General features: G+C 35.0%; 217 protein-coding genes and 3 tRNA genes (2 of these 220 cut by a window edge). 139 read left to right on the top strand and 81 right to left on the bottom strand.

Annotated features, from left to right (window positions below; genetic code table 11):
- From H7F21_RS02810 to H7F21_RS02785, 6 genes are all read left to right on the top strand, one after another.
- Positions 1-592, top strand: partial view of an aminotransferase class V-fold PLP-dependent enzyme gene (locus H7F21_RS02810; RefSeq protein WP_185787709.1) — the 3' end only. Its footprint begins 626 nt before the window's first position; only the last 592 of its 1,218 coding nucleotides appear in the window; its start codon lies off the left edge, out of view; its stop codon occupies positions 590-592.
- 48 nt (positions 593-640) lie between these two features.
- Positions 641-1,486 (top strand): META domain-containing protein, encoded by an 846-nt coding sequence (locus tag H7F21_RS02805; RefSeq protein ID WP_185787708.1) that lies wholly within the window; start codon positions 641-643, stop codon positions 1,484-1,486.
- Between the two features lie 33 nt (positions 1,487-1,519).
- Positions 1,520-1,942, top strand: coding sequence for a SufE family protein (locus H7F21_RS02800; RefSeq protein WP_185787707.1), 423 nt, complete (start codon positions 1,520-1,522; stop codon positions 1,940-1,942).
- 1 nt (position 1,943) lies between these two features.
- The gene (locus H7F21_RS02795; RefSeq protein WP_185787706.1) at positions 1,944-2,270 is read left to right on the top strand and encodes a DUF59 domain-containing protein; all 327 of its coding nucleotides are present in this window, start codon (positions 1,944-1,946) and stop codon (positions 2,268-2,270) included.
- 1 nt (position 2,271) lies between these two features.
- On the top strand, positions 2,272-2,778 hold the full coding sequence (locus H7F21_RS02790; RefSeq protein ID WP_185787705.1) for a DUF2480 family protein: 507 nt from the start codon (positions 2,272-2,274) through the stop codon (positions 2,776-2,778).
- A gap of 131 nt (positions 2,779-2,909) precedes the next feature.
- Positions 2,910-3,818: a DUF3078 domain-containing protein gene (locus H7F21_RS02785; protein WP_185787704.1), complete on the top strand. Its 909-nt coding sequence runs from the start codon at positions 2,910-2,912 to the stop codon at positions 3,816-3,818.
- A gap of 51 nt (positions 3,819-3,869) precedes the next feature.
- On the opposite strand, the gene H7F21_RS02780 is transcribed toward H7F21_RS02785, so the two are convergent.
- Both H7F21_RS02780 and hflX read right to left on the bottom strand, forming a co-directional pair.
- Positions 3,870-6,128 (bottom strand): penicillin-binding protein 1A, encoded by a 2,259-nt coding sequence (locus tag H7F21_RS02780; protein ID WP_185787703.1) that lies wholly within the window; start codon positions 6,126-6,128, stop codon positions 3,870-3,872.
- Between the two features lie 24 nt (positions 6,129-6,152).
- Positions 6,153-7,364 (bottom strand): GTPase HflX, encoded by a 1,212-nt coding sequence (gene hflX / locus H7F21_RS02775; protein WP_185787702.1) that lies wholly within the window; start codon positions 7,362-7,364, stop codon positions 6,153-6,155.
- A 71-nt stretch (positions 7,365-7,435) separates the two neighbouring features.
- Between hflX and H7F21_RS02770 the strand changes: the two genes are divergently transcribed.
- From H7F21_RS02770 to H7F21_RS17475, 4 genes are all read left to right on the top strand, one after another.
- Positions 7,436-8,398: an endonuclease/exonuclease/phosphatase family protein gene (locus H7F21_RS02770; protein WP_185787701.1), complete on the top strand. Its 963-nt coding sequence runs from the start codon at positions 7,436-7,438 to the stop codon at positions 8,396-8,398.
- Between the two features lie 212 nt (positions 8,399-8,610).
- A complete protein-coding gene (locus H7F21_RS02765; protein ID WP_185787700.1) occupies positions 8,611-13,911 on the top strand; it encodes a fibronectin type III domain-containing protein in 5,301 nt (1,766 codons plus the stop codon).
- Between the two features lie 28 nt (positions 13,912-13,939).
- A complete protein-coding gene (locus H7F21_RS02760; RefSeq protein ID WP_185787699.1) occupies positions 13,940-14,851 on the top strand; it encodes a PorP/SprF family type IX secretion system membrane protein in 912 nt (303 codons plus the stop codon).
- 19 nt (positions 14,852-14,870) lie between these two features.
- A complete protein-coding gene (locus H7F21_RS17475; protein WP_185787698.1) occupies positions 14,871-16,787 on the top strand; it encodes an OmpA family protein in 1,917 nt (638 codons plus the stop codon).
- Between the two features lie 36 nt (positions 16,788-16,823).
- Here H7F21_RS17475 and H7F21_RS02750 read toward each other — a convergent pair whose 3' ends face one another.
- Positions 16,824-17,312, bottom strand: coding sequence for a CYTH domain-containing protein (locus H7F21_RS02750; RefSeq protein ID WP_185787697.1), 489 nt, complete (start codon positions 17,310-17,312; stop codon positions 16,824-16,826).
- A gap of 32 nt (positions 17,313-17,344) precedes the next feature.
- On the opposite strand from H7F21_RS02750, the gene dinB reads away from it, so the two are divergent.
- The 3 genes from dinB to H7F21_RS02735 are packed head-to-tail and all read left to right on the top strand — an operon-like array spanning position 17,345 to position 20,694.
- The gene (gene dinB / locus H7F21_RS02745) at positions 17,345-18,454 is read left to right on the top strand and encodes a DNA polymerase IV (protein ID WP_185787696.1); all 1,110 of its coding nucleotides are present in this window, start codon (positions 17,345-17,347) and stop codon (positions 18,452-18,454) included.
- A gap of 47 nt (positions 18,455-18,501) precedes the next feature.
- Positions 18,502-19,479, top strand: coding sequence for a TolB family protein (locus tag H7F21_RS02740; protein WP_185787695.1), 978 nt, complete (start codon positions 18,502-18,504; stop codon positions 19,477-19,479).
- Positions 19,480-19,515: 36 nt separating this feature from the next.
- Complete coding sequence (locus tag H7F21_RS02735; RefSeq protein WP_185787694.1) at positions 19,516-20,694, top strand: alpha/beta hydrolase-fold protein; 1,179 nt, start codon at positions 19,516-19,518, stop codon at positions 20,692-20,694.
- A 19-nt stretch (positions 20,695-20,713) separates the two neighbouring features.
- On the opposite strand, the gene pyk is transcribed toward H7F21_RS02735, so the two are convergent.
- The 5 genes from pyk to H7F21_RS02710 all read right to left on the bottom strand — a co-directional run bounded on the left by pyk (position 20,714) and on the right by H7F21_RS02710 (position 25,007).
- On the bottom strand, positions 20,714-22,156 hold the full coding sequence (gene pyk, locus H7F21_RS02730) for a pyruvate kinase (protein WP_185787693.1): 1,443 nt from the start codon (positions 22,154-22,156) through the stop codon (positions 20,714-20,716).
- A gap of 1 nt (position 22,157) precedes the next feature.
- Complete coding sequence (locus H7F21_RS02725) at positions 22,158-22,637, bottom strand: IPExxxVDY family protein (protein ID WP_185787692.1); 480 nt, start codon at positions 22,635-22,637, stop codon at positions 22,158-22,160.
- Between the two features lie 121 nt (positions 22,638-22,758).
- Positions 22,759-23,502, bottom strand: coding sequence for a ribonuclease III (gene rnc, locus H7F21_RS02720; protein WP_185787691.1), 744 nt, complete (start codon positions 23,500-23,502; stop codon positions 22,759-22,761).
- A gap of 7 nt (positions 23,503-23,509) precedes the next feature.
- A complete protein-coding gene (gene fabF / locus H7F21_RS02715; protein ID WP_185787690.1) occupies positions 23,510-24,760 on the bottom strand; it encodes a beta-ketoacyl-ACP synthase II in 1,251 nt (416 codons plus the stop codon).
- 13 nt (positions 24,761-24,773) lie between these two features.
- Entirely contained in the window at positions 24,774-25,007 is a 234-nt protein-coding gene (locus tag H7F21_RS02710; protein ID WP_008269813.1) for an acyl carrier protein, read from the bottom strand.
- Positions 25,008-25,188: 181 nt separating this feature from the next.
- Between H7F21_RS02710 and purN the strand changes: the two genes are divergently transcribed.
- The 4 genes from purN (at position 25,189) to H7F21_RS02690 (ending at position 29,336) form a co-directional block, all read left to right on the top strand.
- Positions 25,189-25,755: a phosphoribosylglycinamide formyltransferase gene (gene purN / locus H7F21_RS02705; protein WP_185787689.1), complete on the top strand. Its 567-nt coding sequence runs from the start codon at positions 25,189-25,191 to the stop codon at positions 25,753-25,755.
- Entirely contained in the window at positions 25,748-26,389 is a 642-nt protein-coding gene (locus H7F21_RS02700; protein WP_185787688.1) for a ribonuclease H1 domain-containing protein, read from the top strand. Before purN ends, H7F21_RS02700 begins: the two co-directional genes overlap by 8 nt.
- 78 nt (positions 26,390-26,467) lie before the next feature.
- The gene (locus H7F21_RS02695; protein ID WP_185787687.1) at positions 26,468-27,394 is read left to right on the top strand and encodes a PfkB family carbohydrate kinase; all 927 of its coding nucleotides are present in this window, start codon (positions 26,468-26,470) and stop codon (positions 27,392-27,394) included.
- A 43-nt stretch (positions 27,395-27,437) separates the two neighbouring features.
- Entirely contained in the window at positions 27,438-29,336 is a 1,899-nt protein-coding gene (locus H7F21_RS02690) for an amidophosphoribosyltransferase (RefSeq protein ID WP_185787686.1), read from the top strand.
- 496 nt (positions 29,337-29,832) lie between these two features.
- On the opposite strand, the gene H7F21_RS02685 is transcribed toward H7F21_RS02690, so the two are convergent.
- Positions 29,833-30,441 carry a superoxide dismutase gene (locus tag H7F21_RS02685; RefSeq protein ID WP_221892420.1) on the bottom strand — a complete coding sequence of 203 codons (609 nt, stop codon included), beginning with the start codon at positions 30,439-30,441 and terminating at the stop codon, positions 29,833-29,835.
- A gap of 112 nt (positions 30,442-30,553) precedes the next feature.
- On the opposite strand from H7F21_RS02685, the gene H7F21_RS02680 reads away from it, so the two are divergent.
- The 5 genes from H7F21_RS02680 to H7F21_RS02660 all read left to right on the top strand — a co-directional run bounded on the left by H7F21_RS02680 (position 30,554) and on the right by H7F21_RS02660 (position 40,072).
- Positions 30,554-33,685 (top strand): UvrD-helicase domain-containing protein, encoded by a 3,132-nt coding sequence (locus tag H7F21_RS02680; protein ID WP_185787685.1) that lies wholly within the window; start codon positions 30,554-30,556, stop codon positions 33,683-33,685.
- 41 nt (positions 33,686-33,726) lie between these two features.
- Complete coding sequence (gene kbl / locus H7F21_RS02675) at positions 33,727-34,920, top strand: glycine C-acetyltransferase (RefSeq protein WP_185787684.1); 1,194 nt, start codon at positions 33,727-33,729, stop codon at positions 34,918-34,920.
- Positions 34,921-35,044: 124 nt separating this feature from the next.
- Positions 35,045-36,409: an OmpA family protein gene (locus H7F21_RS02670; protein ID WP_185787683.1), complete on the top strand. Its 1,365-nt coding sequence runs from the start codon at positions 35,045-35,047 to the stop codon at positions 36,407-36,409.
- A 68-nt stretch (positions 36,410-36,477) separates the two neighbouring features.
- Positions 36,478-39,249 (top strand): PD-(D/E)XK nuclease family protein, encoded by a 2,772-nt coding sequence (locus tag H7F21_RS02665; protein ID WP_185787682.1) that lies wholly within the window; start codon positions 36,478-36,480, stop codon positions 39,247-39,249.
- Entirely contained in the window at positions 39,239-40,072 is an 834-nt protein-coding gene (locus H7F21_RS02660; protein WP_185787681.1) for an alpha/beta hydrolase family protein, read from the top strand. Before H7F21_RS02665 ends, H7F21_RS02660 begins: the two co-directional genes overlap by 11 nt.
- A gap of 33 nt (positions 40,073-40,105) precedes the next feature.
- Here H7F21_RS02660 and H7F21_RS02655 read toward each other — a convergent pair.
- Both H7F21_RS02655 and H7F21_RS02650 read right to left on the bottom strand, forming a co-directional pair.
- A tRNA-Ala gene (locus tag H7F21_RS02655) sits at positions 40,106-40,179 on the bottom strand.
- A gap of 19 nt (positions 40,180-40,198) precedes the next feature.
- Positions 40,199-40,996, bottom strand: coding sequence for a universal stress protein (locus H7F21_RS02650; RefSeq protein WP_185787680.1), 798 nt, complete (start codon positions 40,994-40,996; stop codon positions 40,199-40,201).
- A 42-nt stretch (positions 40,997-41,038) separates the two neighbouring features.
- On the opposite strand from H7F21_RS02650, the gene H7F21_RS02645 reads away from it, so the two are divergent.
- The 6 genes from H7F21_RS02645 to H7F21_RS02620 all read left to right on the top strand — a co-directional run bounded on the left by H7F21_RS02645 (position 41,039) and on the right by H7F21_RS02620 (position 45,792).
- A complete protein-coding gene (locus H7F21_RS02645) occupies positions 41,039-41,539 on the top strand; it encodes a GNAT family N-acetyltransferase (protein ID WP_185787679.1) in 501 nt (166 codons plus the stop codon).
- A complete protein-coding gene (locus tag H7F21_RS02640; protein WP_185788537.1) occupies positions 41,536-42,870 on the top strand; it encodes an MATE family efflux transporter in 1,335 nt (444 codons plus the stop codon). Before H7F21_RS02645 ends, H7F21_RS02640 begins: the two co-directional genes overlap by 4 nt.
- A 57-nt stretch (positions 42,871-42,927) precedes the next feature.
- Entirely contained in the window at positions 42,928-43,104 is a 177-nt protein-coding gene (locus H7F21_RS02635; RefSeq protein ID WP_185787678.1) for a hypothetical protein, read from the top strand.
- A gap of 99 nt (positions 43,105-43,203) precedes the next feature.
- Positions 43,204-43,656 (top strand): 6-pyruvoyl trahydropterin synthase family protein, encoded by a 453-nt coding sequence (locus H7F21_RS02630; RefSeq protein WP_185787677.1) that lies wholly within the window; start codon positions 43,204-43,206, stop codon positions 43,654-43,656.
- Positions 43,657-43,666: 10 nt separating this feature from the next.
- Positions 43,667-44,428 (top strand): metallophosphoesterase, encoded by a 762-nt coding sequence (locus H7F21_RS02625; RefSeq protein WP_185788536.1) that lies wholly within the window; start codon positions 43,667-43,669, stop codon positions 44,426-44,428.
- Between the two features lie 50 nt (positions 44,429-44,478).
- A complete protein-coding gene (locus tag H7F21_RS02620) occupies positions 44,479-45,792 on the top strand; it encodes a sulfatase-like hydrolase/transferase (protein ID WP_185787676.1) in 1,314 nt (437 codons plus the stop codon).
- On the opposite strand, the gene H7F21_RS02615 is transcribed toward H7F21_RS02620, so the two are convergent.
- From H7F21_RS02615 to H7F21_RS02605, 3 genes are read right to left on the bottom strand one after another with little or no spacing between them, the layout of a single operon-like run.
- Complete coding sequence (locus tag H7F21_RS02615) at positions 45,789-47,060, bottom strand: MFS transporter (RefSeq protein WP_185787675.1); 1,272 nt, start codon at positions 47,058-47,060, stop codon at positions 45,789-45,791. The genes H7F21_RS02620 and H7F21_RS02615 overlap by 4 nt on opposite strands.
- Before the next feature lie 4 nt (positions 47,061-47,064).
- Complete coding sequence (gene recJ / locus H7F21_RS02610; protein WP_185787674.1) at positions 47,065-48,756, bottom strand: single-stranded-DNA-specific exonuclease RecJ; 1,692 nt, start codon at positions 48,754-48,756, stop codon at positions 47,065-47,067.
- Between the two features lie 6 nt (positions 48,757-48,762).
- Positions 48,763-49,200, bottom strand: coding sequence for an OsmC family protein (locus H7F21_RS02605; protein WP_185787673.1), 438 nt, complete (start codon positions 49,198-49,200; stop codon positions 48,763-48,765).
- A 68-nt stretch (positions 49,201-49,268) separates the two neighbouring features.
- On the opposite strand from H7F21_RS02605, the gene H7F21_RS02600 reads away from it, so the two are divergent.
- The 4 genes from H7F21_RS02600 (at position 49,269) to H7F21_RS02585 (ending at position 51,486) form a co-directional block, all read left to right on the top strand.
- Complete coding sequence (locus H7F21_RS02600; RefSeq protein WP_185787672.1) at positions 49,269-49,871, top strand: carboxymuconolactone decarboxylase family protein; 603 nt, start codon at positions 49,269-49,271, stop codon at positions 49,869-49,871.
- A 191-nt stretch (positions 49,872-50,062) separates the two neighbouring features.
- Positions 50,063-50,575 carry an RNA polymerase sigma factor gene (locus tag H7F21_RS02595; RefSeq protein ID WP_185787671.1) on the top strand — a complete coding sequence of 171 codons (513 nt, stop codon included), beginning with the start codon at positions 50,063-50,065 and terminating at the stop codon, positions 50,573-50,575.
- The gene (locus tag H7F21_RS02590; protein WP_185787670.1) at positions 50,556-50,984 is read left to right on the top strand and encodes a hypothetical protein; all 429 of its coding nucleotides are present in this window, start codon (positions 50,556-50,558) and stop codon (positions 50,982-50,984) included. The genes H7F21_RS02595 and H7F21_RS02590 overlap by 20 nt, the downstream gene beginning before the upstream one ends.
- A gap of 25 nt (positions 50,985-51,009) precedes the next feature.
- Positions 51,010-51,486, top strand: coding sequence for a TonB-dependent receptor plug domain-containing protein (locus tag H7F21_RS02585; protein WP_185787669.1), 477 nt, complete (start codon positions 51,010-51,012; stop codon positions 51,484-51,486).
- A 57-nt stretch (positions 51,487-51,543) separates the two neighbouring features.
- On the opposite strand, the gene H7F21_RS02580 is transcribed toward H7F21_RS02585, so the two are convergent.
- From H7F21_RS02580 to H7F21_RS02570, 3 genes are all read right to left on the bottom strand, one after another.
- Positions 51,544-52,113 carry a uracil-DNA glycosylase family protein gene (locus H7F21_RS02580; RefSeq protein ID WP_185787668.1) on the bottom strand — a complete coding sequence of 190 codons (570 nt, stop codon included), beginning with the start codon at positions 52,111-52,113 and terminating at the stop codon, positions 51,544-51,546.
- Positions 52,113-52,784, bottom strand: coding sequence for a 16S rRNA (cytidine(1402)-2'-O)-methyltransferase (rsmI, locus tag H7F21_RS02575; protein ID WP_185787667.1), 672 nt, complete (start codon positions 52,782-52,784; stop codon positions 52,113-52,115). The genes H7F21_RS02580 and rsmI overlap by 1 nt, the downstream gene beginning before the upstream one ends.
- 62 nt (positions 52,785-52,846) lie before the next feature.
- Positions 52,847-53,593, bottom strand: coding sequence for a hypothetical protein (locus H7F21_RS02570; RefSeq protein ID WP_185787666.1), 747 nt, complete (start codon positions 53,591-53,593; stop codon positions 52,847-52,849).
- Positions 53,594-53,761: 168 nt separating this feature from the next.
- Between H7F21_RS02570 and H7F21_RS02565 the strand changes: the two genes are divergently transcribed.
- From H7F21_RS02565 to H7F21_RS02530, 8 genes are all read left to right on the top strand, one after another.
- On the top strand, positions 53,762-54,409 hold the full coding sequence (locus H7F21_RS02565; protein ID WP_185787665.1) for a thymidine kinase: 648 nt from the start codon (positions 53,762-53,764) through the stop codon (positions 54,407-54,409).
- A complete protein-coding gene (gene alr / locus H7F21_RS02560) occupies positions 54,402-55,508 on the top strand; it encodes an alanine racemase (protein WP_185787664.1) in 1,107 nt (368 codons plus the stop codon). The genes H7F21_RS02565 and alr overlap by 8 nt, the downstream gene beginning before the upstream one ends.
- Positions 55,509-55,593: 85 nt before the next feature.
- Entirely contained in the window at positions 55,594-55,992 is a 399-nt protein-coding gene (mscL, locus tag H7F21_RS02555; protein WP_185787663.1) for a large conductance mechanosensitive channel protein MscL, read from the top strand.
- Positions 55,993-56,178: 186 nt separating this feature from the next.
- A complete protein-coding gene (locus H7F21_RS02550; protein WP_185787662.1) occupies positions 56,179-57,168 on the top strand; it encodes an aspartate-semialdehyde dehydrogenase in 990 nt (329 codons plus the stop codon).
- Between the two features lie 186 nt (positions 57,169-57,354).
- The gene (locus H7F21_RS02545; protein ID WP_185787661.1) at positions 57,355-59,520 is read left to right on the top strand and encodes a prolyl oligopeptidase family serine peptidase; all 2,166 of its coding nucleotides are present in this window, start codon (positions 57,355-57,357) and stop codon (positions 59,518-59,520) included.
- A gap of 177 nt (positions 59,521-59,697) precedes the next feature.
- Positions 59,698-61,065 carry an Ig-like domain-containing protein gene (locus tag H7F21_RS02540; protein WP_246431401.1) on the top strand — a complete coding sequence of 456 codons (1,368 nt, stop codon included), beginning with the start codon at positions 59,698-59,700 and terminating at the stop codon, positions 61,063-61,065.
- Positions 61,066-61,075: 10 nt separating this feature from the next.
- A complete protein-coding gene (locus H7F21_RS02535; protein WP_185787660.1) occupies positions 61,076-63,565 on the top strand; it encodes an FG-GAP-like repeat-containing protein in 2,490 nt (829 codons plus the stop codon).
- 65 nt (positions 63,566-63,630) lie between these two features.
- Positions 63,631-64,542 (top strand): ABC transporter ATP-binding protein, encoded by a 912-nt coding sequence (locus H7F21_RS02530; protein WP_185787659.1) that lies wholly within the window; start codon positions 63,631-63,633, stop codon positions 64,540-64,542.
- A gap of 3 nt (positions 64,543-64,545) precedes the next feature.
- Here H7F21_RS02530 and H7F21_RS02525 read toward each other — a convergent pair whose 3' ends face one another.
- The 22 genes from H7F21_RS02525 to pdxA all read right to left on the bottom strand — a co-directional run bounded on the left by H7F21_RS02525 (position 64,546) and on the right by pdxA (position 87,381).
- Complete coding sequence (locus H7F21_RS02525; RefSeq protein WP_185787658.1) at positions 64,546-66,798, bottom strand: efflux RND transporter permease subunit; 2,253 nt, start codon at positions 66,796-66,798, stop codon at positions 64,546-64,548.
- Positions 66,799-66,800: 2 nt separating this feature from the next.
- Positions 66,801-67,343 (bottom strand): 4'-phosphopantetheinyl transferase superfamily protein, encoded by a 543-nt coding sequence (locus H7F21_RS02520; RefSeq protein ID WP_185787657.1) that lies wholly within the window; start codon positions 67,341-67,343, stop codon positions 66,801-66,803.
- Complete coding sequence (locus H7F21_RS02515; RefSeq protein WP_185787656.1) at positions 67,343-67,594, bottom strand: acyl carrier protein; 252 nt, start codon at positions 67,592-67,594, stop codon at positions 67,343-67,345. The genes H7F21_RS02520 and H7F21_RS02515 overlap by 1 nt, the downstream gene beginning before the upstream one ends.
- Before the next feature lie 179 nt (positions 67,595-67,773).
- Complete coding sequence (locus H7F21_RS02510; RefSeq protein ID WP_185787655.1) at positions 67,774-69,048, bottom strand: beta-ketoacyl-[acyl-carrier-protein] synthase family protein; 1,275 nt, start codon at positions 69,046-69,048, stop codon at positions 67,774-67,776.
- Entirely contained in the window at positions 69,045-69,482 is a 438-nt protein-coding gene (locus H7F21_RS02505) for a 3-hydroxyacyl-ACP dehydratase FabZ family protein (RefSeq protein WP_185787654.1), read from the bottom strand. The genes H7F21_RS02510 and H7F21_RS02505 overlap by 4 nt, the downstream gene beginning before the upstream one ends.
- Before the next feature lies 1 nt (position 69,483).
- A complete protein-coding gene (locus tag H7F21_RS02500; RefSeq protein WP_185787653.1) occupies positions 69,484-70,278 on the bottom strand; it encodes an enoyl-ACP reductase FabI in 795 nt (264 codons plus the stop codon).
- Position 70,279: 1 nt separating this feature from the next.
- The gene (locus tag H7F21_RS02495; protein WP_185787652.1) at positions 70,280-71,332 is read right to left on the bottom strand and encodes a type III polyketide synthase; all 1,053 of its coding nucleotides are present in this window, start codon (positions 71,330-71,332) and stop codon (positions 70,280-70,282) included.
- Positions 71,333-72,043: a methyltransferase domain-containing protein gene (locus H7F21_RS02490; RefSeq protein ID WP_185787651.1), complete on the bottom strand. Its 711-nt coding sequence runs from the start codon at positions 72,041-72,043 to the stop codon at positions 71,333-71,335.
- On the bottom strand, positions 72,043-73,173 hold the full coding sequence (locus H7F21_RS02485) for an NAD(P)/FAD-dependent oxidoreductase (protein ID WP_185787650.1): 1,131 nt from the start codon (positions 73,171-73,173) through the stop codon (positions 72,043-72,045). The genes H7F21_RS02490 and H7F21_RS02485 overlap by 1 nt, the downstream gene beginning before the upstream one ends.
- A complete protein-coding gene (locus tag H7F21_RS02480) occupies positions 73,173-73,685 on the bottom strand; it encodes a YceI family protein (RefSeq protein ID WP_185787649.1) in 513 nt (170 codons plus the stop codon). Before H7F21_RS02480 ends, H7F21_RS02485 begins: the two co-directional genes overlap by 1 nt.
- 107 nt (positions 73,686-73,792) lie before the next feature.
- Positions 73,793-75,226 carry a DUF4836 family protein gene (locus H7F21_RS02475; RefSeq protein WP_185787648.1) on the bottom strand — a complete coding sequence of 478 codons (1,434 nt, stop codon included), beginning with the start codon at positions 75,224-75,226 and terminating at the stop codon, positions 73,793-73,795.
- An 18-nt stretch (positions 75,227-75,244) separates the two neighbouring features.
- The gene (locus H7F21_RS02470) at positions 75,245-77,092 is read right to left on the bottom strand and encodes a hypothetical protein (RefSeq protein WP_185787647.1); all 1,848 of its coding nucleotides are present in this window, start codon (positions 77,090-77,092) and stop codon (positions 75,245-75,247) included.
- A 23-nt stretch (positions 77,093-77,115) separates the two neighbouring features.
- Positions 77,116-77,799, bottom strand: coding sequence for a hypothetical protein (locus tag H7F21_RS02465; protein WP_185787646.1), 684 nt, complete (start codon positions 77,797-77,799; stop codon positions 77,116-77,118).
- A gap of 142 nt (positions 77,800-77,941) precedes the next feature.
- Positions 77,942-78,391: a GreA/GreB family elongation factor gene (locus H7F21_RS02460; RefSeq protein WP_185787645.1), complete on the bottom strand. Its 450-nt coding sequence runs from the start codon at positions 78,389-78,391 to the stop codon at positions 77,942-77,944.
- Entirely contained in the window at positions 78,388-79,503 is a 1,116-nt protein-coding gene (locus H7F21_RS02455) for an NAD(P)/FAD-dependent oxidoreductase (RefSeq protein WP_185787644.1), read from the bottom strand. Before H7F21_RS02455 ends, H7F21_RS02460 begins: the two co-directional genes overlap by 4 nt.
- 51 nt (positions 79,504-79,554) lie before the next feature.
- Positions 79,555-82,254, bottom strand: a complete 2,700-nt coding sequence (locus H7F21_RS02450) for a zinc-dependent metalloprotease (RefSeq protein ID WP_185787643.1) — start codon at positions 82,252-82,254, stop codon at positions 79,555-79,557.
- A 130-nt stretch (positions 82,255-82,384) separates the two neighbouring features.
- Complete coding sequence (accC, locus tag H7F21_RS02445) at positions 82,385-83,737, bottom strand: acetyl-CoA carboxylase biotin carboxylase subunit (RefSeq protein ID WP_185787642.1); 1,353 nt, start codon at positions 83,735-83,737, stop codon at positions 82,385-82,387.
- Between the two features lie 82 nt (positions 83,738-83,819).
- Complete coding sequence (gene accB, locus H7F21_RS02440) at positions 83,820-84,302, bottom strand: acetyl-CoA carboxylase biotin carboxyl carrier protein (protein WP_185787641.1); 483 nt, start codon at positions 84,300-84,302, stop codon at positions 83,820-83,822.
- 39 nt (positions 84,303-84,341) lie between these two features.
- Positions 84,342-85,331 (bottom strand): beta-ketoacyl-ACP synthase III, encoded by a 990-nt coding sequence (locus H7F21_RS02435; RefSeq protein WP_185787640.1) that lies wholly within the window; start codon positions 85,329-85,331, stop codon positions 84,342-84,344.
- Positions 85,332-85,509: 178 nt separating this feature from the next.
- Positions 85,510-85,713, bottom strand: a complete 204-nt coding sequence (gene rpmF / locus H7F21_RS02430; RefSeq protein WP_185787639.1) for a 50S ribosomal protein L32 — start codon at positions 85,711-85,713, stop codon at positions 85,510-85,512.
- A gap of 8 nt (positions 85,714-85,721) precedes the next feature.
- Positions 85,722-86,261: a YceD family protein gene (locus H7F21_RS02425; RefSeq protein WP_185787638.1), complete on the bottom strand. Its 540-nt coding sequence runs from the start codon at positions 86,259-86,261 to the stop codon at positions 85,722-85,724.
- A gap of 79 nt (positions 86,262-86,340) precedes the next feature.
- Entirely contained in the window at positions 86,341-87,381 is a 1,041-nt protein-coding gene (gene pdxA, locus H7F21_RS02420; protein ID WP_185787637.1) for a 4-hydroxythreonine-4-phosphate dehydrogenase PdxA, read from the bottom strand.
- Between the two features lie 99 nt (positions 87,382-87,480).
- On the opposite strand from pdxA, the gene H7F21_RS02415 reads away from it, so the two are divergent.
- The gene (locus H7F21_RS02415) at positions 87,481-88,071 is read left to right on the top strand and encodes a riboflavin synthase (protein ID WP_185787636.1); all 591 of its coding nucleotides are present in this window, start codon (positions 87,481-87,483) and stop codon (positions 88,069-88,071) included.
- Here the strand turns inward: H7F21_RS02415 and H7F21_RS02410 are convergent.
- The 3 genes from H7F21_RS02410 to mce form a co-directional block, all read right to left on the bottom strand.
- A complete protein-coding gene (locus tag H7F21_RS02410) occupies positions 88,068-88,268 on the bottom strand; it encodes a hypothetical protein (protein WP_246431400.1) in 201 nt (66 codons plus the stop codon). The genes H7F21_RS02415 and H7F21_RS02410 overlap by 4 nt on opposite strands.
- A 314-nt stretch (positions 88,269-88,582) precedes the next feature.
- Positions 88,583-88,656: transfer RNA gene (locus H7F21_RS02405), tRNA-Ile, on the bottom strand.
- A 75-nt stretch (positions 88,657-88,731) separates the two neighbouring features.
- Positions 88,732-89,136: a methylmalonyl-CoA epimerase gene (mce, locus tag H7F21_RS02400; protein ID WP_185787635.1), complete on the bottom strand. Its 405-nt coding sequence runs from the start codon at positions 89,134-89,136 to the stop codon at positions 88,732-88,734.
- A 107-nt stretch (positions 89,137-89,243) separates the two neighbouring features.
- On the opposite strand from mce, the gene rbfA reads away from it, so the two are divergent.
- Positions 89,244-89,636: a 30S ribosome-binding factor RbfA gene (rbfA, locus tag H7F21_RS02395; RefSeq protein ID WP_185787634.1), complete on the top strand. Its 393-nt coding sequence runs from the start codon at positions 89,244-89,246 to the stop codon at positions 89,634-89,636.
- Positions 89,637-90,839, top strand: coding sequence for an FtsX-like permease family protein (locus tag H7F21_RS02390; RefSeq protein ID WP_185787633.1), 1,203 nt, complete (start codon positions 89,637-89,639; stop codon positions 90,837-90,839).
- A 2-nt stretch (positions 90,840-90,841) separates the two neighbouring features.
- Here H7F21_RS02390 and dusB read toward each other — a convergent pair whose 3' ends face one another.
- On the bottom strand, positions 90,842-91,834 hold the full coding sequence (dusB, locus tag H7F21_RS02385; protein ID WP_185787632.1) for a tRNA dihydrouridine synthase DusB: 993 nt from the start codon (positions 91,832-91,834) through the stop codon (positions 90,842-90,844).
- A 71-nt stretch (positions 91,835-91,905) separates the two neighbouring features.
- On the opposite strand from dusB, the gene H7F21_RS02380 reads away from it, so the two are divergent.
- Genes H7F21_RS02380 through H7F21_RS02365 form a run of 4 tightly spaced genes read left to right on the top strand, consistent with a single transcriptional unit; the run spans position 91,906 to position 94,444 of the window.
- On the top strand, positions 91,906-92,649 hold the full coding sequence (locus tag H7F21_RS02380; protein ID WP_185787631.1) for a prolipoprotein diacylglyceryl transferase: 744 nt from the start codon (positions 91,906-91,908) through the stop codon (positions 92,647-92,649).
- Positions 92,639-94,033 carry a radical SAM protein gene (locus tag H7F21_RS02375; protein WP_185787630.1) on the top strand — a complete coding sequence of 465 codons (1,395 nt, stop codon included), beginning with the start codon at positions 92,639-92,641 and terminating at the stop codon, positions 94,031-94,033. The genes H7F21_RS02380 and H7F21_RS02375 overlap by 11 nt, the downstream gene beginning before the upstream one ends.
- Entirely contained in the window at positions 94,033-94,233 is a 201-nt protein-coding gene (locus tag H7F21_RS02370) for a hypothetical protein (RefSeq protein ID WP_185787629.1), read from the top strand. The genes H7F21_RS02375 and H7F21_RS02370 overlap by 1 nt, the downstream gene beginning before the upstream one ends.
- Positions 94,234-94,243: 10 nt before the next feature.
- A complete protein-coding gene (locus H7F21_RS02365) occupies positions 94,244-94,444 on the top strand; it encodes a hypothetical protein (protein ID WP_185787628.1) in 201 nt (66 codons plus the stop codon).
- On the opposite strand, the gene H7F21_RS02360 is transcribed toward H7F21_RS02365, so the two are convergent.
- Both H7F21_RS02360 and H7F21_RS02355 read right to left on the bottom strand, forming a co-directional pair.
- Complete coding sequence (locus tag H7F21_RS02360; RefSeq protein WP_185787627.1) at positions 94,410-94,802, bottom strand: DUF4345 domain-containing protein; 393 nt, start codon at positions 94,800-94,802, stop codon at positions 94,410-94,412. The genes H7F21_RS02365 and H7F21_RS02360 overlap by 35 nt on opposite strands.
- A gap of 6 nt (positions 94,803-94,808) precedes the next feature.
- Positions 94,809-96,053 (bottom strand): M28 family peptidase, encoded by a 1,245-nt coding sequence (locus tag H7F21_RS02355; protein WP_185787626.1) that lies wholly within the window; start codon positions 96,051-96,053, stop codon positions 94,809-94,811.
- Between the two features lie 137 nt (positions 96,054-96,190).
- Between H7F21_RS02355 and H7F21_RS02350 the strand changes: the two genes are divergently transcribed.
- Complete coding sequence (locus H7F21_RS02350; protein ID WP_185787625.1) at positions 96,191-97,306, top strand: TolB family protein; 1,116 nt, start codon at positions 96,191-96,193, stop codon at positions 97,304-97,306.
- Here H7F21_RS02350 and H7F21_RS02345 read toward each other — a convergent pair.
- Positions 97,303-99,705, bottom strand: coding sequence for a TonB-dependent receptor (locus tag H7F21_RS02345; RefSeq protein ID WP_185787624.1), 2,403 nt, complete (start codon positions 99,703-99,705; stop codon positions 97,303-97,305). The two genes, H7F21_RS02350 and H7F21_RS02345, sit on opposite strands and share 4 nt — an antisense overlap.
- A 153-nt stretch (positions 99,706-99,858) precedes the next feature.
- Here H7F21_RS02345 and lepA point away from each other — a divergent pair, with 153 nt between their 5' ends.
- The 3 genes from lepA (at position 99,859) to H7F21_RS02330 (ending at position 105,769) form a co-directional block, all read left to right on the top strand.
- The gene (gene lepA, locus H7F21_RS02340; protein ID WP_185787623.1) at positions 99,859-101,655 is read left to right on the top strand and encodes a translation elongation factor 4; all 1,797 of its coding nucleotides are present in this window, start codon (positions 99,859-99,861) and stop codon (positions 101,653-101,655) included.
- 53 nt (positions 101,656-101,708) lie between these two features.
- Positions 101,709-103,241 (top strand): LytTR family transcriptional regulator, encoded by a 1,533-nt coding sequence (locus H7F21_RS02335; RefSeq protein WP_185787622.1) that lies wholly within the window; start codon positions 101,709-101,711, stop codon positions 103,239-103,241.
- 110 nt (positions 103,242-103,351) lie between these two features.
- Entirely contained in the window at positions 103,352-105,769 is a 2,418-nt protein-coding gene (locus tag H7F21_RS02330) for a T9SS type A sorting domain-containing protein (protein ID WP_185787621.1), read from the top strand.
- Positions 105,770-105,838: 69 nt separating this feature from the next.
- Here the strand turns inward: H7F21_RS02330 and H7F21_RS02325 are convergent, their stop codons facing one another.
- Both H7F21_RS02325 and H7F21_RS02320 read right to left on the bottom strand, forming a co-directional pair.
- The gene (locus H7F21_RS02325; RefSeq protein WP_185787620.1) at positions 105,839-107,686 is read right to left on the bottom strand and encodes a cation:proton antiporter; all 1,848 of its coding nucleotides are present in this window, start codon (positions 107,684-107,686) and stop codon (positions 105,839-105,841) included.
- A 76-nt stretch (positions 107,687-107,762) separates the two neighbouring features.
- On the bottom strand, positions 107,763-108,080 hold the full coding sequence (locus H7F21_RS02320; RefSeq protein ID WP_185788533.1) for a DUF202 domain-containing protein: 318 nt from the start codon (positions 108,078-108,080) through the stop codon (positions 107,763-107,765).
- A gap of 198 nt (positions 108,081-108,278) precedes the next feature.
- Between H7F21_RS02320 and H7F21_RS02315 the strand changes: the two genes are divergently transcribed.
- The 3 genes from H7F21_RS02315 (at position 108,279) to H7F21_RS02305 (ending at position 112,634) form a co-directional block, all read left to right on the top strand.
- Positions 108,279-109,139 (top strand): MBL fold metallo-hydrolase, encoded by an 861-nt coding sequence (locus H7F21_RS02315; RefSeq protein ID WP_185787619.1) that lies wholly within the window; start codon positions 108,279-108,281, stop codon positions 109,137-109,139.
- An 11-nt stretch (positions 109,140-109,150) separates the two neighbouring features.
- A complete protein-coding gene (locus H7F21_RS02310; RefSeq protein ID WP_185787618.1) occupies positions 109,151-110,758 on the top strand; it encodes a S8 family peptidase in 1,608 nt (535 codons plus the stop codon).
- Positions 110,759-110,831: 73 nt separating this feature from the next.
- On the top strand, positions 110,832-112,634 hold the full coding sequence (locus H7F21_RS02305) for a M1 family metallopeptidase (RefSeq protein WP_185787617.1): 1,803 nt from the start codon (positions 110,832-110,834) through the stop codon (positions 112,632-112,634).
- A 26-nt stretch (positions 112,635-112,660) separates the two neighbouring features.
- Here H7F21_RS02305 and H7F21_RS02300 read toward each other — a convergent pair whose 3' ends face one another.
- Together H7F21_RS02300 and H7F21_RS02295 are read right to left on the bottom strand one after the other, a co-directional pair.
- Complete coding sequence (locus H7F21_RS02300) at positions 112,661-113,860, bottom strand: succinylglutamate desuccinylase/aspartoacylase family protein (RefSeq protein ID WP_185787616.1); 1,200 nt, start codon at positions 113,858-113,860, stop codon at positions 112,661-112,663.
- A gap of 4 nt (positions 113,861-113,864) precedes the next feature.
- Entirely contained in the window at positions 113,865-115,709 is a 1,845-nt protein-coding gene (locus tag H7F21_RS02295) for a glutamate-cysteine ligase family protein (protein ID WP_185787615.1), read from the bottom strand.
- A gap of 140 nt (positions 115,710-115,849) precedes the next feature.
- On the opposite strand from H7F21_RS02295, the gene rnpA reads away from it, so the two are divergent.
- The 3 genes from rnpA to H7F21_RS02280 all read left to right on the top strand — a co-directional run bounded on the left by rnpA (position 115,850) and on the right by H7F21_RS02280 (position 118,838).
- The gene (rnpA, locus tag H7F21_RS02290; RefSeq protein ID WP_185787614.1) at positions 115,850-116,242 is read left to right on the top strand and encodes a ribonuclease P protein component; all 393 of its coding nucleotides are present in this window, start codon (positions 115,850-115,852) and stop codon (positions 116,240-116,242) included.
- On the top strand, positions 116,223-117,857 hold the full coding sequence (locus H7F21_RS02285) for a S41 family peptidase (RefSeq protein WP_185787613.1): 1,635 nt from the start codon (positions 116,223-116,225) through the stop codon (positions 117,855-117,857). Before rnpA ends, H7F21_RS02285 begins: the two co-directional genes overlap by 20 nt.
- 141 nt (positions 117,858-117,998) lie before the next feature.
- Positions 117,999-118,838, top strand: coding sequence for an OmpA family protein (locus H7F21_RS02280; RefSeq protein WP_185787612.1), 840 nt, complete (start codon positions 117,999-118,001; stop codon positions 118,836-118,838).
- Here the strand turns inward: H7F21_RS02280 and H7F21_RS02275 are convergent.
- From H7F21_RS02275 to rpiB, 4 genes are all read right to left on the bottom strand, one after another.
- A complete protein-coding gene (locus H7F21_RS02275) occupies positions 118,835-119,272 on the bottom strand; it encodes a GldM family protein (protein WP_185787611.1) in 438 nt (145 codons plus the stop codon). The two genes, H7F21_RS02280 and H7F21_RS02275, sit on opposite strands and share 4 nt — an antisense overlap.
- Positions 119,273-119,328: 56 nt before the next feature.
- Complete coding sequence (locus tag H7F21_RS02270) at positions 119,329-119,772, bottom strand: GNAT family N-acetyltransferase (RefSeq protein WP_185787610.1); 444 nt, start codon at positions 119,770-119,772, stop codon at positions 119,329-119,331.
- Positions 119,773-119,850: 78 nt separating this feature from the next.
- A complete protein-coding gene (locus H7F21_RS02265) occupies positions 119,851-120,765 on the bottom strand; it encodes a cation diffusion facilitator family transporter (RefSeq protein ID WP_185787609.1) in 915 nt (304 codons plus the stop codon).
- Positions 120,766-121,200: a ribose 5-phosphate isomerase B gene (gene rpiB, locus H7F21_RS02260; RefSeq protein WP_185787608.1), complete on the bottom strand. Its 435-nt coding sequence runs from the start codon at positions 121,198-121,200 to the stop codon at positions 120,766-120,768.
- A gap of 661 nt (positions 121,201-121,861) precedes the next feature.
- On the opposite strand from rpiB, the gene H7F21_RS02255 reads away from it, so the two are divergent.
- From H7F21_RS02255 to H7F21_RS02230, 6 genes are all read left to right on the top strand, one after another.
- Complete coding sequence (locus H7F21_RS02255) at positions 121,862-124,513, top strand: T9SS type A sorting domain-containing protein (RefSeq protein WP_185787607.1); 2,652 nt, start codon at positions 121,862-121,864, stop codon at positions 124,511-124,513.
- 237 nt (positions 124,514-124,750) lie between these two features.
- On the top strand, positions 124,751-126,955 hold the full coding sequence (gene rnr / locus H7F21_RS02250; protein WP_185787606.1) for a ribonuclease R: 2,205 nt from the start codon (positions 124,751-124,753) through the stop codon (positions 126,953-126,955).
- Positions 126,956-126,987: 32 nt separating this feature from the next.
- On the top strand, positions 126,988-127,290 hold the full coding sequence (locus H7F21_RS02245; protein ID WP_185787605.1) for a heavy metal-binding domain-containing protein: 303 nt from the start codon (positions 126,988-126,990) through the stop codon (positions 127,288-127,290).
- Positions 127,291-127,363: 73 nt separating this feature from the next.
- Positions 127,364-128,035 (top strand): head GIN domain-containing protein, encoded by a 672-nt coding sequence (locus H7F21_RS02240; protein WP_185787604.1) that lies wholly within the window; start codon positions 127,364-127,366, stop codon positions 128,033-128,035.
- A gap of 43 nt (positions 128,036-128,078) precedes the next feature.
- Positions 128,079-128,762, top strand: coding sequence for a LysE family translocator (locus tag H7F21_RS02235; protein ID WP_185787603.1), 684 nt, complete (start codon positions 128,079-128,081; stop codon positions 128,760-128,762).
- 12 nt (positions 128,763-128,774) lie between these two features.
- Entirely contained in the window at positions 128,775-129,170 is a 396-nt protein-coding gene (locus H7F21_RS02230; RefSeq protein WP_185787602.1) for an RDD family protein, read from the top strand.
- A 38-nt stretch (positions 129,171-129,208) separates the two neighbouring features.
- Here H7F21_RS02230 and H7F21_RS02225 read toward each other — a convergent pair.
- The 3 genes from H7F21_RS02225 to H7F21_RS02215 all read right to left on the bottom strand — a co-directional run bounded on the left by H7F21_RS02225 (position 129,209) and on the right by H7F21_RS02215 (position 129,937).
- A tRNA-Cys gene (locus tag H7F21_RS02225) sits at positions 129,209-129,279 on the bottom strand.
- A gap of 35 nt (positions 129,280-129,314) precedes the next feature.
- Positions 129,315-129,692 carry a dihydroneopterin aldolase gene (folB, locus tag H7F21_RS02220; RefSeq protein WP_185787601.1) on the bottom strand — a complete coding sequence of 126 codons (378 nt, stop codon included), beginning with the start codon at positions 129,690-129,692 and terminating at the stop codon, positions 129,315-129,317.
- Positions 129,693-129,736: 44 nt separating this feature from the next.
- Positions 129,737-129,937: a zinc ribbon domain-containing protein gene (locus H7F21_RS02215; protein WP_185787600.1), complete on the bottom strand. Its 201-nt coding sequence runs from the start codon at positions 129,935-129,937 to the stop codon at positions 129,737-129,739.
- A gap of 91 nt (positions 129,938-130,028) precedes the next feature.
- On the opposite strand from H7F21_RS02215, the gene H7F21_RS02210 reads away from it, so the two are divergent.
- The 3 genes from H7F21_RS02210 to H7F21_RS02200 all read left to right on the top strand — a co-directional run bounded on the left by H7F21_RS02210 (position 130,029) and on the right by H7F21_RS02200 (position 133,164).
- Positions 130,029-132,035 (top strand): glutamine--tRNA ligase/YqeY domain fusion protein, encoded by a 2,007-nt coding sequence (locus tag H7F21_RS02210; RefSeq protein WP_185787599.1) that lies wholly within the window; start codon positions 130,029-130,031, stop codon positions 132,033-132,035.
- A 42-nt stretch (positions 132,036-132,077) separates the two neighbouring features.
- Positions 132,078-132,581: a hypothetical protein gene (locus tag H7F21_RS02205; protein ID WP_246431398.1), complete on the top strand. Its 504-nt coding sequence runs from the start codon at positions 132,078-132,080 to the stop codon at positions 132,579-132,581.
- 94 nt (positions 132,582-132,675) lie between these two features.
- The gene (locus tag H7F21_RS02200) at positions 132,676-133,164 is read left to right on the top strand and encodes a DUF1761 domain-containing protein (protein WP_185787598.1); all 489 of its coding nucleotides are present in this window, start codon (positions 132,676-132,678) and stop codon (positions 133,162-133,164) included.
- A 47-nt stretch (positions 133,165-133,211) separates the two neighbouring features.
- On the opposite strand, the gene H7F21_RS02195 is transcribed toward H7F21_RS02200, so the two are convergent.
- The 3 genes from H7F21_RS02195 to H7F21_RS02185 are packed head-to-tail and all read right to left on the bottom strand — an operon-like array spanning position 133,212 to position 135,787.
- Entirely contained in the window at positions 133,212-133,733 is a 522-nt protein-coding gene (locus H7F21_RS02195; RefSeq protein ID WP_185787597.1) for a hypothetical protein, read from the bottom strand.
- Positions 133,726-134,874: an FG-GAP repeat domain-containing protein gene (locus tag H7F21_RS02190; protein WP_246431397.1), complete on the bottom strand. Its 1,149-nt coding sequence runs from the start codon at positions 134,872-134,874 to the stop codon at positions 133,726-133,728. The genes H7F21_RS02195 and H7F21_RS02190 overlap by 8 nt, the downstream gene beginning before the upstream one ends.
- Positions 134,852-135,787 (bottom strand): SPFH domain-containing protein, encoded by a 936-nt coding sequence (locus tag H7F21_RS02185; protein WP_185787596.1) that lies wholly within the window; start codon positions 135,785-135,787, stop codon positions 134,852-134,854. The genes H7F21_RS02190 and H7F21_RS02185 overlap by 23 nt, the downstream gene beginning before the upstream one ends.
- Positions 135,788-135,881: 94 nt before the next feature.
- On the opposite strand from H7F21_RS02185, the gene H7F21_RS02180 reads away from it, so the two are divergent.
- Positions 135,882-136,553, top strand: a complete 672-nt coding sequence (locus H7F21_RS02180; RefSeq protein ID WP_185787595.1) for an outer membrane beta-barrel protein — start codon at positions 135,882-135,884, stop codon at positions 136,551-136,553.
- 30 nt (positions 136,554-136,583) lie between these two features.
- On the opposite strand, the gene gltX is transcribed toward H7F21_RS02180, so the two are convergent.
- Together gltX and H7F21_RS02170 are read right to left on the bottom strand one after the other, a co-directional pair.
- On the bottom strand, positions 136,584-138,104 hold the full coding sequence (gltX, locus tag H7F21_RS02175) for a glutamate--tRNA ligase (protein ID WP_185787594.1): 1,521 nt from the start codon (positions 138,102-138,104) through the stop codon (positions 136,584-136,586).
- Between the two features lie 169 nt (positions 138,105-138,273).
- Positions 138,274-139,317 carry an alkane 1-monooxygenase gene (locus H7F21_RS02170; RefSeq protein WP_185787593.1) on the bottom strand — a complete coding sequence of 348 codons (1,044 nt, stop codon included), beginning with the start codon at positions 139,315-139,317 and terminating at the stop codon, positions 138,274-138,276.
- 109 nt (positions 139,318-139,426) lie between these two features.
- Between H7F21_RS02170 and H7F21_RS02165 the strand changes: the two genes are divergently transcribed.
- The 5 genes from H7F21_RS02165 (at position 139,427) to H7F21_RS02145 (ending at position 147,092) form a co-directional block, all read left to right on the top strand.
- Positions 139,427-143,014 carry a DUF4175 family protein gene (locus H7F21_RS02165; protein ID WP_185787592.1) on the top strand — a complete coding sequence of 1,196 codons (3,588 nt, stop codon included), beginning with the start codon at positions 139,427-139,429 and terminating at the stop codon, positions 143,012-143,014.
- Entirely contained in the window at positions 143,007-143,414 is a 408-nt protein-coding gene (gene ybeY, locus H7F21_RS02160) for an rRNA maturation RNase YbeY (protein WP_185787591.1), read from the top strand. Before H7F21_RS02165 ends, ybeY begins: the two co-directional genes overlap by 8 nt.
- Positions 143,415-143,500: 86 nt before the next feature.
- Positions 143,501-145,372 (top strand): tRNA uridine-5-carboxymethylaminomethyl(34) synthesis enzyme MnmG, encoded by a 1,872-nt coding sequence (mnmG, locus tag H7F21_RS02155; RefSeq protein WP_185787590.1) that lies wholly within the window; start codon positions 143,501-143,503, stop codon positions 145,370-145,372.
- A gap of 69 nt (positions 145,373-145,441) precedes the next feature.
- The gene (locus H7F21_RS02150) at positions 145,442-146,299 is read left to right on the top strand and encodes a class I SAM-dependent methyltransferase (RefSeq protein WP_185787589.1); all 858 of its coding nucleotides are present in this window, start codon (positions 145,442-145,444) and stop codon (positions 146,297-146,299) included.
- Between the two features lie 211 nt (positions 146,300-146,510).
- Positions 146,511-147,092 (top strand): OmpH/Skp family outer membrane protein, encoded by a 582-nt coding sequence (locus tag H7F21_RS02145; RefSeq protein ID WP_185787588.1) that lies wholly within the window; start codon positions 146,511-146,513, stop codon positions 147,090-147,092.
- A gap of 31 nt (positions 147,093-147,123) precedes the next feature.
- Here the strand turns inward: H7F21_RS02145 and H7F21_RS02140 are convergent, their stop codons facing one another.
- Positions 147,124-148,281 (bottom strand): DNA polymerase III subunit, encoded by a 1,158-nt coding sequence (locus H7F21_RS02140; RefSeq protein ID WP_185787587.1) that lies wholly within the window; start codon positions 148,279-148,281, stop codon positions 147,124-147,126.
- A 159-nt stretch (positions 148,282-148,440) separates the two neighbouring features.
- On the opposite strand from H7F21_RS02140, the gene H7F21_RS02135 reads away from it, so the two are divergent.
- From H7F21_RS02135 to H7F21_RS02125, 3 genes are all read left to right on the top strand, one after another.
- Positions 148,441-149,628 (top strand): phosphoglycerate kinase, encoded by a 1,188-nt coding sequence (locus tag H7F21_RS02135; protein ID WP_185787586.1) that lies wholly within the window; start codon positions 148,441-148,443, stop codon positions 149,626-149,628.
- A gap of 74 nt (positions 149,629-149,702) precedes the next feature.
- Positions 149,703-151,265 carry a lytic transglycosylase domain-containing protein gene (locus H7F21_RS02130; RefSeq protein ID WP_185787585.1) on the top strand — a complete coding sequence of 521 codons (1,563 nt, stop codon included), beginning with the start codon at positions 149,703-149,705 and terminating at the stop codon, positions 151,263-151,265.
- A 23-nt stretch (positions 151,266-151,288) separates the two neighbouring features.
- Positions 151,289-152,269 (top strand): DUF4837 family protein, encoded by a 981-nt coding sequence (locus tag H7F21_RS02125; RefSeq protein ID WP_185787584.1) that lies wholly within the window; start codon positions 151,289-151,291, stop codon positions 152,267-152,269.
- Positions 152,270-152,324: 55 nt separating this feature from the next.
- Here H7F21_RS02125 and tatA read toward each other — a convergent pair whose 3' ends face one another.
- Complete coding sequence (gene tatA, locus H7F21_RS02120; RefSeq protein WP_185787583.1) at positions 152,325-152,507, bottom strand: twin-arginine translocase TatA/TatE family subunit; 183 nt, start codon at positions 152,505-152,507, stop codon at positions 152,325-152,327.
- 113 nt (positions 152,508-152,620) lie between these two features.
- Here tatA and H7F21_RS02115 point away from each other — a divergent pair, with 113 nt between their 5' ends.
- The 22 genes from H7F21_RS02115 to H7F21_RS02010 all read left to right on the top strand — a co-directional run bounded on the left by H7F21_RS02115 (position 152,621) and on the right by H7F21_RS02010 (position 175,001).
- Positions 152,621-153,490, top strand: a complete 870-nt coding sequence (locus tag H7F21_RS02115; protein ID WP_185787582.1) for a M23 family metallopeptidase — start codon at positions 152,621-152,623, stop codon at positions 153,488-153,490.
- A complete protein-coding gene (locus H7F21_RS02110; protein ID WP_185787581.1) occupies positions 153,490-154,992 on the top strand; it encodes a GH3 auxin-responsive promoter family protein in 1,503 nt (500 codons plus the stop codon). The genes H7F21_RS02115 and H7F21_RS02110 overlap by 1 nt, the downstream gene beginning before the upstream one ends.
- Before the next feature lie 27 nt (positions 154,993-155,019).
- Positions 155,020-156,711 (top strand): DUF6909 family protein, encoded by a 1,692-nt coding sequence (locus tag H7F21_RS02105; RefSeq protein WP_185787580.1) that lies wholly within the window; start codon positions 155,020-155,022, stop codon positions 156,709-156,711.
- 3 nt (positions 156,712-156,714) lie between these two features.
- On the top strand, positions 156,715-157,767 hold the full coding sequence (locus H7F21_RS02100) for a hypothetical protein (RefSeq protein ID WP_185787579.1): 1,053 nt from the start codon (positions 156,715-156,717) through the stop codon (positions 157,765-157,767).
- Complete coding sequence (gene rfbB, locus H7F21_RS02095) at positions 157,760-158,809, top strand: dTDP-glucose 4,6-dehydratase (protein ID WP_185787578.1); 1,050 nt, start codon at positions 157,760-157,762, stop codon at positions 158,807-158,809. Before H7F21_RS02100 ends, rfbB begins: the two co-directional genes overlap by 8 nt.
- 3 nt (positions 158,810-158,812) lie before the next feature.
- A complete protein-coding gene (rfbA, locus tag H7F21_RS02090) occupies positions 158,813-159,676 on the top strand; it encodes a glucose-1-phosphate thymidylyltransferase RfbA (protein WP_185787577.1) in 864 nt (287 codons plus the stop codon).
- A 1-nt stretch (position 159,677) separates the two neighbouring features.
- A complete protein-coding gene (rfbC, locus tag H7F21_RS02085; protein WP_185787576.1) occupies positions 159,678-160,223 on the top strand; it encodes a dTDP-4-dehydrorhamnose 3,5-epimerase in 546 nt (181 codons plus the stop codon).
- Positions 160,220-161,089, top strand: coding sequence for a dTDP-4-dehydrorhamnose reductase (gene rfbD, locus H7F21_RS02080; RefSeq protein ID WP_185787575.1), 870 nt, complete (start codon positions 160,220-160,222; stop codon positions 161,087-161,089). Before rfbC ends, rfbD begins: the two co-directional genes overlap by 4 nt.
- Positions 161,086-161,895 carry a 3'(2'),5'-bisphosphate nucleotidase CysQ gene (gene cysQ, locus H7F21_RS02075; protein WP_185787574.1) on the top strand — a complete coding sequence of 270 codons (810 nt, stop codon included), beginning with the start codon at positions 161,086-161,088 and terminating at the stop codon, positions 161,893-161,895. Before rfbD ends, cysQ begins: the two co-directional genes overlap by 4 nt.
- A 1-nt stretch (position 161,896) precedes the next feature.
- Positions 161,897-162,322: a DUF2061 domain-containing protein gene (locus H7F21_RS02070; protein ID WP_185787573.1), complete on the top strand. Its 426-nt coding sequence runs from the start codon at positions 161,897-161,899 to the stop codon at positions 162,320-162,322.
- 7 nt (positions 162,323-162,329) lie between these two features.
- Positions 162,330-162,932, top strand: coding sequence for an adenylyl-sulfate kinase (gene cysC / locus H7F21_RS02065; protein ID WP_185787572.1), 603 nt, complete (start codon positions 162,330-162,332; stop codon positions 162,930-162,932).
- Positions 162,925-163,830 carry a sulfate adenylyltransferase subunit CysD gene (gene cysD / locus H7F21_RS02060; protein ID WP_185787571.1) on the top strand — a complete coding sequence of 302 codons (906 nt, stop codon included), beginning with the start codon at positions 162,925-162,927 and terminating at the stop codon, positions 163,828-163,830. Before cysC ends, cysD begins: the two co-directional genes overlap by 8 nt.
- An 18-nt stretch (positions 163,831-163,848) precedes the next feature.
- The gene (gene cysN, locus H7F21_RS02055) at positions 163,849-165,102 is read left to right on the top strand and encodes a sulfate adenylyltransferase subunit CysN (protein WP_185787570.1); all 1,254 of its coding nucleotides are present in this window, start codon (positions 163,849-163,851) and stop codon (positions 165,100-165,102) included.
- 279 nt (positions 165,103-165,381) lie between these two features.
- Positions 165,382-167,196 carry an asparagine synthase (glutamine-hydrolyzing) gene (gene asnB / locus H7F21_RS02050; RefSeq protein WP_185787569.1) on the top strand — a complete coding sequence of 605 codons (1,815 nt, stop codon included), beginning with the start codon at positions 165,382-165,384 and terminating at the stop codon, positions 167,194-167,196.
- Between the two features lie 21 nt (positions 167,197-167,217).
- Positions 167,218-167,655, top strand: coding sequence for an FAD synthase family protein (locus H7F21_RS02045; RefSeq protein WP_185787568.1), 438 nt, complete (start codon positions 167,218-167,220; stop codon positions 167,653-167,655).
- 9 nt (positions 167,656-167,664) lie between these two features.
- Positions 167,665-168,828: a CDP-glycerol glycerophosphotransferase family protein gene (locus tag H7F21_RS02040; RefSeq protein ID WP_185787567.1), complete on the top strand. Its 1,164-nt coding sequence runs from the start codon at positions 167,665-167,667 to the stop codon at positions 168,826-168,828.
- 63 nt (positions 168,829-168,891) lie between these two features.
- Positions 168,892-170,142 (top strand): oligosaccharide flippase family protein, encoded by a 1,251-nt coding sequence (locus H7F21_RS02035; RefSeq protein WP_185787566.1) that lies wholly within the window; start codon positions 168,892-168,894, stop codon positions 170,140-170,142.
- 23 nt (positions 170,143-170,165) lie between these two features.
- On the top strand, positions 170,166-171,446 hold the full coding sequence (locus H7F21_RS02030) for a hypothetical protein (RefSeq protein ID WP_185787565.1): 1,281 nt from the start codon (positions 170,166-170,168) through the stop codon (positions 171,444-171,446).
- A complete protein-coding gene (locus H7F21_RS17550; RefSeq protein ID WP_185787564.1) occupies positions 171,424-172,629 on the top strand; it encodes a glycosyltransferase in 1,206 nt (401 codons plus the stop codon). The genes H7F21_RS02030 and H7F21_RS17550 overlap by 23 nt, the downstream gene beginning before the upstream one ends.
- Positions 172,629-173,801, top strand: a complete 1,173-nt coding sequence (locus tag H7F21_RS17545; RefSeq protein WP_185787563.1) for an O-antigen ligase family protein — start codon at positions 172,629-172,631, stop codon at positions 173,799-173,801. The genes H7F21_RS17550 and H7F21_RS17545 overlap by 1 nt, the downstream gene beginning before the upstream one ends.
- On the top strand, positions 173,802-174,758 hold the full coding sequence (locus H7F21_RS02015; RefSeq protein ID WP_185787562.1) for an acetylxylan esterase: 957 nt from the start codon (positions 173,802-173,804) through the stop codon (positions 174,756-174,758). It abuts the gene before it with no gap.
- A gap of 3 nt (positions 174,759-174,761) precedes the next feature.
- Positions 174,762-175,001, top strand: a complete 240-nt coding sequence (locus tag H7F21_RS02010) for a hypothetical protein (protein WP_185787561.1) — start codon at positions 174,762-174,764, stop codon at positions 174,999-175,001.
- Here H7F21_RS02010 and H7F21_RS02005 read toward each other — a convergent pair.
- Genes H7F21_RS02005 through H7F21_RS17460 form a run of 3 tightly spaced genes read right to left on the bottom strand, consistent with a single transcriptional unit; the run spans position 174,998 to position 177,934 of the window.
- The gene (locus H7F21_RS02005) at positions 174,998-176,092 is read right to left on the bottom strand and encodes a glycosyltransferase family 4 protein (RefSeq protein ID WP_185787560.1); all 1,095 of its coding nucleotides are present in this window, start codon (positions 176,090-176,092) and stop codon (positions 174,998-175,000) included. The two genes, H7F21_RS02010 and H7F21_RS02005, sit on opposite strands and share 4 nt — an antisense overlap.
- A gap of 49 nt (positions 176,093-176,141) precedes the next feature.
- Complete coding sequence (locus tag H7F21_RS02000) at positions 176,142-177,221, bottom strand: radical SAM protein (protein ID WP_185787559.1); 1,080 nt, start codon at positions 177,219-177,221, stop codon at positions 176,142-176,144.
- Positions 177,218-177,934, bottom strand: coding sequence for an acyltransferase (locus H7F21_RS17460; RefSeq protein ID WP_185787558.1), 717 nt, complete (start codon positions 177,932-177,934; stop codon positions 177,218-177,220). The genes H7F21_RS02000 and H7F21_RS17460 overlap by 4 nt, the downstream gene beginning before the upstream one ends.
- A gap of 209 nt (positions 177,935-178,143) precedes the next feature.
- On the opposite strand from H7F21_RS17460, the gene H7F21_RS01990 reads away from it, so the two are divergent.
- Positions 178,144-179,520: an undecaprenyl-phosphate glucose phosphotransferase gene (locus H7F21_RS01990; protein ID WP_185787557.1), complete on the top strand. Its 1,377-nt coding sequence runs from the start codon at positions 178,144-178,146 to the stop codon at positions 179,518-179,520.
- Positions 179,521-179,525: 5 nt separating this feature from the next.
- Positions 179,526-180,299, top strand: a complete 774-nt coding sequence (locus tag H7F21_RS01985) for a glycosyltransferase family 2 protein (RefSeq protein ID WP_185787556.1) — start codon at positions 179,526-179,528, stop codon at positions 180,297-180,299.
- On the opposite strand, the gene H7F21_RS01980 is transcribed toward H7F21_RS01985, so the two are convergent.
- Complete coding sequence (locus H7F21_RS01980) at positions 180,289-181,596, bottom strand: phenylacetate--CoA ligase family protein (protein WP_185787555.1); 1,308 nt, start codon at positions 181,594-181,596, stop codon at positions 180,289-180,291. The genes H7F21_RS01985 and H7F21_RS01980 overlap by 11 nt on opposite strands.
- A gap of 86 nt (positions 181,597-181,682) precedes the next feature.
- Between H7F21_RS01980 and purD the strand changes: the two genes are divergently transcribed.
- Positions 181,683-182,954, top strand: a complete 1,272-nt coding sequence (gene purD / locus H7F21_RS01975; RefSeq protein WP_185787554.1) for a phosphoribosylamine--glycine ligase — start codon at positions 181,683-181,685, stop codon at positions 182,952-182,954.
- Positions 182,955-182,957: 3 nt separating this feature from the next.
- Here the strand turns inward: purD and H7F21_RS01970 are convergent, their stop codons facing one another.
- Positions 182,958-183,185 (bottom strand): DUF6341 family protein, encoded by a 228-nt coding sequence (locus H7F21_RS01970; RefSeq protein WP_185787553.1) that lies wholly within the window; start codon positions 183,183-183,185, stop codon positions 182,958-182,960.
- A gap of 40 nt (positions 183,186-183,225) precedes the next feature.
- Here H7F21_RS01970 and H7F21_RS01965 point away from each other — a divergent pair, with 40 nt between their 5' ends.
- Positions 183,226-184,143 carry a DUF6427 family protein gene (locus H7F21_RS01965; RefSeq protein WP_185787552.1) on the top strand — a complete coding sequence of 306 codons (918 nt, stop codon included), beginning with the start codon at positions 183,226-183,228 and terminating at the stop codon, positions 184,141-184,143.
- Here the strand turns inward: H7F21_RS01965 and upp are convergent.
- Positions 184,132-184,791, bottom strand: coding sequence for a uracil phosphoribosyltransferase (upp, locus tag H7F21_RS01960; RefSeq protein WP_185787551.1), 660 nt, complete (start codon positions 184,789-184,791; stop codon positions 184,132-184,134). The genes H7F21_RS01965 and upp overlap by 12 nt on opposite strands.
- Before the next feature lie 70 nt (positions 184,792-184,861).
- Between upp and H7F21_RS01955 the strand changes: the two genes are divergently transcribed.
- Entirely contained in the window at positions 184,862-185,470 is a 609-nt protein-coding gene (locus tag H7F21_RS01955) for a DUF4254 domain-containing protein (RefSeq protein WP_185787550.1), read from the top strand.
- A gap of 79 nt (positions 185,471-185,549) precedes the next feature.
- On the top strand, positions 185,550-186,530 hold the full coding sequence (locus H7F21_RS01950; RefSeq protein ID WP_185788530.1) for a glycosyltransferase family 9 protein: 981 nt from the start codon (positions 185,550-185,552) through the stop codon (positions 186,528-186,530).
- Positions 186,531-186,568: 38 nt separating this feature from the next.
- Here the strand turns inward: H7F21_RS01950 and H7F21_RS01945 are convergent, their stop codons facing one another.
- Positions 186,569-187,627 (bottom strand): ferredoxin--NADP reductase, encoded by a 1,059-nt coding sequence (locus tag H7F21_RS01945; RefSeq protein WP_185787549.1) that lies wholly within the window; start codon positions 187,625-187,627, stop codon positions 186,569-186,571.
- Between the two features lie 111 nt (positions 187,628-187,738).
- Here H7F21_RS01945 and H7F21_RS01940 point away from each other — a divergent pair, with 111 nt between their 5' ends.
- The 25 genes from H7F21_RS01940 to H7F21_RS01820 all read left to right on the top strand — a co-directional run bounded on the left by H7F21_RS01940 (position 187,739) and on the right by H7F21_RS01820 (position 210,066).
- Positions 187,739-188,071, top strand: a complete 333-nt coding sequence (locus H7F21_RS01940) for a PadR family transcriptional regulator (RefSeq protein WP_185787548.1) — start codon at positions 187,739-187,741, stop codon at positions 188,069-188,071.
- A gap of 3 nt (positions 188,072-188,074) precedes the next feature.
- Entirely contained in the window at positions 188,075-188,794 is a 720-nt protein-coding gene (locus H7F21_RS01935) for a hypothetical protein (RefSeq protein WP_185787547.1), read from the top strand.
- Positions 188,791-189,483: a hypothetical protein gene (locus H7F21_RS01930; RefSeq protein WP_185787546.1), complete on the top strand. Its 693-nt coding sequence runs from the start codon at positions 188,791-188,793 to the stop codon at positions 189,481-189,483. The genes H7F21_RS01935 and H7F21_RS01930 overlap by 4 nt, the downstream gene beginning before the upstream one ends.
- Positions 189,484-189,542: 59 nt before the next feature.
- Positions 189,543-191,021 (top strand): DUF5687 family protein, encoded by a 1,479-nt coding sequence (locus H7F21_RS01925; RefSeq protein WP_185787545.1) that lies wholly within the window; start codon positions 189,543-189,545, stop codon positions 191,019-191,021.
- 15 nt (positions 191,022-191,036) lie between these two features.
- Complete coding sequence (locus tag H7F21_RS01920; RefSeq protein ID WP_185787544.1) at positions 191,037-191,759, top strand: ABC transporter ATP-binding protein; 723 nt, start codon at positions 191,037-191,039, stop codon at positions 191,757-191,759.
- Positions 191,760-191,950: 191 nt separating this feature from the next.
- Entirely contained in the window at positions 191,951-194,572 is a 2,622-nt protein-coding gene (porW, locus tag H7F21_RS01915; RefSeq protein ID WP_343067415.1) for a type IX secretion system periplasmic lipoprotein PorW/SprE, read from the top strand.
- A gap of 17 nt (positions 194,573-194,589) precedes the next feature.
- Positions 194,590-195,036, top strand: a complete 447-nt coding sequence (locus tag H7F21_RS01910; protein WP_185787543.1) for a bactofilin family protein — start codon at positions 194,590-194,592, stop codon at positions 195,034-195,036.
- Positions 194,975-195,232, top strand: a complete 258-nt coding sequence (locus H7F21_RS17325) for an AtpZ/AtpI family protein (protein ID WP_185787542.1) — start codon at positions 194,975-194,977, stop codon at positions 195,230-195,232. Before H7F21_RS01910 ends, H7F21_RS17325 begins: the two co-directional genes overlap by 62 nt.
- Positions 195,233-195,628 (top strand): hypothetical protein, encoded by a 396-nt coding sequence (locus H7F21_RS01900; protein ID WP_185787541.1) that lies wholly within the window; start codon positions 195,233-195,235, stop codon positions 195,626-195,628.
- A gap of 148 nt (positions 195,629-195,776) precedes the next feature.
- Positions 195,777-196,877, top strand: a complete 1,101-nt coding sequence (atpB, locus tag H7F21_RS01895) for a F0F1 ATP synthase subunit A (protein WP_185787540.1) — start codon at positions 195,777-195,779, stop codon at positions 196,875-196,877.
- Positions 196,878-196,896: 19 nt separating this feature from the next.
- Positions 196,897-197,103, top strand: coding sequence for an ATP synthase F0 subunit C (gene atpE / locus H7F21_RS01890; protein ID WP_103050608.1), 207 nt, complete (start codon positions 196,897-196,899; stop codon positions 197,101-197,103).
- A 112-nt stretch (positions 197,104-197,215) separates the two neighbouring features.
- Positions 197,216-197,710: a F0F1 ATP synthase subunit B gene (locus H7F21_RS01885; RefSeq protein ID WP_185787539.1), complete on the top strand. Its 495-nt coding sequence runs from the start codon at positions 197,216-197,218 to the stop codon at positions 197,708-197,710.
- Positions 197,711-197,716: 6 nt separating this feature from the next.
- Positions 197,717-198,253 (top strand): ATP synthase F1 subunit delta, encoded by a 537-nt coding sequence (gene atpH / locus H7F21_RS01880; RefSeq protein WP_185787538.1) that lies wholly within the window; start codon positions 197,717-197,719, stop codon positions 198,251-198,253.
- 27 nt (positions 198,254-198,280) lie between these two features.
- Positions 198,281-199,861, top strand: coding sequence for a F0F1 ATP synthase subunit alpha (gene atpA / locus H7F21_RS01875; RefSeq protein ID WP_185787537.1), 1,581 nt, complete (start codon positions 198,281-198,283; stop codon positions 199,859-199,861).
- Between the two features lie 89 nt (positions 199,862-199,950).
- Entirely contained in the window at positions 199,951-200,814 is an 864-nt protein-coding gene (gene atpG / locus H7F21_RS01870) for an ATP synthase F1 subunit gamma (protein ID WP_185787536.1), read from the top strand.
- Between the two features lie 179 nt (positions 200,815-200,993).
- Positions 200,994-201,830, top strand: a complete 837-nt coding sequence (locus tag H7F21_RS01865; RefSeq protein ID WP_185787535.1) for an alpha/beta fold hydrolase — start codon at positions 200,994-200,996, stop codon at positions 201,828-201,830.
- A 4-nt stretch (positions 201,831-201,834) separates the two neighbouring features.
- Positions 201,835-202,320: an RNA polymerase sigma factor gene (locus tag H7F21_RS01860; protein ID WP_185787534.1), complete on the top strand. Its 486-nt coding sequence runs from the start codon at positions 201,835-201,837 to the stop codon at positions 202,318-202,320.
- Positions 202,317-202,871: a hypothetical protein gene (locus H7F21_RS01855; RefSeq protein ID WP_185787533.1), complete on the top strand. Its 555-nt coding sequence runs from the start codon at positions 202,317-202,319 to the stop codon at positions 202,869-202,871. Before H7F21_RS01860 ends, H7F21_RS01855 begins: the two co-directional genes overlap by 4 nt.
- A 92-nt stretch (positions 202,872-202,963) precedes the next feature.
- Positions 202,964-203,509 (top strand): hypothetical protein, encoded by a 546-nt coding sequence (locus H7F21_RS01850; protein WP_185787532.1) that lies wholly within the window; start codon positions 202,964-202,966, stop codon positions 203,507-203,509.
- Between the two features lie 112 nt (positions 203,510-203,621).
- Positions 203,622-205,082 carry an oligosaccharide flippase family protein gene (locus H7F21_RS01845; RefSeq protein ID WP_185787531.1) on the top strand — a complete coding sequence of 487 codons (1,461 nt, stop codon included), beginning with the start codon at positions 203,622-203,624 and terminating at the stop codon, positions 205,080-205,082.
- 3 nt (positions 205,083-205,085) lie between these two features.
- Positions 205,086-205,520, top strand: coding sequence for a dUTP diphosphatase (gene dut, locus H7F21_RS01840; protein WP_185787530.1), 435 nt, complete (start codon positions 205,086-205,088; stop codon positions 205,518-205,520).
- Between the two features lie 32 nt (positions 205,521-205,552).
- Positions 205,553-206,572: a sugar phosphate nucleotidyltransferase gene (locus H7F21_RS01835; RefSeq protein ID WP_185787529.1), complete on the top strand. Its 1,020-nt coding sequence runs from the start codon at positions 205,553-205,555 to the stop codon at positions 206,570-206,572.
- 117 nt (positions 206,573-206,689) lie between these two features.
- Complete coding sequence (locus H7F21_RS01830) at positions 206,690-208,051, top strand: tetratricopeptide repeat protein (RefSeq protein ID WP_185787528.1); 1,362 nt, start codon at positions 206,690-206,692, stop codon at positions 208,049-208,051.
- Positions 208,052-208,843 carry a lipoprotein insertase outer membrane protein LolB1 gene (gene lolB1, locus H7F21_RS01825; RefSeq protein WP_185787527.1) on the top strand — a complete coding sequence of 264 codons (792 nt, stop codon included), beginning with the start codon at positions 208,052-208,054 and terminating at the stop codon, positions 208,841-208,843.
- Complete coding sequence (locus H7F21_RS01820; RefSeq protein WP_185787526.1) at positions 208,843-210,066, top strand: murein hydrolase activator EnvC family protein; 1,224 nt, start codon at positions 208,843-208,845, stop codon at positions 210,064-210,066. Before lolB1 ends, H7F21_RS01820 begins: the two co-directional genes overlap by 1 nt.
- On the opposite strand, the gene H7F21_RS01815 is transcribed toward H7F21_RS01820, so the two are convergent.
- Genes H7F21_RS01815 through H7F21_RS01805 form a run of 3 tightly spaced genes read right to left on the bottom strand, consistent with a single transcriptional unit; the run spans position 210,067 to position 211,843 of the window.
- A complete protein-coding gene (locus tag H7F21_RS01815; RefSeq protein WP_185787525.1) occupies positions 210,067-210,285 on the bottom strand; it encodes a DUF6515 family protein in 219 nt (72 codons plus the stop codon).
- A 51-nt stretch (positions 210,286-210,336) separates the two neighbouring features.
- Positions 210,337-210,846 carry an acyl-CoA thioesterase gene (locus tag H7F21_RS01810; RefSeq protein ID WP_185787524.1) on the bottom strand — a complete coding sequence of 170 codons (510 nt, stop codon included), beginning with the start codon at positions 210,844-210,846 and terminating at the stop codon, positions 210,337-210,339.
- Positions 210,847-210,904: 58 nt separating this feature from the next.
- Entirely contained in the window at positions 210,905-211,843 is a 939-nt protein-coding gene (locus H7F21_RS01805) for an HU domain-containing protein (RefSeq protein ID WP_185787523.1), read from the bottom strand.
- A gap of 107 nt (positions 211,844-211,950) precedes the next feature.
- Here H7F21_RS01805 and dprA point away from each other — a divergent pair, with 107 nt between their 5' ends.
- The gene (dprA, locus tag H7F21_RS01800; RefSeq protein WP_185787522.1) at positions 211,951-213,054 is read left to right on the top strand and encodes a DNA-processing protein DprA; all 1,104 of its coding nucleotides are present in this window, start codon (positions 211,951-211,953) and stop codon (positions 213,052-213,054) included.
- Here the strand turns inward: dprA and trpS are convergent.
- A complete protein-coding gene (trpS, locus tag H7F21_RS01795; protein WP_185787521.1) occupies positions 213,051-214,022 on the bottom strand; it encodes a tryptophan--tRNA ligase in 972 nt (323 codons plus the stop codon). The genes dprA and trpS overlap by 4 nt on opposite strands.
- 165 nt (positions 214,023-214,187) lie before the next feature.
- Here trpS and H7F21_RS01790 point away from each other — a divergent pair, with 165 nt between their 5' ends.
- Positions 214,188-214,940, top strand: a complete 753-nt coding sequence (locus H7F21_RS01790; RefSeq protein WP_185787520.1) for a lysophospholipid acyltransferase family protein — start codon at positions 214,188-214,190, stop codon at positions 214,938-214,940.
- 68 nt (positions 214,941-215,008) lie between these two features.
- On the opposite strand, the gene H7F21_RS01785 is transcribed toward H7F21_RS01790, so the two are convergent.
- From H7F21_RS01785 to recA, 4 genes are all read right to left on the bottom strand, one after another.
- Complete coding sequence (locus tag H7F21_RS01785) at positions 215,009-216,595, bottom strand: hypothetical protein (protein ID WP_185787519.1); 1,587 nt, start codon at positions 216,593-216,595, stop codon at positions 215,009-215,011.
- Complete coding sequence (locus H7F21_RS01780) at positions 216,573-217,118, bottom strand: sigma-70 family RNA polymerase sigma factor (protein WP_185787518.1); 546 nt, start codon at positions 217,116-217,118, stop codon at positions 216,573-216,575. Before H7F21_RS01780 ends, H7F21_RS01785 begins: the two co-directional genes overlap by 23 nt.
- A 47-nt stretch (positions 217,119-217,165) precedes the next feature.
- Positions 217,166-217,582 (bottom strand): hypothetical protein, encoded by a 417-nt coding sequence (locus H7F21_RS01775; protein WP_185787517.1) that lies wholly within the window; start codon positions 217,580-217,582, stop codon positions 217,166-217,168.
- 102 nt (positions 217,583-217,684) lie between these two features.
- On the bottom strand, positions 217,685-218,689 hold the full coding sequence (gene recA, locus H7F21_RS01770; RefSeq protein WP_185787516.1) for a recombinase RecA: 1,005 nt from the start codon (positions 218,687-218,689) through the stop codon (positions 217,685-217,687).
- A gap of 269 nt (positions 218,690-218,958) precedes the next feature.
- On the opposite strand from recA, the gene H7F21_RS01765 reads away from it, so the two are divergent.
- From H7F21_RS01765 to H7F21_RS01755, 3 genes are all read left to right on the top strand, one after another.
- Positions 218,959-219,726, top strand: coding sequence for an RHS repeat domain-containing protein (locus H7F21_RS01765; RefSeq protein ID WP_185787515.1), 768 nt, complete (start codon positions 218,959-218,961; stop codon positions 219,724-219,726).
- Positions 219,727-220,142: 416 nt separating this feature from the next.
- Positions 220,143-221,213 carry an oxygen-dependent tRNA uridine(34) hydroxylase TrhO gene (trhO, locus tag H7F21_RS01760; RefSeq protein ID WP_185787514.1) on the top strand — a complete coding sequence of 357 codons (1,071 nt, stop codon included), beginning with the start codon at positions 220,143-220,145 and terminating at the stop codon, positions 221,211-221,213.
- Positions 221,214-222,218: a radical SAM protein gene (locus H7F21_RS01755; protein ID WP_185787513.1), complete on the top strand. Its 1,005-nt coding sequence runs from the start codon at positions 221,214-221,216 to the stop codon at positions 222,216-222,218.
- Here H7F21_RS01755 and H7F21_RS01750 read toward each other — a convergent pair.
- On the bottom strand, positions 222,215-223,621 hold the full coding sequence (locus H7F21_RS01750) for a peptidoglycan DD-metalloendopeptidase family protein (protein ID WP_185787512.1): 1,407 nt from the start codon (positions 223,619-223,621) through the stop codon (positions 222,215-222,217). The two genes, H7F21_RS01755 and H7F21_RS01750, sit on opposite strands and share 4 nt — an antisense overlap.
- Positions 223,622-223,816: 195 nt before the next feature.
- Between H7F21_RS01750 and H7F21_RS01745 the strand changes: the two genes are divergently transcribed.
- From H7F21_RS01745 to H7F21_RS17455, 6 genes are all read left to right on the top strand, one after another.
- The gene (locus H7F21_RS01745) at positions 223,817-225,001 is read left to right on the top strand and encodes a PSP1 domain-containing protein (protein ID WP_185787511.1); all 1,185 of its coding nucleotides are present in this window, start codon (positions 223,817-223,819) and stop codon (positions 224,999-225,001) included.
- The gene (locus H7F21_RS01740; RefSeq protein WP_185787510.1) at positions 224,985-225,485 is read left to right on the top strand and encodes a gliding motility lipoprotein GldH; all 501 of its coding nucleotides are present in this window, start codon (positions 224,985-224,987) and stop codon (positions 225,483-225,485) included. The genes H7F21_RS01745 and H7F21_RS01740 overlap by 17 nt, the downstream gene beginning before the upstream one ends.
- An 8-nt stretch (positions 225,486-225,493) precedes the next feature.
- Positions 225,494-227,851: a penicillin-binding protein 1A gene (locus tag H7F21_RS01735; protein ID WP_185787509.1), complete on the top strand. Its 2,358-nt coding sequence runs from the start codon at positions 225,494-225,496 to the stop codon at positions 227,849-227,851.
- 95 nt (positions 227,852-227,946) lie between these two features.
- The gene (locus H7F21_RS01730) at positions 227,947-228,648 is read left to right on the top strand and encodes a CoA transferase subunit A (protein ID WP_185787508.1); all 702 of its coding nucleotides are present in this window, start codon (positions 227,947-227,949) and stop codon (positions 228,646-228,648) included.
- 5 nt (positions 228,649-228,653) lie between these two features.
- Complete coding sequence (locus H7F21_RS01725; RefSeq protein ID WP_185787507.1) at positions 228,654-229,307, top strand: 3-oxoacid CoA-transferase subunit B; 654 nt, start codon at positions 228,654-228,656, stop codon at positions 229,305-229,307.
- Positions 229,308-229,550: 243 nt separating this feature from the next.
- The gene (locus H7F21_RS17455; protein ID WP_281397690.1) at positions 229,551-229,676 is read left to right on the top strand and encodes a hypothetical protein; all 126 of its coding nucleotides are present in this window, start codon (positions 229,551-229,553) and stop codon (positions 229,674-229,676) included.
- Here the strand turns inward: H7F21_RS17455 and H7F21_RS01720 are convergent.
- Positions 229,671-230,686: the 3' portion of an ABC transporter ATP-binding protein gene (locus H7F21_RS01720; RefSeq protein WP_185787506.1), read on the bottom strand. 676 nt of this gene lie beyond the right edge of the window; only the last 1,016 of its 1,692 coding nucleotides appear in the window; the start codon falls outside the window, past its right edge — the gene reads right to left on this strand; its stop codon occupies positions 229,671-229,673. The genes H7F21_RS17455 and H7F21_RS01720 overlap by 6 nt on opposite strands.

Here is a 230,686-nt window from a genome sequence, read left to right as displayed (position 1 = left end):
AGATGTGCAACAATTGGATGTTGATTTTTATGTCTGTTCAGCTCATAAAATATGTGGGCCAACTGGTGTTGGTATGCTCTATGGTAAAGAAGAATGGTTGAAAAAATTGCCCCCATATCAAGGTGGTGGCGAAATGATTGCAGAGGTCTCTTTTGAAAAAACAACTTATGCGAACTTACCCCATAAGTTTGAAGCTGGCACACCAAATGTTTGCGGTGGTATTGCTTTTGGAGCTGCCTTGGACTATATGAATACCATTGGGTTTGATAATATAGCCAAATATGAAAATACCCTTTTGGACTATGCTACAGAGCAACTATTACAAGTTGATGGACTAAAAATTTATGGTACTGCAAAAGAAAAAACATCTGTAATCTCATTTAATGTCGCCAATATTCATCCTTATGATATTGGGACGATATTAGATAAAATGGGCATTGCCGTCCGTACAGGGCATCATTGTGCCCAACCTATTATGGATTTTTATCAAATTCCCGGAACCATAAGAGCTTCTTTTATGTTTTATAATACTAAAGAGGAAATTGATACCTTTATCACTGCACTTAAAAAAGCAGTCATGATGCTATCTTAGTCTGTTTGGCACTATAAGTGCATCTTACTTTTTAAAACAGTAAACATTATGAAATTTTTAATAAGCCTATTCGCTATTGTAATGATGACCGAATCTTGTAACTCATCAAAGGCGTCAACATCTGTAGATGAATCACAAGAAAAAAGCAATACCATGCAAGACTTACTTTCAGGAGCATATACCCTTTCAGAGATTGAAAATATAGATAAATTACCAATGACTTTATCTATAAACTTTGATGCGTCCTCTAATAGGGTCTCGGGATTTTCTGGTTGTAATAGTTTTTTTGGAGATTATACAACTGATGGTAATACTATTTCATTTGGTCCCCTAGCGACTTCCAAAAAATACTGCCAAGACGCACAAAATAAAATTGAACGTCAGTTTTTAGATGTTTTGAGTAAGACCCGCACTTATAAGATTGAAGGGAATAGTATTTATCTCTCAAACGACGATGGGCAATTATTAAAAGCCAATAAGCAATTAGCGTCAAAACCTAGTAAAAGTGATATGGTTAAAGACAACTATAACAGAACACTAATTACATACCAGGCACAATCTAGAGGCATGTTCGAATTTGTTCAAATCTCTGAATCAGGTGTTAGAACATCTTCAGATAGAAATCTAAAGAGTTTTACAAACTATCGCTGCGACCCTAAGGATTGGGAGGCATTGAGTAACATGTTTCAGAATATTGATAATGATGAATTTCAAAAACTTGAGGCGCCAACTAATAAACGCTTGTATGATGGTGCTGCACATGCTACTTTATCCATTATTCGAGGTGATGTCGAAATAATGTCACCATCTTTTGATCATGGTGTACCTCCAAAAGAGATTGAAGAACTCGTTAATAAAGTGTTATCGATTAAGGAAAGTGTGTCTAAACAATAGCGTTTTTGTAACTTTGTTAAAAACAAATTAGGTATGACTATTGAAGAAATTCAAAATGATATAATAGACGAATTTTCAATGTTTGAAGATTGGGAAGAACGCTATCAATATATGATTGATTTAGGCAAAACATTGCCATTAATTGATGAAAAATTTAAAACGGAAGATCATATTATTAAAGGTTGTCAGAGTAAAGTATGGGTGCATGCAGATATGGAAGATGACAAGGTGAATTTTACAGCAGATAGTGATGCTATTATCACTAAGGGAATCATTGCTATTTTAATTAGAGTGTTTTCCAATCAACATCCAAAAGCTATTCTTGACGCAAATACAGATTTTATTGATGAGATCGGATTAAAAGAGCACCTATCACCTACAAGGGCCAATGGTCTTGTGAGTATGATAAAACAACTAAAGATGTATGCGATAGCATATCAAACACAATTGAATTAAGATGAGCGAAACGACAATAGACACAAACGTACTTGGAGATAAAATTGTAAGAGTATTAAAGACCATTTACGATCCAGAAATCCCTGTAGATATTTACGAACTAGGATTAATCTACGATGTATTTGTAAATGAAGACTACCAGGTTAAAATCTTAATGACCTTAACAACACCCAACTGTCCTGTTGCAGAAACACTGCCACTTGAAGTTGAAGAAAAAGTAAAGTCATTAAATGACGTTAAAGACGCAGAGGTGGAAATTACCTTTGATCCACCTTGGTCTCAAGATTTAATGAGTGAAGAAGCTAAATTAGAACTTGGTATGTTGTAAAATGGCAGAAGAAATAATTAACAGAGTTGCTAATAGTAAACTTAAGGTTATTGATCTTGAGGACTTTTATCCTGATGGCAAACGCATACTTTTTGATATCAAGGATTGGCTACTTGAGGGCTTAGTACTACGAGAAAAAGACTTTAGGCAACATGTTGCTCTGCATGATTGGTCACAATGCAATAATGCATTTGTTGCTCTGCATTGCTCGACCGATGCGATCGTACCAGATTGGGCTTATATGTTGATTTCCTTACAGCTTCAAGGCACATCAAAATTAACCGTTATTGGTTCATTAGACCATTTAGAATCCATTATTTATGCTGAAATAATTTCTGACATGGACGTCTCTGAATATAGCGATATGCCTGTGATTATTAAAGGTTGTTCCCATAAACCTGTACCAGCAAATGCCCTTGTATTACTATCCCAAAAACTTAAACCAGTTGCCAAATCTATAATGTTTGGTGAAGCTTGCTCTTCTGTTCCTTTGTATAAAAGAAAATAAATTGTGACTTTTTAGAGATTTTATTGTCAAAGAAGTATTGATTTCTTTGTAAGGGGTTATTTACTAGAAATCAATAAAAACTTATATTTGCAACTTAATAACAACTTAAGATTTATTAAAATTAATTGATTATGAACAAAAATTTAATTTTATCAGTATTCATGATGTTTGCCATTACTTTTGGTTTTGCGCAGACAAAAGAAGAACTAGAAGCCCAAAAAGCAGAGAAACAAGCTGAAGCTGATAAGTTTCAAGCTGAAGCCAATGCTTTACAAGCTCAAATTGATGCTTTACCTGGTTGGAGAGTAGGTGCTTTTGGTACTATTGGCGGTAGCTTATCTAACTTTAATAATTGGTATGCACAAGGTGTTCCAAATAACTCTTCAGGTAATATAGGCGTCACTTTTAATGCTTTTGCCAACAAGCTTGAAGACAAATACTTTTGGAGAAACTCATTAACCACAAATTTAGCATGGGTAAAGCTTGATAACAAGGATACTGACTTAGATAGTGACGATTTTGAGGCAACCACGGATGTTTTCAACCTTTCGTCATTGTATGGTTATAAGTTAAGTGACACATGGGCAGTATCTGCATTAGGTGAATACAGAACGACGTTATTAAATAACTTCAATGATCCAGGATATTTAGACTTAGGTATTGGTGCGACTTGGACACCAATTGAAAATCTAATTGTAGTTATACATCCATTAAACTACAACTTTGTATTTGCTGAAAATGATGCTGTTTTCGAATCTTCTGCAGGTGCTAAGATTGTAGCAGATTATACAAGACAGATTGGAGCCATTGCTTTTAAATCTAACTTCTCTACATTCCAAAGTTATAAGTCAAGTGATTTATCTAACTGGACATGGACCAACTCTTTTAGCTATACATTATGGAAAATGATTGGTGTTGGTTTTGATTTTGCTTTAAGAAGCAATCAACAAGAAGCTGCTAACTTCCAAGGCGTAGCATTAGAAGATGCAGATAACGATTTACAATCATACTATACAATTGGTTTAAGCTATAAGTTCTAAATAGAAGAACTCTTACAAATAAAAAAGCCTGTCATTATTGACAGGCTTTTTTTAATCAAACTTTTTCTTCTTGGTTTTCTTTTTAAACAAGCGTTTAAAGAAACCATCTCGTTTTGTGGGTTCACAATCTAGAGCCTTGATAACGTCTTCAGAAATGTCTTCAAACCTAGTACTAGTAAAAGCTCTATAAGCTTTGTCAGCGTTCAACTTTTGATAAAATTGAGCAAATATTGGCAATGCTGAATTGGCACCTTGTCCTAAACCTGTGGACTTAAAACCAATGGAGTTATTATCATTTCCTACCCAAGTTATCGTGACCAAATTTGGTGTAAGTGCTACAAACCATCCATCTTTGTTGTTTTGAGTTGTTCCTGTTTTTCCAGCAATGGGATTTTTTAACCCATAACTGTTTCGTAAACGGATTGCTGTACCACTATTTACAGTAGATTTCATCATCTCTAACATGACCTGTCTGGTATTATCGCTGTATGCTTTTTCTACTGAAATATTAGGTTTAAAATCTACAATGACATTACCATCTTTGTCTTCGATTTTAGTGATAATATAGGGTTTTACTGGTTTGCTATCGTTGACATAGCTGGCATAAGCGCCTGTAAGTTCCATGAGATTAATTTCTGAAACACCAAGTGCCAATGATGGTTTATTTGGCAGCTCATTGGTTATACCCAATTTTTGTACTTGCTCAATGGTATTGGGAATACCAACTTCTTCTAAAACCTTTACCGCAATAGTGTTAACGGAATTGCTTAAGGCATTTTCCAAAGTATAATTGATGTGCGGATCCTCTTCTTCACTTCCTGAATTACTCGGTGTCCAATCATCATAATTGGAATAAGTGACTTCTCTTAAAGAAAAATAGGTGCATGGGTCTAATCCGTTTTCAATGGCAGCTGTATATACAAAGGGTTTAAAGGTAGAGCCTACTTGACGTTCGCTTTGTGAGACATGATCATATTTAAAAAATCTGTAGTCTATTCCGCCAATATAGGTTTTTACCGCGCCTGTTTTTGGGTCTATGGACAACATGCCAGTATTGAGGAATTTTATGTAATGCTTCAGGCTATCTATAACTGAAATGTTTCTAACGGTATCTCCTTGCCAACTGAATAATTCCAGATTACGCTTTAGATTTAATGAATCCATAATTTGCGCATCCGATAAGCCTTTGTCTTTATAACGTTTCACTATGGACAATTTTTGAATTGCAGTTTTCAAAACTTTAGAATTATCATTCCAAGGTGCATTCTTACCAAAAGACGTTTCAAAGTTATTTTGCAGTTTTGTAAGATGCGCTTTCATCGCTTCTTCAGCATATTGCTGCATTTGGTAATCTAAGGTGGTATATACTACAAGTCCGTCTTTATACAAATTGTAATGATTACCTTCCGGAGTTTTTAAAGTATCTAAAATTGCCGTTAGTTGCTTTTTCGCGGCTTCCCTAAAATAAGGTGCCAGACCTAAATCATGATTGTAAGATTTGTAACTCAACTCTAACTTCTGCTTGCTAAAAAATTCCAGAGAATCCTTTGCTAAATAGCCATAGTTCACCATCTGTTGAAGCACTACGTTTCGTCTATCTTCGCTACGCTTTTGATGGACTCTAGGATTGTAATACGTGTTTGCTTTTAATGTTCCAACTAAGGTGGCAGCTTCATTTATAGTTAAATCGTTTACGGATTTATCAAAAAACTTTAACGAGGCGCTTTCTATACCATATGTATTATCAGAAAACGGAACTGTATTTAAGTAGAGTATCAAAATCTCTTCTTTGGAATAAATGTCTTCGATACGCTTGGCAATAATTGATTCTTTAAATTTATTAATGAGCATACTAAACATCGCATAATTTTTTCTACCATATAAATTCTTTGCCAGTTGAAGCGTAATAGTACTCCCTCCACCTGCACTTTTATCTTGAAGTATTAAGTTCTTTACAAAAACCCTGATAAGACTAATATTATCGACACCATTGTGCTTATAAAAACGACTATCCTCTGTGGCAACCAAAGCGTCGATTAAATGTTTAGGGAGATCTTCAAAATTTACCGGCTGTCTATCATAGATATAGTACTTACCTATTAACTTGCCCTTATGATCTAGAATCTGCGTGGCTTGCTCATGTTTTATAGAGCTTAAAGCTTCGGTTGTTGGTAGTTTTCCAAATACCCCTAAATAGACACTTATGTAAAGCCCTAGAAGAAATAATAAAACAGAACCCATTATCCATGATAACCCTTTTACCCACCTGTTCTTAAAGATTTTTCTGATCCAAATTTTGAATTGGGGCATATATGATTTCATTTAAAAGACACTTTATTCTATCTCTTCAACATCTGGATATAGAAAATGATTGTAAGGAAAACGAGTTACATGTATTTCTCTAACTTCTTTATAAATACGTTTTCTAAACTCATTTAGATTTTCCTTGTTCAATGCAGATATAAACAAAGCGTTATCTCCTAACTTAGCCATCCATGTTTTTTTCCATTCCTCAATGGTATAGTTAGCTTTAGTTTTTTCTACAATTAAATCATCTTCATCATAAGGCTCAGACTCATAAGCGTCAATTTTATTGAAGACCATTATGGTGGGTTTGCCCTTACTTTCTATCTCATCTAAAATCTGATTAACGGAATCAATGTGCTCTTCGAAATTAGAATGCGAAATATCTACAACATGAAGTAATAAGTCTGCTTCCCTCACCTCATCTAGCGTACTTTTAAATGACTCCACCAATTGCGTAGGTAACTTTCTTATAAAACCAACGGTATCGCTAACTAAAAATGGCAGATTACCGATAACCACTTTTCTAACTGTGGTATCTAGGGTAGCAAAGAGTTTGTTTTCTGCAAAGACTTCGCTTTTACTTATGACGTTCATTAATGTAGACTTACCAACATTGGTATATCCCACTAACGCCACTCGAACCAATTTACCACGATTACCACGCTGTACTGCCATTTGTTTATCAATGGCTTTAATTTTAGACTTTAATAAGGATATTTTATCCCTAACAATACGTCTATCTGTTTCTATTTCAGTTTCACCTGGGCCACGCATTCCAATACCACCTTTTTGTCGTTCAAGGTGGGTCCACATACCTTTCAATCTTGGTAATAAATATTCGCATTGTGCTAATTCTACTTGAGTCCTAGCATAGCTGGTTTGAGCACGCTGTGCGAATATATCAAGAATAAGATTGGTTCTATCCAAAATCTTACAATTGAGAATCTTACTAATATTTCGTTCTTGGGCTGGTGAGAGTTCATCATCAAAAATTACGGTGCCAATATCATTATCCTTAACAAAATGCATGACCTCGTCCATTTTACCGCTACCGATAAATGTTTTAGGATTAGGCATGTTCATTTTCTGCGTGAAGCGTTTTATAACCTCGCCACCTGCCGTGTAGGTTAAAAATTCTAACTCATCAAGATATTCCTTGGACTTTTCTTCATTTTGGTCCTGTGTTATAATACCAATGAGTACAACTCTTTCTAAAGCAATGTCTTTTTTTTCTATCATAAGTAAGTAAAGTACAAAGTTAAACAAATGTAGTGTTCTTAATACGCTTTAAAAATTCTATATTTATTGCCATGAATAATAATTCACAAGAGTATACTATTGCATTTTATAACATCGAAAATTTATTCGATTTTGAAAATGACCCAAACACAAACGATGATGATTTTTTACCGGTTTCCGCGAAAAGATGGACTCCAAAACGTTATGAAAACAAACTTAGAAAATTGGGGTCCGTTATTTCTAAAATAGGTGATGAAGCTACAGAACATGCACCTGTCATTATCGGGCTAGCTGAAGTTGAAAATAAAAAAGTCCTATCCGATTTAGTAAGAAGTAAAAATCTCATTGAAGAAGCTTACAGCTATGTACATTACGATTCGTCTGATGAGCGTGGGATTGACGTTGCCCTTCTTTATAAAGATGACCTATTTAAAGTTGAAAGTTCAGAGACCTTTTCTGTATATCTTCAAAATGATTCTGGTGAAAGGGATTATACTAGAGATGTTCTTTTGGTACAAGGAAGACTACATGAGGAAAAGCTCAACATTATTGTCAACCATTGGTCCTCTCGTCGTGAGGGTGAAAAAGAAACAGAGCACAAACGTATCTCAGCGGCAAATGTTGTGAATTCCATAATCAAAAGATTGAAAAAAGAAAATACTGACGCAAAAATTATTGTTATGGGCGACTTTAACGATAACCCAAATGATACTAGTATAAGGCTAATGGAAAAAGAAAGTGATTTATTTAACCCTTTTAAAACCGTTTGGTCCAGAGATAAAGGTAGTTTAAATCATGATTTTCAATGGAATCTATTTGATCAGATATTTTTCTCTGTTAACTTTTTTGATAAAAGAAATTCCAACCTGTCTTTTGACAAGGCTGATGTCTTTAATGATAAGATTTTGACCCAATATCATGGCAAGTATAAAGGGCAACCATTTAGAACCTATGTAGGAAAGAAATATAGGGGTGGTTACAGTGATCATTTTCCTGTATATATACAGCTAAAACATTCCGAGAATAACGTCTAAGTCATTTATCGATTAATACGGTAGTTAATCTATTATAACATTGTTAACATCTTGTTAATAGTCATTTTTTATATATTCGACTTGACTTAAAAAATTACGGCTAACCAACGTTATAAAAGTCAAAATAAAGCCCCATTTCATATTTAAAGATCAATTCTTTTGTAACCAACGTGTTACGAGGGATTTAATAATTTCTAACAAACCGATTAATAATGAAAAAGATTACTCTATTTTTTATCATGCTTGGGTTCTTTCTAACTGCCAGTGCTCAATATGATTTTAATTCAATAGTAGGCCCAACAAATGTGGCATCAGGATCACCTGTTACTATTAATTTAAATGATGCAGCCAACACTGTAAGTGTACCAGCATCCTCAACAGGTACTTATGATTCATTTTCAATAACTGTTGACTGGACTGCAGGTGGGGGAAACCCATGGTCAGTGGAAGCCGATCTCACATTTACAACAACTGCTGGATCTATTACAATTGATCCTCCTACTACAGGTGGAGCAAATAGTGGTGCTGCTACAACGCTAACTTTTACGGGTGACTTGGCTGGATTATATGATCCTACTAGTGATGGATATATCGATTTAGTTTTAAATCAGAGTTTTGGTGGATCTAATGCAGACTGGGCAAATATTGTAGTAACCCTTTTTGAAACCCCTACATGTATAGCACCTACTGGAATGACGGTTTCTGGGGTAACAGCAACAGCAGCAACATTAGATTGGACAGCGGGAGATTCTGAAACTGCTTGGGTAATAGAATATAATACAGGTGCTGATTTTACGCCAGGAAATGGTGAAGAAGAAGCTTCTATTTCACCTACAACAACACCAAACACAGCCTTGAGTAGTTTGACACCTGCTTCAAATTATTTTTTATATTATCAGGCAGATTGCGGTGGAGGTGATTTTAGTACATGGGTAGGGCCAATTCTTTTTTCTACAGAATGTGTAACATTCACAGCACCATATACAGAAGATTTTGAGAACGCTGGAGCAATTCCTCTCTGTTGGTCCATGGATGGTGGCGAAGATTGGTTTTTTGATGATGACGCCGCAGGTACACATGTTGGCGATGATGGTACAATCTCAGGAAGTACAGCATCGAATAACTTTTTTGCTTGGGCAGATGCTTCTGGAGAAGAAGGTGTAAGAACTCTAACTAGTCCTTTAGTTGATGTTTCTGGCCTAACAGTGCCAGCGCTTTCATTCTATTTAATAAGTGACAATGAAAGCAATTCAAACAACAATTTGGATGTAGAAGTTTGGGATGGTGCTGCTTGGAATAACATGGCTACTTATAATACCAATACTGGAGGATGGACTTTAATTGTTATAGATATAAGTACTCTAACTATTACTGGAGATGTGCAAGCGCGTTTTGTATTTTCTGAAAATGTTCCAGGTGATTTTTATGATGATATCGCTATCGATGATGTTACTTTCGATGAGGCGCCATCTTGCTTCAACCCTTCTCAATTAATGGCAAATGCGATCACCTCTAATAGTGCAGAATTGAGCTGGTCTCAAGACGGTTCTGTGTCATCTTGGAATATAGAGTTAGTGACATCAGGGACAGCGCCAAGTGGGACTCCTACTGCCAGTGGTGTGTCTAATCCATATACAGCTTCAAGTTTAACCGCTGTAACACAATATGATTATTATGTTCAAGCAGATTGTGGTGGCGGTTTAAGTGGTTGGACAGGGCCTTTTACTTTTGAAACACTATGTGATGTCTTTACACCAGACTATATAGAACAATTTAGTACTATTATTCCAGATTGTTGGGATGAGGCCGATAATGGCGATGCCACAACTGGACCTCTTGAGTTAGGTGGAAGTTCTTGGGTGCCAGATGAATTCTTAAACATAGGTACCGGAGATGGTGCTTATAAAATAAACTTATGGCTAGCCGCAAAAAGTGATTGGCTTCTTTCTCCTCAGTTTGATTTAACTGGTGGGCCTTTCCAAGTGGAATTTGATTTTGGTATTATGGAATTTGCAAGTTCTACAGTTGCGGGCACATTAGGGTCTGATGATTTTGTACAGCTTTTAATTACAAATGATAATGGAGTTACATGGACGCCACTATTAACTTACGATAATACTTCAGTGGTATCACCAACCGGTGAGCACCCAGTTATAACACTAGAAGCCTATGCTGGACAAACTGTTCAGTTTGGTATCCTAGGTTCTGAAGGTACAGTAGATGACCCACAGGATAATGATATTTTTGTTGATAATTTTAGAGTTAGAGGCATCCCAACTTGTCCAGAACCAACAGATCTTACGGCAAATAATTTAAGTTTAACGTCTACTGAAGTCGGATGGACCGAAACAGGATCATCGAACGAATGGAATATTGAATATGGTTTGGCTGGATTCGCACTAGGCACTGGGACTGTAGCTACAGGCGTAACAACTAATCCTTTTACCTTAGATAATTTAACATCTGATACCGAATACGAGTTCTACGTTCAAGCAGTATGTGGTGCTTCAGACTTGAGTTCATTCTCGGGACCTTTCCAATTCTTTACAGGCTATTGTGAGTCCATCCCATCAAGTAACGACGGAACAGGCGTTGAAAATACGACGATAGAAGGCATAGATTTTCCAAGCCCAGGTGATGTTACTTATGAAAATCAAACATCTCCTGTAATTGATGTTTTTCCTGGAGTGAATACTAGTGTGGCGATTACATTCGCTACAGGTTTTACTTATGGTACAAATATTTGGATAGATTTTGATAACAACTTAGTATTCGATGCTTCGGAACTTGTCTTTTCAGGAGAGTCTACAGCCGACAACCCAACAACTTTGGACGCGTCATTTGTAATGCCCGTGACTGCTACTCCTGGTGAGCATAGAATGCGCATTGGAACAGCTGATGGTGGTCAAGCCACTCCTAACCCCTGCTATAATGGTGCCTTTGGGGTAACTTTAGATTTTACTGTGAATGTTGGCGTCTTACCTTGTATACTCCCTGAAGCAAGTTTTAATATAGTAGACGATTGTGATAATCAGCAATTTTTTATTGATGTTGATATTACAAGTTTGGGAGATGCAACCTCTTTGGAAGTATCCAACGATTTTGACACTTCGACATTACAAGTTACAGCTGCAGGTATGATACAGGTTGGTCCTTTCCCATCTGCAAGTACAGTTAGCGTTTCTGTTGCCAATGAACAAGAAAGCTTGTGTACGATTGTTAGCCCTCAGTTACAGTTTATATGTCCTCCAGATAATGATACACCTTGCGAGGCTAATGTTGCTGTTGTAAATAATGATATACTATGCGAGGTTAGTACTACAGGTTCGATATTTGGTGCAGCGCCATCTGGAGTCACTGATCCGTCTTGTGGTGGTATAGCAAATGATGATGTGTGGTTCCAATTTGTGGCACAAAGTGATTCGCATTTAATTTCACTTGCTAACGTTGCAGGAAGCTCAGCAACCGATATTAATCATTCCGTGTATTCTGGTACATGTGATAACTTAACTGAAATTGCTTGTGTTGACGGCTTTGCAGAATGGTCTAGTGTAGCATCTTCACTTACAATTGGTGAAACCTATTTTATAAGAGTATATTCTGGTGATGCAGATCCGGAGGATACAACATTTGATCTTTGTATTACGCCTTATGTGGCACCTGTAAATATAACATGTGATACTGCGGCAAATTTCTGTAGTGGAAGTGACGCTACTGATATATTATATACGTATAATACAATCAATGTCCTACCTGGTGACGGACAGATAGATTGTTTATTCACGACGCCCAATCCGACATTTAGTACACTAGAAATAGGGACAACAGGAGATATTCTTCTGGAGATTGTACAAAATTCTGCTTTTGATAGCAATGATAATCCTATAGGCTCAGAATTGGATGTAGACTTTTTACTATGGGGACCTTACGCACCAGGTGATGATCTATGTGCCTTGGCATCTGTAGTAGATTGTAGTTATTCGGCCGCAGCCGTTGAAGATGTAACACTGCTTGGTGCACAACAAGGAGAACTTTATTTATTATTGATCACTAATTTTGACCAAGATGCTGGAATAATCCAGGTTAGACAAACTAATCTTGGTGATACTAGTGCTGGTAGCACAATAGCCGATATTGATGCACAAATCACAAGTCAAGAAGTTTTCATTGATCCAAGCAATGATCCTCTGGAAACTGATGAAGTATCCGTATGTGGTTTCCCTTCTGTAACTATCGAAACGGATTCTCCTTTTGCAGATACTTTCATTTGGTTTAATAATGATGTTGAAATATCTGGTGAAACAGCAGCAGCACTTACAATCACTGAGTCTGGAGTTTACAGGGTTCAAGCTTTTGACTCACAATGTAATGCCACTGCAGACTCTCAGACGGTTATAGTTAACCTTTATGATGATCCTGGGACCTTAGGAGACCAGACATTAGAAGCGTGCGATGGTCCTGTGGCCGATGGTTCTGGAGATTTTGATTTAGATGCGCTTACAACGTCGTTAGGGTTTAGCTCTGATTTTACGGTAAGCTATTACACTAACATGTCTGACGCGAATCAAGCAATAAATCCCGTGTCGACTCCATATCCATCTTCAGGTGAAACACTTATCATTAGAGTTGAAGATACAGATGCTGCCAACGATGGTTTCTTAGGTTGTAGACAACTAGCTCAGCTAGAATTGATGGTTAATCCTGTTCCAACAATTAATCAGCCTATGGATTTTGTAGTATGTGATGATTTAGATGGTACTGTCGATGGTATTACCGAGTTTGATCTTACATCAATCGATAGTGAAGTAAGTACAGATCCGAATATCACTGTTACATACCACACTTCGCAAGAGAACGCTGATAGTGGAGATTCTCCAATTACTAATACTAGTAACTATTCAAGTAGTGGCGAAACTATATTTGTTAGAGCTGTTGATATTACAACTGGCTGTCATAATACGACGTCTTTTAACTTAGAAATCAATATTGTACCATTAGCAACTTTTGATGTTGATCAATTTGATTTCGTTGTTTGTCCTAATGCTACAGTACCTGTGAGTATTGGTATTATACCAACAAACTTTACAGCAACAAATGCGACAGTCACTTGGTTGTTAGATGGTGTTCCTATTTCTGGTTCTAGTGGCCTAACATTAGATACCGTTTTAGTCGGTGGCGACTACTCTGCGGAAATTACCTTTAATGATTCTGGTTGTGGAAATACAATAACTACACAAGTAATAGAACTTGAGTCCTGCGAATTCCCACAAGGTATTTCACCTGGCGTTTCTCCTGGACAGAATGATACGTTTGACTTAAGAAGCTTTGGCGTTGTTAAACTTGAAATATTTAACAGAAATGGCGTTTTGGTATATTCAAAAAGGAATTACACTAATGAATGGGAGGGACAAACCAATGACGGTGAAGAACTGCCTGTAGGTACATATTTCTACACCGTAATTTATGAAGGTGGTGCGAAGAAACGTAGTTCTTGGGTATATATAAATAGATAATCAACTAACTGAATCAACTTAAATTATAATGAAAAAACTCTCTATTATAGCGGTTCTGCTTTTAGCATTTCAAATGCATGGGCAACAAGACCCTCAGTACACACAGTACATGTATAATATGAACGTCATAAATCCAGCCTATGCAGGTTCAAAAGAAGTTACTTCTGGTGGCCTATTATATAGGAACCAATGGAGTGGCATTGATGGAGCTCCAGAGACTGGTACATTTTTTGTCCATGGCCAGGTGGGAAATAACCTTGGAGCAGGATTATCGGTAATTGCTGACCGAGTCGGTCCTGTTAACGAAACTAATGTTTATGCCGATGTTTCGTATACCTTGAAATTTGAAGGTGAGCATCGCTTGGCTTTTGGTATTAAAGCAGGTGCAACATTTCACGACATCAATTTGCAAAGTACTAACGTAGAAGTTGTGGACCCAACTGATCCATTTTTTGGTCTTGGAATAACCAAGACCACACCAAATATAGGAGCGGGTCTATTCTATTATACAAATAAATATTACGTTGCCTTTTCAATACCAAACCTATTAGAATCTGTTCATTTGGACAGTAATGGGAATAAAATTGGCTCAGAAACGCAACATTATTTTTTAACGGGAGGTTATGTGTTTGATCTTTCAGAAAATACAGAGCTCAAACCGTCCTTTATGCTAAAATCGGCTTTTAACGCGCCAACATCTTTTGACCTCAATGTCAATGCACGATTCTTCAAAAAATTTGAAATTGGTGCATCTTACAGATTAGACGATTCGTTTTCTGGACTAATTAACTTTGCTGTTTCTCCAGGTGTTAGACTGGGTTATGCCTATGATGCAGTATCATCGGACATAAATAGATTTGCTCCAGCTTCACATGAGGTGATGTTGCTATTCGATCTAAACTTCCCTAAACGCGTCTCACGTTCACCTAGATATTTTTAACCTGTTAAGCTAAACAATTATGAAAAACTTTAAAACACTATTATTTATAACGTTGATGGGTAGTTTATGCTTAACCGCTCAAAACAACGATACAAAAAGAGCAGATAAAGAGTTTGCTAGATTCGAATATGTTGATGCAGCTGAAAGCTATTTGAAACTTGTAGAAAACGGTAAAGGTTCCGACTACGTATATGGTAGACTAGCCGAAAGCTACTATAATATTTTCAACACTGTTGAAGCAGAACGTTGGTATGCCAAAGCACTAGAGACCTCTAACGATCCTGAAATGATATATAAGTATTCTGAAATGCTTAAGGCCAACGGAAAATATAAAGAATCTAACGAGCAGATGGAAAAATTCGCTTCTATGCGTCCATCAGACAATAGAGCAACGGCTTATAGAAAAAATCCGGATTACCTTCCTAAGATTTTAGAGCAAGGCAAGAAATTCAATGTTCAGAACGCCGGATTTAACTCAGAGCAGTCAGATTTCGGTGGCACCTTGCATGACGGTAAACTTTACATTACTTCAGGTAGAAATGATAGTCGTAAAACTTATGGTTGGAATGAGGAACCTTTTCTAGATATATATACACTAACTGAGAATTCTGATGGCGGATACGACAATCCTACATTAGTAAACAGTTACATAAATACAAGGTTTCATGAAGGTTTAGTATCATTTGCTCCAGATGGAAATACTATGTTCTTCTCTAGAGAGAGTTATTTTGAAAAAGATTTTGAACAAGACTCTTTAAGTAGAACACGTTATGGGCAATTGTACTTATTTAAAGCAACTAAACTAAAAGACGATTGGGACGAAGTAGAAAGTTTATCTATCAATAGCGAAAATTATTCTGTGAAAAACCCTTCTGTAAGTAGCGATGGTTCCACACTCTACTTCGCATCAAATATGCCAGGTGGTTATGGGCAATACGATATTTATAAAGCAACAATAAATGACGATGGCACTATCGGTGAACCACAAAATTTAGGACAAAAAGTCAATACCGAAGGGCAAGAAATGTTTCCCTTTATCAGTAGTAATAACACTCTATATTTTTCATCAAATGGACATTTAGGACTAGGTGGAATGGATGTGTTTTACACTAAAGAAATTGACGGGAAAATGGCACCTATTAGAAATGTAGGCATTCCTATAAGCAGTAATGCTGATGATTTTGCATTTATTATTGATGAAGTATCTGGGGAGGGTTTTGTATCCTCAAATAGAGATGGTGGTATGGGTAGTGATGATATCTATACAATCAAGAAATTGCAACCACTTTGTGATGTATTAATTGCAGCTACTGTTTTAGATGATAAAACGAGAGAGCCAATCAGTGGGGCTAATGTTAGTCTATATGATGACCAAGGCAATAAAGTAGTTACCAAAAGCACGAATGCAGACGGTATAGCGGAGTTCATTATAGAATGTGAAAAAGATACAGAGCTTGAGGTTACTATGGACGACTATGAAAGTAGAAAGGTAGCTCTTCAAGGCACTAGCGATGAAGAGTCTCCTGTTCAAATTTCATTAAGTCCAATTGAGAAAATCATTACACCAGAAGAAATTGTGTTAAATCCTATATTCTTCGAATATGATAAATCTAATATTACGGCTCAAGCAGCTTTTGAATTAGATAAGTTAGTCCAGGTAATGAATAAATACCCAGAACTGGTTATCAAGGCTACATCACATACAGATTACATTGGTTCAGATTCATATAACCAAAGACTTTCTCAACGAAGAGCAAAGAGTACAGAACAATATGTCATTTCTAAAGGTATAGATGAATCTCGCATCTCATCAGAAGGCAAAGGGGAAAGTGAACCTAAAATAGATTGTGGTACAAACTGCACAGACGAAGAACGCCAAATGAATAGACGTTCTGAGTTTTTAATCGTTAGTGGTGGACCAGAATCACAGGAATAATATTTTAATATAAAAATGAAAAGCACTTTGAGACTATCAAGGTGCTTTTTTTTGGTTCCATTTTTTAAAAGGATTTTTACTTAACTGAGAATTATAATACTTAATATCACCTGTAACTTCTTTTCCTAACCAATCCGGTTTTTCAAACGTTTCGTTTTCTGAGTTTAACTCTACCTCAGCAATTATTAGGCCTTCGTTATCTCCGTGAAATTCGTCCACTTCGTAAATGTGGTTGCCTAAATTAATTTCATAGCGCTTTTTATCAATGATTCCTTCTTCGCATAACTCTAAAAGATGTTCAACTTCTTGTTTAGAAATTTCTCTTTCCCACTCAAAACGAGATAGACCATCTTCTGAAGATTTTCCTTTTACAGTCAAATAGCCATTATCCTTTTTTAGCCTCACACGCACGGTCCGTTCCTCATGACTATTTAAAAAGCCTTGCTTTATGATATAACTTTTTGATACTTCTTTTTTAAAGATTTTAGATGTTACTAAAAATTTACGTTCTATTTCTACAGCCATAATCGATAGCATTTAATGCCTAAATTTACATTATGATTGACGATCTGCCAATAAGAAAGATAATTCATGTAGATATGGATGCATTTTACGCTTCCATTGCTCAATTGGATAATCCAGAACTTAGAGGTAAACCCATAGCAGTTGGTGGTGGTGGAAAACGGGGTGTCATAAGCGCTGCAAGCTACGAGGCTCGTAAGTTTGGCGTAAAAAGTGCCATGTCTGGACGCTTAGCTGAAAAGCTTTGTCCACATCTTATTTTTGTAAAGACAGATTTTGACCGCTACAAAGACATCTCCAATCGTATTCGAAAAATTTTTTACGACTATACAGACTTAGTAGAACCATTATCTCTTGATGAAGCTTATTTAGATGTCACAGAAAATAAAATAGGATTGCCTAGTGCTACTTTAATTGCTCAAAAGATAAGATCAAGAATTTTTGATGAAATAGGTTTAACGGCTTCCGCAGGTATCTCCATAAACAAGTTTATAGCAAAAGTGGCAAGTGATTATAACAAACCTAATGGACAAAAAACTGTTAACCCAGAAGATGTCCTTCAGTTCTTAGAAGATTTGGATATTAGAAACTTTTACGGTGTTGGTAAGGTCACAGCAGAAAAAATGTACCAAAAAGGTATTTTTACAGGTAAAGATCTAAAGTCTAAGTCCGCTGATTATTTAGAAGAACACTTTGGTAAGTCTGGAAGATCCTATTATGATATTGTGAGAGGAATTCATAACAGCAAAGTAAAACCAAACCGTATCCGTAAATCTTTAGCAGCAGAACGCACCTTTAATGAAAACCTCTCTTCGGAAATTTTTATGCTAGAAAAACTAGAGCATATTGCCGAAGAAGTTTCAAAGAGATTAGATAAGAGCAAAGTTGCCGGCAAAACCATCACACTAAAAATAAAATTCAGTGATTTTACCCTACAGACACGCAGTAAAACACTTCCTTATTTTATTAGTGATAAGACTGTAATTCTTGATACAGCAAAGGATTTATTATATCAGGATAAATTGAAGAATTCCGTTAGACTATTAGGGATTTCTTTATCGAATTTAAATACGAATGATACCAAACCTAAAACACTTGAAAAAGAAAAAAAATCTGTTAGCGTACAGTTAAAATTCGACTTTTAATCCATTGGATTTCTTAAGTTTATTGAACTAACGCAAACAATCAAAGTATGAAACTTCCAAACTCAATTGTAGTTATACTTTTAATCTTCGCACTGTCTTCCTGCAAAGACAAAGCCCCTCAAAAAGAAGAGTCTCAAAAGGTAGACACGACCAATCAAGAAAAAGAAGGTGTTAAACCTTTTGCGGCGCACATCTTTTCGGAATTTACTAATGTCAGGGATTTCACAATGGATGGAGACGAAACTGAAGCGTATTTTTCATTACAAAGTCCTGGAAGAGAACTCTCCGTAATTATGAAAATTAAGAAAGAAAATGATCAATGGCAGGATCCAGAAATCACCAGTTTCTCCGGACGATATACGGATTTAGAGCCGTTCTTATCGCCGGACAATTTAAAACTTTATTTTGTGTCTAATCGGCCTGTTTTAAAGGATAGTACAAAGACTAAAGACATGGATATATGGTATGTTGAGCGGTCATCAAAAAACGATACTTGGTCTAAGCCAAAGAATATTGGTGCACCAATCAATACAGATGGTGATGAATTTTATCCAGCAGTTGCTAGCAACGGTAATTTATATTTTACAACTATTAAAAAAGAATTGGAATCTGGTGATGATATCTTTGTGAGCAAATGGGAAAACAATGCCTACAGCGAACCTCAGCTTTTAAATGGAGGTGTCAACACCAAAGGTGCTGAATTTAATGCTTATGTAGCTCCAGATGAATCCTATATTATTTTTGGAGGCTGGAGGCGACCAGATGGTATTGGTGCAGGTGACCTATACTTGAGTAAAAATATTGATGGACAATGGACAACTGCAGAAAATTTAGGAGCTGACATCAACTCTAAACAAACGGACTTCTGTCCTTTCATAAATAATGATATTCTGTATTTTACGAGTAGAAGAAGTAATGTTACCCAAAAAGAAAACGGGTTTACCAATGCAGAAGAACTCCTTTCTGAAATTAATAGATATGATAATGGTGCAAGTAGGATTTATCTAGTAAAGTTTGTCAACTAATTTTATTTTAATGAAACAATTTTTCAAATCAAAAAGATGAATACAAAAATTATAATCACTGCTTTTATTTGCTTATTCTTCTTCAGGATGAAAGCACAGGTTAACATTAAGGATAATATTATTGGTTCTTCCATATCAATTGAATCTAAAATATTGAACGATGAAAGAGAGCTTCAGATTTTCTTGCCAGACAATTATGAAAATTCTAAAAAGAATTATCCTGTTCTCTATATTTTAGATGGACAAAGGTACTTTTTGCATGCCGTAAGTCTTCAAAAATCTTTCGTAGAATTTAAACAAACTCCAGATTTTATAATAGTTGGAATTTCAAAAAAACGGTCTGATAGAAATCAAAATTATAATGTTGATTCTCAATCCTATAGAGATTTCATTGAAAAAGAAGTCATTAAATATGTAAATATAACATATAGAACATCTAAAAAACAAATGCTATTTGGTTGGGCTCTTGGTGGTGGTTTTGTTCTGGAAACGTTAATATCGAAGCCCAATTTATTTGACGTCTACATAGCGGCTAGCCCATTTCCATTAAAGGATAAAATGAGTGCCATCGATAGTCTTCTTAAAGCAAATCCTAGTTTTAATAAACTAGTATATTTCACTTCAGGAAGTAATGAGGGCTTAGTCAAAGGGGAAACAAGAAAATTGAAAACTCTTATAACCAATAAAGCTCCCAATTCAATGAATTGGGTATTCAAAGAGCTGAAAAGTGAAGAACATAGATCTACTCCATTTACAACGTTATACCATGGGATTCAACGGTACTATCATTATTATCCTGAATTACAATTTAATAATCTCGAAGAGTTCTCAAATTTTGGTGGGTTAGAATATGTTTACGACTATTACCAAAAAAGAGCTTCTCAATTCGGATTTTCGAATGATTTGTCTGATTGGACCATGTTTAGTATAACAAGAAATGCCATACGCGCAGATGATTTTGTACAATTTGAATCTTTTATTAATGAATTTGAAAAAACACAATTTATCAGCAGAATAAGAGTAAATAGAGCTTGCTTGATAGCTGAATTTTATTTAAAAAATAAGAACTATGATAAGTCATTAGAATTATTTACTCTTTTAGCAGAAAAACATCCTAACAACCCAAGACCACTCAACGGATTAGGTGATACTTACACTGCTTTAAAGAAATTCACCAAAGCATCTAAATATTATAAGAAAGCTAAAGATATTTAAAGAAACTACTAAATCGCGCTTAAAAACTACAACTCTCAATCTCAGTCACACGCAACGTATTTACCATACCCTTAGATTGTATTGGCATTGCAGCTAAGCTAATTAACATATCACCAACTTCGAGATAGCCCTTTTTACAAGCTATGGCGTTCACATCTTCGATAGTTTCATCAGTACTTACGAACTTGTCATAATAAAACGCTTTTACTCCCCAAAGTAAACTCAACTGAGTCAAAATACGTCTGTTGGAAGTAAATACCAAAATGTGTGCTTGCGGTCTCCAAGCTGATATTTGAAATGCTGTATAACCACTATTGGTCAATGTAGAAATGGCCTTAGCATTAATTTCGTTCGCCATATTTGCGGCATGAAAACATATCGCTTTTGTTATATAGCGCTTGGTGCGAATATGTGGCGGAGACTGTGGTACCTCAATCAAAGGGGAATCCTCTACACTACGAATAATATTAGACATTTGGCGAATCACTTGCACAGGATATTGCCCAACAGATGTCTCACCAGATAACATTACAGCATCTGCACCATCCATAACAGAATTGGCTACATCATTAACCTCTGCACGTGTTGGTGTTAAACTCGTAATCATCGTTTCCATCATCTGTGTCGCAATAATTACCGGGATTCTTGCACGCTTCGCTCTGAGTACTAATTTCTTTTGAATCAAAGGCACCTCTTCAGCGGGAATTTCTACACCTAGATCACCACGAGCTACCATTAAACCATCACAATAGGCAACAATCTTATCAATGTTTTCTACAGCTTCAGGTTTTTCAATCTTAGCTATGATTGGAATTTTATGATCACTATGCTCCTTAATTAATTCTTCGAGCTGCATTAAGTCTTCTGCATGGCGCACAAAGGATAGAGCTATCCAGTCTACTTTTTGGCCAATTGCAAAAATAGCATCCTCTATATCTTTTTCGGTTAAAGCAGGCTGCGAAATATTGGTGTTTGGTAGGTTAACACCTTTCTTGGATTTTAAAGGTCCTCCTTGTATGACTTTAGCTTTTACTTCAGATTTACCATCGGTTGAAACAACTTCAAAAATTAACTTTCCATCATCAAGTAAAATGCGTTCGCCAGGATTAGCATCTTGAGGAAAATTATCATAGGTCATATAGACTCGTTCTTTAGTCCCTTCGAATCGTTTTCCAGTTGCGAATATAACTTCATCGCCTTCATTAACAATCACTTCGCCTTTCATTGTGCCAACTCGCAACTTAGGTCCTTGTAAATCTCCTAGTATTGAAGCATTATAGCCATATTCTTCATTAAGGTCCCTAATCATCTGAATGCGCTCTTCCACATCCTTATAATCGGCATGAGAAAAGTTAATTCTAAATACATTGGCACCTTCATCCAACATCGCTTTAAGGGTTTCCTTGTTACTTGTTGCTGGTCCTAATGTGGCTACTATTTTGGTTTTTTTGTTTGACATCAATTTAAAAAATTAAATGGTCTTTTGATTTTATATGTAATGGATCCACTTCATAACTTGTAATAATTTGTGGAATGTTATGAAGTTTATTTAAAATCAGTTTTTCGTTTACGTTTTGTGTCTCTTCAGATATCTTAATGAAATAATCTACCCTTTTAAACTCTGGAATCAGGTGGAATGTTTTCAATGTTTTTTCGCTAGCCTGAAACAAAGTTCCCGAACTGTAAAGGCTATCTTCTTCTTTTTTACAAACATTAGAGACTAAGTTCCAACTGACATATTGTGATGTGTTATTCCACTCAAAAATACTGTAAGAAGATGTTAGATATTGAAAATCCAAATCATTTGGTTTACGCTCTAACTTTAATTCTAAATTCTTGTTGAGTAAATAGGCTAATCTATAATCTTCTATACCACAATGTATCGCTATGAGCTTGTAAGAGTCATCATAAAAATCATCTACCAGAAGTTTATGTAAAGCCATAATATCACAACTTTGAAACGTAAATATAGAATATTAATGAGTTAGATATATCAACTTTTGGTTATTCTTAACCCATAAAATCTACGAAAACGTTATAGTTGAATAAAATTAAACTCATAAACTAAATAAGCTTCGTAATCTGATTTTGAAATGCAAAGAATGCACGTTTGGAAGCTTTTTCTTCGGCTTTCTTTTTTGAAGTAGCTCTAGCTTTGGATACAACTTTATCATTAATACTAAGCTTTACAGAGAAATGCTTTAGCTCATCTACTCCAGTATCTTCATAAATCTCGTAATCAAATGTATTCTTTTCTTTCTGACACCATTCTATAAGCAAGCTTTTATAGCTTATGACTCTGCCCTCTAAAGTCTCAATATCTACATGAGGATTAATCACACGATTATAAATGAATTTTGAGCAAGTTTTATACCCTTTATCTAAATAAATAGCTCCAACTAATGCTTCAAATAGGTTTCCATGTATGTTATTTCCAAAATTAGACTTTGGGATTCTACTCTGCACTAAATCTATGAGGTTCAATTCTTTACCCAATTCATTTAAGTGTTCTCTACTTACTACTTTCGATCGCATCTTGGTTAAGTAGCCTTCATCTCCATGAGGTACTTTTTCAAACAGATATGCTGCAATGACTGAACTCAACATAGCATCACCAACAAATTCTAAACGTTCGTAATTAATGGGATTCCCTTTTTTGTCCTTGATATTCATGGAACGATGGGTAAATGCCTTTAGGTAAAGTGACTTGGATTTAGGTTTAAATCCTAAGATATCTTTTAGTCGTAAAAAAAAATTCCCGTCTTCTTGAGAACGGGAATTTTTTAATATGTTACGAATGAAACTCATTCGGGATTTAATCTAATTTTTTAAATAATACACAAGCGTTGTGACCGCCAAATCCAAATGTATTACTCATTGCTACTTTTATTTCTCGTTTCTGAGCTTTGTTGAGTGTTAAATTTAACTCTGGATCTATGTTTTCGTCAACCGTTTCGTGGTTTATTGTAGGTGGCACTATACCATGTTGCATCGCCATAATAGAAGCAATAGCTTCAATAGCTCCAGCAGCACCCAATAAGTGACCTGTCATAGATTTTGTAGAATTAATATTTATGTTTTTAGCATGACCACCAAATACTTCGGATATAGCTTTTAATTCGGCAACATCACCTAATGGCGTTGACGTACCGTGTGTATTAATATGATCTACATCTTCAGGATTTAAACCTGCGTTTTCTAAACAATTTTTCATTACTGCAACAACACCTATACCTTCAGGATGTGGTGCTGTCATATGATAGGCGTCTGAAGACAAACCTCCACCTACAACTTCCGCATAGATCTTGGCTCCTCTTGCTTTCGCATGTTCGTACTCTTCCAAAACAATCGCGCCTGCGCCTTCACCTAAAACAAAACCGTCACGGTTTGCATCAAATGGTCTGGATGCTGTTTCTGGGCTATCATTTCTTGTACTCATGGCATGCATAGCGTTAAAACCGCCCATACCAGCAATAGTTACTGCAGCTTCACTTCCCCCTGTAATTACAACATCGCAATGTCCTAAACGAATCGTGTTTAAGGCATCAATCATTGAATTAGCAGAAGAAGCACAAGCAGAAACTGTTGTGTAGTTAGGACCCATGAAACCATATTTAATGGATATGTTTCCAGGTGCTATATCAGCAATCATTTTAGGAATGAAACGTGGACTAAATCTAGGCGTTCCGTCACCTGCGGCAAAGTTCAACACTTCTTCTTGAAATGTTTCTAAGCCACCTATTCCGGCACCCCAAATTACGCCAACTCTTAATTTATTTATCGCTTCTAGATCTAGTTTTGAGTCTACAATTGCCTCATCCGAAGCCACCATTGCATACTGCGAAAACTTATCCATCTGTCGTGCTAACTTTCTTTCAATAAAGTCAGTTACTTCAAAGTTTTTTACTTCACAAGCGAACTGCGTCTTGAACTTTTCAGCATCAAAATAGGTTATAGGTGCAGCACCACTCTTACCGTTAACAAGACCATCCCAATATTCATCCTTGGTATTGCCTATGGGTGTAAGTGCGCCTAGACCAGTAACTACGACTCGCTTTAATTCCATAAAAATGAAGTTCTTATTTTGCTTCCTCTATGTATGAGATAGCTTGACCAACTGTTGCAATGTTTTCAGCTTGATCGTCTGGGATTTGAATATCAAATTCTTTTTCAAATTCCATTATTAATTCTACAGTATCTAATGAATCTGCACCTAAGTCGTTAGTGAAGCTAGCTTCAGTTACAACTTCGTTTTCATCAACACCTAATTTGTCTACGATAATCGCTTTTACTCTTGATGCAATGTCTGACATAATCTTTTAATTTTAAGTTTTAATTAGACCGCAAAAATAAAAAACTTTATTTTAAAAATCACCTTTACCGATAAAATGTGCCTTTAATTGCAAAAAATCGATAGAAGTATTTTTGTTTTGCGTCTAATTGTAAATTATTATTCTTTTTTTTGTTTGAATAATATAACATTGATAGCGGTAAATGAAACGAATTGTAATTTTTGCGTCCGGAAGTGGATCTAATGCTGAAAATTTAATTAAGTTTTTTCACAACAGCGATAATGCGTCTGTTATTCAGGTACTAACTAACAATCCTCATGCCAAAGTTCTGGATCGATGTAAAAGATTAAAAATTAGCGCTTTATCTTTCAATAGAACAGCATTTTCTAGATCAGAAGATATTCTTAATATTCTAATAGTTACCCGACCAGATTTGATTGTTTTAGCCGGATTTCTTTGGAAATTCCCTGAATTTATCTTGAATGAATTTGAAAACAAAGTGATAAATATTCATCCTGCGCTTTTACCTAAATATGGTGGAAAAGGTATGTATGGTATACATGTGCATGAAGCTGTAGTTGCAAATAAAGAAACAGAAACAGGCATAACGATTCATTACGTGAATGAAAATTATGATGAAGGTGCTGTTATTTTTCAAGCAAAGTGCAATGTTTCACCTACCGACTCTGTTAAAGATGTAGCTGCTAAAATTCATGAGTTGGAAATGGAGCATTTCCCATTGGTTATTGATAAACTATTAAGTGAGTAAAAAGAAAAGAAAATATTACACAGTATGGAAAGGTCAGAAGACTGGAGTCTTTGAATCTTGGGATGATTGCAAAGCTCAAATCAAAGATTATAAAGGTGCACAATATAAATCTTTTGCAACATTTGAAGCTGCAAAAAAAGCTTATAAAGAGGGTCCGAAAGACTATATAGGAAAGTCTAAAACTTTTAAAAGTGAGCTTTCTGATGCTCAACTTAAAAAAATTGGGCAGCCCAATTATAATTCTATTTCTGTAGATGCGGCTTCGAGTGGTAATCCTGGCAAAATGGAATATCGAGGTGTGGATACCAAAACCAAAAAACAACTATTTATTCAAGGCCCTTTTAAAGAGGGTACAAACAATATAGGTGAGTTCTTGGCCATCGTTCACGGCTTGGCTTTTTTAAAACAGCATAAAAGTGATCGAATTATTTACACGGATTCTAGGACCGCAATGAGTTGGGTGAGGAAGAAAATGTGCAATTCTAAATTAGACCGTAGTGAAAAGAATAAAGATTTATTTGAATTGGTAGATCGTGCAGTCAAATGGCTAAAAACAAATGAATATGCTACGACTATAGTGAAATGGGAAACCAAGGCTTGGGGAGAAATCCCGGCAGATTTCGGAAGAAAATAGCTATTTCAATTCTTGGATTTTGATATTTTATGAGGAATATATTTTATGTACTTTTGCACCTTAATTATAATTTGGATAATGGGAAAATTGGTGATTGTTGGAACTGTAGCTTTTGATGCTATTGAAACACCTTTTGGTAAAACCGACAAAATTCTTGGTGGAGCAGGAACTTTTATAGGACTGGCTGCTTCCAACTTTAATATAGATTCCTCAGTTGTTTCTGTTGTTGGTGGCGATTTTCCTCAAGAATATTTAGACTTAATGTCCAAAAGACATATTGATGTCTCTGGTATTGAAATCGTAAAAGAGGGTAAGACGTTCTTTTGGAGCGGTAAGTACCATAATGACATGAACTCTCGTGATACTTTAATCACAGAATTAAATGTGCTTGCAGACTTTGAGCCAAAAGTCCCTGAAACGTATAAAGATTCAGAAGTGGTAATGTTGGGGAATTTGCACCCTTTAACTCAAATGAGCGTCTTAAATCAAATGACGACTAAACCAAAGTTGGTCATTTTAGATACCATGAACTTTTGGATGGATTGTGCGTTAGAAGATTTACACAATACCATTAAGCACATTGATGTTATTACTATAAATGATGAAGAGGCAAGACAGCTAACCGGTGAATATTCTTTAGTTGTTGCAGCAAGAAAGATTCATGATATGGGTCCAAAATATGTCGTAATTAAAAAAGGAGAACATGGCGCCTTATTATTCCATGATGACAATGTGTTTTATGCACCTGCTTTACCATTAGAAGAAGTTTTTGATCCTACAGGTGCTGGCGATACTTTCGCGGGTGGTTTTGCTGGCTATTTAGCAAAAACAGGTGATTATTCTTTTGAGAACATGAAAACAGCCGTCATTTATGGGTCGACATTAGCATCATTTTGTGTCGAAAAATTTGGCACAGAGCGTATGCAAAATCTGACGGACAAAGAAATTTATAAACGTTTAGATCAGTTTAAGAGTCTAACGCAATTTGATATAGAATTAACTTAAAACCAGCGCGCTCAAAAATGAGCGCGTTTTTTTATTACATAATATGAGTGATGCTTTAAAACATGAGTGCGGAATTGCACTTATTAGATTACTTAAGCCATTAGAATACTATAAAGAAAAGTACGGAAGTGCATTTTACGGTGTCAACAAAATGTATTTAATGATGGAGAAGCAGCACAACCGTGGACAAGATGGTGCTGGTTTAGCAAGCATAAAGTTGGATACACAACCTGGTGAGCGCTATATCAGTAGAGTGCGATCTGTAGCACAACAACCCATACAGGACATATTTTCTCAAATCAATGAGCGTATCAATGATGAAATAACAAAAAATCCTCAATACAAAAATGATGTCGCACTTCAGAAAAAGCATATTCCTTATGTGGGGGAATTATTATTGGGACATGTGCGGTATGGAACGTTTGGGAAAAACAGTGTTGAGAGTGTTCATCCTTTTTTAAGGCAGAACAATTGGATGCATAGGAATCTTATTGTCGCTGGAAATTTTAACATGACCAATGTCAACGAACTTTTTGACAACCTAGTAGATATTGGGCAACATCCTAAGGAAAAAGCAGATACTATTACAGTAATGGAAAAAATAGGCCATTTCTTAGATGATGCTGTAAGTAAAATATATAAGGACTTAAAGAAAGAAGGCTATTCCAAAATTGAATGTTCTCCCTTAATTGCAGAACGCCTAAAACTCAATAAAATATTAAAACGTGCCGCTAAGAATTGGGATGGTGGATACGCTATGGCTGGTTTATTAGGGCATGGTGATTCCTTTGTGTTAAGAGATCCAGCAGGTATTCGACCAGCTTATTATTATAAAGATGAAGAAGTGGTGGTAGTTGCTTCAGAACGACCAGTGATACAAACTGTTTTCAACGTTCCTTTTGAGGAAGTCATGGAGCTAGATCCAGGACACGCCATTATCACCAAAAAATCTGGATCAACTGAAATTAAAAAAATACTTGAGCCGTTAGAGCGCAAAGCCTGTTCTTTTGAACGTATTTATTTTTCTCGTGGAAGTGATGCCGAAATCTATGAAGAACGAAAACAATTAGGGAGACTACTAATGCCAAAAGTCTTAGAGGCCATTGATAACGATACTGAAAATACAGTCTTCTCCTATATTCCAAATACAGCCGAAACGTCATTCTTTGGAATGATAGACACCGTTGAAGAACATCTTAATCATAAGAAGACTAAAGCTATTCTTAAAGGTCAGCGAGAACTATCGGCTCAGAAAGTTGAAGAGATTTTATCCGAACGTCCTCGTATTGAAAAGATAGCCATTAAGGATGTAAAGCTTAGAACATTTATTACCGAAGACAGTAGTAGAGATGATTTGGTAGCACATGTCTATGACGTTACTTATGGCGTTATAAAACCAACCGACAATTTGGTAATTATAGACGATAGTATTGTGCGAGGTACAACACTTAAAAAAAGTATCATTAGAATGATGGATCGCCTTAATCCTAAAAAGATTGTGGTAGTCTCATCTGCTCCTCAAATTCGTTATCCAGATTGTTATGGTATTGATATGGCAAACCTAGAAAGCCTCATAGCTTTTAGAGCTGCATTAGAGCTTTTAAAGGATAATAATAAATACCACATAGTGGAAGAGGTATATCAAAAATGTCTTAAACAGGTTAGCCTTAAGGATAGAAATGTTGTTAATCACGTTAAGGATATCTATGATAGTTTTACGGACGAACAAATCTCAGACAAAATTTCGGAGTTATTAAGTGATGACGATGTGAAAGCAGAAGTGAAAATTATTTTTCAACCTGTTCATAATCTGCATAAAGCCTGCCCAAAGAATTTAGGGGATTGGTATTTTACAGGTAAATATCCAACAGATGGAGGCAACAGAGTTGTGAATAGAGCATTTATCAATTTCTACGAGGGAAACAAGGAGCGCGCTTACTAATTATCATCCCAAAATAGCGTTTAATCCGAAAAATTGTGTATTTTATCTAAGAAAAGTGCATTTCATCCAATATATGTACTGTTTTAACAAATAACATCTACATTGGTATCACCATAACATAAGTAGGTTAAGTTCATGGTAGATTTGGGGCAAAAAAAGGTGAACATTGTTCACCTTTTTTTATGTCCTTAATTAAAGCAAAGGTTTAAGTAATCTCATGTTTTTTAGACCAATTGCAATCTGAATTATTGAAGAATCGCAGTAGTTTCCACGCTTAGACTAATATATAGGTCGTTTATCCAAAAAATTAATCAGTTAAAATAATGTAAACCTATATTTGACTCACCATAACATAAGTAGGTTAAGTTTATGGTAGATTTGGGGCAAAAAAGGTGAACTCTCTGTTCACCTTTTTTCATTTAATAACTCATATATTTTCTAAACAAAAAATCCAAGCTAAGAGCTTGGATTTATATATTCAAATAATTGCTAATGCTTATTTTGCTTCTGCATAACGACGCTCAACTTCATTCCAGTTGATTACCTTAAAGAATGCTTCAATATAATCTGGTCTTCTATTTTGATAATTCAAATAGTAGGCATGTTCCCAAACGTCTAAACCTAAAATTGGTGTGCCTCCACAGCTTACTCCTGGCATTAATGGATTATCTTGATTTGGCGTAGAACAAACTTCAACTTTACCTCCTTTATGTACACATAACCAAGCCCATCCAGACCCAAACTGGGTTGCCGCAGCTTTAGAAAAAGCCTCGATAAAAGCATCTTTAGACCCAAACTCAGCTTCGATCGCATCCTTTAATTCTCCTGAAAGATAACCTCTATCTTCAGGATTCATAACCTCCCAAAATAATGAATGGTTATAAAAGCCCCCTCCATTATTTCTTACTCCACTATTGCTCATATCCAAATTAGTCAAAATATCTTCAATGGATTTATTTTCTAAATCGGTTCCTTCAATTGCTGCATTAAGTTTTGTAGTATATCCGTTATGATGCTTAGAATGATGAATCTCCATCGTACGAGCATCAATATGAGGTTCTAAGGCATCATAAGCATATTTTAATTTTGGTAATTCAAAAGCCATAATATTTTTGTTTTAGTGATTAAAAATTTGATTTTAACAAATTTACGATTTTGAAGACAAGAAGTTCTAAATTAATTATTAAGATTCCCTATTTTGGTATAAAATTTATCTTTTGCAGAATTCAGCCTTTAGAATATATAATGCCTCCGCTGGTAGCGGAAAAACATTCACTCTTGCAAAATCTTACATAAAAATACTCGTTGCTTCCCCTAATTACGATCAGTTTAAATCTATCCTCGCCATAACTTTTACCAACAAGGCCGTTGGTGAAATGAAAGCGCGCATTATAGATATGCTAAAGTCATTTTCAAATGAAAAAAGCCTGAAAGATCCTCATCCTATGTTTTCTGCCATTTGTGAAGAATTATCTATTTCATCAGAATATCTTCACAAAAAATCAAAGTTAATTTTAAAGCATATCATCCATAATTACGGTGCATTTGATATTTCTACCATTGATGGTTTTACACATCGTCTAATAAGGACATTCGCTTATGACCTGAAGCTTCCTGTAAATTTTGAAGTAGAACTGGACCAAGAGCGATTGCTTAATGAAGCTGTTGATAGCTTAATATCAAAAGCTGGAACTAATGAAGACCTAACAAAAGTATTAGTAGATTTTGCCATAGAAAAAGCAGATGAGGATAAAAGCTGGGATATTAGTTACGACCTTAATAAGATCGCTAAATTATTAGTTAGTGAAAATGACCTACGTGCAATCGAAAGTTTTAAAGACAAAACTTTAGAAGATTTTAAAAAGCTAAAATCAAAATTGTCAAAAGCTATCTCAACTTTGGAAAATGAGATTATAGAAATATCTGAGCAAACTCTTACCTTTATTGAAGAGTGTGGTTTACAATACGATGATTTCAATAGAAAGTCACTACCCAATCACTTCTATAATCTGAGAAACAAAAAATTCAATATTAAATTTGATGCTACATGGCAAAATGATTTAATTGAGGGAAGACCACTTTATCCCAAACGGGTTAGTGATGATATAAAATCAACTATAGAGCGTATTCAATCACAATTGACTGACGTTTTTACCCAAACGAAAACTTTAGTTTATCAACATAAATTAAAAAAAGGCTTTTATAAAAACATTACACCACTTTCGGTTCTAAATGTCATTCAGCATGAATTGAATACTCTCAAAGAAGAGCAAAATAAAATGCTCATTTCAGAATTCAACAAAATAATTAGTAAAGAAATAAAAGATCAACCTACACCTTTTATCTACGAACGTTTAGGGGAAAAATTTAAGCATTATTTTATAGATGAATTTCAAGACACTTCAAAGATGCAATGGGAAAACCTTGTACCACTTTTAGACAACGCCTTATCTGCTGCTAATGGTTCTGTAATGTTGGTTGGCGACGCTAAACAAGCCATATACAGGTGGCGCGGCGGTGAAGCCGAACAGTTTATAGATCTTTATAATAACAGTAAAAACCCGTTCCAAGTAGAGGCCGAAATTTTCTCTCTAGATACTAACTACAGAAGCAGTAAGGAAATTATCAACTTCAACAATTCATTTTTTAAATTTATAGGCGAAAATTACTTTAGCAATATTGACTATAGTCAGCTCTATAAAAATGCTCCGCAGAACACTAATAAGGATTCAGAGGGTTATGTGAGTCTCAAGTTTTTAGACATTGAAAAAGAAGATAATACAGAAGAATTATATACCTCTCAGGTTTTTGACACTATAAATAAATGTGTGTCTCATGGCTTTTTATTAAGTGATATCTGTGTTTTGGTAAGAAAACGGAAAGATGGCGTTGCTGTCGCAAACTACTTAAGTGAAAAAGGAATAAAAATTGCCTCTTCTGAGACATTGCTTTTAATAAATTCCGAAAAAGTTATTTTTATTGACTCATTTCTGAAACTCTTACTACAACCTGACAATGATGCATTGAAAGTAGAGGTATTGTCTTTTTTAACAGAACAAAATGAGGTAAAGGATAAGCATACTTTTTTCACAACACACCTCAAGCCAAAACTTGCTGATTTACTCGAAAGTTTAACCTCTATAAATATTAATGTTCATAGGAAGCAATTACTGCATCTACCCCTGTATGAGCTTATAGAACAGATAGTGAGGATCTTTAAATTTCAAAATACTTCTGACGCTTACCTTCAATCTTATTTAGATGTTGTGTTGGAATTCACCCAAAAACAAAATTCTGATTTAGCTGCTTTTTTAGACTACTTTGATAAGAATAAAGAACGTCTCAGTACTATTTCACCTGAAAATACAAATGCAGTTAGAGTAATGACCATCCATAAGTCTAAAGGCCTAGAATTTCCAGTTGTCATATTTCCTTTTGCAGATCTTAACATTTATAAAGAATTAGAACCTAAAATCTGGTTTCCAGTAAAAAAAGAGACCTATCAAGGTTTTGAAACTATGCTTCTAAATTACAATAAAGACCTTGAATATTTTGGTGATGATGGTAAAGAAATATATAACACCCATCAATCGCAACTAGAACTGGATAACATCAATCTGCTCTATGTGGTTTTAACTAGAACTGTAGACCAACTTTATATCATATCCAAAAAAGATATTAATTCCAAAGGTGTTGTAAACAAAAGTACTTATGCCGGTATGTTAATTTCATATTTATTAAGCATAGGGCTATGGTCTAATAACCGACTTGAATATGACTTTGGTGAATTTAATTCACATCATAAAAAAGAGAAAGAAATCAAAACTTCACAATCAATACAACTCATATCTATTTCTAAAGAAGAGCATAACTTAAATATTGTTACAAAGGCAGGACTTTTATGGGATACAAAGCAGGAAAAGGCTATAGAAAGAGGTAATTTAGTCCATCTTATTTTGTCGAAGATTAAGACTGTCCAAGATATTGATTTTGCTTTTAACGATTTATTAATTTCGGGAGATTTAACGAACGAAAATGTTCGCGAAATAAAGGCTTTGGTTTTGTCTGTTGTTGAACACCCCAAATTAAATGCTTTCTTCAAGCAAGATCAACTTATTTATAATGAAAGAGATATCATTATGAAAACTGGAGAAATACTAAGACCCGATCGCATAAATATCGATTCTAACAATGAAGTCACTATAATAGATTACAAAACAGGTGAGCAAAAGGACTATTACAAATCTCAACTCAATACCTATGCCCGGCTATTAGAGACCATGAATTATAAGGTTAAAAATAAGTACATCGTCTATATAAATGACAATGTCGATATTATTGAAATCTAAGTTATACATAGTATCTTTGCATAAGAACTAACACCAAAAATATGTACGGAGATATAAAATCGTTTTTACAACAAGAAATAGAAGCTATAAAAGATGCTGGTCTTTACAAAGAAGAGCGCATAATAACCTCTCCTCAAGGTGCTGAAATCACTTTAGACTCAGGACAGAAGGTTCTTAATTTTTGTGCCAATAACTATTTAGGATTATCGTCACACCCAGAGGTTATTAAAGCTGCAAAAGACACTTTGGATTCTCATGGTTTCGGAATGTCTTCAGTAAGGTTTATATGCGGTACTCAAGATATCCATAAAGAGTTAGAGCAAAAGATTGCCGATTTCTATGGTACTGAAGACACTATTCTATATGCCGCTGCTTTTGATGCTAATGGTGGCGTCTTTGAACCTCTTTTGACAAAGGATGATGCTATTATTTCAGATTCTTTAAATCATGCATCAATTATTGATGGTGTTAGGCTTTGTAAAGCTGCTAGATATCGCTATCAGAATAATGATATGGCAGATCTCGAAAAGCAACTCATTGCTGCGAATGAAAATGGTGCGCGCTTCAAAATTATTGTTACGGATGGCGTATTCTCCATGGATGGACTCGTTGCGCCTTTGGATAAAATTTGTGATTTAGCAGATAAATATGATGCATTAGTTATGATAGACGAGTGCCATGCAACTGGTTTTATTGGAGAAACTGGTATTGGTACTTTAGAAGAAAAAGGCGTTTTAGGTAGGATAGATATTATCACGGGGACTCTGGGAAAAGCCATGGGTGGCGCTATGGGTGGCTATACAACGGCCAAGAAAGAAATTATTGAAATTCTTAGACAACGCTCAAGACCTTATTTATTTTCGAATTCTTTGGCTCCTGCAATAGTTGGTGCATCAATAAAAGTGTTCGACATGCTCAAAAATGATACATCCTTAAGAGATAAGGTGGATTGGAATACAAAATATTTCAAAAAAGGCATGAAAGAAGCTGGATTTGATATTGTGGATGGCGATTCTGCAATTGTACCAGTCATGTTGTACGATGCAAAACTATCTCAAACCATGGCGAATATGTTATTAAAAGAGGGCGTCTATGTCATTGGATTCTTTTATCCAGTAGTGCCAAAAGATAAGGCTAGAATACGTGTGCAATTATCAGCAGCTCATACCAAAGAACAACTTGATAAAGCAATTACTGCATTCATTAAAGTGGGTAAAACTTTGGAAGTTATTTAAAATTGTTCCAAACACCGTATTTTGGGGCTTTATAACAATATTTTTATATATTTGTCTTTGTTAATAATATTTAACAACTTACTTTTGCCAACAATTAACACTTAAAATTAAAATTAATTAGAATATGAAAAATCTTAGCAGATTATTATTTGTGACAGTGCTTCTAGTATGTTTTAGCACTACGAATGCGCAAGATCAAAACAATCCATGGGCCGTTACAATTGGTGTAAATGCTGTCGATGCATATCCAGTAGGTGAAGATGCGCCTCAAGGAGGTTATTTTGACAAATTCTTCGACGTGGGAGATCATTGGAACATCCTTCCGTCAGTTTCTACAATCGCAGTCTCAAGATATTTGAGCGATGGTTTTACATTCACTGCTACTGGTTCTATCAATAGAATCGATAAGTTTGGTGATGCTGGCGTTGACGATTTATCTTATTTCGGTTTAGATGGTAGAGTTTCATACAGTTTAATGGATTTAGTAGGTTCTAAAACTATTGACCCTTATTTAGGTGTTGGTGGTGGTTACACTTGGTTAGACGAAATTGGTGCTGGTACTTTAAATGGTACTTTAGGTATCAAATTTTGGATAAGTGAAAAAGTAGGTATTGATGTTCAATCAACTTACAAGCACGCTTTCGAAGATTACCTTCCAAAACATTTTCAACATTCAGTTGGTGTATCGTTTAAATTTGGTGGTACTGATACTGATGGTGATGGTATATATGATCAAGATGACGCATGTCCAGAAGAAGCTGGTTTAGAAATCTTTAATGGTTGTCCAGATTCTGATAACGATGGTATACAAGATTCAAAAGATGATTGTCCTAACACTGCTGGTCTAGCTGAATTTAACGGTTGCCCTGATGGAGATGGTGACGGTGTAATGGACAAAGATGATAAGTGTCCTGCTGTTGCTGGTCTTAAAGCATTAATGGGATGTCCAGATGCTGATGGTGATGGTGTTGCTGATGGCGATGATAACTGTCCTAACGAATCAGGTCCTGCAGCGAACAATGGCTGTCCTTGGCCAGACACTGATGGTGATGGTATTTTAGACAAAGATGATAAATGTCCTAACGAAGCTGGAACAGCTGCTAATAACGGTTGTCCTGAAGTTAAGCCAACTGAAGAGGTTATGGAAACTTTAAATAGTTATGCTAGAACTATCTTATTTGATACTGGAAAAGCTTCATTTAAAAAGGAAACTGATCAAGTTCTGCAAGCAATGGTTGCTATCTTTAAGGAATATCCTAGAGCTGACTTTGCTATTGAAGGGCATACTGATAGTGTAGGTTCTAAATCTACAAATCAAGCTTTATCTGATAGAAGAGCTAATGCAGTTAGAGATTATTTAATCGCTAATGGTATCGCAGCTGACAGATTAACTGCTGCTGGTTATGGTGAAGATAACCCTATCGCTAACAACAAGACAAGAGCTGGTAGAAAAGAAAACAGACGTGTAGAAGTTAAGTTAAAGAACTAAGCGAAACACACTTCTAAAATAGATTAAAAAAACGCTCCGAATATCGGAGCGTTTTTTATTTTTATAATATGCAAAGTTTTATAAAAACTGTATTAGTTGACTTAAAGAGGAAAAATTTAAAACTAGAAAATTTACATTTTATTCTCCCCAGTAAACGTGCTGGTGTTTTTTTAAAATATCAACTTTCCACATTAATAGACTATCCTATATTTGCTCCTGAAATCCTTAGTATAGAGGCGTTTGTTGAAGAACTATCAGGATTACAAAACTTACCTAATACTGATTTGCTTTTTAAGCTTTATGAAGCGTATTTACAACTTACTTCAGAAAAAGAACAAGAACCTTTCGAATCATTTTTAAAATGGGCTCAAATACTATTGCAAGACTTTAATGAAGTTGATAGATTCCTCGTATCTCAAGATCGTATCTTTAGTAGCCTCAACGATATTCAACAAATAAACAATTGGACTTTAGAGGGAGAACAAACTGATTTGGTGAAAAATTACCTAAAGTTTTGGCAACGCTTAAAAGACTACTATAGCGTATTTACAGAAAGTTTATTACAATCAAAACAGGGATACCAAGGGCTAATCTACAGAGAAGCAGCCGAAAATATTCAGTCTTATGTTGAGAATAATAGGGGTAAGATCCACATATTTCTGGGATTTAATGCTTTAAACACTTCTGAGTCACAAATCATACAAGAATTATTACAAAACGATTTAGCTCATGTTTACTGGGACATAGATGAATATTTTATAGAAGACCCCGTACACGATGTCGGCTTCTTTATGAGACAATACCTAAAAGACTGGAGTTACTTTAGAAGCAATAGTTTTAATTGGAAAACTTCGAATTACCATAAATCAAAAAATATTCAAGTCGTTGGAATTCCTAAATTAGTCGGACAGGCAAAATACATTGGTCAACTTTTAAATGAAATTAGTGTAAGCAACAAAGATCTAAAAAGTGTTGCAATTATATTGGGAGAGGAGAACCTATTAACACCCTTGCTAAACTCCATCCCAAAAAGTATTAGTCATCTCAATGTCACTATGGGCTTACCTCTTAAATATGTGCCATTAGCATCATTATTCACAAAGTTAATATCAATCCACAAAAACAATCCTACCCATTTCTATTATAAGGATATTATAGATATTCTTTCTCATCCGTCTGTGCATTATCTTTTCGAAAGCGGTTCTAGCAATGCATCAAGTGACATCATAGCGCATATCCAAAAAAACAATATAGTTTATATCAGTTCTGGAGAATTACAAGAACTTTCAGGAGCATCATCTGTGCTGATTAGTGTATTATTTGAATCTTGGCAAGGTCAGCCAAAATCTGCATTGGAAAAATGTTCAGAGCTTATCTTTAGTATAAAAAGTAGCCTTGATTCTAACAAAAGTCTTAATCGATTAGAGTTAGAGTATCTTTATCGTTTCAATAGCCTATTTAACCAATTAATTAAACTTAACAATACTCATAATCACTTAACCTCTATCTCAGCGCTACATGGCATATTCAATGAATTGCTAAGTATGGAAACTCTAGACTTTAAGGGCGAGCCTTTGGAGGGACTTCAAATCATGGGCATGCTAGAGTCCCGTGTTCTTGATTTTGAAACTGTAATTATTAGCTCAGTCAATGAAGGCATTCTGCCTTCAGGTAAAACAAACAATTCTTTCATCCCTTTTGATGTAAAAATTCAAGAGAATCTGCCTACTTATAAAGAGAAAGATGCTGTTTATGCATATCATTTTTTCAGGCTCTTACAACGGGCTAAAAATGTTTATATACTTTATAACACTGAAGTTGATGCATTAAAAGGTGGCGAAAAAAGTAGATTTATTACCCAATTGGAAATTGAGGGCATCCATGAAATGGATCATAAAATTATATCTCCCAATATTCCTAACGTGAAAAGAGAGCTTAAGCATATAAATAAAACTCCAGAGGTCATTGAAAATATAAAAGCGCTAGCCACTAAAGGTTTTTCACCTTCATCATTAACAAATTACATGAGAAATCCAATGGATTTCTATTTTGACAAAATTCTTAATATCGAAGAGTTTGAAGATGTCGAGGAAAACATAGCGGCCAATACTTTAGGCTCAGTAATACATAACACTTTAGAAGACTTTTATAAACCTCTAGAGGGTCATTTTTTAACCATAGACCTACTAAAATCTTTTAAAGATGAAATAGAGCCAACGACCATAAAGCACTTTAAGAAACTATACAATAAAGGTGATTTTACCAAAGGTAAAAACCTCATAATATTTGAGATTGCTCAGCGTTACATTTCAAATTTCATCAATTCAGAAATTGAGGGTCTTAACAATGGCGATCAAATTAAAATATTAAAAATTGAGGCAGATGAAACTATAGAGTTCAAGATCGAAAGTCTTGATTTTCCAATTAGGCTTACTGGTAAAGTAGATAGAATAGATCAGTTTAATGGGATAACAAGAGTTATTGATTATAAATCTGGCAAGGTTCTTCAAAATCAGGTTGAGGTGATAAATTGGGAAGACTTGACAGAAGACTATGACAAATACAGTAAATCCTTTCAGGTCTTGTGCTATGCCTATATTATGCATATTAAAAAACAAATTGAGTTACCTGTTGAAGCGGGAATAATTTCATTTAAAAATCTCAATGAAGGCTTTCTAAAATTTGCCAAAAAAGATAAAGCAGGATCATGGGCAAAAAAAGAACAATTGATAAGTCAAGATACGCTAGATAATTTTGAGAAACAGCTCAAAAAGCTAATTCTAGAAATTTGCGATCCTACTGTTAATTTTATTGAAAAAGAACTGAACTATGGACATTGAAAGGAATATCATATTAGAAAGAAAAGATAAAAAGCCCATACTCATTGATGCATTTTATTCTGAAACTTTATCGGATCAACCTATAATTATATTTTGCCATGGCTATAAAGGCTTTAAAGATTGGGGAGCCTGGAATCTAATGGCTAAGTCTTTAGCGTCTTCTGGATTTTGTGTGATTAAATTCAATTTTTCCCATAATGGGGGTACTGTAGAAAACCCTATTGACTTTCCAGATTTGGAAGCTTTTGGGAATAACAATTACACCAAGGAACTTGACGACTTAAATGATGTCTTAGATTGGACTCAGAAGAAGTTTCTGAATCATACTTTAGTAGATAGTTCTAAAATCTGTTTAGTTGGTCATAGTCGTGGTGGAGGCATTGTCATTTTAAAAGCTTCAGAAGACAATAGAGTAACAAAACTCGTCACTTTAGCCAGTGTGAGCGACTTTGGAAGACGCACGGCAACAATAGGAGATTTAGAAGAATGGAAAGCAACTGGTGTAAAGTTTGTTCTTAATGGAAGGACAAAACAACAAATGCCACATTACTATCAGTTTTATGAAAATTTTATGTCAAATAAAGAACGACTTGATATTGCATCTGCAACGGAAAGAATTCAGATTCCAATGCTGATTATCCATGGAGATAATGACACTTCAGTGTCAATAAAAGAAGCTGAAGAACTACATCAATGGAATCCTGATAGTCAACTTAAAATCATTAAGAATGCGGATCACGTGTTTAACACAAGACATCCTTGGGGTGAAGAAAGTCTCTCTGTCGAGCTAAAAGTTGTTGTAGAGTCTATCATAGATTTTTAAAAATAAAAAAGCGCACTTATCGTGCGCTTTTTGTGGAGAAGAGCGGACTCGAACCGCCGACCTCTTGACTGCCAGTCAAGCGCTCTAGCCAGCTGAGCTACATCCCCTTTTTACTCTTATGCAATATCATTTGAGACCACTTAACACTAAAACTGGGCGTTTAGAAATGTAAAAATCTTTCTTTAATATCGTATCGTCTTCCCATAATTTTTTGAAAAAACCACGCTTTCTTCTTACTACACAGAGCATGTCTGGGTTTTCAATATTGATATGTTCTAAAACTCCTTGAAATGTTGTTGCACTTTCCTGAAGTTTTATATTAGAAACCATTTCTTTTAGCCCTTCATTAAGTTCAAAATCCTCCTCAATATGATACGGCGTCTTTACTAAAAGGATATTTACAACAGCTTTAAATTTTTCCTTAATCGCTATCAATGGACTCAACGCATCTTGCTTTTTCATAATTGCTGACTTTACAGCCATTAGGATCTTAACTATTGGTTTATAAACATAACCTTCAGGAACAATTAAAGCGGGTATTTGCGTTTGCTTTACAATCTTTCCAGACGTTTTTCCTAAATAAACCTCATCTTTTATGGAGTTGGTGCGAGGTTCCAAGATGATTAAGTCGACGTCTAAAGCCTCACAAACTTTCTCAATAGTATCCACTAATTTACCCTTAAATGTCTTGGTTATAACTTTGACACCTTTAGTGTCAATAGAGGCTACATGAGACTCTAAAAAAGCCTTGGATTCACGTTCAATGATATGATCTACCTTAATCATGGTTCCTGCTTTGGTATAAACATTATATATTTGAACAACATATAATTTAGCGCCAAAAGCTTTAGCAAAATCAACTGCATATTGCAAATGCGATTTTGCATTTTTCGAAGAACCAACTGGAACTAATACAGTTTTCATGAGATTTACTTCTAAATTCACAGGCAAAAGTAAACATAATAAATGATTCGTAAAGGTAATTTAGGAGATATAGAAACTATAATGCCCATGACTAAAGCTTGTGCCAAAGCCATGATAGCTAAAGGTATTTATCAATGGAATGAGCATTATCCTAATAAATCTGCTTTTAAGAAAGACATTGAACGTGGTGAACTTTATGTTTTAGAAATTCGTGATAACGTAAAAGGAACAATCGTCATTTCAACCTTAATGGACGAAGAATATAGATCAATTAAGTGGTTAACTGATAATGGTCACAATATTTATATCCACCGTTTAGCTATTCATCCTGACTTACAAGGAAAAGGCTACGCACAACAATTTATGGACTTTGCGGAGCAATATGCCATTGAAAACAACTATAGCTCTATTCGATTAGACACCTTTTCACAGAACAAAAGAAACCAAAAGTTTTACGAACTTCGTGGCTATAAACGATTAGGCGATATTTACTTTCCAAAACAGAGTGAAAATCCTTTTCATTGTTACGAATTAGTCCTTTGAATACGTCAATTACATTAAAACAAATCAACAAACTTGCTATACCAGCTTTAATCTCTGGTGTTTCTGAGCCTATACTATCATTAACTGATGCTGCCATCATAGGAAATATGGATTATGATGCTACCGAATCGTTAGCAGCCGTTGGTATCGTAACAACATTTATGTCTATGTTAATTTGGGTCTTAGGACAGACACGTAGTGCTATTTCTTCTATTGTATCTCAATACTTGGGCGCAAATAAACTAGACGAAGTAAAAAACCTCCCTGCTCAGGCTATTTTTTTAATTACATCCTTAAGTGTTTTTATCATCATTGCGACCTATCCGTTTGCCGTGCAGATCTTCCGACTTTATAATGCCTCAGATTTGATCTTAAACTATAGTGTTGATTATTACCATATCCGTGTTTTTGGTTTTCCTTTTACACTTTTTACTATTGCCGTTTTCGGAACTTTTAGAGGACTTCAAAATACTTATTATCCCATGCTTATTGCTATAATTGGAGCCGTTTCAAATATAGCTCTGGACATTGCTTTAGTTTACGGAATAAGTGACATAATTCCGGCGATGCATATCAAAGGGGCAGCCTATGCTAGTGTTATTGCACAACTCATTATGGCATTACTATCGGCATATTACATTCTCAAAAAAACAGATATCCCATTATTAGTGCGATTTCCCTTTAATCAAGAAATTAAGCGTTTTGTGATAATGATTCTCAATTTATTCATTAGAACCATAGCACTCAATGTCGCTTTGTATTTTGGAACTAGTTATGCTACTAAATATGGCACCAATTATATTGCGGCCTATACCATCGCAATCAATCTGTGGTTTTTAGGAGCCTTTTTGATTGATGGTTATGCAAGTGCAGGCAATATTCTATCCGGAAAACTTTATGGCGCGAGATATTATAAAAATCTCATTGATTTAAGTAATAAGCTTATTAAATATGGAATCATAGTAGGATTGATTATCGCTCTAATTGGTGGTTTATTTTATTATCGCATAGGACATATATTTACTGATGACAAAGATGTTCTCAACAAATTCTATGATATATTTTGGATTATTCTGGCAATGCAGCCCTTATGTGCCCTTGCTTTTATTTTCGATGGCGTGTTTAAAGGTCTGGGCAGAATGAAATACTTGAGAAATGTATTACTATTTTCAACGCTGTTGGTGTTTATTCCTGTGATCTTGTGGACAGATCGATTGGATTATAAACTTCACGGAATTTTCATAGCGTTTACACTTTGGATCATAGCCCGTGGACTACCATTAATCATAAAATTCAGAAAAACATTTAAACCGCTTGCTCAAAACCCTTAAATTTGAGCGTCATATAGACATCAAACCATAAACCCGCTTTTTTGTCTATCAAAACATATGAATTCACTAATTACATTATTACAAGAGGTCAATATTGACAAAAAGCTAGAAGAAGCCCCTGACAGTAATTACGGCATTGGTGTATTTATTGGGACATTATTACCTTTCATTGTATTGGTAATTTTAGCATATGTAATCTACAAATATAATAAGAACAGATATAAAGACGAATAGAATGGATATTCTTAACTTTTTAGGAGGAAATGGCTTATTTCTTATACTTGGCGTAGTATTAGTTGTAGTATATTTCTATAATCGAAACAAAAGACGCTAATGAGCAACATACGTATTACAAAGCAGTTTTCTTTTGAAACAGGCCACGCACTCTATGGCTATGACGGCAAATGTAAAAATGTTCATGGACATAGTTACCGCTTGGATGTCACTGTTATTGGCATTCCCATCTCAGACAATACTAACGTGAAATTTGGAATGGTGATAGATTTTGGTGATTTAAAAAAAATAGTGAAAGATGAAATCGTAGATGTCTTTGACCATGCCACAGTATTTAACAAGAACACACCGCATGTAGAGTTGGCAAGAGAGTTAGAAAATAGAGGGCATAACGTACTATTAGTAGACTACCAACCTACTAGCGAAATGATGGTGATTGACTTTGCTGAAAAAATAAAAAAACGACTGCCTCAAAATATAAAGCTTCATTCTTTAAAACTACAAGAAACAGCAACTAGTTTCGCGGAATGGTTTGCTTCTGACAATGAATAACAGTCATCACATAGAAATTCCTAACGGCAAAAAAATTTATTTTGCCTCGGACAATCATTTAGGTGCTCCAACCATGGAAGCATCACGTCCCCGTGAAAAAAAGTTTGTAGCATGGTTAGATGACATCAAACATGATGCGGCTGCAATTTTTCTACTCGGAGATTTATTTGATTTTTGGTTCGAATACAGAACGGTTATTCCAAAAGGATTTACAAGAACTTTAGGAAAACTTGCTGAAATCAGTGATGCCGGTATTCCAATTCACTATTTTGTGGGTAATCACGATTTATGGATGAATGGTTATTTTGAAGAAGAATTAGGCATCCCTGTTTATCATAAACCACACGAATTCATATTAAATAACACCTCTTTTTTTATTGGTCATGGCGATGGTCTAGGTCCAGGAGATAAAGGCTATAAACGCATGAAAAAGATCTTCATAAGCCCATTCTTTAAATGGCTATTTAAATGGGGCCATCCAGATATTGGTATGCGTATTGCTCAGTATTTTTCTGTCAAAAACAAGTTGATTTCAGGTGACGATGATGCCAAGTTTTTAGGAGAAGAAAATGAATGGCTGGTGATCTACAGTAAGAAAAAACTTGAAGAAAAACATCGTGATTACTTTGTTTTTGGTCACAGACATTTGCCTTTGGAGATTCAATTGAATAGCACTTCAAAATATGTAAACCTAGGTGACTGGATTCAATACTACACCTATGGTGTTTTTGATGGAAGTAATTTTGAACTAAAAACTTTCATAAAAGACTAAATAGGGTTAAACCGTTGTTATTCTTATTAGTCTAACATAAAATCAACTTTATGAAAATCCAACAACTTCGTATTGTGATTATTGCTTTCGCTCTAATTTTTTCTTGCAATAGTAGTGATGATTCGGGTACTCAAGAAGAGAATCCAGAAAGTAGTAAACCAAACATATTACTTATCATTGCAGATGATATGGGTTTAGATGCAACGCCTGGTTACACTATCGGTAGTATAAAACCAAACATGCCAAACCTTCAAGAGTTGATTAATTCTGGCATTAGATTTACCAATCTCTGGTCTAACCCAGTATGCACTCCTACTCGAGGAACAATTTTAACTGGGAAGTATGGATTTAGAACTGGCGTATTGAAAGTAGATGATAATATGCCAACCTCTGAAGTCTCAATACAATCACACTTAGATAATACTAATTCTGGATATAGTCATGCTGTCATCGGAAAATGGCATCTTTCTAATAATGTCAATCATCCAACGAATATGGGCGTTGGTTATTATGCCGGACTTTTGAATGGTGGAGTACAATCATACACTAATTGGAATTTGACTGAAAACGGAGTTACAACCAGCTCGAATGAATATACCACTACTAAGTTTACGAACCTAGCCATCGATTGGATTAATGAGCAAAACCAACCTTGGTTTCTCTGGTTAGCCTACAATGCGCCACATACACCCTTTCATTTACCTCCAAATAATTTGCATACTCAAGAAAGTTTACCAAATGACCAAGCAAGTGTTAATGCAAATCCATTACCTTATTATATGACAATGCTCGAAGCTATGGACTCAGAAATGGGAAGACTCTTTAATTCAATGACCGAAGTCGAAAGAAATAATACAATTATTATTTTTATTGGTGATAATGGGACCCCAGGGCAAGTAGCGCAAGACTATAATAGTAATCGGGCTAAAGGTTCTGTTTATCAAGGTGGTGTTAATGTTCCAATGATAATTTCTGGCAAAAATGTGGGACGCGTTAATGCTATTGAAGATGCTTTAATTACCACTACTGACCTTTATGCTACAATTTCAGAATTAGCAGGCAATACAACTCAAGAAATTAATGATAGTAAAAGTTTTAAGGCACTTTTAAATAGTTTAAATACAAATGAAAGAAACTACATCTATACCGAAATTGGTAGTGATAATGGAAATACCACCTATACCATAAGAAACGCTACGCATAAGTATATTCGTTTCGCTGGCGGTAATGAAGCTTTTTACAATTTAAGTAACAACCCTTTGGAGAATCCTAACTTGCTAAATGCCAATCAACTTCCCTTAAGTGCAGAGAATAGCGTTATTCGCGATGAATTGCTTTTAGAATTAAATAACATTCAGAACTAAGTTTCTTTTTGCTCATGAGTTGCTATATCTTCTTGCAAATCCAGTTCACGTAGAGGTATATTCTTAACACCAATTATAGCGACAATTATAAGGGTTACCGTTCCTCCTAAAACTACAGCTAATGGTGCGCCAAAAATTCTAGCGGCTATACCACTTTCGAGTGCGCCGAGCTCATTAGAAGATCCTACAAACATAGAGTTCACTGCCCCAACACGTCCACGCATTTCGTCAGGAGTTTTAAGTTGGAGTATGGTTTGACGAACTACCATTGAAATACCATCGAAAACGCCAGAAAAGAATAGTGCTAAAACACTTAGCCACATAAGTTTCGACGCTCCAAAAATGATCATGCAAACTCCAAATCCAAAAACTGAAACCAGTAACTTTTTACCTGTGCCTTTTGTAATTGGTATATAAGTTGTCGCCAACATAGTAATTATACTACCCGATGACAATGCAGCATTTAAAATACCGAAGCCTTTTGGTCCTGCGTCTAAAATATCCTTCGCAAAAACTGCAAAAATAGCCACTGCTCCACCGAACAAAACAGCTATCATATCTAAGGTGAGTGCTCCTAAAATGACCTTGTCATTAAACACAAAGGAAATTCCAGCTCTTAGACTCTCCTTAATCGACTCACCAGAATCCTTGTTTAAAATAGGTTTTCGACTAATTTGAAACACTAATAATAAGGCTATCATCACTAAAACAAAAATTAGTCCTAGCGTATAATGTACACCTATCCAAGCAATGAGAAAGCCGCCACATAAAGCACCAAAAACATTTGCTCCTTTCCAAGTACTACTGCTCCATGTCGCAGCATTAGGATACACTCTTTTAGGAACAATAAGTGCAATAAGTGAAAAAATAGTTGGGCCAAAAAAAGCTCTTAAAACACCTCCAAAAAACACTAATCCATAAATTCCATAAAGAATCGTCCTTGTTTCCCATGAGGACTCAATACGTTCTGACGTTAACCAAAATAATCCAAAGCTAATTAATGAAAAGAGTCCAATGCAAAGTGCAAACAAGTTTCGTTTTTCTTTCTTGTCAGCGATATGTCCTGCAAAAGGTGCAAGAAAAAAAGCGGGTAAAAATTCACAAAGACCTATAATACCAAGTGATAATGGGTCCTCAGTCAAAGCATAGACTTGCCATTCTATAACCACAAATTGCATGGACCAGCCAAAAACAAGTGCAAAACGCAGTAATAAGAAAATATTGAATTCTCTAAACCGCAATGCTGCGTATGGATCGTTTTTAGCCAAATGATTAAGCTTTAATATCTTTTAGTTTTAACTGTAAACTCACATTTCCGTTCCAATGATTCTCATCTATACCGTAAGCGATGCTAAATGGTCTCTTATTCTTTATGATATTTATTTTGTCACCCAAGCTAAAGCCTATGCAAACAATTTTATCATCAAAGGACTGGGTTGCTGTAAATCTAATATGATTGTTATCCTCACCCACACATTTTCCCCAGCCTGTGTCTTTCACATTTTGTGTCATAAAAGTGGGTGACATATTTCCTGGCCCAAATGGTGCAAACTGTTGGACAATACGAAATAATTTATGATCGACTTGATTCAAGTCAATTTCCAAATCTACTTTTAATTCTGGAGTTAATAATTTTGGATCGATGGTGTCTTTAACAACAGACTCAAACTTGGCTTTAAAAGCTTCATAATTCTCAGGTAATAAGGTTAATCCCGCGGCATATTTATGACCACCAAATTGTTCAATATATTCTGAGCAAGCTTCCAAAGCATTGTAAACATCAAACCCTTTTACAGAACGTGCTGAAGCTGCCAGTTTTTCTCCACTCTTAGTAAAAACCAATGTCGGTCTGTAATAGGTTTCGATAAGTCTTGATGCTACAATACCAATAACACCCTTATGCCAATTTTCATCATAGACTACCGTCGTAAAACCCTCTTGCTCATTATACTCTTTTATTTGAATCAATGCCTCTTCGGTAATTCGCTTATCGGTATCGCGTCGATCTGTGTTAAATTGATCTATATCCACAGCATATTCTGCGGCTAGATTAAAATCTGTTTCGGTTAAAAGCGTTACGGCATGGTTACCATGCTTCATACGTCCTGCAGCATTAATGCGAGGTGCAATAATAAAAACGACATCCGTAATAGTGAGTTCATCTTTTTTTACCTCAGCTATAATCGCTTTCATTCCAGGCCTTGGATCGGTATTTATAACATGTAAACCAATGTAGGCCAGAGCCCTATTTTCTCCCACAATAGGAACAATATCTGCTCCAATTGCTGTTGCTACTAAATCTAAGTACTCAACTAAATCTTCAACCGCTTGCCCTTGTTTTGATGCTAAAGCAGTTATTAACTTAAACCCTACACCACAGCCGCATAATTCTTTAAAAGGATACTCACAATCATCGCGTTTTGGATCTAAAACCGCAACTGCATCAGGTATATTGTCTCCGGGTCTGTGATGATCACATATAATAAATTCTATTCCTTTGTCTTTAGCGTAAGCCACTTTATCAATGGCCTTTACACCGCAGTCCAAAGCAATAATTAAGCTAAAATCATTGTCGTGGGCAAAATCGATACCCTTATAAGAAATGCCATAGCCTTCATCATAACGGTCTGGGATATACGTGGCAACAGTATCTATTCTTTTTTTTAAGTACGAGGACATTAGAGCTACAGATGTTGTACCATCCACATCGTAATCACCATAGACTAAAATATTTTCTCCAGATGCGATAGCCTTTTCAATACGCTGTACAGCTTTGTCCATATCTTTCATTAAGAATGGATTGTGTAAATCCTCAAAACTTGGTCTAAAAAATGTTTTTGCCGCTTCGTAAGTCTCGATACCTCGCTGTAATAATAATGTTGCGACAATATCATCAACTTGAAGAGCTTTTTTTAAAGTTTCAACTTTTAAAGCTTCAGGTTTTGGCTTAAGAGTCCAACGCATGTAGAATTAAATATTTCGTTTTGTGCTTACGTGGTAAAAAATATTTGTTTTGACTTCCGCAAAACGTCTGAACATCTCCATAACACCGCAATATTTCTCTACTGATAAATCGACTGCGCGTTCGCACTTCTTTTTATTTAAGTCTGAACCATAGAAATGATAGTCAACTTCAACGGAATGATAACACTTTGGATGTTCGTCAGTAAGTTCTCCTTTTACTTCAATTTTAAAATCATCAATCTCCTCTTTCATTTTATCTAAAGTAGAAATCACGTCTAGTGCCGAGCAACCAGCTAAAGAGGACAACATCATGGCTTTAGGCGACAAACCAAAACGTTCGTCCTGACCTTCTATATTAGTATCCATTATTACCGATTTACCGCTTGGATTATCAGATTCAAAAGTTAATCCGCCTTGCCAATGCGTTACGATTTTATCAGCCATTTTGTTTTAGTTTAAATATTAGAACTCCTATCTTGTACATTCAAAAATACGACTTAAAAAAAACAAATATGGCATTAGTAACTCCGTTATCTCCGGAACACGATTTAGAAACAAAAGAATTGGCTGAATTCTTTAATGAAACCCTTGGGTTTTGCCCAAATTCTGTTTTAACTATGCAGCGTAGACCAGCAATTTCTAAGGCATTTATAAATTTAAACAAAGCTGTAATGGCTAATGAGGGTAGAGTTACCTCTGCTCTTAAACGCATGATTGCTTGGGTAAGCAGTAACTCAACAGGATGTCGCTATTGTCAAGCACATGCTATAAGAGCGGCGGAGCGTTATGGTGCAGAACAAGAGCAATTAGATAATATTTGGGAATACAGAACACATCCGGCGTTTAGCGAAGCAGAGCGTGCTGCATTAGATTTTTCTTTGCAAGCTTCTATGGTACCAAATGCTGTTGATGCCGATATTAAAGAGCGTTTATACCAACATTGGGATGAAGGTGAAATTGTAGAAATGCTAGGCGTAATTTCTCTCTTTGGATACCTTAACCGTTGGAACGATTCTATGGGAACCGATATTGAAGACGGTGCTGTAGAAAGTGGAAATAAATATTTAGGCAAACATGGTTATGAGGTTGGGAAGCATGATGGGTCGCAATACTAAATTCAATTTTTTTAGAAATATTAACCTCGCCACTTAGCGAGGTTTTTTTGTTTAAAAACCCCAATACTTCGACTTTAAAAAAAGATTATAAAAGCAAGTTTGTAGTGATTTTCAATCTAAATAATTGGATATTCTAAAATAATAACCTTTTACTGTTACACATTCTACTACTATAACGTTATTAAAATAAGATGACCAAGTTAGAATTTAAAAATAATGTTTTTGTTTTGTCAGAAAAGCTCTTCCCCATGGTTTCAAGAATTTTAGGTTCTCATGAAAAAGCAGAAGATGCCATACAAGAGATAATGATTAAAATCTGGCAAAAAAGAACGAAACTCAAAAATCATCCAAATATTAGTGGCTTTGTTTTTTTAACTGCCCGTAATTATTGCTTGGATGTTCTCAGGAAAAATAAGGTTGAACCTTATGGCGGTGCAAGTCCTCTGAGAATTATAAAATCCAAAGATGAAAACAATCTAGAGTGGCAGGAACTTAACAAAATTATACTAGACATTTTAAAAACTTTACCTGTGCAGCAAAAAGAAGTTTTTCTAATGAGAGATATAGATGGTTATGATTTTACAGAAATTGCCTCAGCATTAAACATTAAACAAACCCATGCACGAGTTTTAATTTCTAGAGCAAGAAAACAAATAGGCAGCGCACTCATAAAAACATATGATTATGAAAAAGGAGCATATTAAAGATATTTTTAAAAAATATGAAAACGGACAAACGTCTTTGGAGGAAGAACAGTTTTTACTTAAAAACGCTACTGGCTTAGATTTTCCATTATCGGATTGGATAAATCTTGAGAAACAAAGAAAAAAAGAAGTATCAGAAGATTTCAACGAGAGGCTTTGGCAGTCATTTGATCGAAGAACACAACCTAAAAAAAAGATATTAAAAAGCGTCTTAATTGCCGCAGCTTCGGTTGTGTTGTTTTTTACATTTTATAGTAAAAGGAAACAAGAAAGCACTCAACAAAGCCTCTGGGAAAAAGAAGCTTTGCTGCTAGAAGCTAAAAGTATGTTTTCTGAAAATGAACAAAATATAAATCAGGAAATCGTTTTTGAAGATGATCTGATAACTATATATATGGCAACAAAATAAAAGTATAACCTTAAAATTAAATATTATGAAAAAATTCGTATTCGCACTAACTTTAGTGGCTTTAGTAAGTAGCTTTAACAGTTTTGCACAAAAAAAGAACAATACTGACCTACTTATAAAGGTCAAGGAAGAACTAGAACCACTAATTATGGTTGATGGTAAGAAATTTGATTTCCCAATGGATTTAATAGACCAAAGTAAAATAGAATCAGTTAATGTTTTAAAAGGAGATGAAGCTAAAGCATTGTACAACGTATCTAATGGAGTGATTTTAATTACTACAAAAGCCAATAGTAAAATGAGCTTTTCTATAAAAGGTGAAAAGTCAAAAAGTCAAAAAAACCCATTAATAATTATTGATGGCAAAATATCTAACCGAACAGTCTTAGATAAACTAGAAGCAAAACAAATAGAAAAAATGGATGTTTTAAAAGGTGAAATGGCTATAGAAAAACATAACGCACCCAATGGCGTCATTGTTATAACTACAAAAAAGGAATAGTTCGTTTTTCTAAATAAAATCTAAAGTTTAAACCTTATCAGAAATGATGAGGTTTTTTTATAGAAGTTTAATTATTACGTTCTGCAACTCAGGTACTATCAACTCTTCAAACCAAGGATTCTTACTTCTCCAAAATCGGTTGGTTGGTGATGGGTGTGGAATCGGAAAATACTTTGGTAAATAAGATTTGTATTCTCCAACAGTTTCTGTCAATGTCTTTTTTGCTTTATCTTTTAAATAATATCGCTGCGCATAAGCTCCTATAAGAACTATCAATTTTACATTGGGCATTTTCTCTAAAAGTTGTTCATGCCATTGCGGTGCGCATTCTGGTCGTGGTGGTAAGTCTCCTGTCTTTCCTTTTCCTGGATAGCAAAATCCCATAGGTATTATGGCAAAGTTTTCTGTGTTATAGAATTGCTCGTCAGAGACATTAAGCCATTGTCTTAATTTTTTACCGCTCTGGTCATCCCAAGGAATACCTGATTCGTGGACTTTAGTTCCTGGCGCTTGCCCAATAATTACAATCTTAGAATTAATATGAGCTGTAACTACTGGTCGTGGACCTAAAGGAAGATGTGCTTTACAAATGGTACATTGGCTTATGTTGCGAAGTAATTCTTTCATTATTTCTTTCCACCAACCACAATTACAATCTCGCCTTTTGGTGGTTTATTGGTATAATATTCTAAAACTTCTTTAGCTGTTCCCCTAATGGTTTCTTCATAAAGTTTAGTCAGCTCCCTAGACACAGAGACTTGTCTGTCGTCTCCAAAGTATTCGCAAAAATGTCCTAAGGTCTTTACTAACTTATGTGGGCTCTCATAAAAAATAATGGTTCGGGGTTCTTCAGCCAAGAATAAAAGTCTTGTTTGACGGCCTTTTTTTACAGGTAAAAACCCCTCAAACACAAACTTATCATTGGGCAATCCGCTATTTACCAAAGCAGGAACAAAAGCTGTTGCGCCTGGTAAGCACTCAACATCTATATTATGTTCCACACAGGCTCTTACCAATAAAAAACCAGGGTCTGAAATAGCAGGTGTCCCAGCATCACTTATTACTGCAATGGACATTCCCGATTTTAGTCTTTCAATTAAGCCATTAATCGTTTTATGCTCATTGTGCATATGGTGGCTTTGCATGTTCGTGGAAATCTCAAAGTGTTTTAGAAGCTTTCCTGAAGTTCGGGTATCTTCAGCCAAAATTAAATCGACATCTTTTAACACATCGATAGCCCTAAAAGTCATATCTCCTAAATTCCCTATTGGTGTTGGCACTAAATAAAGTTTGCCCATTTGATATTTAAATCCAAGAGTGCGGATGCTCTCAATTGTTTTTAGGGATTTTTGCTATTGACTTAATTGAATTTATTCTCAACGATTTCAACAAAGCGTTCTTCATACTCTTCTTTTCCTTGCCAATTGTTGTAATCTGGCTTAACCATTTCAAACACTAGTTTTCTAACTTCAGGCAAAGAATTGGCAGTATTAATCTGGGAAACGACACGATCATAATCTTCACTTTTACCATCAAATAAATGCTTAATAAAAGCTAACTTATCATTTAATCCTATTTGAAGGCTTTTACCTTTAAGTTTGTCGTTTAGGGATTTTTTATTTTGCTCTGCCTCACGTTTTTGGACTTCTTCAATAGGTTCAAATTCTGGAATGTCGGCAAAATCCGAGGAAATATTTTCAAATTCTACAGTTGTTGGTTTCTCCAAAGAAACCGCTTCCTCAACCATAACATCTATCTGCTGTGATTCTTTTGGCATTTGTGCCACCATATCCTTAATCTTTTCCATAACAGGTTCCATAATACCATCATCCTCTACCTCATCCAGATTAACATAAGTCTTGTTACCTACTTCAATATTATCACTCACCTTGTTATTGAAAGCCGTATCTAACATATCAAAAAACGAAGAATCGTTACCAATCGTTGGCATATCATCTTCAAAATTCTCTTGGGCAAATTTTAAAACTGTGAGCTTCTCGTAAAGTTTAGACACTTCTTTATGCATACGATCTACATCCTCTCTACCTTTCAGTTTTAGAATCCTATGCGCTATACTAACTAATTCTGATTCTAATTTCTTTTTCATGTGTTACTTATTTATGTTTTTTAAAGTCACATGGAACATCTATAAACTATAATTACATCTATTTAAGATTAAATTGTAGATGTTTCATTTTTACTTTTGATTTTTAATAAATTTGATTGACCTTTATACAAACGAAAATTTACTACGTTTTAGTGCTAAAATTACGAAATGTTTCTTGAAAATACGGTAAATCATAAAGAACAATTTGGGTGGATTGAGGTGATTTGTGGATCGATGTTCTCTGGTAAGACCGAAGAGCTCATTCGCAGATTGAAGCGCGCAAAATTTGCAAGACAAAAGGTTGAAATTTTTAAGCCAGCTGTTGATGTGCGTTATGATGATGAAATGGTGGTGTCTCATGATGATAATGAAATACGCTCTACTCCTGTGCCCGCAGCAGCAAACATTCCAATATTGGCAGATGATTGTGATGTCGTAGGTATCGACGAAGCCCAATTCTTTGATGATGAAATTGTACGTGTCTGTAATGATCTTGCTAATAAGGGCATTCGAGTTATAGTCGCTGGTTTAGATATGGATTTTAAAGGCAATCCTTTTGGGCCTATGCCTTACCTTATGGCGACGGCTGAATATGTCACCAAAGTACATGCTATTTGCACCAAAACCGGAAATTTAGCCCAATACAGTTATAGAAAGGCCAAGAGTGATGACTTAGTTCTGCTTGGTGAAGTTGACGAATATGAACCCTTAAGCAGAGCAGCCTATTATAAAAGTATGTTGCGAGATAAAGTAAGACAAATGAAAGTGAATGATGCGGAAGAAGTAAATACTAAAGAAACTAAGTCTGATGCCTAAAGCTAAAGAAACTGTTCTTGAAATTGATTTAGGTGCACTTACACATAACTTCAATTATCTAAAATCCAAACTTAAACCAACCACAAAGTTTCTAGCTGTTGTTAAAGCTTTTGCCTACGGAAGCGATTCTATTGAAATTGCCAAACATTTAGAGCACTTAAATGTTGACTATTTTGCAGTCGCTTATACAAAAGAGGGTGTCGTTTTGAGGGATGCTGGAATAAAAACGCCTATACTCGTTTTACATCCTCAGCCAGTAAATTTTAATACTATTATCGAAAGGTGTTTGGAACCAAGTCTATACAATGCTAAAGTTTTAAACGCTTTTATAAAAATAGCAGAAGAGCAATCTCAAGCAAACTATCCTGTTCATATTAAGTTCAATACAGGTTTAAACCGTTTGGGTTTCTGGGAAAATGATGTAGATTACGTAGTCTCAAAACTTAAGACAACAAAGTCCATTAAGGTGAAATCAATCTTTTCTCATTTAGCAGCCAGTGAAGATAAAGATGAAATAGAATTCACTAATAAGCAAATTGAATTTTTTAAATTAATTTCAAAAGCGTTTGAAAATCATATAGGTTCTAAGCCATGGTTGCATTTATGTAATACATCAGGAGTTTTAAACTATTCTGAAGCGCATTTTGATATGGTGCGTTGTGGTATAGGACTTTATGGTTTTGGAAATTCGGCAAAGGAAAATGAAAATCTTTTTCCTGTTGCAAGTCTTAAATCTGTTATCTCACAAATTCATAAGATTGAAAAAGGAGAAACTGTTGGCTACAATAGAGCTTATAAAGCTAAAGGCTTTGAAAAAACAGCTACGATTCCTATTGGCCATGCCGATGGTATTTCAAGGATTTACGGTAATGAAAATGGCTATGTGAAAATTAATGGGTGTAAAGCACCTATAATCGGTAATGTTTGCATGGATATGATCATGGTAAATATTTCTGACATTAATTGTAAAGAGGGAGATGAAGTTATTCTTTTCGATGCAGCCAATAAAGCTTCGGATTTAGCGGAATCTGCAAATACTATCTCCTACGAAATAATCACCTCTATTTCTCAGCGCGTCAAGCGCTCAATCATAAAATAATAGCTCAAATGTTAAAATTTGTGACTTTTTTAACTAAATTAGTGTCTTACTAACGTATTAACTAACTATTTAAAAACACTAAATTATGTTAAAAGAGTTTAAGAATTTTATTATGACCGGCAACGTGATTGATTTCGCAGTTGCAGTAATTATGGCAGGTGCCATAGGTGCGGTAATTAATGGCTTTGTTGCTGATATTGTCATGCCAGTTGTAGGCCACTTTGCTGGTGGTATTGATTTCGCAGACATGAAATATGTATTGGACGCTGCTGTAACAGGTGCCGACGGAGCGGTTGAAAAACCAGAAAATGCTATTATGTATGGTAAGTGGATAAACACTATCATTAGCTTAATAACAGTTGGTTTCGTCATGTTCTTAATTGTTAAGGCTTATAACAAAACTAAAGCTCCAGTAGAAGAGGCTCCAGCAGGACCGTCTGAAATCGATTTATTAACTGAAATCAGAGATTCATTGAAAAAATAAGTTAGCGACACCGCTACGCTACATTTAATTAATAAAACCCAGGCTAATTGTCTGGGTTTTTCTTTTTTCAAAATTCAAAAGTTAAATAATTAACATTTTGTTTTTTATTGTTATAATATTTCTTTTAATAAAAGGCTAGGTATTTTTTTATGTAGCTTTGCCCAAGAATTATTTAAAACTTAAGAAATGAAAGTAGCGATTGTAGGCGCAACAGGTTTGGTGGGTAACGTTATGCTAAAAGTACTCGAAGAGCGTAACTTCCAAATAGATGAATTATTATTAGTGGCGTCTGAGCGTTCAGTTGGTAAAAAAATACATTTCAAAGGAAACGACATTGAGGTCATTAGTATACCAACTGCCATAGAGAAAAGACCAGATATCGCTCTTTTTTCAGCTGGTGGCAGTACATCCTTAGAATGGGCTCCTAAATTTGCTGAAGTTGGAACTACAGTTATTGACAACTCTTCGGCTTGGCGGATGGATTTATCCAAAAAACTGGTTGTTCCAGAAATAAATGCGAATCAACTGTCTAAACAAGACAAGATTATTGCCAACCCAAATTGTTCTACCATACAAATGGTGATGGCTTTGGCGCCTCTTCATAGACAATACAAAATAAAGCGAGTTGTTGTTTCGACCTATCAATCGGTTTCTGGTACTGGTGTAAAAGCTGTTGAGCAACTAGAAAATGAAATTGCTGGTAAAAAAGGTGATATGGCTTATCATTACCCTATTCACAAAAATGCAATACCTCATTGCGATGTGTTTGAAGAAAATGGCTATACCAAGGAAGAAATGAAATTGGTGCGAGAAACTCAAAAAATTCTTGACGATAAAACTATTGCGGTTACTGCAACTGCCGTTAGAATCCCAACAGCTGGCGGCCATAGTGAAGCTGTGAATGTTGAGTTTGAAAATGATTTTGACCTTGGTGATGTTCGGAAACTACTCAGTGAAACAGATGGTGTAACCTTACAAGACAATCTAGACGTTAATGTCTATCCAATGCCCATGTACGCCAATGGAAAGGATGATGTTTTTGTAGGTCGTATTAGACGAGATAGCTCTCAGCCGAATACCTTAAATCTATGGATCGTTAGTGATAATCTTAGAAAAGGTGCCGCAACCAATACAGTTCAAATTGCTGAGTATCTAGTTAAAGAAAGTCTGGTTTAAGGCCTTTTTACAATTTTCTGGTAGTCATAATTTCTTATGTTTCAACTGAAAATTTAATTTTCAGTTGAAATTGCTTCTATCCACATGTTCCATTTTGACCATAAGTTTTAAGAAAATTTGCTGAAATCAATTTTGTTAAATACGTATCTTTGGATTCAATGCTTTTATCTTTCAAAAAACCTAATTATGAAAAAACTACTTCTCATTACAGTTGCACTAAGTATTTTTGTTTCTTGCAAAAATGAAACCGACAAATTGAAGCCTATTATTGTGGATTATCCAGAAACTAAAAAAGTAGACACTATTGACAGCTATTTCGGGCAAGATATTCCTGATCCTTATCGTTGGTTAGAAGATGATAGAAGTGAGGAAACAGAAGCATGGGTAAAATCTCAAAACGAAGTTACTTTTGGGTATTTAGATAACATTCCGTACCGTGAAGAATTAAAAGACCGTTTGACCAAACTTTGGAATTACGAAAAGATTGGCTCTCCATTTAAAGAGGGTGGTTACACTTATTTCTATAAAAATGATGGTCTACAAAATCAGTATGTTATTTATAGATACAAAAATGACGCTGATCCCGATACGGCAGAAGTTTTCCTTGATCCAAATACATTCAAAGAAGATGGGACCATTTCTTTGGGCGGATTAAGCTTTTCTAAAGACGGTAAAACATTGGCTTATTCTATATCTGAAGGAGGAAGTGATTGGAGAAAGATTCTTATTATGAATGCTGAAACCAGAGAAATTGTAGAAGATACTCTAAAGGATATTAAGTTTAGTGGTATGTCTTGGTTTAAAAATGAAGGATTTTACTATTCAAGCTACGATAAGCCAAAAGGAAGCGAGCTTTCTGCTAAAACCGATCAACATAAAGTCTACTATCATAAATTAGGTACACAACAATCCGAAGATCAATTAATTTATGGTGGTACTCCAGAAGAAAAACATCGTTATATCTATGGAGGTGTTACAGAAGATGATCGTTATTTAATCATAACACCAAGAGTATCAACATCGGGTAATAAACTTTATATTAAGGATTTAACTGTACCTAACGCCCCTTTGGTTGAAGTTTTAGGTCATACAGACTCGGACTCTAATATTATAGAAAATGTTGGGTCTAAACTTTTTATAATGACAAATCTTGACGCTCCCAACCGCAGAGTTGTAACCGTTGATGCGTCTAATCCTAGTCCAGAAAACTGGAAAGATTTTATTCCTGAAACTCAAAATGTATTAAGCCCATCTACTGGTGGAGGTTACTTTTTCGCAAACTATATGGTAGATGCAGTTTCAAAGGTTTTGCAATACGACTATAACGGAAAATTGGTAAGAGAAGTTAAACTTCCTGGTGTAGGAAGTGCTGGCGGTTTTGGAGCCAAGAAAGAGGAGAAAGAATTATACTATTCCTTCACAAATTATGTGACACCCGGAAGTATTTACAAATATGATATAGAAGAAGGTGCTTCAGAATTGTATCGTAAACCAAGCATAGATTTTAACCCAGAAGACTACGAAAGTAAACAGGTTTTTTATACGTCTAAAGACGGTACAAAAGTACCTATGATCATAACCCATAAAAAAGGCGTAGAACTTAATGGGAAAAATCCAACCATTCTCTATGGTTATGGTGGTTTTAATATTCCTTTGACGCCTAGTTTTAGCATTGCTAATGCAGTTTGGATGGAACAAGGAGGTATTTATGCTGTTGCCAATCTTCGCGGTGGTGGCGAATACGGAAAAGCATGGCACGATGCTGGTACTAAAATGAAAAAACAAAATGTGTTCGATGACTTTATTGCTGCGGGAGAATATCTTATTGACAATAAATATACATCATCAGATTACCTAGCTATTAGAGGGGGCTCCAATGGTGGTTTATTAGTCGGTGCTACAATGACGCAGCGACCAGATTTAATGAAAGTAGCCTTACCTGCTGTTGGGGTTTTAGACATGTTGCGCTATCATACCTTTACCGCTGGTGCAGGCTGGGCCTATGATTATGGCACAGCTGAAGACAATAAGGAAATGTTTGAATACTTAAAAGGATATTCACCTGTACATAATGTAAAAGAAGGCGTTGAGTATCCAGCAACTTTAGTAACCACTGGAGATCACGACGATAGAGTTGTGCCAGCACACAGTTTTAAATTTGCTGCAGAATTACAAAGTAAGCAAGCAGGTAATAATCCAACGGTGATAAGAATAGAAACAGATGCTGGCCATGGCGCAGGAACTCCAGTAAGTAAAACTATTGAACAATACGCTGACATCTATGGGTTTACACTCTATAATATGGGCTTTGACGTGTTGCCAAGTAAAACAAAAGAAAAAATAAAAGGGTAGTATTCTATAAAATACTAGTGTTAAGAAATATTTACTATTAACCAACTTGTTTTTGTCATTTAACCTTAAATAATGATTATAAACGATTTAATAAAAAAATCATAGTTTTAATCTTATTTTTATCAAAAGGTAGGGAACTGTTGACTTCAACTGTCTTATTAATATTGAACAGGTTGTATGCAAAAAAAATACAATAACAACTTATTTTTTTTCATAGTCTTGCTCGCGTTATCGTGTGGCACAGATGACGGTACAACACCTTTAAATATTGATACTAATCCTGATACTGTTGTGTTATCTCAAAACACAGAGGTAGAAATTTTCATCTTTCAAAATGATGAAAATATTCCTAGGTCAGGAGAGCTTACCTTATCTGAAGCTTCTAACGGAACTGTTTTAGTAAATGACTTCAATAACACACCCAATAATCCTAGTGATGATATCGTAATATACAGCGCAAAGCCAAACTTAACTGGACAAGACACATTTCAATATACCATTTGTGATAATTCTGGTAACTGTAAAACTGAAAATGTTTCGGTTACGATTACGTCATCCTCTATCATCAATCTAAATTTAGACCGTGTCCCTTATCAAACACTTTCAGAATACAATTTTTTTCAAGGTGCTATTAAGGATTTAAGCCCAAACTTTGGCGTACTTCCTTATGCCTTAAATTCAAAGTTGTTTACCGATTATGCTAAGAAAAAACGCTTTGTATGGATGCCTAATAATACTTCGTCGACCTATATTAATGATGATGTTCCTTTAGAATTCCCTATTGGTACGATATTGATAAAGAATTTTTATTATGAAAATGTAATTCCAAACAATCAAACGCAGATTCTTGAGACTCGTTTGATGATAAGAAAAACAGACGGTTGGATATTTGCAAATTATGTTTGGAACAATGCGCAAAATGAAGCTACGCTGGATATGGACGGAAGTTTCGTAAATCTTGAGTGGGAAGAAAATGGCACTATAAATTCTGTGAATTACAGAATACCTGCCGGCCCAGAATGCCATACTTGCCATAAAGTGACGGAAACACCAAAACCTATTGGTCCTAAACCAAGAAATTTAAACCTAGAATATAGCTATAATGATGGTTTAGCCAATCAATTAGATAGGTTGATCGATCAAGGGTATTTAGAAAATTCACTGCCTGTGTCTATTTCTCGTTTACCGGATTATGATGATACTTCTGAACCCTTGGATAAAAGAGTTCGAGCTTATCTAGATGTAAATTGTGCACATTGTCATTCAGATGGGACTCACTGCGATTATCGCCCAATGCGACTAGACTATACTAGTACTCAAGATTTCGGAAATATGGGTGTTTGCATAGAACCAGATACTGATCTTGGTGAAGGTCTTGGAAACATTATAGAGCCTGGCGATGCTCGAAATTCAGTATTACACTTTAGGCTAAATTCCGTAGAGCAATCCTATAGAATGCCACTTATGGGAAGAACACTAAGACATAATGAAGGTGTTGATCTCATTGAACAATGGATAAACAATTTAAATATTGACTGTAACTAAACTAAATACTATGAAAAAAACATTACTAACCGCATTTATCTTTGCTTTTGCAACCTTTATTGTTGAAGCGCAAGTAATAAATGAGCCAGCGAATTGGCCAAGCGTAGACTGGACGCTAACCGGAACTTATGATTTAGATCATCTAGATGCGAATCCGACAATAGCTGGCGGGTCATCTTCATTTTCATTTAATGATGATGATGCTGGAGGTTCTTCAATCAACAATGTAGCTGCCGAATCGCCAACAATAGATATTTCTGCGGCTATTGGTGCTAATGAAACTGATCTTGTGGTCTCATTTCAATACGTTTATAATATTTTTCAATCAGAAACATTAAGTCTGCAGTACTGGGATGCTGATGCTGGCACAAATGGCGAATGGCAAAATTGGGGAAATTTAATTCCAGATAATTCTGATATTGATGATGATTTTTGTATTCCTACACCAGGTGCTTACACAAGTGAAATTCTAAATGTAGCTTCGTTTACAAGCAATCAATTGCAAAATTTTAGATATCGCTTAGCTTATGACGATAACACTTCTTTCGGTTGGGGTTTTTGTATCGACTCCCCCTCACTTACATCTGTTGTTCCTCCTGCTTGTCCAACTATTTCAAATTTAGCTGCGAGCAATGTTACAGCCAATAGCGCACAAATAAACTGGAATATTGGAAGTACAGAAACATCTTGGGAAGTCGCCCTTAGACTTTCTTTTGAAGCACCACCTTCCTCAGGTAACGTAACATCAAATACAACGTTTAACTTCTCTTCCTTGGCACAACAAACAGACTACATTGCCTATGTAAGAGCTGATTGTTTAGTAGATGGTTACAGCGAATGGTCTTCGATTAGTTTTACCACCGGTGAAGATATCTTAAGCTATCCGGTTACATTTACTACTAACCCAATAAATACCTCAGAGACTTATGATATTGCTTTAGTAGATCTTAACGGTGATTTCTTAGATGATGTGGTTTCTGTTGGTTCAACAAATATTAATATTCACTATCAACTAGCTAGTGGAGGCTTTAATGAGGTGGATATTACGACGTCTTCTGCTGACAATTTACCAACATGGAGTTTAGCTGCCGGTGATTTTGACAAGAACGGCTATAACGATCTCTTATATGGTTCTGGTAGTGGTGTAACTTTTATGCAGGCCAATGCAATGGGTACAGCATACACGGAAATTTCTGGATCCGAATATGTGTTCTCACAACGTTCAAACTTTGTGGATATAAATAACGATGGAAATCTCGATGCTTTTGTTTGTCACGATGTACAGGCTAACGTTTATTATATTAATGATGGCTCAGGTGGCTTAACTTTTTACCAAGGTGAAAGCACTGGAGTTGTCCCAAATGGTCTCGGTTTAACACCTGGTGGTGGAAACTACGGAACTGTTTGGATAGACTTTGATAATGACAGAGACATGGACTTATTTATTGCCAAGTGTCGCGGTGGATCCACAACGATAAGTACAAACGAATTGTGGAGAAATGATGGCAATGGTGTATTTGTAAACGTTGCAGATAGCAATGGTTGGTATAATACTAATTACCCTGGAGCGGGCCATAACAATTCTTCAAATCTAGGTGATAATGTGCAAACATGGTCTTCTGCTTGGGCAGATTTTGACAATGATGGAGATATGGATGTGTATGTAGGCGCAAGTAGTACATCAAACGGAAACTCTAAATTAATGCGTAATAACGGTGATGGTACATTTACGGACGTCACTGCCGGTTCTGGAGTACTGGCTGCGCAGCTTGGAATTGAAAATGCTCCAGCAGATTTTGATAACGATGGCTACGTGGATATTCTATCAAATGGTGACATCTTATTCAACAATGGGGACTTAACATTTACAAATTTCTCAACTAATGTGCCTCCAACTGGCGCCATAGGAGATAGCAATAATGATGGGTTTTTAGATGTGTTTCGTAGTGGACAGATTTACGTAAACAACACTAACTCTAACAATTGGATTAAAATTAATACAGTTGGTAATGTGAGTAACGGCAATGGTATTGGCGCTCGTGTGGAGCTGGTAACAGCTTCTGGAACCCAAATAAGAGATGTTAGAAGTGGTGAAGGTTTTGAGTTTATGAGTAGTTTAAATACCCATTTTGGTATTGGATCTGATACTGTAATACAGAGTATAACAATTTATTGGCCATCTGGTATTGTAGATGTTATTCCAAATCCTACTATTAATACAACACATAATATTGTCGAAGGTTCTTTCTTAAGTATTGAAGATGAAACATTGAATGATATGGTTATTTATCCTAATCCAGTCGATGATGTTCTAACCATAGAAACATCAGCCGATTTAACTGATAAAATTGCTACAGTTTTTGATATTAATGGAAAGCGAGTGATTAGCCATAAGTTATACACAAATACACTTGACGTTTCTTATTTAGAAAGTGGTATTTACTTCTTGAGGCTTGAGTCTTACGGAAAAACTATGAAACGTAAATTCATTAAGAGATAAATTCATCTGAAAATGTTTAAAACCGTTTGAGAAATCAAGCGGTTTTTTTATGGTATTTTTGAACTATGCTTGTTATAAAAAATGCTTCTTTTAGTTACACTAGTAATTTGGTTTTAAAGGATATTAGTTTTAATATCAGTACTGGAGCAAACCTTGCCATTATTGGCGAAAGTGGATCTGGCAAAAGCACCCTTTTAAAACTCATTTATGGTGAATACGATTTAGACCAAGGTGAAATTTTTTGGAAAGACACCCAAATTCTCGGACCAAAACATAACCTCGTCGTTGGCTATGATTTTATGAAATATGTATCTCAGGAATTCGATTTGATGCCCTACATTTCAGTCGAAGAAAACATAGGTAAGCACTTATCACGTTTTTATCCAGAAGAAAAAGCGCAACGGACTACAGAACTCCTAAAAGTTGTTGAACTTGAAACTTTTTCTAAAACTAAAGTCAAAAATTTGAGTGGTGGTCAAAAACAGCGTGTCGCCATAGCCAGAGCTTTAGCCAAACAACCTGAAATTTTATTATTGGACGAACCGTTTAGCCACATCGACAACTTTAAAAAGCAATCATTGAGACGCAGCGTATTTAAGCATCTTAAAGAGCAAAACATAACTTGTGTGGTGGCGAGTCACGACAAAAATGATGTACTTGGATTTGCAGACCAAATGATTGTGCTTCACGATAAAAGAATTATTGCCAAAGACACACCTCAAAACTTATATAAACATCCTAAACTTCCCTTGGTAGCGTCTTTTTTTGAAGAGTTTTCTATTATTGATGACCAAATCTACTATGCACATCAGCTCAAGATTGTAGAGCGTTCAGATTTAAAAGCTATTGTCAAGCAATGTTATTTTAATGGAAATTCTTGGTTAATAGAAGCTAAGTATAATTCAGATTTCATTTTTATTGAACATAAAGATTCGCTTGAAATAGCATCCGAAATATACCTTAAGATTGAAAGGTAATTTTTACTTATCAAACTTCTTCAACAAAGCCGGTAGATAAAAAATATCCGTAATCAAGGCAATAGCTACCGTAACAGCACAAAGCAATCCAAAATCCTTAACTGATGGTGTAGCGCTAGAGGCTATAATTAAAAACCCTCCAACCAATGCAATGGTCGTAGATATTAATGCACTGCCCGTATAGTGCATAGCATTATTCATACGATCATTTGGAGAACCTGTAATGTATTTGCTTCGTCTGTATTTATGTACAAGATGAATGGTATCATCCATGGCTATACCCAACATGATTGGTGTAATCATGGCTGTGGTGACATCCAATGGAATATCCAATAAACTCATAAAAATAGCCAAGATAGCCAGTGGCAAAATATTTGGAACTAATACCAAAATGGTTGTTCTCAGATTTTTTATGAAAATCCAAAGGCATAGAAATGCCACAAAAAATGCAGCGAAAAAGGATTTGAATTGAGTCTCTAATATGAAGTTGTTTAATTGTGAAAATACCACCGCAAATCCATTGATTTTTAAGTTATAGTCATTTGTATCAAATGTAGATTCAAAGGCTTTCTTAATCTCATCAAGAACTTGCTCTAGTTCAGAGGTTCTCATTTCCATAAGTGTCAACGTAAAACCTGCTGTAGATAAATCTTCAGAGAATAATTTAAAGAAACTATTCTCACTGGCATCCACATCCTCTAATGTACTTTTGAGCTTGGTTTCAGATACATTCGACTGAAACAACACGGGAGTTCGTTTTTCTAAAAAGGATTTGATCGTTACTACCGAAACGGGATTGGAAATTAAGGGATTACTCTCAAGATTATTCTGAAAGACTTCTAATTTACTAATCGCCTCTTTACTTATAATTACGCTACCATCATTAGTGGCAATATTTAATTGTAACCGATTGCTACCACCAAGCTCAACTTCTACTGCTCTAAGATCTTGCTTCGCTTTTCCTTCGGCCAATAGATCACGAGAGTTTGTATCGATCTTCACCTGAAAGATGGAATAGATTCCAAATAACAGCACTGCTGTAAATGATATTATCAAAGTGTTCTTATATTGACTTGTAAAGCCATTTAGCCAAGTAATAAAATTGGTTTGAGAATAGGTCTTAAAACTTAAAATTGGTTTGGCTTCTTTAAAGTTTAAATTCATGAAACTAAAACCAATAATGGTAATAAGATATACCAATAAAAAACTGAACACCAACCCAATGCAAGTAAAAACTCCCATATTTTTAAATGCGGGCAATGGCGATAGGTAGAGTGCAAAATACCCAACAAGAGTCGTTAATGTTGTATAGAAGCATGGCGTTAAACTTTTCCGAATAGCAATCGCCAATAAATCTACTTTAGACATTGATCCGTTTGCAAGGCCCTCTTTATGATAGATGTTTATAATGTGAACGGCATCACTAACACTATACACCATTAGAATCGTTGGGATAAGCATGGAAATCATATTCAATGCAAATCCTAATGATGTTATTAAGCCAAACAGTAAACTAACAGGCACTGCAACAGAAATAAGTGCTATAAGTAAATATCGTTTACTCGGCAATAAGAATAACAGTAAAACCGTAATTACTAAAACCGTAAGAATCCCAAATATTAAACTCTCTTTGTAAATCCCTTTACTGTAAGCTTCATTCAACACTGGCGGACCTGTTAGAAAGTAATCTGAATAAGTTTGGTCAATCACACTTTTAATCTCTACAGCAATGTCCTGACGATCTTCCTCAATAGTAGGTGTGGGTTGCATTTGGATATAAAACAATTGATTTTTATAATCCTTAGTCACCAATTGGGATGTGATGTTTTCCAGTTTCGAAAACAAGCTTTTTAAACCTTTTTCACTACGTCTTGAATTGTATAGGTCATCAAATCTTATATTGCCGTTTGCATAGAGAGGATATTTAGCTTTGGCAAGACTAAAGGTTGTTTTAACATATGGCAAAGCTTCTACAGATTGATGTAGTTCATGTAACTTGTTCACTTCTGCTTCACCTATAGCATTTGCAACAGGAAGCATGGCAATAAAAATCTCATCAGACCCAAAGTTTTCTTGAAAATCGATATAAGCTTTGTAGCTAGGATCATCTTCCAAAAACCAAATGGACAATGAATTGTCTACACTAAGCTTGTTAAGCGTTTGATGACCTGAGAGTGCCATTAAAACGGCAAGAACTGCAATAATTGCAATTCTAAACTTTATGATAATTGGTATCAGCCGTTTCAATCGTTTCATAATTATCCTATTGCATAAGCTCCATAACAACCATGATGTGTTAGGCTTACATTTAATGCTTCTCTCCCATTGTATAATGTAGGAACACCGAATTCATTCTTCTTCAAATGATGCAATCTACCAACGAATTCCATAAGTCTTGATTTTAATTCTTTGCTCTGTTTATTATAATCAGCAGTTGTAAATTTCATAATTTCAGAAGTCAGCTTTTGGTGCTCTAAATGCGCTTCAGAAATGATATAGTTTGATGTGATTTTAGTCTGGACAAAACATTTAAAAGCCTTGAATTCAATAACGCCTGAATTATCACTAATACTGCACTCAAACCCTTTTGGATTATAAAAGCGACTTGGGTTTGTTTGGATGAAGAGCTTATAAGCAGCTTCTTTCATACTCCATAAGCGCCAAACCATTACAAAGGGATTTTCAGAATTATGAATCAATTGCTTTTCGCTGATCGTAAAAAGTTTATCTAACCATCTTGGACGTTGCCAATTCGAAGCTTTTTCTGCTTCTTTTAGATCAACAATGTCATTGCCAACCACTACGCTTCCAATTTAGAATTTACAATTGCCATAGCAGATTTCACATCTAGCATTTGCTCCATATCCTCGTTTTCTAAGCGAATATCAAACTCGTCTTCAATGTCTAATATAATATCGACCAGATTAGCCGAGTTTATTTTTAGGTCCTTTACAAAATCTGTGTCTTCTGACAGGTCTTTGAAAGCCTCCTCATCTTGAATATAAGGTGCAATAATAGTTTTTAATTTGGCAATTAATTCGTCCTTTTTCATAGTGCAATTTTGAAATGTAAAGTTAAGTCATAAATCGCTTAAATAAAATAAAGGTTAATATCAGTTCGAGTGATTTTCAATTTCATGAAATTGAAAATAGTATCGAGAACCTTTTGTGCATAACATCTCGATACATTTTTCTTCGTTCCTCAGAAAAACACTCGATGTGACAAAAAATATTATTCTTTAAATCGCTTAAAAATCACACAGGCATTAACATCACCAAACCCAAAACTCGCCTTAGCAATAACATCAAACTTCATGTCAATTTTTTCTGTTGGAATACAACTTGAATCTATCAAATTTTCAATATCTGGATGTAAATCTTCACAGTTACCATTCGGCGCAATAAATTGCTCCTTAAGTTGAATAACACTTGCCACACATTCAATGGCGCCAGCGGCAGCCAAACAATGACCAATAAGTGATTTGGTGGAATTTATATAAGGAAAATCACTATGTTCTCTCTCTAAAGCCTTAGTCCAATTCTCAATTTCAAGAGTATCTTTAGAGGTAGCCGTAAGATGACCATTAATGACATCGATCTCATTTGAGTCTATTTCTGAATTCTTCAAAGCATTTTTAATGCATCGTTTTACTACCTCGGGATTGGGAGCAGTTAGTGTTCCACCTTGGCGTTGTCCTCCGGAATTAACTTCTCCTCCTAAAACCTCAGCATAAATTGTTGCACCACGGGCTAATGCACTTTCTAAAGATTCTAAAACCAAAGCGCCTGCACCACTTCCGGGCACAAAACCTGATGCAGAAGTACTCATTGGGCGCGATCCATTTTCAGGATTATCATTGTGTTTATAGGTCATGACACGCATGGCATCAAAGCCTCCCCAAACATATGGACCGTGATCACTACAACTGCCTACCAACATCCGTTTTGCTTTTCCGTACTTGATTCGGTCGTAGCCCATTAATACAGCTTCAGTTCCTGTGGTGCATGCTGAAGAATTTGTGGTCACCTGATTGCCCAAACCCAACATACCACTTAGATACGCACTGACGCCACTTGCCATGGTTTGTAATACAACCGTACTGCCTAAACGTCTGACATTACCGTCATCCAACTTATAAATAGCTTCACGAAATTTCTCAACACCAGACGTACCTGTTCCGAAAATGAGTCCTGTATCGTAATCTAATTCACTTTCTGGATTCGTATCAAAACCAGCGTCTTTCCATGCATCAATGCCTGCTATACAACCATACAAGATACCTGAACTATTAAATCCTCTTAACTGTAAATCCGTAAAATATTTTGACTTTAATTCATCTGAAACATTGGGTATACCTCCAATCTGACAAGAGAAGTTCAAGTCGGCTAATTCTTGATGAAAAGTAATTCCAGATGTTCCGCTTTTTAGTGCATCTGTAAATTGAGGAACACCTACACCATTTGGTGCAACTACGCCTAATCCTGTTATGACGACTCTATTTTTCATGTTTTCATCATTCCTGAAATTAGACCTCTTGCTACCAATTCTCCTTTTTCATTTAGCATTTTCACTTTACACTTCAGTTTGTTAAAACGAAAAACTTCCTTTTCAGAAATCACCATGACTTTTTCTTCAGGCAAAACCGGTAAATAAAAATCCATTTCGTGTGAGGTTAAGGCAATTTGTGGGTTGGAGTTTTCTTTAAACTCATCTTTCGATAAATATATGCCCAAGCACACCAAGCCTATTTGCGCCATACATTCTGTAAGAATTACACCTGGTGTCAATGGATTGTTTTTAAAGTGACCATCGTAAAAAGGTTCATCTGACTTAAATTTATAATACCCAGTTATTCCATCTTCTGAAATAGCATCAATACCATCCACAAACAGAAATGGTTTTTGGTAGGGTAATAGTGCTATGATTTCCGATGTGGTCATTCTAACTTAAATGTTCTCCTCCATCTACTGGAATTATTGTTCCTGTTATCCAGGATGCTTCATCTTTACTTAATAAATATACAGCGTTCGCTACGTCTTCTGGCAAGGTCAAACGCTTATTAGGATTTCGTTGCAATGTATATTTTATAATCTGATCACTTCCTGGAATCATACGCAAAGATGATGTGTCTGTTACACCTGCTTGAATGCAATTCGCCTTAATACCATATGGTGCAAATTCTAAGGCAATGTTTCTAGTAATGGCCTCGAGTGTAACTTTCGCTGCAGAAACTGCCGCGTAATTTTGCCATGCTTTGCTATTGCCCTCACTTGTGAAACTTATAATTCTTGAGTCTTCCCTAAATAAATCAGCTTCGTAAAGCGCTTTGGTCCAATTGTACAGACTGATGCTCATAGCGCTAATGGTTAACGCAAAATCGTCATGCTTTAAAACTGATTTTTCGGTTGAAACCATTGGTTTTAAGTTTCCCTTAGCAACGCTATGTACTAGAATTCTTATTTTTTGTTCTTTACCAAATTCAGCTTTTAGCGTTTCAATAACCGCTTTAATCTTTTCAGGTTTAAAAGCGTCGGTATTAAAGGATTTGAACTCCACATTTTCTCGTTTGATTATTTCAAATTCATTTTGAATCATTTCCTCTTGCATTCTGGAGTTACGATGGACGATGCAGATATTCATCCCATGTTTGGCTAGTTTTTTTGCTGTCGCCAAACCAAGACCGCTACTGCCTCCCAGTATTAAAGCCCAGTAATTTTTATCTTTAAATTCTTTCATATCACCACTCTAATAATATTCTCTGCGCTGAAAATCCAGGTCCAAAACTCAACATAATGCCTTTGTTGCCTTTAGGTAAATTTCTATCCAAAAAGCGCTCTAAAACATAAAGTACTGTAGCGCTACTCATGTTCCCGTATAAGCGTAATACTTCTTTTGTATCATCAATGTTCTTACCTAAATCGCCAAATAAGTCCTCAACGGTTTGAACAATTTTTTTGCCTCCGGGATGAAACACTAAGTGATCAATATCGGCAATGGTTAAATCATTCTTTTCTAAAAATGGATGAATAATATTAGGAAAATGATCTGCTATGGTCTGAGGTACTGACTGATCTAAAACCATTTGTAAACCTGTATTCCTTAATTTAAATCCCATCATATGTTCTGCATCGTAAAAGTGGTACATGGCTTCGTCCTTAATTTCGGGACCAACCTCATCTTCATAAGATGATAAAATAACACTTGCGCAACCATCACCAAAGATAGCAGCGCTTACGATATTTACCATGGAATAATCATCGAGCTGGAACGTAGCCGTTGGTGATTCTACAGCAATGACCACTGCACGTTTATTAGGATTCGCTTTCAAAAAGTTCTTTGCATACAAAATTCCTGAAACTCCAGCTGCACACCCCATTTCAGTAACTGGTAAACGCACAATATCCTGCTTTAGCTTAAGGCGATTTATTAAGTAAGCGTCTAATGATGGAATCATAATACCTGTGCAGCTTACAGTAATGATATAATCTAAATCTGTTGGTTCTAGACTGGCCTTATCTAACGCTTTTAGTAGACTTTTTTCTGCGAGTTTTACGGATTCTCGTATGTAAATATCATTTTTTTCTTCAAATGATGTTTTTAAAAATACCTCTTCAGCATCCATTATGGAATAGCGCTTATCAACAGCAGCATTTTCGAAAATCTTCAGAACCTTTCGCTTAAAACGCTCTTCTTGTCCTTCGAGCCAAAGTTCGACATAAGGAAGAATGTCTTTGGTTTCTCTGGTGTATTTTGGAAGTTGCTTTGCAACCGATGTAATTCTTACTGCCATTTAGGTTTTAATTAGCCATTGGTAGCGGAATGCCCATTTCCAACGAATTTGTGATTTAAGGTTGAGTTGTTCTGAAATGCTTTCTAATTCCTCACGTTTAAATGCTCTTAAAATTGAGGTCAAACCATCTTGTACTATCATATGGTTTGAAATTACCAAACCCAATAATTTAAATAAGCCATAAGCCATTTTATTACGGTGTAAATCATTTATAACGATGCCTAGCTTAGATTTTGCAGTTAGTTTTTTTAAAAGTGTATGGATTTCATTTTGATTAAAATGATGCAAAAACAAGGTAGACAACACCATGTCATAGTCTAAATTTTCAAAGTCTTTAGAAAAAATATCTAGGTTTTTAAACGTTAGTTCGCCATAGTCTTTTGATAATTCGTTGGCATATTTAATAGCGTCTTGGTTAGCATCAATCCCAATAAGATGAAATGAATAATTATGATGTCTTCCATAATCTGCTATTAGTCTTAATATGTCACCATGACCACAACCCAAGTCTATAATGGTATACGCTTTATCTTTTGGTTGGTCTTTAAGTAATTCTTTTAGCCCATTTAATGTGACGTGATTTCCACCAAGCCATTTATTGATTTGGCCCAGTTTATCTAAAGTATCACGAAGCAATTCGCCCTTCATGGAAAAATCGTCCATGATTTCTGTCGCAGTGCTCCTGTATGTGGTATCAACAAACAAACTCATCAAATCTCTATTGGTTTTCCGTGTGTCATTGTTATAATTAGTGGCACTAAAAATGGTAACTTTCTTAAAGTTACTAGTAATTTTGGCGCCAACCAATCTTGCCTGAATAAATAGGCAATAGTACGGCCAACTTTTAACCTGAAGCTGAAAGCTTTATTCCAGCTTTTGCTATACTTACGTTCTAATTCTACTCGCGTTTTTATTTCCTTTTGAAGATAGTCAATAATGAGTTCAGATGCTAATTGCGCACTTCTTATAGCCATTCCCATACCATTTCCACAGAGTGGATGAATCATTCCCGCAGAATCACCACACATTATCATATGGTTCTCAATAGGGTTTTTAGTTTCAAAGGAAATTTGACTGATGGTTAGTGGTTTTACAAATTCAGGATTTGACTTCTGAAACATATTCTTTAATGCTGAATTCTTAAAGAGCACTTCCTCTTGAAATGTTTCAATATCCTTATATCTTTTAAATGCGTCATAATTGGTGATGTAACATAAGTTAATATGATTATTCTCCACTTTAGACACTCCACAATAACCACCTTTAAAATTGTGAAGCGCTACTTTATCTTCAGGGAAATTACCTGATACATGAATTTTCACGCCTAGGTAGGGCGATTTTTTGGCAATGAATCGGCGTTGAAATTTAACATCTAAACTCGATCGTTTTCCAAAAGCACCAACAGTAATTTTTGAAGTAAAACGTTGATTTGATTTGGTTTGAATATGAAATTGATCATCTTCAAATGTTACATCAACAACAGAATCCTGTGTAACTAGAACACCCTGCCTTATTGCCAATTGATAAAGCTGAAAATCCATTTCATATCGGCTCATTCCGAATCCGCCTAACGGTAGCTCTGCTTCAATCTTTTTGTTGTTATGTGTGGTTAATTCAAATTTTGAGATTTTTTTCGCCCCAAAATCGAAAGGATTAAAACCTAAAAAATTCAAATAAGGCAGTACCTCGTTCGACACGTATTCACCACAAACTTTATGTTTTGGATAACTGTTTTTTTCGATTAATAAGACTCTAATATTACATTGTGATAAGTGAATAGCGCTCGTTAAGCCAGCAAGTCCACCACCGATAATTATAACATCAAAGTGTTGTTGTTGCATTACAGTTTTTGGTAATGGGTGACATAGATTTTCACCGTTTTGCTCATTACAAAACTACCTCCGCCAACATCAAAGTCGCGGCGATTAATTTCGAAGTCAGAAGTGATTTTATGGCCACCATCGACTTTTTGAATCATAACAGGAATAGTAATGCTTTTTGTTTTTCCCTTAATGGAAAGGGTTGCTTTTACGCTATATTTTGATGGAGAGGTCTTAGCAATTGAAGTACTTTTTAGTGTGATATACTTATGCTTTTCTACATGAAAGTAATCCTCCTCCAAAAGATGTTCGTCTCTACTATCGATTCCTGTTTCAATTGAAGATGCTGTGATTTTTCCTGAAATAGTCTTTAGCTCTGCATTAGAGCCTAATTCAACATTAATTACAAAAGTGTTAAAATGTCCATCGACGGTAATACCAACATTTTTTATTTCGAAATCTACGGAAGATTTTTGAGCAAAACCTGTGAGAGACAAACACAGCAGAAATACAACAACAAATCGTATTTTCATAACTAATTTTTATTGTGAAGTTACTGAATTATTTAATCATTGAACGCAATAAAAACGTCATTTGCTATAATAAAAGCGACAAATCAATAAAAGTCAAAACTTACAAATTATAAATCTTCTTTGTCCAAAAATATGTCGGCTTTCTTTTGCTGCAGTCCAAAGAAAATTTGAGGTATAATATTTATATCTTCTTGCTTGGCTGATAGCTTTCCCTGAATTTCAATTTGGTTAGTTCCTTCAACCTGATTGGCTTCTATTTCCAAAGTATTTAATAATGAAAAGATGTCATTCGCCCCTGGAATTGACATATCGTCTTGCAGACCGTCAAAACTAGTCTCTAGTCTAAAAAAACTGGAGCTGTTTTTCTCTTCGGTCACCGTTGTCTCCTTAGTTGTATTAAACAAAATTCCATTGCTATTCTCTTCAGCGTAAAAAGTGTAATAGGGAATACTGGTCAAGATGTTATTTTTTATGGCTCCTTGAGTTGTTAAGTACTCTTCCAAACTTTCGTTGTCATTGGTGCCAATATGCATAGATACTTTTGGGACTTTCTTTTCTTCTAGTGTTTTTACGGCTACTTTCTCAAAATTATCATCGTACTCATAGCTTACGATCGTATCAGCTTGCTTAGTTGTACCTCTGATTGTAATACTTAAAAACCCATTTGTCCTGTCTACTAATTCTTTGACTTCCAAGTTATTTTTAGTGAAAAATGATAAGTCTTTTAACCTTCTTGACAATATGTTATTATTCTCTTGCTTATCAAAATTCGCATCAAAATACATCTGTAATGATGCTTCTGGCAATCTATTATGAGTAATATTAGTTTTGAAAGTATTTGGAATTTCTGTGTGAATAGTACCGTCTATTATGGCTTGTCCATCTTTAAAATTTAATCCTATCAAGCTTTCTTTTCTTGCGAAAGTAATATGGTCTGATGCTGCACTGAGCTTTTTAATGATATCATTGTTTTTATCTGATATCAACTTGTTGTGTAGCAACACATCTTCAAAAACAGTCTTTAATTTTTCTATGGATGTACCAGAAGTTAGTGCAACTGCCAATTTTTCGGTGTTCCAAGCCAATATCAATTTAGACTTTCCTAAACTAAGATGCTTGTAACCTTTTGAGTCGGCTAAAATTGTAATTGATTTTTTCTTTGAATACTTATTGATATAGTTTTCAAAAGCTTCGGTGTCATCAATTTTAAATGTCGTAAAAAGCGTATTTTCAACAGCTTTGATAGTATAAAATACTATAGAGAACGGTTTTAAATCCACACCTTTATCATCACCCTTTAATGAGTCTTTCTTTTTGTCTTTTTTATAAGATCCTGTTTTTTTCCAGTAATAACTTGGTGACCATAACGCATCTAAAATTAATGTCTTTGTAATATCATGGACACCTATTTTAATGACACTTTCTGCATCTTCATGGATAACATCAAGTAAGATCGTTGTTTTCTTAAAATGCTTATAACCAAAATACCCTATCAATAAAAGTAATAATATTGATAGGGAAATTTTTAAATACTTTTTCAAAAGATGCCTTTTTATGAATTAATCAATTAGCGCATTAATCATATTTAAGAAATAGGCTAAACTATTATTATGTCCTTTTTCTGGTGTGTTTAAAATCATTTCTCCTTCTAAAGTATTATTCTTGATTTTACTCGTTTTAAAAACAACATCTCTCGTGTTCTCTGCGACAAAATCTATGCGCTTCTTGATATCATTTGGCATAATTTCTCTTGGAAATGTAGCCGCAATTTCTTGTCCATTTACGTAAATAGCGCTGGAGTTTTTCTTTATTAGCTTTTTATGCATTCCGCCAACTTTGCTATTGAACTTACCCCTACTTATTGCAAGCATATCCTCAGAGGACGTTCCTAAAAGAATAGTATTGTCTTTAAACATGACATTGAGTGAGAACGGCAATTCGTTAGTGTTTAACTGATATATCCCGTTGGCGTTTAGAGTAACTTCGCCGCGACTTTCTTTTACAGCAATATCCATTAATTTACGGAACATATCCTCTTCAGAAGATGTCACCATCATCAAAAATCCTGGTAAGGTTTCCTTTTTTGTTTTGGTTACTTCTGTTCTTTCATAGTTTTCGTCATACTCATATGTCGTGTAACTCAATTCTCTTTCTTTCATTTCCGTAAGTACAAATAACATATCGCCTCTAAGGATTCTTGCTGCGCCTTCCTCATCTAGCAGTAATGATAGCACGCGCATACCTATTGGCACAAAAGCCGCAACTTCGTCATCCTCATAATTTTTGAACATGCTGGCTACCATGTCCGGATACGCTTCTAAAACGCCTTGTGTACTCGCATTAACAGAAAAATAACCCAACATTTTGTCTTCGTTAAAATAATTGAAAAAGTCGGAGTTCATTTTACCGTCATACATGGCTTCCATGTACTTGGACATTTCACTACTCATGACATAACTTGTCTTGAGGGACACTTGTTCTTCTTGAAAATTAAGTTTAGAGGTAATGGACATATTACCATAGAAATTTTCCAGACCACTATATAAACCTAAGTAGCTAGTACCTAAGCCATATGATGCTTGTCTTAAAATATCTGAATAGAGATTACTAAAATCACCTATCCAGGCAACAGCTTCATCTTTACTCTTACCTACCGCTTTGAGGTATACCGTGTTCTTTAATATTGAACCGCTAGCATAGTTACCCATCATTGTAGTTTTTGCTTGAGCTATAAGCAACTTATTAGCTTCCATTTGCTTTGCTTCCCTTTCCTTTCGTCTTTTCTCGTAATAATCATTGTAACTCTGTTCTGTCGATTCTATAACTTCCTCTTCTGCAGGTTCTGGCTCAACAGTTTCTTCTATCTCTTCTATTTCTTCTACTACAACCGCTGGTGCTTCTTCTATATTATAATCATTATAACTGTAAGCGTCATAGCTGTTCGTTTCTTGTAAAATACTTACAATTAAAGCATTGCTGTTCCACATCGTCACCATACTATCGTAGGGGTCTACAAAATATGACAGATCACCATCCATGATTATCTTTTCCTTTTGTCGCTCTGGCATTAAGCTTTCAAAGCCCGTTTTATTTTTTAGAGGTACTAAAAAATTATGCTTAAAACCGAGGGAATCTGATTGCATAAAGTAATAGAAATTACTGTTTAGGTCTATTCCTAGTTCATTGAGATTAGAAACCTTTCCATCAGTACCCCTCAGCAATTCCTCTAAGAGAAGCTTTCCTACTTTGGAATTTTCAAACTCCGCAATAGAGACCAGCTCTGTAATATTTTTACCTTTTATCGAAATAACTGCTTTTGCATCTTTTGGTATTTTAGACACTAAGTCCTGTGCATTTATTGATAGTGTAATGCAAAACAGATAAGCAAAAAGTAATATTTTTTTCATTTTTATAATGTTTGGGTTCTTTATTATTTTGATAATTGAATAGTATTAGCAATATTCTTTTTTCCTAAAATTAACGACATAAGATCTACTTTAAGAAATACCGCTTTTTTATTAGGAGACACTTTTGCGCTCGCATTGGATACTTGTTTAACGTCATTTTCAAACCTGTATATACTTGTATAATTAGCGTCTTCAAAGATTTTACGATCCTCACTATTTAATTTATAAAAATTCCTTTTAATGCTAGCATCATAAGAAAATAAGCGCTTGAAACTATTTGTACTATTATTAAACGAAAAATTAGTCGTGTTAAAATTCGTTTTGCTCTTTTTGTTGTGCTTACTAATGAGATCCTTAAAAACAGCATCTAAATTACCGGTAGAACTAAAATCACATGATATTGTGAAGATATAATTATCAAAATCCTTGGTTGTATTTATATTAGAAATACCGTCAATAGTTTTCAGGTGGTTCTTTGCTTCTTTTAAGGCTATGCTAATGTCCTCTTTTGATGGGACTTTATACCCATTAACACTGTCTAAAAGCATTATGGATGCAATTTTAGATTTGCTTTTACTCAAATTGAATGTCACCAACATTTTACCACTTCCATCCGCATTGAAGTTAATCTCCTCTAAAATCTCAAAACAACTACTAAATAGAGTAAAACTAAAAAGTAGAAAAAAAATATTGAAAAATCTTTTCATGTGAAGCCGATGGTTACATTGAGGTTATATTGTCTTTGGGTCGAAGAAAACAACATTGAGATCAAAAATAGCAATTATTACTATTATACCCTCTATCATTTATTCTTTTTATACACTGACAAAATCGCAACTTTAGAGCTTCTCATAAAATATCGATTATTATAAATGTCTTAGTTCTAAATCTAATTTCATCACCAACTGATTTAGAAAATAATAATTGACCTATTGGTGTGGCAATTGAAATACCATAAAAAGACTCGTTTTGTAATTTAATCTCACCAATGCTTACACTTATAAAATAGTTGTCATCTGTTGTTTTGACGACACTGCCTAATGCCACAGTATTGTGCTGTATTTCTGTGTCTATCCTTTGAAGTGTTTCAATCAGCTTTTGAAGTTCTGCTAATTGTTGTCCCGCCTTTTCACGCTCTAATTGAAGCATGGCTCTACCCGTTTCATGCTTATCTCCTGCACTACTTTTAGTTTCAGATTGCAATGCGATTTGTATATCTGAGATACTTTCTTGAATCACAAGCAAGCGTTTGTTCAAAATCTCTTGACATCTAAAATGGAGTTGTGCTTTTATATTCATTCGATTAAGTGCGCAAGTTCTTTGCCTATTAAACTGCCAATGGCCACTCCCATTCCGCCAAGTCTCACACCGCAATACAGATTATTACCAAGTTGCTTTACAATGGCTTTTTTCTGTTCACCTATTCCCATTATACCAGACCAGCGATGATCTATCTCAAATATTTCGTTTGGCAGGATTATAGTCTGAAGTAGCTCTTCAAGCTTACTTTGAATCATTTGGGTCTCACCAAACTCAGTAGTTTCTTCACCCTTAAAATCAAGGTGTCGCCCGCCTCCTAGTAAAATCCGATTATCAATATTTCTGAAGTAATAATACCCTCTATCTAAATGGAATGTTCCCTTTATGTGCAACTCATCAATTGGTTTTGTAATTAGCACTTGTGCTCTTGCTGGTTTTATACTTTGTCCTATCAATTCTGAGGCAAAACCGTTTGTGGTGATGATGAGTTTTGAAGTCGAATACTCGAAATGCTCTGTTTTAATCTTTACCGAATCTAAATCTTCACTATAGGAATTAACTAAGCAATTGTTCAAAATCCTAACGCCCGCTATTTGCACTTTTTGTAACAAGGTCGCCATCATCTTTCCTGTATCAATCTGACCTTCGAAGCGATTAAAACTGATTTTGGATTTAATATTGTTAAAGACGCAATTGTTGGATTGCCATGAAAATACATCAGTCTTAAAAAAAGGGTGTAATAACTTGTTGATTTTTTCTTGATGCTTTAAACACTCGTCATATAAATCATCGTCTTGTTGAGTGAATAACTCAAAACCACCCAATTCTTTATAATCGACAGCGTTATCACCTAGTGTTTCTCTTAAAAGCTCTAGTCCGTTGTACCGTTTTTCTACGAGCCGTAAAACCTCGTCTTCGGTATGATTTTCTAAGTCATCAATGATTTCGCTTAAACTTCCGAAACAGGCAAAACCAGCGTTTTTTGTACTAGCACCTTGAGGTAGTATACCCTTTTCAAGAATTAAAACATTTGCTTTGGGAAATCTCAGTTTTAGGTGTAATGCACAATTAAGACCAACTATGCCGCTACCTACAATGGTATAGTCTACATTAGTTAACCAAGATTTTATTTCCCAATATGATAGATTCATAGCATAAAAAAAGCTCCTTAATAAGGAGCTTTTAAATTATAAATTAAAATCTTATTCTACTATTATTTTCTTAGTCACTTTCTGAGAGCCATCTGAAATATTCAATAAGTAAACACCTGATGGAGCATTATTAAGCCATATAACTTCTTCAAATCGGCCTACAGTAGCGAAAGATTTAGAGTAAATTAGTCTCCCTCTCATATCATAGACTTGAATACCAATATCTTCTCCTGATTTTGGATTGAACGCCAAGTTAAATTCACCATTGTTAGGGTTAGGGTAAATTGTCAATTGGTCTAATTCGTTTTCTTCAATAGATAATACTGGTGCAATCTCTTCTCTACAAATTGTCAGTGTAACAGAGTTCAGAGTGGAAGTTGTACCGTCTACATTAACATCAGTAATAAAAAACACCCAAGTACCAGCTGAGCTTTGTCCGTCAGCGAACGAAAGCGGTATTTGGGGTATCACATTATCGCCATTGTTTGTACTTCCACAATTTATTGCTATTCCTTCATCATCAAAGGTCCAATCTTGATTTGAGCTGCCAGCACATACTCCGGATGCTAATTGTTGTAATTCTGTTGTTTGAAAAGGTCCACGAATTCCATGGAATATATCCGCATTGTTAGTACCTGTAATATTTACATTAACGTCTAAATCACTAATTGTAACATCATCAGTAACCGTTAGTCCATATCCAGTGTATGAGCCAGCATTTTCAACAATAGTTACATTAGCATTAAATAAATAATCTTCGCAAACATCTGTAAGCTCGTATGTATAATTTCCAACTGCGAAAAATGAATCATTAATATTAAAGAATATATTCCCTGCGCCTTCTACCATAATTCTGCATCTAGGCGCAGAAACATTTGGTACTGTTATATCATGAGATCCATCATTAGGAACATTTGATGCCAATACTGTACCGTATGTCAATCCTTCATCAGTAGATAAAAGTATGTTAACGTTGGCTGCATTGATTCCATTACCTGTTGTACCGGCAACATTCCATGTAATTGTTTCCGTAGTTCCAGGTGTCCATACAATTTGATTTGTTGCCTGAGATGTTACAACAAAAGGACCAGCGGCTCCTACATTTGTTATTGTCATTTGATCAAAGTCCGTTTGCCCTCCTCTGGTGTCATTATCTCTTACCGTTAGCCTGTAATTAATTGACCTACTTATTGTTGCCAATTTTTCCCAGGTAGTTGATACACCTCCAAAATTTAAAATATCAGAAAGTCGCGGCACATATCTTGTTGGATCACCAGTTCCTCCAAATGACCTCACCAATGGTCCTAAAAAAGTTGTTTCCGTAGGCACTCCTGATGGCCCTAAATCATATTGCTCCCAAGTGTAAGTCAAAGTGGTATTTCCATCCGGATCAGTAGACCCACCGCCATCTAATTTGTAAGGTGTTCCTCCTGGAATGACAAAGTTAGAACCTGCATCAGCAGTGGGTTCAATATTCCCTGTATTGGATCTATTGACTGGACAAACTCCCGTGCTAAGTACATGTGCCCAGATTAAGTCTAAACTTCTTTGATGAAAATAATCATCACTGTTACCTTGGACATTGTCAGAACCACATATGCCTGCGTAAGCCATGATTGTTGTTCCACTTCCGGGTTCGTAAGCACTCGACGCTGATCGATTTCCACCAGAACAATTTCCTTGATTACCATTAAAAGTATGTGGGGAGCCAAATTGATGTCCAAGTTCGTGCGCCACAAAATCTATGTCAAATGGATCACCTATGGGTTGTGATAAACCTGTAACGCCTCTTGCCTTATTAAAGTTGTTACAAGTAACTCCCAACCCAGCAAGTCCTCCGGCTCCAGTACTAAAGGTGTGTCCAATATCATAATTTACAGCACCTATTGCGTTATTAATCTCCGTTTGGCTCTGGCCAATTAAAATCGAAGAACTATTGTTATTAAATGGATCTGTGGCACCATCAGTAAAAATTATACTAGTATTATCTACCATAGTCATGGTAATGGACAAGTCTCTTTCATAAATACCATTGACTCTATTCATCGTATTGACCATAGCTGCCATAGCTCCAGCAACAGTACCTCCATGAAAAGTTGTATACTCTCCTGTACAGGCAATAGCTATTCTATAGTCTCTCAAAATACCATCGCTGGCATTTCTTGCAAAAGCACTTAAATCAGAACCCCTACTATTAAGCAATGGATCGTCAACTACACCACATTCGAACTCAAAATCTCTTAACCTGGTATTTTTTTTTGAGTAAACCGTATAAATATTCCCATCTATCGAATAAGGATCAATAAATTGAGTACCGTTAGAGGTTCCTAAAATCATTACATTCAACCCTTTTGGTGTTATACTTAATTTGATAACCTCTCTTGGATTGTCAACACCTTGACCAGTGTATGTTCTGATGTTTGGATACTTTGCCTGGAGTACTGGTTCCATAACCGGTGTTTCGAGAACATAATATTTATTTAACTCTCCGTCCGAATTGGGTAAATCGATTGAGACGTTTCCTGGATTTTCTCTATCACCTGCACTCAGAAGTGAATTCTTTAAACTTTCAAGATTAAGTTGATAAAATTTCTCTTGTACAACTTCAATCTTTCGAGGTTGTTGAGTGGTATTCTTTGCTTTTACTTCATCAACACTAACCCAAACCTGCTTAAGGCTCTGTGAGTATGCGGATAATGAAAGAAAAACAGCTGCTATAGCTACGAATCTAAAGTAATTTTTCTTTTTCATGATAAGTGTTTTAACACCTTAAAATTAACTGTAATTATTTGATTCCCAAAAAAGTTCTTTTTTGATATGCTAAAAGTTGTCTCATACCATGCAAAATAAAAACCCCAAACCTAAATGTTTGGGGTTTTTATTAGTCTTCACTTTCTTCTTTAATTTCAAAGTCTTCCATGAATTTAGTGGTATAATTACCCGCTAAATAATCAGGATGTTCCATTAGTTGTCTATGAAACGGAATTGTGGTCTTAATGCCCTCTATAACAAACTCATCTAAGGCTCGCTTCATCTTATTGATAGCTTCTTCTCTTGTTTGAGCAGTGGTAATTAACTTGGCTATCATCGAATCATAATTCGGTGGAATGCTATATCCCGCATAGACATGTGTATCCAATCGCACCCCATGACCTCCTGGCGCATGGAGTGTCGTAATCTTTCCAGGAGATGGCCTAAAATCATTATAAGGATCTTCTGCATTAATACGACATTCTATGGAGTGTAAATTAGGCGTATAATTTTTACCTGAAATTGGAACGCCTGCTGCCACTAAAATTTGCTCTCTAATTAAGTCGAAATCTATAACTTGTTCGGTAATTGGATGTTCTACCTGAATACGTGTATTCATTTCCATGAAATAGAAGTTCCGGTGCTTGTCTACCAAAAACTCAACAGTTCCTGCCCCTTCATACTTAATGAACTCCGCTGCTTTTACTGCAGCTTTCCCCATTTTGTCTCTTAGTTTATCTGTCATAAATGGAGACGGGACTTCTTCTGTTAACTTTTGATGACGTCTTTGAACGGAACAATCTCTTTCAGATAAATGACAAGCTTTACCTCTGGAATCACCTACAATCTGTATTTCAATGTGTCTAGGTTCTTCGATAAGCTTCTCCATGTACATATCATCATTTCCAAAAGCTGCTTTTGATTCTTGCCTGGCAGAATCCCATGCTTCTTTTAGATCTTCAGGTTTCCATACGGCTCTCATACCTTTTCCACCACCACCAGCAGTTGCTTTTAACATCACTGGATAACCCGTTGTTTTTGCGACTTTCTTGCATTCTTCAAAGTCTTTTATAATTCCATCACTTCCAGGGACACAAGGGACTCCTGCGGCCTTCATTGTAGCTTTAGCAGTAGCCTTATCTCCCATTTTGGCAATCATCTCTTCAGATGCTCCAATGAATTTAATCCCGTGTTCTTCGCATATTTTAGAAAACTTAGCATTTTCTGACAAAAATCCATAGCCAGGATGAATACCGTCTGCATTAGTTATTTCTGCAGCAGCGATAATATTTGCTATTTTTAAATAAGATTCACTACTGGGGGCCGGACCTATACAGACTGCTTCGTCTGCAAACTTAACATGAAGGCTATCAGCATCTGCGGTGGAATACACAGCAACTGTCTTAATACCCATTTCCTTACATGTTCTAATGACACGCAATGCTATTTCGCCTCTATTCGCGATTAGTATTTTTTTGAACATAACTTTAGTTTTAAAAATTCAATTTCCAAGCACCAAATTCCAATAATTGGGTTTGGGATTTGTGGATTGGAATTTTCAATTGTTATGATGGGTCAACCAAGAATAATGGTTGATCAAACTCTACTGGAGACGAATCGTCCACTAACACTTTAACGATCTTGCCTGAAACTTCAGATTCAATCTCATTAAATAGCTTCATAGCTTCAATAACACAAAGCACATCGCCTTCTTTAACTTCAGTTCCAACCTCTACAAAAACAGGTTTGTCTGGAGAAGGTTTACGATAAAATGTTCCGATAATTGGTGACTTTATTGTTATGTATTTAGAATCCTCACTTGAGGCTGCTGGAGCAGCTGCTTCTGCCGGCGCAGAAGGTGCTGCAGGTGCTGGAGCTTGCTGCTGCACCACTGGTGCGGCCTGCATTGGTAATTGCTGTACTATAGTGGTTTCGTTATCAGAACCAGTTCTGATGGTAATTTTAACATCATCCATTTCTAACTTAACTTCGCTTGCGCCAGATTTAGCGACAAACTTTATTAAGTTTTGAATTTCTTTTAAATCCATAGTGTTTAGATATTTTTGTTAGTTAGTTTTTAATTAGAATTAGTAAGCCCATTTAAAATAAATAGAGCCCCAAGTAAACCCACCGCCAAAGGCAGCAAATATGAGATTATCTCCTTTTTTTAATTTTGATTCGTAATCGTGAAGTAACAATGGTAAGGTTGCAGAGGTTGTATTGCCATACTTCTGGATATTCATCATTACTTTTTCTTCTTCTAAGTTAATGCGTTGTGCAGTTGCATCAATAATTCTCTTATTGGCTTGATGTGCGGCTAACCAAGAAATATCGTCGTTGGTTAAGTTATTTCTTTTTAGAATTCGTTCGGCTACATCGGCCATATTAAAAACAGCATTTTTAAATACTGTTCTTCCATCTTGAAACACATAGTGCTTCCCTTCATCAAAAGCTTCTTGAGTCAATGGGTAAGATGATCCGCCATAAGTCGCTTGTAAAAATTCACGACCCTCACCATTACTTCTCAATAATTCATCTTGTAATCCAAGGCCTTCTTCATTAGGTTCAAACAAGACAGCACCTGCACCGTCTCCAAAAATTATGCATGTTGCTCTATCTTTATAGTTGATAAAAGATGAATTTTTATCTGCCCCTATTAAAAGCACTTTTTTATATCTACCAGACTCTATATACGCTGCAGCGGTTGACATTCCAAAGAGAAAACTTGAGCACGCAGCTTCTAAATCATACGAAAATGCATTTGTTGCTCCAATATGTGTTGCAGTAAATGCTGCGGTAGAAGCAGCTTTCATATCTGGAGTTGCTGTAGCTACTATTACTAAATCAATCTCTTTAGGATCTAAACCCGTCTTCTGTATGAGCTCTTCTGCTGCTTTAATAGCTAAGAATGACGTGCCTTTTCCTTCTTCCTTAAGTATTCTACGTTCTTTTATACCTGTTCGTGTAGTGATCCATTCGTCATTGGTATCTACCATTGTCTCCAAGACCTTGTTAGATAAAACAAAATCGGGAACGTAGCCTCCTACAGCTGTAATTGCCGCCGTGATTTTACTCATTATTAGCTTTTATATTAATTAAAAGTATAGAAAAATGGAAAAAAACAACCTTTTTTAACCAATTTTCAGCATTTTTTGGCAAATAATTATGCAAATTAAGTGGTTTTTGCCCTATTCAAAAAATTATAACAAAAAAAACGCTCACAAGTGAGCGTTTTATTCTATGCGCGCATAATAGTTATGCTAAATTTTCTTCTTCAGATGAATTATCTATTAAGACTTGACCTCTGTAATATAATTTTCCTTCGTGCCAATGTGCCCTATGATATAAGTGTGGCTCACCAGTAGTTGGGCAAGTTGCTATCTGAGGCACAGAAGCTTTATAATGCGTTCTTCTTTTGTCTCTTCTTGTTCTAGATATTTTACGTTTTGGATGTGCCATTTTAAATGTTATTTATCCGTTAATAGTTTTTTTAAATTATTCCAACGAGGGTCAATATCCTCTGATGATTTCGTTTTAGAGTCCTCATTAGGACTTAGTTCTTCTAATTTTGAAAGTATGTCTGATTGTAATGATCCGTCTTCAATACCAGGATGAACGCGTTTAATAGGAACTGATAATACAATAAGTTCATAAATATATTGTGCTACATTAATCTCGTATTCTCCATGCGCCACAATTAAGATGTCTTCGTTATCGTCATTATATTCAGCACCAAACTTTACCACCAATTTATATTCATCTTCAATGGCTTGATCATAGGGCTCGTTGGTTAGGTCACAATTAACATTAACAAAACCTGAGGCCGAGAAATACAATTCCAGCAATGTCGTTTTCTTTATGAGTTTTAGCTCAACTTTTACATCTGCTGAATTAAACTCATCATACTCAAAATTTTGAAAGAACGTATTATTTATATCAAAATTAAAATGGTGTTCTCCTTCTTTTAATCCTACAAATTGGATTATATAATCTTTAAATGCCTTCATTACCACTCTCATTTTGAGCCTGCAAATATATGAATTTTTCCTAATTTAGGGTATAGATATCAACAATTTTTGTTGACATCTATTTTGTGGCTTTCTTTAATGGATTTTTACTGTATTGATTATAAACCACTCTATTTCTAAAAATTTGTATTGCCGCGAAAATAGCTTGTTTAAATGAACTCTCATCGGCCTGTCCTTTTCCGGCAATTTCATAAGCCGTACCGTGGTCTGGAGATGTTCTAACTTTATCTAAACCGGCAGTGTAATTAACACCCTGACCAAATGTTATGGTTTTAAAAGGTATTAAGCCTTGGTCGTGATAAGACGCTATAACTGCGTCAAATTTTTGGTAATTATTTGAACCAAAGAAACTATCGGCTGAGTATGGCCCATAAACTAAATTTCCTTCTGACTTGATCTTTTCTAGAGTTGGTCGTAGTATATCGTCATCCTCTTTACCAATAACTCCATTGTCACCAGCATGAGGATTTATAGCGAGAACAGCAACCTTAGGTTTTCTAATTGCAAAATCTTGTTGCAATGATGTGATAACAGTATTGATCTTCTCCGTAATCAGTTCTTCCGTAATATGATTTGCTGCATCCTTAAGGGGAACATGGTCTGTAAGAAGTCCTACTCGAAGTCCATCAGAAACCATAAACATTAAGCTATTACCTCCCAATGCCTCTGCTAAATAATTGGTGTGTCCTGGGAAGTTAAAATTGTCAGATTGAATATTGTGCTTATTGATTGGTGCAGTCACCAAAACATCAATTGTCCCTTCTTTTAATGCGCTCGTAGCGGCTTCCAAAGATTTAATGGCAAATTCCCCTATTTTCTTATCCTCTTTTCCAAACTCTATTTTAACGGGTTCATTCCAAACATTAACCACATTAATTTTTCCATGAACGACTTTTTGTGCTGAATCAATATTGTATAAATTAATTCTACTTTTATAATGATTTTTAAAAAACTGCATCGTTTTTCCTGAGGCAAAAATGACAGGTGTATTCAGCTCAAGAGATCTAGGATCTTCATAAGACTTAATAATAATCTCAGGGCCTATTCCATTAAGATCACCTATGGATATACCAACAATTACCTTCTCTTCTTTTTTCATACTAAACGATTATCCTATTTTTTTTATTAAAATTGATAATTGAGTTAGGCCGTGTGCTTAACTTTGCAAATACAAATTTAACCAAATAAAGTAGATACAATGTTTACAGGTATTATTGAAGATTTAGGAACTATAGAAAAACTAGACTTAGATGGGGGTAATCTTCACATAACTATTAGTGGTTCTATTTCGCCCGAATTAAAAATTGATCAAAGTGTCGCCCATAATGGTGTTTGCCTCACGGTTATTGATATTAAGAACAACAGCTACACTGTCACTGCCATACAGGAAACTTTAAATAAAACGAATCTGGGACAACTTTCAATTGGTGACTACGTCAATATAGAACGGGCAATGAAACTCGGTGATCGCTTAGATGGCCACATCGTACAAGGTCATGTAGATCAAACAGCTAAATGTATCGCCATAAATGAAGACAAGGGAAGTTGGGTATTCAGTTTTCAATATGACAAGAACCTAAACAACATTACTATTGAAAAAGGTTCCATTACAGTAAATGGCGTAAGTCTCACGGTGGTGAATTCAAAACTCAGCGAGTTCTCCGTTGCTATCATCCCATACACCTATAATCATACTACTTTTAAAAACTTAAAAGTTGGGGATGCGGTAAATCTAGAATTTGATGTTATTGGGAAATACGTAAAACGTTTAAGCGAATTAAGAAACTAGGCTTTTTTTTTGGAAAGCTTATACATTTTGTAAATACCAAAAGTCAATGCTATGCAAAATAAAATGGCAATATTACTATCTATTGGGGCCCCTGGAGGGTCAGGTGCTGATGGCGGTGGCGGAGTAGCTCCTTGAGCCATAGATACAAAACCCATGAAGAAAAATAAGATTGAGGCTAACATATTCTTGCGTTGCATTCTATAATTAAAGGTGTAAATGTATAAAAAAAACTGAGCTAACAAAATTAATTTGGCCAAAAAACGTCTTTTAACGGCAAATATTGTCGACGAAGTGTTTAAAATGTGGTGTGGCAAGGGAAGATTCCTACATTTATTAACAAGTACTCGGTGCAAATATAATGTTTATTAAGATTTTTACAGATTACACCCTTTAATATTTTAAACATATAAGATGTATTTCGAAAAGGCCATTTTAATAGAATAAAATATGAGTTTTATGACTTACAGAAAAAAAGCCCTTGCGATTGTAAGGGCTTTTTATTTTGAGGTTGTGGTCCCACCTGGGCTCGAACCAGGGACTTTCTGATTATGAGTCAGATACTCTAACCAACTGAGTTATAGGACCTGTTGGCAAACGCCAAACTCTTCATTTCTAAAGAGTGTGCAATATTACTATATATTTTAAAACTCTACAAGAATTTTAATCGCTAATGTCTTGGCATAGCTCAATCAAGACGCCATTTGTGGATTTTGGATGTAAAAACGCAATGAGCTTATTGTCCGCTCCTTTTTTGGGTACTTTGTGTATCATCTTAAAACCCTCTTCTTCTAATCTCTCAATCTCTTTTTCAATATCTTCAACAGCAAATGCAATATGATGAATACCTTCTCCTTTTTTATCAATAAATTTTGCTATTGGACTATCGGCATTGGTAGCTTGTAATAATTCTATCTTATTAGGTCCGCACTTAAAAAAAGAGGTCTTCACGCCCTCACTTTCTACATCTTCAATTTTGTAATGTGCTTTATCAAATAACACTTTAAAAAGTTGGTTTGACGCTTCAATATCTTTTACTGCTATACCTATATGTTCTATTTTTTTCATTTTAAGGTTAATTTTGTTGTCCAAAGGAAAGGAAACTCCTGATCTCAAACTATGATTTTTGTTATATAAAAATACCATAATCCTTAAATATCCTATACTTTTGCCATATGGAAAGTAACAGACAGAAAAAAATAGCAGGCATTTTACAGCAAGACCTAGCAGAAGTCTTACAGCGTGCTGCTGCAGATGGTGGGCTGAAAGGGGTTATTATATCCGTTTCTAAAGTGAGTGTTACTGTAGATTTATCTATAGCCAAGGTTTATCTCAGTATTTTTCCTAACAAAGAAGCTAAAGAATTACTCGAGGGTATACGATCTAACACGCCACTTATTAGGCATGAATTGGCGCAACGCACACGTCACCAGTTAAGACGCATGCCACAGCTAGAGTTTTTTATTGATGATTCCTTAGAATATATAGATGGTATTGAACGTTCTTTAAAAGGAAAAGAAAATCCTCTAGAAGACCCTGATTTACTAGGCAAGCGTAAAAAGTCTTAAGTGAATATTTCCCTGTATATAGCGAAACGTTATCTGTTTTCTAAAAGCAGTAATAATGCTATAAACATCATGACGCTTATTGCTTCTGGTGGTGTGATCATTGCTTCGGCAGCTTTGTTAATTGTACTTTCGGTATTTGCTGGCTTAAAAGACTATAGTCTTCAGTTTTCATCTTTTGTAGATCCTGATTTAAAATTACTTCCAACTGAGGGAAAATCATTTCAATTTACAAATAAGGATCAAACAAAATTAAATACTATAGGTGGTATCATTGACTTTTCAGAAATTATTGAAGAGCGCATCATTATAAAATCCGAGAGCAAAAACCTATTAGCTACTTTAAAAGGGGTCGACTCCAATTTCTTGAATGTTACAAATGTTGATTCAATGATCACCAAGGGTAATTGGATTTCTCATGGAAGTAACGATGTGGTTGCTGGCTGGGGAATATCCAATAAATTATCTTTTGGGATACTAGATTTTAGAAAATCACTTTCGCTTTATGTACCTAAACCCGGAAAGGGCCAAGCTAGTGTCCTAAAAAGTCTGTATAATTCCGCTTTCGTTAATAACGTTGGACTTTTCGATATCAACGAAGAGCTCAATGCAGAATATATATTTTCTGATATTGGTTTAGCCAAACGACTATTAAACTACAAAGACCATCAAATAAGTGCTTTGGAGTTAAAGTTGAGTCCTGATGCTGATGAAGACAACATCAGGACTGAGCTTAATTCTTATTTCCCAAATCGATTTGTTATAAAGAATAGAGAGCAGCTCAACGATGCCTTATTTAAAATGTTGAATACGGAAAACCTCGCTATCTATCTCATCTTTACTTTAGTGATTATTATTGCCTTATTCAATGTGATTGGAGCCATCATCATGATGATTTTGGACAAGAAGAAATCACTTAACACCTTATTCAATTTAGGTACAGAACCGAAAACCATTAAATCCATTTTCTTCTGGCAAGGGAGTTTAATGACCATATTTAGTGGCTTGGTTGGTGTTACTTTAGGATTACTGGTTGTTATTTTACAGCAGCAATTTGAACTGGTAATGTTAACGCCAGACCTGCCTTATCCTGTGAGTTTGAAATTCTTGAATGTACTTATTGTTTTGGCAACCATTTTTGCATTGGGCATCGTTGCTTCTAGAATTGCCTCCCAGCGAATTACCAAGAATTTAATTCAATCTTAAAATTAAGCGAACTGGTAATCTCCAAATTTTTCTAACACCTCGTCAAAAGCTGCGAACACATCTTTTGAGTCGTCGCTTGTTACCATTTTCATGCGATATTCCTTAAAGTTCGGAATGCCCTTAAAATAGTTGGTATAGTGTCGTCGTGTTTCAAAAACGCCCAATTTCTCACCTTTCCAGTCAATAGACATTTGTAAATGGCGCCTTGCCGCCTCGACGCGTTCTGGCATTGAAATAGGCGCTAAGTGTTCGCTTGTTTCAAAATAGTGCTTGACTTGCTTAAAAAACCAAGGGTTGCCTATAGATGCCCTACCGATCATGGCGCCATCGAGACCGTAAGTATCTCTCATCTCCACAGCACTTTCTGGTGTGTTAACATCGCCATTCCCAAACACAGGAATATACATCCTAGGATTGTTCTTTACATCAGCGATAGGTTTCCAATCGGCATTGCCCTTATACATTTGTGCTCGGGTTCTACCGTGTATGGCAATAGATTTTATACCTACATCTTGTAAACGCTCCGCGACCTCAACAATTTTTATGGAATCGTGATCCCAGCCTAAACGCGTTTTTACAGTGACTGGCAGGTTAGTGCGCTTTACCATTTCGGCAGTGAGCTTTTCCATGAGACAGACATCTTTTAAGATTCCTGCACCAGCACCTTTTGACACCACTTTTTTAACTGGACAGCCAAAATTGATGTCAATAATATCTGGATTGGACCTTTCTACAATATCTATAGTTTGAAGCATACTGTCCATATTGGCACCAAAAATTTGAATACCGACCGGTCGCTCTTTTTCATAGATATCGAGCTTCATTACACTTTTAGCGGCATTACGAATAAGTCCCTCGCTAGAGACAAACTCGGTATATACGACATCAGCACCTTGCTCTTTACACAACGCACGGAATGGTGGATCACTCACATCTTCCATGGGTGCTAAAAGCAATGGGAAGTCGCCTAATTCTATGTCGCCTATTTTAACCAAGTCTTAAATTTTGAGGCAAAATTACAGCTTTTTAACTAATCTGTGTATCTTCATTCTAAATCTAATTACTATTGAAAATTCCATTTGAGCCAGTCGTTTTTGGTTACGCCATAAACATTCACCTCATATTAGAGTATCTCGCATTCTTTATCGCCTTTAGGTATTATGTGGTTTTGAGAAGACGCAGTAAAGATGCTATTTCTAACAATAACCGCTTATCCATAATTCTAGGCGCAGCATTAGGCGCTTTATTTGGATCACGATTAATTGGGGTATTAGAAAATCCAATCATTGAGTTTTCTCAACAAAATATCATTCAACTCTTAAATACCAAAACCATAATGGGTGGTTTGTTTGGTGGCTTGCTTGGTGTAGAATTGGCAAAAAAAATCATTGGCGAACAACAATCTTCTGGCGACTTATTCGTGTTTCCAATAATTGCTGGTATTTTTATTGGGCGTATTGGTTGTTTTCTCTTGGGAATTAATGAGTTTACTTATGGAGAAGTCACCTCCTCAGTTTTTGGAATGGATTTAGGTGATGGCTTACTTAGACATCCGACTTCACTGTATGAATTAGTTTTTCTCGTTATTCTATTTTTTATCCTGAAATGGATTCAGAATAATTCCGTTCTAAAAAATGGCGAACTCTTTAAAATATTCATGCTGCTATATTTTGGATTTCGATTTTTCATAGAATTCTTAAAGCCCAATGTGTTTTATGTCTTTGGCTTAAGTACTATCCAACTATTATGTGTAATTTGTTGGTTGTATTACTCAAAATTCATTCTTCAAAAAACAGTCAATGCCAGTTAGAAAATATACGTATTACGATTTCACGCTAAGTCTTTGTCCAGAATGTTTACGACGTGTTGATGCTAAAATTGTGTTCGAAAATGAAAAGGTGTATATGCTAAAGCGCTGTAATGAACATGGCAATTCTAAAGTATTGATTGCGGACGACATTGCGTATTACAAAAACATTAGAAACTACAATAAACCCAGCGAAACGCCGTATACATTTAACACTAAAACCCACTATGGTTGCCCGTATGATTGTGGCTTGTGTCCTGACCACGAACAACATTCTTGCTTAACCGTTGTGGAAGTTACTGATCGCTGTAATTTAACCTGCCCAACTTGCTATGCTGGTTCTTCTCCGACTTATGGAAGACATCGTACTTTAGAAGAGGTAAAGACCATGCTAGATACTATTGTGAAGAATGAAAAGGAGCCAGATGTTGTGCAGATTTCTGGAGGTGAACCAACCATTCATCCACAGTTTTGGGAAATTATGGATTATGCTAAATCCTTGCCCATTCGACACTTAATGCTGAACACAAATGGGATTAAAATTGCAAAAGATTTTGAATTTGCGAAACGCTTAAAAAGCTACGCTCCTGATTTTGAAATCTACCTACAGTTCGATTCGTTTGAAAATACTGTTTTACGGGAGTTGCGTGGTGCAGACCTCAACGATATAAGAAAACAAGCACTAGATCATCTTAATACATTGAATTTATCCACGACACTTGTAGTTACGCTTCAAAAGGGCTTGAACGATCATGAAATAGGAAAAATCATCGACTATGCCCTAAAGCAAAAATGTGTTAGAGGTGTCACGCTACAACCCACGCAAATTGCTGGTCGTTTAGATAATTTTAATCCAGAAACCGATCGAATGACCTTAACAGAAGTGCGGCGAAAAATCATGGAACAAACTTCTGTTTTTAATCCAGATGATTTATTGCCTGTGCCCTGCAATCCGGATGCTTTAGTAATGGGTTATGCGCTTAAATTGGGTGACGAAGTTTTTCCATTAACACGTTATATAAATCCAAATGACTTATTAGATAATAGTAAAAACACTATTATTTATGAGCAAGATGAACAGCTGCAAGGTAAGATGATTGAACTCTTCAGCACAGGTAACTCCGTTGAAGTGGCAGAGGAAAATCTCAAATCCATTATGTGCTGTTTACCCAATATTGATGCGCCAGAACTCGGGTATGATAATCTATTTAGGGTCATAATTATGCAGTTTATAGATGCTTATAATTTTGATGTAAGAGCCATTAAAAAATCCTGTGTGCACATCGTGGATAAGGATAATAACATTATTCCTTTTGAAACCATGAATCTCTTTTATCGTGATGACAAAAAGAAACGGTTAGAGGAACTTAGAAATGAAATTGTATAATGGGTGTTTTAATTGATAGCACAGATTATGGTTGGTATATTTTACTCCTGTTTTTCTTGGCATTTGGTGTCCCATTACTTTTACTCATTATTGGTCTAGTAATTAGACCAAAGAACAAAAAGGCCTCTACAATTATTTTAATTATTGCTGCCGTATATAGTGTCATTGGATTAGGCGTTTGCAGAAGTGTTTTAATATAAACTACAGATTATGACTTTACTTTTAGAACCAGGAAATTTAGATGGGTTAATAATTTTAATAGTTGCCGTAATGTTTGGACCTGCAATATTATTGACTATAATAGGGTTAGCCGTACTTAAAAAAAATAAAAAAGCTGCCAAGGTTTTATTCATACTGGCGGCAGTTTACTTAATTATTAGTTTGGGTATTTGTGGTGCCTTAATGCTATAAATCCATAAAGTCCAAGACATAATTCGGCAATAGTTCCAAATTGGTAAGCAAAGGTTGGTGTGCCATCAATGCATAGGCTGACCAACCTTCCAAGACCCAATCCAAGCATAAATACGATATTACTCATCAAGGCTAGTTTTAAAAAATTAGCCCTAAATATTCCTAAAATCCAAAGAATAGAAAAGCCTAAATAGAGTCCCATAATGGCTTTAAATTGATTCAACTCATCAATGGTATTTAGATGAATGTCGAACCTAGAGCTCGGGTTGAATCCATAAATAACTGACGTTGGGATCACAATTGCCACAGAAATAATTAAATGTATCTTGGTGATAATATCTTCCTTGGTTTTGAGCATTTATTATTAGAATTTCACCTTGGTTTCTATAGTTTCTTCACCGCGCATAACAATTACACTGGCTTCATCACCTTTATCAAAAACAGATAATGCACGCATATAACTCATCATATCCGTAACTGTACTATCTCCCAACTTTACAACAATATCTCCCTTTTTTAGACCTGCATTAAAGGCTGGTGTCTCTTCACGAGTGCCGTCAATTCGCATGCCTTTCCCATCATATAAATAATCCGGAACAACACCTAAACCAACCTTGAACCTTGGTGTCTCTTCGCTTTCGTTCTTGGTTTTCCTAAACGCTAATTCGCCATTATCATCTAGATCTGAAATAATATCATAGATATAATCAGAAATGAGTTTCATACCATCATAATTTAACTTTTCTGAATCATCACCAGGTTTGTGGTAATCCTCATGTTGTCCTGTAAAAAAATGCAAGACTGGTATATCAATGAGATAAAACGACGTATGGTCACTTGGGCCAACACCACTTTCGTTTTCTATAAGTTTAAATTTTTCGTTATTGGATTTTAAGGTTTGCTTAAAAATCGGAGATGTCCCTGTACCGTAAACGGCCAAAGTGCTATCGGTTTTCATGCGTCCGACCATATCCATATTTATCATATAGTTGATGGATTCCACATCGATTGTTGGGTTTTTAGAAAAGTAATTTGAGCCCAATAAACCCATTTCCTCGCCAGAAAACGCCATAAATAAGTAATTGTTTTTATCCTTTATTTCTGCTTGTTCATTTTTTATTTTTAAACGGTGAGCCAGATTCAAAAGTACTGCCACGCCGCTAGCATTGTCGTCCGCGCCATTGTGTATGGCTTTATCTTTTTCGCGATACAAAGAACCCTCTCCTCCATAACCCAAATGATCGTAGTGTGCGCCAATGACTATAGTGGTTTTAGCGTTGTTATCTAAATAGGCAATGACATTGTTTCCCGTAATAGTACTATCGGCATTAGTAGTAAACTCTACTTCTTTGTGTGGGTCTGTTTTGGGTTTGAATGAAAATGATTGCAAGTAGTCTTCCGTTCCTTTGGGCTCTAGTCCCATCTCATTGAAACGTTTTACAAGGTATTCTGACGCTTTAACTTCGCCCTCAGTACCTGTTTGGCGACCTTCTAACTTGTCATCTGCCAAAAAGGTAACGTCTTCTCTTATCCTATCTTCAGCAACTTTGGGTTTGTTCTTGCACGAAGTTATAATCACTAAAAGAACTAATAACACTAATTTTTTCATTTCGGAATATCTATTTAATTCATCTGATGAAATGTAATTTGCCGTTAAAGTTGAGATTGGAACACGGCTCAATTCATCTTTAAGTCTTATTTTTGCGCAAAATTAGGCATTAAAACCCATTTATTATAACCTTTATCATGAAGAACCTCGCTGTAATTCTTGTTTTATTAATCTCCTTTTCGTCCTGTAAAAATGAAAGTGCAAAGTCAAAAGAAGCAACTTCAGAAACAACTGTGGATTCTATTCAAACAAAAGATCCATTGATTTATCCTGAAGAAAAAAACTTTAAGTCCATAAAGCAAGTCACTTTTGGTGGAGACAACGCCGAAGCTTATTGGAGTTTTGATGATAAGCAATTGGTGTTTCAATCCAATAATGCAAAATGGGATGTTGGATGTGATCAAATGTTCTTAATGAATGCCAATGAAACTTTTACAGATAGTGTGGCCCCACCAATGATAAGTACTGGAAAAGGTAGAACCACCTGTGCTTACTTTTTGCCAGACAATAAGCATATCATCTATGCCTCTACACATTTGAAGCAAGACGAGTGCCCAGAAACGCCGTTGCGTAAAAATGGTAAATACATTTGGCCAATCTATGATAGTTACGACATCTTCGTAGCAGATTTAGAGGGGAATATTGTAAAGCAATTGACTAATGAGGTAGGGTACGATGCAGAACCGACAGTGTCTCCAAAAGGCGACAAGATTGTATTTACCTCAACACGAAGCGGTGATTTAGAATTATATACCATGAATATTGACGGTACGGACATAAAACAAATCACCAACGAGCTAGGTTATGATGGTGGCGCGTTCTTTTCACCAGACGGCACAAAATTGATATTCCGCTCTTCTCGTCCTAAAACTGAACAAGAAATAAAAGAATATAAAGATTTATTAGCTGAAGGCTTAGTAGAACCTACCGAAATGGAGCTTTACATTTGTAATGCCGACGGATCGGATTTAAGACAACTTACAGATTTAGGTAATGCCAATTGGAGTCCGTTTTTCCACCCTTCTGGAGAGAAAATCTTATTCTCCTCTAATTTCGAAGCCGAGCGCGGTTTTCCTTTCAATTTATACCTCATTGATATCGATGGAAAGAACTTAACTAGAGTTACTCATGGTGAGACTTTTGATGCCTTTCCTGTATTTTCAAATGATGGGAAATACTTGGCATTCTCGTCTAACCGTAACAATGGGGGCGGTAGAGACACCAACTTATTTATTGCTGAGTGGCAAGATTAGTTTAAGTCCTTTAGTCTTTCTCTCTCTTCAGCACTAGTGGTCCGTTCATTGGTATTAAGGTTCGTGTTTCCAAAGTTATAACGGAAGCCTAGTTTTATGAATCTATTATCGCTATCTGTAAAATTTCTACTCGATTGGTTTAAATACATCACGGATTTATCAAAATCCTGTTTATTAAATAAATCTTCTACTATTAAGGATATCACTCCTTTTTTATTCAGTATCGATTTTGAAACGCTTACACTTGATATTAAAAGGTTTTGTACCGTCTGTAAATTTTGTAAGTTTTTGTTCATCCACCAAAACGAAGCATTAATATTTAGGCTATTATCCTTTAATAAAGACATATTTGGTGATAAAATGAATAGCTGGGACCATTGACTTAGCTCAACGAATCCTTCGCCAAAATTAGCCTCTTCCGTTACATTAAAGACAGAAATAGCAGCATAAAGACCAAACTTTGTTGATGGATAATAATTGACTAAAAAGTCAAAGCCATAATCAACTTTTTTATCTAAATTGGTGGGAGTCCAGGCCACAATATTGGTCTCGTTATCTTGTCTTGGCAATTCAACAATGTCGCCATCGTAATTCATATAATAAGCCTCAAATGAAAAGTATTTTAAAAAATCTACGCCCAACTTGTAATAGTCGACATAGGTTGGAACAAGATTTGGATTTCCTAGAACTACTGTGTTTTCGTTTAAAAACAAAGTGAATGGATTCAGGTTGGTATAGCTTGGCCTTCTAATACTCCGTTTATAGTTTCCATTGAAACTGACATTATCTGAAATTTGATGCGCAATACTCACCGTTGGAAATAAATTGAGGTAGTCTTGTGCATTGGTTTCATTCAAAATTAGCGACTCCCCTTTTATATTGGTTTGCTCGGTACGAAGTCCAAGATTTAAATCCCACTTGTCCCAGGTTTTGCTGTAATTAGCGTAAGCAGCAAAAACCTTTTCATCATATTTAAATGCGTCTGTATTATCGGTATTTAAAACTTCTGCGCCATTAACAATATCTGTTCGTGTAATATCACTATCTGTATTAACATTAGAATACTTTAATCCAGCATCAAAAATTGAGCTATCATCAATTGGTAAATTATAATCCACCTTTCCAGTAATAATTTGTGTGTCTTGATTTGCCAACGTGTTAAATTCTGAATCGTCATCGTTCAATTCATCTTGAAACACTTTCTGATCGCGCTCATAATCATACAGGGTAAAATGCCCATTAAAAGTTAGGTTTGCGTTATTATCAAAATCATGTCTGAATATTAAGTCCGTGCCAATATTATATTTATTATCTCTTGATAAATTATCTGCCGTAAAGCTGGATTCAAAGTCGCCATTCTCATCAAAAATGTTTGTCCTATTCTTTATTTGATATTTAAAATATGGCATGTAAAGTGCCGTACTTGTGAGGCTTAAGGTATTTCTATCGTCGATATTATAATCAAAGTTAAGATTAAGATTATGTGTTTCTGACCAAGTGTTTCTATTGGTTTGAGATTTCCATATTTGATCGACAGCATTCAAGTCATCAAGAAAATTCACTCTATCATCTTCATCCCTATTTAATTTTTGATTCGTGTAGCTATAATTTACATTTAGGTTAATTTTATTGTTCTTAAAAAAGTGGCTGGTGGCAGCATTATATCTGGGAAATACACCTTGAGTATAATTAGTTGAAATATTTCCACGATAGCCGGTAATAAGATTTTTGGACATAATGATATTAACTACCGAGCCGCTATCTGCGTCATAGCTCGCAGGAGGGTTGGTAATGACTTCAATAGATTTTATGCTATTTGCTGGTGAGTTTTCTAATAATTGAATAAGCTCATCTGTTGTTAATTGTACTTTTCGATTATTTATATAAACAACAGCTGGTGCACTCTTAATATTTATTCCGCTTTCACTCACAATGACACCTGGAGTGCTCTTTAAAACACCTAAAGTAGAGCCTTCTATTAAGGCGGTGTTTTCAACGTTAAAAATTAAGCGATCCGGTTTTCTTGTTATAGTGGGTTTTTTGCCAATTACTGTGACTTCGTCTAGATTTTCAGAGGTTTCGTCTAGCTGGATAATTTTTAAATTTAGGTTGCCTTTGAGTATGATTTTTTGCTCAAAATCCTCAAAGCCAATAAAACTAATTCTAACAAAATAAGTTGTGTCGACTAAATTATCTATCTTAAAAAAACCTTCGTCATCAGTCGAGGTCCCTTTAAAGAAACTCTCCTCATTTTCTGCTGAAAGAATGATGTTGGCAAATTCAATGGGACTACCATTGGCATCAACAACTTTTCCCGAAATAGAAAAATCCTGCGCAAAAGCATTAAGAGATAGCACAATAAAAATTGTGCTAAAAAAAAATCGTAGGCGAGCAATCATTAGTTAGGTTTGTACTGCAATATAAAGATGTTTTTTCACTTAGCGTTATGGTTTTTCCATAATTGAAAGCCTCTTTAATCTCGTTTTAGCTAGTGTAAAGCATAAGAAATCAATTATATTTGCAAACTTAATGTTGCCCTTAGAAAAAGAGAAATGAAGAATATTCGCAATTTTTGCATCATTGCACATATAGACCACGGAAAGAGCACACTTGCCGATAGATTACTTGACTTTACGGGTTCGGTCACGGCACGTGAGAAACAAGATCAGCTTTTGGATAATATGGATCTGGAGCGAGAACGTGGCATCACCATAAAATCCCACGCCATTCAAATGGAATACTCTTTTGATGGACGAGATTATGTATTGAATCTAATCGACACTCCTGGTCATGTGGATTTTTCATATGAAGTGTCTCGATCTATTGCGGCTTGTGAGGGAGCGCTTCTTATCGTTGATGCTGCACAGAGCATTCAGGCACAAACCATTTCTAATTTATATCTCGCCTTAGAGAATGATTTGGAGATTATTCCTATCCTTAATAAAGTTGATTTACCTAGTGCCAATCCAGAAGAGGTTACAGACGATATTGTCGATTTATTGGGTTGTGATCCGGAAGAAGTCATTCATGCTAGTGGAAAAACAGGTTTTGGGGTTGATAATATCTTAAAGGCCATTATTGAGCGGATTCCAGCGCCTACCGGAAACGTTGATGAGCCATTACAAGCGTTAATCTTTGATTCTGTTTATAATACGTTTAGAGGTGTTGAAACCTACTTTAGGGTATTTAATGGTGAAATCAAAAAGGGGCAAAAGATTAAATTCATTGCCACTGGTAAGGAATATTTTGCTGATGAAGTCGGTACGTTAAAGCTTAGTCAAGTTCCTAAGAAAAGTGTAAAAGCTGGTGATGTTGGCTACTTAATAACGGGTATAAAAACCGCCAAAGAAGTTAAGGTTGGTGACACTATTACTGATTTTGCCAATCCAACAACAAATATTGTTGCTGGATTCGAAGATGTAAAACCTATGGTTTTTGCCGGTATTTATCCTGTGGATACTGAAGACTACGAGGAGCTTCGGGCTTCCATGGAAAAGCTTCAACTAAATGACGCATCACTTGTCTTCCAACCGGAAAGTTCAGCCGCTTTAGGCTTTGGATTTCGTTGTGGGTTTTTAGGAATGCTCCACATGGAAATCATCCAAGAGCGTTTAGAGCGTGAGTTTGATATGACAGTTATTACGACTGTCCCAAATGTATCTTATTATGCGTATACAAATAAAGCGCCTGATGTTCCTCTTATCGTGAATAACCCAAGTGATTTACCTGATCCATCAACGATAAATCGTGTTGAAGAACCTTATATTAAGGCTACAATCATTACTAAGTCTGATTTTGTTGGTAATGTTATGAGCTTATGTATAGAAAAACGCGGTATGATAATTAATCAGACCTATTTAACAACTGAACGTGTTGAATTGATTTTTGAAATGCCATTAGCAGAAATAGTGTTTGATTTTTATGATCGTCTAAAAACAGTATCTAAAGGTTATGCCTCGTTTGATTATTCTCCAATCGGGATGAAGGTGTCAAAATTGGTGAGATTAGACGTATTGCTAAACGCGCAACCTGTGGATGCGCTTTCGGCTTTAATTCATGCAGATAACGCACAACATATTGGTAAAAAAATGTGCGAAAAACTGAAAGAATTAATTCCGAGACAACAGTTTGATATTCCTATCCAAGCCGCAATTGGTGCAAAAATTATATCAAGAGAGACCGTAAAAGCGCTTCGAAAAGATGTCACTGCAAAATGTTATGGTGGTGATATTTCTCGTAAACGTAAACTGCTTGAAAAGCAGAAAAAGGGTAAAAAGCGTATGCGTCAAGTGGGTAATGTAGAGATACCTCAACAAGCGTTTATGGCTGTTCTTAAATTGAACGATTAAATACATAAATCTCTATTTAACCTTGAATTTTTATATTTTTTGTACTTTACCGTATGAAAAATAGTGGCTATATTTTTTTCGTTTTCTTGTTATTTTCTTTTATAGGATATACCCAAATAGATAGCCCAGAAATAGACTCCTTGATTCAAAGGGCAATAAAGAGTGGCGCTAAAAATCAAGATAGCGCCATTTATTATTCCAAAAAAGCATATGATCTTGCAAAGAAAGAAAAGGATACTTTTCTTATTGGATCAACAGGTTATTATTATTCATTCTTCCTTATCTCTATTGATAAAATAGAAGAGGCGCAATTACTATTGCGTTTCAACTTTGATAATCAAGACAAGTTAAATAGTGTTCTTAAAGGAAACACGTATTATAATCAGGCAGCAATCTTTGATATAAGTGAGCAGTTTGGTAAAGCTCTAGAGTATTATTTCTATAGTTTAGATTTCTACAAAACAGCAAATAATAAAAAAGGTCTTGCTAAATCTTATTTGCAAATTGGTGTGATTTATGAAAAATTAGATAAACTAAAGCTCGCAGATTATTTTTTTGATGCTTCACTAGAAGTTAGCGGCAATACTAATAAAAAGCATGAGGTAGATTCTACCGGTAGAGGAATGCCATCCTCTGAAAAAACAGATGAATCATTAAAAATGCTTAAAGAGCTTGAAAAAGGAGAGAATGATAAGTTAAAATCTATTGTACTTTATAATCTTGGGCAGTCATTAATGGGAGAAAAACGATACTCTGAAGCCATAGGGTATTTTAAACGCTCTATAGAAATAAAAAAGAGGCTTAATTTTTTAACTAATATAGATAAAACCTATTTTTTACTAGGGCAATGCTATTATAATATTAACAATGCTGAAAACGCAATTCTAAACTTAAATAAGGCTAAAAAGGAAAATAAAAAAAGAACTCAATTAGCGGAAATAGAATACTTTTTATCAAAATCATATGAGTCTAAACAAGACTATAAGAAAGCCCTACTATATTCTAATAATTACAAGTTTATTAGCGATTCTATAGCTGAATTTAAGCAAAATGAGCGAATAGCGGAAATTACAGCTAAATTTGAAAGCCAAAAACAGGCAAATAAAATTATAAAGCTTCAACAAGAAAATCAGAAAAATGAATTAGAGATTTATAAGCAAGAAAATCTGAGGTGGAGATGGTCTCTAGTTGCATTAGTTACTTCTATAATTGCTGCTTGGCTTGGGAGGCGTTTCCTAAAATCTCAGGAGCGCGTTAAAGAAATAGAATTAGAAAAAGAACATATTGCTATGAAGGTTGAGGAAATCGCGGTAATACTCAACAATAAAACCAAGGTCTATCTAAAAGAGTTAAAATACATTAAATCTGACGGTAATTATTTAGAGTTTGTTACGGACAAGAAAAGAATAATAGATCGTAATAAAATAAAAGATATTTTAGAAGAACTTCCGCCTAATTTTGTAAAAGTACATCGCTCATATATTATCAATAAAAACTATGTCTCCTCTATCAGTAGGTCTAATGTGATTCTACAACCTGATATACACATTCCTTTGTCCAGAACGTTTAAAAGCAACCTTACATAATTTATATGCTTGTTAAACATGTTGTTTTTTGTGTTAGTTATCACATTTTAGGCTAACGCATTCGTTTAGACTGTAATTTCATTGAAACTATTAATTAAATTCTTTTTTCAATGAAATCAAAACTACCATTACTTTTATCTTTATTTATTTCTATTAACATGTTTGCACAGTTAAATGTCTGGACAGGAATGATAGACGACAAATGGTCTGACGAGAATAACTGGTCGGGAACTGTTCCACTGCCCTCAGACGATGTTCTAATCCCATCAGGTTTTGTGGTTACAATAGATACACCTGCAAATGTTTTGTCTATTGAAGTACAAGGAAATTCTGTTTTAAACGTAACCTCATCTTTAGTTATAGCAAATCCATCTGAGTTTGAAGATAATGTCGTAGTCAATTGGTCATCAGGTGACTTATCTGGTGGTGGAATTTTGCTAAACAGTGGTACTATAAACATGTCTTTTGTTTCATTTGATATCTCCGGATCTTCGGTATTAAACAATCCGGGGACAATTAATATGGTTGGCGGGAATATTCTTATAAGCTCAGATAGTGTGCTCAACAATTCTGGAACTGGTATTATTAATTTTGTAAGTAATGGTGGAATGTTTGGTGCGACCTCCGGCGATTTAATCAATCAAGGTACTATAAAAACATCCTTTTCCGATCCATCTCATCAAGCATTTATGGCGTGTGATATTATTAATCAAGATGGAATTTTTCAAATTGATACTGGCACTTTAAACATAAACAATACAGTTATGAATATTATGGGTGCCGAATTTAATGTTTTAGCAGGCGCCACATTGAATTTAAATAGTCCAATGACTGTATTAGGTGTTCTTTTTGGTAATGTTTTTGGAGACTTAAACTGGAATGATGATTTAATAGTGCCAACAACAGCTGTATTAGATTTTGGAGGTAACGAAATTATAAATTGCACAGGTAATTTAGAGGGTGGCGGTTCGCTTACAAATCTCACAACCATCAACCAGATAGGCGGCTCAGCTTTACAGATATCCGGAAATACCATAATAGAAAACGAAGGTGTTATACAACTTACAAGCGGGCCAGGAATTGCTATAGGTACTAACTCTATTCTAAATAATAACGCTTCGGGTGAAATTGATATACAGTCAGATGGGGCTGGTATAACATTTTTAGGAGGATCTCCTAATATTCTAAACAATATAGGTTTAATAAAAGTGTCGTTTCAAAGCCAGGCAGATCAATCTATATTTAGCGCACAGTTAAATAACAATAATGGTACAATACAAGTTGATAACGGCATATTATGGTTATCTAATGCTAACACTACGCTTACTGATGGTGTTTATAACATTGCTGCAAGTGCTACTTTACAATGGACACAACCAATCACTATAGCTGGAACATTAACTGGTAATTTAGGTGGTAACTTGGCTTGGCAAGGTGATTTATTGGTACCCACAACTGCTAGTTTTAATTTTGCTGGTAATGGAAGCGTTGATTGGACAGCAAGTAGTTTAACTGGTGGCGGAATACTTACTAATGAGCATACCATTAACATCCTTAATAGTGGAGGTGACAAAAGAGTTGATGGAGCAGCAACACTTATTAATAATGCAGAAATTAAAAGTTCTGGTTTTATTAGAATTGGCACTAACTCTACACTAAACAACAGTGTCACCGGCACAATTGATATAGATACATTTGGCTCATCATTTGGCACTGTTAATAATGCACCACATACGTTTATTAATTCTGGGCTCCTCATCGCAAGTTTACCTGCTAATATTACAGTTATAAATGCACCTTTAAGCAATTTTGGTATCATTGAAGTCACTACGGCTGAAATAGATTTCACGAATACACTTGTAAATGAAACTTCAGGAATTATTAGGGGAGCTGGAACTATAGATTTACCTAATAGTCCTGGAGACTTTATAAACAATGGTACTTTTTCTCCGGGTTTATCTCCTGGCGTTTTAACTGTTTTAGGCGATTATTCTACGACCGTATCATCAATATTAAATATTGAGTTAAACGGATCAATACAGGGTTCTGAGTACGATTTATTAGCCATAAATGGTAATGCTGATTTAAATGGTGATATTCAAATTACTCTTGGTTTTAATCCTGACTTAAATGACGAATTCGTTGTAACTACAGTATCGGGAACTATTAATACTTGTAATTTGCCAACAACAGTTGCAGCTACCTTTGATGGCTTTGATTATGAGTTTGATTTTGCTTGTAATAACAATGATGAGTTAATTTTAACCGTATCAGAAATAACCTTAGGAATTTCTGATGAAGAGGAAGGGCTTAAAACAAAGGTGTATCCCAATCCAGCTAAAAATATTGTTCATATCAAGAGCTCTATTGATATTGAATCTATTAAATTATTTGATATCAGCGGTAAACTCGTGTTAGTAAAACAATCAAACACTTTCTCGGTTGAAAGTTTATTAGATGGCATCTACATTCTTGAAGTAATTGATTTTAGTGGTAGGACTTTAACCCAAAAATTAATAAAAAGGTAAGAACTAAAACAATACAAATGATTAACTTTAGTTTGTCTTTAGAGGGGCTCTAATAATTATTAGAGCCTTTTATTTAATGGTCTTTTCTATATCAAAAGGCTTTCCTAAGTATACGAGCCTAGAACCCTCTTTAATCGTATCAATTTCCGTGTTATAAGACGATATAATTTCAAGTTCATCATCAACATCCTTTATAAACAGGGGAATAATGTCTTTTTCATTGTTGGAAATACTGATAAGTCTTTTATAATCTTCATTATTGTTAATATCTGCCTCTTGTATAGATGGATATTTCTTAGCTACTTCTATTAGTGAGTTAAAGTCATCTGTATGAGAAAACAGTCCTTCTTGAGGGTTGTTATTTTCATCTAGCATTTCTTCTGAAGAAACCAGTCTAAAAGAACCATTTTCCCCAAACTGTTTCCCAAACTTGTTGATCGCATATTTGTTAATGTCAGTGTTGCCAGTTAAAGCCATTAGGTAACCTACATCATTTAGTTCTATGTTGTCAGTAAGCGTTTCTGAATAGATATTGGTATCAAACGCTTCTAACCCTAATTCTTTTGCCTTATTTATATTGTTTTGATTACTATCTACCAAAACCACATGTCTGCCATTTGTTTCAAGATAGTGGGCCAGCAATCGTGAAACTTTTGAAGCACCAATGATTAAAATACCACTAGATTTGGTTAAAAACACACCTACTATTTTTGCAAATAACCTTGCGGTAGTCGCATTTAAAAGAACAGTGCCCAGTACGATCATGAATACCAATGGTGTTATATATTCTGCACCCTCTACGCCTTGTTTCAGGAGCTTGCTTCCAAACAGTGAGGCAATACCTGCCGCAACAATACCTCTTGGGCCAACCCAACTAATAAAAAGCTTTTCGTTGAACTTCAATTTTGACCCTTGTGTACTTAAGAAAACAGCCAAAGGCCTTATAATAAAAACTACTATGGCAAAAAGCACTGCTGTTTTCCAAGTATACAATAACTCTAGATCTTCAATATTAATATTTGCTGCCAGAAGAATAAAGAGAATGGATATAAGTAAAACACTTAGCGACTCCTTGAAATATAATAGCTCTTTAAGATTCTCAAGCTTGCTGTTTCCAAGAACCATTCCCATAACTACAACTGCTAATAAACCAGACTCATGAGCAAAAATTTCAGACTCAACAAAAACCAAAAGCACAACCGACAATGACACGACATTTAGTAAGTAATGTGGAATTAATTTTTTGTTAATAGCAAAAGCGAGCGCATGCGCAAATGTGAAGCCAAAGGTGGTTCCAAATAGAACAATCTTACCAAACTCAATTAATGCGGTCTTAGTAAATCCACTATCGCCTTCTACGCTAATAAATTCAAACACCAATACAGCGACTAATGCCCCTATGGGATCGATAAGGATACCCTCCCACTTTAGAACGGCAGAGACATCTTTTTTTAATGGAATATTCCTCAATATTGGCGTTATAACTGTTGGTCCTGTAACGATAATAAGACCAGCAAACAAAAATGATAAATCCCAACTTAGATTAAATATAAAATGAGCAACAATACCTGCGCCAAAAAAGGTTACTGCAGATCCTAATGTTATAAGTTTTGTAATTACTGGGCCAACATTTTTAATTTCAGCACGCTTTAAGGTTAATCCACCTTCAAATAGAATAATACTAATGGCAAGAGAAACAAAATAGTACAAACTTTCACCTGGGAAAAGCCCCTTTTTTTGCACATCGTTCCAAATGGGCTCTATCCACTTGGTCCCGTCATCGCTCAAAAATTCTGCGGCAATCGGTCCAACTAATAGTCCGATTAATATTAATGGTAAAATCGCTGGAATTTTAAACTTCCATGCCACCCATTGTGCCAAAATACCAAGTATAATTATTCCTGCTAACTCTAACATTAATCTTGTTTTTGGTGAAAATACTAAATAAATACTATTTGAGGATTCACCCGTGGCGTTTTTGAATTATTAGATTTTAACTCTTTTCGTATTCTTTCTCTTCAGCCTTGTAATATAATTTTTTTAAGCTTCGCTTTAAAAGTGTAAACCGATACACCCCGATTATGAAAAATATAACGCTAAAGACTAAGGCAGTTAATGCTAGGTATTTGAAGTTTGTAAACTCCTTAAGCTGAAAAAAAGCAATGCTACCCAATAGCAAATACAACGACGACCTTACGTAAGACAATAAGGTGCGCTCATTGGCCAAACGCGTACGCTCAATGGCAAGATAGTCTCTTAAGATTACCTGTTGGTCTGGATCAAAATCCCGTCCAAATTGCAACAATTTCATCTTCTTCATTTTTACTGGGTTTTTTAATTTTTTAATCGTTTACGGGCTATTTTGTCGCATAAATGTACTTATTTTTAAAAAGCAATAAGGTAACTGGTGTTTATAAACTGTTAAAAATCCCCTAAGTATTCAGACGCATAGCCCAATATTCTTAACACTTTTAGTAATTTGCAGTTCATTTAAATTTTGTGTTTTAAAATGCAATTATACCCTATAAATGCTGGTAACTTTAAGCTTGATGGCGGTGCTATGTTTGGTGTCGTACCAAAATCATTATGGACTCGCACAAATCCTGCGGATAGTAATAATATGATTGACATCGCGGCACGCTGTTTGTTAATTGAAGATGAAAATCGTTTGATTTTAATTGATACTGGTATGGGCAATAAACAAAGTGATAAGTTTTATGGTTATTATTTTCTTTGGGGGGATGATACTCTTGATAAATCGCTGGCGTCTCATGGTTTTCATAGAGATGATATTACGGATGTGTTTATGACACACCTTCATTTTGATCATTGTGGCGGAAGCATTCAATGGAATAAGGACAAAACTAGTTGTGAACCAGCCTTTAAGAATGCTTATTTTTGGAGTAATTCTAGTCACTGGAAATGGGCAGCCGAACCAAACCGCAGGGAGAAAGCATCATTTTTAAAAGAAAATATTTTACCCATGCAAGACAGTGGTCAATTAAAGTTTATTTCTGTTCCAAATGACAAAATTTTGAAAAATTCTGAATTGGAATTTGATATATTTTTCGCTGATGGCCACACTGATAAGCAAATGATTCCCATGATTAATTACAAAGGTAAAACCATTTGCTTTATGGCAGATTTGTTGCCAACGGCTGGACACCTGCCTTTACCCTTTGTAATGGGTTACGATACCAGACCACTACTGACTCTGGATGAGAAAGAATTATTCTTGAACATGGCGGCAGACCAAAATTTTTATCTATTTTTAGAGCATGATGCTCACAATGAAATCATAACTGTAAAGCATACAGAGAAAGGTGTACGGCTAGATGAAATCCACACTTGTAAAACAATCTTTAATTAAATAGTACTTATATGAAAATGACTTACCGATTGATCGTTGGTCTGAGTTTAGCAACTTCACTTTTTGTGGGTTGTGGTGGGGCGGCAGACATACTTTCTACACCTATTGAGAATATTGACACCTCTCCCCTAAAGGTTACTGAATTAACAGAGGATGAAAAGAAAAATTGGGGGCATCTAGATCTTGAAAAAGACACCGTTCCAGGTATGGCTGTAGATAGAGCCTACGAAGAACTCATAAAGAACAAAAAAGGTAAAAAAATTATTGTAGCGGTAATAGATTCTGGTATTGATATAGATCACGAAGACTTAGATGATGTCATCTGGACCAACAAAGATGAGATTCCAAATAATGGAAAAGATGATGATAAAAATGGTTATGTGGATGACATTCACGGATGGAATTTTTTGGGAGAGGCTTATGATGAACAACTAGAGTATGTACGGTTATTAGCGTCTGGTAACACTTCGGCGCCAAGATATGCTGAAGCGCAAGCTAAATACGATGAGGATTATCAGCTCTGGACTGGTCGTAAAACACAGTACGACCAAATCTATCAACAAATAGTATCTGCTGATGAAACTTTAGTGAAAGCAACTGGTAAAAAAGATTATACAAAAGAAGATGTTAATGCTATAAAGTCTGATGATCAAGCCGTTCAACAAGCGGTGGGTATTGCCCAGTATATGTACAGCAATGGCATAGAATCTATGGCGGATGCTAAGAAAGAAATTAAAGATGGTTTAGAATCCATAAATGAGCGATTAAACTATAACCTCAACAAAACCTTTTCTGGTAGAAAAACCAATGACAATATCAACGATCTATCTGATATCGGTTATGGGAATGGTAATGTAAAACACGTAAAAAAGTCGGAGGCACACGGCACGCATGTTGCAGGTATTATCGCGGCAGAGCGCAATAACGGAAAGGGAGCAAATGGTGTTGCCAACAACGTAGAGGTTATGGCTTTAAGAACAGTCCCAAATGGGGATGAGTACGATAAGGATGTTGCTTTAGCTATTCGATATGCTGTGGATAATGGTGCCAAAGTGATTAATGGAAGTTTTGGAAAATCTTTTTCTCCGCACGCAGAATGGGTGAGAGATGCCATTAAATATGCTTCAGACAACGATGTTGTTTTTGTTCATGCGGCCGGTAACGATAGTAATAATGTGGATGTTGAGCCTAATTTCCCTGATGACAATGTGAACTTCGTTGAGGTTTCAGACACCTACATTAGAGTTGGTTCTTTAACTCAAAAATATGGTTCTAAAATGGTGTCTGGTTTTTCTAATTACGGAAAGAAGAATGTAGATGTCTTTGCCCCGGGTTCGGCAGTATATTCTACAACTCCAGAAAACGAATATGACTTTAAGGGTGGTACATCCATGGCTGCTCCTGGTGTTGCGGGAATTGCGGCTTTAATCCGTTCGCAATACCCTAACTTATCGGCAGCTCAAGTAAAACAGGTCATTGTTGATTCTGGTTTACCGTTAACAACGAAAGTTGTTGTTGGTGGGGATGCTTCAAATGTGAAACCTTTTGCCGACTTATCTAAATCTGGTAAAATAGCGAACGCCTATAATGCCTTAATTATGGCATCAAAAATTAAATAACCTATAAGGGTATTTAGTTAATTATTAGTTTGACAAAATTGGTAAGTGCCAAGAAATAAACTTAAAGAATTTTATGAAAAAAGCAATTTTAAATTTTACTGTTTTCGTTTTGATGTTCTCTTGCGGAGCAACAGAAAAACCAACTCAAAACACAAAACCCATAACAATATCAAATGATGGTTATTGGCAACAGCACGTGGATTATGACATGGAAATTGATATGGATGTTAACACCTATCAATATGCGGGTAAACAAAAATTGGTGTATACCAATAATTCTCCGGACGTACTAAATCGTGTGTATTATCACTTGTATTTTAACGCGTTTCAGCCCGGAAGTGAAATGGATGTGCGTTCCCGTACCATAGCGGATCCGAGTCCAAAAATTGGTGATCGTATTAGTAAACTCCAACCTAACGAAATAGGTTATATCAAGGTCAATTCATTAAAGCAAAACGGTAAAACTATTTCATACGAAACTGTTGGGACTGTTTTGGAGGTCAAGTTAGATCAGCCTATTCAACCTGGCGAAAAAGTAACCTTTGATATGGATTTTGATGCTCAGGTTCCTGTCCAAATTCGTCGTTCTGGTAGAAATAATAAAGAAGGAGTTGCCTTATCCATGACACAATGGTACCCTAAGTTAGCTGAATATGATGATGAGGGCTGGCACGCAGATCCATATATAGCTAGGGAATTTCATGGTGTTTGGGGAGATTTTGACGTGAAACTAACCATTGATAAAAATTATGTGGTTGGCGGTACTGGTTATGTTAAAGGTGATCCTAAAGTTAGTGGAAATAAAAAAACACTTCATTTTGAAGCGCCAAATGTCCACGACTTTACTTGGGCAGCAGATCCGGATTTCATTCATGATACTCTAGAAATGCCTAATGGGCCAACATTACATTTTTATTACAAAAAAGATTTAGAACCAAAATATATTGAAAACTGGAAAAATCTTCAGCCAGATACAGCTAAGCTCATGACCTATTTTAGTGAAAATATTGGGCAGTATCCATACGATCAGTATTCCGTAATTCAAGGTGGAGATGGCGGTATGGAATATGCCATGTGCACACTAATTACTGGACAACGCAGTTATGGTAGTTTGTTGGGTGTTACTGCTCATGAAATGGCGCACACTTGGTTTCAATTTTTATTAGCGACAAACGAAGCAAAACACGAGTGGATGGACGAAGGCTTCACAAGCTATATTTCTACACTCGCTGAAAATGAGCTAAGCGCAACCAAAAGTGACAATCCTTTGAATAGATCCTACAGGAGCTATATCGCATTAGCTAATTCGGGCTATGAGCAACCATTAACTACGCATGCTGATCGTTATACCTATAATCAAGTTTATAGTGCTGCGGCTTATAGCAAGGGTGCTGTATTTATTGCTCAACTTGGTTACATTATTGGGGAAGAAAACCTAAAAAAGACCATAAAAAAATATTTTGAAGACTTCTCGTTTAAGCATCCTAAACCTATGGATGTAGTGCGCACTGCAGAAAAAGTTACGGACTTGGAATTAGATTGGTACTTAATGGATTTTGCCCAGACCACAAATAATATTGATTATGGAGTAAAAGCTGTAGAAGATAAATCTATTACTTTAGAACGCATAGGATTGATGCCAATGCCTATTGATCTATCGGTAACTTATACAGATGGTACCACTGAGCTGTTTTATATTCCATTACAAATGATGCGTGGTGAAAAGCCAACCTCAGCCACAATTATTGATGATTGGGCTTGGGCAATGCCAACATATACGTTTGAAGCTAAAAAAGCTGTGAAATCGGTTGAAATAGATCCATCGCAAATGATGGCCGATGTGAAACGGGAGAATAATGTGTTTGCAATAGAATAGTTTTTTTCAAAAAAAATCCGGATTTTCTATAAAGTTCTGGATTTTTTATACCAAAGCTCATTTTTATACATTTCCTTTTTAGAGACTCGCTCTCGATTATACAGAAGTAAGTGGCTTTTATCTATTTGTTTATTTCGATAACCGAATAAATGAAATATAGATTTCGCCATAAAACGTGTTACCGATAAATTAGCTTTTAAAACGCCGTTTTGTTTATCTTGCCATGTAATACCTGGTAAAATTGTTAATAGATTATCTGCTTTTATTTTTCTAAGCGTTTCAGAGAGTTTAAGAAAAAAATAAGGTATTTGTCTAATAATAAAATAACCGTCATTTCCTGATTTCTGATATAGTGGCATAAAGAGTTTTGCATTAAAATCTGAATATATCTTTATCCCATCGGTTATTGCCAGCAACGTTCCTTTTTCAATATTCTGAAAGCTTTCAAAACCCAGTTGCATTTCAAAGTCTTCCTTGGGTTTTATATGGTACTTATAAATAACTTCAAAAATTGAAGACACATCACCGGATGCGTCTTTCAAAACCTTTTCATGTTCATCAATACCATTTAGTTTTAGATGTCCAGAATAATTAAGAGCTAAATGAATAAAGGCTTCACAATTAACAACAGCATTTGGATCCATATGTTGCCCGCATTCGAAACCAAGTGATACATAGCCCAGGGTGTTGAGGTAACTCAACAGTGGGCCGTCTAAATATTCTTCAATTCCTAAAACTATGGGTACCGGAAAACAACTCGAAAATTTTCTATTGATTAAGGCGTCGTTAATAGTTATAAAAGGAAAGGACTTACTAGAGGTTGTGTGTAAATCTATAAAATATAATGGTCCTTTTTTCGTAGCTAAGAGTACATTTATAAAACCAAGTAGGTCTTTTTGCTCTATTTGTTCTTGCGTTAATTGATCGTTTTCTCTTAAATCTCGCAACCGTGCAGATGTCCACATCCTGTTAAGATCAGATTCCAAAAAGCGTTTATTCTCTTCTAATGCCTTTATATTGCCAAGTACACCATAAATTTCACCATAAACATCTTTTGGCTCAATATGTTTTAGCACATTATTTAAAGCTTTAACACCGGCGTATTCGTTGCCGTGGATACCGCCAAAAAATACAATGGTCGCTCCAGAATTCTCACCAATAATATGATGACATATGTGCTCTGACACTTTGTTGTGCCTATTATTAACCACTAGACTTGCTTGCATCTCTTTATAAATCGTTCGAGGTTAAAATACCTAGTAATTTTTTGTTACGAACTACTGGTAGACAATTAATCTTATGCACCCTCATGAGTTCTTCTGCCTCTTCCAGGGGTGCTTCTTGTGATATGGTGATTAGGTTTCTGGTCATAACATCTTTTACACATAAATGTAGATCTTTATCGCCTAGTTTTATCAAATCAGTCCAAGTCAATAAGCCCGTAAGCTCCTTGTTTTTATTTATAACGGGTAAATGATGAATGTTTTTCCATTTCATAATATTGCTTACCAATTCTAAGCTATCCTTTTGGTCGACCAAGAGCATTTTGGTATTCATATTGTGCTTTACGATGCGACTAATATCAATCTTTAAGTTGTCATCTGGATCGAATAAATCCCACTCATCAACAGTTTGCTCTTTTAGTTGGTGTTTGTGCATGAATGCAGTAATGTTCTGAAGCGCTTCGAAATTGGTTTTTGTTTTTTGTAGATTTCTATAATTATTGAGCATCCACTGAGATCCGTTGTGAGATTCAGCGCGTTTTTTAATTATGGAAAGGTACTTATCAATATCGTCTACAGATATTTGCGCTTTATGAAGTCCTGCTTTAGCTATAGGCAGGAGCTCATCAATAATTAAGTCTTTGGCTGAAATTAATTTCTTATTCCAATTAAACTGTGTTTCCATACCGTTTCGAGCCGCTTTAAAGAAGTTGTTTTTAACATCCTTAAATGCCATTTTCTCGTGAATCTTTTCATATTGCTCTGGTTGTCCGAGCATAAGACCTACCCAAAACACCATATTGGCTATTTCATCAAGAAGTGTAGGTCCCGATGGAATATAGCGACATTCTATTCTTAGATGAGGCTTGCCTTCACCCACGCCATAGCATACGCGATTCCATTTATAAACCGTACCGTTGTGCAATTGAAGCGCTCTTAATTTAGGAATTTCGCCATTCTGCAATTTTTCTATACTGTCATCATGCTCATCAGATGTTAGAAGACTTCTAAATCTAGATATGTTATCTCTAAAGATGTCTGTTACTATCCCGTTTTCCCAATCCGCACCGAAACTAACGCGCGATTGTTTCTCATTATGAATAAATGAATTAGTGCGCGTATCAATACTTTGAGTAAATAGGGCGATTCTTGTTTCAGCCCAAAGTTCTCGTCCGAATAAAATAGGAGAATTAGCACAACTACTCAAAACTGGTCCAGCGATGGTTTGAGCCCAATTGTATTTATCAACAAACTCATCTGGATGGATTTGTAAATGCGTTTGAAAACTGGTATTACAAGCTTCCAACATCACGCTGTCATGTATCAAGTTAAGTTCGTCCACACCCTTAATATGAATATTAAAACATTCTCTTCGAGAGGATTTTAACGCATTATTTAGCACGTGATACCTTGGTTTGTCCGTCATATAATCTTCGGTAATATGCTTAAGTCTTAAAGTGGGTAGTATACCTGTGAGAATAATTTTGGAACCTTTTGTTTTTGCAGCTTCAACGCCTTTATCCAGTAGTGCTTCTAATTGTTTGTATAATTTACTAAAACAGTCTTTTGTAAGAAGTAACGGGTCAGAATTTATTTCAAGATTATATTTTCCTATTTCTGTGGTGAAGTGATCGTCATTAATAGCCTCTAATACATCAATACTATTATTGTTGGGAAAGAGCCTTTTGCTCACGACACAAAACTCCTGTTCCGCTCCAATTCTTATAGGTTCTTTTTCAATTAATCCCTTTTCAAGCATTATATCCAAAGCTTTGAGGTCTTTAATAAGATGGTGAATATATAATGCTTTATCTTTGGGGCTTTTAAGTTGCTTTACATCTAAGTGTCCCATAATTTAAATGGAAAATGATTAGTTTTTGTAAGTTACTCTAAACTAAAGCCTTAAAATATGATTTTTGTCATGGAGAATCTCAAAACGCCCTTGGATAAAGGTAGTGTCGAAGATAGGTGTTGGAAAGAAAGCATTAAAATATGTCGTTTAAATACAGCAAAAGAGATAAATTAAAGAGTAAAAAACTCATCGAACAATTGTTTAATGAGGGAAGTGCTGTTACGGTATATCCTTTACGCCTGATTTACCTTAAGACCGAATTTGAAGATGATTCTGTATTAAAAACCGCTGTTTCTGTGAGCAAAAAACTTCATAAAACTGCAGTAGCCAGAAATCGTATTAAAAGACTACTTCGCGAGACATATCGGCTAAACAAACCCTTATACTTTAACAATAGTTCAACATCTTATGCGTTTATGATTTTATACCTTAGCAAAGATGGAACAACTTTTGCTAAACTTAATAATAACATTAAGTTGTTGTTTCGTAAATTCTTAGATAAAACTTCTAATAATGAAAAAACTTCTACATAAAAAAATAGTGCTACCAGTATTAGCCACTGTAATATTCTTTAGCACAACAGCCTTTAAGAACGATTTCTTTGAAATTGCTAAACAGATTGAAATTTTTACAACGATGTTCAAAGAACTTAATATGAACTATGTTGATGAAACCAATCCTGGAGAACTCATGGATACTGCCATTAAGAGTATGTTGGACGACTTGGATCCTTACACCCAGTTTTATAATGAGCAGGATGTAGAATCGGCCAGAATCAACAATGCTGGCGACTATACGGGTATAGGCGCCAAAGTTCTAACCTTAAAAGATAAGCTCGTAATCGTTGAGCCTTATAAAAATTATGCTGCAGATAAAGCTGGTCTTAAGGCTGGCGATGAAATTATTAAAGTCGATAATGTCTTAGTTTCGGATTTTAAGGATGATGCTGCCAATCTTCTTCAAGGAGCAGCTGGAACTGAAGTTAATGTCACCTATAAAAGACAAGGAAAAACAAACACTGTGAAAATAATAAGAGAGTCTCTCGAAATTAAAGCAGTACCGCACTATTCCATGGTAGATGATAAAACTGGGTACATTGTACTAAGAAAGTTTAATGAGAAAGCTTCTGCAGAAACTCTAGGTGCCTTGAGAGCCTTAAAAAATCAAGGGGCCACGCAACTTATTTTGGACTTAAGAGGGAATCCAGGTGGTTTGCTTAATGAAGCTGTTAATGTTACCAATATTTTTATACCTAAAAACCAATTGGTGGTCACTACGAAATCGAAAGTTAAGAAATACAATAAGACGTATTACACCAAGCGTGATGCTATTGACACGGAAATTCCGTTAGTAGTATTAATTGATGGTAGTAGTGCATCAGCTAGTGAAATTGTATCTGGAGCATTACAAGATGTGGATAGAGCTGTAGTTGTTGGTTCTCGTAGTTTTGGAAAGGGCCTAGTGCAACGTCCAAAACCCTTGACTTATGGTACACAGATGAAAATTACCATATCGAGATATTACACACCATCTGGCAGATGTATACAAGCTTTGGATTATTGGAATAGAGATGAAAATGGAAAGGCAACACGAACCAAAAAAGAGAATTATAATGCCTTTAAAACAAAAAACGGTCGTGATGTTTTTGATGGTGGTGGCGTACAACCAGATGTAGAAATTGAGCTTTCCAAGCAAACACCTATAACAAGAGCTATTTTAAATGAAAATTTAGTATTTAACTATGCTACAGAGTATTACTTTAATAATTCTGTTGACGATTTAAAGGGATTTGAAGTGACGGATTCTAATTTTAAGAATTTTAAAAAGTATTTAAAAACATCCAACTTTAATTTTGAAACCAAAACAGAAAAAGCACTTAGCGAAGCAATGACAATAGCAGAAGAAGAAGAGCTTGAAGGCGTTATTAATTCAGAATATCATAATTTATCAGCTGCCTTACAAGCTTATAAGTCAAATGCTATTGACGACAATAAAGCGCAATTAAAGTCTTTATTAACTGACGAAATCATAAAACGTTATTTTTATAGTGAAGGGCTTTACGATTATTATACCTCTAATAATCCTGAAATTAAAAAAGCGTTAGGCATACTTAATAATCCTGCTCAATATGCTAGTATTTTGAGATAGGATTTATATTAGCAATGTAATTTAGGCACGATTTCTGTAAGCAATAATCTCGTCGTTAAAACCGTAAATAGTGATTATAGTTTAAAATTATTTATATTTAACATTTAAGACATTTTCATTTAGTAAGAAAATTCTAAAATAATGAAGTCCCTACTCATACTTATATACCTAAGTTTCCTTATTGCTTTTCCACAGAAAGAGATAAAGCATCAAGTCTACTTTTTAACGGATCAATACGATATTCCAGAAACCGAAGAAAGCCGATTACTACTGTTCTTATCTGAGATAGAAAACATGGATGTTAAGAAAATTTCCATTTATGGTTTTTGTGATGATAGAGGCAGTGATTCTTATAATCTAGTATTATCCCAACAACGTGCAGATGCCATAAAAGAAGTATTTTCAAACAACGAATTTGATGAATCCGTCATCACCAATGTAGATGGTAAAGGCGAAATTCTTCTTAATGTCGTACACGATAATGATTTATATAAAATCAGAGGATTAAATCGAAAGGTGGAGATTATTGTACAACCCTATGATCCTCCTCGTGAAAAAGCAGAGCAACCAGAAAAGGAAAGTACAGAAGAGCTCCTTAAGGGTGAGCTCAAAGAAGGTGATAAAATTCAATTGGAGAATATTTTATTTAGAACTGGTTATAGTTATTTGACCAAGGAATCTAAGGTCAAATTGGATGATATTGCAAAAATCTTAGTAGAGCGAACAGATATTTACTTTACAATCGAAGGTCATGTCTGCTGCACCTATGGTACAAGAGACGCTATAGATCGTAAAACAAAAAAGAGAAATCTTTCCCTTGCCAGGGCCAAACGTGTATATGACTATTTAGCAGAAAAAGGAGTGAAGCGCTATCGTATGAAGTTTGTTGGTCATAGACGTAAGTTTCCTTTAGGTGGTGAGCCCGAACTTGACAGACGTGTTGAAATATTGGTAACGAGAGTAATAAAAAAAACTAATTAACCTTTCTCAGTTGGGTTTTCTTTATCAGTAAGTTTTTCTTCTTCTGTTAGTTTTGTGGGTTCGTCTATGATTTTTATAAGTATTGTACTATAATCATTAGATTTTTTACCATCTTTTATGATGTTTTCTATCATAAATATGGTCACAAAATCTCCAACTTTAAGATTTTTAGCTAGATTTTTTGATTTTTTATTAAGAGTATTTCCAGAAACTAGAATTGATGGCTGTCCTTTAAATGTAATTCTAAAATTTTCGATTTTAAATGCTTTATTTTCATAAGCACTGTCACATTGAAAATTTAAATCATCAGCAATTAGTTGATTAACAGATAATTGAAAAGTACAGGGAAATCTTTTGATTTTTGGTTCTGAAGAATTTCTATTTACACTGAATGAACCATTTAAAATAAATAAGAGCAAAAATAAAGTTCTCATATTGTAGTAGGTTTAGGGCTTTGAGAGGTGTAAATATGGGAAAAAATTTATAAAATCTAAGTTTTTATCATGTTAATATGTGGAATACCGTCTTCTAGATATTCCTCACCCACAGCTTCAAAACCTAGATTATTATAGAACTGCTCTAAATAGGTCTGAGCAGAAATTCTTATTGAACTTTCATTAAAATAATGCTTTATTGCTTTTATTGAAGTATTCATAATATCGTAGCCATATTGATGCTGTCGCTCATTTTCCTTAACCACGACTCTGCCAATGCTCGCTTCCTTAAAGTAATCGCCTGGTTTAAAAATTCTAGTATAGGCAATTAACTTCTGTCCTTTATAGCCTAAAACATGTAATGCTTTTTGATCCTTACCATCAACATCCTGGTAAACGCAATCTTGTTCAACCACAAAGACTTCACTTCTCAATTGAAGCAAATCATAAAGCTCCTTGGTATTTAATTCTTCGAATGTTTTGGTTTTAATGATAATCATAATAATTCACTTGTCATTGCGAGCGTAGCGTGGCGATCTGCTAAAATATTAAGAAATTCCTTTTTGAAAAGAAATGTTTTAATCTTGTACAATCACATCCTTTGCATCACATTTTCCAAATTCTGGCTGAATGTTAATATGATTGATCTCGTATTTATGAAATATAAGTTCTTCTATCTCATTTAAAATAATATCAAATTCTGATAATTTGATATCCTTATTAAAATCTATATGCGCCTCTAAATGTATTTCATCTTCATTCAATTGCCAAATATGCACATGATGTATATTTTTTATTACTTCTATCCTCTGAATATCTTCAACAATCGCATCAACAGACGTCGATTCTGGTGTAAACAACATCAAGACTTTGAAAGAATCCTTTAGTAAGTTCCAACCCATTACGATAAGATAGATTGATATAGCGAAAGTTAGAGCACTATCAATCCACCAGATTTGGTAAAACTTCATGAGTAAACCACCAATCAAAACGGCGACGCTAGCCATCATATCCGTTAATAAATGAAGATAGGCGCTCTTCATGTTCATATTATCATTTGCATTTCTCTTCAATAATAGCACACTAAAGCCATTTCCTAAGATAGCAATACCAGAAAGCCAAATAACCAAATTAGATCCTATTTCTTGAGGATTTTGAAAACGCTCCATAGCTTCAAAAATCAGTAAAATAGCTACAATAATTAATGTAGAAGCATTAATAAAGGCCGCTAAAATTTCCGCCCGTTTATAACCAAAGGTACGCTTTAAAGACGCCTTTTTCTTTACTAACTTATTAGCAATCCAGCTAATAATTAATGAAACAACATCACTAAAATTATGTAATGCGTCACTTAATAAGGCTAAACTTCCTGAAACTAATCCACCAATGACCTGAGCCACAGTAATAACAATATTAAGTAGTATGGAAATAAATAAATTACGACCGTTAAGATCGTGAGCATGGGAGTGGTTATGGGAGTGCGAATGGCCCATTTAACATGACAATGGAATCTTGTCTATACGTCTTTTGTGACGACCGCCCTCAAATTCGGTATTTAAAAATACATCAACCATTTTTATCGCTTGAGGTATTGAAGTATAACGTGCAGGAATACAAATAATATTAGCATCATTGTGTTGTCTTGTGAGTTCTGTTATCTCACTCATCCAACAAATACCTGCCCTAACATTTTGATATTTATTAGCAGTCATAGCCACACCATTTGCAGTACCACAAATTAAAATACCACAATCTACATTGCCATCGTTAACATCTTTTGCTACTGGATGCACAAAATCTGGATAATCAGCACTATCTGATGTGTCTGTACCATAGTTAGTAATGGTGTGTCCCTTTGCTTCTAAAAAGTTCACAATTGCTTGCTTATATTCAGGTCCTGCGTGATCATTTCCTATGGATATATTCATTTTATAATTTAAAAAATAGTCATTTCTAGCATAGTCGTGAAATCCTTTTCAAGTATAAATGATAAGATTTTAAAAAAGTCACTTCGACAAGCTCAGTGTGACAAATAATTAATAATTTAACTTTCAACAAAGTTACAAATAATAAAATCTGGTTGATAGCTTAACTCATTACTTGTTAATAACTGTTCACAACTCGTAAAAAGAAAAATTAGGTTTATCTATTTATTTTTTCAAACCAAAATTGAAACTTAAACACCAAATTAGTTAGTTATTTTTTTCGAGTTAGTTATTAATAGATGTAATAGGCGAAATGAACAATATTTTATTTAAAAACTATTCATTTTTTATATTAACATCTGTTATTAACAGTTGTGTATAGTTTTGAGAATAGATTTAAAAATGAAGTAGTTACAGTTATAAATATTGTTAATTACCTCTTCAATATATTTAATAAGTCACTAATCAAAATCAAACTTAAAAAAGTTATACCTACTATTAACATGCTATAATAACCATCATTTTATTTTTTAAATTTTAAAAGAAAAATGATGATATGTATATATATGTTGATAAGTGATTATTATGTCGAATTTAGCTCTTAAAGTTTTTACGCTGCTTTTTTATAATATATTATTGTAAGATGAATATTTAATTAGCTATTATGAAAAAACTATTACTCTTATTTTTTTTAATTCCTTTTTTAGGTTTTAGTCAAATTCAAATAGGTCAAGATATCAATGGAGAACAAGGTAGATTGTATAATGATTTTGGAGCTAGCGTAAGTTCATCCCTAGATGGAAGTATTGTTGCTATAGGCAGTCCATTAACAAATGTGAATGGTGAAAACTCAGGTAGTGTAAAAGTTTATGAGAATATAGGTGGTGTCTGGACTCAAATAGGAAATAATATTGAAGGAGAATCAGCTATGGACCAATTTGGGCATAGCGTGAGTTTATCATTAGATGGAAGTGTTTTAGCTGTTGGTGCTATTGGTCAAGGGGTGAATGGAGACAACTCAGGATATGTTAAGATCTTTGAAAATGTAAATGGTAATTGGACCCAAATAGGTGCAAACGTAGTTGGAGTTTCAGCTAATGACCAATTTGGATATAGTTTATGTCTATCTTCAAATGGAAACGTCATTGCAATTGGTGCACGAAATAATGATAATAATGGAACTAATTCAGGCCATGCTCGAATTTTTGAAAATATAAATGGTGTTTGGATTCAAGTTGGTAATGATATTAATGGAGAACAAACAGGAGACTTTTCTGGAAATAGTATTAGTTTATCTTCAGATGGAAATATTGTCGCTATTGGAGCTAGATTTAATGATGGAAATGGCAACCGTTCTGGTCATGTTCGTATTTTTGAGAATGTTTCAAATAATTGGGTACAATTGGGATCGGATATAGATGGTGAAGATGCGGGAGATCGTTCAGGACATAGTGTAAGTTTGTCATCGAATGGTAATGTAGTAGCTATAGGAGCCAATTGGAATGCAGAAAACGGATTTATATCAGGCCACGTTCGTATCCATGAATATACGAATGGAAATTGGACACAGATAGGAAATGATATAGACGGAGAAGATAGTGCAAATTTTTTTGGCGAAAGTGTAAGTTTATCATCGGATGGAAGTAAAGTGGCTATAGGTGCAACAGGTAATGATAATAATGGAATAAATTCTGGACATGTAAAAATATATGAGAATATTGGGGGTATATGGACTCAAGTGGGTGGTGAGATTGGTGGTGAGGCAGTGTCCGATCAATCTGGAAACAGTGTAAGTTTATCATCGGATGGTAATACAGTCATTATAGGTGCAAAATACAATGACGGTAACGGGTATGACTCGGGTCATGCAAGAATTTTTGAGGATATCGGTGGTAATTGGATTCAAGTAGGTAATGATATAGATGGTGATAGAACCTATTCATCTGATCAACTAGGTTACAGCACTAGTATTTCTTCAGACGGTAACATTATTGCTTTAGCTTCTAACAATAAAGACAATGGAATACAGAACATTAAAGCTGGTCAGGTAATAATATATGAAAATAGTAATGGAAGTTGGACTCAACTGGGTAATAGAATAGATGGTGAAGCAAGTTTTGATTATTCGGGTTCAAGCATATCTCTATCATCAGATGGAAGTATAATTGCAATTGGAGCTACTAACAATGACGACAATGGTCAAGATTCAGGTCATGTACGCGTATATGAAAATTTAGGTGGCGTATGGACGCAAATTGGTAATGATATCAATGGTGAAGCAGCACTAGATTCGTCAGGTATAAGTGTAGATTTATCTTTAGATGGAACGATAGTAGCCATAGGTGCTTTTTTTAATGATGGTAATGGTCAAGATTCAGGTCATGTACGTGTATATGAAAACTTAGGTGGCGTATGGACACAAATTGGTAATGATATTGATGGTGATGCTTTATTTAACAGATCAGGAAGTGATTTAAGTCTATCATCAGATGGAAACTTCATAGCTATAGGAGCTACACTTAATAGTAATAATGGAGATTCTTCAGGCCATGTTCGTGTATATGAAAATCTTAGTGGAATTTGGATACAGAAAGGTAATGATATACAAGGAGAAGAATTAGATAGATTAGGATTTCACGTTGATATGTCATCAGATGGCAATACCATTGCAGTGGGAGCCCAAGAAAGTGATGGAGTTGATCCAGAAATTACAAGAATTTTTGAATACTCCAATGGTTCATGGATACAAAAAGGTAATGATATTGTAGGTGAAGCTGTACTTGATTTTGAAGGCGGTAGTCTTAGTTTAGCACCTAATGGAGAAGTGGTAGCAATTGGATATCCATTATTAAACGGTAATACTGAATCCTCAGGCCAAGTAAGAATTTACGAATTTACTCAAGGAATATGGACAGAAATCGGAAATTATATTAATGGTCAAATTACTGGAGATCAATTTGGTCATAGTTTGGCTATCTCAGGAAATGGAAGATTAGTTATTGGATCACCAGGAAATGATGTCAACGGAGAAAATTCAGGACAAGCAAAAGTATATGATTTTAGTACACTTTTATCTACTAAAGAATCTGAATTATCAGATTTTAAAATATTTCCAAACCCTACAAACAATCAAGTCACAATTCAATTAGGAAATGGTACTGAATTACAAAACGCAACTATCTATAATAACTTTGGTCAATTAGTTTTAACTTCAAAAGAAATTACAATAAATACCTCTAAATTAGCTTCAGGTTTATATGTTGTAGAAGTAGAAACCAACAAAGGCAAAGGCTCTAAAAAGTTAATTATAGATTAGGTCATTGTTTCTTGGAGTGAAATTCTTGTTAAGAATTTTATATTGAGAAGTTGTTGATAGAGATTTAAACACTGCAAATTTGACAGCGCTTTTTCATTAATTTAACCTTATCTAAACCTTATTAAATTTTAATACCGTAGCTTTGTACAAAACTTAATAACTTCACTTCCACCTTTATTAAGTTAAAAATGAAGAATTCCTAACACTTTTAGGAAAAGAATATGATTACAAATTTAAATGACAAGAAAGAAAAAAAGGAAATCTAGAAATAATAAGATTTCCAACCTTACAAATACAATCTTAAGTATTTTAAAAAAAGAACGAAACAAATCCTTTAATTATAAACAGATCGCTTCAAAATTAGGTGTTAATGACGCAAGCAGCCGAAATCAAATTATAAAGAAACTTCAGCAACTCAAAGCGAAACAAGAAATTGAAGAAGTAGAACGTGGCAAGTTTAAAGCCATAGTTACTACAGAATACCATACAGGTATTTTGGACTTGAGTGCTAAAGGCAATGGTTATATTATATGCGATGAATTTGAAGAAGATATCTTTGTGGCTTCCAATAACCTTAACAAAGCCTTGGATGGCGACGAAGTAGAATTTTACGCCTATCGCAGAAAGCACCGAGGGAAACAAGAAGGAGAAATTACTAATATTATTAAACGCGCAAAGAGTGAATACGTTGGTACAATTCAAATTCAAGAAAAAAAGAATTTTGCTTTTGTAGTGCCTGATAGTGTAAAGATGTACAAAGATATTTTTGTACCGATCAATAAAACGAAAAAAGCAGAAGATGGTGATAAGGTGCTAGTATCATTGACGGACTGGCCAGAAAAAGCAGATTCGCCTTATGGTAAAGTACTAGAAGTTCTTGGAAAACCAGGAGAACACAGCACTGAAATTCATTCTATTTTAGCAGAATATGGGTTGCCACATGAGTTCCCTCATGAGGTTGAAGCTTATGCTAACAAGCTCGATACGTCTATCACAGAAGAAGAAATAGCAAAGCGCCGTGATATGCGTAAGGATTTAACCTTTACCATTGATCCTAAGGACGCCAAGGATTTTGATGATGCACTGTCCTTTACAGTTCTGGAAAATGGCTTATACGAAATCGGCATCCATATAGCAGACGTTTCACACTATCTTGAACCAGGTACTGTTTTAGACGATGAAGCTTATGAACGTGCGACATCGATTTATTTGGTCGATCGTGTGGTACCAATGTTACCAGAAATCTTATCGAATGGAGCTTGCTCATTACGACCACATGAAGAGAAATATACGTTTTCTGCAGTGTTTCAAATGAATGATAAATGTGAGATCAAGAACGAATGGTTTGGTAGAACGGTGACCTATTCTGATGCGCGTTTTGCATATGAAGAAGCACAGGCTGTTATAGAATCGAAAACAAACAACATACCACAAGAAGTTTCATTAACAGGAAAAGCGTATCAAACAGATCAAGCCATAGCTGATGCTATTTTAAAAATGGATGAACTCGCTAAGAAAATGCGCTCACAGCGTATGCGCTCAGGAGCGATTTCATTTGATAAGGTTGAAGTTAAATTCAACCTAGATGAAGAAGCAAATCCTGTTGGGGTCTTCTTTAAAACGAGCAAAGATGCTAATAAGCTGATTGAAGAGTTTATGCTATTGGCTAACCGAAAAGTATCAGAGTTTATTGGAAAACAAAACCCTAAAAAGACTTTTGTCTATCGTGTACATGACGAACCAGATGAGGCAAAATTAGCTCAATTACAAACCGTTGTGGGTCGTTTTGGTCATAAACTAAATTTCAAGGATCGCAATAGTGTGGCGTCTTCGCTTAATAAATTATTATCAGATGTTGTTGGTAAAAAAGAACAGAATTTGGTTGATACATTGACCATCCGTACCATGTCCAAGGCAGAATATACAACTCAAAATATTGGGCATTATGGTTTAGCTTTTGATTATTACAGTCATTTCACTTCACCTATTCGGCGTTACCCAGATGTCATGGCACATCGTTTGTTACAGGAGTATTTAGATGGTGGTAAATCAGCTAATGAAGAAATTTACGAAGAAAAGTGCAAGCACAGTAGTAACATGGAATACCTAGCCACTAAGGCCGAACGTGATTCCATAAAGTATATGCAGATTCGTTTTATGCAAGATCACCAAGATGAGGAATTTTTAGGTGTGATTTCTGGTGTCACGGATTGGGGAATTTATGTGGAAATTATATCAAACAAATGTGAAGGAATGGTCAGTGTCAGAGATATGAAAGATGATACCTACGACTTCGATCAAAGTCACTACGCCATGGTTGGCAGAAAGACAGGAACTATGTATCAATTAGGTGATGAAGTAATTGTAAAAGTGAAGAATACAGATTTAGTTAAAAAACATTTGGATTTTTATATGGTAGGTAAGCCAACTTTAGAAGATTAAATTCGTAAATAAATTAACTATTATAACTAGCAATGATTTTAACAACTACAAATTCAATAGAACATCATAAAATAGTAGATTACTGTGGTATTGTTACAGGTGTAAGTATGAAAATGCGGGATCTTTCAGCATTTGCGGGTAAGGAAAAACAGTCTCTGCAAATGGAAGAGGCCTTAAACGAATTAAAAGAACAAGCATTTAAAAAGCTCCTTACTAATGCTAAAGGACTAGGAGCTAATGCGGTTGTTGGTATTCATATAGATTTTGAACCTATTGGTACTGGATACTATTTTGGTGTTTCCGTTACAGGTACGGCTGTAAAAGTTGCTACTTAATTATAGAAATAATTACAAAAGGTATTCTATACGTTTTCTTTATTATTACCGTTACTTATCTTAAAATAATATTATGAAAAACAGCATTTTTATTTTCATTTTACTCGTTGGATTTATAACTAATGCTCAAGATAAAATTGAAAAAACTATTGGAGAATTTTCAACAGTAAAAGTTTATGACCTTATTAATCTTAAGATGAAACAGTCTGATGAAAACAAGGTGGTGATTTCTGGAAAGAATAGAAATGATGTTGAAATCATTAACAAAAGCGGCAAACTAAAAATTAGAATGAGTCTCGAAGAAAGCTACGATGGTAATGATACCGTTGTAATTTTGTATTATACTTCTGTTGATGTTATTGATGCAAATGAAGGTGCCGTAGTAACCCTCAACGAACCAATTGAACAGTTTGAGGTAGATATAAAAGCTCAGGAGGGCGCAGAGGTTACAGTAGAACTTAAGACGACCTATGCTAATTTTAGAGCAGTTTCAGGTGGTATTGTCAACGTTACAGGAAGTTCTAAGAACCAAGATATATCTATAAACACAGGCGGAATTTTCAATGGTGAAGACTTTATCACGGAACAAACCGAAGTTAATGTCAGTGCAGCTGGAGAAGCGTATATCCATGCTACAGAATATGCTGATATAAGTATAAAAGCGGGGGGTGATGTATTCATTTATGGTAATCCGAAACAGGTGGATGAAAGTCGTGTACTTGGTGGACGTATTAAGCGTATGTAAAATCCTATGAGATTTGTTACTTTTGTGTAAACTACGCGTTTACATGTTAGATGACATCTTAACAGCTATTCCCTTTGGGATTATTTTAGCCTTTACCATTGGTCCAGTCTTTTTTGTGCTATTAGAGACTAGTGCCACAAAGGGCTTTACAAGCGCCTTGATCTTTGATTTAGGTGTTATTTTAGCTGATGTTGTTTTCATTCTTCTTATTTTTAAAAGTACAGATACCCTTTTGGACAAGATCAAGGACGATCCTAAATTATTGGTGTTTGGAGGTGTTCTTCTTGTCACTTATGGTGTTATTAGTTTTATTAAAACATCGAAATCTTTTAGATCGATAGTTAGGGAGCATCACAGAATTGAATTACCAAAAAAAGACTACGGAAAGCTATTTATGAAAGGCTTTTTACTCAATTTTATCAATATTGGTGTACTGTTAGGTTGGTTGGGTTTCATTGTTATAGGGACTTCTATAACTACTTCAGAAAATGGTGTTGTTATCTTTATTGTTACTATGCTCATCTCATATTTTGTATCAGATCTGTTTAAGATTGCAGCTGCTAAACGGCTTAAAAGCAAATTGACACCAAGACGTATTTTTAAAACCAAAAAGATTGTGGCTTTAGTCATACTAGGCTTTGGTATTATTTTGTTATCTCAAGGACTCTTTCCGGATCTTTATGAAAAAGGCAAGGAGCAAATTGACAAGGTAAATCCGATCAACTAGAAAATAACACCTATGATTAATGATTATCCTAGTTTACAACTAAGAATAAAAGCAGCTGTAACAGACTTTATCATACTTATTTTTGCAATGTATTGTACTTCTGAACTACTAAATTGCTTTGATAACGTTCCTACATCATTAAGAATCTATTTGTTTGTTTTTTATTTCGTTTTATACGAGCCTTTATTAGTGAGTTGTTTTGGAAACACATTGGGACATTATTTTTCTGATATCAAGGTAAAACAAGAATTAAATAACGAGAAGAATATGTCTTTCCCCCTAGCTCTTTTAAGGTTTATTATAAAATCTTTATTAGGTTGGTTATCATTACTTACGATAACTAATAGTGAAAAACGTCAAGCAATTCACGATTCACTAGTTAAATCAGTAGTGCTTTATGATAGATAGAAAAAATAAAAACCCCTAAGTTATCTTAGAGGTTTTTGAGGTGTCGAGCGGATTCGAACCGCTGTAGATGGTGTTGCAGACCACTGCCTAGCCACTCGGCCACGACACCTTATTGCGAGCGCAAATATATAAATTATATGTGTTTTAAGCCATTAAGGCTAAGTTTTTTCGTTTTTGAGAAAGTTTTATAGTTACCATCTCTACATCACCTCCTATGGGCGGATTAATTTTACTTACAGAAACGGTCGCTTTGGATATTAATTCATCTTCACGAAAGAATCGAACCAAAATACGTTGTGCCACAGTTTCCAATAATTTGGATGGTTTTGCCATTTCCTCCCTAACAACCTTGTTTAAAAATACATAATCCACGGTATCACTCAGCTTATCAGATGCTGAAGACTCTTTTAAATCTGCTTTAATAAGGACATCAACACGATAGTCACTGCCAATGGCTGTTTCTTGTTTTAAACACCCATGATGAGCAAATACGCGAATATTTTCAACTTTTATTATTCCCATGTAGCAAAAATAAAGCTTTCTGTCATTCCTACGAAGACAGGAATCTAATTCGTAAAAAAGTCAAATACGTTGCTAATAGCACTTGTTTTGGCCTTAAAGAATTCGGTATAAGTACACTTTTTACAAGTAACTGAGGTAAACTTTTTATTCTGTACGTCAAATATTTTAGATAGTGTACCGCCTGTAGCTCGCATTTCACCAATTTCGTAAGTGGTATTATCGCATTTAGGACATTTGTAATTCATTGTTTTTTGGTTTTGGTTATCTCTATTCTATAGGTGTCAAATAGTGTATTAATGTTACAATTTACGTAATTTTACACTTTAATTTTTTGCGATGTCAGAAGATACAAAATCACTCAATTTCATTGAGCACATTATAGAAGAAGATTTAGCTAACGGTTTACCAAAAGAGAAACTTCGCTTTCGTTTTCCGCCAGAACCTAACGGCTATTTACATATTGGACATACTAAAGCTATCGGTATTAGTTTTGGATTGGGCGAGAAGTATAATGCGCCAGTTAACTTACGTTTTGATGACACTAATCCAGCAAAAGAGGAGCAGGAATATGTAGATGCCATTAAGCGCGATATTGCTTGGTTAGGTTATCGGTGGGAAAATGAATTGTATTCTTCAGATTATTTTGATAAGCTTTATGACTGGGCCATTCAAATGATTAATGATGGCAGAGCCTATGTAGACAGCCAATCGTCCGAGGCTATGGCAGAGCAAAAAGGCACACCAACACAGCCAGGAACCAATAGCCCATTTAGGGACAGGGGTGTAGAAGAGAATTTGGATTTATTTCAGCGTATGAAAGCTGGAGAATTTCCTGCTGGTACACATGTGCTTCGCGCTAAAATAGACATGGAAGATCCAAACATGTTGATGCGAGACCCCATTATGTACAGAATTCTCTATGCACATCACCATCGAACAGGGGACGAGTGGTGTATTTACCCAATGTACGATTGGACCCATGGTGAAAGCGATTACATAGAACAAATTTCACATTCATTATGTTCCTTAGAATTTAAACCACATAGAAAGCTCTATAATTGGTTTAGGGACCATGTTTATGAGTATAGTAAGGATAAATTACCATTGCCACCAAAACAGCGAGAATTCGCACGCTTAAACTTGAGTTATACCATAATGAGTAAACGCAAATTATTACGTTTGGTTGAGGATGGCGTTGTTTCTGGATGGGACGATCCACGTATGCCAACAATTTCTGGTTTGAGACGAAGAGGCTACACGCCTAATTCTATCAGGGAATTTATTAAAAAAGTAGGCGTGGCCAAGCGAGAAAACGTCATCGATGTGTCTTTGTTGGAATTCTGTATTCGTGAGGATTTAAATAAAACAGTTAATCGTGTGATGGCTGTTCTAGATCCTGTAAAAGTCATCATTACCAACTACCCTGAAGACAAGGAAGAATGGTTGGATGCTGAGAATAATCAGGAAGATGAATCTGCTGGTTTTAGACAAGTACCTTTCTCTAGGGAAATTTATATTGAAAAAGAAGACTTTAAGGAAGAGGCTAGTAATAAGTTTTTTAGACTGAAATTAGGTGGTGAAGTTCGGCTTAAAAATGCATACATTATAAAGGCTAATGCTGTTACAAAAGATGAAAATGGCGACATCGCTGAAATTCACTGCACGTACGATACAGATACGTCCAAAAAAGTAAAAGGCACCTTGCATTGGGTGTCTACCAAACATGCTATTACTGCTGAGGTAAGGGAATATGACCGCTTGTTTATGCATGAGTCACCGGATAGTGATAAGGACAAGGATTTTATGGAATTTTTAAATCCGAACTCTCTCACGATTAAAACCGGCCATTTAGAGCCAAGTTTAATGGAAGCCAAGGCTGAAGAGCGCTTTCAGTTTCAGCGTTTAGGCTATTTTGTAGTTGATGAGGACTCTACTTCAGATAAATTGGTATTTAATAAAACTGTTGGTTTAAGAGACAGTTGGGCGAAGCAAAAGCCTAAGCCACAAGCTGATCAGCAAAATAAGCCCAAGCAGCCACAACAGAAACGTTCTGCGATAAGTGTTATTCAGCAGTTGGGAAAAAAATACACTAATTATCCAGAAGACAAACAAGCTAAAGCTAAGGCCGAAATACAAGAGCTAGCAAAAGAGGTGTCCTATGATGAATTAGAACCCTTATTTGGCACCGCTGTGAAAAAAGCAGGCACACGCATTGCTGTGATGATTGCATTAAAAGAACAGCTTAAAAATGGCTTAGAACGGAATGAAGAGATTGAAGAATTTATTTCAAGGGCTATTGAAGATAAAAATGATTTGTTAGTAGCGGAGGCTAAGAGCATTTAAATGTTAGTGTAATTTCGCCAATAGCTTTTCGACCAAATGGCTATGAAAAAATCAATACTTCTTTTCACAATAGTGTTGTCCACAAGCGTTTTTGCTCAAGACATGACCAATGAAAAATTGCAGGAAATTTATACCTCTGTAAGTGACTCAATTCAAGGAGAAACAGGAACTTGGCAGTTTCACGTCAAAGATGTGACTATGGTTTCAATAACAGATATTAGTCATAATCGCATGCGAATTATATCTCCAATTGTTGAGGTTACTAGTCTTAAAGAGGGTTTGTTAAAGGCTGTATTAATGGCTAATTTTCATACCGCTCTAGATGTTAAGTACGCTATTGCAGACGGTATTTTATGGTCTATTTTTGTCCATCCCCTAAAGGAATTGAGTGAAGATCAGGTTAGAGACGCATTAAGTCAGGTGTATTATGCCAATGTTAATTTCGGATCTACTTATGCCAGCACTTCACTAGTTTTCCCAGGTAGTGAGAATAAAGGGGGTGAGAAGAAAAAGGACGAGCCCGTTTTCAAAAAGAGAAAGATATAGACTGCAATAACAACAACATTTACAGGCCTTTAGATTATCACTAAAGGTTTTTTTGTACATTTAATTCATACTAACTATAAAATCATTATACATTATGGAATTACCTATTAATCTATTAGCGATAGTAGTGGCTGCCGTTGCGGCATTGGTTATAGGCGCAATTTGGTACAGTCCAAAAGTATTTGGAAATGCTTGGATGAAAGCTTCTGGTATGACAGAAGAAAAAATGAAAAGCGGTAATATGGCTCTAATTTTTGGGCTGGTGTTACTATTTGCGGCATTGCTAAATATCCTGTTAATGCAATTTACAAATCATCAATGGGGAGCTCTTGGTATGGTCGGAGGAGACCCAGAAAATGCTAAGGCATCTTTTGAAGCTTTTATGGCAGATTATGGTAATGCACATCGTTCATTTGGACATGGTGCTTTACATGGAGGCATATTCGGAGTTTTTGGAGCATTGCCAATTATTGGCACCATAGCCTTATTTGAGCGTAAAAGTGCTAAATATATTTTTATAAACTCTGGCTATTGGATTGTGACCCTGGCCATTATGGGTGGTATTATTTGCGCTTGGCACTAAAAAGAAATACAAAAGAAAGGAGCCCTGAAATTAGGGCTCTTTTTTTATTAATCGTCAATAGCTTCTGTTTGCATGTCGTCCTCTGGGATATCAAGACTGGTCTCAAAATCTGGTAAGACTTGGTCTATCATCATTTGGTTTTTAAGCTGTTTAGCCTCAATAAACCACCAGTAATTATCAGTATCATTATAAATTCCTAAAAGGTAACTTTTTGATTTTATGCGTTGGTCTGCCATTTTCATTTGGTTAAAGTTTTCGACCACACAACGGTATTGTCCTTGTTCCTCAACAACATCAGAAACACTGACCACATCAGCTTTTTCAAAAACAAAACCTTGAGTTTTCATGCTGTCAAACATACCTTTGATCATATTTATAGCCGCATCTTTACCTCCCATCAAATCTACAACGGCTGGTAGAGTATGTTTTATTACGGTTTCAAATTCCATTTCTAGAGTGGCCTTAGCGGTAATTTCAGCATCGCTGAAAGCGTCTTCTTTGGTTTGTGAGTAAGCAGATACACCTATTAGTATGGTAAGTAGGAGCAAAGTTCTTTTGAGTTTAGTCATTTGTTTTTGTAATTAATTGTTTAAATCGGTTTTTAAAATATAAGTTTAGCCCATCGGAATTTGCTTCAAATACCTCTGGAAACCCATCGTTGTTTGCATCAAATGCAATAATATCATATGTGTCATCTCGGTTTTCTTCATTGAGAGCTATGCGCTTAAAACTGTTCCCTTTATTGGAAATATATACGTAATTGACACCTTCATTGTTAGCATTTAATATATCCATGTAACCATCATTGTTTAAATCGCTCAGTGTTACCGAAAACGTTCGCAACGAGGTCGTTTCATAAACGAAAGTTGAATCAAAGCCTCCGCCATTTCCAAAATAGATTATATTGTTCTCTCTAATATTAGCGACAACGATATCTTTATATCCATCTTTATTTAAGTCTGCAATTGCGATAGTCCGAGTTTCGTCACGACCGGTTCCAAAAGGAATTTTAGATTCAAATTTTAGACTGTCAGATTGTAGATAAATATAATTTTGTTGTTTATCTCGATTAGCCAGTATCAAGTCTTTCTTTCCATCATTATTCATGTCTTCAACCGCTACCGCAATTGTAGAATCCTTTTTACTTCCAAATTCAATTATAGTATCAAAAGTTGCATTGCCGTCGTTAATACAGATCTCGTTGGTTGCGCCTCGGTTGGTAATCAATATGTCTACATCACCATCACTATCGATGTCACTTAGGGTAATATTGCGTGTTGGTGTAATGGCTTTTCCAAAGGCTCCGCCTCGCTCAAAATGACCTGTTCCGTCGTTTAAGTAGAATATATTTTCACAATTGTCATTCCCAACAGCAATATCTAAATCACCATCACCATCTAAATCTGCAACTTCGGCAGCATAACTGGTGTGGAGCGCTTCATCTAAGCGAATTGCTTTCGTAAATGAGCCCTTGCCCGAATTGAAGAATATATAATTCTGCTGAGGCCAATGCCTGCCATTTGCCACTATAACGTCTTTAAACCCATCACCATTTAAATCCCCCGAAGCAATAGACGCTGTACGGTTTTCAAAAGCACCGACAGAGAAGAACCCTCCATAAGGATTAAAAAACGGGTTCTCCTGTGAAAAACAGAAAAAAGAACAGAACAAAAAGCCAACGGTTAATCTACTCATTTTTCTTTTTCCCATTATTGGCCGCATTTTTCATGGCCTCACCAATCTGGTTACTGGCTGTAAAACTAGCCACCATATCATTTAGCATTTGGCTACCCGCTTGTGGTGAATTAGGTAGTAAAATTAGATTACTATTGGTTTCGCCACCAATAGATTGTAATGTATCATAGTGCTGCGTCACAACAATAAGCGCTGAGGCCTCTTGGGAGTTAATACCCACTTTATTCAATACTTCCACAGATTCTTCTAAACCGCGCGCAATTTCACGTCTTTGGTCTGCAATACCCTGTCCTTGTAAACGCTTGCTCTCTGCCTCTGCTTTTGCTTTTTCGACAATAAGAATACGTGCTGCATCCCCTTCAAATTGTGCTGCAATTTTTTCACGTTCTGAAGCGTTAATTCTATTCATTGCTTCTTTTACCTGAGCATCTGGATCAATGTCTGTAACCAGGGTTTTAATGATGTCGTAACCATAATCCATCATGGCGTCATTTAATTCGGCTTTTACAGCGATAGCAATATCATCTTTGCGTACAAAAACGTCATCTAATTTCATTTTTGGAACTTCGGCACGCACCACGTCAAATACATAAGAGGTAATCTGATCATGCGGATAATCAAGCTTATAAAAAGCGTCATAGACCTTATCACGAATCACTTTGTATTGCACCGACACTTTTAAGCGAACAAAAACATCATCTAAGGTTTTAGTCTCAATAATTACGTCTAATTGCTGAATTTTGAGACTTAATTTACCAGCAATACGATCTACTAAAGGAATTTTTAATTGTAGACCAGAATGTCTTATACTTTGAAATTTACCAAAACGCTCTACAATAGCAGCAGTTTGTTGCTTGACGATGAAAAATGAAGAAATTAAAATGATTAATCCGAAAAATATAATCGGAACTAAAATAAATTGACCCATAACAAGTTTTTTAAAGTTAGTAACTACGAGATATTAAATGTAAGTAATATTAAACTATTTTACTTAGGTTTGTCTTAATAAGCCTTAAATCGATATGAAAAAAACAAAACACCTCGTATTAGTTGCTATTTGTATGGCTTTTGTTACAATAAGTCACGCACAGCGTTACGCTATAAAAAACGGAATTGGACTTCAAGGCGGTATCACACAATTCGATATTGTTACAGATAATTTTAAGACACAATCCAACAGTGGTTTTTTAGGCGGCATGTCGGCTTCAGTAGATTTGCCACATAAGTGGTATGAGGTAAGTTATAACATTCAACTATCTGAAAACAACATTGATATCTTGGCGGAAACTCCAGCCACGTCTAGAGAGGAATATGTTGAATATAAAATGATGGCTGCTCAATTATCTTTTCTATTTCATGTAAAGTTAATAAAGGATAATTTTACACTAGATTTAGGACCAATGCTACAATATAATAGTGAGTTAGAGCTTAAGAACGAATCTAAAGAAGGCTTTTTGATCACTAACTACGATAACCTTTTTACGGAAGATATTTCAGGTATATCTAGGTTTAATGTTAATGGCGCTGTAGGTCTTTCGGCGGGTATTAATGCATTTCAGTTAAGGGCTCAGTATATTTATGGCTTTACGAATATACTAGGAAAATTAAATGACAACGATTTTAATCTCAACAATGCCGACCGGTTCGAGGGCAATCAGTCTTTATTGGTGCTTTCAGCGATATTGACCTTTTAGGAATTAAAAAAGCGCACAATCTGAATTTGTTTAATGTCCTATGCTTTTAACCAATGCCTCAATACGCTTAATGGTTTCGCGTTTGCCAATCATAAACATGATATCAAACACATCTGGCCCTTGCAAAGCCCCAACTAAAGCCAACCGTAAAGGCATCATCACCTTTCCAAAGCCGATGTCATTACTTGTTATCCAACCTTTAATATTGGTTTGAAGATTTTCAACGGTGAAGTCATCAGTTGCATTTACAAGTTCAGCAACCTTGCTAAGAATATCTGCAGTGTCTTCTTTAATGGCTTTTTTAGACGCCTTTTCATCATAATCTATTGGAGCCACAAAGAAAAAATGACTCAATTCCCAAAAATCACTAACAAATGTTGCACGCTCCTTAATTAATCCTACGACCAAAGTGATATAATTGATATCTACATCAGCTAGCAATATATTTTTTACTTGAAACTCTTTTGCCAAATCCAAATCCAATTGCTGTTGCATATAATGATGATTAAACCACTTGGTCTTGTCTGGGTCGAAACGCGCACCAGCTTTATTCACACGCTCCAAATCGAAATGCTTTATTAAGTCTTCTAAACTGAAAATCTCTTGTTCGGTTCCTGGGTTCCAGCCCAAAAAAGCCAGAAAATTAACAACCGCTTCTGGGAAATAACCATCTTCCTTGTAGCCTCTAGATATGGTGCCGTCGGGAGCTTTGTATTCTAGCGGAAATACAGGAAAGCCCATTTTATCACCATCGCGTTTACTTAGTTTTCCTTTTCCTGTTGGCTTAAGAATTAGCGGTAAATGCGCAAATTCTGGCGCATCCCAACCAAAAGCATCGTACAATAATTGGTGTAGTGCCAAAGATGGTAACCATTCCTCACCGCGAATGACATGGGTGATTTCCATTAAATGATCATCCACAATATTGGCGAGATGATAGGTCGGCATGCCATCACTTTTGAAAAGGATTTTATCGTCTAAAACATTAGTGTCAATTGAGATGTCACCACGAATAATATCCTTTAAATGTAAAGTTTCATCTTGTGGCGATTTAAAACGGACTACATAATGCTCACCAGCACTTAGTTTTGCTTTGGTCTCTTCTTCAGACAAAACCAAGGAGTTCACTAAACGTCCTTTTTTGCGATTATGCCAATTATAAATAAAGGTTTTGCCTTTGATTTCATGATCTTTTCTGTGCGCATCAAGCTGTTCAGAAGTGTCAAAGGCATAATAAGCTTTACCGTTAGCAATGAGTTGATCTGCGTACTGTTTGTATAGATGCTTACGCTCACTTTGTCTGTAAGGGCCTAGCTTTTCATTTTTCTCCGGACCTTCATCAAATGGAATACCACACCAATTTAATGACTCTACAATATAGTCTTCAGCACCTGCAACATAACGATTTTGGTCAGTGTCTTCAATCCTTAGCACAAAATCGCCGCCATGTTTTTTGGCAAATAGATAGTTAAATAAAGCAGTTCTTACACCACCAATATGTAAAGGTCCCGTAGGACTTGGCGCAAAACGCACGCGTACTTTTTTTGACATAATTTAATTTTATAACTGAACTATCACACTGAGCTCGCCTGTGCTGAGCGCAGTCGAAGTATCGAAGTATTATTTCAGAAACTCGCGCAAAGATAAAATTATAGGCTTGAAGTTGGAAGCAAGAAGTGTGAAGTTTTCACCAACTGTAAACCGCGACTTTGATCGCACACTAATTTAGAGCCATTTCCCTGGGTACGCGTTTATTCATAATCTTAAACCAAAGCGGCGGCACCATTGCTAAAACCATAGAAGTTGGGTAGCCGAAAGGCATTTGTGGACTTTCATCATGACAATCTAAAACCTGATATTTTTTTGAGGATTTGTAATGATGATCACTATGCCGCGTTAACTCATATAATACGATTCTACCGATAACATGATTAGAATTCCATGAGTGCATTTCCTTAACACGTTCGTAACGACCAGATTTGGTTTTTAGACGGAGCAAGCCATAGTGCTCGATATAGTTCACTGTTTCGAGTAAAATAAAGCCAACAATGCCCGCAAGAAAGGCAAACCGTAAAGCCGTTGTACCTAAAACAGACCCAATTAAAATCAAATAACCCATCTGTAAAATGCTATACCAAAGCATGTCGTTTTTAATGGAAAAGAACGATCGATTGTTATTCTTCAATAATTTCTTTTGAATGTTCCACGCATTGAAATATTGACGAATGGTTGAGGTGAACCAAAAGGAGTACACGGATTGATTATATCTTGCTGTAGCAGGATCTTCTGGTGTCGCGGCATGTAAATGATGTCCGTAATTGTGCTCAATATAAAAGTGCATATAAAACGAGGGCAAAAGCAAGGCCTTACCAAGAAAACGTTCATTTGTGGTTTGTCTGTGGCCAAGCTCATGAGCCACATTAATACCGTTTACACCAAGTACAATACCAATGGAAAAGACGAGTCCAATAAACTCATAAGTTGCTAAAGTTTCATTTGAAACCAAGACTAACGCAGAGATAAGCAAGCCGAAGACTATAGGTAAATTCAAGTATAACAACCAATCAAAGAGCTTGCGCTGTAGTTTACTGTCAGCTTCTTCGGTTTGAAGGTTTTCTGTATCTACAGGAAAAATCAATTCTAAAACAGGAATACAGACAAAGGCAAAAATTGGAGTCGCCCAAACCCAATAACCCTTAAAGAATAATCCTAAAACGGCCATTACCGGAATCGAAAAAGCCGCTAAATATTTGAGGTCTTTCATGTTTTAATACGGTATTTAACAGTTAAAGGCTCTAAATTAACAGAATCTTATCAAATTTAAGGAAATGACAATTAAAATAAAATTGTAGATTAGTCAGTTAGAGTAAGACATGAGCAATTTCGAAACCATAAAAAGTAAGTTACAAGAGTTCATTAAGAAGTATTACACCAATGAACTGCTTAAAGGAGCCATCCTATTTTTTGCTATTGGCTTACTGTATTTTATCGTGACGTTGTTTGTAGAATACATGCTGTGGCTTGGCCCAACAGCCAGAACTGTACTGTTCTGGACATTCATTGCGGTAGAACTCGCGCTTTTTGTAAAGTTCATTGCCATTCCTTTGGCTCATCTTTTTAATTTGCGAAAAGGCATCAACCACGAAACCGCCTCTAAACTAATAGGGAATCATTTTCCAGAAGTCAATGACAAGTTATTGAATGTGCTTCAACTGAATCAAAACCATACGCAGTCAGATTTGTTGATCGCAAGTATAGAGCAGAAATCGCAAGAACTACAGCCTATTCCGTTTAAATCTGCGATTAATTTTAAATCTAATACCAAGTATTTAAAGTATGCTGCAATTCCAATCGCCATATTATTATTGTCATTTTTAACAGGAAAAATCAACTGGTTTAGTGATAGTTATGAGCGCGTGGTGAACTATAAAACAGCTTATGAACCACCAGCACCATTTCAGTTTTTTGTGCTTAATGAGCCACTAGAGGCTATTGAGGGGAAAGATTTTAAATTAAAAGTATCTACAGCCGGAAATGTAATTCCGGAGAATGCTCGGATTCAGTTTAATGGACAATCTTACTATTTACAACAATTGACGCCTGGAGAATTTCAATATACTTTTAATCTTCCCAAAGAAACTATAGAGTTTACGCTTTCGGCCAATGATGTTAATTCAAGACCGTATCAACTTGAAGTGGTTAACACGCCAAATTTGGTCAATTTTGAAATGGTATTGGATTATCCATCATACACTAGAAAGCAAGATGAGGTTTTGAAAAGCACAGGATCGGCAATAATTCCAGAGGGTACTAAGGTGACTTGGAGAGCATTAACTAAATCTACAAACGAAGTCAATATTTATGCTAATGACACGCTTCCTTTTAAGCAAAGAGAAGATGGAAAGTATGAAGCTACAAAACGTCTTTATAGAAACTATAATTATAGCATCTCTACAAGCAACGAGAACCTAAAGGATTACGAAAATTTAGCATACAACATTAGTGTGGTCAAAGATCTAAGCCCAGAGCTTGAGATTAAAGTTCAAAAAGATTCTATAGATCAGCAGAGTTTATATTTCTATGGTCAGGCAAGTGATGATTTTGGACTGACTAAATTAACTTTGGTGTATTATCCTGTTGATGACGAAACGAATAAGAAAGTTGAGCCTATTTCTATTTCAAAATCTAATTTTAGTGAGTTTGTAAGTGCCTTTCCGAATCAATTCAATTTACAAGAAGGCGTGAGTTATCAGTTGTATTTTGAGGTTTTTGATAATGACGCGCTTCACAACTATAAGCGCACAAAAAGCAGTGTTTTTAGCTACAGAAAACGTACAAAAGAAGAAGAAGAGCAAAAGCAGCTACAAGAACAAAATGAAACTATTAAGGACATCGGAAAGACCTTTGAAAAACTTCAAGAACAAGATAAAAAGCTTGAGGAATTTTCAAAAACCCAAAAAGAAAAACAGCAACTCAACTTTAATGATAAGAAGAAGTTTGAGGACTTTTTAAAGCGTCAGAAACAGCAAGAGCAATTGATGAAGAACTTCAACAAGAAGCTTCAGGATAATTTAGAAGAGTTTCAGGAGGAGAAGAAGGAGGATCAATTTAAAGAAGATTTAAAAGTACGTTTAAAAGAAAATGAAGAACAACTCAAAAAGGATGAAAAGCTTTTAGAAGAACTTGAGGAATTAAAAGATAAAATAAATAAAGAAGAGTTCACCCAAAAGCTTGAAGAGTTAGCCAAGCAAAATAAGAACAAGAAACGCAGCATGAAGCAACTCTTAGAGTTAACAAAGCGTTTCTATGTGATGAAAAAGGCGGAGAAAATCGCCAACCAATTAAAAGATCTGTCTGAAAAGCAAGAAGACTTGTCTAACAAGGATAAAGAAAACACTAAAGACAAGCAGGAAGAATTAAATAAAGAATTTGAAGAACTTCAAAAGGGTATTGAGGACTTGAAACAAGAAGATCGACGACTTCAAAAGCCAATGAAAATTGAGGTGGACGAATTCTTAGAGGATGGTATAAAGTTCGATCAAAAAGGAGCAAAGGAAGCTTTAACGCAAAAAGAGCAGAGTAACGAAGAACAAAAAACACAAGAAGCTCAAGAGCAACAGGAAAAGGCTCAAGACAAACAAAAGAAAGCTGCTAAGAAGATGAAGCAAATGAGTGAAAAGATGATGCAGATGATGTCTGGAGGAGGGGGTGGCGACCAAATGGCTGAAGATATTGATACACTGAGACAGATTTTAGAGAATTTATTGCTTTATTCTTTCGACCAGGAAGAATTGATGAATACGTTTGAGAGCATAGACATTAATAATAATAAATATGGTAAGTACATCATTGAACAAAGCAATCTCAGAGAGCACTTTGAACATATTGATGATAGTTTATTTACCTTGTCTTTGCGACAACCAAAGATTTCGGAGAAAGTAAATTCACAGATTACGGAGGTCTATTTTAATATTGATAAATCGCTTGGGCAACTCACAGAAAACAGATTGTATCAAGGTGTCTCTTCGCAGCAATATGCAATTACTGCGAGTAATGAGTTAGCGAGTTTTTTAAGTGATGTTTTGGACAATATGGAAATGTCGATGAATCCATCGCCAGGTTCTGGAGGTGAAGGTGGACAACAACTTCCAGATATTATTATGAGTCAGGAAGAGTTGAACAAACAAATGGAAGAGGGCGTTAAGAAAAGTGAGCAAGGTGAGCAAGGTGAGGAAGGAAAAGAAGGGGAAGAACCAGGAGAAGGTGAAAAGTCGGGTAAGGAAGGTGAAGGCAAACAACCGGGAGAACAAGGCAAAGAAGGGCAAGAAGGAAAAAGCGGTCAAAGTGGTACAAATGGAAAATCTGGTGAGCAACAGGGTAACGGTGGTGAAAGTGGTAAAAATGGGAATCAAGAAGGAGATGGTAGTGAAAATGGTGAGGGTAAAGACGGCAAAGCAGGAAAGAACGGAAAAGGTGGTAAAAATGGAGGTGATGGAACCAATGAAGAGGAGGGAAAGAATGATGGCTACGGTGAAGGGGGAAGCGAAGAACAAAATGCTGAATTATTCAAAATTTATCAACAGCAACAGCAATTAAGACAAGCCTTAGAGGAGCGTTTGGCTAAGGATGGAAAAATGGAGTCTGCCGGACAATTGATAAAACAGATGGAAGAGGTCGAACTGGATTTGTTGAATTATGGCTTCACTAATCAAACACTTCAAAAAATGATGGATGTACAGCATCAATTATTAAAAATGGAGAATGCTACATTTATGCAAGGACAAGACACCAAGCGTGAATCTGAAACCAATAAGAAAGAATTTGATAGGGAGAATCCTAATCAAATACCAACGGCTAAGCAATACTTCAATACTACAGAAATATTAAATCGTCAAACATTACCTTTGCAGAATCATTTTAAGAAAAAGATTCAAGAGTATTTTAAAAAGACGAATGATTAATTTTAATTACGAAACCAATTTTGAATTAGAAGAAACTGACCAAATTTCCCAATGGATTTCTAATGCCATAATTGAGGAGAATTGCAAAGAGGGTGAGATTAATTATATCTTTTGTTCAGATGATTATTTACATAAAATCAATGTCGAATTCTTAAAACACGACACACTTACTGATATTATAAGCTTTGATTATTCGGTAGGAAAAGAACTACATGGAGATATTTATATTTCTGTGGATCGCGTTAAGGAAAACGCTAAGGAGTTTAATGTCAAGTTTGATGATGAATTGGCGCGAGTTCTTATTCATGGGGTTCTACACTATTGTGGATATAAAGATAAGTCGGATGAAGAGGCTTGTCTAATGCAAAGTAAAGAAGATCACTACTTAAGTAGGCGTTAGCTAAAATCACTATTTCAGCGTATCTTTGCGCGCTGGAAATTCTAGATGAAATATAATGTTCCACGTGGAACAAAAGCAACCGAATTATGTTTAACGAAGTATATGATGTCATTGTGGTTGGTGCTGGTCACGCAGGAAGCGAGGCTGCTGCTGCAGCTGCCAATATGGGCAGTAAAACGTTGTTGATTACAATGAATCTTCAGAACATCGCGCAGATGTCTTGTAACCCTGCTATGGGAGGTATTGCGAAGGGGCAGATTGTAAGGGAAATCGATGCGCTTGGCGGTTATAGTGGTATTGTGTCAGATACTTCTGCCATTCAATTTAAGATGCTTAATAAATCTAAAGGACCAGCGATGTGGAGTCCCAGAGTACAATCGGATAGAATGCGTTTTGCGGAAGATTGGAGGTTGCTTTTAGAAAAAACACCTAATCTTGATTTTTATCAGGAGATGGTTTCTGGGTTACTTATAGAAAAAAATAATATTGTAGGTGTAAAGACTTCATTAGGAATTGAAGTTAAAGCAAAAACAGTTGTCCTTACAAATGGCACGTTTTTAAATGGCCTTATTCATATAGGTGATAAAAACTTTGGAGGAGGAAGGGCGGGTGAAAGAGCCGCAACAGGAATTACAGAAGAGCTTATTGAGTTGGGATTTGATTCGGGTAGAATGAAAACTGGAACACCGCCAAGAGTCGATGGAAGATCTTTGGATTATTCTGTAATGATTGAGCAACCTGGCGATGACAATCCCGAGAAATTCTCCTACTTAGATTTTACACATCCATTAAAGGAACAACGTTCATGCCATATGACTTATACAAGTCCAGAGGTTCATGATTTGCTTCGCGAGGGTTTTGATAGATCACCCATGTTTAATGGTAGAATTAAAAGTGTCGGACCACGATATTGCCCATCAATAGAAGATAAGATTAATCGTTTCGCAGACAAAGACAGGCACCAATTGTTTGTGGAACCAGAAGGCTGGAACACGGTTGAAGTTTATGTGAATGGCTTTTCTACATCACTACCGGAAGATGTTCAGTTTAATGCGCTAAAATCCGTCAAGGGTTTCGAGAATGTAAAATTCTTTAGGCCTGGTTATGCCATTGAATATGACTATTTTCCGCCAACACAGTTGAAGCACACACTTGAAACAAAGTTGATAGACGGTTTGTTTTTTGCTGGGCAGATAAATGGTACTACAGGATACGAAGAAGCAGCTTCACAAGGGTTGATGGCTGGAATAAATGCGAGTTTAAAAGTTCAGGAAAAGGAAGCTTTTACCTTAAAGCGAAATGAAGCTTATATTGGTGTTTTGATAGACGATTTAATTACCAAAGGCACAGAAGAGCCTTATCGTATGTTTACATCTCGAGCAGAATACAGAACCTTATTGAGACAGGATAATGCCGATTTTAGATTAACACCTAAGGGATATGAACTTGGTTTAGCATCAGAACGTCGATTGAGACGTATGGAAGAAAAGCAATCGAAGTCCAATGCTTTTGTTCAGTTTTTTAAGGATACTAGCGTAAAGCCTGATGAAATAAATGCCGTTTTAGAATCTAAGAATTCAGCAAAAGTGAAGCAACAGGACAAGATGTTTAAGCTGTATGCAAGACCGAATATTACAATAGATGACATGCGTAAAGTGGAGGTTGTTGATAAATACATTACTGCTAATAATCTGGATACTGAAGTCATCGAGCAAGCAGAAATTCAGGTGAAGTATGCAGGATATATAGAGAAAGAAAAGAATAATGCAGATAAGCTAAGCCGATTAGAAAACGTAAAAATCCCAGAGAATTTTGATTACTCAAAATTGAAGTCTATGAGTATGGAAGCAAGACAAAAGCTAAAAGAAATTCAACCGGTTACAATATCACAGGCCTCTCGAATTAGTGGTGTATCTCCAAATGATATTTCGGTGCTGTTAGTGTATTTAGGAAGATAGATAAAAGTGTTCCACGTGGAACAACCATTATAGTTTTATCATTCTAACACTTGTTTTTGGATCTAATATATGAATCACAAATCAACATATTTAACAGTAAAGGACCATTCGGTTTCTGGAGAGGCATTCCAATTGTTATACAATGAGCAATTGGACATGTTAGAAACATTCCCCCAGCCCAAACCCAATAAGCTTTCAGGTTATTATAAAAGTGAAGACTACATTTCGCATACAGACACCAAAAGGAATCTTTTGGAAAATGTTTACCATTTGGTTCGAAAAGTGTCTTTGAAGAAAAAACTAAAGCTGATTAATTCATTTAAAACTGAAGAGAAAGTACTTTTAGATATTGGATGCGGCACAGGCGATTTTTTGGAAACAGCACAAAAGGACGATTGGCAGATCACGGGAATTGAACCCAACGAAAACGCAAGACGAATTGCCAATTCTAAGACCAACAACTCGGTTTTTGAAATAGAATACTTAGCCAATTTAAAAGCTAATAGTTTTGATGTCATTACCCTTTGGCATGTATTAGAGCATTTACCAAACTTAGAGATGCATATAAAATTGATCAAACATCTTTTAAAGCCAAATGGAACTTTAGTAATTGCTGTTCCTAATTTTAATAGTTACGATGCCGAGCATTATAAAAACTTTTGGGCTGCTTATGACGTGCCAAGGCACTTATGGCATTTTTCTAGAACTGCTATTAAGGAGCTTTTCAAAAGAGAAAGAATGGAGTTGAAAAAAGTCCTACCAATGATTTTCGATGCTTATTATGTAAGCTTGCTTTCAGAAAAATATAAATCAGGATGGATGAATCCTTTTAAGGCATTTTGGTTAGGAATGCGTTCAAATCAAAAAGCAAAACACTCAAACGAGTATTCCTCACATATATACATCGTTCAACATCAAAATTCTTAATTTGGAAGCGCCTAATTAATTCACCTACCCACAAATGTTCAATTATAAGCCACAAATATAAAACGCTCTTAAAACGCATTATTTAGGTTTATTTTTAATAGTTTTTGGAAATAAAAATACGGATCAACTATAGATTTTATTTATAGTGAAATATTTACTCTAAACACAGGTTAACTTTTATACATTTGCAAAAATTTAATTCAAATAAAACATGAAAAGAATAATCACGGCAGTAATCATTTTAATGTCTTTTGCGTCTTGTCAAGAACAGGATAAAGTTGCTTTTGTTGACAACACAAAAGTTATGGACGATTATCAAATGAAAATTGATATCGAGAAGAAGTACGAAGATAGAAGTGCTGCTTTTAATAAACAGAGAGATAGTATCGGACTTGTTTATCAGATGGAAATACAAACCATTCAAATGCAGTTAAGTAAAATGTCACCAAGGAAGCAGGAGGAAGAGTCTCAAAAATTTCAACAAAAGTGGCAGCCAGTTCAACAGCAAATGCAGTTTCAGCAACAACAGATGGAACAAGGTTTTAACAAAGAGATGGATTCAGTAATTGTTAAGGTAAATGATTTCGTTGAAGATTATGGAAAAAAGAATGGCTATACATTCATTTTTGGAAAAAACAGAGCTGGTAGCGTAATGTATGGAGCCGAAGCAAAAGATATTACTGAAGCCGTAACTGAAGCTATTAATGCTGATTACGGTAAAAAAGACAATGAAGATACAGCGGAGGAGTCTGAAAAAGGTACCTCAGAAGAAAAAGAAACTTCAAAGGAATAACATTACATATATCACTATAATTAGGCCGAGCTTATGCTTGGCTTTTTTTATGTAATAACCTTGTCAATTTAATCGACAGGTCTGTAAGAATAATCTTAGAGTTGCCATTGCGTTCAATATGGTAGATGGCATCCTGAAGTTCATTGGATATTTCAAGAATATTGGAGTCGTGAACAAAAGGCGCAAATTTTTCTAGTTGGAAGTTTTCTGATTTTGGTTCTAAATACACCAAATCATTCGCCTTATAATTGAGAAGTAGAGCTTGCCTAAAATAATTTAAACAAAACCCCAAAAACTTCTTTTGTGTTTCACGGCCAGTTTTAGCAATCTCCTCGGACCATGATATTAAATCATGAATCGCACTTTTATTTCCTTTGGCCTTAAACGCAGAACGCACCCAAAGAATAAACCACTTTTCAAACTGAATATCTTCACTATCTTGATAGATAAGATCGCAGGCTTTATTAAAATTACCGTTGGCTTGATGAGCAATTTTTGCAGCGACAGAGGTTTCAATATGATATTTTGCCACTAAGGCTTCAGCAATAGCATCCTCTGCCAATGGTGGAAAATGTAATACTTGACAACGTGATCTAATAGTATTGATAATTTGCTCTTCATCTTCAGCAATGAGAATAAAAATGGTTTTTTCAGGTGGTTCTTCAATGAGCTTCAAAAGTTTGTTGGCGGCGGCGGTATTCATTTTTTCGGCCATCCAAATAAGCATGACCTTGTGCCCACCCTCATAAGACTTTAAAGTCAATGATTTTACAATTTCGTGCGCCTCATCTACACCTATTTGTCCCTGCTTATTGTCTACACCAAGTAATTTGTACCAGTCAAATAGATTACCATAAGGTTGTTGATCTAAAAGTTGCCTCCACTCCTCTAAATAAAAATTAGAGACCGGTTTACTTTTAACTTTATCACTAGTGGTTACGGGAAAGGCAAAATGCAAATCAGGATGAGAAAAGTTTTTAAACTTCAAATTACAAGAATCATTTCCACCCGTATTTTCACCATTTGTATTACCACATAAAATGTATTGAGCATAAGCCAAGGCCATAGGTAGGGTTCCAGAGCCCTCTGGTCCAACAAAGAGTTGGGCATGTGCAATTCTGCCCGCATCTACACTTGTGGAGAGGTGGTTTTTGATATGGTTCTGACCTAAAACTTCTGAGAATTGCATGCGGCAAAGCTATGTAATATTTTAATGTTACAAAACTGTCTACTTATGGAATAACGTTCAGCATGATTTTTTGTAATAGCAAGCAGTATCTTCTTGTCAAATGCTCATTATGGACTTATATTTGTTAATCAGAAACAACCCACATACTATATAATAGACATGAAAACATTAAACGACTTTAATTTTAAAGATAAAAGAGCATTAATCCGCGTAGATTTTAATGTACCCTTAAACGATAATTTCGAAGTTACTGATACAACCAGAATTGTATCTGCCAAGCCCACGATTATCAAAATATTGGAAGATGGTGGAAGCTGTGTTTTAATGTCTCATCTCGGGCGTCCAAAAGGTATTCAGGATGAATTTTCCCTAAAGCACATCATCTCTAAAATTGAAGATATACTTGGTGTTGAAGTAAAGTTTGCTAGTAATTGTGTTGGCGAAGAAGCCGAAGAAAAAGCGAATGCGCTGCAACCAGGAGAAATTTTGTTATTGGAAAATTTACGTTTTCATGATGAAGAAAAACAAGGTGATAAAGACTTTGCCGAAAAACTCTCTAAGCTGGGAGATATTTATGTTAATGATGCCTTTGGAACTGCGCACAGAGCTCATGCATCGACAACCATTATTGCGCAATTCTTTCCAGAAGCAAAATGCTTTGGGCATTTGTTGGCCAAAGAGATAGAAAGCATTAAAAAAGTTCTTGAAGATGGTGAAAAACCAGTATTAGCAGTTCTTGGTGGTGCAAAAGTGTCTTCTAAAATTACGGTTATTGAGAATATTTTAGACAAGGTAGATCACTTGATTATTGGAGGCGGAATGACGTTTACTTTCATAAAGGCCCAAGGCGGAAGCATTGGAGATTCTATTTGTGAAGACGATAAGATGGAATTGGCAATTGACATTATGAAACAAGCGGAAGCGAAAGGGGTGAAAATTCATTTACCCGTAGATGTGTTAGCTGCTAACGCGTTCAGTAATGATGCGAATACACAGATTTGTGATGTTAAAAGTATTCCTGACGGTTGGCAAGGTTTGGATGCTGGTCCAAGATCTCTTGAAATTTTTGACGCCGTGGTTAATCAGTGTAAAACCATTCTTTGGAATGGTCCACTAGGTGTTTTTGAAATGGAAAATTTCTCCAATGGCACTATTGCATTAGGAGATTCAATTGCCAATTCTACTAAGAACGGGGCATTCTCATTGGTTGGAGGTGGAGACTCGGTTGCTGCAGTTAAGCAATTTGGTTTTGAGGATAAAGTGAGTTATGTGAGTACTGGAGGAGGTGCCATGTTGGAAAGTTTAGAGGGCAAGACTTTGCCTGGTATTGCGGCGATTTTAAGTTAGATTGCAAAAAAATACTATTTTAGGCCCCACAACGTTTATATTGCGTTGACTTTTACAGATCAATTATGTGATTTATGACATTGAAAACGTTTTTATGGGCTTGCTCTTGTGTATTTGTATCTAAAGCATTTTCCCAAACCAAAACAGATAGTATTCCTCAGAACAATCATTCGGTTATACAGATAACTAAAGATTCAGTTATTGATGGGAAATTAATAACACCCCAAAAATCTATTCCTGCTGTTATAGATTCGTCTCGAATAAAAAATATAGAAGACTTACCTGAAGCTGCAGCCTTGGATAAAAAATGGTTGGATGAACTATATAGCAATGCGCTGTTTGATACCGTATATAAATCCGTAACCGAATTAAAATACGAACCTGTATACTATCCACAACTCTCAACCGACACCCTTAAAGCAAGGCTGAAGCGTTTAAATGCTAGGACACCATTTAATGTAGAATATAATCCGTCATTAGAGAGTGTCATTAAAAATTACCTTAAACATAGAAGAACATCTTTGGAGAGATTAATGGGGTTGAGCCACTTCTACTTTCCAATGTTTGAGCAAGAGTTTGACAATCAAAATATTCCTTTAGAAATGAAATATTTGGCTATTGTTGAATCGGCATTAAAACCAAGAGCGCGTTCTCGTGTTGGCGCAACCGGTTTGTGGCAATTTATGTATGGTACAGGCAAGGAGCACGATTTGGATGTAAGCAGTTATGTTGATGACCGCAGTGACCCCATTAAATCTACTACCGCTGCTGCACAATACCTAGGGAGGCTATATAGAATATTTGGCGATTGGGATTTAGCCTTAGCAGCATATAATTCTGGACCAGGAAATGTAAATAAAGCCATTAGACGCTCTGGAGGTTATAAGAATTATTGGAACATTCGTCAAAACTTGCCAAGAGAAACTGCTGGCTACGTTCCGGCATTTTTAGCAACTATGTACATTTTTGAATATGCTAAAGAACATGGATTCAAACCTGAACGACCAGCATTTCAATATATAGAGACGGACACGGTACACGTAAGGCAAATGATTTCTCTAGATCATGTGTCTGAAGCTACAGGAATTAAAATTGAAGAGCTACAATTTTTAAATCCTGCTTATAAATTGGATATCATTCCAAAAGTAGATGGGAAAACCTATGTTTTGAGATTGCCCAGGGAAGCTATTGGTAAATTCGTAAGTAACGAAGAAAAGATTTATGCTTTTGCAAATGCCGAGTTCAATCAGCGTGAAAAACCCTTGCCGCAACTTTTCAAAAATGACACTCAAATTAGATATCGCGTAAAAAATGGAGATTATTTAGGCAAGATTGCCAGAAAATATGGTGTGCGTGTAAGTCAAATAAAACGTTGGAATGGACTTAGAAGCAATAATCTAAAAATAGGACAACGATTAACCATCTATCCAAGAAACCATGGTGCTGCACCAAAACCTGAAGCGCAAAAAAAGGTCGTCAACACCGAAGGAAAACAAACCTACGTAGTTAAGCCTGGTGATTCTTTATGGACGATATCACAAAAATTTTCTGGAGTTTCTGTTCAAAATCTTAAAGATTGGAACGATATTAGTGGTAACAAACTCAAAATAGGAATGACACTTGTGGTGTCAAAATAAAAGAACCGACAAAATTTAATCTTATGAGAACGTTATACACAGTAGTGATTGCGATGCTTTTCTTGGCATGTGGTGATAAAAAAGATGGCGACAAAACTGTCTATCTTCCAGCCTCAAATGGAAATTTAAACAGTATCTCTGTGGTGGTGGACAATTCACTGTGGGATGGAAGTGTCGGAGAGAGTATTCGGGAGATATTTGCAGCGCCCATCAATGGTTTATTGGTAGATGAGCCTATGTTTAAATTGAGACAAATACCACCTCAAGTATTTGATGGTTTTGCAACACGCAGTAGAATTGTGCTTAAAATTGAAAAGGGTGAGATTGCACCTTCCGTTAAAATAGCGAATAATGTTTTTGCAAAACCTCAGACCGTTGCAGTAATTGGCGGGAAAACCAATCAAGAAATAATAGCTCAACTAAAAGATAATAAAGCCAAGATTATTGATGCTTTTAATAAGGAAGATGTTAAAGAGAAACAGAGACGCATTAATTTATCGCTGTTAGATGACGAAAAAATGGAGAACCAATTAGGCTTCACGGTTAATATTCCTTCAGCTTATAAATTTGGAAAAGCGGAAAACGATTTTTATTGGTTAAGAAAAGCACTGGATCAAAGTAAAACTATAGACATCATGTTTTATGAAATACCTATAGAAAGTATCTCTTCTGGCGACAGCACTATTGTGGATTTTGTAAAGCTAAGAAATGATATTACAAAAACTAAAATTCCAGGGGAAGATGACATCTACATGAAAGTTGAAGAGGCTTATGCGCCAGCGATGTTTGAAACCATCATTGACAATAAACCAGCCCTTGAAATTAGAGGACTTTGGGATATGGAAAGCTATACAATGGGAGGTCCGTTTATTGCCTACGCTATTGAGGATAAAGTTAACGGGCGCTATCTGGTTGCGGATGGCTATGTTTATGCGCCATCACTTAGTAAAAGTGAATATGTATTTGAATTAGAGTCGATAATTAAATCGATTAAGATAAAGTAACAAAAAAGCCAACTCTAATAAGTTGGCTTTTTTGTTATGTTTTTCAGATAAGGACTTATTCTTTTTCCTTATTGTCAGCAGGATCTTCTTTACTTGCGTCTTTAAATTCTTTGATGCCACTACCTAAACCTCTCATTAATTCAGGAATTTTTCTTCCTCCAAAAAGTAACAAAACAACAACTACAATCAGAATAATCTGAGGAGCACCAATTGCTAATGGGACAATGCTTAAACTCATAATTTTAAATTTAGACTACAAAGTTAGTAATTATACTTTAATTATAACGTTCTAAAGGCAACTTTAGCACTTATTGATAGTGGTATTTCACTATTTTAACTAATTTTGTTTTGATGGCAAAAAAGAAGAAAAAAGAAAAAAAACTAGCCAAAAAACTACTGCATAAGTATCGTTTGGTTATTTTAAATGAAGACACTTTCGAAGAGCGTTTTGCAATTAAGTTAACGCGCCTCAATGTTTTTGTATTAACCTCTTTATCTGCTATATTCTTGATATTTTTCACGATACTGCTAATTGCCTTTACACCTTTGCGAGAATATATACCTGGCTATTCGTCTTCAAAATTAAAAAAAGAAGCCTCGTTACTTAATTACAAAACAGATTCTCTTGTGCAAGAACTAGAGTTGAATAAGCGGTACTACGCTTCTATAAGAAAAGTGCTTACAGGAGATGTTGCTACAGTCGAATTCAATAGGGATTCAATTATTGAAGCGGCAAAAAATGATATAGACATTTCTCAAGTAACTACAAACAAAGAAGACTCATTGTTGAGAGAAAAGGTTGAAAAAGAAGATAAATATAATTTGTTCGAAGATACATCTAACCCTTCCAATTTTGTGTTATTTCCGCCTGTTAACGGAACTATTTCAGAAGATTATAATATAGAAGATAAACACTTTGCTGTAGATGTGGTTGTGGCAAGTGATACTCCCGTGAAAGCAACAGCAGATGGAACTGTGATTTTTGCAGAATGGACTGTAGAAACAGGATATGTTGTAATCATAGAGCACAATCAGGAATTGATTTCCGTTTATAAACACAATTCTGCGATTACAAAGTCACAGGGCGATTTGGTAAAAGCAGGAGAGGTTATAGCAATGTCTGGAAACACAGGGGAACTCAGTACAGGCCCACATTTACATTTCGAACTTTGGAGCAAGGGCTATCCGGTAAACCCAACTAATTTTATTGATTTTCAGTAATGCAGTCGCTTAAAGCAGCACTTTCAAAACCTTTTGCAAAATACATTGCAAAACGCATTAAAAAATGGGCCACCAAACCCGTTGAAACTCAAGAAAAAATATTTCGAGAACTATTAGCCGAGGCAAGTACCACAGTTTTTGGCCAAGATCACAGTTTTAACGAGATTAAGACGTATGAAGATTTTAAATCTAAAGTTCCAATACGAGATTATGAAGAACTAAGACCTTATGTGGAGCGTGTTGTGCATGGTGAAGAAAATATACTTTGGAAAGGGAAACCCATATACTTTGCCAAGACATCTGGTACTACCTCTGGCGCGAAATATATTCCCATTACCAAGGAGAGCATGCCTACTCATGTTGAAGCCGCTCGAAATGCTATTTTAATGTATATCCACGAAACTGGTAATTCAAAGTTTGTAGATGGTAAAATGATATTCTTACAAGGAAGTCCTATTCTTGAAGAGAAAAATGGTATCAAACTCGGAAGATTATCAGGTATAGTTGCACACTATGTTCCAAAATACCTACAAAAAAACAGATTGCCAAGTCTGGAAACCAATTGTATTGAGGATTGGGAAACAAAGGTCGATGCCATTGTCGAGGAAACTATCAATGAAGACATGACGATTATTTCTGGTATTCCATCTTGGGTGCAGATGTATTTTGAAAAACTCATTGAAAAAAGGAACAAGAAAGTAGGTGATATTTTCAAGAACTTTAATCTTTTCATTTTCGGAGGTGTTAATTACGAACCTTATCGCGCAAAGTTTGAAAATTTGATAGGGCGACAAGTAGATAGTATTGAGTTGTACCCGGCTAGTGAAGGTTTTTTTGCTTTTCAAGACAAGCAAAATGAAACAGGGATGCTACTTCAATTAAATTCTGGTATTTTTTACGAATTCGTCGAAGCAGAACATTTTTTCGAAGATAATCCAAAACGCATTACCATAAAAGACGTAAGGCTTGGCATTAATTACGTGATGATTATTTCTACAAACGCGGGTCTTTGGGCATATAATATTGGTGACACTGTTCAGTTTACATCTCTAAGCCCTTACAGAGTTATTGTTAGTGGTAGAATAAAGCATTTTATATCGGCTTTTGGTGAGCATGTTATCGGTAAAGAGGTCGAGCAAGCTCTCAAAGAAGCACTAGAAAAGACAACGATTTCAGTCAATGAATTTACAGTTGCACCACAAATTAATCCAGAAGAAGGTTTGCCATATCACGAATGGTTTATAGAATTTGAAAATGAACCTGAGGATGAGTTAAAATTTATTGAAGATTTAGAACGGTCCCTTCAACAGCAGAACAGTTATTATCTCGATTTAATAGAGGGAAAGGTTTTAAAAACCTTAAAAATTGCAAGAGTAAAAAAAGATGGTTTTCAAACCTACATGAAGTCTATTGGTAAATTAGGCGGACAAAATAAAATACCAAGACTATCCAATGACAGGAAAATTGCAGATAAACTCTACCAACTGGGATTAACTAAATAAAGCTATATTTGCAGGTTAAAATACTGTATGAGTACAACTGATAAAAGACACAAGAGAACAAGAGCGCAAGAGAGTTCAAGTGCTATTGAGCGCATGTATATTACAATGCGTCATCTTTTCAATCGTGGATTTTACAAACCCATGGGAGTCTCTGGAGAGACACTTCGAGAAGCATTACTACTATTAAGACCAGAGATTTATGGGTCTATTGCCGAGGAAAAGGCAGAACTTGAAGGATTGCTATATGTTATAGACCGTTTACCGCAAGGTATAGAAGAGTGTACCTTTATAAATTTAACCAGCGACGAAGGTTATGCCAATTCGCACTTTAAGCCAATAATTCCTCCAAAAAGAAGACGCAATTGTTATCGGATAGATGATGAGCAAATGAACATTGAAATTACTAGAGGACGCTCGGAAATTTATGATATTTTGACGCATCTTACATTTCTTTTTGTCGAATCACACAAAATTAGTAAGCGTATTATTATCAATGAGGAAGGAGCTACAGTCAGGGATTGGCAAAAGTTAGAAAGTGCAGTATTATCATCGAAAAAATTAACTCAAAAGGAGCGTGAAATCGCTATAACGCATACCGCAAATATTTTAGGTAGAACCTTTAATGAATTAACAGAAGCATATCCTAAATTTGCTACAGAAAAGCAGCCAGAGCGATTACTTCATATTGTATACTGGTTGGGTAAATTGGCTATTGAAGAGGTTGTAAATGGCAATAAAAGGACCATTACCTTTAGCCCAGTTTTAAGAGAGCGCTTAGGGCACCACATACATGGTGAAATATGGGCTGATAATATTAAGTCTATTCTGCGCAAAAATGGCTTAGTGGAACGGCCAATCCATATCATAAGTGCAAATATGCATAGCGTTATGAATTCGATTTTTGCTAAAGGAAGTATCAAAAGTGCTGAAGCTAAAAAAGATATTTTTGAGATTTTTGAAACCTTAAGTGACTCAAAAAACACCACGTTACGCAATAAAGTAGAAAAATCAGCGTTGCAAAACGGAATGATCTATATAAAAGACGCTTCTGGAACCAACATTGATGTGCAGATTTTTGACACAGATAAAATAGATTTTTCTAAAACAGATTTTGAATATTTGGAATCCAACAAAGAAGAAAAAGCAGTCCTATTTGTCATGGACTATGCCTTCGGTGAACAAGCTTATGAGACTTTGGATGAGTTCTTAAAACCTCTTAAGGTTAATGGAACAAAAGTGCCTTTAGATGTTAAGTCCATATCAATAATGGGTAAAGCAGGTATTCTTGAGGGCGGGAAAGGTGATGTTATGATACCATCTGCACATATTTTTGAAGGGACCGCGGACAACTATCCTTTTAAAAATGAACTAAGTAAAAATGATTTGTTAGATTGCGGAGTTGATGTTTATGAAGGCACTATGGTTACAGTTTTGGGTACGTCTTTGCAAAATAAGGAAATATTAAAATTCTTTAAGAAATCTACCTGGAATGTTATAGGTTTGGAAATGGAAGGCGCGCACTACCAAAAAGCCATTCAAGCAGCATCCAAGGTTAGAGGAAGTATAAATGAAGATGTTAAGGTCAGGTATGCCTATTACGCAAGTGATAATCCTCTTGAAACCGGAAGCACATTGGCATCTGGAGGCTTGGGAGCATCTGGCGTGAAGCCGACCTATGTGATAACAAAAAAAATATTAGATCAAATATTTAATGCGTAAAAAATGAGCGAAAAATTACCAGAAAACCCAAATACAGAAGAAGTTGATTTAGGTCAATTGTTTAATGCTATCGGCAAACTGTTTGAAAAACTGTTTAGGTTTATAGGAAGTATCTTCAAAGGATTTTTTTCTGCTTTAATATACATAATTAAACCTTTAGTCGTTCACTTTAAGATAGTGGCGCCTATCTTCGTTTTAATGATTATTTTAGGTTCTATCTATGAAAACCTAAAAGAACCAGTATATTATTCTGATATGGTGGTTAAACCTCATTTTGATTCTAAATATCAATTATCTAATAATATAGATTATTTTAATTCACTTATAAGTTCTGGTGATATAGACGAGCTGTCTTATATATTCGAAATTGATACAACCAGAGCGTCGAATCTGATAAGTTTTGATTTAGAAGCTGGTCCCGAGACCCAAAACGACTTATTCGTAGAATTTGACGAATTCAGACAATCCGTGGACACCTCTTTGGTAGATGAGTTGTCTTATCCAGAATTTATTAAAAATAGAGATTTACTATCAAGTAGGGTATTTACTATTAAGGCGAAAGCCTTGAAAAATGATATATTTCCTCAACTGCAAGAGGGATTTAGAAAGACGTTTGAGAATGAATTTTCGAGATTTCAAAAATCAAAAAGAGACACAACGACTTATATTCAACGTCAAGCATTAATGAAGGAGCTGTCAAGATTAGATAGTATTCAGAAAACTTATTTAGAGGTTTTGAAAAATGAATCCGAGAAGAATAAACTTTCCTTAGGACTTGATGCCGTTATGCCGCTTCAACAAGAAAAAACAGATACTAAAGAATACGATCTTTTTAAAGATGAACAAAGGATAAGAAGAGCATTGAGCGAATTAGATGTAGAAATAGCCGAGGAAAACACATATTTTGAAGTGTTATCTGGTTTTGATAAAATAGGGTCTATAGATAGAGGCATAAAAAGGCGGTATTCAATATTATTCCCATTATTGGCCATTGGTCTTTTTATAATGGTTTTCTTGGCAATAAAAGCATTTAGTTTTATTAAAAACTATGAGTAGATCAATTCTGATAACTGGCGGAGCGGGATTTATTGGGTCTCATGTGGTTAGGCTGTTTGTTTTAAATTATCCTGATTATCATATATATAATCTTGACAGTTTGACTTATGCGGGGAACCTTGAAAACCTGAAGGATATTGAATCAATGCCTAATTATACATTTCTTAAGGGGGATATAGTTGACGAGGAGTACGTAAATTTAATTTATGATAAATATAAATTTGATGCTGTGATTCATTTAGCCGCAGAATCTCACGTAGATCGCTCTATTAAAGACCCCTTAGCGTTCGTAAAAACGAATGTCATTGGCACCATGGTGCTACTTAATGCGTTTAAAAATTGTTGGAATTCTAATTTTAAAAACAAACTTTTCTATCATGTGAGTACGGACGAGGTCTATGGGTCCTTAGGTGAGTATGGACTATTTACGGAAACCACACCCTATGATCCTAATTCGCCATATTCTGCCTCAAAAGCAAGTTCAGATCATTTCGTCAGGGCCTATGGTGAAACATATGGATTGCCTTTTGTAATCACGAATTGCTCAAATAACTATGGTCAAAATCAGTTTCCCGAAAAACTGATTCCTTTGTTTATCAACAATATTATTAATAACAAACCGCTTCCTGTTTATGGAGATGGCAACTATACCAGGGATTGGCTTTATGTAAAGGATCATGCATTGGCGATAGATTTAGTTTTTCATAAAGGAAGACCCGGTGAAACTTATAATATCGGAGGGTTTAATGAATGGAAAAATATTGATCTCGTAAGACTACTATGTCAGCAAATGGATGCTAAACTAAATCGACCCAAAGGAAGTTCAGAAAGACTAATAACCTATGTAAAAGATAGGCCTGGTCACGATCTTCGATATGCGATTGATGCTTCTAAAATAAAAAATGAACTTGGTTGGGAACCCTTGGTTACATTTGAAGAAGGACTTGATAAAACTATTGCTTGGTATTTGAACAATGAGGAATGGCTTACCAATGTGACAAGTGGTGAATATCAAAACTACTATGCTAAACAATACGATTAAATAATGAAAGGAATTATTCTAGCCGGCGGTTCTGGTACAAGGTTGCATCCCTTAACTTTAGCAATGAGTAAGCAATTAATGCCAATTTATGACAAACCAATGATTTATTACCCTTTGTCAACATTAATGTGGTCAGGTATTAATGAAATACTCATTATATCCACTCCTCAGGATTTACCACTTTTTAAGAAATTGTTAGGTGATGGTACGAAGTATGGTTGCGTATTTAAATATGCTATCCAGGAACATCCAAATGGGTTAGCTGAAGCTTTTATTATTGGCAAAGAATTTATTGGAAACGATAAAGTAGCGTTGATTTTAGGTGATAATATTTTCTACGGTACAGGGTTGTCTGATTTGCTTCAGAAAAACAATAATCCGGAGGGAGGAATCATTTATGCCTATCATGTGCACGATCCGGAACGTTACGGTGTAGTAGAGTTTGACTCGAAAGGCTTAGCAGTTTCCATAGAAGAAAAACCAGCAAAACCAAAATCTAATTATGCCGTGCCAGGGATTTATTTTTATGATAATTCTGTGGTCAAAATAGCCAATAGCATAGAGCCAAGTAGAAGGGGTGAACTAGAAATCACAGACATAAACAAGGTATATTTATCTCAAGGAAAATTAACGGTTAGTGTTTTAGACAAAGGCACAGCCTGGTTAGATACAGGAACATTCACATCTTTAATGCAGGCATCTCAATTTGTACAGGTAATTGAAGAGAGACAGGGGTTAAAAATTGGAGCGATAGAAGAAGTTGCTTATAGAATGGGATATATAACAGAAAAACAATTAAGAAATCTCGTTAAGCCATTGATCAAAAGTGGTTACGGTAAACATTTGTTAAGTCTTATATCACATTAGTATGAAAATTTCTGAGACCAGATTAAAAGGATCCTATATAATTCAACCACAAATTTTTAAGGACAAAAGGGGCTATTTTATGGAAAGCTACAATATGGAATCCCTGAGAAAATTTACTGGACTTAATATAGATTTTGTACAAGATAATGAATCTCAATCTTCTAAGGGGGTTCTTAGGGGTTTGCATTATCAAATAGAGGAATTTGCTCAAGCTAAGTTGGTAAGGGTCGTTAGGGGACGTGTACTGGATGTCGCAGTCGATTTAAGAATAAATTCTAAGACCTTTGGAGACCATATTACCGTAGAGCTCTCAGCAGAAAATAAAAAGCAATTATTCGTTCCAAGAGGTTTTGCTCATGGCTTTGTGGTTTTAGAAGATGACACGATCTTTAGTTATAAATGCGATAATTACTACAATAAAGAAGCTGAAAGAGGTATATTTTACAACGACCTTGATCTAGAGATTGATTGGCACCTGCCCAATTCGGATTTAATTATTTCGGATAAAGATTTGCTTTTGCCCAAATTTAAAAATGCTGAACTATGACAAACGTTTTGGTGACTGGAGGTTCAGGACAATTGGCAAATTGCATTAAGGATGTTGCCAGAAAGTTTCCTAAACTAAATTTGATTTTTAAATCATCCTTAGAGTTAGATATTACGGATTTTGAAAAAACATCTTCTATTTTTAAGAGCCAAAATATAGATTATTGTATAAATTGTGCGGCTTATACTGACGTTGACAATGCAGAGCAGAAGTCTAAAAAAGCAATGCTGGTTAATTGTCATGGACCAAAAAATATATCGATAGCCTGCTTGGAAAATGATGCGGTTTTAATTCATGTATCAACTGATTTTGTTTTTGATGGTTACTCATCCATTCCTTATAAGGAGGAAGACCTACCTAATCCCCTTGGGATATACGGTTTATCTAAATTTAGGGGAGAAACTGCTATTAAAGAACATCTAAAGAAATTCTTTATCTTTAGAACTTCTTGGTTATATTCAGAGCATAATAAGAACTTCATGAAGACAATGATTCAGCTCTCAAAATCCAAGAAAAAATTGAGTGTTGTTGATGATCAAATAGGTACCCCCACATATGCAAGAGACCTAGCAAAAACGATGCTAAAAATCATTGACAAAAAAAACAAAAAATATGGAACCTATCATTACAGTAATGAGGGTGTTGCCAGTTGGTATGATTTTGCTTATGCCATATTTAAAGAAATAGAAAGCGAGATAGAACTTTGTCCAATAAAATCAAAAGATTACTTGACTTCAGCAAAAAGACCATATTTTAGCGTGTTAGACAAATCAAAAATCAAAATGAATTTAGATATTACAATACCGCATTGGAGGTCTAGCTTAAATGAGGCTATTATAAATCTGAGAAAAGAAATTAATTTATGAACGAGATAGAAATAGATGAAAATTTAAAAATCGCTATTCAGGCGGCACTCAAAGCAGGAGAGGTCGTCATGCAGGTTTACGATACGGCATTCGATATAGAACTTAAAGATGATAAGTCGCCATTAACAGAAGCCGATAAAAAAGCTAACGAAACAATAAACTCATTTTTAAAGGGTACACCAATCCCAATTATTAGTGAAGAAAATAAACAAATTGAATATAGTGTTAGGAAAGATTGGAATACTAGCTGGATAGTAGATCCTGTAGATGGTACAAAAGAGTTTATAAAGCGTAATGGAGAGTTTACTGTTAATATTGCCTTAGTTCATAATGGAGTTCCAAAGTTAGGCGTGATATATGCTCCAGCCGTAAAGACACTTTACTATGGTAATGTCGATGAAAAGAAGGCATTTAAGGTAGAATTGAGCTCGCATGATATCACAATAAACGAGGTTTTAGAATTAGCAAGTCCATTACAACCCAAGAATAATAACTCAAATCAAATTCAAGTCGTTGGTAGTCGATCTCACATGAATCAGGACACCTTAGATTTTGTGGAAGATCTAAAAAAGAAAGGGAAGCAGGTAGAAGTTGTATCAAAAGGTAGTTCGTTAAAATTTTGCTTGGTAGCCGAAGGTAATGCAGATGTATATCCGCGTTATGCACCTACAATGGAATGGGATACGGCAGCTGGACAAGCTATATGTAATGCTGTGAGTATAAAAGTAATTTCTAAAGAGACTAATAAACCCTTGGCCTATAACAAAGAAAACTTGTTAAATAGTTATTTTTTAGTTACTAAATAACATGGCAACAGACGTTTCATATAAACGGCACATTGCAAAGACAATTACCTGGAGATTAGTAGGTACACTAGATACCATACTTTTATCGTGGTTCATTACAGGGGATCCTTTAGCTGGATTAAAAATTGGATTAGCAGAAGTTACAACAAAGTCAGTTTTGTATTATCTACACGAGCGCGTATGGTATAAGATCAACTTGTCAAAGGATGGAGTGTTATTAGAAAGTAGGAAACGACACGTTGCAAAAACGGTTACATGGCGATTTATAGGCACTTTAGATACAATGACTTTAGCGTGGATTATTTCTGACGACCCTTTAGCAGCATTACAAATAGGTTTTGCGGAAGTCATTACAAAAATGATATTATACTATTTTCATGAACGCATGTGGTATAGAATAAACTTTGGTTTAACGAAAAGACAATAGATTTATAATGAAGCGAAATATAATACCTCATGATTATCAAGTCTCAATTACCGACAGAAGAAAAAGCAATAATCATAATTCATTTCTTCTGTGGTTTACAGGCTTGTCGGGTTCCGGCAAGTCTACTGTGGCAAATGTAGTGGAACAGAAATTATATCAAAAAGGTATTAAGACTTATGCTTTAGATGGTGATAATATAAGAAAAGGAATCAATAAAGACTTAACCTTTGCGCCTGAAGACAGAACAGAAAATATCCGTAGAATTGCAGAAATAGCGAACTTGATGGTAAATGCGGGTTTAGTGACAATAGCAGCATTTGTCTCACCTTATAAAAAAGACAGAGAGAATATAAGAAGTATTGTTAAAGATGTTAACTTTGTTGAGATTTATATTAACACAAGTGTAGAAGAATGTGAGCGAAGAGACGTAAAGGGTCTCTATAAAAAAGCTAGAGCAGGAGAAATAAAGAATATGACCGGAATTTCTGCTCCTTACGAGGCTCCGGAACAGCCTGATATAGAGATAAAAACGGAAGAGGAATCTGTTGATGCGGCGGCACAACGGATTTTAGATTATATAACACCAAAATTAAAACTCAACAATGAGTAAGTATTATTTAAATTATTTAGACGAGTTAGAAAGTGAAGCTATTTTTATTTTAAGAGAAGTTTGGGCACAGTTTGAAAACCCCGTAATTTTATTTTCAGGAGGTAAAGATTCAATTTTGGTTGCTCATCTGGCAAAAAAAGCATTTCATCCAGCAAAGATACCATTTCCTTTAATGCATGTTGATACAGGTCATAATTTTCCTGAAACTATAAAGTTTAGAGATGATATTATCAAAGAACTCGGAACCAAACTTATTGTAGGCTCTGTGCAAGAGTCCATTGATGAAGGTAGAGTCGCTGAAGAAAAAGGAAAAAATGCAACTCGAAATGCACTTCAAATCACAACATTACTTGATGCCATAGAATCCAATAAGATTGATTGTGCAATTGGAGGTGGGCGTCGAGACGAAGAAAAGGCAAGAGCTAAAGAGCGTTTTTTTTCACATAGAGATGACTTTGGTCAATGGGATCCAAAAAACCAAAGACCAGAGCTTTGGAACATATTTAATGGTAAGCATTTTGAAGGCGAGCATTTTAGGGCTTTCCCGATCAGTAATTGGACCGAAATGGATGTTTGGAATTATATTAAAAGAGAAAATATAGCAATTCCATCATTATACTTTGCTCATGAACGTGAAGTGGTTTGGAGACAGGATAGTTGGATACCTAATTCTGAATTTTTAATACTCGAAGACCATGAAGAAATTGTAACAAAGAAGATTCGTTTTAGAACATTAGGTGATATTACAATTACTGGCGGGATAGAATCTGATGCAGACACTTTAGAAAAAATTGCCGAAGAAGTTTCTGGGATGAGGCAGACTGAACGTGGCAATAGAAGTGATGATAAACGTTCAGAATCCGCGATGGAGGACAGGAAACGTCAAGGGTATTTTTAAAATATAAAATAATTAATAATGTTAGATAGTAGTCAATTATTGAGGTTTACAACAGCAGGAAGTGTAGACGATGGAAAGAGTACGTTAATAGGTCGTTTGCTTTACGATTCGAAATCTATTTTTGAAGATCAATTACAGGCCATTGAAAAAACCAGTCAAAAGAAAGGACATGAAGGTGTAGATTTAGCTTTGTTTACTGATGGCCTAAGAGATGAAAGGGAACAAGGTATTACCATTGATGTAGCTTATAGATATTTTACAACTCCTAAACGGAAATTTATAATCGCTGATACACCTGGTCACATTCAATATACAAGGAATATGGTTACAGGTGCTTCTACTGCTAATGCGGCTATTATTCTTGTTGATGCGCGTCATGGTGTCATAGAGCAAACAAAAAGGCATTCTTTCATAGCCTCATTGTTGCATATCCCTCACGTTATAGTTTGCATTAACAAAATGGATTTGGTAGATTATTCAGAAGAGGCCTACAACAAAGTTATTAATCAGTTTGAAGAGTTTTCATCTAAATTATTAATACAAGATATACGTTTTATACCTATAAGTGCATTAAATGGTGACAATGTCGTAAATAGATCCGCCAACATGGACTGGTATCAAGGTGCGCCATTATTACACACACTAGAAACCATGCATATTAGTAGTGATATTAATAAAGTAGATTCAAGATTCCCTGTGCAAACCGTATTGAGACCACAGAGTGAATCTCACAGGGATTATAGAGGATATGCAGGTAGAGTAGCTAGTGGAATTTTTAGACCTGGGGATGATGTTACTATAATGCCATCGGGATTTACTTCAAAAATAAAAAGTATTGATACCTTAAATGGCCCATTAAAGGAAGCTTTTGCTCCAATGTCTGTTTCAATGACCTTAGAGGACGATATTGACATTAGCAGAGGAGACATGATTGTTCGTTCTAATAATAAACCAGAGGCTTCCCAAGATTTAGACGTAATGTTGTGCTGGTTGCATAATGATGCTGCAAAGCCAAGGGCAAAATACAGCATTAGACAAACTTCTAATGAACAAAAGGCAATGATTAAAGAGGTCCTCTATAAGTTTGATATAAATACATTGGAACGCAATAAGGAAGACAAGGAACTAAAAATGAATGATATTTCTAAGGTGAAAATAAGAACCACAAAGCCTTTAATGATTGATCAATACAGAGAAAACCGCACAACAGGCAGTATAATTCTTATTGACGATGCAACCAACGAAACTGTGGCTGCTGGGATGATTGTTTGAAATGGCGAAATTTATTATAAAAAAGATTTTTGCATCAAGTGTTTTTAAACTTTTTTTGTTTAAAAATTAAGAAAACAAGAATAAAAGCTTCTTGGAAAAAAACAGCTCGCCTATTAATAAATTGGATTTCAATTACTTAATATTAGCTTGTCAATTTAAAAAGTTTAATTATACCCCTTGTTGTATTCTAAAAAACGTTAATAGAATTATCCTGATATTATAATGAAAACGAAGGATTAAGCTACACTATAACATGAAATATATGGAGCTATAAGTACTATGTGTGGAATAAATGTAATATGGTCTAAAGGCGAAATCACTAATATAACTGAGAGAATTCAGAAAATGAATTCATCTTTGAGGCACAGAGGCCCAGATGCTACAGGCATTTATAAAGATCAAAATATAGTTCTAGGTCATAGAAGACTTAGCATTCTTGATACAAGAGAACTATCTAACCAGCCAATGCACAGTAATGATAATATTTGGCATATTGTTTTTAATGGTGAGATATATAATTTTGAGGAAATTAAAGAACACCTCAATTATAATTTTTCTACCAATTCTGATACCGAAGTTATTCTTGCGGCTGTCAAGGAAAAAGGGATAGATTGGTTTATTAAACAAGCCAATGGTATGTTTGCGATAGCTTTATATAACTCTGAAACTAAAAAATTATACATTATAAGAGATAGGCTGGGGATTAAGCCAATATTCTATTATAATGATGAAGAAAATCTCATCTTTTCTTCTGAAATAAAAGCTATTTTATCTAGTGGTTTGGTTGAAGCTGTGTTTAATGAAGAAGCGGTCGATGAGTACTTGGCAAACAGGTATGTTAGAACACCATTTACTTTTTTTAAAGAGATTTATCAATTAGATCCAGGCACCTATTTATGTATTGACAAGGACTTTAATATAACCAAAAACACCTATTGGGATATTCCAAAAGCATTCAATATGTCTAATCAATACAATGAAGACGCTATTTTAAAGGAGTTTGATATAGAATTGAACAAGGCGATAAAATATAGACTCATTTCAGATGTACCATTAGGAACCTATTTAAGCGGAGGGGTTGATTCTAGCCTAATAACTGCAATAACTGCATTAAATAAAAAAGAAAAGATTAACACATATACTATTGGTTTTCAGGAATTTAATGAATTTGAGTATTCCAATATAATTGCTCAAAAATATAATACAGAGCATCATGAAATTTTAATGCAAAAAGAAGACTATATATCTAATTGGGAAAAGCTAATTAAATTTAAAGATGCTCCATTAGGTGTTCCGAATGAGATACCACTAGCTGTAATGTCTAGTAAATTGAAAGAAAAGATTACCGTTGTTTTATCTGGTGAGGGAGCAGATGAATTGATGGGGGGCTACGGCCGAATATATAGAGCTCCTTTTGATTATGAAAATGAAGCGCCGAAAATTGATTTTTATGATTTTTTTATCTCTAAATATGATTATGTACCTAGATCTATGAGAGATCAATTTATTAGCACGCCAACAAATTATAGGCAAAAGTATGATAATGAATTGAGAGCAGAATTTAATAAAGCGTCTAATGAAGAAAATGTATTTAAGTTTTTTCATAAATATCATGTAAAAGGATTATTGCAAAGAGTAGATATGACCACTATGCAGGCTTCTGTCGAAGCAAGAGTTCCCTTTTTGGATCATAAACTTATAGAGTTCTCATACCGAAATATACCCTATGATCTTAAGCTAAAATGGACAAGCGCAACTGCTAAAGAAGAAGCTAGAAAAGGCAACTCAAATAAGTATAGCGAAATCTTAGATATTCCCAAATATTTACTTAGAGGTCTGTCTTATAAATATTTGCCTAGGGAAATTATTGAAAGAAAAAAAGTCGGATTTCCTGTTCCTTTAACCGAATGGTTTAAAAACTTAGAATCTTTAGCATTTGAGTTGTTACCGAAAGCAAGTTGGTTAAAAGAAGGCATGGTCAATGATTTAATTGAAAAAAGCAAAACAGAATCTAGGGCTGGACAAATTCTTTGGATGTTTATTAATATAGAGTTATTTAGAAGAAATTATTTTCAAAAAGATTGGCGATGGTAATATTAACAATAAAAATAATTTATGTACAAAAGAGGTGATGAAAAAACGATAATAGGTTATACTTCAGGTGTCTTTGATTTATTCCATATTGGACATTTAAACTTGCTTAAAAATGCAAAAGGATTATGTGATAAACTAATTGTAGGGGTCACTTCTGATGAATTAGTGGCCTATAAAAATAAGAAAGCCATTATTGGCCATCAAGAACGAATGGAAATAGTTAGAAATATTAAGTTTGTAGATGCTGTTATCCCCCAAAATGATATGGATAAGTTCAAAATGTGGGAACGTCTGAAGTTCGATGTTATGTTTGTTGGAGATGACTGGTTTGAAACGGAAAAATGGCAAGAGCTAGATAATAAATTTAAAGAAGTTGGAGTTAAAATCATTTATTTTCCATACACCAAAGGCACATCTTCTACTCTTATTAATAATGCATTAAAAAAGTTAAGAGAGTAATTTATATAAATGATAAAAAAAGTAATTATTACATTTTTAGCAACCTTTTTAAAAACGTTTAATAAAGAGGAAAAAAAGATAGTATATCATAGCTTCCCTGATTTTTCTGATAATAGTTTTGCGGTTTTCATATATATAAGCAACAATTTTACAAATTATTTAAACATATGGCTGGTAGATGATTACTCTGAGATAAATAAATATGAGAAACTTGTTTCAAATTATACCCAGAACCTTAGTTACAAAATAGTTAAGAAAAAATCACCCTTAGGATTGTTTCATTATCTGACTTCTAACATAATATTTTATACACATGGAATATTTGATTTTATAGGATTGATACCAGGGCAAAAAAAAACTAACTTATGGCATGGCATGCCTATTAAAAATATTGGTCTTCTAAATGGCACCAAAGTTCCAGTATCTGATTACTATGTAGTCACATCAGCTTTTTATCAAGATATCATTTCAGGTGCATTTGGTGTAGATAAAAATAAAGTGCTAATCGGAGGTCAAACTAGAAATGATTTTTTGGTAGATAGTGACATTTCTATAAATAAATTATTTGACAACAAAATAATCTATAAGCAAACTATTCTATGGATGCCGACATACAGGAAATCTACAATTCCTGGTATGAAAGGAATTGATGGAAATATTAATCCTAGTTTAGATTTTTTATGTTCTGATAGCTTAATTAAAGTTAACGAAATTTTGATAAAGACAGAATCGTTTTGCTTTATAAAAATCCATCCAATGGATGTTATGAAAGTAAGTGATTTTAATAATTATTCTAATATAAAGATTGTAGATAATTCAGATTTTGATAGAAAGGGAGTTACAATGCATTCGATATTTAATTCTATTGATGTTTTGTTGACCGATTTTTCTTCTATTTATATAGATTTTCTACTTTTAAACAAGCCTATAGGTTTTGTGTTTTCAGACTATGATGAATTTAAAAACTCAAGAGGCTTTATTTTTTCTGAGCCCAAAAAATATATGCCAGGGGAAATAATAACTTGTCTTGATAAACTAGAAAACTTTTTAATCAAAACCATACTGAATGACATAGACGATTTTACGGAGCATAGAGAAAAGGTGAAGACATTGTTTCATGAATTTGATAAAGATTTTTCGAAAACTATTGCGGAAAAAATCCTAAATGAATAGTCTTTTTTGTTCTTACCAAATACAAACCATATTTATTAATTAAAACAAAGAGAACCAGACCTTGTGAGTATTTTAAAAAATAAAGACTATCGAATAATTTTAAAAAACTTTTCCTACTTAAGTTTACTTAAAGTATTTAATATTGGATTTAAATTTGTTTTAGTTGCTTATTTAATTCGTGTTTTAGGCACAGAAATATATGGTGTGTTTACTTGGGCCGACTCTATTTTACAGTTTTTTTTAATGTTTATTAACTTCGGATTTAATGTATATGCTGCCAAATATATAGTTGATAACAGGAATAATAAAAAGACTATAGATGAAGTAGTGTCATCTATCTACACAATTAAAACCGCGCTTTTCCTTATATCATTCCTAATTTTATTTGCTACCTCTATATTCAAACCGATAAATCAAAATTTTGGATTACTATTTCTAATGTTATTCATTGGAATTGGTGAAGTATTGTTTCCTATTTGGTTTTATCAAGGCATGGAAAGATTAAAAACGGCGACTATTATTGTTTTTTTTTCTAGGCTTTTTATAGTTATCACAACAATTTGCTTGGTGAAATCTTCAACCGACTTATATATTTATGTATCATTGATAATTGCCTCAAGTATCATAATGGGTGTTTTAGGCGTTTATTCTTTAAAGAAGCATTACGGAATAAATTTTAGAATGGTCAAAAAAAAAACAATCTTAAACTACTTTAAAGCCGCATCAATGTTTTTCTTAGGAAGGTTTATGTTGTTAGTATTTAATTTTGGCACAATATTTCTTATAGGTGTATACTCAACTATGGATGATGTTACAGGATTTGACATTGCTTCAAAAATCATAATGTTGGCAGTAATACCTTTTGAAATGATACAAAGTGCTGTATTTCCTACTATTTCGCGAACTTTAGATAAAAAATTGCTCAAACGACTTGTCTTACTTGGTTTAGTAGTAGGTATTGTATTAATGATAGGGATAAATATGTTTACAACACCACTTTTACTGTTATTTGGAGGTCAAGAAATTTTAGATTACGGACCGGCACTACAATTTTTAAGTATTTTAACGCCTTTGACGTCTGTTACATTTGTTTTGGGGAGTTGCGCCTTAGTTGCTTTTGGTTATTTTAAAGAATATAATCTCTCTCTATTAATTTCATCTTTGTTTTATATTGTAATTGTCCTATTATTATATCTAGCTGATGAAATAACATTTTGGAATTTAATTTATCTAAGAGTGATTTCTGAGTTTGTACTAGTATTTATAAGAACTATTTTCGCTGTAAATAAGAAGATATTATTTAGTATAGATTAAAGTAAAACAGATTTCTGCAGTTAATGACGGAAAAAATTACTATTAAAATATCAAATCTAATAGAACAAGCAATCCTTTTGTCTATGCTTTGTCTTGTGTTTTTGTACGATGTGTTCGTAGAATCAATAGGTGTATTAGACGAATTCATTGGAATATTAGCATTGATAGTAATTATTTTTATGTTGCTAGTAAAAAAAAGAATTACTCTTTTTAAAAATGAAATGATAATAGGGTTTTTGTTAATTTCTGTAGTATTGCTTGGATTTACATCTAACTATTTTTCCTGTCATAAGGGTTATTGTACTGACAGCATCGCCATATTTGCGGATTCTATTACTTTTTCTAAAGCATTTATTGCATATTTTGCAGTAAGATTGCTAAGTCAAAAATTTGATTCTGAAAAGACCTTAAAAAAAGTATCTAAATACTCTGAGATTGTATTTTATATTCTAATTTTATATGTAATATTAGATCTAATTTTTAAAATCTACCCTAGAGAGAATAGATATGGATTAAATTCTATTGAGTTATTTTTTCGCCATACCTCTAGATATGCTTTTGCATTTTCTTTTATTTTTTTAGTGCTATTATCAAAACATTATAAAAAAAAGATTGGTCTACTATTTCTTATAATATTTATAGGAGCATTATCGCTGAGAGTTAAATATTTTGGATTTGTTTTTATATCGATGATATTTTTATTTTATGGAAAAAAACTAATAAGGACACCTAAACCAGTTTTTTTCTGGAGCTTAGGTATATTGATTACTTTGATGGTTTTTATTTTCAAAGAAAAAATATTAATGTATTTTTCATTTGAAAACCTAGAAGATGCATGGTCTAGAGCAGTAGTTTTATACTATAGCTTTATTATTGGTGCTGACTACTTCCCTTTAGGTACAGGGTTTGGAACTTATTCATCATATTATTCCGGGGCCTATTATTCTTGGGTTTACGATTTATATGGTATTAGTAACGTATATGGTATTAAAAGAACGTATTGGAAATTTATAGCAGATCAATATTGGCCGATGATTTTAGGACAGTTTGGATATATTGGTTTAATGAGTATGTTATTTGTGATGTATAATTATCTTGTTTTATTTCTTAATGTTGTGAAAACTCATGTACATAACAATAAAAATTATTTTTTATACCTAAGTGTTTTATTAGGCTTATTAATGTTGCTTATAGATAGTACGTCAGATGCCATTTTTTCACAGCAAAGAGCTGTTGCCATATTTATTTATTTCGCCTTAGTAATGAATACTGTAAAAAATCGTGAAAATATTACAAATAAATAAATTCCTAAAAGCTGAAGGAGGCGCAGAAACCTACATGTTTCAACTTTCAGCGGCATTAAAAGAAAAAGGTATTGATGTTCGATTTTGGGGCATGTATGACGATGATAATATAGTAGATGATTTTCCTTCTTTGCTAGCAGATTCTGTGGATTATAGTAATCAAGGAATTATTAGTAAATTAAACTCTACAATAAGTACTGTTTATTCAAAAAAAAATAGAAATAAAATAGCCAAGGTTTTAGATATTTATCAGCCAGATATTGTGCATATCCACAATTATAATTTTCAATTAACCCCAAGTGTACTTCCAGAAATAAAAAAAAGGAATATACCAATAGTGCAAACTATTCATGATAGCCAGATGGTGTGCCCATATCATAGACTCTTCAATTTTCAAAGAAATCAAGTCTGTACTAAATGTATTGAGGGTTCTTTTTTTAATTGTATAAAAGACAGGTGTTTTGATGGATCAGTGCTTAAAAGCTTAGTAGGCTCTGCAGAGAGTATGCTTTATCATTCTTTAGGCTACTATGAAAAACACATAGATTTTTATATAAGCCCAAGCCAGTTTTTGGCTAATTTAATTAATAAAAGGATTAGCAAAGAGATTAATGTTATCCCTAATTTCACACTGGTTTCAAATGAAAAGGTGAACATTTATGATAGCGATTACTATCTATATTATGGACGAATTTCAGGAGAAAAAGGTGTTTTAGAGCTTATAGATTTATTCAGTACTATTAACCTAAATTTAGTTATCGTTGGTAAGGGACCTTTGGACAAAATAGTTATAAATAGAATTAATAATAAAACCAACATAAATTTTTTGGGACCTAAGTACGGAGATGATCTTTATAGCATTATCAAAAAAGCAAAGTACGTGATTCAACCTTCAAAATGGTTTGAAAATTGTCCAATGACCATTATAGAGTCATTTGCACTTAACACTCCTGTAATAGGATCAAATCACAGTGGCTTCAGAGATTTAATAGAACACAATATTACAGGTTACTTATTGGATTTCGAAAAAATAGATAAAGCCAGAATAGAATTAATCAAAATAAATAAAGAGCCAGTAGATCTGCTCAAAAAAAATATAAGCTCATATTACGAAGATAATTTATCTCCCAAAGTACATTTGGAGAAAATATTAGAAATATATAATAAAATGACATCAAGTTAGTGATTTTAAAAAATAAACTTGAAGTAATAAATTATAGCGAAGCAACTTTAATTTTTTTGTTTCTCTATCTAGGGCTTACATTTTTTTCTGTTGCCATATCGAATATTTGTTTAGGGATTTCATGTGCAACTTTTTTAACTGGTCTTATCTTAAAGCAAATTGGCTTCAAAGAGTTTAATATTAAACTATATTTAGCCATAGCAAGCCCTTTCCTATTGACCGTAATATCTGTTTTAAACTCTGCTTCTTATAGCGCAGGTTTTGGTTATCTTAATATAAGATTACCAATATTAATCGCACCTTTAATTTTGCTATGCATTAAAATAGAACGCCCAACTTTAAAAAAGGCTTTTAAGATATTGTTAGTGGCCGCTATTATTGCGTCGATAGTGACTTTTTACAATGCTCTAAAATACTATAATGAAGATATTCTCTTTCAAACAGATTTCACTTATTTTATTACTATAATACATCATCCTTATTTCGGTGTTTATTTATTATTAGTAATACTTGCTTTATTTGAGTTTAATATCATTAAGAAAATCTATTTCATGATTTTTGTTGTTATTATATTGAGTGTTGCCATTTCTTTTACTACATCACGTATAGTTTACATTATGTACTTTTTAGTTGCTTGTATATATTCCTATTCAAAGCTACCAACTAAAAAGTTTAAATATTCTATAATTATTATTGGTGTTATAGTATCGTTACTTATAATGAACAATAAAAGCATTTTCAATAAATTTACCAGTAGTTTTAGCTACAATGATTCTCCAAGACTAAAACTATGGTCTAATGCTTTTGAAGCTGTTGAAGAATCAGAAAGGTATGCTTTTGGTATTGGCCTAGGAGATTTTTATAAAGATAAAAAGGACGTTTATTTTGGTGAATATTATGGCAACAAAACAGTTGGAGCATATGGTTACAATCCGCACAGTCAATTAGTGGAATTTTATTTAACAAACGGAGTTTTCGGTTTAGCAGTTATTATGCTGGCACTAATTTTTTATTTATTTCGGCTTAAAAATCAAAATATTTTTGCATTATCAACTTTTACAATTGTATTTTTATTCTCATTGTTTGAGTGTATTTTTAATAGGCAATATGGTGTACAACTATATAGTGTTGTTATTCCAATAATAATTAGTCGTAATTTTAAAAGGATCTAGATGAAAACAAAATTATTAATATTAAGTTTATTTTTAGTGAGTATTTCATCTTGCTATATCCCTAAACAAAAGCCGGATAATTTTGATGAATTTTGGCAATCTTCAATCAAGGAACTTGGTAAAGAAGTAAACTCATCTATTATAAAAGACTCAATTATAGGTGAAAAGAGAATAACTTTGAGATCGATTGAATCTTACGAAAACACTACAATTTATGCATGGGTTGCTGAACCACTTAATTCTGGTAAGTATCCAGTATTTATAAGATTTTCTGGGTTTGGACGCGGTAACAAAAGCAAAAATAGTATTCCTGACAAATGGTTTTTAAATCAAAAAAACCAAATTAGCATAAAGGTTGATATAAGAGGACAGGGTCTAAGTACCAAACAAATAAAGTTTAAAGGTTACCTAACCAATGGGCTAGAGAATAAAGATAAATACATTTATAAGGGAGCATTTTTAGACGCTGTTAAAGCTGTGGATTTTGCCAAGACAATACCAAACAGAGATGGAAATATTGTAGTCACAGGTGGGAGTCAGGGAGGAGCATTAGCTGTTGCTGCATCTGCATTAAACTCAAATGTTACTATGTGTATTGCCAACTTTCCATTTCTAACAGACATATTCAATTACGATAAAACAAAGTGGCCAATGAAAATTTGGATTCATGAAACCAAAATTAAAGAACGAAAATTAGAAGAGTTACATGAAACACTATCCTATTTTGATGCGCTTAATTTTGCAGATAAAATTGATGTACCAGTTTTTTTAAGAACACAAGAAATCGACACCATTACGCCTAAAGAAGGAGCTATTAAATTATTTAAAACCATAAGGAGCAATAATAAAAACCTTTATATTGCACCTTGTTCTGGTCATGGATGTTCATCTAAGTCAGTTTTAGCAAATAAAATGGAACAGGTATTCATAAATGAAAATTTGATTAAAAACCAATAAAAAATGAGCGATATTATTAAATCACTTACAAAAGATGTTGAAGAGTTAGAAAAAAACTATGAAGCCTTAAATATGGACGATAAAACGGCCGTAACGTCATTCGAAAGTATCGTGTTAGAGTTATTAGCAAGACTTAAACGCAACCAAGATAAAATAGAAAACGAAGATTTAGAAGATGATTTCGAAGATTTAATTTATAGAGTTATAATTATTCTTGGACAGCTAGATCTCCTCGAGGTTTAAGATTGAAGTGTTTTATAAACTTCAATAGTTTGTTTTGCAATTTTATTCCAATTATAAATATCATTCATTAATTTAGAATAATCAATTGACTTTTCTAAAGTTTCTAGAGTCTTTAGGATAGAAGACTTTATAGATTCAATATTTCCAACTTCAAAATAACACTTTTCATTTAGAGCTATTTCTAAGTTGGCAGGAATATCACTTACCAATACATTAAGATTGTAACTCATAGCCTCTAATAGGGCAATAGGTAATCCTTCATGGTATGATGGCATTATAAATAACTTTGCATGTGAGAAAATTTGATGTAAAGCTTCACCCTTTATGAACCCGGTTAAAATTACTCCAGCATCAATAGCTTCATTTTTTAAACGTTTGCTGTAAGTGGTTTCATGGTCTGCATTACCTACTAAAACTAATTTATAAGGCACGTTAATGGCTTTGTAGGCTTTTATTAAATCAGAGAACCCCTTTTCTTCTACAAACCGACCTACTGCGATGAGATAATTATCCTTTTTTACACCTATAGATTTTATATAATCAATGTCAGCCGTTGGTTTAGGAATAATAACACCATTGTAGATTAAGACAGCATCTTTTCTATTGTATTTCTTTTTAAGAATTGAGTTTATAACGTTAGAAATAACAATGACTTTGTTGGCAAATATTGTACCAAAACGTTCACCTGTTTTAAGAAGAATCTTTGCAGATTTCCCCCATTTTTGGCGGTCATAGTCTGGTCCATGATTAGTGATCACTACTTTTAGCCCAAACAGCTTCGCTAAGGGCGTTAAAAGCATTGGGCCGACGGCATGTATATGAAGGATATCAGGTCTTTTGTAAGCTGCATAAAGTACACCCAGAAAAGTGTGTACGACGGCCTCTAAAGATTTATGCTTAGGTGCATAAATATGCTTAAGGTTTACACCGCTATGATGCTTTTTAGTTTTATCTACAACATAGGGAGTTCTAGTAATAACAGTAATATTATGGCCTTGGGCAGCTATTCTAGGATACAGTTGCTCACAATGGGTCTCTACACCACCTAAAACATTAGGAATACCTCTTGTGCCCAAGACAATTATCTTCATTTATTGAAAATACGATTAGCGGTCTCCGGTAATCCTTTTTTAATTAACATTAAAGAGTGTTGACATCTACCTCTCTTAAATCCCCCTGTAAAGGATCTTGACCGACATCTGCATAAGGGATATGATCTTTACAAACAGGTTTACCAATAATACTTTTAATCTTATTTTTCACAACCCATTTCGTTGGGTGCTTAATATACTTTTTCATAACAGGAGCAGCCGTACCCACCATCCAACAATTTTTAGGACAAGTTCTAACTAATCCCCTCACTTTATCAGCTTGCTCACTATACCAAAGATCTTCGAAAGAATCATAATCTCGAATATTGCCCATAGATTCTTTCCAGTATTTTTTCTCTAACCCATTACATGGATAAACATCACCGTAAGGTTCTATAAAGAAGTTCACTGTACCAGCCTCGCATGGGAGCATTCGTTTTTGGCCCTTGATATAATTAATGAGCCCCAAATTAAAATAAGCACGGTACCAACTTTTTGGGTTGTTGTCTTTGAGGAGCATGTCAATTAATTTCTCAAAGTTGTTAATTACTTCATCTTTATTGGTCACCTCATTATCATCTTTATGAAAGTAAAATGAATTATGAAAAGTAGCAGTAGCAAATTCCATATCAATTTGCTTACTCAGTTCGTATAAATTTATAAGATCATGAGAATTTTTATTAGACACAGTCATACCAAAGCCAATATCTTTTATTCCCATTTCTTTTAAGCCCATTAAGGTTTTTAATCCTCTTTGAAAACCTGTATCGCGCCCTCTTAAATCATTGTTGATCTCCTCCATTCCTTCTAAACTCACACGAACACCAATCTTTGGAAAACGTTCGGCCATTTTAAGAATTTTATTGGTATGCCACCCTGCCGTAGAGATTACAACTCTATCACTCTTTTTATACATAACATCAATAATATCTTCAATATCCCTGCGCATAAAAGGTTCACCACCCGTAATATTAGTGAATTTAAAATTCGGTAACTTTTCTAAATCCTCCGCCGTTAATTCATACTTCTTATTAGTCGGGTTTCTCCAGATATCACACATTTTACACTCCATATTACAACGATATGTTGTGATAATAGAAACATCCGTAGGCATTTTTACTTTAGTCATAATTCTTCTTCTTTTCTATTTTTTAAAACTTTAGCTGGAACACCACCAATAACCGAGTAAGCCGGAATATCCTTGGTAACAACAGCGCCAGCCGCGATGATACACCCATCTCCTATGGTTACATCCGACATGATCGAAACATTGGCACCAATCCAGACATCATTTCCAATTACAGTCTTTCCCTTGGTGACACCTTGGTTTTTGATCGGAACTGCAATATCGTGATAATTATGGTTTTCAGAAAATACATTTACCCTAGGTCCAAATATAACATTATTGCCAATTTCTATATCACCCCGCACTCCTATAAAACAAAAGTGATTTATACCAACGTTATCTCCAATTTTAAGAGAGTTCCCCACATTTCTTAGCACGCCAGTACACTCAATCATAGCATATTTTCCTAGAGTGAAATTATTGCCTATTTCAACACCACTATAGCTTAATGCATTTATAGCAGAATTTTTCATTAAGTTCAACCCACTTCCGACTTTAACCTTATGTCCAAATTTCACTTTAGCACCAGATTCAGCAAAAATAATACCATTAGAATGTTTCAAAAACGGTTTTACAAACAAAGTGCCTCTTATGGCGGAAAATGCTTTAGACGTCATTATAGAGATAAATTCTCTCAAGGAAAAGGGATAAGACAGCGTATGTTTTTCTTTTTTAACTCGTGACAAGAAAAATTCAATAACCTTGTATGTTTTCATGAAATGACTCTCTCTAGCTGTTTTAAATACAAATTTAGGCTTTATAAATTAAAACACATTGCAACATGAGTGATATTTGACGAGGTATCTTAAAAGGTTTTTCTATTTTTGTTTGACAGACTTATAGTTTTTAAGGCACTTGGACACAAACGCATCATCAATTTTTAATCAAATAAAAAATAAATTAACTGTATGACAATTAAGGATAAATGAGTAGGCTTGGTCAAAGAGGATATTCAGGCTATTTAAGACCAATTTCCTATGCGATTGACTTAAGCATTATTAATTGTGTGGCATACTTTTATCTGCTGGAGGATAAGGCTTCACTTATAAATGGTAATGCAATACTAATTTTTTCAGCATTCATTTCATTAGGCTGGTTACTTCTATCGGTATATTCCAAATTCTATGAGGTATATCGTTATACTAGACCTGTCGATATTTTTTCGTTAGTGGTAAAACAGTCAATTTTATTTTTACTTTACACTTTCGCTTTTTCAGGACTTTATCATGAATTGGATGTATATCCAAGACCTATTGTTAAGTACACATTATTTTGTTTTTTTCTAATTTCTGTTTTTAAGTTTGCGATTTATTATTTATTACAAAAATACAGAGCTTCATTTGGAGGAAATTATAGATACACAGTTATTCTTGGTCTAAATGAAAAGACAGTGGCTCTTGAGGATTTTTTCAATAGCAATCCGGAGTATGGCTATTTACATAAAAAAACATACAATTTTAAAAATCATGAATCGTCGTTAAGTCAATGTTTTGATTTTATTTTAAATGAAAGAATAGATGAAATCTACTGTTCTATTTCAGAGCTCTCAAATTCACAAATAGCCGATATTGTAGATTTTGCGGATAACAATCTTAAAATTTTAAAGTTTATTCCCGATAGTAAGGAGATTTATTCTAAAAGACTTCAATATGAATATTATGATTACATTCCGATCTTAACATTAAGAACAATACCCCTTGAAGATTCAGTAAATACATTTATAAAACGTGGTTTTGACATCTTATTTTCAAGCCTAGTTATAGTATTTATTTTGTCATGGCTAACCCCTATTATAGCCATTTTAATTAAGTTGGAATCCAAAGGTCCGGTTTTTTTCAAACAGTCAAGAAATGGTTTTAATTATAAAGAGTTTGACTGCTACAAGTTTAGATCTATGATGCCGAATGAAGAAGCACACCTATATCAAGTAACTAGGGATGATAGTAGAATCACTAGAGTCGGTAAATTTTTGAGAAAAACGAGTATTGACGAGTTACCTCAGTTTTTCAATGTACTTTTTGGAGATATGTCTGTGGTCGGACCAAGACCTCATATGGTAAGCCATACACATATGTATGCAAAAAAGATTGACAAGTTTATGGTAAGACATTTTGTTAAGCCTGGAATTACGGGTTTGGCTCAAGTAAGCGGGTTTAGAGGGGAAGTAGAGTCAGACAAGGATATTATTGGTAGAGTGAAATTTGATATTTTTTATATTGAGAACTGGTCTCTATTATTAGATATGAAGATCGTAGTACAAACATTTCTTAATGCAATAAAAGGTGAGGATAAAGCCTACTAAAGCATATGAGACCTCTAGTTTCCATAATTACGCCAATGTTTAATAATGCAGATGTCATTGATAAAACCATTAACAGCGTATTAAATCAGACTTACGAGAATTGGGAATTAATTTTGGTTGACGACGCATCTTCTGACAATACGATAGAAAAACTCACCTCCATCACAACTGATAACTCTAAGATTAAACTTTACAAACAACGAAAAAATAAAGGGGCTGCAGAAGCAAGAAATCTAGGTACTAAAATGGCAATGGGAGATTATATTGCTTTCTTAGATGCTGATGATCTTTGGAAAGAAAATAAATTGGAATTGCAAACCAATATTTTAAGTTTTGGTAATTCAGATGTTGTATTTGGAAGCTATGAACTCATTGACTCAGGCGGAGAATCTTTGAAAAAAAAAGTAAATGCCCTAAAGTCGTTATCCTATAATAAATTGCTTAAGGCTAATTATATTGGAAACTTAACAGGAATGTATAATTGCTCTTCCTTAGGCAAAATTTACACAAAAGATTTAAAGAAAAGGCAAGATTGGTTGTTGTGGTTAGAGGCCCTTAAAAGGAGTGAGAAACCTGCTATAGGCATTTCGGAATCACTAGCGTATTATAGAATAAGTCAAGGCTCTTTATCATCAAATAAAATAAGTCTGATTAAGCATAATTTCAACATTTATAGAAAAGGACTTGAGTTTTCTTATATTAAATCATTGTTCTATCTAATGGTATTTTTGAATGAACACATATTCGTAAAACAACGCTTGATAAAACCTACAGATTAGAAACGAATTGTTTTAATTTTCCTGCCTTAGTGCGCTCAAGTTTAGAGACACGTTCAAAGTAGACATTAATACCAGGTTCCAGATAACGCTCCATTTCAATAGCAATGGTTTTCTTCATATCACCAGAGAGCTCGTTTAGACTAATATACCTGATCATGAATTTATCCAAAGCCACTTGCTCTATTACAAACTCAGAAACATTACCGTCGTCTTCAATAACACTTTTAGTAATATAATAAAATGTCAATCCGGCCGCTTTTTTACCGCTTGGTAATACTGCGATATCGTTTGTTCTGCCAGTCAACTTTTCAAGTATGGGTTTTCTTATGGAGCCTTTATCACTTAAGGTGCCAATATCTCCTATATCATATCTAATAAATGGATGGGCTTTGTTGTATAATGAGGTGATCACGATTCTACCCTCTTCACCATTAGGCAAAGCATTGTCATTTTGGTCCAAAACTTCAACATAAAGTGTTTCACTATTTACTTGCCATTCACCTGTCAGGTTTTCAAAGGCAATAAGATCTAGTTCCGAGGCGCCATATTCATTAACTACAGGTACACCAAATTGTGTTTCCATAAGTTTTTTATCGTCTTCAAATAGCATTTCGGAGGTAACAATACACACCCTTAAACTACAGCAGATGGTATTTAGGATGACATTTTTTCGCTTCAAATATTTTGCAAACTGAACTATGGGGCTGGTATAACCATTTATGTATTTAAATTTTGAAGCTTTGAAATTTTTTAAAGCTTTGTCAAATGCCTCGTCACTTAAATCGAAAACCGAAAACCGAAAGCGATTACCAAACCAATCTTTAACTCGTTCTTTATAATAGCCTTTTTTATCAAGTGGGATGCCGTAAAATCGAGCCTGCTTAGAGCTATTGAAATCAATACCGTACCATGAAAATCTATCCATAATTTCGGCCCAAGTCATGGCGTGACACCATTTGTCTTTAGCAAAAATAAATGGGTCTCCAGAACTCCCAGAAGTTTTATTGACGTAGATATCTTTTAAACCATACCCAAGACTTAGCCTTTGTTGTAGAGGTCGCTGTAAATGTCTTTTGGTCATTACTGGAACTGAATCCCAGCGATCAATAGCAATGCCTTTTCCAAATGATTTATAGAAAGGATTGTTTTGTAAATGATACGAGATGATTTCTTCTTGCTTTTTTTCAACATAATCATTAAACTCAAAGTCGTTTAGCGCTTGAATTTTAGACAGAGTTTTTCGAGCATTGTCTATATCAAAGCCGTTAAATTTTAAAGAAAAATCAAATAATCGCAAGCTGTTTTTTTAGCTTTTAAGGTTTCCGTAAAATAATTGTTTTTTCAGCTTAAAACCAATTATTTTTGCCCAAACAACATTTAGTCATGAATATTTTAGTACTTGGTTCGGGAGGAAGAGAGCATACATTTGCATGGAAAATAGCTCAAAGCAATCATTGTGACAACCTTTATGTGGCTCCTGGAAATTCTGGAACTAAGAGCATAGCTACAAATTTAGATATTTCGGTAACGGATTTTGAAGCCATTAAAGAAGCCGTCATAGAAAATGGTGTAGAACTCGTTGTTGTTGGTCCAGAGGATCCATTAGTAAATGGTATTCACGACTTCTTTTTACAAGATATTGATTTAAAAAACGTAGCTGTAATTGGCCCTCAAAAGGCAGCGGCTGAACTAGAAGGAAGTAAGGAGTTTGCTAAGAGATTTATGGTGCGCCACAATATCCCAACAGCAGCTTACGAAAGCTTTACTAAAGATACAGTTGAAGAAGGTTGTAAGTTTTTGGAAACCCTGAACCCACCATATGTTTTAAAGGCAGATGGCTTAGCTGCGGGCAAGGGTGTTTTAATTCTTAGTAGCCTAGAAGATGCTCAGTCTGAACTAAAAAGCATGTTGGTTGATGCCAAATTTGGCAATGCAAGTACCAAAGTAGTTATAGAAGAGTTCTTGGATGGTATAGAACTAAGTTGCTTTGTCCTAACTGACGGTAAACACTACAAAATTCTTCCAACTGCAAAAGATTATAAACGCATTGGCGAGGGAGATACAGGTTTAAATACAGGCGGAATGGGAGCTGTTTCACCAGTGCCATTTGCCACTAAGGATTTTTTAGACAAAATTGAAAATACAATTGTTAAGCCTACGGTCGAAGGGTTAAAAAAAGACAACTTGCCTTATGTGGGTTTTGTTTTTATTGGCTTGATTAAAGTCGGAGACGAACCAAAGGTTATTGAATATAATGTAAGGATGGGTGACCCAGAAACTGAAGTAGTGCTACCACGGTTAAAAACAGATTTGGTTGAAATTTTTCAGGCTATGGCCAATCAAACATTGGCTGAAGTTACTATAGAAATTGACGAACGCGCAGCTACGACCATTATGCTGGTCTCAGGAGGATATCCTGAGGCTTATGAAAAGGGCAAGGAGATAATGGGTTTAGGTACAATAAAGGACTCTATAGTTTTTCATGCAGGTGCAAACTACCAAGATGATAAAGTAGTAACTTCTGGAGGGCGTGTTATGGCGGTAACATCATATGGCAATACTTACCAAGAAGCCATAAAAAAATCCTATCAAAGTATAGAAAATCTATGTTTTGATAAGATGTATTATCGAAAAGATATTGGTTTTGATCTCTAAGACTTATAAGTAAGAATGAGCGGTGACGCTTTTATCTTCCTCATTATTGGAATTATATTTTGCTAGTTGCATCATCCAATATACAAACGCCACTAGACCGATAGCCATAAAAATCCAAGACATAAAATTTGCGGAAAACCAACTTTCCAACTCTAATGCACGTAAGGCATCAAACGGCGCAAATAATACATCAACAAATAAATCTTGTATTCCGTAAAAGAAATCCTTCATAACTTTATAAATTTACAGAGCAAAAATACAAAAAGAGTTAATGATTACAAGCATTTTTAGTAAATCAAGACCAATAAATTTCATTATTGTAGTCGTTTTTATCGTTTTACTTTTTGTGATCGTTAATTTCAATTTACTGTTTAACAGTGCAAATGAAATCCTGAAAGGCATAGTTAAACTTGGTATTGCAATCTTTTCGATATTCCTCTTAGACTTTATAATTACAAAAAATGACCTTACCCAAAAGAATAGCTATGCAATAATGACCCTTGGACTCTTGTTTGGTATGTTCCCAAAAGCACTTGGGTTTTTAGATTTATTGCTCGCTAGTTTATTTGTGTTTTTTGCATTGAGGCGTTTAATAAGCCTACACACCAATCATCAAATCAAAAAAAAATTATTTGATGCTGGCTTTTGGATTATGTTGGCTACACTTTTTTATTTTTGGGCCATTCTATTTTTTGCGCTCGTAATTGTCGCACTTATTTACCATTCGCAAAATGACATAAAAAACACCATTATTCCTTTTGTTGGTGTGGCTACTGTAATAATCTTATTAATTACTTTTAATATCGTGGCTTATGATGAGTATATAAAACCTTCTAACTTTGATCGCTATGCTAGTTTAGATTTTACATCTTATAATAGTAAAGCCAATATCTTGAAGTTTACGGTGCTATTCACATCTTTTATATGGATTTTAATCTATTTTTTTAGAATGCTCCCAGATAAAAATAAAAAACTTAGGCCCTCTTATTTTCTGGTAGCTTGGGCCTCAATAATTTCTATTTTGGTGGCCATAATTGCACCTTCAAAAAATGGAAGCGAATTCATCTTTATTTTTGCTCCATATTCAATAATAATGGCAAATTATATTGAAGTTATTTCAGAACGCTGGTTTAGGGAAATATTCGTAGTACTATTGCTTGTTACACCAATAATTGGTCTACTGTTGTAATTTATTACCAAAGGCCAAATCACCAGCATCTCCAAGTCCAGGAATTATATAGCCTTTGTCATTTATAGTTTTATCAATAGCCGCAATCCAAAGGTGTGTACTTGAATTAAATTCTTTTGCGACATAGTCAACACCCTTTTGAGCGCCAATAACGCTTATTAAATGAACCTCTTTAGGTGTTCCAAATGGTTTCAAGGCTTCAAAAGTTGCTACCATGGATTGTCCTGTAGCCAACATAGGGTCTGCTAGAATCAAGGTTTTGTTCTCTAAACTAGGGCATGCCAAATATTCTACTATAATTTCAAAACTTTCAGGATGATGTTTGTGTTGTCTATAAGCCGAAATAAAAGCATTTTCCGCGGCATCAAAATAGTTAAGTAGACCATTATGAAGTGGAACTCCAGCCCTTAAGATGGAGCATAAAACGATGTCATTTTTGTGTAATACAGTTTCAGAGGTACCCAGAGGTGTTTCGGTCTTATGGGCCTCAAAGTTTAAGGATTTGCTCAATTCGTAACCTAATATTTCACCGATGCGTTCTATATTTCGGCGAAATCGCATGCTATCTTTCTGAATCGTTTTGTCTCTAATTTCAGAAATAAAAGTGTTTAGGATAGATGGTGTTTCAGAAAGGTTATGAATATGCATAAGACCGTGGTTTGGTGAATGGCTAAGTTAATAATTCAAACTATATTTGCATATTCAAAATTCATAAGAAATGTTTTCAGAAAAAGCCAATTCCATTTTTCAGGATGCTATAAAAACGTACAAGATTCTTAATACTGTAGACCAGCCATTTATAAATAAGTACAACAAAAATGAAGATGTAATCGCTCATTTATTATACAGAAAATGTTGGATAGACACGGTGCAATGGGCTTATGAAGACATTATAAGAGATCCAAATATTGACCCTGTAGCCGCATTGAAGTTAAAGCGAATGATTGATGCCTCTAACCAAGATAGAACAGATACAGTTGAGTTTATTGATAGCTATTTCTTGAATAAGTATAAAGATGTTGCCGTTAAGCCAGGCGCCAAAATAAACTCCGAAAGTCCTGCTTGGGCTATTGATCGATTATCTATTCTGGCTTTAAAGATTTACCACATGCATTTGGAAACCATACGTGAAGATGCCTCTGATGCACACAAAGCAGCTTGTCAAAAGAAACTCAATATATTATTAGAACAGCGAAAAGATCTAAGTACTGCAATTGACGATTTGCTTAACGACATTTCCAATGGCGATAAGTACATGAAAGTGTACAAGCAAATGAAAATGTATAATGACGATGAGCTTAACCCTGTTTTGAGAGGACAGAAATAAATTCTCGCCAAAACAGGATCTCACTAAATATTTCGAGGTGCAGAATACAACCCACATACTTGTCATTAGGTTTTCTGCCATGGGCGATGTGGCTATGACCGTTCCTTTGATAAGGGCTTTATCTGAGCAATTTCCGGAACTAAAAATTACAATAGTTACCAGAGCGTTCTTTGCGCCATTTTTTCTTGGGATTAACAACGTTGAAGTTTATACGGCAGATCTAAAAGGTAAACACAAGGGTGTCTTAGGACTTTACAAATTATCCAAAGAATTAAGAGCACTAAAGTTTGATACTGTTGCAGATTTGCACAACGTACTTCGTAGCAAGATTTTGAAATTCTTTTTTATTGGAAAAAAGGTCGTTCAGCTTGATAAAGGAAGAGCCGAGAAAAAGGCTTTGACATCTGGTATAGTTTTTCAACAACTAAAAACGACCCATCAACGCTATGCCGATGTATTTGCAACATTAGACTATAAAGTTGATTTAAAACAACCAAAATTTCCCGCAAAGATTCAGCTGACTTCAAAATTAAACGCTTTTGTTTCTAATTTGAAACTTAAAACTATTGGTATAGCACCATTTGCAGCACACCAAAGTAAAATGTATCCATTAGACAAAATGAAAGAAGTGATTGCTGAATTATCTGAAAATTACAACGTAATTTTATTCGGAGGAGGAACTACGGAAGTTGAACTGCTTAGTAAAATTGAAGAAAAATTCGATACTGTGAATTCCGTAGCAGGAAAATTGAGTTTAGACGAAGAATTAGCTCTAATCTCTAATCTAGATGTAATGCTGTCCATGGATTCAGGTAATGGGCATTTAGCAGCAATGCTTGGTATCAAAGTCATTACAATTTGGGGAGTAACTCACCCATTTGCGGGCTTTGCACCTTTCAATCAGCCAGAGGAATTTGCTTTAATCGCAGATAGAACTCAATATCCATTAATTCCGACTTCAATTTACGGAAACAAATATCCTGAGGATTACGAAAATGCAGCAGGAAGTATTTCCGTTGGTAACGTAGTTTCAAAAGTTAAAAAAGTTATTGAAGCATAGATTTTCGTCTAAAGTTCTAATTAATCTAACATTCTAATTTAAACATCGTCATAATCCACAACAACACTAGCAGAAGTAGGATGGGCTTGGCAGGTTAAAATCAGACCTTCGGCCACTTCACTATCTGTAAGAATATTATTTTGGCGCATTTTGGCCTCACCTTCTGTTAATCGTGCAATACAGCTACTGCAAATACCGCCTTGACAAGAATATGGAGCGTCAATATCTTGTTTTAAAGCGGCTTCTAGAATGGATTGCTCTTGAGGCATTTCAAATTCAAACGCTTCATCATCAACAAGCACCTTTATTTTTGAGTTACCGTTAGATATCGCAATGGTTGAGTCACCATCAGTTTCGACTGGAGCAGTAAACAATTCAAATAAAATATTTTTCTCCTTAATGTTATTTTCAACCAATACATCCTTTACAGTATTAATCATTTGCTCTGGCCCACAGAGATAGAACTTTTCTATAGTCACGTCTCTGTACTTGTTTTTTACAATAAGATTGACCGTACTTTTTTCGATGCGACCAAATAATGCATCATCTTCATGAGCTTGACTGTAAATAAAATGGATGTGGATACGATTCCCATATGCATTTTTTAAGGCCATGAGATCTTTAAAAAACATAGTGTCTTCAACAGATTTGTTGCCATAAACCAAAATAAAGTTGCTGAAAGGTTCGTCTTCTAGCAAAGTTTTCGCAATACTTAATATTGGTGTAATGCCGCTACCAGCAGCAAAAGCAGCTACGCTTCTGGTCTTTGCTTCATTGGGCTCAAATACAAATCGCCCATTAGGTTCTGCAACGTCAATTATATCACCTGCCTTGAGTTTGTCGTTGGCATAAACAGAAAATGTTCCATTTTTAACAGCTTTAACAGCAACTGTAAGGTCTCCACTATGTTTCGAGGAGCAGATAGAATAATCGCGGCGAACGTCTTCACCATCAATGGTAGTTTTTAGAGTGATGTACTGACCTGCTTCAAAAGCGAAATTATCTTTTAAGTTGTCAGGAATATCAAAAGTTATGGCAACAGACTTACTGGTTACCTTATCTATTGATTTTATATGTAGCGAATGAAATTGTGACATTACAATAATTTTTTTGCAAAAATAAGGAAGCCTTACTTTTTGAAACTAGAATTTAAGAATTAAATAATACCTAAGATTCTTATACATAAGGAAATTATGTATATTTGTAATATGAGTAATTCAAAATTATACAAGGGCAGTTTAAACACTATTATTCTGAAGTTGCTGAATGAGCACGACAAAATGTACGGTTATGAGATTACACAAAAGGTAAAAGTCTTGACTAAAGGGGAGCTCAATATAACTGAGGGAGCCCTCTATCCTGCACTACACAAATTGGAAGCGGAAGGCTTGTTGGATGTTGAGTTGGCAAAAGTCGATAACCGCTTACGAAAGTATTATAAACTTACCGAAACAGGAACAAAAGAAACCATTAGCAAACTCAATGAGCTTGCAGAATATATTAAGACCATGCAGAAGTTGGTAAATCCGAAATTGGTTTAGTAGATGAAACTCACAAAAGAGGAAATAAAATATATTGAGAATTATCTCATAAAAAATGAAGTGAAATTCTGGGATGTGCGATTAGAACTTTTAGATCATATCGTCTCTGCTATTGAAGATAAGATTGACAATGAAGGCATTTCATTCAACGAGGCATTACTAGATGTGCATCATGGCTTCGGGAACCGAATTCACAATGGCTACACTTACGATTTGGACTTTGAAAAAGCATTGCATATTGACAATAAAGGCTTTAAGAAGTTTACGTTAAAAGCGCAAAAAGAAATGGGTAGACAACACAGAAAGCGGTTTTGGAAAACATTTCCTAAGTATTTAATGTCATTTCGTTTTTTTATAGAAATCTTAATTGTTATTGGGGTAGTTTATAATGTGCATCAACAAAGCCCTAAAACTTCAGCAATTATAGCCTTGATTGTCTGTTTCGTACCAGAAATTTCCAAGGTATTCTTTGGTGTTTTTGATCGATCTAACAGGAGATCTCTTAAAATGCAAATGGCCGTTAATCTTAGCAGTTTGTACGTATGTATGTCTTATTTGTCAATGGGCATTTTTAACTCATACTATGAAGACGCGGCAAACAAACCCTATGTGTATTTGACCGTGACTTTTGTTTGTTTATTTCCCTTTGCAAGACATGGCCTTGCCACTTATAAGCAAATATTTAAAGAGAATCAAAAGGAATATAAACTTATGTGCTCATGAAACTCACCAATTCTCAAATACAGGAGCTTTATACGTTCACTCAAAAGCACTATGTGGAATGGTTCGATGTGCAAACTGAACTGGTAGATCATTTGGCTAATGGGATTGAAGCACAATGGCAAGAAAATCAAAAAATATCTTTCGATGATGCTCTAAAAGCAGAATTCAAAAAATTCGGAATCATGGGTTTTAGCAATGTCATAGAAGAAAAAACAAAGGCTTTAAATTCCTACTACAGAAATTTGGTTTGGACCTACTTTAAAGACTTTTTTAAGTTGCCAAAAATCATACTGACATTGCTTTCGACTTGGTTGTTTTTTGAAATACTTCAACTTACTCCTAATAAAAATTGGATAGTGATTCCAGCATTTACTATATTATTTATAGTACCAACCGTTTTCTTTATAAATGTTGCTAAACGTATCCGAAAAACTGAATATGTAACGAACAAAAAATGGCTTTTTGAATCCATTAATCTTCAATTGGGAGGTTTGATTCATATATTGAGTATCCCCTTATATACTGGAGTTTTTTTTGAATCAATTGATAAATGGCCAATACTATTTCAAGTTATATGTTCTATAGTAATTGTGCTATTAGGAATGTTAATCTATATTTCAATTTTTATAGTGTCACCAAAATTGAGAATACAAATGGCAAAACAACACCCAGATTACAAATTTGTATAGCGTTTGTAACAAAGCATAAAGAAATACTACTAATCCATCACATTAACTAACCAAAAGCTATGATAAAGCACTTTCTTAATCTAGAATGGAAACAATACTTCCGTTCCTCGTATTGGCAAAAGAGCATTGCACTTAATATTTTATTAGTGTTTTTTGCATTATATTTTGTTGTTATGTTTCTTGGTTTAGGCTTTGGCCTACTTTTTATTTTAAAGAAAGCCTTTCCGGAACAAGACGCATTTGTTGTGGCCAATGGTTTTATGTTTTATTGGATAATTGGCGACTTACTAATGCGTTTTTTTCTGCAGAAACTACCAGTTATGAGTGTAAAACCACTTTTAACCACACCCATTAAACGGTCTACAATAGTCAACTTCGTTTTAGGGAAATCAGCATTGTCATTTTTCAATTTCTTGCCATTATTTGCAATAATACCATTTAGTATTATGCTTATTAGGGATGGTTATTCGACCTCCATGATTTTAACATGGATGCTTACAATGATCATCATTGTGCTCATTATAAATTTTCTGAATTTTATTATTGAGGCCTTTTCTGCTGAAACGGAACTGTCTTTTCTCCCAGTTATAGCCGTTGTTGGTACGTTGTTTGGTCTAGATTACTTTAATGTCTTACCAATGAAGACGCTTGTTGGTGATGGCCTAATGTATATTGCCAATAACCCTATTTTCATTTTAATACCATTTGCAATATTAGCCGTTTTTTATGTTTATAATTTTAAAATCCTAAAGGATAAATTATTTCTGGATAGCTCGCTAAAATCTAAAGTCACAGAAGTTAAAGCGGCCGATTTATCATGGACCAATAGATTTGGGGATATTGCGCCATTTATGCAGTTGGATTTAAAACTTATCTGGCGAAATAAACGAACCAAATCCATGGCAATGCTTTTGGTTATAGGTGTGCTTTATGGCCTGTTTTTCTATCCGCAACCCATGTACCGTGAAATGGAATTTATGTTTGCCTTTATTGGTATTTTTTCAACAGGTTTTTTCCTTATCAATTTCGGACAGTTTATACCTGCTTGGGATAGTGGCTACTATAAAATGTTAATGAGCCAAAATATTAAATATGAACAATACTTGCGTTCTAAGTTTATACTTATGGTCATGAGTGTTGTCATCTTATTTGTTTTGGGCATTCCATACGTCTATTTCGGTTGGAAAATTTTAATAGCACATTTTGCGGCTGCAATTTATAATATAGGGGTTAACTCGCATGTGATACTTTGGGGTGGTTCTTTCAACAGAAAAAAGATAGATTTAGATAAAAAAGCAGCCTTTAATTACCAAGGTACCGGCGCAGTACAATGGTTAATTGGTATTCCTTTAATGCTAGTACCAATGGGATTGTTTGCGCTAATCAACTGGCTCATCGCTTTCGAGGCAGCAGTTGCGATGCTTATTATTCTTGGAATTTTAGGTATTGTATTTCATAAGAAATTAATGGGATTTATCACGCAAAAATATCTCGATTCTAAATATAAAATGATTGACGCTTTTAGTCAAGACAACTAATAACACACCGACAAAATGATATATACTAAAGACCTTTCAAAATCATACAGTGGAACTACGGTTCTAAATATTGAAGAATTATCTATCCCAAAAGGCCAGAGTTTTGGTTTGGTTGGGAATAATGGTGCAGGAAAGACGACTTATTTCAGTCTACTTCTCGATTTAATAAAGCCAACCACAGGAAGTATTACAAGCAACAGTGTTGTTGTAGATCAAAGTGAAGAATGGAAACCTTTTACATCATCTTTTATTGATGAAAGCTTTTTAATTGGTTACTTAACCCCAGAAGAGTACTTCTATTTTATTGGCGATTTACGAGGGCAAAATAAGGCAGATGTTGATGCTCTAACGGCACAGTTCGAGGATTTCTTTAATGGAGAAATTATAGGCAAGAAAAAGTACCTGCGTGATCTAAGTAAAGGTAATCAAAAGAAAGCGGGCATTGTTGCAGCACTTATAGGAAATCCTGAAGTTATTATTCTTGATGAGCCATTTGCCAACTTGGATCCTACGACTCAAATCCGCTTAAAGCAAATTCTTAAAGATTTAGCTGAAAAACAAGGCGTAACCATTTTAGTGTCTAGCCATGATTTAATGCATGTCACTGACGTATGCGAGCGTATTGTAGTGTTAGAAAAAGGAAATGTTGTCAAGGACTTAGAGACCAATCCAACCACCTTAAAAGAATTGGAGGCACATTTTGCAAGCGGTATGGCTACTTCTCAAGAAGAGGAATAAAAACAAGCAATCTTACTTTAAAAACTCGTAATTATTAATTCTTGATTACGGGTTTTTTTATTGACTAGAACCCTGTTATTCCTCGAAAACCTGCCAAATAACATCAAAAATTCAAAAAGATGTTTATTTTTACCACTTAACACACTAAAAACCCAATAGTTTAGTTATCTATTGACCAAATAGAACCAACGTTGCAATTTCAAATTAAACCTATATTATCAGTCTTTTTATTAGCGATGATCGCTCAAGGTTGTTCGCGTAAAAAGGATACCTTTATCAATAGAAATTTTCACGCCCTTGGTACGGAATACAATATTCTCTATAATGGTAATATAGCTTTAGAACGTGGTAAGTTAGGTGTAAATGATGAGTTTACGGAAAACTTTTGGGAGCTTCTTCCAGTAGAGCGCATGACAGTGAGCGAGGATATTTTTCTTCCCGGACAAACTAAAAATGCAGATTTTGAACGTGCCGAGGAGAAAGCAATAAAAGCCATTCAAAAGCATGGTATGAATATCGAGGGAAAGGAAAAAAACCCTCAGATAGATGAAGCTTATCTATTATTGGGCAAGGCGCGATATTTCGACCAACGTTTTGTGCCAGCGCTTGCCGCTTTCAATAACATCTTAAATAAATATCCTACAAGCGATAAGATCAACCAAGTAAAAATATGGCGCGAAAAGTCTAATATGAGACTAGATAATAACGAGGGCGCTATTAAGAAACTAAAGCGTTTGCTTAGGTATGAGGATATCGAGGGTCAAGACTTAGCGGATGCAACTGCCGCTTTGGCTCAGGCTTATATAAATATTAAAGCTAAAGACAGTGCCCTAACCCAACTTGGTATTGCAGCAGAAAACACAAAGGTTAAGACTGAAAAAGCACGCTATCGCTATATAAGAGGTCAGCTCTATAATGAGTTCAGGGAAAAAGATAGTGCCAATATGGAATTTGATGCAATCATAGATATGCATAGACAAATTCCAAGGTCGTTTTACATTAATGCGCACTTAGAGCGATCTTATAATTTTGATGTGGCCAATGGTGACGAACTTGAGTTTCAAGAATACCTTACTGAATTAGAAGAAAATAGAGAGAATAGACCATTCCTGGATAAAATATATTATCGTATTGCAGAATACCATAGGAATAATGCCTCAGATAGTTTAGCTGAGGCTTACTATAATAAGTCTCTTAGAAAAACAACATCGGACAATTATTTAAAGTCACTCAGTTATGAAACACTGGGTAACATGTATTTTGATCGTAATGTTTATAAAACTGCGGGAGCGTATTACGATAGTACCATGACTGCTATGGTCAAAAACACAAAGCCTTATAGAATCCTTAAAAGGAAGCGTGAAAATTTAGATGATGTTATTTATTATGAGGGAGTAGCTCAGACTAATGACAGTCTTTTGTACATGATAAGTCTTCCTAAGGAAGAACAACTAAGGCTTTACTCTGAATATGCCGAGCGATTAAAAGCATTGGCAATAGAAGAAGAGAAACGCAAGGAAGCCGAGTTGAAAAAGCAACAAACACAGACATCTGCTTCAACTAACGATTTTGATAGACAGACGCGATCGAGCATGAGCTCAAGAAGTCTACAAGGGGAATTTGGCTCTAAAAAAAGCACAGCAAGTAAACCGGGATCTAGTAACTTCTACTTTTATAATCCTACCACAGTAGCCTATGGAAAAAATGAATTTCTAAAACTTTGGGGAGATCGAAAACTTCAGGATAACTGGCGATTGTCAGATCAACGAGCAACGGTTAGTAATGTAGATAATAAAGTTGATATTGCAGAATCAGCTAAAGAAGAGGAACGATATAACCCAGAGACCTACATAGCCTCGCTACCGACAGAACAAAAAGAGATAGATAGTATAGCCAAGGAAAGGAATTTCGCCTATTATCAACTTGGAATTATTTACAAGGAAAAGTTTAAGGAATTGGTATTGTCTAAATCTAGATTTGAGAAGCTTTTAAAGAACGATCCTGAGAATCGATTAATTCTACCTTCAAAGTATAATTTGTATAAGATTTACCAGGAATTGGGTCTGAATAGAAAAGCTGAAGCAATGAAAAGTGACATTATTGCCAATTATCCAGAGTCGCGCTATGCGGAAATTCTCTTAAATCCAGAATCTGAATTATCCAAGGACGAAAACAGCCCCGAGGTTATCTACACCAATTTATACAAGAAGTTTGAAGAAGAAGCCTATGCTGAGGTTATTGCTGAAACAGAAGCTCAGATTAAGCGTTTGGAAGGTGATGATTTTGTGCCAAAATTCGAAATTCTCAAAACTTCCGCCAAAGGAAGACTTTATGGTTTTGAAGCCTACAAGGAAGGTATTGACTATATTGCATTAACATATCCTAATACAGAAGAAGGTAAAAAGGCTCAGGAACTATTAAAAAATGCTATTCCTGTGCTGGCTAAGAAAGACTTTATAAATGACGACAAGCCTAAAAATTTTAATGTTATTTACAAGTTCGAGAATGGCTCTGGCGAGGATATAGAAGCATTTATGAAAATTTTGAATGAGGAAGTCCTCAAGGTAAAGTACTTTGATTTAACAGTTTCCAAAGATCTATACGACGAAAACACTACCTTTGTAGTGGTTCATGGATTAAAAAGTATTCAAGGCGCGAGTGGTTTTGCCCAATTGCTTCAATCTGAAAATAAAGATGAAAGAGGACGACCAGCCAAGCCAAGAATTACAAAGGAATATTTTGCGATATCCTCACCAAATTATGCCATTATTCAACGACATAAAAATTTAAATACATATTTAGAGTTACAATAACTTAATACCAAATCGAGATGTTTTCTTCAGAAAATAAAAAACCTAAACAATCAAGCACTATGGAGACAAGTACGCAACAAAATGTTATAGCACAAGGCACAAAAATTGTAGGAGATATTGCCAGCCAAGGTCCTTTTAGGATAGACGGAACAGTTGAGGGCAATGTAAAAACTACGGGAAAAGTTGTAGTAGGTAAATCAGGACTTATTAAAGGAACTTTGCAAGGTGAGAATGCCGATTTTGAAGGGAAATTTTCAGGTAAGCTCATATTATCTGGAACTTTATCCTTAAAATCTACAGCTCATATTGAAGGAGAGGTTCATACAACTAAATTGGCAGTAGAACCAGGAGCGACATTTAATGCAACATGTAGCATGAAAGGCACAGTAAAAGCATTACCTAATGAACCAACCAAGGCAAAGCCGTCAGAACAAGCCACCCAAAGACCAGAAAGACAGGCTTAATACATATGCTCGTTTTTCGGGTATAGCTATACAAATGTTTGCCATTATTGGCATTGGTTCTTATGCTGGTGTAAAATTAGATGTACACTATCCAAATAAGCACAATCTCTATACTATAGTACTGTCATTATTATCTGTAGTACTATCAATTGTTTTTGTAATTAGACGTATTATTGCAGCTTCAAAAGATAGTTAAATGGAAGCGTTTAAGAAAAGGCAAATCACATTTCTGTTGCAATTAATAGGTGTCAGTGCCGTTTTATTTGGGATTCATAGTTATCTGCTATATCATTTTGCAAGTGATATGGAATTCTTCTTTCCCGTATGGCAGATTTATACGTTTCATCTTGTTGTGACTTTGGTGCTTTACACCATTATTAATTATAGATATTCTTCTGGAAAGACAGATATATTTAATGTTTTCATGGTAATGACATTTTTAAAAATGGCTTTAGCCATAGTTTTCTTGCTTCCATTAATACTGTCGGATGTAGAAAATAAACAGCCAGATGTTTTCAACTTTTTTATTCCGTATTTCTTGTTTTTGTTTTTCGAGGTTTTTACACTCACCAGATTTCTTCAAAAAGAATAGAATTTTTTATTTCAAATAAGTCTTTGAATTACTTGTTTTTACCGATTATAAGGCCTTTAAAATTATACCAAAATTATTGTTTGTCAATTCATTTAATGTACGTACATTTGCAGCGAATTTAAAAGAAGGTATTTTAAAGCCACAAAGAATGACATTAAGCACCTTAAAACGTACAGTATTTACAGTTCTGTTTTTATCAGTATTTAGTTTTGGTTTTGCCAAGGATGCTAAAGAAGGAGGAGATGATGAAAAGTTTGACGCCAAGTCAATGATTATGCATCACGTTAAGGATGCGTATGGTATGCATATCATTACGCTTAACGAAGGTAAGGAAGATGAGAAACATATTACTATTCCGCTACCAGTTATTCTTTGGACGGACAATGGCTTAACGACTTTTATGTCTTCTGAGTTCCATCACGATTACCACGGTCATGAGATTGTAGAGAAAAACGGTGGGAAATTCGTTAATGTTCACGAAAAAATTTACCAACTTAATGCAGGTGAGACGGCCGTAAAGTTAGACGAAGAGGGGCACCCTACAAATGCAGAAATGCCTTTGGATTTTTCAATTACAAGAAATGTCTTTATGATGTGGATTTCGGTTGCGGTGCTACTATTAATTTTCTTTACTGCAGCACGCCGCTACAAAAAATCAAGTGATAATGTACCGTCAGGTATTGCAAGTTTTGTGGAGCCATTGGTTGTGTTTGTGAGAGACGAAATTGCAAAACCAATGATTGGTGAGCATAAGTATAAAAAATATATGCCTTACCTATTAACTGTATTTTTCTTTATCTGGATTAACAACATCTTTGGTTTGATTCCAATTTTAAACGGAGCCAACCTTAGTGGTAACATTGCGTTTACAATGGTATTGGCAATATTTACATTCATCATCACAACATTTAGTGGAAACAAAAACTATTGGAAGCATATTTTCTGGATGCCGGGCGTACCTGTGCCAATGAAGATATTTTTAGCGCCAATAGAAATTATAGGAATATTTACAAAGCCAATTTCGCTTATGATTCGTTTGTTTGCTAACATCACAGCGGGCCATATTATCATATTAGCGTTAATGTCTCTAATATTTATTTTTAAATCTGTTGCAGTAGCACCAGTTTCAGTAGCGTTCTCATTATTTATTGGGATCATTGAAATTGTAGTCACAGCAATACAAGCATATATATTTACAGTATTGTCAGCCCTCTATTTTGGAATGGCAACTGAGGAAGCGCATCATTAATTAATTTAAATTTTATATTATGACTATTACTGGAATTGCAGCTATTGGAGCTGGTTTAGCGGCTATCGGAGCTGGTGTAGGTATTGGTAAAATTGGTGGATCTGCTATGGAAGCTATGGCACGTCAACCAGAAATGCATGGAAAGATTCAATCTTCTGCATTAATTTTAGCAGCCTTCGTAGAAGCGGTAGCGTTATTTGGCGTTGTAGCAGCGTTAATCGTATAATTATGATTACACTAACTACAGAAGTAGCGGTTGGCTGCTTCTGTAGTTTTTATCGTTCTTCATAACTTAAGTGACGGAGAATAAAATTTAGATTAAAAAGAATTTATAAAACATGGATTTAATTAAACCTGGATTTGGATTAGTATTTTGGACAATTATAACGTTCCTAATATTATTGTTTTTATTAAGAAAGTTTGCATGGAAACCTATTCTAGGCGCCGTTAGCGAAAGAGAAGAGGGAATTAAGGAGGCGTTGGCGTCTGCTGAAAATGCACGTAAGGAGATGGAAAATCTTCAAGCAGATAATGAGCGTATTCTACAAGAAGCACGTGCAGAGCGTGAAGCGATGCTTAAAGATGCGAGAGAAATAAGAGAACAGACCATTGCCAAAGCAGAAACTGAAGCTCAGGAAAAGGCAAGTAAGATTATAGAGAAAGCGCAAGCTGCTATTGAAAGTGAAAAGAAAGCGGCAATGGCAGAATTAAAGAGCCATGTTGCAGGATTGTCTTTAGACATCGCTGAAAAAGTAGTGCGTAATGAATTATCTAACAAAGACAAGCAACTGAAGTTGGTTGAAGATATGTTGGGTGAAGCAACCTTAAAATAAGTATAAATGTCAGGATCAAGAGCAGCAGTACGATATGCTAAAGCGGTTTTAAGCTTAGCACAAGATCAAAAAGCAGCAGAAGCGGTTAATAGTGATATGAAACTTATCTCTGAAACGATTGCTCAAAGTGATGAGCTTAGACAAATGCTTCAAAATCCTGTTGTAAGATCTGCAGACAAGAAGTCTGTGTTATCCTCTGTGTTTCCTAAAGTGAGCGCTAATTCAGAAAATTTAGTCAATACCTTAATTTCAAATAAAAGACTAGCGCTTTTAGGTGAAGTGGCTTCAAGTTATGTACAACTATTTGATCAATTAAGAGGAAGTCAGGTTGCTCAGGTTACTACAGCAGTGCCTTTAACGGGAGATTTAAAGACTAAAGTTTTGGTTAAGGTCAAAGAACTTACAGGTAAGGAAGCAGAAATAGAAAATATTATAGATGAGAGCATTTTAGGTGGTTTCATTTTACGAGTTGGAGATACACAGTATAACGCTAGTATCGCAAACAAACTCGATAAATTAAAAAGAGAATTTACATTAAATTAAGATAATATCTATCTAATATAAATAAAGATGGCAGAAGTAAAACCAGCTGAAATATCAGCAATCTTAAAACAACAACTTTCAGGTTTTGAAGCAGGTGCTTCATTAGACGAAGTAGGAACAGTATTAACTGTAGGTGATGGTATTGTACGTGCTTACGGATTAGCTAACGCACAATATGGTGAGTTAGTGGAATTCGAAGGTGGTGCAGAAGGTATCGTACTTAACCTTGAAGAAGATAATGTAGGTATCGTACTTTTAGGTACTTCAGTAGGGGTAAAAGAAGGTTCTACGGTAAAACGTACTGAGCGTATTGCATCTGTGAAAGTAGGTGAAGGTATTGTTGGACGTGTTGTAGATACATTAGGTAATCCAATTGATGGTAAAGGACCGATCGCTGGTGAGACTTACGAAATGCCAGTTGAGCGTAAAGCGCCAGGTGTAATCTACAGAGAGCCAGTAACAGAACCTTTACAAACAGGTATTAAGGCGATTGATGCTATGATTCCTGTAGGTAGAGGACAACGTGAGTTGGTTATTGGTGACCGACAAACAGGTAAAACAACGGTTTGTATTGATACTATCTTAAATCAAAAAGAATTTTACGATGCCGGTAACCCTGTATACTGTATATATGTAGCTGTTGGTCAAAAAGCGTCAACAGTTGCAAACATTGCAAAAACATTAGAAGAAAGAGGTGCTCTTGCTTATACTACAATTGTAGCAGCTAACGCATCAGATCCAGCAGCGATGCAAGTATATGCACCAATGACAGGAGCTTCTATTGGAGAATATTTTAGAGATACTGGTCGCCCAGCATTAATCATTTATGATGATTTATCTAAGCAAGCGGTAGCATACCGTGAGGTATCTTTATTATTACGTCGTCCTCCAGGACGCGAGGCGTATCCTGGTGACGTTTTCTATCTACACTCTAGATTATTAGAGCGTTCTGCAAAAGTTATTAATGATGATGCTATTGCGAAAGAGATGAATGATTTGCCAGAGTCTCTTAAGCCAATGGTAAAAGGTGGTGGTTCTTTAACGGCATTACCAATCATTGAAACACAAGCAGGTGATGTATCAGCTTATATTCCAACCAATGTAATTTCGATTACAGATGGTCAGATTTTCTTAGATGGTGATTTATTTAATTCTGGTGTACGTCCAGCGATTAACGTAGGTATTTCTGTATCTCGTGTTGGTGGTAACGCACAGATTAAATCCATGAAGAAAGTATCTGGTACATTAAAATTAGATCAAGCTCAGTTCCGTGAATTAGAAGCGTTTGCTAAGTTTGGTTCAGATTTAGATGCTTCTACTTTAAATGTCATTGAAAAAGGTAAGCGTAACGTTGAGATCTTAAAGCAAGCTCAAAACGATCCATTTACTGTAGAAGATCAGATTGCGATTATTTATGCTGGTTCTAAGAACTTATTAAGAGATGTTCCCGTAGAAAAAGTGAAAGAATTCGAAAGAGATTTTATTGAATTCTTAAACGCTAAGCATAGAGGCACTCTAGATACATTAAAATCTGGTAAATTAACTGATGAGGTAATTGATACATTGACAAATGTAGCCAAAGACCTTACAAGTAAGTATAGAGGATAAAAAGTTTAGAGTTTAAAGTGAAAAGTTTATAGTTGCTTAGCAATGTATAAAACTCATAACGCATAACTCGTAACTCATAACTTGAAAAAATGGCAAACTTAAAAGAAATACGTAACAGAATATCTTCAGTATCCTCAACGATGCAGATTACCAGTGCTATGAAAATGGTATCCGCTGCAAAGTTAAAGAAGGCACAAGATGCCATTACCGCCATGCGTCCTTACTCTAATAAGTTAACAGAATTACTACAGAGTTTAAGTGCTACTTTAGATGCTGATTCTGGAAGTAAGTATTCTGTTCAAAGAGAAGTTAAGAACGTTTTAGTGGTTGCCATAACTTCTAATAGAGGATTATGTGGTGCGTTTAACTCTAACATCATTAAGCAAGTTAATATTTTAATTAATGATGTTTATGCTGATAAAAACGTGTCTGTGCTGGCCGTTGGTAAAAAAGCTAACGATGCGTTTGCTAAGCAAGATAAAGTGATTGCCAACAAAAGTGAAGTATTTGATGATTTGACTTTTGAAAATGTTGCTGAAATTGCTGAAATGATCATGAAGAAGTTCGTTGAAGGTGATTATGACAAAGTAGAGTTGGTCTATAATAGTTTCAAAAATGCAGCAACTCAAATTGTGATGACCGAGCAATTCTTGCCGATTGTACCCATTGAAGGCGAAGATGCACATGCAAATTTAGATTATATTTTTGAGCCATCTAAGCAAGAAATAGTGGAAACATTAATTCCAAAGTCTTTAAAAACGCAGTTGTTTAAAGGCATTAGAGATTCTTTTGCTTCTGAGCATGGTGCACGTATGACCGCAATGCATAAGGCAACTGATAATGCAACTGAGCTTAGAGATCAATTAAAGTTAACGTATAATAAAGCGAGACAAGCAGCGATTACTAACGAAATCTTGGAAATTGTAGGTGGTGCGGAAGCATTAAACAATTAGACGAAGCGAAAGCAAAGTCAAATGCTTTAAAAATGCGAAGCATTGAATAACAAAAGTATATCATGCTGAATTTAGTTTAGCATCTTTTAGAACATCAAACCCAACTTTTAAGAGTTGGGTTTTTTTATGTAACATTTTTAAAGTTTTGAATCTAAAGGGAAACTATAAAAATTTATATCATGAAAACTTTAAAATGTTTAATCTTCACTTTTTTAATATCTGTTACTTTATCCGCTCAATCAACAGCGTTCACAGTTGATATAAAAGGAGAAGGAGCACCAATTTTTTTATTTCCTGGCTTTACCTGTCCTGGTGAAGTTTGGGATGACGTAGTTAATGAGCTTTCCAAAACAAATGAATGTCATGTCTTTACATTTGCAGGATTTGGAGATGTACCAGCTATTGAAAAACCATGGTTGCCAAAAATTAAAGATGAAATTGTAGCTTATATTTCAGAAAATAAGCTAGAGAATATTACCTTAATTGGACATAGTTTAGGCGGTACTTTAAGTTTATGGCTAGCCTCGGAGAATAAAGAAAGCTTTAAGCAAATCATTGCTGTAGATGCCTTACCATCATCAGGTGCTTTGATGATTCCTAATTACGATAGTAACATGATTGCCTATGATACACCGTATAACAAACAAATGATAAGTATGAATGATGAAGATTTTGAACTTATGGCTTCCCAGATGGCTTCAGGAATGGTTTTAAATGAAGAAAAAAGAGCGTTGATTAAAGACTGGATTATTAAGACCGACAGAGAAACATATGTTTATGGCTTTACCGATCTTTTAAAATTGGATTTAAGAGAAGATATAGCGAAGATTAAGATACCTGTTTTATTATTGGCAGCAACAAAGCCTTATGGAGAGGAAACAGTTAAAATGACCTACAAGGACCAATATAAAAAACTTGAGAATTATCAGATTAAATATGCTAAAGACTCGGCACACTTTATAATGTATGATCAACCAGAATGGCTGTTAGAAACCATTATAAGTGGATTAAACTAAAATCATGCGTCAAACACAATTTGATACGATTTATAAAGAGAACTACCCTAAAGTTATAAGGTTGTGCATGGGCTATACCAATGGAAATGAATCTCAAGCTCAAGATTTAACCCAGGACGTCTTTATAAAAGTTTGGGAGAATCTTGGTGACTTCAAGAATCATTCAGCGTTATCGACTTGGATTTATAGAATTACGGTCAATACATGCTTAATGAGCTTGAGAAAGAAAAAGAAATTAAGACTTTCCAACAACTTGCCTATGCATGTTGAGAGCAACAACGATTCGCATTCGGAAAGTCGAGAACAGCAGTTCATCCAATTGTATGGATGTATTGATAAATTAAGTGAAAATAGCAAGACAATAATTCTATTAGCTCTTGAGGGCTTACCTCAAAAGGAAATCGCTGAAATAGTTGGTGTTAAGCACGAAGCCATTAGAGTTCGTCTTCACCGCATAAAAAATGAATTAACTAAATGTGTTAAAAAATGAAAGAATTTGAAGATATACGGATAAAATGGCAAAATCAGGCCAATAAGCAAGCGCCTAATAATGGAGCAAAGAAAGTTATTGAAAAAACAAGGCGCTTGAAGAGTGGACAGCGTCTCACAAGTATTATTTTAAGTATTACTGTAGCTATTTTAGTAATATTCTTTTTTTATGTCAAAGCCTATTCAATGCAAACAATGACAATAGGTCTTGGTATAATGATTCTGAGTGTTATAGTTAGAATTTTAATGGAGTTGTTAAGTCTTAGACAACTCAAACAGATTAAATACGACTTGTCGTTAGGAAAGTTTAAAGAGGAAATGATTGCCTATTACAAGGTTAGACTTAGAACCCATTATATATTTACCCCAATTATTCTTGTTCTATACGTTATTGGTTTTGTCATCTTAATGCCATTATTTAAGTCAGCACTCTCAACAGGTTTTTATACCTATATTAAAGTATCAGGTCTAATTGTTTTAGTTGTTGGAGCATATCTCATTTTTATGCAAATCAAGAAAGAACTATTCGTTTTAAGAAGTTTAATCGCGTAGGACATCATGCATTTCGTCGATTAAATGCAAAAAAATCCGACAAAGTAAAATATTTTTGTATATTGCACTTCCAAATCTAAACCTACTTTGTCATGAAGAGACTTAAAAAGGCGGCACACGCCATCGTTTTTGCTATTGCGTTTTCAACTACATTTCAATGTTTTAGTCAAAAAGAAGTTACTATTACTGAAGTTCAAACATTCGAACTTCAAACACCATTTACTATAAAACCTGTTGTTTTTCAAGAATGGTATGCAGGAATTGATGTTGGAGGTACAGGAATCAATGTATTTATTCCTATCTCTGATGTAAAAGAAGATGTGACGTTTAATGAAATATATTTTCGAAATTTAAAAGGAGAACTTATTTCAGAAAACGGAAAGTACAAGGCTGTATTAGAAAACCCATCTAAGTTGTACACATTCAAAAAAGCTGAAAAGCCTGCTGATTATCCTTTCGATTTAAAAGATAATGAGTGCGTATTGAGCTATACCCAAAACGGTAAGACCAAATACCATAAGATTGTTTCGCTTAATGAAGTAGCTGGAACTTATTATAAAGATGGTCCTCCATCAATTTATTCTAATAACAGTTCAGACGGAATGGCTTCTGTAGAAGAAGAAGAAGAGAACAACTAGGATTGTAAATAATATGATATCAAGGCCTTGCATTTTGCAGGGCTTTTTTATTCCATCTATTTAAAAGACCAGTTATTATTTAATACTTTTGGGCAACTTATAATTATTTAGTTTGGGCGGATTTAAATCTCTATTTAAACAAACATTTATCTATGGCATCGCTACGGTCTTGCCACGAATGTTAAGTTTTCTTTTAGTTCCACTTTATACAAGCGAAGCTGTTCTTGCCAATCCTGCCGAATACGGAAAAGTTTCTATTATTTTTTCATATTTCGTATTGTTTAACGTGATTTTGGCCTACGGTATGGAAACCGCATTTTTCCGTTTTTTTAATAAAGAAGATGACAAAGACAAAGTTGTAAGTACATCGACAATATCATTGATAATATCGTCTTTGGGCTTTTTTGCATTGGCCTTAGTATTTCAAAATCAAGTAGCCAGTTTTATTGATATCGACGTAAAATATATCAACATTGTCATCTGGATATTACTCTTAGATGCTTTGGTTATAATCCCTTTTGCATGGTTAAGAGCAAACGAAAAACCAATGCGATATGCCGTTATTAAAATACTCAATGTTCTTATAAACATTGGATTAAATCTTTTCTTCCTATTAGCTTTGAAAGATTTAGCGCAAAATGGAGGAGTTCTGGAAAGCATTTATAGACCTAACTTCGAAATCAGTTATATATTTATAGCCAATTTAGTTGCTAGTGCAGTGACAGTCTTACTTCTAAGTTCATTTTATGCAAAGCTTAAGTATAAATTCGATAAAGTACTCTGTAAACAAATGATGCGTTATGCTATCCCAGTTTTAGTTGCTGGAATAGCCTTTTCAATTAATGAAACATTCGACAGAATATTACTTAAGGAGTTGTTACCAGCAGATACTGCCGAAAGCGAAATAGGAATGTATTCAGCTTGTTATAAACTGGCCTTATTTATGACCCTTTTTGCTACTGCCTATCGTTTAGGCATAGAGCCTTATTTTTTTAGTCATGCCAAGACGAAGAACCCCCAAAAAAACTATGCGAGTATCTTAGAATTCTTTGTCGCCTTAGGATCATTAATATTATTGGCAGTCGTAGTGTTCGCAGATGTTCTAAAACCTATAATAATAAGGAGTGAAGCGTATTGGGAAGCCATGTGGATTGTTCCGATAATTCTACTTGCAAATTTCTGTCTGGGGATTTATCATAATCTTTCGGTTTGGTATAAAATCACAGATAGAACTAAGTTTGGAGCCTATATTTCTGTGGCAGGTGCATTACTGACCCTTGGTATTAATTTTATGTTTATTGAAGCTTATAGTTACAAAGCTTCTGCTGTGGCGACATTAGTAGCTTATGCCAGCATGATGTTATTATCTTATTACTTTGGAAGAAAATATTATCCAATTCCCTATAATCTCAAAAAAATTGGATTGTACTTAGTTATATCGATCGGACTATCGGCATTATCTTTTTATCAATATCGAGGAGAATATCTTATAGGAATTGCAATGTTAGTTGTATTTTTGGGATTAGTTATAATGTTGGAAAAGAACCAATTAAATCAAGTCTTAAAACGATGAAAAATGAAAATTAAGATTATAAATAAATCCAGACACGATTTACCACATTACGAAACCATAGCTTCTGCTGGTATGGACTTACGTGCTAGTTTAACCGAATCTAGAATATTAAAACCGTTAGAACGTACAATTGTCGGTACAGGCCTATTTATAGAACTGCCAATTGGTACAGAGGCGCAAGTAAGACCTCGCAGTGGGTTGGCAGCAAAAAAAGGAATAACCGTATTAAATGCGCCAGGTACAATAGATGCAGATTATAGAGGTGAAATAGGCGTGATTTTAGTCAATTTATCAAACGAAGATTTCACTATCAATAATGGTGAACGTATTGCACAACTGGTCATTGCGAAACATGAACGCGCAGAATGGGAAGAAGCGGAACTACTTTCTGACACAGAACGTGGTGATGGCGGTTTTGGGAGTACAGGAACTAAATAGACAATTAAACAATCAACGAATAAACTTATAGAATGAAAATAATAGTGCCAATGGCAGGTCGTGGCTCTCGCCTCAGACCACATAGTTTAACTGTACCAAAACCATTAATTCCAGTTGCAGGCCAACCCATAGTGCATCGCTTAGTAAAAGATATTGCCAAAGTATTAAGACAACCCATTGAGGAAATAGCTTTCGTTTTAGGTGACCCAGCATTTTTTGGAGACGAAGTTGTTGAGAGTCTTACAGAATTAGCCCAAGATTTAGGAGCTAAGTCCTCTATTTATAGACAAGACCAGCCTTTAGGAACTGGTCATGCCATTATGAGTGCCAAGCCATCATTGTCAGGTCCTGCTGTAATTGCTTACGCAGACACCTTGATTAGAGCTGAGTTCGATTTAGATCCAGTAGCAGATAGCGTTATTTGGACCAAACGTGTGAATAATCCAGAAGCTTATGGCGTCGTGAAGTTAGATGACAATGAAAACATTGTTGAGCTGGTTGAAAAACCAGAAAGTTTTGTAAGCGACCAAGCAGTAATAGGTATTTATTACTTTAAGGATGTTGCCGTATTAAAAGAAAAACTTCAAGAAGTTTTAGATGAAAACGTTATGAACGGTGGCGAATACCAAATCAATGATGGTATTAAGCGTATGATGGCAGATGGCAGAGTATTTAAAACAGGTACCGTTGATGAATGGATGGACTGTGGCAACAAGAACGTAACCTTAGAGACCAATACTAAAATGCTAGGTTTTTTAACTTCTGATAATGAAGAGCAATTAGTACATGATTCAGTAGTATTAGAAAACTCAAATATTATCGAGCCATGCTTTATTGGAGCAGGTACCGTTTTGCGCAATACATCTGTTGGACCAAACGTTTCAATTGGCAAGGATTGCATTATTGAGGATTCAAGCGTTAAAAATAGCTTAATTCAGAATCAGACCACTATCAAAAACGCTAATTTAGACGAAGCTATGATCGGCAGTTATGTAAAGTACAATGGTGACTTTGCTAAGATTAGTATCGGTGATTATTCTATTTTAGAATAAAATTCCTGCGCATGCAGGAATCTCATTATAAATTAGTTTGGAACAACTTTTGAAACTATAATGTCATTCAGAGCCTTTCGACTGTCGCTCAAGACAGGCTAAAGCGAAGAATCTTAAATGAAATTAAACAATAAAATAACAAGAATTTTAATGGTACTTCTCTTAGTGCCTATGCTTGCTATGGCTCAAGTTGATTTCAACAAACGTCCAGACGATGATTTAGGTAATGTCGAAGATGAATTTCAAGAGTATTTCTTTGAAGCATTGAAACAAAAAGGTATTGAGAATTATGATCGTGCTGTCGAAGCACTTCACAAATGCTTAAATCTAGACAGTAAAAAACCTGTCATATATTTTGAGCTTGGTAAAAATTACAACAAACTCAAAAATTTTGGCGCTGCAGAGGATAATCTTAAAAAAGCGATCAGCATGCAACCGGACAATGAATGGTTTTTAGATGAATTGTACGATGTATATTTTCAGCAAGATGATATCAATAATGCTATAAAGACCATTAAACAATTAGTTAAATATCACCCTGACTATAAAGAAGACCTAGCGGCTTTATACGTAAGAGAAAAACGCTATAAGCAAGCATTAGAGCTTTTAGATGAACTAGATGAAGAGTTAGGTGTAAGCGAGGCTAGAGATGCTATGAGAAATGACATCTATAGTATTACAGGGAATGCAGATGATCGTATTGAAAATCTTGAGCAGCGCATTGCTGCCAATCCTAATAATGAAGAAAACCATTTAAAACTTATTTATAGATACAGTCAAACAGGAGATAAAAAGAAAGCCTATAAAGCAGCACAAAACCTATTGAAAGTAAAGCCAGAATCTAAATTTGTGCATTTGGCTTTATATAAATTTTATCTTCAAGATGGTAAAGTTGAAGATGCCATTAATTCTGTAAAGATAGCTTTGACTAGCCCGGAAATAAATGCAGATGCTAAAGCCAAAGTACTTAAGGATTTTGTGGGCTTTGTTTCTAAAAATCCTGAATATGAAGGCGATTTGGTGGATATTACATCATTGGTCGACGAAAATAAAGATGCACGAACTCATAGCGATTTAGGGCAATATTATCTAAAAGCAGGAGACAAGGCTAAAGCACTGTCCAACTTTAGGAAAGCACTTAATCAAAATCCAAATGATTTTAAACTCTTAAAGGATGTGTTATTGTTACAATTAGATATCGAAGATTATAAAGCGGTTGTTAAAGACAGTGAAGATGCTTTGGAATTATATCCTGCGCAACCAATTTTATATTTGGTAAATGGTGTTGCCAATAATAAGCGAGGTAATCATCAAAAGGCCATAGAAAGTTTAGAAACGGGAATAGATTTCTTAATAGATGACCCACAAATGGAAGCCGATTTTTATTCCCAGATGAGTGTGGCCTACAAAGGCATAAATAATATAAGTAAATCTGAAACGTTTGCTAAAAAGGCACAAGATTTAAAAGCCCAACAATAGATGATACTTGACCGAACATATAACTGCTCTAAAATAGCTTTCACCATTGTACTATTGATGTTTTTGATTAACTGTAAATCAGCAAAAAGTGTCATAGAATCTGGTAAGGCAAGTGAGAAATTGTCAGCCAAGCAAGTGATTAAACAGCATGAAAAGAATGGTGCTGACTTTAAAACACTTCAAGGCAAGGTGAAAATCGACATTACCCAAGACCAGAAAGAACAAGGCTCGACTTTCAATTTAAGAATTGAAAAAGACAAAGTCATTTGGCTAAGCGCCAAACTTGGATTGGCCAGAATGATGATCACTCCACAAAAAGTTCGTTTTTATAACAAACTCGATAACGAATATTTTGATGGTGACTACAAGCTCCTAAGTGATTTCGTTGGTGTAGACTTAGACTTTATGAAAGTGCAAAATATATTGTTAGGCCAAGCAATTTATAATCTGAAAGAAGAACCGCATATGGTTTCTGTAAATGAAAATTCGTATGCTTTACAGCCAAAAGACCAAAGGGCACTTTTAGAGCTGTTTTACCTCATTAATCCTTCGCATTTTAAGATGGATAGCCTACAATTGTTTCAACAATTAAAAAAACGTATTCTTCAGGTAGATTATAAATCGTATCAAGAAATAGACAAACAGGTTTTACCCAAGGATATTCGAATTATTGCCGTTGAAGATTCGGATGAGGTTGCTATTACTATGGAGTTTAAATCTCTAGCTCTAAACGATGAGGTGCGTTTTCCGTTTAAGATTCCAGCTGGATACAAAGAAATTGTGATAAAATAATGAGTGTAAAGGGTTTTTGTTTTTTAGTACTAATTGGATTTCTTCTAGCCCCTTCAGTTCTTATTGCCCAAAGTGATAAACAAAAAAAGTTGGAGGCCCAGCGTCAGCAGATTCTAAAAGAGATGAAGCAAATAAATGCGTTGCTTTTTACCAAAAAGAAAGAAGAAAAATCTGAAATAACACTTATTGAAGACCTTAATTACAAAGTAAGTGTTAGACAAAATCTGATTAAAATAACCAACGAACAGGCCAATCTTCTCACTCGCGAAATCAACACCAATCAAAAAGAAATTACAAGTCTAAGAACACAACTTCAAGAATTAAAGGATGATTATGCCGCCATGGTTGTAAAATCATACAAGAGTAAATCAGAACAGAGTAAAGTAATGTTCTTGTTGTCTTCTGAAAACTTTAAGCAAGCATACAAACGACTGCAATATATTAGGCAATATTCAAACTATCAAAAAGAACAAGGAGAGGCCATTAAAAGTAAAACCAAGGAGCTGCAAGAGTTGAATATTCAACTATCAAAACAAAAAGAAGATAAGCAAAAACTTATTGAAGAAAATAGAGCAGCCAAGCGTCAGCTAGAAAAGGAATTAAAACAACGTGAAGTTCTAATGGCATCTATAAAAGCTGATATGAGCAAGTTTGCGTCTCAGATTAAAAAGAAGAAACAAGAAGCTGATCGTTTAGATAAAGAAATCAACAGATTAATTAGAGAAGCCATCGCGGCATCCAATAAAGAAGCTGGGAAAAAGACATCTACAGGAAAATTTGTCCTCACACCAGAATCTAAAAAACTAGCCTCAAGTTTCGAAGCGAATAAAGGCAAGCTCGGTTGGCCAGTAGATAGAGGTGTTATAAAAGCCAAATTCGGAAAAGGACGCTCTCTAACGGACAGTTCAGTTGAAGTTAACAATCCTGGAATAAAAATTGCAACAACAACCAATGCGGATGTTAAAGCCGTTTTTAATGGTGAAGTATCTCAAATTCTAGTTATAAAAAGAGGAAATCCTGCCATTATGATTCGTCATGGTAATTACCTTACCATTTACACCAATTTATCTAAGATTTCAGTAAAAAAAGGCGATAAGATAAAAACAGGCCAAGTCATTGGTCAAGCATTTACCAACAGAAGAAATGGGGAAACACTTTTAGGCTTTAGAATCTATAAAAACAATCAAAAGCTTAATCCACAGTATTGGTTATCAAAGTATTGATTATACTCTTACTACAACATAACCATTTCTCGTCTTTCTATAATGCTTTCCATTAAAAAAGTAATAGCGCTTCCCTTTTACCCTAACTACTTTATATTGCCTAGGTAATTTCTTAACAACAGTTACGGAAGTTGGCTGAGTAACCACAACACGTCTAGCACAAGAACTAAAGCTTAATGCAAAAACAAAAATTAAGGAGTAAACTAAATATCTCATCATTAATAAATTTGGTTCAATGATAAGACCAAAATGATTTAAAAAGGTTTAATTCTAATCAAAAAGCGCTTTTAGTTCTGTGGCATCAGAAGGTTTCATTTTACCAGCCAGTACCAAACTTAATTGCTTACGACGTAATGCTGCATCAAAGCGTTCTTTTTCTAATTCGGTTTCAGGGATAAGCTCAGGAACTTTTACAGGTCGTCCTGTTTCATCAACTGCAACAAAGGTATAAATAGCTTCATTGGCCTTGATACACTCGCCAGATTCGCGATCCTCAATCCAAACGTCCATATAAACTTCCATGGAAGAGGTAAATGCACGAGAGACTTTCGCCTCAATGGTTACAACACTGCCTAAAGGTACAGACCTGTTAAAGGCCACATGATTTACAGAAGCCGTCACCACAATACGACGCGAATGTCGTCTTGCGGCAATACTTGCTGCGCGATCCATACGTGCTAATAGTTCACCTCCAAAGAGATTATTTATAGGATTGGTTTCACTAGGTAAAACTAAATCAGTAACAACTGTTTTAGACTGAAATGCGGTTCTTGGTTGCATAAATCTTTAAAATTTGTGCAAAGATAGAGTGATTTAAATAAAAAAGGACAAGAAAAGGTTAATCTAATTTCTTAATTAACAACCAAGCATCTCTGTTATGCTCACGGCGAATTCTGTAGAGTGCACGTTGTGCTTCCGCTCTAGTTTTAAAGCTAGAATATACAACTTCGTGCAATCCATAGCGGTTTTTGCCAATTTTTCTTGCTTTATAACCTTTGTCCCTAAGTTGTTTTACTTTCTTGTTAGAATTGGCTTCAACTCTAAAGGCACCGGCAACAATATGATAATTGCCAGTCTGTTTTTCTAAGGAAAGTGTAGCGGCAGGCAAAGGGTTACTAATTACAAATGTAGCTTCTTGTACTTGAGCATCTAATTGTGTATTGGCTTCTTCTTGCGCTAACTGGTTGTGTTTTTCTATAGTGTTATTATAATACTTAGCAGCACCAAAACCTCCCAAGCCTAAAATAAGTATTGCAGCTGCAGCATATTTGAGCCAATTATAATTAGAGCGTTTTTCTGGTGTTAATACAATAGGAGCAACTTTCTCTATGGCTTCCGCCTCTTCTTTGTAAACCTCTCGCTTTATATTATTAGATCTAAAGTGTGATAGACCGAACGAATCCGTTAAATAGTTGATATGATTTGAAGGTTGAAAAACGATATTGCTTTCAGAATTTAAGGTAAACTCGCCAATATTTTCAAACTGAATGGTTTCGCCCTCAATTAAATAAGATTTTATCGCTTTAACCTGTTTTGAAATCTTATTGTTAGCTGTTGAATAGGGAATTTTTTCAACCTCAGCGATATAATTAGCTAAAAGCCCATCATTATTTTGCAATTGCTCATTAAATGATAGCACCTTTTTTGGAGGATAAAAGGTATGAGTAGATTCGTGAACCTTTGCCGAAACGCGATTACTCAAAAATGCGCCAAAGCCAGGTACAGTCACGCAATCGTAACGGTATAATAAATCACCTATATAAGTCTCTAATTGCATACAATAGCAAAGTTAAAAATTTTTGAAAGTGATAAAAGTTTGTGTCGGTTTAGTTATTAACATCAGAAAAATTTAGTTTCTTGTATGTTTGAAATCAATGTATTAAAATGACAGATCAACAGCTAATTTTTGCCTTAGCCCTACAACATGTGCCTAAAATAGGATCGACAACAGCCAAGAAGTTGATTAATCATTGTGGATCTGCGGAAGCGGTTTTAAAAGAGAAAAAATCTAACCTCTTAAAAATTGATGGCATCGGTAGTATAACTATTGAGGGACTTTTTGATAAAATTCATCTTGAAGAAGCGGAAAGTGAGTTGAGATTTATTAAAGACAACAATATTGAGGCTCACTATTTTACTGATGTGATGTATCCTGAAAAGTTGAAACACTGCATTGATGGCCCAATAATAATATTTCAATCTGGGAACATCAATTTAAAGCAGCAACCCATAATTAGTATCGTTGGTGCACGAAAAATTACTACAAATGGCATTGCTTTTTGTGAAAAACTGGTAGAATCCTTATCACCTTATAATCCTGTAATTGTTTCTGGTTTTGCATACGGAACGGACATTACAGCTCAAAAAGCAGCAATAAAATGCAACTTACAAACCATAGGGTGTTTGGCACACGGGCTTAATCAGATTTATCCAAAGGTTCATAAAAAGTATGTCGCAGATGTTGAAAAACATGGTGGATTCTTTACAGATTTTTGGAGTACGGATGTGTTTGATCGAAATAATTTTTTAAAGCGAAACCGAATCATCGCTGGTCTTAGTGAAGCGACCATTGTTATAGAATCTGCAGAAAAAGGCGGAAGTTTAGTTACTGCCGATATTGCAAACTCTTACAATAGAGAGGTCTTTGCTGTTCCTGGAAGAACGACTGATAGCCAGAGTGTTGGCTGTAACAACTTAATTAAATTTCAAAAAGCACATTTGTTATCGCAACCTATGGATGTACCGTATTTACTGAACTGGCAATTAGAAGATGAGTCCAAACCAGTGGTTCAAAAACAACTATTCGTTGAGCTAGAACCCGATGAGAAAATTATCTATAACTTTTTAAAGGACAATGATAAAGAGCTACTTGATGTTATTGCTTTACGATGTAATATCCCAACATATAAACTAGCTGGATTATTGCTTAATATGGAGTTAAAAGGTGTGGTTAGACCTTTGCCTGGTAAGTTGTTCGAAATTATTTAGTATCCAATCTTAGACCTTACCCGCTTCAATACATCATCAGCAACAACTTTAGCTTTTGCAGCACCTTTAGCCAAAGCAGCGTCAACTTCATGGAGGTTTTCCATATAATAATCGTAACGTTCCCTAGGTTGAGAGAAGCGTTCTAAGATCAGTTCGTATAAAGCTTGCTTCGCGTGCCCATAGCCATAATGACCATTTTCGTAGTTGACTTTCATTTGTGTTATTTGCCCATCTGAGGCCAATAACTTATATATTGCAAAACAATTGCATGTTTTCCAATCTTTAGGTTCTTCAAGAGGTGTACTATCGGTTTGGATGGACATAATTTGCTTACGTAATTTTTTTTCAGGTAAGAAAAGGTCAATAATGTTGCCTTTACTTTTACTCATCTTAGCACCATCGGTACCCGGAATTAACATGGTATCTTTTTGGATATCCGCTTTTGGCAACACAAAAGTTTCTCCACCCATTTTGGCATGGAAACGAGATGCAACATCACGCGTCATTTCAATATGCTGCTCTTGATCTTTGCCTACAGGAATAATGTCTGCATCATATAATAATATATCTGCAGCCATAAGCATAGGATAGGTAAATAGGCCACCATTAACATCATCTAATCGATCTGCCTTATCCTTAAAGCTATGAGCCAGTTCGAGACGTTTAAAAGGAAAAAAGCAATTTAAATACCAAGACAATTCGGTAACTTGAGGTACATCGCTCTGTCTATAAAATACGGTTTTATCTATATCCAAACCAAATGCCAACCACGTTGCTGCCGTAGAATAGGTGTTTTGCCGTAAGGTCTCAGCATCCTTGATTTGCGTCAAGGAATGCAGGTCGGCAATGAACAGATAAGAATCATTAGAGTCATTCTTTGCTTTTTCTATTGCCGGTAAAATCGCACCTAAGATGTTACCTAGATGTGGTGTTCCTGTACTTTGTATGCCTGTTAGTATTCTTGCCATAACATTACCTGCGAAAGCAGGTATCTCATTAAATTAAACTTTTGCGTATAAATGTATTTCGACGATGCTCAATGTGACAGATAAAAAACGAGAAATTTCTATTTGTCATTAAACGATGCGCAAAGATAATTTTTTTAGTAGAACTATTTACTTAGTTTTGATGTCATGTCTGTATTGATGTATCCTTTTTGGCTTTTATATCGAATTTGGTTTTACATATTGGTGGCTTTACCAATTATTGTGTTATTTCCGATGCTTTTAGTTTCTATTTCTAGAGAAAAGTGGTACCCCTTTTTTTTTAAGTTAGCACGTTTTTGGGCTAAATTTATCTTAATTGGGATGGGATTTGCCTACAAGATTACTAAAGAAGAAACACCAGATATAAAGAAGAGCTATATGTTTGTGGGCAATCATACGTCGATGACGGATATCATGCTTATGCTAGTCGCTGTTAGGAACCCATTCGTATTTGTTGGGAAGAAAGAATTGGCTAAAATTCCATTATTCGGCTTTTTTTATAAACGTACTTGTATTCTGGTTGATAGAAGTAGCGCCAAGAGCAGACAAGCTGTGTTTTTAAGAGCTCAAAGACGACTTAGACAAGGCCTGAGTATTTGTATTTTCCCTGAAGGTGGTGTACCAGAAGAAACCGTTATTTTAGATGACTTTAAAGATGGTGCATTTCGTTTGGCGATTAATCATAAAATATCAGTAGTGCCAATTACCTTTTACGACAATAAAAAGCGATTTTCTTATACGTTTTTTAGTGGAGGGCCAGGTAAAATGAGGGCTAAGATCCATAAATTTTTTAAAACAGAAGATCTGACAATAGAGGATACAAAATCGTTAAACGAAAAAGCTAGAACTGTTATTCTAGAAGAGTTGAGCCAATCCTTAAAAACAGAAAAGCTACCCTAACCATGAGTAGCTTTTGTCATCATTGCATTCATCATTGCTTTTATCTGTTTGCAATAACCTAATTTAACCTAAAACTTAAAACTTAATCCTGTATATACACCAATAAAGAATGGTCTAAAATCACCAGATGTATTATTGAATGTATTTATTTGATACTTGAACTGTGGTTCAAGATTAATATTCCATTGTTTTGAGAGTTTGTAATCTAATCCTAATCCTAAATTGGCACTAAAACTCGTTGAGTTAATATTACTGGCCTCACCGATTAAAGTAGCTTCACCATCAACATCAGCATAAATTTCATTTTGGTTAAGGAAAAATGTGCTAAATCCACCTATGACGTTAAGACCAAACTTTTTGTCTAACAATCGATATTCTGCTTCCAAAGGCACTTCAATAAATCCAAAACGCTGGTCTACGTTTCCAGTTGTTTTAGCATTAAATAGTTCTGGAGTTGTATTACCATTAAGCATATTACCACTCATGAGTACGACATTGGAACCTTTACTTTTAATATTTTCATTAATGGGTCTTGAACCACTATTACTTGAGCTTCTTGCGGCAAACTCATTATTTGAGAAAGCAAGCACATTAGCAGTAGTTTGACTCAAATTAACACGATTTATACCTGCGCGTATTTTCAACTTTTTGGTAATTGCATACGAACCTGTAATACCATAGCTCATATTAATATCACCACTTTTGGAGTTTTCGTTAAATTGACTACCTAATGATGAACCCTGACCCAAAGAATTAAAATAAACAGGTGCAACATTAGGTGCAATGCTCCACCTGCTCTGCTCATCTTCTTTTTCTTTTTCATCAATATGGTCTTGGGCAGCTATGGCCTTTTCTATGGATTCTTTATTTGACTCTTCCAATAAAGCGTTTGCTTTTTCTTTATCTAAATCTGAGCTATATTCAGAATTAGAAGTATTCTGGGATTTTTCAGATGTGCCATTATCAACGACTGCAGATTCGTTCTTTTTTATACTTTTCTCAATAGTTGATTTAACTTTAGACTTAAGAAAGATATCGTCCTCTTCATCTCCTGTTTTACTAGCAACCTTATCTTCATTCTTGTTTTTACCTGTAATTTTATTTAAACTATTAGCCTCTTCTGAATTGGACTTTTCTTCCATTTGGTTTGAAGAGTTTACTATAGCATTCAATTGTGACGTGTGTGGCGATGTTAATTGCTTGGAAGCATTTTTGTTTTCGGGAGCACTGTTTTTTTCTGATGTATCATCGGGAGCTTTATAATCTTCGGAGCTGTCAACATATTTAGATGACTTGGACTGATGATCATCAGTTATATCATTTTGCTTTTTATTTGATGCTGAATTAGTCCCGTTGCTATTTTGAGTGCCATTTTCCTCTTTCGTATCAACAATAACAGGATTTTCAATTGTTTCGATATCAGAATTGAATATAGAGCTACCAACTGTCAACAGCAGGGCAATTACCGCTGCAACGCCACCAATTTGCCACCATAAAGCAACAACTCTACGTTTCTTCTTTTTGTTAGGTAGGCTTTCGCTTATGCGATTCCAAACGGCATCATTTGGAGCGACTTCAAAGTCTTTGAACTTTTCTTGAAAAAGCCTATCTATGTTTTTCTTATCACTCATTTTATATAGATCGCGAATTTGCATTCGCTTTGTAATCTTCTATTTTTTCTTTTAAAATCATTCTAGCTCGCGCTAGATTTGATTTTGATGTCCCAGTTGAAATATTAATTAATTCGCTTATTTCAACGTGCGAATAGCCATCTAATACATACAGATTAAAGATCAGCCGATACCTGTCTGGTAATTCTTGAATGATCTTCAGTAAAAAATCAATATTCAAATTATCATCATCAATATCTACAGAAACATCTTCTATATTACTTTCGTTAATAATATCATAAACACCAACATTATCCCTGTAGCATTGCAATGATGTATTTATTGCAATTCGTTTTAACCAACCTTCAAAAGAACCTTTATTATTATACTGACTTATTTTATTAAATACAGTTATAAACGCGTCATGCAGATTGTCCTCTGCCTCGGCATAGTTTTTAGAATACTTAAGACAAAGCGAAAATAATTTACTTGCATATTGCTTGTATAATTGGCTTTGTGCTTTAGCATCTTGTTTTATACAGTTTTTTATGAGTTGTTCTAAACTCACATTATTGATGGATTAATTAGTGTTTGGTTTTTAGAAATACTTAACTTTTAGTCTTCAGTCACCACTGGTATTTCTATAATATGATAACTGTCAGCGCCGGTATCGTCTAAACCCTGATAAAACTTAAAAATGTAAGGTTCTTCGCTTAAAACAGTGAAGTCAAAGCTAACAATAGTTTCTTCAGGTTCTGCGGTACAATCAGCATTGTCATACACAGAATTTATAACTGCAACTGTTCTTTCCTGTCCCTCCGGCTCAAAAAAGATTCTATTAAACACATAGCAAGAACTTGGCTTTGTGTAGGTCATAGAAATCTCATGTGTTTCTCCAAAAACAAATTCTTCTGGCACTACAACACTTTCAATAGGCACAAATACAATTTGAGGAGGTCTAGAGGCCTCATCTAAACTACAAGAAGTAAACGTTACCAAAACTAAACTCAATAAATAAACAAATTTTTTCATATCACTATATAATCATTCTCGTACCTGCTAGATGCAAAAAACATAAAAGGGTTGCGTCTAAAAATAAAAAAATCCTGATTTTAACAGGATTTTAATGGTAAGTTATTCATTTTCATTGATTAACGCCCTCACTTTTTCTTCGAGTTCGTCCATTAAATCGGGGTTATCTTTAATTAAAGATTTCACGGCATCTCGTCCTTGACCAAGTTTGGTATCTTCATAACTAAACCAAGAACCGCTCTTCTTTACAATATCATGGTCTACGGCCAAATCTAAAACCTCACCTACTTTAGAGATACCTTCACCATACATAATATCAAATTCGGCAGTTCTAAATGGAGGCGCCACTTTATTTTTTACAACTTTTACTCTTGTCTTATTACCCATAACAGCACTATTGCTGTCTTTTATTTGTGTAGAACGTCTTATGTCCAATCTTACCGAAGCGTAAAACTTTAAAGCATTTCCACCAGTAGTGGTTTCTGGGTTGCCAAACATTACACCAATCTTTTCACGTAATTGATTAATAAAAATCATAGTACAGTTGGTCTTGCTTATAGATGCGGTTAATTTTCTAAGTGCCTGAGACATTAATCTAGCATGTAATCCCATTTTAGAATCTCCCATTTCACCTTCTATTTCACTTTTGGGTGTCAATGCGGCTACAGAATCTATTACAACAATATCTATAGCTCCAGAACGTACTAAATTATCTGCAATCTCTAAAGCTTGCTCTCCATTATCTGGCTGAGAAATTATTAGATTTTCTAAATCAACACCCAATTTTTCAGCATAAAAACGATCAAAAGCATGTTCCGCATCTATAAAGGCAGCAATACCACCGGCTTTTTGCGCTTCAGCAATAGCATGCAATGTCAATGTTGTTTTACCTGAAGACTCAGGACCATATATTTCTATGACTCTTCCTCTCGGATAACCACCAACTCCTAAAGCAATATCAAGACCTAAAGAGCCTGAAGAGATCGCATCTACATCCTCTATCGCTTGATCGCTCATTTTCATTACAGTTCCTTTTCCGTAAGCTTTGTCTAATTTATCTAGCGTTAATTTTAACGCTTTCAATTTTGCCTCTTTTTCACTACTCATTACTTCTAATTTCTAAGTTTAATTAACATCAAAAATACCACTTATTTTACTTTTTTCAATTTTATGAGGCAACCATTTTGAACTTTTTACATCTACTATATGAAAAGGGAAAAATCACTATATAGTACACTACAAGATAATCTTGAATATATATCTATTACGACTACGTAACGACTTTTTTATAGGCTTTTAGATAAAATTAGAACTGAGCTATATTAAAGATTGAGTCTGTTCTGCTAAAAAATATTAACTATTAAATTTTATACATTATGAAAAAACTAATTACAATAACACTCATATTTGTAAGTTTACTTTCTTGTGAAAACAATGACGATATTATAGTTGATGATTTACCTAGACTAGTGAGATTGACGAATAGTGGATTACAGGGTAATGACATAGTCTTTGAGTATGGGCAGAACGGTTATTTAAGAAAAGTTGATTGGGGAGCTAACCATGTGAATACCTTTAGATATAATTCAGAAAATCAGCTTGTTGAGGTGTTTTACGGAGATGAAAATAGTACTACTCCCATCACCTATGTCTATCAAAACAATAGAATAGTAGGTCGTTATGTGGACGATGAACCGGAAAGTTACCCTGATACTTATATTTATAACGATAATGGACAATTGACACAGATACAAGATCCTAACGGTGAGATAGTAGGAACATTTTATAATTACGATGCTTTTGGAAATATCTTCGAAAAATTGAAAATTTCGAGATTTTATACAACTTTTGGTGAAGCTCAAGTTTATGCATCATATGAGTATGATGATAAAATTAATCCTTTTCAATTTATGTTTCCTGAGGCTTTCAATAATATTAATGATATTGTCTTGAATAATCTCAATTCTAGCATAAATAATAGAACTTCTTACACATATACGCAATATGAGAATGGTATTGGCCATGTAACACATTATGAATACGTTTATGAATACAATGATAGTGGTTTGCCTATCAGTTCTATTGTGACCCGTACAGAATCTGGTTCTTCATTTACAGCTGAAAATGAATTTGTTTACGAGTAGTTGAGTAAAAACATGTAAATTATAGTTAAAATTTCTTTTTTTTAGCCATTTTAAATTAGAAGAGAATTTTTTTTCAATTTTATGACGCAACCATTTTGCACTTTTTACATCTACTAAATGAAAAAGGAAAAAATTGCTATGTAAACCTTTTAAAAAGTGAGAAAAAGCCCTTAAAAAGTTTTTTTGCTTTTTAATATTCAAAATTAGCAAAACACAAGGCCATTCGGCTGTTGTATTTTCAATAGCCGATAAGCCAACGTGATATACTTTTTCGTTAGTTTTAAGTTAGTGGTTAGCTAAAAAAGCACTTTGATATTCAAGGTGCTTTTTTAATGCTAATTTTTTTAAAATCAATACATTTGCATTTCACGTGATAATGTGAATTGAATATTCTTTAATCTTAAAATTGGTATAGCATGCAACTGTACAATAACTTAAGTACTAAAGAAAGAGCAGAACTTATTGAAAAAGCGGGACAAGAGCGCTTAACCATCTCTTTCTACAAGTACGCCAAGATTGGCAATCCTGAAATTTTTAGAAACCATATGTTTTTGGCATGGGACGAACTGGATGTACTAGGGCGAATCTATGTGGCCCATGAAGGCATTAATGCTCAATTATCTGTGCCTGCCGAAAATTTTGAAATCTTTAAAAATCATCTTGACACTATTACGTTTTTAGAAAATGTAAGATTAAATATTGCCATAGAGCACGATAATTTTGCGTTTTTAAAGCTAAAAGTGAAAGTACGTCATAAGATTGTTGCCGACGGACTTAATGATGAAACATTTGATGTTACAAATAAAGGTATTCATGTTGATGCCCAAAAGTTTAATGAGTTAATCGAAGATCCTGAAACCGTTTTGGTAGATATGCGTAATCATTACGAAAGCGAAATAGGGCACTTTAAGAATGCCATAACCCCTGATGTGGACACTTTTAGGGAATCTTTAGACCTCATAGAAGAAGATTTAAGAGAGCATAAAGAAGATAAAAAGTTGGTCATGTACTGTACTGGTGGGATTCGTTGTGAGAAAGCTAGCGCCTACTACAGGCATAAGGGATTTAAGAACGTATTCCAATTAGAAGGTGGCATCATCAATTACGCAAGACAAGTAGAGGCGGAAGGTCTTGAAAATAAATTTATAGGTAAAAATTTTGTATTTGACCAGCGAAGATCAGAGCGTATTAGTGACGATGTGATTGCCCAATGCCATCAGTGTGGTGAGCCAGCGGATATACATACAAACTGTGCCAATGAAGCTTGTCATTTGTTATTTATACAATGTGATGCATGTAAGGAGAAAATGGACAATTGTTGTTCCTCTCATTGTCAAGAAGTCATTAAATTGCCTTACGAAGAACAAAAAGCAATGCGCAGAGGTCAAGGAAACAGCAACGATATTTTTAAGAAAGGCAGAGCAGAACATTTGCCCTACAAGAAAGATTTAAGAAATATTTTTGAGACTCAAGGCAAAAACGGATAGATGAACATTTACAGGCTATTACAGCTAAACAGGAGAATAAAAAACTATAGGATTAAGTTTCTGGCGCTTTATATACTCCATAAATTTAACAAACGCTATTTAGCAGTTAATTTGGATCCTGTTATGGCTTGTAACTTACGCTGTAAAATGTGTTACTTTACAGATGCCGAGTACGTAAAAACCCTTAAAGGTCAATTTAAGGAATCGGATTTGGATCTTGTTGCTAAATCCATTTTTAATAGAGCTTTAAAATTGCAAATTGGCTGTGGAACTGAGCCAACATTATATAAAAATCTACCACAGATCGTAAGACTTGGGAAGCAGTATAATGTACCTTATATATCTATAACAACCAATGCAAATCTGTTGACCGAAGAAAGGATAGAAGAACTTCTTGTCGCTGGACTTGATGAATTTACGATATCACTTCATGGTGTTACCAAGCAGAGTTATGAAAGTTTTATGAAAAAGGCGAGCTATGAGAAATTTCAGAAGGCATTTGCAGCCTTTAAAAAGCTAAAAGCCAAGTATACTTTTAAAGTTAGAATCAACTATACCTTTAACAGGGATAATTTTTATGAGCTCAAGGATTTTTTTAAACATTTTGATGCTTCTGGATTTGATATTCTGCAATTGAGACCAATACAAAAAATTGGTAATACAGAATATAATGATTTTGACATCTCTTCACTTGTGAATGATTATGCTGAAATAATTTCTGAAATTAGAAAGAACTGCGTCAATCACAGTATTACGCTGATGGCGCCAAATGAATTGAAAAATTTAAAAGACGAGAATAAATCTAGCTTTATATTTGATTATACATTTTGTTATATCTCGCCAAATAAATTCTGGAAAGAAGGATTTAATTGGCGAGAAGAAACTTTTAATGCCTATTCTAAAAAGATAGGTTGGAGCAAATTGTTGCTCGCTAATGTTTTTAAATCAAAATCAAATTTAAGGGCATTATCTACTAAGCTCAATTATGAAATAGAATTCAATTAATTTTTAATGAGTTTAATTGTTTTCTTTTCATTTTCATCACTTTCAAGTATAACGAAATAAACACCTTTAGACAGTAGGTCTAAGTTCAGTTCTTTAATTCCCAATGTAGAGGTGTCTACAAAGTTTAGGATGGTCTTCCCTAACATATCCACAATGTTGGTTTTTTTAATTTTAGCTTGTGAATTAATATATACGATATCATTAAATGGGTTAGGAAAAATTGAAGTCGATTCAAGTGTGTTCTCATTAATGCTTAATGCTCCACTGACATTGAAATTATGTGTTACGGTTGCGCCATTATAGGTGGCTTGCCATTTCCAAGCACCATTCATGTCAAACACTCCAGAAAAAGGCCAATACCACCATGATGAAAAATAATTGGCATTTAAGGGAAAATCCCAGTCATATAAAATAGTGTTATCTGGTCGTATTACCTTCAAATTCACTGAGGTTCCTGCGGCTTGATCTTTTAAATATAATGCACAAAAAATATTATCAGCTGTATCAAAATTATCACTTCTATTTGTAGTTTCGGTAGTTGGACAAGCATTAAACACAGGTTGCGCGGAATGTGTTAATACGGCATTTATTCCAGGATTTAAATAAGGTTTTTGAGTTTGCCACCAAGAATCACTATTAAGGCTATTACATGTACCAGCATAAGGGTCTATAAGATTAGTATATGTTGCATCTTGCCAAACTTCAAAATGCAAGTGAGGACCAGTAGAAACTCCTGAGCTACCCATAACACCCAGAAATTCTCCTTCACTGACCATATCTCCAACGCCTTTGCTGGTTAATGAGCCACTTTTTAAATGCCCATACCACGCAACACTGCCATCACTATGTTGCACATATACAGCATTCCAAGGTGTTGTAGTACTAAAGTCACAACTTCTATCAAAATTACCATCGCTTTTAGAGATTATTTGGCCAGGAGCAGCTGCAATAATTTCTGCTTCATCATTATCCATCATATACCATCCAAAGGGCCATGAATAGACATCTAAACCTCTATGGTTGTAACCACTTGTAGTGTCATATGTTCTAGTACCACAATCATAATCGGTGAGTTGATCTGGTGAATTTTGGTTATGATCTACATAATTAGAAATTCCCCACACCTCATTGTAAGGGGAGTTTGAGGATTTCTGAACGGGCCATACAAAAAGCGGATGGTTTCCCCTGGTACTAGCTGTAAATGCAAGTTCATTGTTACGGCGTAATTGAGTAATATTTTCATCGAGTTGCCCAATAATATTTTGACGTTGAATATTCGTCAGGCATTCCTTATTTTGAGGATTAAAAATAAACTCTCCGCCTTGGGCCTCCAAAGGCGGTCCCTGCGCGTTAATAGACATTAAGACAAGTGCGAAAATGAAGAAAGTAATTTTTGATTTCATAATTTCAATGTATTGATTTATAATAACATCGGGACTATCTCAAAATGTGAGCATTAAGATAATTATTATTTGGTAATATATTATTAATCAACCTGTTATTTGACTAAAGAAATAATAGTATCTTTACTCATTAATAGATTACGAATCCTTTAACTGGGTTTTTAAAAACCTAGATTAGATATATATAACTTTTTTATGGCTTGTAACAGTTGCTCAACTGGTAAAGATGGTCAACCAAAAGGATGTAAAAACAATGGTACTTGCGGCACAGATAGCTGTAATAAACTCACTGTTTTTGACTGGCTGGCTAACATGTCGCTTCCAAACGGACAAGAACCTTTTACGTGTGTTGAAGTTCGTTTTAAAAACGGCAGAAAACAATACTACAAAAACACCGAAAACCTTACACTTAGTATTGGCGATATTGTTGCCACGCAGGCAAAATCTGGACATGATGTCGGTATGGTCACTTTAACAGGTGAATTGGTGCGTGTACAGATGAAGCGAAAAAAAGTAGATGTTGATGACGCTGAGAATGTATTAAAAATATACCGAAAGGCGACTCAAAAGGATATTGATATATGGTCAAAGGCTCGAGACAAAGAAGAGCCGATGAAAGTTAAAGCACGTCAGTTCGCTATTGACCTAAATTTAAAAATGAAAATCTCTGATATTGAGTTTCAAGGTGATGGTAGTAAGGCGACCTTTTATTATACCGCTGAAGAGCGTGTTGATTTTAGGGAATTAATTAAGGTGTTCGCACGCGAATTTAGAACACGTATCGAAATGCGCCAAGTCGGCTTTAGACAAGAAGCGGCTAGGCTAGGTGGAATTGGTTCTTGCGGAAGAGAATTGTGTTGCTCAACTTGGTTAACAGATTTCAGGTCTGTAAGCACTTCTGCGGCGAGATATCAGCAGTTATCTTTAAACCCTTTAAAGCTAGCGGGTCAATGCGGGAAGTTAAAGTGTTGTCTTAATTACGAGCTAGATGCTTATCTAGATGCACTAAAAGCCTTTCCAAAGAACGATACCAAACTTTATACTGAAAAGGGAACTGCAGTATGTCAAAAGACAGATATTTTTAAAGGTTTGATGTGGTATGCGTACGAAGGTGAATGGATGAATTGGCATGTTATTACTACAGAACAGGCTAGCGAAATCATTACCAAAAACAAGAAAAAAGAAAAAGTAGCGAGTCTTGAAGAATATGCTTCAGAACATATTCAAGACACTAAAACAGAATTTGAGAACGTTGTAGGTCAGGATAGTTTAACGCGTTTTGATAGTCCAAAATCAAATAAGAAACGTAAAAACAATAGGAATAGAAATAAAAATCGCAATAGAAACCGTAACCAAAAACAAAATGCAAAGAAAAGCTAGTGGTCTATTATCAGGCCTTGTTTGTTTGGCTTTGGCTGTAAGTTGTGATTCCAAGGCTGTGTTCGATGAGTATAAGGCCGTTCCGAGTAAATGGCATAAGGATTCTGTAGCGAGCTTTAATTTTAAAGCGCCAGATACTACTCAAAATTACAATCTCTATGTTAATTTAAGAAATACGAATGACTATAAGTTCAGTAACTTATTTCTAATAGTAGAACTTAATTATCCAAATGGAAAAGCCATTAAGGATACCTTAGAATATAAAATGGCAGCACCAAATGGAGAGCTTTTAGGAACTGGTTTTTCAGATATAAAAGAGAATAAGTTATGGTTAAGAGGCTTCAAGGATACATTTAAATTCAATGAAGCAGGAGACTATACCGTAAATATTCAGCATGCTATGCGAAATAATGGAGAGGTCAATGGTGTTGAAGAATTAGAAGGTATAACCGATATTGGTTTTAGGGTAGAACAAGCTCAATAATAATTAATATGGCAAAAAAGAAAACAGCAAAAACAAATTCGAGCACAGTAGATTTTTCAAAATACGTAAGATGGTTTTGGATGTTATTTTTAGGTGGAATCCTAGCAGTTGTACTTCTCTTTTTGCTTGCGTCATGGGGAACTTTTGGAGAAATGCCAGATCATACCAAATTAGAAAACCCTGAAACAAACCTAGCGACTGAAATTATTTCCTCTGATGGAAAAACCCTAGGGAAGTTCTATTTTAACGATAATAGAACGCCGGTTGGTTACAACGACTTACCAAAAAATCTAGTTGATGCATTAATAGCGACAGAAGATGCACGTTATTATGATCATTCAGGCATTGATGGACGAGGAACATTAAGAGCGTTTTTCTTTTTAGGAAAAAGAGGTGGTGCGAGTACCATTTCCCAACAATTGGCAAGACAATTATTTATTGGTGTAAGAGATAAAGAAAGCACAACAAATGCACTTTTTCAGAAAATACAAGAGTGGGTTATTGCTACAAGACTTGAGCGTCAATATACCAAAGAAGAAATCATAGCGATGTATTTCAATATCTATGATTTTGGAAACAATGGTGATGGTATTCGTTCAGCTTCAAGAATTTATTTTGGTAAAGAACCTAAGGATTTAGACATGAAAGAATCTGCCATGCTGGTTGGTATGTTTAAGAATTCTTCATTATATAACCCCAGAAGAAATCCTGTTGGTGTTAAGAACAGAAGGAATGTGGTTCTAGCTCAGATGCACAAGTACGAATACATTTCTGAAGAATTAAAAGATTCACTACAAGCTACAGAACTTGATTTGAATTATACACCAGAATCGCATCGTGAAGGGACCGCGACCTATTTTAGGGAATATTTACGAGGGTTTATGAAAGAATGGGCTGATGACAGTAAGAACAGAAAGCCAGATGGTAGTAAGTTCGATTTGTATAGTGATGGATTAAAAGTATTTACAACGATTGATTCTCGTATGCAAAAATATGCAGAACAAGCTATAGCCCAGCACATGCCAAGGTTACAAGCTGAGTTTGATCATCAAAATACTCCAGATCGAAATAAAACAGCACCATTTTTAGAATTGACGCAATCAGAAGTAAATAAACTGATGAAAGATGCCATGCGAAGAGGTGAGCGATGGAGAATTTTGAAAAATAAAGGAAAATCTGATAAAGAAATTGAAGCCTCATTTCAAAAACCAACTGAAATGACTGTTTTTAAATGGATTGATGGTAAGGCAGGTGAAGTAGATACGGTTATGAAACCAATAGACTCAATGCGCTACTACAAATCTTTTTTGCATCCAGGAATGATGTCCATGGATCCTCTAACAGGTCATGTAAAAGCTTGGGTTGGTGGTATGAACTATAAGCACTTTCAGTATGATATGGTGAAGCAAGGAAAGCGTCAAGTAGGTTCAACGTTTAAGCCGTTTGTATACTCTACAGCTATTGATCAGTTGCAGGTATCGCCTTGTGACTCATTTCCAAGAACACCTATAACTATAGAAGCTAATAAATATGGAAATCCTGAATCTTGGACGACAAAGAATTCTGATGGTAATTATTCCGGGAAGCAAACATTAAAGGATGCCTTAGCCAGTTCAACTAATACTATAACTGCTCGTCTTATGAATGAAATAGGCCCGCAACCAGTAGTAGAGATGGCTAAAAAATTAGGCGTTACTTCAGAAATTCTTCCCGTACCAGCGATTGCATTAGGTACTGCAGATATCAGTGTTTACGAGATGGTAGCAGCCTATTCTACATTTGTAAATAAAGGTGTTTACAACAAACCAGTAATGGTAACTCGAATTGAAGACAAGAATGGTACGGTACTGTATCAGGTTGCTCCAGAAAGTAAGGATGTACTAAGTGAACAGGTAGCTTATGTCACCGTTAATCTTATGGAAGGTGTTACCAATGCAGGATCTGGTAGACGATTAAGGCATAAAGGTTTTGATAAATGGAACGCAGTTTATAGAGAAATCATAACAGGTTACCCATATGAATTTAACAATCCTATTGCGGGTAAAACAGGGACAACACAAAACCAAAGTGATGGCTGGTTTATGGGCATGGTTCCAAATCTGGTTACAGGTGTTTGGGTTGGGGCAGAAGATAGAGCTGCACATTTTAAATCTATACATTACGGACAAGGTGCTTCAATGGCACTACCTATTTGGGGGTTATACATGAAGGCTTGCTATGAAGATAAAACGCTAGATGTATCAAAAGGAAATTTTGAAAAACCTTCAGGATTAGATATTAACGTCGATTGTACCGTTAAGGACGAAGGCGATCTAGGTGGTAATTCGGGTCAAGACGACGACGACCAAGTTGATATAGATTTCTAGTAGTTCTCTATAATTGTTTATTCTTAGTGTTTTGGTGGTTTTAATATGAAATTTGCCATGTCTTTCGTATTTTTAAGATATAAATTTTTCAATTTATGATAAATAAAAAAGTAGCTGATGTTACTGAAGCCTTGCAAGGCGTAAAGAACCATATGACCTTTATGTTTGGCGGTTTTGGCCTCTCAGGTATTCCTGAAAATGCTATTGCCGAACTTGTAAAACTGAACGTTAAGGGCTTGACATGTATTTCTAACAACGCAGGAGTAGATGATTTTGGTTTGGGTCTACTTTTACAGCAAAAACAAATCAAGAAAATGATTTCTTCTTATGTAGGGGAAAATGATGAGTTTGAACGCCAAATGCTTTCTGGAGAATTAGATGTAGAATTAATACCTCAAGGCACATTGGCGGAACGCGCAAGGGCAGCCCAAGCCGGCTTTCCTGCATTTTATACTCCAGCTGGTTATGGAACCGAAGTTGCTGAGGGCAAGGAGACAAGAGAATTTAATGGAAAGATGTATGTTTTGGAAAAAGCTTTTGATGCCGATTTTGGATTCATTAAAGCTTGGAAAGGCGATGCCGCTGGGAATCTCATTTTTAAAGGAACGGCTCGTAATTTTAATCCTAATATATGTGGCGCTGCAAAGATTACCGTTGCTGAGGTAGAAGAACTAGTCCCTGTTGGAGAACTAGATCCAAATCAAATACATATTCCTGGCATCTTCGTACAAAGAATTTTTAAAGGTGCACATTTTGAGAAACGAATAGAACAACGAACGGTAAGACCAAAGAGTTAGGAATTATGTTAGACAAAAACGGAATTGCAAAACGCATAGCAAGAGAGGTAAAAGACGGTTACTATGTCAATCTTGGAATCGGGATTCCAACTCTGGTAGCCAACTTTGTAAGAAATGATATTGAAGTAGAGTTTCAAAGTGAAAATGGTGTTCTTGGTATGGGCCCTTTCCCTTTTGAAGGCGAGGAAGATGCGGATGTTATAAATGCCGGCAAGCAGACTATTACAACTTTACCGGGCGCTTCTTTTTTTGATTCAGCTATGAGTTTCAGCATGATAAGAGGCCAACATGTAGATCTAACCATACTTGGTGCTATGGAAGTTGCCGAAAATGGGGATATCGCCAATTGGAAAATTCCAGGTAAAATGGTAAAAGGTATGGGAGGAGCCATGGACCTAGTAGCAAGTGCTGAAAATATTATTGTAGCCATGATGCACACTAATAGAGCTGGAGCTTCCAAGTTGTTAAAGACGTGTTCGCTACCGTTAACAGGAGTTGGGTGTGTTAAGAAAATCGTAACCAACATGGCTGTAATAGAGGTTACACCACAAGGTTTTAAATTATTGGAGCGCGCACCAGGTGTTTCTGTTGAAGACATTAAAAATGCTACTGAAGGCCATTTAATCGTTGAAAGTGATGTTCCTGAAATGGAATTGTGACAAATACAAAAAACAAAAATTCATAGACCGCAATTTATATTGCGGTTTTTTTTTAAGTGAATATTTCAACACGCATTTCAAATGTTAAAAAAATATGCATTTTATCGAATTATAAAGCATTACAACTGATTAATTGAAAAAATGTTTCATATTAGCAGACCCAAATGAAAATTAAATTAACCTTAATCTACCATAGATTTAACTTAATGATTTTTGCCCCAAGTCTAACATAAACTTTTGCTTATGAAAACCAAAACTACTCTACCAGAAACTACTCAAGACGAAAATATATTTGTGTCAAACTTAAAAGATACCGTAAGAGTAATTGAAGGTGTTTTAAAATTAACCAAAAAGTTGTTCATGCTATAATCCTTTAGGTATAGCATGAATTAATTTTTTGGTATATGCTTGCTTGGGCGACTCGTATATCTTATCAGCATCACCAATTTCTTCAATTTTCCCGCGATTCATTACTATTAACTGATCTGCCATATATTTTACAACGGCCAAATCGTGAGAAATAAATATATAGGTGAATCCAAATTGTGACTTCAAGTCATTCAAAAGGTTTAAAACTTGAGCTTGTACTGAAATATCCAAAGCCGATACAGATTCATCACAAACAATCAGTTCTGGTTCTAGAGCAATAGTTCGTGCAATGCCAACACGTTGACGTTGACCGCCTGAAAACTCGTGAGGATATTTGTAAAATGAAGCGTTATCCAGACCTACTTTATCCAGAATTATCATAACTTTTTCTTTGCGTTCTGTATCAGAATTTCCAATACCGTGGACTTTCATTGGCTCCATAATTGCATTACCCACCGTTAATCTCGGGTTAAGTGACGCAAATGGGTCCTGAAAAATCATCTGAATATCCTTACGTAATTGACGTAACTCACTTTTGGTTAAGTTGGTAATAGCCTTGCCCTTGAACTTGATTATACCAGAAGTAGCTTTATCTAATTGAAGTATGGCATTGCCTAAAGTAGATTTTCCACAACCAGACTCTCCAACCAAACCAATGGTTTCGCCTGGAAATACCTTAAAGCTTACGCCATTGACAGCTTTAAAAGGAATCTCCTTAGAAAATAAACCAGTTTTGGAAAGGTAGGTTTTCTCAACATCAATAACTTCTAGCAGAGGCTGTTTGGCATATAAGTCTTTATGATGTTCTTCTCTATCTCTTTTTGAAATAAGACTCTTGTCTACGTCATCCGCCATAAAATCAGAAATCGTAGGTAGTTGCCTTAGTCTAAATTCTGCGGACGGTCTTGCGCCAATTAACGCTTTGGTATAACTATGTTTGGACCGCTTAAAAATGGAATAGGTATCGTTTTGCTCCACTATTTCGCCTTTATACATCACTAGTACTTTGT

This window comes from Winogradskyella flava, from assembly GCF_014243395.1.
GTDB classification, from domain to species: domain Bacteria; phylum Bacteroidota; class Bacteroidia; order Flavobacteriales; family Flavobacteriaceae; genus Winogradskyella; species Winogradskyella flava.
This window is presented reverse-complemented; position numbering and strand designations above follow the sequence as displayed.

Excerpts from the sequence above, each read along its gene's own strand:
- H7F21_RS02805 (WP_185787708.1), top strand. The coding sequence starts at position 641 with ATGAAATTTTTAATAAGCCTATTCGCTATTGTAATGATGACCGAATCT.
- H7F21_RS02800 (WP_185787707.1), top strand. The coding sequence starts at position 1,520 with ATGACTATTGAAGAAATTCAAAATGATATAATAGACGAATTTTCAATG.
- H7F21_RS02795 (WP_185787706.1), top strand. The coding sequence starts at position 1,944 with ATGAGCGAAACGACAATAGACACAAACGTACTTGGAGATAAAATTGTA.
- H7F21_RS02790 (WP_185787705.1), top strand. The coding sequence starts at position 2,272 with ATGGCAGAAGAAATAATTAACAGAGTTGCTAATAGTAAACTTAAGGTT.
- H7F21_RS02785 (WP_185787704.1), top strand. The coding sequence starts at position 2,910 with ATGAACAAAAATTTAATTTTATCAGTATTCATGATGTTTGCCATTACT.
- H7F21_RS02780 (WP_185787703.1), bottom strand. The coding sequence starts at position 6,128 with ATGCCCCAATTCAAAATTTGGATCAGAAAAATCTTTAAGAACAGGTGG.
- hflX (WP_185787702.1), bottom strand. The coding sequence starts at position 7,364 with ATGATAGAAAAAAAAGACATTGCTTTAGAAAGAGTTGTACTCATTGGT.
- H7F21_RS02770 (WP_185787701.1), top strand. The coding sequence starts at position 7,436 with ATGAATAATAATTCACAAGAGTATACTATTGCATTTTATAACATCGAA.
- H7F21_RS02765 (WP_185787700.1), top strand. The coding sequence starts at position 8,611 with ATGAAAAAGATTACTCTATTTTTTATCATGCTTGGGTTCTTTCTAACT.
- H7F21_RS02760 (WP_185787699.1), top strand. The coding sequence starts at position 13,940 with ATGAAAAAACTCTCTATTATAGCGGTTCTGCTTTTAGCATTTCAAATG.
- H7F21_RS17475 (WP_185787698.1), top strand. The coding sequence starts at position 14,871 with ATGAAAAACTTTAAAACACTATTATTTATAACGTTGATGGGTAGTTTA.
- H7F21_RS02750 (WP_185787697.1), bottom strand. The coding sequence starts at position 17,312 with ATGGCTGTAGAAATAGAACGTAAATTTTTAGTAACATCTAAAATCTTT.
- dinB (WP_185787696.1), top strand. The coding sequence starts at position 17,345 with ATGATTGACGATCTGCCAATAAGAAAGATAATTCATGTAGATATGGAT.
- H7F21_RS02740 (WP_185787695.1), top strand. The coding sequence starts at position 18,502 with ATGAAACTTCCAAACTCAATTGTAGTTATACTTTTAATCTTCGCACTG.
- H7F21_RS02735 (WP_185787694.1), top strand. The coding sequence starts at position 19,516 with ATGAATACAAAAATTATAATCACTGCTTTTATTTGCTTATTCTTCTTC.
- H7F21_RS02725 (WP_185787692.1), bottom strand. The coding sequence starts at position 22,637 with ATGGCTTTACATAAACTTCTGGTAGATGATTTTTATGATGACTCTTAC.
- rnc (WP_185787691.1), bottom strand. The coding sequence starts at position 23,502 with ATGAGTTTCATTCGTAACATATTAAAAAATTCCCGTTCTCAAGAAGAC.
- fabF (WP_185787690.1), bottom strand. The coding sequence starts at position 24,760 with ATGGAATTAAAGCGAGTCGTAGTTACTGGTCTAGGCGCACTTACACCC.
- H7F21_RS02710 (WP_008269813.1), bottom strand. The coding sequence starts at position 25,007 with ATGTCAGACATTGCATCAAGAGTAAAAGCGATTATCGTAGACAAATTA.
- purN (WP_185787689.1), top strand. The coding sequence starts at position 25,189 with ATGAAACGAATTGTAATTTTTGCGTCCGGAAGTGGATCTAATGCTGAA.
- H7F21_RS02695 (WP_185787687.1), top strand. The coding sequence starts at position 26,468 with ATGGGAAAATTGGTGATTGTTGGAACTGTAGCTTTTGATGCTATTGAA.
- H7F21_RS02690 (WP_185787686.1), top strand. The coding sequence starts at position 27,438 with ATGAGTGATGCTTTAAAACATGAGTGCGGAATTGCACTTATTAGATTA.
- H7F21_RS02685 (WP_221892420.1), bottom strand. The coding sequence starts at position 30,441 with ATGGCTTTTGAATTACCAAAATTAAAATATGCTTATGATGCCTTAGAA.
- kbl (WP_185787684.1), top strand. The coding sequence starts at position 33,727 with ATGTACGGAGATATAAAATCGTTTTTACAACAAGAAATAGAAGCTATA.
- H7F21_RS02670 (WP_185787683.1), top strand. The coding sequence starts at position 35,045 with ATGAAAAATCTTAGCAGATTATTATTTGTGACAGTGCTTCTAGTATGT.
- H7F21_RS02665 (WP_185787682.1), top strand. The coding sequence starts at position 36,478 with ATGCAAAGTTTTATAAAAACTGTATTAGTTGACTTAAAGAGGAAAAAT.
- H7F21_RS02660 (WP_185787681.1), top strand. The coding sequence starts at position 39,239 with ATGGACATTGAAAGGAATATCATATTAGAAAGAAAAGATAAAAAGCCC.
- H7F21_RS02650 (WP_185787680.1), bottom strand. The coding sequence starts at position 40,996 with ATGAAAACTGTATTAGTTCCAGTTGGTTCTTCGAAAAATGCAAAATCG.
- H7F21_RS02645 (WP_185787679.1), top strand. The coding sequence starts at position 41,039 with ATGATTCGTAAAGGTAATTTAGGAGATATAGAAACTATAATGCCCATG.
- H7F21_RS02635 (WP_185787678.1), top strand. The coding sequence starts at position 42,928 with ATGAATTCACTAATTACATTATTACAAGAGGTCAATATTGACAAAAAG.
- H7F21_RS02630 (WP_185787677.1), top strand. The coding sequence starts at position 43,204 with ATGAGCAACATACGTATTACAAAGCAGTTTTCTTTTGAAACAGGCCAC.
- H7F21_RS02620 (WP_185787676.1), top strand. The coding sequence starts at position 44,479 with ATGAAAATCCAACAACTTCGTATTGTGATTATTGCTTTCGCTCTAATT.
- recJ (WP_185787674.1), bottom strand. The coding sequence starts at position 48,756 with ATGCGTTGGACTCTTAAGCCAAAACCTGAAGCTTTAAAAGTTGAAACT.
- H7F21_RS02605 (WP_185787673.1), bottom strand. The coding sequence starts at position 49,200 with ATGGCTGATAAAATCGTAACGCATTGGCAAGGCGGATTAACTTTTGAA.
- H7F21_RS02600 (WP_185787672.1), top strand. The coding sequence starts at position 49,269 with ATGGCATTAGTAACTCCGTTATCTCCGGAACACGATTTAGAAACAAAA.
- H7F21_RS02595 (WP_185787671.1), top strand. The coding sequence starts at position 50,063 with ATGACCAAGTTAGAATTTAAAAATAATGTTTTTGTTTTGTCAGAAAAG.
- H7F21_RS02590 (WP_185787670.1), top strand. The coding sequence starts at position 50,556 with ATGAAAAAGGAGCATATTAAAGATATTTTTAAAAAATATGAAAACGGA.
- H7F21_RS02585 (WP_185787669.1), top strand. The coding sequence starts at position 51,010 with ATGAAAAAATTCGTATTCGCACTAACTTTAGTGGCTTTAGTAAGTAGC.
- H7F21_RS02580 (WP_185787668.1), bottom strand. The coding sequence starts at position 52,113 with ATGAAAGAATTACTTCGCAACATAAGCCAATGTACCATTTGTAAAGCA.
- rsmI (WP_185787667.1), bottom strand. The coding sequence starts at position 52,784 with ATGGGCAAACTTTATTTAGTGCCAACACCAATAGGGAATTTAGGAGAT.
- H7F21_RS02570 (WP_185787666.1), bottom strand. The coding sequence starts at position 53,593 with ATGAAAAAGAAATTAGAATCAGAATTAGTTAGTATAGCGCATAGGATT.
- H7F21_RS02565 (WP_185787665.1), top strand. The coding sequence starts at position 53,762 with ATGTTTCTTGAAAATACGGTAAATCATAAAGAACAATTTGGGTGGATT.
- alr (WP_185787664.1), top strand. The coding sequence starts at position 54,402 with ATGCCTAAAGCTAAAGAAACTGTTCTTGAAATTGATTTAGGTGCACTT.
- mscL (WP_185787663.1), top strand. The coding sequence starts at position 55,594 with ATGTTAAAAGAGTTTAAGAATTTTATTATGACCGGCAACGTGATTGAT.
- H7F21_RS02550 (WP_185787662.1), top strand. The coding sequence starts at position 56,179 with ATGAAAGTAGCGATTGTAGGCGCAACAGGTTTGGTGGGTAACGTTATG.
- H7F21_RS02545 (WP_185787661.1), top strand. The coding sequence starts at position 57,355 with ATGAAAAAACTACTTCTCATTACAGTTGCACTAAGTATTTTTGTTTCT.
- H7F21_RS02540 (WP_246431401.1), top strand. The coding sequence starts at position 59,698 with ATGCAAAAAAAATACAATAACAACTTATTTTTTTTCATAGTCTTGCTC.
- H7F21_RS02535 (WP_185787660.1), top strand. The coding sequence starts at position 61,076 with ATGAAAAAAACATTACTAACCGCATTTATCTTTGCTTTTGCAACCTTT.
- H7F21_RS02530 (WP_185787659.1), top strand. The coding sequence starts at position 63,631 with ATGCTTGTTATAAAAAATGCTTCTTTTAGTTACACTAGTAATTTGGTT.
- H7F21_RS02525 (WP_185787658.1), bottom strand. The coding sequence starts at position 66,798 with ATGAAACGATTGAAACGGCTGATACCAATTATCATAAAGTTTAGAATT.
- H7F21_RS02515 (WP_185787656.1), bottom strand. The coding sequence starts at position 67,594 with ATGAAAAAGGACGAATTAATTGCCAAATTAAAAACTATTATTGCACCT.
- H7F21_RS02510 (WP_185787655.1), bottom strand. The coding sequence starts at position 69,048 with ATGAAAAATAGAGTCGTCATAACAGGATTAGGCGTAGTTGCACCAAAT.
- H7F21_RS02505 (WP_185787654.1), bottom strand. The coding sequence starts at position 69,482 with ATGACCACATCGGAAATCATAGCACTATTACCCTACCAAAAACCATTT.
- H7F21_RS02500 (WP_185787653.1), bottom strand. The coding sequence starts at position 70,278 with ATGAAAGAATTTAAAGATAAAAATTACTGGGCTTTAATACTGGGAGGC.
- H7F21_RS02495 (WP_185787652.1), bottom strand. The coding sequence starts at position 71,332 with ATGGCAGTAAGAATTACATCGGTTGCAAAGCAACTTCCAAAATACACC.
- H7F21_RS02490 (WP_185787651.1), bottom strand. The coding sequence starts at position 72,043 with ATGAGTTTGTTTGTTGATACCACATACAGGAGCACTGCGACAGAAATC.
- H7F21_RS02485 (WP_185787650.1), bottom strand. The coding sequence starts at position 73,173 with ATGCAACAACAACACTTTGATGTTATAATTATCGGTGGTGGACTTGCT.
- H7F21_RS02480 (WP_185787649.1), bottom strand. The coding sequence starts at position 73,685 with ATGAAAATACGATTTGTTGTTGTATTTCTGCTGTGTTTGTCTCTCACA.
- H7F21_RS02470 (WP_185787647.1), bottom strand. The coding sequence starts at position 77,092 with ATGAAAAAAATATTACTTTTTGCTTATCTGTTTTGCATTACACTATCA.
- H7F21_RS02465 (WP_185787646.1), bottom strand. The coding sequence starts at position 77,799 with ATGAAAAGATTTTTCAATATTTTTTTTCTACTTTTTAGTTTTACTCTA.
- H7F21_RS02460 (WP_185787645.1), bottom strand. The coding sequence starts at position 78,391 with ATGAATATAAAAGCACAACTCCATTTTAGATGTCAAGAGATTTTGAAC.
- H7F21_RS02455 (WP_185787644.1), bottom strand. The coding sequence starts at position 79,503 with ATGAATCTATCATATTGGGAAATAAAATCTTGGTTAACTAATGTAGAC.
- H7F21_RS02450 (WP_185787643.1), bottom strand. The coding sequence starts at position 82,254 with ATGAAAAAGAAAAATTACTTTAGATTCGTAGCTATAGCAGCTGTTTTT.
- accC (WP_185787642.1), bottom strand. The coding sequence starts at position 83,737 with ATGTTCAAAAAAATACTAATCGCGAATAGAGGCGAAATAGCATTGCGT.
- accB (WP_185787641.1), bottom strand. The coding sequence starts at position 84,302 with ATGGATTTAAAAGAAATTCAAAACTTAATAAAGTTTGTCGCTAAATCT.
- H7F21_RS02435 (WP_185787640.1), bottom strand. The coding sequence starts at position 85,331 with ATGAGTAAAATCACGGCGGCAATTACAGCTGTAGGAGGCTACGTTCCC.
- rpmF (WP_185787639.1), bottom strand. The coding sequence starts at position 85,713 with ATGGCACATCCAAAACGTAAAATATCTAGAACAAGAAGAGACAAAAGA.
- H7F21_RS02425 (WP_185787638.1), bottom strand. The coding sequence starts at position 86,261 with ATGAAGGCATTTAAAGATTATATAATCCAATTTGTAGGATTAAAAGAA.
- pdxA (WP_185787637.1), bottom strand. The coding sequence starts at position 87,381 with ATGAAAAAAGAAGAGAAGGTAATTGTTGGTATATCCATAGGTGATCTT.
- H7F21_RS02415 (WP_185787636.1), top strand. The coding sequence starts at position 87,481 with ATGTTTACAGGTATTATTGAAGATTTAGGAACTATAGAAAAACTAGAC.
- H7F21_RS02410 (WP_246431400.1), bottom strand. The coding sequence starts at position 88,268 with ATGCAACGCAAGAATATGTTAGCCTCAATCTTATTTTTCTTCATGGGT.
- mce (WP_185787635.1), bottom strand. The coding sequence starts at position 89,136 with ATGAAAAAAATAGAACATATAGGTATAGCAGTAAAAGATATTGAAGCG.
- rbfA (WP_185787634.1), top strand. The coding sequence starts at position 89,244 with ATGGAAAGTAACAGACAGAAAAAAATAGCAGGCATTTTACAGCAAGAC.
- H7F21_RS02375 (WP_185787630.1), top strand. The coding sequence starts at position 92,639 with ATGCCAGTTAGAAAATATACGTATTACGATTTCACGCTAAGTCTTTGT.
- H7F21_RS02370 (WP_185787629.1), top strand. The coding sequence starts at position 94,033 with ATGGGTGTTTTAATTGATAGCACAGATTATGGTTGGTATATTTTACTC.
- H7F21_RS02365 (WP_185787628.1), top strand. The coding sequence starts at position 94,244 with ATGACTTTACTTTTAGAACCAGGAAATTTAGATGGGTTAATAATTTTA.
- H7F21_RS02360 (WP_185787627.1), bottom strand. The coding sequence starts at position 94,802 with ATGCTCAAAACCAAGGAAGATATTATCACCAAGATACATTTAATTATT.
- H7F21_RS02355 (WP_185787626.1), bottom strand. The coding sequence starts at position 96,053 with ATGAAAAAATTAGTGTTATTAGTTCTTTTAGTGATTATAACTTCGTGC.
- H7F21_RS02350 (WP_185787625.1), top strand. The coding sequence starts at position 96,191 with ATGAAGAACCTCGCTGTAATTCTTGTTTTATTAATCTCCTTTTCGTCC.
- H7F21_RS02345 (WP_185787624.1), bottom strand. The coding sequence starts at position 99,705 with ATGATTGCTCGCCTACGATTTTTTTTTAGCACAATTTTTATTGTGCTA.
- lepA (WP_185787623.1), top strand. The coding sequence starts at position 99,859 with ATGAAGAATATTCGCAATTTTTGCATCATTGCACATATAGACCACGGA.
- H7F21_RS02335 (WP_185787622.1), top strand. The coding sequence starts at position 101,709 with ATGAAAAATAGTGGCTATATTTTTTTCGTTTTCTTGTTATTTTCTTTT.
- H7F21_RS02330 (WP_185787621.1), top strand. The coding sequence starts at position 103,352 with ATGAAATCAAAACTACCATTACTTTTATCTTTATTTATTTCTATTAAC.
- H7F21_RS02325 (WP_185787620.1), bottom strand. The coding sequence starts at position 107,686 with ATGTTAGAGTTAGCAGGAATAATTATACTTGGTATTTTGGCACAATGG.
- H7F21_RS02320 (WP_185788533.1), bottom strand. The coding sequence starts at position 108,080 with ATGAAATTGTTGCAATTTGGACGGGATTTTGATCCAGACCAACAGGTA.
- H7F21_RS02315 (WP_185787619.1), top strand. The coding sequence starts at position 108,279 with ATGCAATTATACCCTATAAATGCTGGTAACTTTAAGCTTGATGGCGGT.
- H7F21_RS02310 (WP_185787618.1), top strand. The coding sequence starts at position 109,151 with ATGAAAATGACTTACCGATTGATCGTTGGTCTGAGTTTAGCAACTTCA.
- H7F21_RS02305 (WP_185787617.1), top strand. The coding sequence starts at position 110,832 with ATGAAAAAAGCAATTTTAAATTTTACTGTTTTCGTTTTGATGTTCTCT.
- H7F21_RS02300 (WP_185787616.1), bottom strand. The coding sequence starts at position 113,860 with ATGCAAGCAAGTCTAGTGGTTAATAATAGGCACAACAAAGTGTCAGAG.
- H7F21_RS02295 (WP_185787615.1), bottom strand. The coding sequence starts at position 115,709 with ATGGGACACTTAGATGTAAAGCAACTTAAAAGCCCCAAAGATAAAGCA.
- rnpA (WP_185787614.1), top strand. The coding sequence starts at position 115,850 with ATGTCGTTTAAATACAGCAAAAGAGATAAATTAAAGAGTAAAAAACTC.
- H7F21_RS02285 (WP_185787613.1), top strand. The coding sequence starts at position 116,223 with ATGAAAAAACTTCTACATAAAAAAATAGTGCTACCAGTATTAGCCACT.
- H7F21_RS02280 (WP_185787612.1), top strand. The coding sequence starts at position 117,999 with ATGAAGTCCCTACTCATACTTATATACCTAAGTTTCCTTATTGCTTTT.
- H7F21_RS02275 (WP_185787611.1), bottom strand. The coding sequence starts at position 119,272 with ATGAGAACTTTATTTTTGCTCTTATTTATTTTAAATGGTTCATTCAGT.
- H7F21_RS02270 (WP_185787610.1), bottom strand. The coding sequence starts at position 119,772 with ATGATTATCATTAAAACCAAAACATTCGAAGAATTAAATACCAAGGAG.
- H7F21_RS02265 (WP_185787609.1), bottom strand. The coding sequence starts at position 120,765 with ATGGGCCATTCGCACTCCCATAACCACTCCCATGCTCACGATCTTAAC.
- rpiB (WP_185787608.1), bottom strand. The coding sequence starts at position 121,200 with ATGAATATATCCATAGGAAATGATCACGCAGGACCTGAATATAAGCAA.
- H7F21_RS02255 (WP_185787607.1), top strand. The coding sequence starts at position 121,862 with ATGAAAAAACTATTACTCTTATTTTTTTTAATTCCTTTTTTAGGTTTT.
- rnr (WP_185787606.1), top strand. The coding sequence starts at position 124,751 with ATGACAAGAAAGAAAAAAAGGAAATCTAGAAATAATAAGATTTCCAAC.
- H7F21_RS02245 (WP_185787605.1), top strand. The coding sequence starts at position 126,988 with ATGATTTTAACAACTACAAATTCAATAGAACATCATAAAATAGTAGAT.
- H7F21_RS02240 (WP_185787604.1), top strand. The coding sequence starts at position 127,364 with ATGAAAAACAGCATTTTTATTTTCATTTTACTCGTTGGATTTATAACT.
- H7F21_RS02235 (WP_185787603.1), top strand. The coding sequence starts at position 128,079 with ATGTTAGATGACATCTTAACAGCTATTCCCTTTGGGATTATTTTAGCC.
- H7F21_RS02230 (WP_185787602.1), top strand. The coding sequence starts at position 128,775 with ATGATTAATGATTATCCTAGTTTACAACTAAGAATAAAAGCAGCTGTA.
- folB (WP_185787601.1), bottom strand. The coding sequence starts at position 129,692 with ATGGGAATAATAAAAGTTGAAAATATTCGCGTATTTGCTCATCATGGG.
- H7F21_RS02215 (WP_185787600.1), bottom strand. The coding sequence starts at position 129,937 with ATGAATTACAAATGTCCTAAATGCGATAATACCACTTACGAAATTGGT.
- H7F21_RS02210 (WP_185787599.1), top strand. The coding sequence starts at position 130,029 with ATGTCAGAAGATACAAAATCACTCAATTTCATTGAGCACATTATAGAA.
- H7F21_RS02205 (WP_246431398.1), top strand. The coding sequence starts at position 132,078 with ATGAAAAAATCAATACTTCTTTTCACAATAGTGTTGTCCACAAGCGTT.
- H7F21_RS02200 (WP_185787598.1), top strand. The coding sequence starts at position 132,676 with ATGGAATTACCTATTAATCTATTAGCGATAGTAGTGGCTGCCGTTGCG.
- H7F21_RS02195 (WP_185787597.1), bottom strand. The coding sequence starts at position 133,733 with ATGACTAAACTCAAAAGAACTTTGCTCCTACTTACCATACTAATAGGT.
- H7F21_RS02190 (WP_246431397.1), bottom strand. The coding sequence starts at position 134,874 with ATGGGAAAAAGAAAAATGAGTAGATTAACCGTTGGCTTTTTGTTCTGT.
- H7F21_RS02185 (WP_185787596.1), bottom strand. The coding sequence starts at position 135,787 with ATGGGTCAATTTATTTTAGTTCCGATTATATTTTTCGGATTAATCATT.
- H7F21_RS02180 (WP_185787595.1), top strand. The coding sequence starts at position 135,882 with ATGAAAAAAACAAAACACCTCGTATTAGTTGCTATTTGTATGGCTTTT.
- gltX (WP_185787594.1), bottom strand. The coding sequence starts at position 138,104 with ATGTCAAAAAAAGTACGCGTGCGTTTTGCGCCAAGTCCTACGGGACCT.
- H7F21_RS02170 (WP_185787593.1), bottom strand. The coding sequence starts at position 139,317 with ATGAAAGACCTCAAATATTTAGCGGCTTTTTCGATTCCGGTAATGGCC.
- H7F21_RS02165 (WP_185787592.1), top strand. The coding sequence starts at position 139,427 with ATGAGCAATTTCGAAACCATAAAAAGTAAGTTACAAGAGTTCATTAAG.
- ybeY (WP_185787591.1), top strand. The coding sequence starts at position 143,007 with ATGATTAATTTTAATTACGAAACCAATTTTGAATTAGAAGAAACTGAC.
- mnmG (WP_185787590.1), top strand. The coding sequence starts at position 143,501 with ATGTTTAACGAAGTATATGATGTCATTGTGGTTGGTGCTGGTCACGCA.
- H7F21_RS02150 (WP_185787589.1), top strand. The coding sequence starts at position 145,442 with ATGAATCACAAATCAACATATTTAACAGTAAAGGACCATTCGGTTTCT.
- H7F21_RS02145 (WP_185787588.1), top strand. The coding sequence starts at position 146,511 with ATGAAAAGAATAATCACGGCAGTAATCATTTTAATGTCTTTTGCGTCT.
- H7F21_RS02140 (WP_185787587.1), bottom strand. The coding sequence starts at position 148,281 with ATGCAATTCTCAGAAGTTTTAGGTCAGAACCATATCAAAAACCACCTC.
- H7F21_RS02135 (WP_185787586.1), top strand. The coding sequence starts at position 148,441 with ATGAAAACATTAAACGACTTTAATTTTAAAGATAAAAGAGCATTAATC.
- H7F21_RS02130 (WP_185787585.1), top strand. The coding sequence starts at position 149,703 with ATGACATTGAAAACGTTTTTATGGGCTTGCTCTTGTGTATTTGTATCT.
- H7F21_RS02125 (WP_185787584.1), top strand. The coding sequence starts at position 151,289 with ATGAGAACGTTATACACAGTAGTGATTGCGATGCTTTTCTTGGCATGT.
- tatA (WP_185787583.1), bottom strand. The coding sequence starts at position 152,507 with ATGAGTTTAAGCATTGTCCCATTAGCAATTGGTGCTCCTCAGATTATT.
- H7F21_RS02115 (WP_185787582.1), top strand. The coding sequence starts at position 152,621 with ATGGCAAAAAAGAAGAAAAAAGAAAAAAAACTAGCCAAAAAACTACTG.
- H7F21_RS02110 (WP_185787581.1), top strand. The coding sequence starts at position 153,490 with ATGCAGTCGCTTAAAGCAGCACTTTCAAAACCTTTTGCAAAATACATT.
- H7F21_RS02105 (WP_185787580.1), top strand. The coding sequence starts at position 155,020 with ATGAGTACAACTGATAAAAGACACAAGAGAACAAGAGCGCAAGAGAGT.
- H7F21_RS02100 (WP_185787579.1), top strand. The coding sequence starts at position 156,715 with ATGAGCGAAAAATTACCAGAAAACCCAAATACAGAAGAAGTTGATTTA.
- rfbB (WP_185787578.1), top strand. The coding sequence starts at position 157,760 with ATGAGTAGATCAATTCTGATAACTGGCGGAGCGGGATTTATTGGGTCT.
- rfbA (WP_185787577.1), top strand. The coding sequence starts at position 158,813 with ATGAAAGGAATTATTCTAGCCGGCGGTTCTGGTACAAGGTTGCATCCC.
- rfbC (WP_185787576.1), top strand. The coding sequence starts at position 159,678 with ATGAAAATTTCTGAGACCAGATTAAAAGGATCCTATATAATTCAACCA.
- rfbD (WP_185787575.1), top strand. The coding sequence starts at position 160,220 with ATGACAAACGTTTTGGTGACTGGAGGTTCAGGACAATTGGCAAATTGC.
- cysQ (WP_185787574.1), top strand. The coding sequence starts at position 161,086 with ATGAACGAGATAGAAATAGATGAAAATTTAAAAATCGCTATTCAGGCG.
- H7F21_RS02070 (WP_185787573.1), top strand. The coding sequence starts at position 161,897 with ATGGCAACAGACGTTTCATATAAACGGCACATTGCAAAGACAATTACC.
- cysC (WP_185787572.1), top strand. The coding sequence starts at position 162,330 with ATGAAGCGAAATATAATACCTCATGATTATCAAGTCTCAATTACCGAC.
- cysD (WP_185787571.1), top strand. The coding sequence starts at position 162,925 with ATGAGTAAGTATTATTTAAATTATTTAGACGAGTTAGAAAGTGAAGCT.
- cysN (WP_185787570.1), top strand. The coding sequence starts at position 163,849 with ATGTTAGATAGTAGTCAATTATTGAGGTTTACAACAGCAGGAAGTGTA.
- asnB (WP_185787569.1), top strand. The coding sequence starts at position 165,382 with ATGTGTGGAATAAATGTAATATGGTCTAAAGGCGAAATCACTAATATA.
- H7F21_RS02045 (WP_185787568.1), top strand. The coding sequence starts at position 167,218 with ATGTACAAAAGAGGTGATGAAAAAACGATAATAGGTTATACTTCAGGT.
- H7F21_RS02040 (WP_185787567.1), top strand. The coding sequence starts at position 167,665 with ATGATAAAAAAAGTAATTATTACATTTTTAGCAACCTTTTTAAAAACG.
- H7F21_RS02030 (WP_185787565.1), top strand. The coding sequence starts at position 170,166 with ATGACGGAAAAAATTACTATTAAAATATCAAATCTAATAGAACAAGCA.
- H7F21_RS02015 (WP_185787562.1), top strand. The coding sequence starts at position 173,802 with ATGAAAACAAAATTATTAATATTAAGTTTATTTTTAGTGAGTATTTCA.
- H7F21_RS02010 (WP_185787561.1), top strand. The coding sequence starts at position 174,762 with ATGAGCGATATTATTAAATCACTTACAAAAGATGTTGAAGAGTTAGAA.
- H7F21_RS02005 (WP_185787560.1), bottom strand. The coding sequence starts at position 176,092 with ATGAAGATAATTGTCTTGGGCACAAGAGGTATTCCTAATGTTTTAGGT.
- H7F21_RS02000 (WP_185787559.1), bottom strand. The coding sequence starts at position 177,221 with ATGACTAAAGTAAAAATGCCTACGGATGTTTCTATTATCACAACATAT.
- H7F21_RS17460 (WP_185787558.1), bottom strand. The coding sequence starts at position 177,934 with ATGAAAACATACAAGGTTATTGAATTTTTCTTGTCACGAGTTAAAAAA.
- H7F21_RS01990 (WP_185787557.1), top strand. The coding sequence starts at position 178,144 with ATGAGTAGGCTTGGTCAAAGAGGATATTCAGGCTATTTAAGACCAATT.
- H7F21_RS01985 (WP_185787556.1), top strand. The coding sequence starts at position 179,526 with ATGAGACCTCTAGTTTCCATAATTACGCCAATGTTTAATAATGCAGAT.
- purD (WP_185787554.1), top strand. The coding sequence starts at position 181,683 with ATGAATATTTTAGTACTTGGTTCGGGAGGAAGAGAGCATACATTTGCA.
- H7F21_RS01970 (WP_185787553.1), bottom strand. The coding sequence starts at position 183,185 with ATGAAGGATTTCTTTTACGGAATACAAGATTTATTTGTTGATGTATTA.
- H7F21_RS01965 (WP_185787552.1), top strand. The coding sequence starts at position 183,226 with ATGATTACAAGCATTTTTAGTAAATCAAGACCAATAAATTTCATTATT.
- upp (WP_185787551.1), bottom strand. The coding sequence starts at position 184,791 with ATGCATATTCATAACCTTTCTGAAACACCATCTATCCTAAACACTTTT.
- H7F21_RS01955 (WP_185787550.1), top strand. The coding sequence starts at position 184,862 with ATGTTTTCAGAAAAAGCCAATTCCATTTTTCAGGATGCTATAAAAACG.
- H7F21_RS01950 (WP_185788530.1), top strand. The coding sequence starts at position 185,550 with ATGGGCGATGTGGCTATGACCGTTCCTTTGATAAGGGCTTTATCTGAG.
- H7F21_RS01945 (WP_185787549.1), bottom strand. The coding sequence starts at position 187,627 with ATGTCACAATTTCATTCGCTACATATAAAATCAATAGATAAGGTAACC.
- H7F21_RS01940 (WP_185787548.1), top strand. The coding sequence starts at position 187,739 with ATGAGTAATTCAAAATTATACAAGGGCAGTTTAAACACTATTATTCTG.
- H7F21_RS01935 (WP_185787547.1), top strand. The coding sequence starts at position 188,075 with ATGAAACTCACAAAAGAGGAAATAAAATATATTGAGAATTATCTCATA.
- H7F21_RS01930 (WP_185787546.1), top strand. The coding sequence starts at position 188,791 with ATGAAACTCACCAATTCTCAAATACAGGAGCTTTATACGTTCACTCAA.
- H7F21_RS01925 (WP_185787545.1), top strand. The coding sequence starts at position 189,543 with ATGATAAAGCACTTTCTTAATCTAGAATGGAAACAATACTTCCGTTCC.
- H7F21_RS01920 (WP_185787544.1), top strand. The coding sequence starts at position 191,037 with ATGATATATACTAAAGACCTTTCAAAATCATACAGTGGAACTACGGTT.
- H7F21_RS01910 (WP_185787543.1), top strand. The coding sequence starts at position 194,590 with ATGTTTTCTTCAGAAAATAAAAAACCTAAACAATCAAGCACTATGGAG.
- H7F21_RS17325 (WP_185787542.1), top strand. The coding sequence starts at position 194,975 with ATGAACCAACCAAGGCAAAGCCGTCAGAACAAGCCACCCAAAGACCAG.
- H7F21_RS01900 (WP_185787541.1), top strand. The coding sequence starts at position 195,233 with ATGGAAGCGTTTAAGAAAAGGCAAATCACATTTCTGTTGCAATTAATA.
- atpB (WP_185787540.1), top strand. The coding sequence starts at position 195,777 with ATGACATTAAGCACCTTAAAACGTACAGTATTTACAGTTCTGTTTTTA.
- atpE (WP_103050608.1), top strand. The coding sequence starts at position 196,897 with ATGACTATTACTGGAATTGCAGCTATTGGAGCTGGTTTAGCGGCTATC.
- H7F21_RS01885 (WP_185787539.1), top strand. The coding sequence starts at position 197,216 with ATGGATTTAATTAAACCTGGATTTGGATTAGTATTTTGGACAATTATA.
- atpH (WP_185787538.1), top strand. The coding sequence starts at position 197,717 with ATGTCAGGATCAAGAGCAGCAGTACGATATGCTAAAGCGGTTTTAAGC.
- atpA (WP_185787537.1), top strand. The coding sequence starts at position 198,281 with ATGGCAGAAGTAAAACCAGCTGAAATATCAGCAATCTTAAAACAACAA.
- atpG (WP_185787536.1), top strand. The coding sequence starts at position 199,951 with ATGGCAAACTTAAAAGAAATACGTAACAGAATATCTTCAGTATCCTCA.
- H7F21_RS01865 (WP_185787535.1), top strand. The coding sequence starts at position 200,994 with ATGAAAACTTTAAAATGTTTAATCTTCACTTTTTTAATATCTGTTACT.
- H7F21_RS01860 (WP_185787534.1), top strand. The coding sequence starts at position 201,835 with ATGCGTCAAACACAATTTGATACGATTTATAAAGAGAACTACCCTAAA.
- H7F21_RS01855 (WP_185787533.1), top strand. The coding sequence starts at position 202,317 with ATGAAAGAATTTGAAGATATACGGATAAAATGGCAAAATCAGGCCAAT.
- H7F21_RS01850 (WP_185787532.1), top strand. The coding sequence starts at position 202,964 with ATGAAGAGACTTAAAAAGGCGGCACACGCCATCGTTTTTGCTATTGCG.
- dut (WP_185787530.1), top strand. The coding sequence starts at position 205,086 with ATGAAAATTAAGATTATAAATAAATCCAGACACGATTTACCACATTAC.
- H7F21_RS01835 (WP_185787529.1), top strand. The coding sequence starts at position 205,553 with ATGAAAATAATAGTGCCAATGGCAGGTCGTGGCTCTCGCCTCAGACCA.
- H7F21_RS01830 (WP_185787528.1), top strand. The coding sequence starts at position 206,690 with ATGAAATTAAACAATAAAATAACAAGAATTTTAATGGTACTTCTCTTA.
- lolB1 (WP_185787527.1), top strand. The coding sequence starts at position 208,052 with ATGATACTTGACCGAACATATAACTGCTCTAAAATAGCTTTCACCATT.
- H7F21_RS01820 (WP_185787526.1), top strand. The coding sequence starts at position 208,843 with ATGAGTGTAAAGGGTTTTTGTTTTTTAGTACTAATTGGATTTCTTCTA.
- H7F21_RS01815 (WP_185787525.1), bottom strand. The coding sequence starts at position 210,285 with ATGATGAGATATTTAGTTTACTCCTTAATTTTTGTTTTTGCATTAAGC.
- H7F21_RS01810 (WP_185787524.1), bottom strand. The coding sequence starts at position 210,846 with ATGCAACCAAGAACCGCATTTCAGTCTAAAACAGTTGTTACTGATTTA.
- H7F21_RS01805 (WP_185787523.1), bottom strand. The coding sequence starts at position 211,843 with ATGCAATTAGAGACTTATATAGGTGATTTATTATACCGTTACGATTGC.
- dprA (WP_185787522.1), top strand. The coding sequence starts at position 211,951 with ATGACAGATCAACAGCTAATTTTTGCCTTAGCCCTACAACATGTGCCT.
- trpS (WP_185787521.1), bottom strand. The coding sequence starts at position 214,022 with ATGGCAAGAATACTAACAGGCATACAAAGTACAGGAACACCACATCTA.
- H7F21_RS01790 (WP_185787520.1), top strand. The coding sequence starts at position 214,188 with ATGTCTGTATTGATGTATCCTTTTTGGCTTTTATATCGAATTTGGTTT.
- H7F21_RS01785 (WP_185787519.1), bottom strand. The coding sequence starts at position 216,595 with ATGCAAATTCGCGATCTATATAAAATGAGTGATAAGAAAAACATAGAT.
- H7F21_RS01775 (WP_185787517.1), bottom strand. The coding sequence starts at position 217,582 with ATGAAAAAATTTGTTTATTTATTGAGTTTAGTTTTGGTAACGTTTACT.
- recA (WP_185787516.1), bottom strand. The coding sequence starts at position 218,689 with ATGAGTAGTGAAAAAGAGGCAAAATTGAAAGCGTTAAAATTAACGCTA.
- H7F21_RS01765 (WP_185787515.1), top strand. The coding sequence starts at position 218,959 with ATGAAAAAACTAATTACAATAACACTCATATTTGTAAGTTTACTTTCT.
- trhO (WP_185787514.1), top strand. The coding sequence starts at position 220,143 with ATGCAACTGTACAATAACTTAAGTACTAAAGAAAGAGCAGAACTTATT.
- H7F21_RS01755 (WP_185787513.1), top strand. The coding sequence starts at position 221,214 with ATGAACATTTACAGGCTATTACAGCTAAACAGGAGAATAAAAAACTAT.
- H7F21_RS01750 (WP_185787512.1), bottom strand. The coding sequence starts at position 223,621 with ATGAAATCAAAAATTACTTTCTTCATTTTCGCACTTGTCTTAATGTCT.
- H7F21_RS01745 (WP_185787511.1), top strand. The coding sequence starts at position 223,817 with ATGGCTTGTAACAGTTGCTCAACTGGTAAAGATGGTCAACCAAAAGGA.
- H7F21_RS01740 (WP_185787510.1), top strand. The coding sequence starts at position 224,985 with ATGCAAAGAAAAGCTAGTGGTCTATTATCAGGCCTTGTTTGTTTGGCT.
- H7F21_RS01735 (WP_185787509.1), top strand. The coding sequence starts at position 225,494 with ATGGCAAAAAAGAAAACAGCAAAAACAAATTCGAGCACAGTAGATTTT.
- H7F21_RS01730 (WP_185787508.1), top strand. The coding sequence starts at position 227,947 with ATGATAAATAAAAAAGTAGCTGATGTTACTGAAGCCTTGCAAGGCGTA.
- H7F21_RS01725 (WP_185787507.1), top strand. The coding sequence starts at position 228,654 with ATGTTAGACAAAAACGGAATTGCAAAACGCATAGCAAGAGAGGTAAAA.
- H7F21_RS17455 (WP_281397690.1), top strand. The coding sequence starts at position 229,551 with ATGAAAACCAAAACTACTCTACCAGAAACTACTCAAGACGAAAATATA.